187 protein-coding genes, 1 tRNA gene and 2 pseudogenes (1 of these 190 only partly in view) are annotated in these 230,686 nt (G+C 76.1%); 81 read left to right on the forward strand and 109 right to left on the reverse strand.

The genetic code is table 11. The features are described from left to right. Positions 1-19 precede the first annotated feature (19 nt). The 4 genes from LO771_RS03260 to allB form a co-directional block, all read right to left on the reverse strand. Positions 20-3,001, reverse strand: coding sequence for an SCO7613 C-terminal domain-containing membrane protein (locus tag LO771_RS03260; RefSeq protein ID WP_230648391.1), 2,982 nt, complete (start codon positions 2,999-3,001; stop codon positions 20-22). Positions 3,002-3,511: 510 nt separating this feature from the next. Continuing rightward, complete coding sequence (locus tag LO771_RS03265; protein WP_230648051.1) at positions 3,512-4,267, reverse strand: IclR family transcriptional regulator; 756 nt, start codon at positions 4,265-4,267, stop codon at positions 3,512-3,514. Between the two features lie 224 nt (positions 4,268-4,491). Then, entirely contained in the window at positions 4,492-5,748 is a 1,257-nt protein-coding gene (gene alc, locus LO771_RS03270) for an allantoicase (RefSeq protein WP_230648052.1), read from the reverse strand. Further along, the gene (allB, locus tag LO771_RS03275; RefSeq protein WP_230648324.1) at positions 5,745-7,118 is read right to left on the reverse strand and encodes an allantoinase AllB; all 1,374 of its coding nucleotides are present in this window, start codon (positions 7,116-7,118) and stop codon (positions 5,745-5,747) included. Before allB ends, alc begins: the two co-directional genes overlap by 4 nt. 494 nt (positions 7,119-7,612) lie before the next feature. On the opposite strand from allB, the gene LO771_RS03280 reads away from it, so the two are divergent. The 6 genes from LO771_RS03280 (at position 7,613) to LO771_RS03305 (ending at position 11,769) form a co-directional block, all read left to right on the forward strand. Next, positions 7,613-7,861, forward strand: coding sequence for a thiamine-binding protein (locus LO771_RS03280; RefSeq protein WP_230648053.1), 249 nt, complete (start codon positions 7,613-7,615; stop codon positions 7,859-7,861). After that, positions 7,858-8,223, forward strand: coding sequence for a helix-turn-helix domain-containing protein (locus tag LO771_RS03285; RefSeq protein WP_230648054.1), 366 nt, complete (start codon positions 7,858-7,860; stop codon positions 8,221-8,223). Before LO771_RS03280 ends, LO771_RS03285 begins: the two co-directional genes overlap by 4 nt. 178 nt (positions 8,224-8,401) lie before the next feature. Next, positions 8,402-8,992 carry a 2-oxo-4-hydroxy-4-carboxy-5-ureidoimidazoline decarboxylase gene (locus LO771_RS03290; RefSeq protein ID WP_230648055.1) on the forward strand — a complete coding sequence of 197 codons (591 nt, stop codon included), beginning with the start codon at positions 8,402-8,404 and terminating at the stop codon, positions 8,990-8,992. Next, on the forward strand, positions 8,989-9,369 hold the full coding sequence (gene uraH / locus LO771_RS03295) for a hydroxyisourate hydrolase (protein WP_230648056.1): 381 nt from the start codon (positions 8,989-8,991) through the stop codon (positions 9,367-9,369). The genes LO771_RS03290 and uraH overlap by 4 nt, the downstream gene beginning before the upstream one ends. A 6-nt stretch (positions 9,370-9,375) precedes the next feature. Then, positions 9,376-10,341 carry a factor-independent urate hydroxylase gene (gene pucL, locus LO771_RS03300; protein WP_230648057.1) on the forward strand — a complete coding sequence of 322 codons (966 nt, stop codon included), beginning with the start codon at positions 9,376-9,378 and terminating at the stop codon, positions 10,339-10,341. Positions 10,342-10,392: 51 nt separating this feature from the next. After that, entirely contained in the window at positions 10,393-11,769 is a 1,377-nt protein-coding gene (locus LO771_RS03305) for an 8-oxoguanine deaminase (protein WP_230648058.1), read from the forward strand. 231 nt (positions 11,770-12,000) lie between these two features. Here LO771_RS03305 and LO771_RS03310 read toward each other — a convergent pair whose 3' ends face one another. Then, positions 12,001-12,816, reverse strand: coding sequence for a methyltransferase domain-containing protein (locus tag LO771_RS03310; RefSeq protein WP_230648059.1), 816 nt, complete (start codon positions 12,814-12,816; stop codon positions 12,001-12,003). Between the two features lie 233 nt (positions 12,817-13,049). Between LO771_RS03310 and LO771_RS03315 the strand changes: the two genes are divergently transcribed. Further along, a complete protein-coding gene (locus tag LO771_RS03315) occupies positions 13,050-14,003 on the forward strand; it encodes an NADPH:quinone oxidoreductase family protein (protein WP_230648060.1) in 954 nt (317 codons plus the stop codon). Between the two features lie 85 nt (positions 14,004-14,088). Here the strand turns inward: LO771_RS03315 and aceB are convergent, their stop codons facing one another. Together aceB and LO771_RS03325 are read right to left on the reverse strand one after the other, a co-directional pair. After that, positions 14,089-15,705, reverse strand: a complete 1,617-nt coding sequence (aceB, locus tag LO771_RS03320; RefSeq protein ID WP_230648061.1) for a malate synthase A — start codon at positions 15,703-15,705, stop codon at positions 14,089-14,091. Positions 15,706-15,900: 195 nt separating this feature from the next. Next, positions 15,901-17,049 (reverse strand): alpha/beta hydrolase family protein, encoded by a 1,149-nt coding sequence (locus LO771_RS03325; protein WP_230648062.1) that lies wholly within the window; start codon positions 17,047-17,049, stop codon positions 15,901-15,903. Between the two features lie 301 nt (positions 17,050-17,350). Here LO771_RS03325 and LO771_RS03330 point away from each other — a divergent pair, with 301 nt between their 5' ends. Continuing rightward, positions 17,351-17,686 (forward strand): MoaF N-terminal domain-containing protein, encoded by a 336-nt coding sequence (locus LO771_RS03330; RefSeq protein ID WP_230648063.1) that lies wholly within the window; start codon positions 17,351-17,353, stop codon positions 17,684-17,686. 112 nt (positions 17,687-17,798) lie between these two features. Here the strand turns inward: LO771_RS03330 and LO771_RS03335 are convergent, their stop codons facing one another. Next, positions 17,799-18,458, reverse strand: a complete 660-nt coding sequence (locus LO771_RS03335; RefSeq protein ID WP_230648064.1) for a transglycosylase SLT domain-containing protein — start codon at positions 18,456-18,458, stop codon at positions 17,799-17,801. A gap of 668 nt (positions 18,459-19,126) precedes the next feature. Between LO771_RS03335 and LO771_RS03340 the strand changes: the two genes are divergently transcribed. The 3 genes from LO771_RS03340 (at position 19,127) to mgrA (ending at position 22,095) form a co-directional block, all read left to right on the forward strand. Further along, positions 19,127-20,122 (forward strand): adenosine deaminase, encoded by a 996-nt coding sequence (locus tag LO771_RS03340; protein ID WP_230648065.1) that lies wholly within the window; start codon positions 19,127-19,129, stop codon positions 20,120-20,122. Positions 20,123-20,278: 156 nt separating this feature from the next. Further along, positions 20,279-20,836 carry a DoxX family protein gene (locus tag LO771_RS03345; RefSeq protein WP_230648066.1) on the forward strand — a complete coding sequence of 186 codons (558 nt, stop codon included), beginning with the start codon at positions 20,279-20,281 and terminating at the stop codon, positions 20,834-20,836. A 233-nt stretch (positions 20,837-21,069) separates the two neighbouring features. After that, on the forward strand, positions 21,070-22,095 hold the full coding sequence (mgrA, locus tag LO771_RS03350; protein WP_230648067.1) for an L-glyceraldehyde 3-phosphate reductase: 1,026 nt from the start codon (positions 21,070-21,072) through the stop codon (positions 22,093-22,095). Between the two features lie 62 nt (positions 22,096-22,157). Here the strand turns inward: mgrA and LO771_RS03355 are convergent, their stop codons facing one another. The 3 genes from LO771_RS03355 to LO771_RS03365 all read right to left on the reverse strand — a co-directional run bounded on the left by LO771_RS03355 (position 22,158) and on the right by LO771_RS03365 (position 24,569). Next, entirely contained in the window at positions 22,158-22,766 is a 609-nt protein-coding gene (locus tag LO771_RS03355) for a YceI family protein (protein WP_230648068.1), read from the reverse strand. Between the two features lie 233 nt (positions 22,767-22,999). Next, positions 23,000-23,641, reverse strand: coding sequence for an N-acetyltransferase (locus LO771_RS03360; RefSeq protein ID WP_230648069.1), 642 nt, complete (start codon positions 23,639-23,641; stop codon positions 23,000-23,002). A 289-nt stretch (positions 23,642-23,930) separates the two neighbouring features. Next, positions 23,931-24,569 (reverse strand): hypothetical protein, encoded by a 639-nt coding sequence (locus LO771_RS03365; RefSeq protein WP_230648070.1) that lies wholly within the window; start codon positions 24,567-24,569, stop codon positions 23,931-23,933. A gap of 86 nt (positions 24,570-24,655) precedes the next feature. On the opposite strand from LO771_RS03365, the gene LO771_RS30980 reads away from it, so the two are divergent. Beyond that, positions 24,656-25,201, forward strand: coding sequence for a PadR family transcriptional regulator (locus tag LO771_RS30980; protein ID WP_304944754.1), 546 nt, complete (start codon positions 24,656-24,658; stop codon positions 25,199-25,201). Between the two features lie 103 nt (positions 25,202-25,304). Here the strand turns inward: LO771_RS30980 and LO771_RS03380 are convergent, their stop codons facing one another. The 4 genes from LO771_RS03380 to LO771_RS03395 all read right to left on the reverse strand — a co-directional run bounded on the left by LO771_RS03380 (position 25,305) and on the right by LO771_RS03395 (position 28,050). Beyond that, entirely contained in the window at positions 25,305-25,934 is a 630-nt protein-coding gene (locus LO771_RS03380; protein ID WP_230648071.1) for an MBL fold metallo-hydrolase, read from the reverse strand. After that, positions 25,934-27,034 carry an S-(hydroxymethyl)mycothiol dehydrogenase gene (locus tag LO771_RS03385; RefSeq protein ID WP_230648072.1) on the reverse strand — a complete coding sequence of 367 codons (1,101 nt, stop codon included), beginning with the start codon at positions 27,032-27,034 and terminating at the stop codon, positions 25,934-25,936. The genes LO771_RS03380 and LO771_RS03385 overlap by 1 nt, the downstream gene beginning before the upstream one ends. A gap of 67 nt (positions 27,035-27,101) precedes the next feature. Continuing rightward, positions 27,102-27,254, reverse strand: a complete 153-nt coding sequence (locus LO771_RS03390; protein ID WP_230648073.1) for a DUF6126 family protein — start codon at positions 27,252-27,254, stop codon at positions 27,102-27,104. Between the two features lie 118 nt (positions 27,255-27,372). Continuing rightward, positions 27,373-28,050, reverse strand: coding sequence for a helix-turn-helix domain-containing protein (locus LO771_RS03395; protein WP_230648074.1), 678 nt, complete (start codon positions 28,048-28,050; stop codon positions 27,373-27,375). Between the two features lie 146 nt (positions 28,051-28,196). Here LO771_RS03395 and LO771_RS03400 point away from each other — a divergent pair, with 146 nt between their 5' ends. Continuing rightward, positions 28,197-28,700: a hypothetical protein gene (locus tag LO771_RS03400; protein ID WP_230648075.1), complete on the forward strand. Its 504-nt coding sequence runs from the start codon at positions 28,197-28,199 to the stop codon at positions 28,698-28,700. A 70-nt stretch (positions 28,701-28,770) separates the two neighbouring features. Here the strand turns inward: LO771_RS03400 and LO771_RS03405 are convergent, their stop codons facing one another. Further along, positions 28,771-30,432, reverse strand: a complete 1,662-nt coding sequence (locus LO771_RS03405) for an AMP-binding protein (RefSeq protein ID WP_230648076.1) — start codon at positions 30,430-30,432, stop codon at positions 28,771-28,773. Beyond that, a complete protein-coding gene (locus LO771_RS03410) occupies positions 30,429-32,111 on the reverse strand; it encodes an AMP-binding protein (protein ID WP_230648077.1) in 1,683 nt (560 codons plus the stop codon). Before LO771_RS03410 ends, LO771_RS03405 begins: the two co-directional genes overlap by 4 nt. Before the next feature lie 97 nt (positions 32,112-32,208). Between LO771_RS03410 and LO771_RS03415 the strand changes: the two genes are divergently transcribed. Next, on the forward strand, positions 32,209-33,156 hold the full coding sequence (locus LO771_RS03415) for a LuxR C-terminal-related transcriptional regulator (RefSeq protein WP_230648078.1): 948 nt from the start codon (positions 32,209-32,211) through the stop codon (positions 33,154-33,156). Between the two features lie 52 nt (positions 33,157-33,208). Here LO771_RS03415 and LO771_RS03420 read toward each other — a convergent pair whose 3' ends face one another. Next, positions 33,209-33,727, reverse strand: a complete 519-nt coding sequence (locus LO771_RS03420; RefSeq protein WP_230648079.1) for an HD domain-containing protein — start codon at positions 33,725-33,727, stop codon at positions 33,209-33,211. A gap of 163 nt (positions 33,728-33,890) precedes the next feature. On the opposite strand from LO771_RS03420, the gene LO771_RS03425 reads away from it, so the two are divergent. Further along, positions 33,891-34,286 carry a VOC family protein gene (locus tag LO771_RS03425; protein WP_230648080.1) on the forward strand — a complete coding sequence of 132 codons (396 nt, stop codon included), beginning with the start codon at positions 33,891-33,893 and terminating at the stop codon, positions 34,284-34,286. Positions 34,287-34,532: 246 nt separating this feature from the next. Further along, positions 34,533-35,999, forward strand: coding sequence for a hydrolase (locus LO771_RS03430; protein WP_230648081.1), 1,467 nt, complete (start codon positions 34,533-34,535; stop codon positions 35,997-35,999). 90 nt (positions 36,000-36,089) lie between these two features. On the opposite strand, the gene LO771_RS03435 is transcribed toward LO771_RS03430, so the two are convergent. Then, complete coding sequence (locus LO771_RS03435) at positions 36,090-37,058, reverse strand: hypothetical protein (protein WP_230648082.1); 969 nt, start codon at positions 37,056-37,058, stop codon at positions 36,090-36,092. Positions 37,059-37,306: 248 nt separating this feature from the next. After that, a complete protein-coding gene (locus tag LO771_RS03440; protein ID WP_374228050.1) occupies positions 37,307-38,443 on the reverse strand; it encodes a HoxN/HupN/NixA family nickel/cobalt transporter in 1,137 nt (378 codons plus the stop codon). Positions 38,444-38,733: 290 nt separating this feature from the next. Here LO771_RS03440 and LO771_RS03445 point away from each other — a divergent pair, with 290 nt between their 5' ends. Further along, the gene (locus LO771_RS03445; protein ID WP_230648083.1) at positions 38,734-41,196 is read left to right on the forward strand and encodes a glycosyltransferase family 39 protein; all 2,463 of its coding nucleotides are present in this window, start codon (positions 38,734-38,736) and stop codon (positions 41,194-41,196) included. Positions 41,197-41,437: 241 nt separating this feature from the next. Here LO771_RS03445 and LO771_RS03450 read toward each other — a convergent pair whose 3' ends face one another. Both LO771_RS03450 and LO771_RS03455 read right to left on the reverse strand, forming a co-directional pair. Further along, entirely contained in the window at positions 41,438-43,447 is a 2,010-nt protein-coding gene (locus LO771_RS03450; RefSeq protein WP_230648084.1) for an FUSC family protein, read from the reverse strand. Between the two features lie 192 nt (positions 43,448-43,639). Then, complete coding sequence (locus LO771_RS03455) at positions 43,640-44,107, reverse strand: MarR family winged helix-turn-helix transcriptional regulator (RefSeq protein WP_230648085.1); 468 nt, start codon at positions 44,105-44,107, stop codon at positions 43,640-43,642. 104 nt (positions 44,108-44,211) lie between these two features. On the opposite strand from LO771_RS03455, the gene LO771_RS03460 reads away from it, so the two are divergent. Beyond that, positions 44,212-44,997 carry a dioxygenase gene (locus tag LO771_RS03460; protein ID WP_230648086.1) on the forward strand — a complete coding sequence of 262 codons (786 nt, stop codon included), beginning with the start codon at positions 44,212-44,214 and terminating at the stop codon, positions 44,995-44,997. Positions 44,998-45,233: 236 nt separating this feature from the next. Here the strand turns inward: LO771_RS03460 and LO771_RS03470 are convergent, their stop codons facing one another. Next, positions 45,234-45,842, reverse strand: coding sequence for an NTP transferase domain-containing protein (locus tag LO771_RS03470; protein WP_230648087.1), 609 nt, complete (start codon positions 45,840-45,842; stop codon positions 45,234-45,236). 215 nt (positions 45,843-46,057) lie between these two features. Here LO771_RS03470 and LO771_RS03475 point away from each other — a divergent pair, with 215 nt between their 5' ends. The 5 genes and pseudogenes from LO771_RS03475 to LO771_RS03495 all read left to right on the forward strand — a co-directional run bounded on the left by LO771_RS03475 (position 46,058) and on the right by LO771_RS03495 (position 51,095). Next, complete coding sequence (locus tag LO771_RS03475) at positions 46,058-46,828, forward strand: HNH endonuclease family protein (protein WP_230648088.1); 771 nt, start codon at positions 46,058-46,060, stop codon at positions 46,826-46,828. A 302-nt stretch (positions 46,829-47,130) separates the two neighbouring features. Further along, positions 47,131-47,832, forward strand: coding sequence for a hypothetical protein (locus LO771_RS03480; protein ID WP_230648089.1), 702 nt, complete (start codon positions 47,131-47,133; stop codon positions 47,830-47,832). A 142-nt stretch (positions 47,833-47,974) separates the two neighbouring features. After that, positions 47,975-48,766, forward strand: a pseudogene (locus tag LO771_RS03485) (hypothetical protein); the annotation flags it as partial. Between the two features lie 266 nt (positions 48,767-49,032). Further along, positions 49,033-49,917 carry an iron-sulfur protein gene (locus LO771_RS03490; RefSeq protein WP_230648090.1) on the forward strand — a complete coding sequence of 295 codons (885 nt, stop codon included), beginning with the start codon at positions 49,033-49,035 and terminating at the stop codon, positions 49,915-49,917. 71 nt (positions 49,918-49,988) lie between these two features. Then, positions 49,989-51,095 (forward strand): DUF2637 domain-containing protein, encoded by a 1,107-nt coding sequence (locus LO771_RS03495; protein WP_230648091.1) that lies wholly within the window; start codon positions 49,989-49,991, stop codon positions 51,093-51,095. 142 nt (positions 51,096-51,237) lie between these two features. Here LO771_RS03495 and LO771_RS03500 read toward each other — a convergent pair whose 3' ends face one another. Together LO771_RS03500 and LO771_RS03505 are read right to left on the reverse strand one after the other, a co-directional pair. After that, the gene (locus LO771_RS03500; RefSeq protein WP_230648092.1) at positions 51,238-53,439 is read right to left on the reverse strand and encodes a SpoIIE family protein phosphatase; all 2,202 of its coding nucleotides are present in this window, start codon (positions 53,437-53,439) and stop codon (positions 51,238-51,240) included. A gap of 270 nt (positions 53,440-53,709) precedes the next feature. Next, positions 53,710-55,401, reverse strand: a complete 1,692-nt coding sequence (locus LO771_RS03505; RefSeq protein ID WP_230648093.1) for a SpoIIE family protein phosphatase — start codon at positions 55,399-55,401, stop codon at positions 53,710-53,712. An 814-nt stretch (positions 55,402-56,215) separates the two neighbouring features. Here LO771_RS03505 and LO771_RS03510 point away from each other — a divergent pair. The 4 genes from LO771_RS03510 (at position 56,216) to LO771_RS03525 (ending at position 63,654) form a co-directional block, all read left to right on the forward strand. Then, a complete protein-coding gene (locus LO771_RS03510; RefSeq protein ID WP_230648328.1) occupies positions 56,216-59,506 on the forward strand; it encodes a glycoside hydrolase family 38 C-terminal domain-containing protein in 3,291 nt (1,096 codons plus the stop codon). A 418-nt stretch (positions 59,507-59,924) separates the two neighbouring features. Then, the gene (gene ureA, locus LO771_RS03515) at positions 59,925-60,686 is read left to right on the forward strand and encodes an urease subunit gamma (RefSeq protein WP_230648094.1); all 762 of its coding nucleotides are present in this window, start codon (positions 59,925-59,927) and stop codon (positions 60,684-60,686) included. Further along, complete coding sequence (locus LO771_RS03520; RefSeq protein ID WP_230648095.1) at positions 60,683-62,473, forward strand: urease subunit alpha; 1,791 nt, start codon at positions 60,683-60,685, stop codon at positions 62,471-62,473. The genes ureA and LO771_RS03520 overlap by 4 nt, the downstream gene beginning before the upstream one ends. Before the next feature lie 119 nt (positions 62,474-62,592). Continuing rightward, positions 62,593-63,654: an agmatine/peptidylarginine deiminase gene (locus LO771_RS03525; RefSeq protein ID WP_230648096.1), complete on the forward strand. Its 1,062-nt coding sequence runs from the start codon at positions 62,593-62,595 to the stop codon at positions 63,652-63,654. A gap of 258 nt (positions 63,655-63,912) precedes the next feature. Here the strand turns inward: LO771_RS03525 and LO771_RS03530 are convergent, their stop codons facing one another. Both LO771_RS03530 and LO771_RS03535 read right to left on the reverse strand, forming a co-directional pair. Continuing rightward, positions 63,913-64,548 (reverse strand): NADPH-dependent F420 reductase, encoded by a 636-nt coding sequence (locus LO771_RS03530; RefSeq protein ID WP_230648097.1) that lies wholly within the window; start codon positions 64,546-64,548, stop codon positions 63,913-63,915. A gap of 72 nt (positions 64,549-64,620) precedes the next feature. Next, complete coding sequence (locus LO771_RS03535) at positions 64,621-66,153, reverse strand: aldehyde dehydrogenase (RefSeq protein WP_230648098.1); 1,533 nt, start codon at positions 66,151-66,153, stop codon at positions 64,621-64,623. 1,019 nt (positions 66,154-67,172) lie between these two features. On the opposite strand from LO771_RS03535, the gene LO771_RS03540 reads away from it, so the two are divergent. Further along, complete coding sequence (locus tag LO771_RS03540; protein WP_308188821.1) at positions 67,173-67,715, forward strand: TetR/AcrR family transcriptional regulator; 543 nt, start codon at positions 67,173-67,175, stop codon at positions 67,713-67,715. An 87-nt stretch (positions 67,716-67,802) separates the two neighbouring features. Here the strand turns inward: LO771_RS03540 and LO771_RS31235 are convergent, their stop codons facing one another. Further along, entirely contained in the window at positions 67,803-68,747 is a 945-nt protein-coding gene (locus LO771_RS31235; protein ID WP_230648099.1) for a protein phosphatase 2C domain-containing protein, read from the reverse strand. A gap of 1,412 nt (positions 68,748-70,159) precedes the next feature. Here LO771_RS31235 and LO771_RS03550 point away from each other — a divergent pair. The 5 genes from LO771_RS03550 to LO771_RS03570 all read left to right on the forward strand — a co-directional run bounded on the left by LO771_RS03550 (position 70,160) and on the right by LO771_RS03570 (position 74,133). Next, positions 70,160-71,236, forward strand: coding sequence for a helix-turn-helix domain-containing protein (locus LO771_RS03550; RefSeq protein ID WP_230648100.1), 1,077 nt, complete (start codon positions 70,160-70,162; stop codon positions 71,234-71,236). Between the two features lie 9 nt (positions 71,237-71,245). Beyond that, complete coding sequence (locus LO771_RS03555) at positions 71,246-71,812, forward strand: hypothetical protein (protein ID WP_230648101.1); 567 nt, start codon at positions 71,246-71,248, stop codon at positions 71,810-71,812. A 111-nt stretch (positions 71,813-71,923) separates the two neighbouring features. Then, entirely contained in the window at positions 71,924-72,616 is a 693-nt protein-coding gene (locus LO771_RS03560; protein ID WP_230648102.1) for a DUF3105 domain-containing protein, read from the forward strand. A gap of 23 nt (positions 72,617-72,639) precedes the next feature. Continuing rightward, the gene (locus LO771_RS03565; RefSeq protein ID WP_374228054.1) at positions 72,640-73,338 is read left to right on the forward strand and encodes a DUF305 domain-containing protein; all 699 of its coding nucleotides are present in this window, start codon (positions 72,640-72,642) and stop codon (positions 73,336-73,338) included. 204 nt (positions 73,339-73,542) lie between these two features. Next, positions 73,543-74,133 (forward strand): MarR family winged helix-turn-helix transcriptional regulator, encoded by a 591-nt coding sequence (locus LO771_RS03570; RefSeq protein WP_230648103.1) that lies wholly within the window; start codon positions 73,543-73,545, stop codon positions 74,131-74,133. Positions 74,134-74,376: 243 nt separating this feature from the next. On the opposite strand, the gene LO771_RS03575 is transcribed toward LO771_RS03570, so the two are convergent. Together LO771_RS03575 and LO771_RS03580 are read right to left on the reverse strand one after the other, a co-directional pair. Continuing rightward, on the reverse strand, positions 74,377-75,876 hold the full coding sequence (locus LO771_RS03575; RefSeq protein WP_230648104.1) for an AlkA N-terminal domain-containing protein: 1,500 nt from the start codon (positions 75,874-75,876) through the stop codon (positions 74,377-74,379). Positions 75,877-76,217: 341 nt separating this feature from the next. After that, positions 76,218-76,946: a DUF4230 domain-containing protein gene (locus tag LO771_RS03580; RefSeq protein WP_230648105.1), complete on the reverse strand. Its 729-nt coding sequence runs from the start codon at positions 76,944-76,946 to the stop codon at positions 76,218-76,220. Between the two features lie 481 nt (positions 76,947-77,427). Between LO771_RS03580 and LO771_RS30545 the strand changes: the two genes are divergently transcribed. Next, entirely contained in the window at positions 77,428-77,556 is a 129-nt protein-coding gene (locus LO771_RS30545; RefSeq protein ID WP_255743719.1) for a hypothetical protein, read from the forward strand. Positions 77,557-77,658: 102 nt separating this feature from the next. Here LO771_RS30545 and rsgA read toward each other — a convergent pair whose 3' ends face one another. Both rsgA and LO771_RS03590 read right to left on the reverse strand, forming a co-directional pair. Further along, positions 77,659-78,792, reverse strand: coding sequence for a ribosome small subunit-dependent GTPase A (gene rsgA, locus LO771_RS03585; protein WP_230648334.1), 1,134 nt, complete (start codon positions 78,790-78,792; stop codon positions 77,659-77,661). A gap of 481 nt (positions 78,793-79,273) precedes the next feature. After that, a complete protein-coding gene (locus LO771_RS03590; protein ID WP_230648106.1) occupies positions 79,274-80,668 on the reverse strand; it encodes a YihY/virulence factor BrkB family protein in 1,395 nt (464 codons plus the stop codon). A gap of 153 nt (positions 80,669-80,821) precedes the next feature. Here LO771_RS03590 and LO771_RS31585 point away from each other — a divergent pair, with 153 nt between their 5' ends. The 11 genes from LO771_RS31585 (at position 80,822) to LO771_RS03645 (ending at position 91,092) form a co-directional block, all read left to right on the forward strand. After that, on the forward strand, positions 80,822-80,905 hold the full coding sequence (locus tag LO771_RS31585) for a putative leader peptide (RefSeq protein WP_374228068.1): 84 nt from the start codon (positions 80,822-80,824) through the stop codon (positions 80,903-80,905). A gap of 179 nt (positions 80,906-81,084) precedes the next feature. Further along, the gene (locus tag LO771_RS03595) at positions 81,085-82,812 is read left to right on the forward strand and encodes a nitrite/sulfite reductase (protein WP_230648107.1); all 1,728 of its coding nucleotides are present in this window, start codon (positions 81,085-81,087) and stop codon (positions 82,810-82,812) included. Next, positions 82,809-83,024 (forward strand): hypothetical protein, encoded by a 216-nt coding sequence (locus LO771_RS03600; RefSeq protein WP_230648108.1) that lies wholly within the window; start codon positions 82,809-82,811, stop codon positions 83,022-83,024. Before LO771_RS03595 ends, LO771_RS03600 begins: the two co-directional genes overlap by 4 nt. Next, entirely contained in the window at positions 83,021-83,752 is a 732-nt protein-coding gene (locus tag LO771_RS03605) for a phosphoadenylyl-sulfate reductase (protein WP_230648109.1), read from the forward strand. Before LO771_RS03600 ends, LO771_RS03605 begins: the two co-directional genes overlap by 4 nt. A gap of 46 nt (positions 83,753-83,798) precedes the next feature. Further along, a complete protein-coding gene (cysC, locus tag LO771_RS03610; RefSeq protein WP_308188822.1) occupies positions 83,799-84,389 on the forward strand; it encodes an adenylyl-sulfate kinase in 591 nt (196 codons plus the stop codon). Then, complete coding sequence (cysD, locus tag LO771_RS03615; protein WP_230648110.1) at positions 84,386-85,327, forward strand: sulfate adenylyltransferase subunit CysD; 942 nt, start codon at positions 84,386-84,388, stop codon at positions 85,325-85,327. Before cysC ends, cysD begins: the two co-directional genes overlap by 4 nt. Before the next feature lie 2 nt (positions 85,328-85,329). Next, positions 85,330-86,709: a sulfate adenylyltransferase subunit 1 gene (locus LO771_RS03620; RefSeq protein WP_230648111.1), complete on the forward strand. Its 1,380-nt coding sequence runs from the start codon at positions 85,330-85,332 to the stop codon at positions 86,707-86,709. 241 nt (positions 86,710-86,950) lie between these two features. Next, positions 86,951-88,114: an aliphatic sulfonate ABC transporter substrate-binding protein gene (locus tag LO771_RS03630; protein WP_374228056.1), complete on the forward strand. Its 1,164-nt coding sequence runs from the start codon at positions 86,951-86,953 to the stop codon at positions 88,112-88,114. 141 nt (positions 88,115-88,255) lie between these two features. Beyond that, on the forward strand, positions 88,256-89,095 hold the full coding sequence (locus tag LO771_RS03635) for an ABC transporter ATP-binding protein (RefSeq protein ID WP_230648113.1): 840 nt from the start codon (positions 88,256-88,258) through the stop codon (positions 89,093-89,095). Further along, on the forward strand, positions 89,082-90,134 hold the full coding sequence (locus tag LO771_RS03640; RefSeq protein WP_230648114.1) for an ABC transporter permease: 1,053 nt from the start codon (positions 89,082-89,084) through the stop codon (positions 90,132-90,134). Before LO771_RS03635 ends, LO771_RS03640 begins: the two co-directional genes overlap by 14 nt. 154 nt (positions 90,135-90,288) lie before the next feature. After that, a complete protein-coding gene (locus LO771_RS03645; protein WP_230648115.1) occupies positions 90,289-91,092 on the forward strand; it encodes a sirohydrochlorin chelatase in 804 nt (267 codons plus the stop codon). A 19-nt stretch (positions 91,093-91,111) separates the two neighbouring features. Here LO771_RS03645 and LO771_RS03650 read toward each other — a convergent pair whose 3' ends face one another. From LO771_RS03650 to LO771_RS03660, 3 genes are all read right to left on the reverse strand, one after another. After that, on the reverse strand, positions 91,112-92,356 hold the full coding sequence (locus LO771_RS03650) for an RNA polymerase sigma factor (protein ID WP_230648116.1): 1,245 nt from the start codon (positions 92,354-92,356) through the stop codon (positions 91,112-91,114). Between the two features lie 42 nt (positions 92,357-92,398). Then, positions 92,399-92,755, reverse strand: coding sequence for a YciI family protein (locus tag LO771_RS03655; RefSeq protein ID WP_230648117.1), 357 nt, complete (start codon positions 92,753-92,755; stop codon positions 92,399-92,401). A gap of 242 nt (positions 92,756-92,997) precedes the next feature. Continuing rightward, positions 92,998-93,558 carry a TetR/AcrR family transcriptional regulator gene (locus LO771_RS03660; RefSeq protein WP_230648118.1) on the reverse strand — a complete coding sequence of 187 codons (561 nt, stop codon included), beginning with the start codon at positions 93,556-93,558 and terminating at the stop codon, positions 92,998-93,000. 93 nt (positions 93,559-93,651) lie between these two features. Between LO771_RS03660 and LO771_RS03665 the strand changes: the two genes are divergently transcribed. Beyond that, positions 93,652-94,611: an SDR family oxidoreductase gene (locus LO771_RS03665; protein WP_230648119.1), complete on the forward strand. Its 960-nt coding sequence runs from the start codon at positions 93,652-93,654 to the stop codon at positions 94,609-94,611. A 119-nt stretch (positions 94,612-94,730) separates the two neighbouring features. Further along, positions 94,731-95,876, forward strand: a complete 1,146-nt coding sequence (locus LO771_RS03670; protein WP_230648120.1) for an MBL fold metallo-hydrolase — start codon at positions 94,731-94,733, stop codon at positions 95,874-95,876. Positions 95,877-95,961: 85 nt separating this feature from the next. On the opposite strand, the gene LO771_RS03675 is transcribed toward LO771_RS03670, so the two are convergent. Next, complete coding sequence (locus LO771_RS03675) at positions 95,962-96,165, reverse strand: cold-shock protein (RefSeq protein ID WP_230648121.1); 204 nt, start codon at positions 96,163-96,165, stop codon at positions 95,962-95,964. Positions 96,166-96,383: 218 nt separating this feature from the next. Next, positions 96,384-97,826: pseudogene (locus LO771_RS03680) on the reverse strand (MMPL family transporter); the annotation flags it as partial. A gap of 354 nt (positions 97,827-98,180) precedes the next feature. On the opposite strand from LO771_RS03680, the gene LO771_RS03685 reads away from it, so the two are divergent. Then, positions 98,181-100,418: an MMPL family transporter gene (locus LO771_RS03685; protein WP_230648340.1), complete on the forward strand. Its 2,238-nt coding sequence runs from the start codon at positions 98,181-98,183 to the stop codon at positions 100,416-100,418. Positions 100,419-100,784: 366 nt separating this feature from the next. Continuing rightward, positions 100,785-101,681 carry a phosphotransferase enzyme family protein gene (locus tag LO771_RS03690; protein ID WP_230648122.1) on the forward strand — a complete coding sequence of 299 codons (897 nt, stop codon included), beginning with the start codon at positions 100,785-100,787 and terminating at the stop codon, positions 101,679-101,681. 31 nt (positions 101,682-101,712) lie between these two features. Here the strand turns inward: LO771_RS03690 and LO771_RS03695 are convergent, their stop codons facing one another. Then, positions 101,713-102,423 (reverse strand): 3'-5' exonuclease, encoded by a 711-nt coding sequence (locus tag LO771_RS03695; protein WP_230648123.1) that lies wholly within the window; start codon positions 102,421-102,423, stop codon positions 101,713-101,715. Between the two features lie 319 nt (positions 102,424-102,742). After that, positions 102,743-103,969: an SAV2148 family HEPN domain-containing protein gene (locus LO771_RS03700; RefSeq protein ID WP_230648124.1), complete on the reverse strand. Its 1,227-nt coding sequence runs from the start codon at positions 103,967-103,969 to the stop codon at positions 102,743-102,745. A gap of 420 nt (positions 103,970-104,389) precedes the next feature. Here LO771_RS03700 and glgX point away from each other — a divergent pair, with 420 nt between their 5' ends. Then, complete coding sequence (glgX, locus tag LO771_RS03705) at positions 104,390-106,576, forward strand: glycogen debranching protein GlgX (RefSeq protein ID WP_230648125.1); 2,187 nt, start codon at positions 104,390-104,392, stop codon at positions 106,574-106,576. 228 nt (positions 106,577-106,804) lie between these two features. Here the strand turns inward: glgX and LO771_RS03710 are convergent, their stop codons facing one another. From LO771_RS03710 to LO771_RS03730, 5 genes are all read right to left on the reverse strand, one after another. Next, entirely contained in the window at positions 106,805-107,632 is an 828-nt protein-coding gene (locus LO771_RS03710; protein WP_230648126.1) for a hypothetical protein, read from the reverse strand. Further along, positions 107,629-108,972, reverse strand: a complete 1,344-nt coding sequence (locus LO771_RS03715; RefSeq protein WP_230648127.1) for a UDP-glucose/GDP-mannose dehydrogenase family protein — start codon at positions 108,970-108,972, stop codon at positions 107,629-107,631. The genes LO771_RS03710 and LO771_RS03715 overlap by 4 nt, the downstream gene beginning before the upstream one ends. 11 nt (positions 108,973-108,983) lie before the next feature. Continuing rightward, positions 108,984-110,198 (reverse strand): nitrous oxide reductase family maturation protein NosD, encoded by a 1,215-nt coding sequence (locus tag LO771_RS03720; RefSeq protein ID WP_230648128.1) that lies wholly within the window; start codon positions 110,196-110,198, stop codon positions 108,984-108,986. 225 nt (positions 110,199-110,423) lie between these two features. Continuing rightward, positions 110,424-112,349 carry a right-handed parallel beta-helix repeat-containing protein gene (locus tag LO771_RS03725; protein WP_230648129.1) on the reverse strand — a complete coding sequence of 642 codons (1,926 nt, stop codon included), beginning with the start codon at positions 112,347-112,349 and terminating at the stop codon, positions 110,424-110,426. Next, positions 112,346-113,785 (reverse strand): glycosyltransferase family 2 protein, encoded by a 1,440-nt coding sequence (locus tag LO771_RS03730; RefSeq protein WP_308188823.1) that lies wholly within the window; start codon positions 113,783-113,785, stop codon positions 112,346-112,348. The genes LO771_RS03725 and LO771_RS03730 overlap by 4 nt, the downstream gene beginning before the upstream one ends. 390 nt (positions 113,786-114,175) lie before the next feature. On the opposite strand from LO771_RS03730, the gene treY reads away from it, so the two are divergent. The 3 genes from treY (at position 114,176) to LO771_RS03745 (ending at position 119,910) form a co-directional block, all read left to right on the forward strand. After that, entirely contained in the window at positions 114,176-116,767 is a 2,592-nt protein-coding gene (treY, locus tag LO771_RS03735; RefSeq protein WP_230648130.1) for a malto-oligosyltrehalose synthase, read from the forward strand. 177 nt (positions 116,768-116,944) lie between these two features. Further along, complete coding sequence (treZ, locus tag LO771_RS03740) at positions 116,945-118,774, forward strand: malto-oligosyltrehalose trehalohydrolase (protein WP_230648131.1); 1,830 nt, start codon at positions 116,945-116,947, stop codon at positions 118,772-118,774. A 296-nt stretch (positions 118,775-119,070) separates the two neighbouring features. Beyond that, a complete protein-coding gene (locus LO771_RS03745; RefSeq protein WP_230648132.1) occupies positions 119,071-119,910 on the forward strand; it encodes an SAM-dependent methyltransferase in 840 nt (279 codons plus the stop codon). A 59-nt stretch (positions 119,911-119,969) separates the two neighbouring features. On the opposite strand, the gene LO771_RS03750 is transcribed toward LO771_RS03745, so the two are convergent. Continuing rightward, complete coding sequence (locus LO771_RS03750) at positions 119,970-120,413, reverse strand: MerR family transcriptional regulator (protein ID WP_230648133.1); 444 nt, start codon at positions 120,411-120,413, stop codon at positions 119,970-119,972. Between the two features lie 86 nt (positions 120,414-120,499). Between LO771_RS03750 and LO771_RS03755 the strand changes: the two genes are divergently transcribed. Further along, positions 120,500-121,549, forward strand: a complete 1,050-nt coding sequence (locus tag LO771_RS03755) for an aldo/keto reductase (protein WP_230648134.1) — start codon at positions 120,500-120,502, stop codon at positions 121,547-121,549. A gap of 366 nt (positions 121,550-121,915) precedes the next feature. Here the strand turns inward: LO771_RS03755 and coaE are convergent, their stop codons facing one another. Together coaE and LO771_RS03765 are read right to left on the reverse strand one after the other, a co-directional pair. Continuing rightward, positions 121,916-122,518 carry a dephospho-CoA kinase gene (gene coaE, locus LO771_RS03760; RefSeq protein ID WP_230648135.1) on the reverse strand — a complete coding sequence of 201 codons (603 nt, stop codon included), beginning with the start codon at positions 122,516-122,518 and terminating at the stop codon, positions 121,916-121,918. Between the two features lie 9 nt (positions 122,519-122,527). Then, on the reverse strand, positions 122,528-123,064 hold the full coding sequence (locus LO771_RS03765) for a helix-turn-helix domain-containing protein (RefSeq protein ID WP_230648136.1): 537 nt from the start codon (positions 123,062-123,064) through the stop codon (positions 122,528-122,530). Between the two features lie 157 nt (positions 123,065-123,221). Here LO771_RS03765 and LO771_RS03770 point away from each other — a divergent pair, with 157 nt between their 5' ends. Next, complete coding sequence (locus LO771_RS03770; protein WP_230648137.1) at positions 123,222-124,178, forward strand: NADP-dependent oxidoreductase; 957 nt, start codon at positions 123,222-123,224, stop codon at positions 124,176-124,178. Between the two features lie 99 nt (positions 124,179-124,277). Here the strand turns inward: LO771_RS03770 and LO771_RS03775 are convergent, their stop codons facing one another. Both LO771_RS03775 and rpsA read right to left on the reverse strand, forming a co-directional pair. Further along, on the reverse strand, positions 124,278-126,794 hold the full coding sequence (locus LO771_RS03775; RefSeq protein ID WP_230648138.1) for an MMPL family transporter: 2,517 nt from the start codon (positions 126,792-126,794) through the stop codon (positions 124,278-124,280). Between the two features lie 269 nt (positions 126,795-127,063). Then, positions 127,064-128,551, reverse strand: coding sequence for a 30S ribosomal protein S1 (gene rpsA / locus LO771_RS03780; protein WP_230648139.1), 1,488 nt, complete (start codon positions 128,549-128,551; stop codon positions 127,064-127,066). Between the two features lie 442 nt (positions 128,552-128,993). Between rpsA and LO771_RS03785 the strand changes: the two genes are divergently transcribed. Together LO771_RS03785 and LO771_RS03790 are read left to right on the forward strand one after the other, a co-directional pair. Beyond that, positions 128,994-129,974, forward strand: a complete 981-nt coding sequence (locus LO771_RS03785) for a class I SAM-dependent methyltransferase (protein WP_230648140.1) — start codon at positions 128,994-128,996, stop codon at positions 129,972-129,974. Positions 129,975-130,238: 264 nt separating this feature from the next. Beyond that, complete coding sequence (locus tag LO771_RS03790; RefSeq protein ID WP_230648141.1) at positions 130,239-133,049, forward strand: ATP-dependent RNA helicase; 2,811 nt, start codon at positions 130,239-130,241, stop codon at positions 133,047-133,049. Between the two features lie 131 nt (positions 133,050-133,180). Here LO771_RS03790 and polA read toward each other — a convergent pair whose 3' ends face one another. Then, positions 133,181-135,877 carry a DNA polymerase I gene (gene polA, locus LO771_RS03795; protein ID WP_230648342.1) on the reverse strand — a complete coding sequence of 899 codons (2,697 nt, stop codon included), beginning with the start codon at positions 135,875-135,877 and terminating at the stop codon, positions 133,181-133,183. A gap of 244 nt (positions 135,878-136,121) precedes the next feature. Between polA and LO771_RS03800 the strand changes: the two genes are divergently transcribed. Then, complete coding sequence (locus LO771_RS03800) at positions 136,122-136,628, forward strand: PaaI family thioesterase (RefSeq protein WP_230648142.1); 507 nt, start codon at positions 136,122-136,124, stop codon at positions 136,626-136,628. Positions 136,629-136,693: 65 nt separating this feature from the next. On the opposite strand, the gene LO771_RS03805 is transcribed toward LO771_RS03800, so the two are convergent. From LO771_RS03805 to LO771_RS03825, 5 genes are all read right to left on the reverse strand, one after another. Continuing rightward, the gene (locus tag LO771_RS03805; protein WP_230648143.1) at positions 136,694-137,605 is read right to left on the reverse strand and encodes an anti-sigma factor; all 912 of its coding nucleotides are present in this window, start codon (positions 137,603-137,605) and stop codon (positions 136,694-136,696) included. Continuing rightward, positions 137,592-138,143: a sigma-70 family RNA polymerase sigma factor gene (locus LO771_RS03810; protein ID WP_230648144.1), complete on the reverse strand. Its 552-nt coding sequence runs from the start codon at positions 138,141-138,143 to the stop codon at positions 137,592-137,594. The genes LO771_RS03805 and LO771_RS03810 overlap by 14 nt, the downstream gene beginning before the upstream one ends. Before the next feature lie 46 nt (positions 138,144-138,189). Next, positions 138,190-138,888, reverse strand: coding sequence for a class F sortase (locus tag LO771_RS03815; RefSeq protein ID WP_230648145.1), 699 nt, complete (start codon positions 138,886-138,888; stop codon positions 138,190-138,192). A 168-nt stretch (positions 138,889-139,056) separates the two neighbouring features. Further along, positions 139,057-139,887, reverse strand: coding sequence for a DUF4397 domain-containing protein (locus LO771_RS03820; RefSeq protein WP_230648146.1), 831 nt, complete (start codon positions 139,885-139,887; stop codon positions 139,057-139,059). A gap of 254 nt (positions 139,888-140,141) precedes the next feature. Beyond that, a complete protein-coding gene (locus LO771_RS03825; RefSeq protein WP_230648147.1) occupies positions 140,142-140,747 on the reverse strand; it encodes a GNAT family N-acetyltransferase in 606 nt (201 codons plus the stop codon). Positions 140,748-141,942: 1,195 nt separating this feature from the next. Here LO771_RS03825 and LO771_RS03830 point away from each other — a divergent pair. The 5 genes from LO771_RS03830 (at position 141,943) to LO771_RS03850 (ending at position 147,919) form a co-directional block, all read left to right on the forward strand. Further along, on the forward strand, positions 141,943-143,175 hold the full coding sequence (locus tag LO771_RS03830) for a branched-chain amino acid ABC transporter substrate-binding protein (RefSeq protein ID WP_230648148.1): 1,233 nt from the start codon (positions 141,943-141,945) through the stop codon (positions 143,173-143,175). 202 nt (positions 143,176-143,377) lie between these two features. Continuing rightward, a complete protein-coding gene (locus tag LO771_RS03835; protein WP_230648149.1) occupies positions 143,378-144,310 on the forward strand; it encodes a branched-chain amino acid ABC transporter permease in 933 nt (310 codons plus the stop codon). 5 nt (positions 144,311-144,315) lie between these two features. Further along, positions 144,316-146,229 (forward strand): branched-chain amino acid ABC transporter permease, encoded by a 1,914-nt coding sequence (locus LO771_RS03840; protein WP_230648150.1) that lies wholly within the window; start codon positions 144,316-144,318, stop codon positions 146,227-146,229. Positions 146,230-146,237: 8 nt separating this feature from the next. After that, positions 146,238-147,206 carry an ABC transporter ATP-binding protein gene (locus LO771_RS03845; RefSeq protein WP_230648344.1) on the forward strand — a complete coding sequence of 323 codons (969 nt, stop codon included), beginning with the start codon at positions 146,238-146,240 and terminating at the stop codon, positions 147,204-147,206. Continuing rightward, a complete protein-coding gene (locus tag LO771_RS03850) occupies positions 147,203-147,919 on the forward strand; it encodes an ABC transporter ATP-binding protein (protein WP_230648151.1) in 717 nt (238 codons plus the stop codon). Before LO771_RS03845 ends, LO771_RS03850 begins: the two co-directional genes overlap by 4 nt. An 86-nt stretch (positions 147,920-148,005) precedes the next feature. Here the strand turns inward: LO771_RS03850 and LO771_RS03855 are convergent, their stop codons facing one another. Continuing rightward, a complete protein-coding gene (locus LO771_RS03855; protein WP_230648152.1) occupies positions 148,006-148,647 on the reverse strand; it encodes an ANTAR domain-containing response regulator in 642 nt (213 codons plus the stop codon). 93 nt (positions 148,648-148,740) lie between these two features. Between LO771_RS03855 and LO771_RS03860 the strand changes: the two genes are divergently transcribed. Continuing rightward, positions 148,741-148,823, forward strand: a tRNA-Leu gene (locus tag LO771_RS03860). Positions 148,824-149,138: 315 nt separating this feature from the next. Continuing rightward, positions 149,139-149,732 carry a helix-turn-helix domain-containing protein gene (locus tag LO771_RS03865; RefSeq protein ID WP_308188824.1) on the forward strand — a complete coding sequence of 198 codons (594 nt, stop codon included), beginning with the start codon at positions 149,139-149,141 and terminating at the stop codon, positions 149,730-149,732. A gap of 190 nt (positions 149,733-149,922) precedes the next feature. Here the strand turns inward: LO771_RS03865 and pyk are convergent, their stop codons facing one another. Further along, positions 149,923-151,365 carry a pyruvate kinase gene (gene pyk / locus LO771_RS03870; protein ID WP_230648154.1) on the reverse strand — a complete coding sequence of 481 codons (1,443 nt, stop codon included), beginning with the start codon at positions 151,363-151,365 and terminating at the stop codon, positions 149,923-149,925. A gap of 286 nt (positions 151,366-151,651) precedes the next feature. Between pyk and LO771_RS03875 the strand changes: the two genes are divergently transcribed. Together LO771_RS03875 and LO771_RS03880 are read left to right on the forward strand one after the other, a co-directional pair. Further along, positions 151,652-153,472 carry a bifunctional UDP-sugar hydrolase/5'-nucleotidase gene (locus LO771_RS03875; RefSeq protein WP_230648155.1) on the forward strand — a complete coding sequence of 607 codons (1,821 nt, stop codon included), beginning with the start codon at positions 151,652-151,654 and terminating at the stop codon, positions 153,470-153,472. 162 nt (positions 153,473-153,634) lie between these two features. Continuing rightward, entirely contained in the window at positions 153,635-154,528 is an 894-nt protein-coding gene (locus tag LO771_RS03880) for a hypothetical protein (RefSeq protein WP_230648156.1), read from the forward strand. Between the two features lie 118 nt (positions 154,529-154,646). On the opposite strand, the gene LO771_RS03885 is transcribed toward LO771_RS03880, so the two are convergent. From LO771_RS03885 to hisI, 16 genes are all read right to left on the reverse strand, one after another. Further along, positions 154,647-156,107, reverse strand: coding sequence for a glutamate synthase subunit beta (locus tag LO771_RS03885; protein WP_230648157.1), 1,461 nt, complete (start codon positions 156,105-156,107; stop codon positions 154,647-154,649). Further along, positions 156,100-160,758, reverse strand: a complete 4,659-nt coding sequence (gene gltB / locus LO771_RS03890) for a glutamate synthase large subunit (protein ID WP_374228057.1) — start codon at positions 160,756-160,758, stop codon at positions 156,100-156,102. The genes LO771_RS03885 and gltB overlap by 8 nt, the downstream gene beginning before the upstream one ends. 442 nt (positions 160,759-161,200) lie before the next feature. After that, entirely contained in the window at positions 161,201-161,926 is a 726-nt protein-coding gene (locus LO771_RS03895; protein ID WP_230648348.1) for a VIT1/CCC1 transporter family protein, read from the reverse strand. Positions 161,927-162,131: 205 nt separating this feature from the next. Next, positions 162,132-163,169: a prolipoprotein diacylglyceryl transferase gene (lgt, locus tag LO771_RS03900; RefSeq protein WP_230648158.1), complete on the reverse strand. Its 1,038-nt coding sequence runs from the start codon at positions 163,167-163,169 to the stop codon at positions 162,132-162,134. Between the two features lie 118 nt (positions 163,170-163,287). Next, positions 163,288-164,259, reverse strand: coding sequence for a thioredoxin domain-containing protein (locus LO771_RS03905; protein WP_230648159.1), 972 nt, complete (start codon positions 164,257-164,259; stop codon positions 163,288-163,290). A 79-nt stretch (positions 164,260-164,338) separates the two neighbouring features. After that, positions 164,339-164,884 (reverse strand): MauE/DoxX family redox-associated membrane protein, encoded by a 546-nt coding sequence (locus LO771_RS03910; RefSeq protein ID WP_230648160.1) that lies wholly within the window; start codon positions 164,882-164,884, stop codon positions 164,339-164,341. A gap of 283 nt (positions 164,885-165,167) precedes the next feature. Then, positions 165,168-166,133 carry a thioredoxin domain-containing protein gene (locus tag LO771_RS31240; RefSeq protein ID WP_230648161.1) on the reverse strand — a complete coding sequence of 322 codons (966 nt, stop codon included), beginning with the start codon at positions 166,131-166,133 and terminating at the stop codon, positions 165,168-165,170. A gap of 293 nt (positions 166,134-166,426) precedes the next feature. Then, positions 166,427-167,257, reverse strand: coding sequence for a tryptophan synthase subunit alpha (gene trpA / locus LO771_RS03920; protein ID WP_230648162.1), 831 nt, complete (start codon positions 167,255-167,257; stop codon positions 166,427-166,429). A gap of 2 nt (positions 167,258-167,259) precedes the next feature. After that, complete coding sequence (gene trpB, locus LO771_RS03925) at positions 167,260-168,546, reverse strand: tryptophan synthase subunit beta (RefSeq protein WP_230648163.1); 1,287 nt, start codon at positions 168,544-168,546, stop codon at positions 167,260-167,262. Positions 168,547-168,689: 143 nt separating this feature from the next. Next, positions 168,690-168,857: a tryptophan biosynthesis modulator TrpM gene (gene trpM / locus LO771_RS31590; RefSeq protein ID WP_374228058.1), complete on the reverse strand. Its 168-nt coding sequence runs from the start codon at positions 168,855-168,857 to the stop codon at positions 168,690-168,692. Between the two features lie 10 nt (positions 168,858-168,867). Next, positions 168,868-169,677, reverse strand: a complete 810-nt coding sequence (gene trpC, locus LO771_RS03930) for an indole-3-glycerol phosphate synthase TrpC (protein WP_230648164.1) — start codon at positions 169,675-169,677, stop codon at positions 168,868-168,870. A gap of 185 nt (positions 169,678-169,862) precedes the next feature. Beyond that, the gene (locus LO771_RS03935; RefSeq protein WP_230648165.1) at positions 169,863-170,321 is read right to left on the reverse strand and encodes a DUF2752 domain-containing protein; all 459 of its coding nucleotides are present in this window, start codon (positions 170,319-170,321) and stop codon (positions 169,863-169,865) included. A gap of 375 nt (positions 170,322-170,696) precedes the next feature. Further along, positions 170,697-170,906, reverse strand: coding sequence for an HGxxPAAW family protein (locus tag LO771_RS03940; protein ID WP_230648166.1), 210 nt, complete (start codon positions 170,904-170,906; stop codon positions 170,697-170,699). 188 nt (positions 170,907-171,094) lie between these two features. Continuing rightward, a complete protein-coding gene (locus tag LO771_RS03945) occupies positions 171,095-171,733 on the reverse strand; it encodes a TIGR02234 family membrane protein (protein ID WP_374228069.1) in 639 nt (212 codons plus the stop codon). Positions 171,734-171,962: 229 nt separating this feature from the next. Continuing rightward, positions 171,963-173,507 carry an anthranilate synthase component I gene (locus tag LO771_RS03950; protein ID WP_230648167.1) on the reverse strand — a complete coding sequence of 515 codons (1,545 nt, stop codon included), beginning with the start codon at positions 173,505-173,507 and terminating at the stop codon, positions 171,963-171,965. 93 nt (positions 173,508-173,600) lie between these two features. Next, a complete protein-coding gene (gene hisI / locus LO771_RS03955; RefSeq protein ID WP_230648168.1) occupies positions 173,601-174,062 on the reverse strand; it encodes a phosphoribosyl-AMP cyclohydrolase in 462 nt (153 codons plus the stop codon). A gap of 172 nt (positions 174,063-174,234) precedes the next feature. On the opposite strand from hisI, the gene LO771_RS03960 reads away from it, so the two are divergent. Both LO771_RS03960 and LO771_RS03965 read left to right on the forward strand, forming a co-directional pair. Beyond that, entirely contained in the window at positions 174,235-174,846 is a 612-nt protein-coding gene (locus tag LO771_RS03960; protein WP_230648169.1) for a hypothetical protein, read from the forward strand. A 134-nt stretch (positions 174,847-174,980) separates the two neighbouring features. Then, positions 174,981-175,628: a TIGR03085 family metal-binding protein gene (locus LO771_RS03965; RefSeq protein WP_230648170.1), complete on the forward strand. Its 648-nt coding sequence runs from the start codon at positions 174,981-174,983 to the stop codon at positions 175,626-175,628. Positions 175,629-175,746: 118 nt separating this feature from the next. Here the strand turns inward: LO771_RS03965 and hisF are convergent, their stop codons facing one another. The 8 genes from hisF to hisD form a co-directional block, all read right to left on the reverse strand. Next, positions 175,747-176,517, reverse strand: a complete 771-nt coding sequence (gene hisF, locus LO771_RS03970; RefSeq protein ID WP_230648171.1) for an imidazole glycerol phosphate synthase subunit HisF — start codon at positions 176,515-176,517, stop codon at positions 175,747-175,749. Beyond that, positions 176,517-176,951, reverse strand: coding sequence for a RidA family protein (locus tag LO771_RS03975; RefSeq protein ID WP_230648172.1), 435 nt, complete (start codon positions 176,949-176,951; stop codon positions 176,517-176,519). The genes hisF and LO771_RS03975 overlap by 1 nt, the downstream gene beginning before the upstream one ends. Further along, entirely contained in the window at positions 176,948-177,676 is a 729-nt protein-coding gene (gene priA, locus LO771_RS03980) for a bifunctional 1-(5-phosphoribosyl)-5-((5-phosphoribosylamino)methylideneamino)imidazole-4-carboxamide isomerase/phosphoribosylanthranilate isomerase PriA (protein WP_230648173.1), read from the reverse strand. The genes LO771_RS03975 and priA overlap by 4 nt, the downstream gene beginning before the upstream one ends. A gap of 71 nt (positions 177,677-177,747) precedes the next feature. Beyond that, positions 177,748-178,383, reverse strand: coding sequence for an imidazole glycerol phosphate synthase subunit HisH (hisH, locus tag LO771_RS03985; RefSeq protein WP_230648174.1), 636 nt, complete (start codon positions 178,381-178,383; stop codon positions 177,748-177,750). A 105-nt stretch (positions 178,384-178,488) separates the two neighbouring features. Next, positions 178,489-178,638 (reverse strand): hypothetical protein, encoded by a 150-nt coding sequence (locus LO771_RS03990; RefSeq protein WP_230648175.1) that lies wholly within the window; start codon positions 178,636-178,638, stop codon positions 178,489-178,491. After that, positions 178,635-179,228, reverse strand: a complete 594-nt coding sequence (hisB, locus tag LO771_RS03995; RefSeq protein ID WP_230648176.1) for an imidazoleglycerol-phosphate dehydratase HisB — start codon at positions 179,226-179,228, stop codon at positions 178,635-178,637. The genes LO771_RS03990 and hisB overlap by 4 nt, the downstream gene beginning before the upstream one ends. Further along, positions 179,225-180,415, reverse strand: coding sequence for a histidinol-phosphate transaminase (locus LO771_RS04000; RefSeq protein WP_230648177.1), 1,191 nt, complete (start codon positions 180,413-180,415; stop codon positions 179,225-179,227). The genes hisB and LO771_RS04000 overlap by 4 nt, the downstream gene beginning before the upstream one ends. Then, positions 180,412-181,719, reverse strand: coding sequence for a histidinol dehydrogenase (hisD, locus tag LO771_RS04005; RefSeq protein ID WP_230648178.1), 1,308 nt, complete (start codon positions 181,717-181,719; stop codon positions 180,412-180,414). The genes LO771_RS04000 and hisD overlap by 4 nt, the downstream gene beginning before the upstream one ends. Before the next feature lie 100 nt (positions 181,720-181,819). Here hisD and LO771_RS04010 point away from each other — a divergent pair, with 100 nt between their 5' ends. From LO771_RS04010 to ybaK, 3 genes are all read left to right on the forward strand, one after another. Then, complete coding sequence (locus tag LO771_RS04010; RefSeq protein WP_230648179.1) at positions 181,820-183,397, forward strand: oxidoreductase; 1,578 nt, start codon at positions 181,820-181,822, stop codon at positions 183,395-183,397. Between the two features lie 275 nt (positions 183,398-183,672). Further along, positions 183,673-184,392, forward strand: a complete 720-nt coding sequence (locus LO771_RS04015; RefSeq protein WP_230648180.1) for an LON peptidase substrate-binding domain-containing protein — start codon at positions 183,673-183,675, stop codon at positions 184,390-184,392. Positions 184,393-184,445: 53 nt separating this feature from the next. After that, complete coding sequence (ybaK, locus tag LO771_RS04020) at positions 184,446-184,955, forward strand: Cys-tRNA(Pro) deacylase (protein WP_230648181.1); 510 nt, start codon at positions 184,446-184,448, stop codon at positions 184,953-184,955. Between the two features lie 94 nt (positions 184,956-185,049). Here the strand turns inward: ybaK and LO771_RS31245 are convergent, their stop codons facing one another. The 5 genes from LO771_RS31245 to dnaE form a co-directional block, all read right to left on the reverse strand. Further along, positions 185,050-185,919, reverse strand: a complete 870-nt coding sequence (locus LO771_RS31245; protein ID WP_308188826.1) for a hypothetical protein — start codon at positions 185,917-185,919, stop codon at positions 185,050-185,052. A 92-nt stretch (positions 185,920-186,011) separates the two neighbouring features. Next, entirely contained in the window at positions 186,012-186,833 is an 822-nt protein-coding gene (locus tag LO771_RS04030) for an ABC transporter permease (RefSeq protein WP_230648182.1), read from the reverse strand. Next, on the reverse strand, positions 186,830-187,792 hold the full coding sequence (locus LO771_RS31250) for an ABC transporter ATP-binding protein (RefSeq protein WP_230648354.1): 963 nt from the start codon (positions 187,790-187,792) through the stop codon (positions 186,830-186,832). Before LO771_RS31250 ends, LO771_RS04030 begins: the two co-directional genes overlap by 4 nt. A gap of 195 nt (positions 187,793-187,987) precedes the next feature. Next, positions 187,988-189,205 carry an NYN domain-containing protein gene (locus LO771_RS04040; RefSeq protein ID WP_230648356.1) on the reverse strand — a complete coding sequence of 406 codons (1,218 nt, stop codon included), beginning with the start codon at positions 189,203-189,205 and terminating at the stop codon, positions 187,988-187,990. A gap of 439 nt (positions 189,206-189,644) precedes the next feature. After that, positions 189,645-193,187 (reverse strand): DNA polymerase III subunit alpha, encoded by a 3,543-nt coding sequence (gene dnaE, locus LO771_RS04045; RefSeq protein WP_308188827.1) that lies wholly within the window; start codon positions 193,185-193,187, stop codon positions 189,645-189,647. Positions 193,188-193,633: 446 nt separating this feature from the next. Here dnaE and LO771_RS04050 point away from each other — a divergent pair, with 446 nt between their 5' ends. Further along, entirely contained in the window at positions 193,634-194,992 is a 1,359-nt protein-coding gene (locus tag LO771_RS04050) for a DUF2252 domain-containing protein (protein ID WP_230648183.1), read from the forward strand. Positions 194,993-195,038: 46 nt separating this feature from the next. On the opposite strand, the gene LO771_RS04055 is transcribed toward LO771_RS04050, so the two are convergent. Continuing rightward, positions 195,039-195,599, reverse strand: a complete 561-nt coding sequence (locus tag LO771_RS04055) for a hypothetical protein (RefSeq protein ID WP_230648184.1) — start codon at positions 195,597-195,599, stop codon at positions 195,039-195,041. Positions 195,600-195,861: 262 nt separating this feature from the next. On the opposite strand from LO771_RS04055, the gene LO771_RS04060 reads away from it, so the two are divergent. From LO771_RS04060 to LO771_RS04075, 4 genes are all read left to right on the forward strand, one after another. Beyond that, the gene (locus LO771_RS04060; RefSeq protein WP_230648185.1) at positions 195,862-197,556 is read left to right on the forward strand and encodes an alkaline phosphatase; all 1,695 of its coding nucleotides are present in this window, start codon (positions 195,862-195,864) and stop codon (positions 197,554-197,556) included. A gap of 120 nt (positions 197,557-197,676) precedes the next feature. Continuing rightward, positions 197,677-198,264 (forward strand): hypothetical protein, encoded by a 588-nt coding sequence (locus tag LO771_RS04065; RefSeq protein ID WP_230648186.1) that lies wholly within the window; start codon positions 197,677-197,679, stop codon positions 198,262-198,264. 244 nt (positions 198,265-198,508) lie between these two features. Then, positions 198,509-198,868, forward strand: coding sequence for a hypothetical protein (locus LO771_RS04070; protein ID WP_230648187.1), 360 nt, complete (start codon positions 198,509-198,511; stop codon positions 198,866-198,868). Positions 198,869-199,821: 953 nt separating this feature from the next. Then, positions 199,822-200,682 (forward strand): sulfurtransferase, encoded by an 861-nt coding sequence (locus tag LO771_RS04075; protein ID WP_230648359.1) that lies wholly within the window; start codon positions 199,822-199,824, stop codon positions 200,680-200,682. A gap of 33 nt (positions 200,683-200,715) precedes the next feature. Here LO771_RS04075 and LO771_RS04080 read toward each other — a convergent pair whose 3' ends face one another. Both LO771_RS04080 and LO771_RS04085 read right to left on the reverse strand, forming a co-directional pair. Beyond that, entirely contained in the window at positions 200,716-201,627 is a 912-nt protein-coding gene (locus LO771_RS04080) for a YceI family protein (protein WP_230648188.1), read from the reverse strand. A 353-nt stretch (positions 201,628-201,980) separates the two neighbouring features. Further along, positions 201,981-202,340, reverse strand: a complete 360-nt coding sequence (locus tag LO771_RS04085; protein ID WP_230648189.1) for an aminoglycoside phosphotransferase — start codon at positions 202,338-202,340, stop codon at positions 201,981-201,983. A gap of 206 nt (positions 202,341-202,546) precedes the next feature. Between LO771_RS04085 and LO771_RS04090 the strand changes: the two genes are divergently transcribed. After that, a complete protein-coding gene (locus LO771_RS04090; RefSeq protein ID WP_230648190.1) occupies positions 202,547-202,810 on the forward strand; it encodes a ribosomal protein L7/L12 in 264 nt (87 codons plus the stop codon). 85 nt (positions 202,811-202,895) lie between these two features. Here the strand turns inward: LO771_RS04090 and LO771_RS04095 are convergent, their stop codons facing one another. Next, on the reverse strand, positions 202,896-203,471 hold the full coding sequence (locus LO771_RS04095) for a PH domain-containing protein (protein WP_230648191.1): 576 nt from the start codon (positions 203,469-203,471) through the stop codon (positions 202,896-202,898). A gap of 111 nt (positions 203,472-203,582) precedes the next feature. Beyond that, positions 203,583-204,200, reverse strand: coding sequence for a dienelactone hydrolase family protein (locus LO771_RS04100; RefSeq protein ID WP_230648192.1), 618 nt, complete (start codon positions 204,198-204,200; stop codon positions 203,583-203,585). Between the two features lie 157 nt (positions 204,201-204,357). Here LO771_RS04100 and LO771_RS04105 point away from each other — a divergent pair, with 157 nt between their 5' ends. Then, positions 204,358-205,605: a mechanosensitive ion channel family protein gene (locus tag LO771_RS04105; protein WP_230648360.1), complete on the forward strand. Its 1,248-nt coding sequence runs from the start codon at positions 204,358-204,360 to the stop codon at positions 205,603-205,605. Positions 205,606-205,650: 45 nt separating this feature from the next. On the opposite strand, the gene LO771_RS04110 is transcribed toward LO771_RS04105, so the two are convergent. Both LO771_RS04110 and LO771_RS04115 read right to left on the reverse strand, forming a co-directional pair. After that, positions 205,651-206,517 (reverse strand): ABC transporter permease, encoded by an 867-nt coding sequence (locus LO771_RS04110; RefSeq protein ID WP_230648361.1) that lies wholly within the window; start codon positions 206,515-206,517, stop codon positions 205,651-205,653. Between the two features lie 89 nt (positions 206,518-206,606). After that, positions 206,607-209,471, reverse strand: a complete 2,865-nt coding sequence (locus LO771_RS04115) for an alpha/beta fold hydrolase (protein WP_230648193.1) — start codon at positions 209,469-209,471, stop codon at positions 206,607-206,609. Between the two features lie 234 nt (positions 209,472-209,705). Between LO771_RS04115 and LO771_RS04120 the strand changes: the two genes are divergently transcribed. Then, the gene (locus tag LO771_RS04120; protein WP_230648194.1) at positions 209,706-211,046 is read left to right on the forward strand and encodes a mechanosensitive ion channel family protein; all 1,341 of its coding nucleotides are present in this window, start codon (positions 209,706-209,708) and stop codon (positions 211,044-211,046) included. Positions 211,047-211,099: 53 nt separating this feature from the next. Here the strand turns inward: LO771_RS04120 and LO771_RS04125 are convergent, their stop codons facing one another. The 4 genes from LO771_RS04125 to LO771_RS04140 all read right to left on the reverse strand — a co-directional run bounded on the left by LO771_RS04125 (position 211,100) and on the right by LO771_RS04140 (position 214,135). Further along, positions 211,100-211,537 (reverse strand): GNAT family N-acetyltransferase, encoded by a 438-nt coding sequence (locus tag LO771_RS04125; RefSeq protein WP_230648363.1) that lies wholly within the window; start codon positions 211,535-211,537, stop codon positions 211,100-211,102. 102 nt (positions 211,538-211,639) lie between these two features. Beyond that, on the reverse strand, positions 211,640-212,578 hold the full coding sequence (locus LO771_RS04130; protein ID WP_230648195.1) for an RluA family pseudouridine synthase: 939 nt from the start codon (positions 212,576-212,578) through the stop codon (positions 211,640-211,642). 97 nt (positions 212,579-212,675) lie between these two features. After that, positions 212,676-213,386 (reverse strand): signal peptidase II, encoded by a 711-nt coding sequence (gene lspA, locus LO771_RS04135; RefSeq protein WP_230648364.1) that lies wholly within the window; start codon positions 213,384-213,386, stop codon positions 212,676-212,678. A 155-nt stretch (positions 213,387-213,541) separates the two neighbouring features. Next, positions 213,542-214,135: a TraR/DksA family transcriptional regulator gene (locus tag LO771_RS04140; protein ID WP_308188828.1), complete on the reverse strand. Its 594-nt coding sequence runs from the start codon at positions 214,133-214,135 to the stop codon at positions 213,542-213,544. Between the two features lie 527 nt (positions 214,136-214,662). Between LO771_RS04140 and ileS the strand changes: the two genes are divergently transcribed. After that, a complete protein-coding gene (gene ileS, locus LO771_RS04145; RefSeq protein WP_230648196.1) occupies positions 214,663-217,806 on the forward strand; it encodes an isoleucine--tRNA ligase in 3,144 nt (1,047 codons plus the stop codon). A gap of 319 nt (positions 217,807-218,125) precedes the next feature. Here ileS and LO771_RS04150 read toward each other — a convergent pair whose 3' ends face one another. The 12 genes from LO771_RS04150 to murF all read right to left on the reverse strand — a co-directional run. Next, positions 218,126-219,325: a DivIVA domain-containing protein gene (locus LO771_RS04150; protein WP_230648197.1), complete on the reverse strand. Its 1,200-nt coding sequence runs from the start codon at positions 219,323-219,325 to the stop codon at positions 218,126-218,128. Between the two features lie 42 nt (positions 219,326-219,367). Further along, on the reverse strand, positions 219,368-219,664 hold the full coding sequence (locus LO771_RS04155) for a YggT family protein (RefSeq protein WP_230648198.1): 297 nt from the start codon (positions 219,662-219,664) through the stop codon (positions 219,368-219,370). Positions 219,665-219,743: 79 nt separating this feature from the next. Further along, a complete protein-coding gene (locus tag LO771_RS04160; protein ID WP_230648199.1) occupies positions 219,744-220,340 on the reverse strand; it encodes a cell division protein SepF in 597 nt (198 codons plus the stop codon). Between the two features lie 217 nt (positions 220,341-220,557). Then, positions 220,558-221,355 (reverse strand): YggS family pyridoxal phosphate-dependent enzyme, encoded by a 798-nt coding sequence (locus LO771_RS04165; protein WP_374228059.1) that lies wholly within the window; start codon positions 221,353-221,355, stop codon positions 220,558-220,560. After that, positions 221,352-222,092 carry a peptidoglycan editing factor PgeF gene (gene pgeF / locus LO771_RS04170; protein WP_230648200.1) on the reverse strand — a complete coding sequence of 247 codons (741 nt, stop codon included), beginning with the start codon at positions 222,090-222,092 and terminating at the stop codon, positions 221,352-221,354. The genes LO771_RS04165 and pgeF overlap by 4 nt, the downstream gene beginning before the upstream one ends. A gap of 55 nt (positions 222,093-222,147) precedes the next feature. After that, positions 222,148-223,347, reverse strand: a complete 1,200-nt coding sequence (ftsZ, locus tag LO771_RS04175; RefSeq protein WP_230648201.1) for a cell division protein FtsZ — start codon at positions 223,345-223,347, stop codon at positions 222,148-222,150. Between the two features lie 401 nt (positions 223,348-223,748). Continuing rightward, positions 223,749-224,522, reverse strand: coding sequence for an FtsQ-type POTRA domain-containing protein (locus tag LO771_RS04180; RefSeq protein WP_230648202.1), 774 nt, complete (start codon positions 224,520-224,522; stop codon positions 223,749-223,751). Continuing rightward, positions 224,515-225,624 carry an undecaprenyldiphospho-muramoylpentapeptide beta-N-acetylglucosaminyltransferase gene (gene murG, locus LO771_RS04185; protein ID WP_230648203.1) on the reverse strand — a complete coding sequence of 370 codons (1,110 nt, stop codon included), beginning with the start codon at positions 225,622-225,624 and terminating at the stop codon, positions 224,515-224,517. Before murG ends, LO771_RS04180 begins: the two co-directional genes overlap by 8 nt. A 6-nt stretch (positions 225,625-225,630) precedes the next feature. Next, complete coding sequence (gene ftsW, locus LO771_RS04190; RefSeq protein ID WP_374228060.1) at positions 225,631-226,998, reverse strand: putative lipid II flippase FtsW; 1,368 nt, start codon at positions 226,996-226,998, stop codon at positions 225,631-225,633. Between the two features lie 107 nt (positions 226,999-227,105). Then, complete coding sequence (gene murD / locus LO771_RS04195; protein WP_230648204.1) at positions 227,106-228,635, reverse strand: UDP-N-acetylmuramoyl-L-alanine--D-glutamate ligase; 1,530 nt, start codon at positions 228,633-228,635, stop codon at positions 227,106-227,108. After that, positions 228,632-229,693: a phospho-N-acetylmuramoyl-pentapeptide-transferase gene (gene mraY / locus LO771_RS04200; protein WP_230648205.1), complete on the reverse strand. Its 1,062-nt coding sequence runs from the start codon at positions 229,691-229,693 to the stop codon at positions 228,632-228,634. Before mraY ends, murD begins: the two co-directional genes overlap by 4 nt. Next, positions 229,690-230,686 carry the 3' portion of a UDP-N-acetylmuramoyl-tripeptide--D-alanyl-D-alanine ligase gene (gene murF, locus LO771_RS04205; protein WP_230648206.1) on the reverse strand. The gene runs 431 nt beyond the window's last position, so only the last 997 of its 1,428 coding nucleotides appear in the window; its start codon lies off the right edge, out of view; it ends in the stop codon at positions 229,690-229,692. The genes mraY and murF overlap by 4 nt, the downstream gene beginning before the upstream one ends.

Raw genomic sequence — 230,686 nt, forward strand, 5'->3', positions numbered from 1 at the left:
CGAGCCCCGGCGGGTCGGGTCAGTGCAGGCGGCGGAGGGTGTCGCGGAGGCGGCGGGCGTCGCGGAGGCGGTGCTCGTAGGTGGCGCCCGCGAAGAGGAGCAGGAGCCCGGCGGCGGCGAGGGGCGCCCAGCGGGGCAGCAGGCCGAGGGCCTGGGCGACGGTGGGGGCCAGTTCGTGGAGGGCGTCGGCGGCCAGGACCGCTCCGCCGGCCAGCAGCGGGGCGCGCAGGCGGTGGCGGGCGCCGAGGAGGGTCACGGCGAGGGCGGCGAGCCCGAGGAGGAGCGGACGGAGCCAGTGGGCGTCGGTCCACGCGGCGGCCAGGCTCGGGAGCAGGGTGACGGTCAGTCCGGGGCCGTAGGCGGACCAGGAGCCGGTCTCCGGGGCGCGGCGCCGCCGCAGGTACCCGAGGACCAGGGCGGCGGCGGAGACGGGGAGGGTGTACGCCTCGGGGTCGTCCACGCCGGCCAGGGCCAGCCGCACCCAGGAGGAGGCGGTCAGCAGGGCGGCGGCGGCGAGGAGCGCGGGGCGGCGGCGGTCGGCGCGCAGGGCGGTGCCCAGGGCGGCGGCGCCGCAGATGGCGAGGGCGGCGCTGAGGGCGTCCGGGTGGAGCACGGTCGCGGGCAGCGCGGCGGCGGCGACGGCGTAGCCGGCCAGTTCGACGGCGGCGGCGCGGGCGCCGGACGGGGCGGCGGAGGTGCGGGGGGTGGCGGGGGCGTGCGGGGCGGTGGGGTCGTCCGCCGGGCCCGGGCTGCGCAGGGCGGCGGCTGCGGGGACCGTGGCGACGGCCACCCCGAGCGCGGCGAACGCCGCCACGTGCGGCGGCAGGCCGACGGCCGTACCGGCCCGCGCCGCCTCCCCGCCGAGGACGGCCACGGCGGCCGCGGCGGCACCGGCCGCGGTGCGGCCGACCGGGAGCGCAGCGAGGACGGCGGCCAGGACCGCGGTGGCGCCCCACACGGTGAGGGTCGCGGCCTGGTCGGGCAGCGACCAGGCCAGGGCGAGGGCCGCGGGGGCGGTCAGGGCGCAGAGCTGCGCGGCGCGGTCGGCGCCGGGGCGGCGCACCAGGTGGACGGCGGCGACGAGGGCCGGGAGCCAGGCGGTCGCCAGGGCGGCGGCGTAGGGCAGTCCGGCGGCGACCGGGGCGAGGGCGACGGCCGGGACGGCCGCCAGGACGGCGGCGCAGCGGAGCACGCGGCGGGCGTCGGCGGGAGCGGGGGCAGCAGGGGCCGGGGCGCGGTCGGCGGGATCGGCGGGGTCGGCGGGGTCGGCGGGATCGGCGGGGTCGGCGGGGTCGGCGGGGTCGGCGGGGTCGGCGGGGTCGGCGGGGTCGGCCGAGGTGCTGTCGGCCTGCGCAGGAGCGGCCGGCGCGGGGGCGGTGCCGCTGGAGCGGCCGAGGAGGGCTGCGGCGGCGGCCAGGACCGCGGCGGTCAGGGCGGCCGTGACGGGGACCGCCGGAGCGGTGCGCCAGCCCTCCGGGAAGGGGCGGGTGTCCGCGTCCCCGTGGTGCAGGACGTGCCGCAGGGGCTCGGCGAGCGCCTCCAGCAGGGCGGGGAGGACCTGGAGGACGGCCAGGGCCAGGACCAGGGCGCCGGCGGCGGTGAGGCCGGTCCACAGGGGGAGGGAGTGTGCGGACGCTCCGGCGGGGGCGGCGGGAGTGGCGGCCGAGGTCCCGGCGGCGGGGGCCGGGGCGCCGGGGGTGTCCGCGGCTCCGAGGCGGGCGACGGACGGTCCGGCCGGGGGCATGCCGTCCCGCGCAGCCCCGCCCCGGACCGACCCGCCCCGGACCGTCCCGCCGCGGTCCAAGCCGTCCCCGCCCGGGTCGGCGGCCGGGAGGCCGGTGCGGCGGGCGAGGGCGGCGGTGGCGAGGAGCGCGGCGGGCAGCGCGTACGCGAGGACGGACCAGGTGTCCGGGAGGGCGAGGCGCGGTGCGGCGGCGGCCGCGGCGGTGAGGGCCAGGCCCGCGAGGACGGCGGCGCCGAGGCGGGCCCCGGACGGGAGGCCGGGCCGGCGGGAGGCGGCGGCCCCGAGCAGGACGAGCAGCGCGAGCGGGACGCAGGCGCGCAGGGCCGGTCCGTACGCGGGGGCGGTGAGGGCGGCGGTCGCGGCGAGACCGCCGCCGAGGACGGCCTGGACGGACCCGGCGGCGAGGGCGAGGCCCGCGAGGACGGCGGCGGGGCGGGCTCCGGTGCGCCGGGCGAGCGGGGCCGGGAGGGCGGTCGCGGCGCCGAGGTCGAGGAGGGCGGTGCCCGCCAGAGCCGCGGCCCATCCGGCGGGTCCGGCGCCGGCCGCGGACGCCGCGAGCGGGGCGGTGGTCTGGAGGAGCAGCAGGGCGGCGGGGGGCAGGACGGCGGACCGGGTCCGGTGGGCGTACGCGGCCGCCCCGAGGGCGGTGAGGGCGGTGGCCGCGGCCCAGTAGGCGGCGGCGTCGGTCCGGTGGAGTCCGGCGAGGCCGGCGGCGCGGGCGGCGTACCAGTCGAGCAGGACCAGGGCGAGGCCGACGGCGGAGGCCGTCTCGGCGGTGGCGGTGAGGCCGCGCCGGCGCAGCGGGAGGGGCGCGGCCAGGGCGGCGGCGGTGAGCGCGGCGAGGACGGCGGCGCGGCCGCCGATGCCGAGGCTGCCCCAGTTGACGACGGTGAAGGCGAGTCCGGCGAGGGTGACCAGGAGGCCGCCGAGGACCAGGAGCACGGTCTGGACGGACGGCGCCGGGGCGTCCCGGCGGGGCCCGGGGGGCACCGGCGGCGGGCCCCAGGCCGGGAGGGCCGCGGGCTCCGGCGGCGGACCGGCCGTCGCGCGGCGGGCCCGGAGGCCGGAGACCAGGGCGGTACGCCGGTGGAGCAGGGCCGCCCGCCGGGCGTCGAGGTCGGCGAGGGCGGTGTCGACGTGCCGCAGTTCGGCGGCGTCGGGCCCGGTGAGCGGCAGGCCGCAGCGGGGACAGGCGGGAGCGGCGGCCGGGTGGAGGGGCGAGCCGCAGTCGGGGCAGCGGAGCGGGCGGGCGTCCATGGCATGGGAGTGTGGGGCGGCGGGCGCGCCGGCGCATGAGTACGGGTACTCAGACGGCGGCGGGGTGCGCGGAGCCGGTGTCCGCGGCGGGTGGGGGCGGCACCGGTGACGGTTCGTCGGACGGGTGGCGGCGGGGTGGCGCGGCGCGGCAGGCCGGGGACGGGCAGGCGGAGGCGCACGGTCGCCGGTCGGTCCGGCCGGGGACGGGGCACGCGTGGCGGGCGGCGGGGTGGCGCGGCGCGGCAGGCCGGGGACGGGCAGGCGAAGGCGCACGGTCGCCGGTCGGTCCGGCCGGGGACGGGGCACGCGTGGCGGACGGCGGGGTGGCGCGGCGCGGCAGGCCGGGGACGGGCAGGCGAAGGCGCACGGTCGCCGGTCGGTCCGGCCGGGGACGGGGCACGCGTGGCGGGCGGCGGGGTGGCGCGGCGCGGCAGGCCGGGGACGGGCAGGCGGACGGAGGAACTCCGGGGGGCGGCAGGACGGGCGGACGGAGCCGCTGGTGGCGTTCCGTCAGAGGGCGAGCGAGAGCAGGACCGTCGCGGTCCGGTCGGCGAGGACGTCGGCGGCGCGGCGGAGCCGGTACGCCTGGTCCAGGGGCAGGGAGACGGCGAGGCAGGCGGCGGTGGAGCCGGCGGTGAGGGGGACGGCGGCGCAGACCGTGCCCAGGGCGTACTCCTGGAGGTCGAGCACCGGCATGGTGGCGGGCTGCCGGTCGAGGCGCTGGAGCAGCTGCCCGGGGTCGGTGGTGGTGCGGGAGGTGAGCCGGACCGGGGGGTGGCGGTCGAGGTGGTCGCGGCGGGCCCGGTCGTCGAGCTGGGCGAGCAGGCACTTGCCGAGGGCGGTGGCGTGCGCGGCGGCGCGGGGGTCGACCCAGGCGGGGCCGCCCGGGGCCCACGGCGCGGTGGCGGACGCCTCGACGACGGCCTCCCCGTCGCGGTAGGCGCCGAGGTGGACGGCGGCACCCAGTTCGTCGCGGAGGCCGCGCAGCGCGGTGTCCAGCCGGTCCCGGAGGGTGTCGCGGCGGGTGCGGCCGGCGAGCCGGACCAGGGTGCCGCCGAGGACGTACGCGTCGCGGTCGAGGCGCTGCAGGTAGCCGTGGTCCTCCAGTTCGGCGGCGGTGCGGTCGACGGCGGCGACGGGCAGGCCGAGTTCGCGGGCGAGCGCGTCGGTGGTGACGCCGTCGCGGTGGCGGTCGACCGCCTCCAGCAGGCGCAGGGCCCGGTGGAGGGAGCCGCGCCGGACGGGCCGGACGTCGTGAAGGGTCACCCGATGTCCCCCTGCTCGGTGGCGGCACGCGGCGTCCCCGGCGGGCGGCACGGCGGCCGGACCGGGTGTGAGCACGACAAGGATATCGGTGGGACGGACGGCCGGGCGGCCTTCTCGCGGAAGATCGCACCGCAAAGCCGCAGCTCAGACTTGGCATATGCCAGAAGCACCGCCGGTCGTGCCCGGGACCGGGGCCTCCCCGGGACTCCGCGCCCCGGCCGCCGTCAGACGCCCAGGAGCGCCCGGAGCGCCTCCCGGCGGCGGTCGGCGTCCGCGCCGCCGCTGGTCGGCGGCAGGGCGGCCGCAGCGGCTCGGGCCCCGGCGGCGTCGCGCAGCGGGCGGGCCGCGGTGAGCGCGGCGGCCTCGGCGGGGGTGAGCCCGGCGTCGGCCAGGGCCCGTTCCGCCTCGGGGGCGGGCAGCGTGTCGTACCAGCGCAGGGCCATGGCCGTGCGCCCCTCGGGAGTCAGACGCCCCGTCAGGCGCAGCCGCGCCATCCCGCCGTCGGGGTACACCGCCAGCCGGACGCGGGTGGCGGGCGGGGCGCCGTCCAGCCGGAAGCGGTGGCGGGTGTCGGGCTGGAGGCGGGTGCGGGGCAGCAGTTCGGTCCAGCCGCCCTCGGGGCCGCCGGGGCCGGCAGGCGCGGTGTCGTCGCGGCCCAGCAGGGCGGCCCAGCCCGGGGCGTTGAAGACGAAGTGGGTGGTGTCGATCTCGACCGCCAGCACCTCGCCGCGCCCGGCCAGGGACAGCTCCACCCAGTCGTGTCCGTCGTCGCGCCGCCGCCGGGTCTCCCAGCCCTCGCCCATGACGGCGGCCCGGCCGGGGGCGTTGAGGTGGTGCGGGGAGGAGTAGTGGCGGTCGGAGGCGGCCAGGGCCACTCCCCCGTGCTCCTGGGCGGCGAGGTCGAAGGTGAGGCCGTCCAGGTCGCGGGGGTCGGGGACGGCCTCGCCGTGGACGCGCAGCCGGGCCACGCCGCCGTCGGGCGCGATCACGAGGCGGACGTGGGTGAAGCGGCCGCCGACCGCCACCGGGAACGCGTGCGCGGTGTCCCCCTCGAGGGGGCTGTCCGGCACCAGGACGGTCCACTCCACGCCGTCGGCCAGCAGGTCCTCCGGTGCGGGGTGGCCGGGCACGGAGGCGGCCTCGACCCGGGCGGAGACGGGGTGGTTGCCGTTGAAGTGGGCGGTGTCCACGACGACGCCCCGGACCACGCCGGGCGCGCCGAGCCGCACCAGGGCCCAGTCGTGGTCCCCGGCGGCGGGGTGCGGGCGGTCGGGCCTGGCGCCGCGGCGGCGGCGGGTCTCCCAGCCGTCCATGACCTGGCCCTTGTTGCCGAAGGTGCGCGGGCGGAAGACGGGGGGCGCGGGCGCCAGCAGGTTCTCCTTCTCGGCGAAGGACTCGTCGGAGGCGGCGACCACGCCCGCGCCCAGGGCGCGGGAGGCGAGGTCGAGCAGGTCGGTGAAGGGGGTTTCCGCGGGGCTCAACGGGCACGTCCTTCCGGGTCGGGGCCGGCGGCCCGGGGGGTCCCGGGGGTCCCGGGGCGGTCGAGGAGGCGGCCGAGGGGTTCGCCGTCCGGCTCCACCGGCCGGCCGCGCAGCCAGGTGGCGCGGACGGCCCCGGTGAGGGTCCGCCCGGCGTACGGGGTGACGGGGTTGCGGTGGTGCAGGGCGGCCGGGTCGACGCGGAGGGCGGCGTCCGGGTCGAAGGCGACCAGGTCCGCGTCACGGCCGGGCGCGATGGCGCCCTTGGCGTCCAGGCCGGCCAGCGCGGCGGGTCCGGCCGACATCCAGCGGACCACGTCGGCGAGGGTGTGCCCGCGGCGGCGGGCCTCGGTCCAGACGGCGGGCAGGCCCAGCTGCAGGGAGGCGACGCCGCCCCAGGCGGCGGCGAAGTCGCCGGAGCCGCGCTGCTTGAGGTCGGCGGTGCAGGGCGAGTGGTCGGAGACCACGGCGGCGAACTCCCCCGCCGCCAGCGCCGCCCACAGCCGGTCGCGGTTGGCCTCGTCGCGGATCGGCGGGCAGCACTTGAAGGCGGTGTCCCCGTCGGGGACCTCCTCCGCCGCCAGGCACAGGTAGTGCGGGCAGGTCTCGGCGGTGACCCGCACCCCGTCGGCGCGGGCGGCGGCGAGCAGCGGCAGCACGGCGGCGGAGGAGACGTGCAGGACGTGCACCCGGGCGCCGGTGCGGCGGGCCGCGTCCAGCAGGCGGGCGACGGCGGCGGTCTCGGCGCCGTCGGGGCGGGAGGCGAGGAAGTCCCGGTACCGGCGGCCGGGGCGCTGCGGGGCCGCGTCGAGGACGGCGGGGTCCTCGGCGTGGACGAGGGCGAGCGCGCCGAGGCGGGCCAGCTCCGCGAGGGCCTCCTCCAGGTCGGCCGGCTCCAGGTGGGGGAACTCCTCGACGCCGGACGGGGAGAGGAAGCCCTTGAAGCCGAAGACCCCGGCCCGGTGCAGCGGCTCCAGCTCGGCGGTGTTGCCGGGGACCGCACCGCCCCAGAAGCCGGTGTCCACCCGCACCCGGCCCTCGGCGGCGCGGCGCTTGGCGGCCAGTCCGGCGGGGGTGGTGGTCGGGGGGACGGAGTTGAGCGGCATGTCGACGAGGGTGGTCACGCCGCCCGCGGCGGCCGCGCGGGTCGCCGAGTCGAAGCCCTCCCACTCCGTGCGGCCGGGCTCGTTGACGTGCACGTGGGTGTCGACCAGGCCGGGCAGCAGGGCGGTGGCGCCCAGGTCGACGACCGGCCCGGCGGGGGCGTCGAGGGTGCCGTGCGGGGCGACGCGCTCGATCCGGCCGTCGCGGACCAGGACGTCGGCGGGGCGCTCGCCGTCGGGCAGCACGGCCCGGCGGGAGCGCAGCAGCAGGGTGCCGGACGGGCGGGGCGCGGTCCCGGTGCGGCGCGCGGCCCGGGCGCGGTGGTCCGCGCGCAGGTCGCGGGGGTGCAGCGGGTCCGGGTCGGGGCGGGGGGCCGGATCGGGGCCGGGGACCGGGCCCGTCGGCGCGGGGCGCGGCGGGTCGGGGGACGGTGGAGCGGGCAACGGCACCTCCGGACTGTGCGGGGCCGGTGTTCGCGGCGCTCGGAGCGTAGGCCGGGCTTCAACAGAACGTCAACGACGCGCAGCCCGGGCGGTCCGCGTGCCGGGCCCGGTGCGGCGCCCCGGCCCGGCCCGCCCGCGCCGGCCCGCGCCGGGCCGGGCACTCCGAGGCCGGGCGCTCCGGGCGCCGGGTCCGGCGGCGGTCCGACGATCGGGGGTCGGGGGTCGGGGGTCGGGGGGCCGCGGTCGGGGGGCCGCGGTCGGGGGGGGGCGGAGGTGGGCGGCCGGGGGCCGGACGGCCCGTCCCTCGATAGGGTGAGCGGGTGCGACTGATGGTGGAGTTCACGACCGAACCGTTCGCCCTGGACGCCTTCCCCGAGCACGCCAGGGCGGCCCGCCGGGCGGTGGACGAGGCGGGGCTGGCCGTGGAGGTCGGGCCGTTCGGGACCAGCGCCGAGGGCGGCGCGGAGGAGGCCCTGGCCGCCGTCTCCCGGGTCCTGCGCGACTCCCTCGCCGCCGGCGCCACCCGGATCTCGCTGCAGGTCAGCGTGGTCGACGGCGGTGAGCGGTGAGCGCCGGTCCGGCCCACCCCCTGGCGACGGCGATACGCCCGCTGCTGGACGCGGTGGGGGCCGTGCCGGTGGCGGTGGACGAGGCGCGCCCCGAGGACCTGGTCCTGGAGTGGGACGGCGCCCCGGCCCTCGCGGTGCGGCTGCCGCACCTGGGCAGCGCCCTGGACCGGCTGCTGGCCGAGATGGAGCAGCGGTTCGGCGGCCCGCTCCCCGGGCTGGCCCGCGCCGACAAGCAGCGGGTGGTGGCCCTGCTGGAGGAGCGGGGGGCCTTCACGGTGCGGCACGGTGTGGAGACGGTGGCGGCGGCGCTGGGCGTCAGCCGGTTCACGGTCTACAACTACCTCAACCGGGAGCGGGCCTGATCCGCCCCGGCGGCCCGGCGAACGGCCCCGAGCGGCCCGGAACGGCCCGGGACGGCCCGCAGCACCCCGGCAACCGCCGCGACCACGGAACGTCACACCCCCGTTTCAACAGTCTGTTGACGGGGGCGAGCGGCGGATCTAGCTTTCTCGGGAGGCACCAGTCCCCGGGAGGCCGCCCGTGCCCGACAGCCCAGCCGCGCCCCACGGCACAGCCGCGCCGGGCACCCCGCCCGGCGAGCCCGGCCCGGCCCGCGCCCCCGCACCGGGCGGCGCACCGGTCCTCGACCGGCTGAACGCCGCCCCCCGCGCCGAGCTGGAGGCGCTGCTCCGGGGCGTCTGCACCGCCCGCGCCTGGGTCTCCGCCGTCGCCGCGTCCCGCCCCTGGGCGGACGGCGCCGCGCTGCTGGCCGCGGGCGCGGCGGCGACCGCCGCCCTGACCCCGGACGGCCTGGCCGAGGCGGTGGCCGGGCACGCCCGGATCGGCGCGCCCGAGGAGGGCGGCGCGGACTCCCGCCGCGAGCAGGCGGGCGTGGCGGACGCCGACCCGGCGCTGCTGGCGGAGCTGCGGACGGCCGTCGCCGCGTACGAGGAGCGGTTCGGCCACGCCTTCCTCATCCGGGCGACCGGCCGCACGGCCGCCGAGATGCTGGCCGCCGCGCGCGACCGGTACGCGAACGCCCCCGCCGCCGAGTGGGAGCACGTCCGCCGCGAGCTGGGCGGCATCAACGTGCTGCGCCTGGAACGCCTGCTGGCGGGAGGGGCCCCGTGACCGGCGTCTCCACCCATGTCCTGGACACCGCCCGCGGCCGCCCCGCGGCCGGCGTGGGCGTCGAGCTGGCCGTGCGCGACGGGGGCGCCGCAGGGTCCGGGCCGGGCGGCGACGGCTGGCGGGTGCTGGCGGTCTCCGCCACCGACGCCGACGGCCGCTGCCGCGACCTGCCGGACGTGCCGGACGTGCCGGACGCGGGGGGCCCGGCGGGCGGCGCGGTGGTGCTGCGGCTGCGCTTCGCCACCGGCGCGTACCTCCCCGCGCCCGCCTTCCTCCCGGAGGTGTCGGTGGTCTTCGCCGTCGAGCCCGGCCAGGACCACTACCACGTGCCGCTGCTGCTCAGCCCGTACGGATACTCCGTCTACCGAGGGAGCTGACGACCCATGGCCCACGTGCTCGGCCAGAACCAGTACGGCAAGGCGGAGACCCGCGTGGTCCGCGTGGTCCGCGACGGCCCCCGCCACACGGTCCGGGACCTGAACGTCTCCGTCGCCCTCTCCGGCGACCTCGACGACGTGCACCTCACGGGGAGCAACGCCCACTGCCTGCCGACCGACACGGTCAAGAACACCTGCTACGCCTTCGCGGCGCAGTACGGCGTCGGCTCGCCGGAGGCGTACGGCATCCGGCTCGCCCGGCACTTCGTGGGGACGGCGGCGCCGATCCACCGGGCCCGGGTGCGGATCGAGGAGTACGCCTGGGACCGCATCCCGGCGGGCCCGGCGGAGCCCGGCCCGGCGGAGCCCGGCACGGGGGGCGGCGGCACTGGGGGCGGGGACCCGGCGGGCGGCGGCCCGGAGCCGGGCCACTCCTTCGTGCGGCGCGGCGGGGAGGTCCGGACCGCCGAGGTCCGGTGGGACGGGGAGCACCTCGATGTGGTGTCGGGGCTGCGCGGGCTGACGGTCATGAACACCACCGGCTCGGAGTTCCGCGGCTACCTGCGGGACCGGTACACCACGCTGGAGGAGGCGTCCGACCGCATCCTCGCCACCGAGGTCACCGCCCGCTGGCGGCACGCCCCCGCCGGCCCGGACGAGGCGGCGGCCCGCACCGACTGGGACGCGGGCTGGGCCCGGGTGCGGAGCCGGCTGCTGGAGGCGTTCGCCGGGACGTACAGCCACTCGCTGCAGGAGACCCTGCACGCCATGGGCGCCCGGGTGCTGGACCTGGAGCCCGGCGTGGACGAGGTCCGGCTGCAGCTGCCGAACAGGCACCACTTCCCCGTCGACCTGACGCCTTTCGGCCTGGAGAACGGGAACGAGGTCTTCCATGCGGCGGACCGGCCGTACGGTCTCATCGAGGGGACCGTGCACCGCGAGGGCGCCGTGCCCGCCATCCCCGCCGACTGAGCCCGGCCCCCGCCGACCGGGCCGGCAGGCCCCGCACACCCAGGAGGTCCCGTGACCGGCCAGACCCCGCCGCGCCGCACCGTCATCGAGCACTGCGCCGTCGCCACCGTGGACGCGGAGTCCACCGAGCACGCCTCCGGGCACGTGGTGGTCGCCGACGGCGTCATCGAGGCGGTGGGGCCGGGACCGGCCCCGGCGGGCCTGGAGGGGGTGGAGCGCCGGGTGGACGGCACCGGGCACCTGCTGACGCCGGGCCTGGTCAACACCCACCACCACTTCTACCAGTGGATCACCCGGGGCCTGGCCCAGGACTCCATCCTCTTCGACTGGCTGGTGGAGCTGTACCCGGTCTGGTCACGGATCGACGACCGCCTCGTGCACGCCGCGGCGCAGGGGTCGGTGGCGGCCCTGCTGAAGTCGGGCTGCACCACGGCCGTGGACCACCACTACGTCTTCCCGCGCGGCGGCGGCGACATCCTGGGCGCGGAGATCGAGGCCGTGGCGGAGCTGGGGCTGCGGTTCACCGCGACCCGGGGGTCGATGTCGCGCGGCCGCAGCGAGGGCGGGCTGCCGCCGGACTCGGCGGTGGAGCGCACCGAGGACATCCTCGTGGCCAGCGAGGAGGCGGTGGACCGCTGGCACGACCCGTCGTTCGGCTCGATGCTGCACGTGGCGATCGCGCCGTGCTCGCCGTTCTCGGTGACCACCGACCTGATGCGGGAGGCCGCGGAGCTGGCGCGGCGCAAGGGCGTGCGGCTGCACACCCACGGGTCGGAGACGGCCGAGGAGGAGCAGTTCTGCAAGGAGCTGTTCGGGATGGGGCCGACGGACTACTTCGAGAGCGTCGGCTGGCTCGGCGAGGACGTGTGGATGGCGCACTGCGTCCACATGGCCGACTCCGACATCGCCAAGTTCGCCGCCACCGGGACCGGCGTCGCGCACTGCCCGTCGTCCAACGCCCGCCTGGCCGCCGGGATCGCCCGGGTGCCGGACATGCTGGCCGCCGGGGTGCCGGTGGGGCTCGGCGTGGACGGGACCGCCTCCAACGAGTCCGGGGAGCTGGGCACCGAGCTGCGCAACGCGCTGCTGGTCAACCGCCTGCGCGGCCGTCCCGACGCGCTGACGGCGCGCCAGGCGCTGCGGCTGGGCACCATGGGCGGGGCCCGGGTGCTGGGCCGGGACGCGGAGATCGGGTCCGTGGAGCCGGGGAAGCTCGCCGACCTGGCGCTGTGGCGGATCGACGGGGTGATGCACTCCTCGATCGCCGACCCGGTGGCCGCCCTCGTCATGGGCGCGCTGCCGCCGCTGAGCCTGCTGCTGGTCGGCGGGCGGCCGGTGGTGGAGGACGGGCACCTGGTACGGGCCGACGAGGAGGCCGTGGCGAAGGCGTGCGCGGCGGCGGCCCGCGAGCTGGCCTCGCGGGTCTGACGGGGCCGGGGCCGGCCCGGCGGGACGCCCCGGGCCGGCCCTCCGGGGCGGCCGGGACCCGGGACCGGCCCGCCCCCGCTCCGCCGCCCCCGCCGGTCCTGCGGACGCGTGCGGCGCGTGGGCCCGTTATCCGGCCCGGATCCGGTCGGCGGGCGCAGCCGGCCCCCGGGCCGGTCCTGCCGCTCCCCCGGCGCGGGCGCCCGCGGCGCTCCTGCGCCCGCGGACCCGCCGTCAGGCTCGGCAGAGCACCTCGCCGTGCAGCACGGCGAACCAGCCGTCGTCCGCCGCGCCCCACGCCCGCCAGCCGTCGGCGATGCGGTGCAGCTCCGCCTCGTCGGTGCGGCCCTGGGCGACGGCCTGCCGGGCGAACGCGGAGGAGGTGGTGCGCTCCGCCCACAGCCCGCCCCACCAGGCCCGCTCCTCCGGGGTCGCGTAGCACCAGGCGGACGCGGAGGCGGCGACCTCGGCGAAGCCGGCCTCCCGGGCCCAGGAGAGGAGCCGGCGCCCGGCGTCCGGTTCGCCGCCGTTGGCGGCGGCGGTGGCGCGGTACAGGTCCAGCCAGGCGCCGAGGGCGTCGGACGCCGGGTACCAGGCCATCGCGGCGTAGTCGGAGTCCCGGGCGGCCACGGTCCCGCCGGGGCGGCAGACGCGGCGCATCTCGCGCAGCGCCCGGACCGGGTCGGCGACGTGCTGGAGCACCTGGTGGGCGTGGACGACGTCGAAGGAGCCGTCGGGGAAGGGCAGGGCGTGGACGTCGCCGGCGGCGAGGCGGACGCGGTCGCCGTCCAGGCCGCGGCCGGCGGCGGTGCGGCGGGCCTGCTCCAGCACCTCCGCCGAGGCGTCCAGGCCGGTGACGTGCCCGCCGGGGCCGACCCGCTCCGCGAGGTCGGCGGTGACGGTGCCGGGCCCGCAGCCGACGTCCAGCACGGCGGCGCCGGGGGCGAGGTGCGGCAGCAGGTACCCGGCGGAGTTCTCGGCGGTGCGCCAGGTGTGGGAGCGCAGCACGCTGGCGTGGAATCCGTGGGTGTAGACGGCGCGTGACGTCATGGGTCCACCTTCGTCGGGGCGGGCGCGGTCGCTCCGACGATAGGGCCGCATCCCATGGAGCGAGAATCGCATATCAGCATGCGGACGGCACCCGGGGGCGCGGGGCTGCGGGCCCGCAGCCGCGCGCCGCACCGCCCTTGGGCGGACGGCCCGGGACGGGTAGGCTCGCGGCGACATACCGACTGGTCGGTAACACGTGCGTCCGGCCGGTGCCACGCATGGAGGGAGTCGCGGTGCGCGCGATACAGATCACCGAGTTCGGCGGGCCCGAGGTGCTGCGGGCGGTCGACCTGCCGGACCCGCAGGCGGGGCCCGGACAGGTGCTGCTGGAGGTGTCGGCGGCGGGCGTCAACTACGCCGACACCCACGCCGTCGAGGACTCCTACCTCTCCCGGACCACCCTCCCGCTGGTGCCCGGCGCCGAGGTCGTCGGCCGCACCGCCGACGGGCGGCGGCTGGTCGCGCTCACCGACCACGGCGGCTACGCCCAGAGGGCGGCGGTGCAGGAGGCCCTGGCCCACGAGGTGCCGGACGGCGTCACCGACGGCCAGGCCCTCGCCCTGGTCGTGCAGGGCCTCACCGCCTGGCACCTGCTGCGCACCTCCGCCCGGCTCGCCCCGGGCGAGTCCGTGGTCGTGCACGCCGCGGCGGGCGGCACCGGCTCCCTCGCCGTGCAGCTGGCCAGGCACTTCGGCGCGGGCCGCGTCATCGCGACCGCCTCCTCCGAGGAGAAGCGGAAGCTGGCCCTGGAGCTGGGCGCCGACGCCGCCGTGGACCCCTCCCCCGAGGGCCTGAAGGAGCGCCTGGTCGAGGCCAACGGCGGCCACCGGGTCGACGTGGTGCTGGAGATGACCGGCGGTCCGGTCTTCGACGCCTCGCTGGAGGCGCTGGCGCCGTTCGGGCGGCTGGTGGCGTACGGCATGGCGTCCCGGACCCCCCCGACGCCCGTGCAGGCCGCGCAGCTCATGGCCCGCTCCCGGGCGGTGGTCGGCTTCTGGCTGATGCACTGCCTCGGGCGGCCCGGGATGTACGCCGAGCCGATGGCGGAGCTGATGCGGATGACCGCGGACGGGCTGCTGGAGCCCCGGGTCGGCGGCGTGTACGGGCTCACGGAGGCGGCCCGCGCCCACGAGGACCTGCGGGCCCGCCGCACCGTCGGCAAGCTGCTGCTCGACCCGTCGCGCTGAGCCGCCGGGCGGGGGCGCGGCGCGCCCCCGCCCGGACCCGCCGCCCCCGTCCGGCTGCGGGTCGGCGGCCGGGCGGGCCGGCGGCTCAGTCCAGCAGGGCGTACCCCGGCAGGGTGAGGAACTCGGCGAAGTCCTCGGCCAGGGCGACCTGCTCGAAGAGCGCCCGGGCCTCCTCCCAGCGACCGGCCGCGAACGCCTCCTCCCCCAGCTCCGCCCGCAGGCCGGCCAGCTCCTCGGCGGCCAGGCGGCGCACCAGGTCCGCCTCGACCTTCTCGCCGGTGTCGAGCACCACGCCGTTGCGGATCCACTGCCAGACCTGGGAGCGGGAGATCTCGGCGGTCGCGGCGTCCTCCATGAGGTTGAAGATCGCCACCGCGCCCTGGCCCCGCAGCCACGCCTCGGTGTAGCGCAGGCCGACCGCGACCGCGTTGCGCAGGCCGGCGGCGGTGCGGCCGCCGCCGGTCGCGGCCACGTCCAGCAGGTCCGCGGCGGTGACCCCGCCCTCCGGGATCCGCTGCTTCTGGTGCGGCGCCTCGCCCAGCACGGCGTCGAAGGCGTCGCGGCAGACCGGCACCAGGTCGGGGTGGGCGACCCACGAGCCGTCGAAGCCGCCCGCGGCCTCCCGGTCCTTGTCGGCCCGGACCTTGGCGAGGGCGGCCTCGTTGACGGCCGGGTCGCGGCGCGAGGGGATGAACGCGGCCATGCCGCCGATGGCGTGGGCGCCGCGGCGGTGGCAGGTGCGCACCAGCAGGCGGGTGTAGGCGCGCATGAAGGGGGCGTCCATGGTGACGGCGTTGCGGTCGGGCAGCACGAACCGCTCGCCGGCGTCGCGGAAGTTCTTGATGACGGAGAACAGGTAGTCCCAGCGGCCCGCGTTGAGCCCGGCGGCGTGCTCGCGCAGCTCGTACAGGATCTCGTCCATCTCGAAGGCCGCGGTGACCGTCTCGATGAGGACGGTGGCGCGCACGGTGCCGCGCGGGATGCCGAGGGCGTCCTGGGCGTGGACGAAGACGTCGTTCCACAGCCGGGCCTCCAGGTGGCTCTCCGTCTTCGCCAGGTAGAAGTAGGGGCCGGAGTTGGGGTCCGCCGGGCCGCGGGCGGTGAGGCGGGCGGCGTTGTGGAAGAAGTACAGGCCGAAGTCGGCCAGGGCGCCCGCCACGGGCTCCCCGTCCACGAGGAGGTGCCGCTCGTCGAGGTGCCAGCCGCGGGGGCGGACCACGACGGTGGCCAGCTCGGCGTCGGGCCGCAGCGCGTACGCCTTGCCCCCGGGCGCGGTGAAGTCGATGCGGCGCTCGAAGGCGTCGATCAGGTTGAGCTGTCCGGAGACGAGGTTGGACCAGGTGGGGGCGGTGGCGTCCTCGAAGTCGGCGAGCCAGACGCGGGCACCGGAGTTGAGGGCGTTGACGGTCATCCGGCGGTCGGTGGGGCCGGTGATCTCGACCCGGCGGTCCTGGAGGGCGGGCGGGGCGCCGGCGACCCGCCACTCCCCCGCCCGCACGTCGGCGGTCCCGGGCAGGAAGTCCAGCCGCCCGGTGCGGGCGATCTCCGCGCGGCGCTCGCGGCGCAGGGCGAGCTGCTCCCGCCGCCGGGGGTCGAAGGCGCGGTGGAGCCCGGCGACGAACGCGAGCGCGTCGGGGGTGAGCACCTCCGCGGAGCGCTCGACCGGGGGGCCGGAGACGGTGACGACCGGGGCTGCTGCCATGTCGGGAGGCTCCTCGGATGCGGTGCTGCGCGGACGGCTCCTGCTGCACCGGTGAGGCTAGTTCGCCCCGGCCCCGACTTCAACACTCTGTTGAGCGGGCGTCACCCGCGGGTGCGGGGGGCGGCCGACCCCCGCACCGCCCCCGCAGCAGTACCGCCGGCCTCCCCGGCCGGTCGCCCCCCGTCGGCGCCCCGGTCAGTCGCCCCGGAGGTGCTCGGCGAGCCAGGGCAGCGCCACCGGGATCTCCAGCTCCCAGGTGTGGAAGTTGTGGCCGCCGCTGGGCAGGGTGATCGAGGAGACCCGCAGCGGGGGCCGGGCGGCCGCGATGAACGCCCGGGTGGCCCGGTAGTCCGCCTCGCCCTGGCGGCTGGTGGTGACGAGCACGGGCACGTCGGGCGCGGGCAGGTGCCTGAGCCGCCACATCAGGTCGTGCCCCCGGTGCAGCCGGGCGCTGCCGTGGAAGAGGTCGCCGGTGGTCGGGTCGTGGGCGGCGCGGTAGTAGCCGGAGAGCGAGACCGCCGCCCCGTAGGCGTCCGGGTGGCGCAGGGTGAGGGAGAGGGCGCAGTAGCCGCCGGTGGAGTCCCCGATGACGCCCCAGGACCGCGGCCCGGACGCCACCCGGTAGGCGGCGGCGACGGCCCTCGGGACGTCCCGCGCGAAGTAGGTCTCGGCCTGCGGGCCGCCCGGCACGTCCACGCACTCGGTGTCGCGCGGCGGCGCGACGGTCGGCCGCAGCATCACCAGGACCGTCGGCCGCATCCGGCCCGCCTGCACCTCCCGGAGCTCCGTGCCCGGGTAGTCCAGCCGGGTGACGAGGTTGCGGGCGTCCCCCGGGTAGCCGGTGAGCACCACGGCGGCCGGCAGCCGGCGGTGCGCCTCCTGGGGCTGGAAGTACTGCGGCGGCAGGTAGACGTAGCCGTCGCTGGAGATGCCGGAGGCGCCGCCGGAGATCCGGACGTGCTCGAGCAGGCCCGACTGCCGGGGGCCGCCGGGGCCCCCCACGGGGAGCGTGCCGAGGTGCTCGACCCCGGTGGCGGTGCCGGACGGGTCCTGGGGACGCCAGCCCGCCGCCGCCCGGAAGTGGTCCTGGACCGCGACCGGCTGCCCGCCGCCGCCGGTGCCCAGCAGGTCGTCCCAGGAGGCGTAGAAGCCGAAGTAGTCGTTGCCCGCCACACCCAGCGCCGCGAGGGCGGCCAGCTGGGTGGCGACCAGGGTGCCGAGCCTGCCGAGCACGGCGGTCCAGTGCCGCCTCGCCAGGCGCGGCCACACCCAGACCGTCGCCGCTACGCAGCCCGCGGCCACGACCGCGAGGAGCACCAGCAGCCCCTGGCCCGTCAGTCCCATGTTCGGTCCACTCCGTCGTCCATGCGGGTCCCCCCGGCGCTCGGACCGGCGGCGGTGCGCCGCCGGTGCTCCGGACCAGCTTCACCCGGCCCGGGGGAGGGTCCGTCGCCGCGGAGGCGGACAGCACCCCCGCCGATCGGCGGGGCTCCGCGGTTCCTCCCGACAGGAGACGGACGGGGCGGCGGCCCGGTTCCGCCGGACGGCCGCGACGGGGCCGCGGCCCGGTTGCGCCGGACGGCCGCGATATCGTCGCCGGGGGCGGCCGGACGCCGTCCGCCGCCTACCCGGGAGCCGCAGCACCATGAGCGACAGCGCACCGCCCCCGGCCTTCGCCGGCCGGACCTTCCTCTTCCGCGTCGACAACGGGGCGGAGTTCCGCAACACCTACTCCGCCGACGGCGGGCGCCTCCGCTGGGAGGGGCTGGGCGAGTCGGCGGGCCAGTGGGACGACGTGGCGCTGCACGTCGCGGAGGTCGGGCCGCAGCTGTACTTCGTGAACTGGACCGAGCGCAGCGGCCTCACCGTCAGCCACGTGATGGACCTCTCCGCCCTCACCGTGCGCGTCTTCTGGACGTACGAGGGCGCGGGCGGCCGGGTGGGCGAGCTGCACACGGGCACCCTGGAGCCCGTCGGCTGAGCGGCGCCGCAGTGCGGCGCACGGCTGCGCCCCGCCCCCGTCGGACGACGACGGGGGCGGGGCGCAGCTGCTGGGGGGCGGGCCGTCCGGGGCCGGACGGGCCGGGGGCCGGTCAGTACCAGTGGTGCGTCTGCCAGAAGGCCCAGGCGGCGTTCGGGCTGCCGTAGCGCTCGTTCATGTAGGCGAGGCCCCAGCGGATCTGGGTGGCCGGGTTGGTCCGCCAGTCGGAGGCGACGGAGGCCATCTTCGAGCCGGGCAGGGCCTGGACCAGGCCGTAGGCGCCGGAGGAGGCGTTGGTGGCCCGGAAGTTCCAGTCGCTCTCGTGCGTGACGATGGCGTCGAAGGCGGCCCACTGGTCGGCGGGGACCATGGTGCGGGCGAGGGCGCGCACGCCGCTCGGGCTGGTGTCGGTGACCGGCGCGAGGACGGAGCGCTCCGCGGAGCGGGAGGCGGCCTGGGCGGCCTCGTGGGCCGCGACGCGCGCCTGGGTGTTCAGGCGGGCGATGTGCAGGCGGTGCAGGCGGGCCTGCTCGGCGCGGGCGGCGGTGTTGGCGGCCTCGCGGGCGGCGGTGTTGGCGTGCGCGATGTGCAGCACGTGCAGGTGGTGCAGGTGGGCCTGGTGCGCCACATGGGCCTGGTGCGCCGAGGCGGGGGCCGGGGTGGCCGCCGAGGCGCTCGCCGGCGCGGCCAGGGCCGCGACGGAGGCCAGGCCCGCGGCGGTGGCGGCGAGGGCGGTACTCCGGCGCAGGCCGGTCACGGAGGGAAGACGCATGTGGGAAGACCTCAATCGGTTGGCTCGGGCCCGGTGCGCACGACCGCACGGCGGCTCGGGGCCGCGGGTGCGGGGGTGGCGCCGGGACCGTGGGCACCCGGTTTCGGGTTGGTGCCGGGACGGGAACGCCCCGCCTTCCGACCCCCGGGAGTCCGGGCGGTTCGGCGGGCAGGGCGCCTAGCGACGGCCACAGTCTTAGCCCCGGCCGCCGGACCGGCCAAGATGCGTTGCTACGGCCGCGGATCGTAGACGGGGCGTCCGCGGCCGGATCGGGGGGCGGCGCGGGTTACCCGCCCTCCCGGATGCTCAAACGTCACCACCGGAAATCCCCCCGGCCTCCACATTTCCCCCTCTGACCTGCCACGACGCGGGACGGCGGGCCCCGTCGGCGCGGCGGCGCCCGATCCCTCCCGGAGGGCGGCCCGACCGGGTCCGGCGAGCGCGTGCGGCGGCCCGCCGCACCAACTACCGCCCTTCGTTGACGCCCGCAGGCCTGTGAGCGGCATCACCTCCGGCGGCCTCCGGGCGGCACCGGGGGCCGGGCGAGGGGTGCCGAAGAGGACGACAACGGGATACGGACGTGCATTCCCGGCGGACGGCCCCAACCGGACACCGGAAGCGGTTACCGTGGTGCGACCCCGCACCGCACGACACGCAGAAGGACGTCGATGACCACCCCGCTGCCCAAGGCCGAGCTGCACCTCCACATCGAGGGCACCCTCGAACCCGAGCTGGCCCTGGCCCTCGCCGCCCGCAACGGGGTGGAGCTGCCCTACCGCTCCGCCGACGAGCTGCGCGCCGCGTACTCCTTCCGCGACCTGCAGTCCTTCCTCGACCTCTACTACGCGCTCACGGCGGTGCTCCGCACCGAGCAGGACTTCACCGACCTCGCCGACGCCTACCTGGCCCGTGCGGCCCGCCAGGGCGTGCGGCACGCGGAGATCTTCTTCGACCCGCAGGCGCACACCGCGCGCGGCGTCGACATCCACACCGTGGTGGCCGGCCTCGGCCGGGCGCTGGACGCCGCCGGGGAGCGCCACGGGATCAGCACCCGGCTCATCCTCTCCTTCCTGCGCGACCTGTCGGTGCAGTCCGCCCTGGAGACCCTGGAGAGCGCCCGGCCCTACTTCGGCACCCTGATCACCGCCGTGGGCCTGGACTCGGCCGAGGCCGGCAACCCGCCCGCGAAGTTCCAGGAGGTCTTCGCGCTCGCCCGCGAGGCGGGGCTGCGGTGCGTGGCGCACGCGGGCGAGGAGGGGCCGCCGGAGTACGTCTGGGAGGCCCTGGACCTGCTGGGCGTGGAGCGGATCGACCACGGCATCCGCAGCCTGGAGGACGGGAAGCTGGTGGAGCGGCTGCGCCGGGAGCAGGTGCCGCTGACCGTCTGCCCGCTCTCGAACGTGCGGCTGCGGTGCGTGGACCGGCTGGAGGACCACCCGCTGCCGCGGATGCTCGACGCGGGCCTGCTGGTGACGGTCAACTCCGACGACCCCTCCTACTTCGGCGGGTACGTCGAGGACAACTTCCGGGCCGTGACCGCGGCGCTCGGCCTCGACGAGGAGCAGCGGCGCATGCTCGCGGCCAACTCCTTCCGGGCGGCGTTCCTCGACGAGCCGGCGCGGGCCGCGTACCTCGCCGAGGTCGAGGCGCACCGCTTCGGCTGAGACCGGCCGGGCCCCGGCCGCGGGACGGCTCGCGGACGGGCGCGGGTGCGGAGGCCGGGCTACGGGGGCGGCGGCCGGGCTCCGGGGGCGGCGGGCGGCCGTCCGGGTTACGGTGCGAACGGGGGTGTCCCTGCTGCCGCTGGCCTGGAGGCGGACATGACCTGTGCGTACACCCGAGACGTGGGCCTGCTCGTCCTGCGGGGCGCCGTCGGCGGCTCCCTCGTCGCCCACGGCGTGCAGAAGCTCTTCGGCTGGCTGGGCGGGCCCGGCCTCGACGGCATGGCCGGGGCCATGGACCACATGGGCTTCCGCCCGGGCCGTGCGAACGCCGTCGCCGCAGGCGTCGGCGAGGCAGGGGGCGGCGCGCTGATGCTCCTGGGCCTGGCGACCCCCGCAGCGGGAGCGGCGGGCCTGGGCACCATGGCGGCGGCGGCGGCCGTGCACGCCCCGCACGGGTTCTTCGCCGGCAACGGCGGCCTGGAGCACCCGCTGGTCCTGGGCGTGGCGTCGGGCGCGCTGGCCCTGACCGGGCCGGGCCGCTACTCGCTGGACCGGCTGCTCGGCGACCGGCTCTGCGGGCCCGCCGCGGGCGTGGCGGCGGTGGCCGCCGCTGCGGCCGCGTCCTGCGCGGTGCTCGTCCGGCGCCGCCGGGCGCTGCACGCCGAGGCCGCGGCCGTCGAGGCGCGGGCGGCCGACCTCGACCTCCTGCCCTGAGCCGCGGGACCGGGACCGCCGAGGGGCCCCACAGGGCCTCCGCAGGGCCCCACGGGGCCTCCGCGGGTGCGGCGGCGGGGCGGTCCGGGGCGGCCCGTCCCGGGCGGCGGGGCGGCGGGTCCGGGGCCGCCGGTCCGGCCGGGCGGACCCGTTCGGCCGCGTTCGGTCCCGTTCGACCCCGCGGGTAACGTGAGCTGGGCAGATCCGCACCCTGCGAGCAGAGAGACCCGCCGATGACCGTCCCTCCCCCGTACCGCGCAGCCGACGACCGCTACGACTCCATGCGGTACCGCCGCAGCGGCCGCAGCGGCGTCCTGCTGCCCGCCGTCTCGCTCGGCCTGTGGCACAACTTCGGCGACACCGCCCCGCTGGAGACCCAGCGGGCCGTGCTGCGCCGCGCCTTCGACCTGGGCGTCACCCACTTCGACCTGGCCAACAACTACGGCCCGCCCTACGGCTCCGCCGAGGAGAACTTCGGCCGCCACTTCGCCGCCGACTTCCGCCCGTACCGCGACGAGATGTTCGTCGCCACCAAGGCGGGCTTCGACATGTGGCCCGGCCCGTACGGCGAGTGGGGCTCGCGCAAGTACCTGCTGTCCAGCCTCGACCAGTCGCTGGCCCGCACGGGCCTGGACCACGTCGACGTCTTCTACTCGCACCGCCCCGACCCGGACACCCCGCTCGAGGAGACGATGGGGGCGCTGGCGACCGCGGTGCGGCAGGGCAAGGCGCTCTACGCGGGCCTGTCCAACTACAGCCCGGAGCGGATGGCGGAGGGCGCGGCGATCCTGCGGGGGATGGGCGTGCCGCTGCTGGTCAACCAGCACCCGTACTCGATGCTGAACCGCGACGTCGAGGGCGGGCTGCTGGAGCGCTCGGAGGAGGCGGGCGCGGGCGTGGTCGCGTTCTCGCCGCTGGCGCAGGGCCTGCTGACGGACCGCTACCTGGACGGCGTGCCGGCCGGGTCGCGGATGTCGGTGGGCCACTTCCTGAAGTCCGACGCCCTGACCGACGGCCGGCTGGCCATGCTGCGGGCGCTGAACGAGGTGGCCGCGAAGCGCGGGCAGACCCTGGCGCAGCTGGCGCTGACCTGGCTGCTGCGCGACCGCCGGGTCACCTCGGTGCTGGTCGGCGCGAGCAGCGTGGAACAGCTGGAGCAGAACCTCTCCGCCCTGGACGGGGCCGCCCTCTCGGACGAGGAGCTGGCGGAGATCGACCGGATCGGCGCCGAGGGCGGCGTCGAGGTCCCGGGCCGCTGACACGGGCGCCCGGCCCGGGGCGTCCCGGGCCGGGTCTCCCGGCGTGCGGCGTACGGCGCGGGTCAGGCCGCCTTGATCGCGGAGATGTCGAGGACCAGCTTCGCCTTGTCGCTGATCAGCACGCCGCCGCCCTCGAGGGCCGCGTTGTAGGTCAGGCCCCACTCGCTGCGGTTGACGGTGGTGCCGCCCTCGAAGCCGACGCGGAGGTTGCCGTAGGGGTCGGTCGCGGACCCGTTGAAGACCAGGTCGAGGGTGACCGGGCGGGTGGTGGCCTTGATGGTGAGGTCACCGGTCATCCGGTAGGTCTCGTCGTCGACGCGCTGGGCGGAGGTGCTGCGGAAGGTGATCTCCGGGTAGGCCTCGGCCTCGAAGAAGTCGCCGGTCCGCAGGTGCTCGTCGCGCTGCTGCTGGTTCGTGTCGATGCTGGCCACCTTGATGGTGAGCTCGGCGGTGGAGCGGGACGGGTCGGAGCCGTCGAGGTGGAGCTTGCCCTCGTACTCGCCGAACTCGCCGCGCACGGTGGTGACCATGGCGTGGCGGACGGTGAAGCCGATGCTGCTGTGGGTCGGGTCGATGGTGTAGTCGCCGGTCAGGGCGGAGAGGTCGCTCGCGGCGGGAGCGGCGGGAGCGGCGGCGGGCGCCTCACTCTTGGTACGGCTGAACAGGCCCATGACGTCCTCCAAAGGTTTAGCTTTCAACTAAACCCACTGTAGACCCCCCTGGTTCTCTTTTCAACTACCTGCACAGGCCTTCCGCCCGGCGGACTGCGGCGCGGCGCGCGGCACGGCATGCGTGACGCAGGTCACACTCCACGATGCCACACGGCGGCGCCCCGCTCCCGTCGCACGGGTGCGGGGCGCCGCGGCCCGGCCGCGGGGGCCGGAGCGGGGGAGGCGGCGGCCGGTCAGCCCTCCGGGTCCGTCGACCGGCCCAGGTAGGTCAGGAGGCCGGGGTCGGGCACGTCGAGGACGCGGAAGCCGAGGCGGTCGTAGAAGGCGCGGGCCCCGGTGTTCTCGGTGAGCATGCCGAGGTGGACCCGGTCCGCACCCGCCCGGCGGGCCGCACCCAGGAAGGCGAGCAGCAGGGCGCGGCCGTGGCCGGCGCGCTGGTGGGACGGCAGCAGGTCGATGTGGAGGTGGGCCGGGTGGTCCCGCAGCTCCGGGACGACCAGGCGCTCGGGCCGGTGCAGCAGGGCCGCCATCTCCTCGTCCGGGCCCCGCGGGGGGCCGGACGGCGCGGGGTGGCGGTCGGCGACGCGCGGCAGCCAGGAGCGGCGGAACGCCTCGGCGAAGGCCGGGGTGTCGGAGGTGCCGAGGACGTAGCCGACCGCGCGGCCGCCGCCGTCGTCGAGGACGAAGGCGAGCCCGGGCTCCAGGTGCAGGTAGGGGCCGGCGAAGTTGTCCCCCAGGAGGTCGGGGTCGCGGTACAGGCCGGTGGCGTCGCCGCCGGCCGCGGCGGTGCGCAGGCAGACCTCGTACACGGCGTCCCGGTCGCCGGGCCGGTAGGCGCGGATGAACGGGGGGCGGCCGGGCGGGCTCTGCTGCATGCCACTTCCTCGTCTCGGCGGGTGGTGCCGGCTCTCCCGGGGCGCCGGGGCCGCGCTCCTGGGAGCGCTCTCTGGGAGCACTGCCTGGGAGCGCTCCCACATTGAACCGGAGCGCCCGGCCCCGGACAAGGGGCCCGGCGGCAGGACGCACCCGGCCGCCCCGGGGGCGGCGCCCGGGGTCCGGGCGGCGCGGAGGGCGGCCGCCGGCCGGGCCGGGGGCGCTCCGCCCGGCGGGGGCGCGGGAACAGGGGGGCCTGATCGGGTGCCCGGGCGGGGGCCGGGCACCCGATCAGGCGGCCGGGACGCGGGCGGGTCCGGCCTGCGGGAGGCCCTCCCCGGCCCCGGCGGCCTCCCCGGACTCCCCGGCCCCCGCCCCGACCACGGCCCGGCGAGCGGCCGCCCGGCGGCGGTGGACGGTGTACGCGGCGGGGAGTGCGAAGCCCAGCAGCTTGACGGAGACCACGGCGGCGGTGGCGTGCGGGGCGGCGGCCAGCAGGACGGCCAGCGCCGCGCCGGTGGCGGTGAAGGAGGCGGCCCAGACGGCGGTGATGACGGTGTTGGCGCGCCGGAACCGGGGGTCGCCCCACAGCTCGGGCGGCGTCATGGTGCGGGCGATGCCGGTGGTGAAGGGGCGGCCGGCGAGGAGGGAGCCCCAGGCGGTGACGGCCAGCCAGCCCATGGCGAGCGCCGGGCCGTAGGGGGTGAGCGGGGAGTGCGGCACGGTCCAGGAGAAGGCGGTGAGGGCCGCGAAGAAGGCGGCGCCACTGATCTCCATGACCAGTTCGCCGGCGCCGCGGCCGGCGCGGCGGTCGGCAGCCAGCAGCCAGAGGGCGAGGAGCAGCGCCGCGGGGGCGCCGTAGCGCCAGTCGCCCTTGGTGGCGATGACGGCGAAGGCGATCCACGGCAGGAAGGTGCGCAGGGCGGGCATGTCCGGCTCCTCATGTTCCACTGGTAACATGTCGAAAGTAGAACCTCCATGTTCGACCTGTCAACAGTGGAAAGTAGGATGCGGGCATGAGCCTTCGCCACGCCGTCCTGGGCCTGCTGGCCGACCGCACCGCCAGCGGCTACGACCTGATGCGCCTCTTCCAGACCTCGCTCGCCAACGTCTGGCCCGCGACGCAGAGCCAGCTGTACACGGAGCTCAACCGCCTCTCCGACGCCGGGCTGGTCACGGTCACGGCGGAGGGCCCGCGGGGGCGCAAGGAGTACGGCATCACCGGGGACGGGCGGGCGGAGCTGCGCCACTGGCTGCTGGAGGTGGAGCCGGAACGCAACCGCCGCAGCGACGCCCTGCTGCGGGTCTTCTTCCTCGACCAGGTCTCCCCCGGGCAGGGCCGCGCCTACCTGGAACGGGAGCGGCGGCTGGCCGGGGAGCGCCACCGCGCCCTGCGCGAGCTCGCCGACGCCCTCGCGGGCGAGCCGGACCCGCTGGCGGTGAACGGGCTGCTGGCCCTGGAGTGGGGGCTGCGGTTCACCCGGATGCAGGAGGAGTGGGCGGAGTGGGCCGCGGAGCGGCTCGCCGCCGCCCCGGCGGCCGCACCGCCGCCGGCGGACTGAGCCGGGCGCGGCGGACGGGACGGCGGCCGCTCAGGCGGGCGGCGCGGCGGGCCCGGGCGCGTCTCCCGGACGCGCCCGGGCCCGCCGCGGCCGTACCGGGCGGTCAGTGCCCCCGGTCGATCCACTCCTGGAGGTGGGGGGCCTCCGCGCCGACCGTGGTGGAGTCGCCGTGGCCGGTGAGGACCACCGTCTCCGGCGGCAGGGTCAGCAGCCGCTCCCGGATCGAGCCGACGATCGTCGGGAAGTCCGAGAAGGACCGGCCGGTGGCGCCCGGGCCGCCCTGGAAGAGCGTGTCGCCGGTGAGGACCGTGCCCAGCGACGGCGCATACAGGCAGATCGCGCCCGGGGCGTGGCCGGGGGTGTGCAGCACCGTCAGCTCCGTGCCCGCCACGGTGAGGACCTGGCCGTCCGCCAGCTCCCCGTCCGGCGCCCGGTCCGGGTGGGTGAGCCTCCACAGCGGGAGGTCGTCGGGGTGCAGCAGGACCGGCGCCCCGGTCCGGGCGGCGAGCGCCGGGGCCGCGTCCACGTGGTCGTCGTGGGCGTGGGTGCAGGCGATCGCCACCACCCGCCGGTCCCCGACGGCGGCCGCGATCGCGTCGGCGTCGTGGGCGGCGTCCACGACCAGCACCTCGCTGTCGTCGCCGACGAGCCAGACGTTGTTGTCCACCTCCCAGGTGCCGCCGTCCAGGGAGAAGGTGCCGGAGGTGACCAGGCGGTCCACGCGGGCGGCCATCAGAACAGCACCACCGAGCGCAGCACCTCGCCGCGGTGCATCTTCTCGAAGGCCTCCTCGACGCCGTCCAGCGCGATGGTCTCGCTGACGAACGCGTCCAGGTCGAGCCGGCCCTGGAGGTAGAGGTCGACGAGCATCGGGAAGTCCCGCGAGGGCAGGCAGTCGCCGTACCAGGACGACTTGAGGGCGCCGCCGCGGCCGAAGACGTCCAGCAGCGGCAGCTCCAGCTGCATCTCCGGCGTCGGCACGCCCACGAGGACGACCGTGCCCGCCAGGTCGCGGGCGTAGAAGGCCTGCCGGTAGGTCTCGGGCCGGCCCACCGCCTCGATGACGACGTCGGCGCCGTTGCCGCCCGTCAGCTCGCGGATCGCCTCGACGACGTCGCCGCCGTCCGCCGCCACCGTGCGGGAGTTGACGGTGTGGGTGGCGCCGAGCCGCCGTGCCGTCTCCAGCTTGCTGTCGTCCACGTCGACCGCGATGATCCGGGAGGCGCCCGCGAGGCGCGACCCCATCAGCGCGGCGCCGCCGACGCCGCCGCAGCCGATGACGGCGACCGAGTCGCCGCGGGTGACGGCGCCGGTGTTGATCGCGGCGCCCAGGCCCGCCATCACGCCGCAGCCCAGCAGGCCCGCGGCGGCCGGGGAGGCGGCGGGGTCGACCTTGGTGCACTGGCCGGCGTGGACGAGGGTCTTCTCGGCGAAGGCGCCGATGCCGAGCGCGGGCGACAGCTCGGTGCCGTCCGCGAGCGTCATCCGCTGCTTCGCGTTGTGGGTGTCGAAGCAGTACCAGGGCCGGCCGCGGCGGCAGGCGCGGCACTGGCCGCACACCGCACGCCAGTTGAGGACGACGAAGTCGCCGGGGGCCACCTCGGTCACCCCCTCCCCCACCGACTCGACCACGCCGGCCGCCTCGTGGCCCAGCAGGAAGGGGAACTCGTCGTTGATGCCGCCCTCGCGGTAGTGGAGGTCGGTGTGGCACACGCCGCACGCCTGGACCTTCACCACCGCCTCGCCCGGCCCGGGGTCCGGCACGGTGATCGTCTCGACGGAGACCGGCTCGCCCTTGCCCCGGGCCACCACGCCTCGGACCTGCTGCGCCATGGGCACCTCTCTCACGGTGGGGATCTCTTGCCCCTCCAACCTAGCGACCCGGGGCCGGTCCGGGGCGTCAGCGGGCCCCGAGGGCGAACATCACGAAGAGCAGCGCGGCGAAGAGGTGCACCACGCCGACGTAGATGAACGCCCGCAGGTAGGCGCGGCGGCGGGCGGGCCGGTCGGGGTCCCCGGCCGCACCGGGGGTCGGGCGGGTCTCGGCGGTCATGTCGGGGTCTTCCTTCCTTCCCGCCTGCCCGGGACGCGGGGCACTGCGGGGGTCCGTGCGCCGGGAGGGCGGCCGGGGCTCCGGGGAGCGGCGGCCGGGGTCCGGCGGGTCGGGGGCGTCAGTGGACGGCGGGTCCGGTGCAGAGGCCGCCCAGCGGGCTCTGCAGCAGGGTGTGGACGAAGAGCAGCTCCGCACCGCCCGGGGAGTCGGCGGCCAGCCGGTGCGGGGTGAGCGAGTCGTAGTGGGCGGCGTCGCCCGGGTCGAGCAGGTGCTCGGCGGCGCCGAGGGTGAGGCGCAGCCGCCCCGCCGTGACGTACAGCCACTCCTCACCCGGATGGACGCGCACCACCGCGTCCTGGAGGGCCGGGGGCACGTGCACCCGCAGGGCCTGCATGGCGCGGCCCGGGGAGCCGGCCCGCACGTAGCCCCAGCCGCCGGCCCGGCCGGGGACGGGGCGGCCGCCGCGGACCACGGGGTCCTGCTGCGGCGGCTCCTCGCCCAGCAGTTCGGCGACGGTGGTCGCGTACGCTCGGGAGAGGCCCAGCAGGACGGGAAGCGAGGGCTGGCGGCGGCCGTTCTCCAGGCGGGAGAGGTGGGCGGGCGAGAGGCCGACCCGGGCGGCGGCGGCCTCCAGGGTCAGCCCGCTGCGGCGGCGCTCCTCCCGCAGCCGGGGACCGAGGCGGGGCACGTCCGCGCCGGGAGGGGCGTCGGCGGCGGGTCCGGAGCCGGGGTGCGGGCCTGGGTGCGGGCCGGGCACGGGGTCCGGATCCGGGTCGGGCGCGTCGGTCCTGCTCATGGATCCAGTGGACACCTTCCGTGCCCGAAAGGCAAAGTCCTTGCCTCCGGGGCAAGGGGCGTTCGAACGCAACCACGGGTGGCGGACGGCCGTCCTGGACGGTAAGACAGGTTCTGTCCCCACCACCACCCGAAGGGGGACGCACGATGCCTCTTCCGATCCGCACGGCGGCCCTTGCCGCCGCAGGCACCCTCCTCGCGGCGGCGGGCGCCGTCGCCACCCCCGCCTCCGCGGCGGCACCCCGCACGACCGCCGCCGCCCCGGCGGTGTCCCAGGTGGTCGACGCCCGCGTCGCCGGGCACCGCACCTACGACCGCATCGTCATCGACGTCAAGGGCAGGCTGCCGGGCGCGACCGTCCGGCGGGTCTCCGAGCTGCGCTACGACGGCTCCGGGGAGAAGGTCCCGCTGTCGGGGAGGACCTTCCTGCAGATCGTGCTGCACCCGGCGGTGGCGCACAACAGCGCCGGCGACCCGGTCTACCGGGGCCCGCGGCTGGTCAGGCTGCACCTGACCCGCGTCAAGGGCTTCGCCTTCACCGGCGACTTCGAGGGGTACGTCTCCTTCGGCGTCGCCCTGGACAGGAAGACGGCCTTCACCGTGCACCGGCTGGCGTCCCCCGGCCGGCTCGTGGTGGACATCCGCCACTGACGGCCGCCGGACGGCCGCCCCCGCGGCGGAGGCACGGTGTCCGGCCACCGTCCTCCGCCGCGGGGTGTCCTCACCGCGGCCCGGGGTCCTCCCCCGCCCCGGTCCGCCGCAGCCCCAGCTCGCGGGCCGCCCGTTCCCGCAGCTCCACCTTGCGCACCTTGCCGCTGACCGTCATCGGGAACTCCCGGACGACCCGGACGTACCGGGGGACCTTGTAGTGCGCGAGACGGCCGCGGCAGAAGTCGGCGACGTCCTCGGCGGTCAGGGACGCGGCCGGGTCGTGGAGCACCACGACGGCGCAGACCTCCTCGCCGTACCGCTCGTCGGGCACGCCCACCACCTGCACGTCCGCGACCGCCGGGTGGGTGTGCAGGAACTCCTCCACCTCGCGCGGGTAGACGTTCTCCCCGCCCCTGATCACCATGTCCTTGATCCGGCCGACGATCGCCACGCAGCCGTCCTCGCGCATCACCGCCAGGTCGCCGGTGTGCATCCAGCGGTCGGCGTCGACGACCTCGGCGGTGCGCTCCGGGTCGTCCCAGTAGCCGAGCATCACCGAGTAGCCGCGGGTGCACAGCTCCCCGGGCTCCCCGCGCGGCACGGTCGCACCGGTCGCCGGGTCGGCCACCCTGACCTCCAGGTGCGGCAGCACCCGGCCGACGGTGGCGGTGCGGCGCTCCAGGTCGTCGTCGCGGCGGGTCTGCAGGGAGACCGGGGAGGTCTCCGTCATGCCGTAGCAGATCGCGACCTCGCCCATGTGCATGTCGGCGACGACCCGCCTCATCACCTCCACCGGGCAGGGCGAGCCCGCCATGACGCCGGTGCGCAGCGAGGTGAGGTCGTACGCGGCGAAGTCGGGCAGGTTCAGCTCGGCGATGAACATCGTCGGCACGCCGTAGAGCGAGGTGCAGCGCTCGGACGCGACCGCGCGCAGCGTGGCGGCCGGGTCGAAGGCGGGCGCGGGGACCACGACGCAGGCGCCGTGGCTGGTGGCCGCGAGGTTGCCCATGACCATGCCGAAGCAGTGGTAGAACGGCACGGGCACGCAGATCCGGTCCTGCTCGGTGTACCCGAGCAGCTCCCCCACCCAGAAGCCGTTGTTGAGGATGTTGCGGTGCGAGAGGGTGGCGCCCTTGGGGAAGCCGGTCGTGCCCGAGGTGTACTGGATGTTGACCGGGTCGTCGCAGTCCAGCCCGGCCTCCCGGGCGGCGAGGGCCGTCGGGTCCACGCCCGCGCCGTCGTCGAGCAGGGCCTGCCAGGAGGCGTCGTCGACCATGACGGCGCCGCGCAGGGCGGGGCAGCGCGGCCGGACCTCCTCGACCATCTCGCGGTAGGCGCTGCCGCGGTGGGCGGTCTGGGTGAAGAGCAGGCTCACGCCGGACTGGTTGAGGACGTACTCCAGCTCGTGCACCCGGTAGGCGGGGTTGACGGTCACCATGACGGCGCCGACGCGGGCGGTGGCGTACTGGACCAGCACCCACTCGGGGCGGTTGACGGCCCAGATGCCGACCCGGTCCCCCGCGGAGACGCCCCGGGCCAGCAGTCCGAGGGCGACCTGCTCCACGGCCCGGCCGAAGGCGGCGTACGTCCAGCGGCGGCCGCTCGCCACGTCGACCAGCGCCTCGCGGCCGGGGTGGGCGGCGACCGCGCGGGCCAGGTTCGCGCCGATGGTCTCGTCGAGGAGCGGGACGTCGGTGGGGCCGGCGGCGAGGGAGGGCAGGGGGGCCGTCACCGGAAGTCCTCCTCGCGGTACTCGGCGGCGGCGCCCAGGCCCTGCTCCTCGCGGCCGCGCAGGTCGGTCCGGCGGATCTTGCCGGAGACGGTCTTGGGCAGCTCGGAGAACTCCAGCCGGCGCACCCGCTTGTAGGGGGCGAGCACCTCCCGGGAGTGGGCGAAGATCGCCTTCGCGGTCTCCGGACCGGGCTCCCAGCCGGCCGCGAGGACGACGTACGCCTTGGGCACGGCGAGCCGCACCGCGTCGGGGGCCGGGACGACGGCGGCCTCGGCCACCGCCGGGTGCTCCAGCAGGGCGCTCTCCAGCTCGAACGGGGAGATGCGGTAGTCGGACGCCTTGAAGACGTCGTCGGCCCGGCCGACGTAGGTGAGGTGGCCGTCCGCGTCGCGGGAGCCGATGTCGCCGGTGCGGTAGTAGCCGCCCGCCATGACCTCGGCGGTGCGCTCCGGGTCGCCGTGGTAGCCGGCCATCAGGCCGACCGGGCGCTCGGCGGTGAGGTCGAGGCAGATCTCGCCCTCGTCGCCGGGCTCCCCGGTGACCGGGTCGAGCAGGGCGACGGCGAAGCCGGGCACCGGGCGGCCCATGGAGCCCGGCTTCAGCGGCTGGCCGGGGGTGTTGGCGATCTGCACGGTGGTCTCGGTCTGGCCGAAGCCGTCCCGGACGGTGACGCCCCAGGCGCGGCGCACCGCCTCGATCACCTCGGGGTTGAGCGGCTCGCCCGCCGCGGCGGCGCTGCGCGGCGGGGTCGCCAGGCGGCCGAGGTCGGCCTGGACGAGCATCCGCCACACCGTGGGCGGGGCGCAGAAGCTGGTGACGCCGCACCGCCCCATCTCGTCGAGCAGCCGGTCGGCGTCGAAGCGCGTGTAGTTGTGGACGAAGACGGTCGCCTCGGCGTTCCACGGCGCGAAGACGTTGCTCCAGGCGTGCTTGGCCCAGCCCGGCGAGGAGATGTTGAGGTGCACGTCGCCGGGCCGCAGCCCGAGCCAGTACATGGTCGACAGGTGGCCCACCGGGTACGAGGTGTGGGTGTGCTCGACCAGCTTGGGGCGGGCGGTGGTGCCGGAGGTGAAGTAGAGCAGCAGGGTCTCGTCGGCCCCGGTGGGGGCGGTGGGGGTGAAGCCGGCGGGGGCGGTGTACGCCTCCGCGTACCGCAGCCAGCCGTCGGCGGGCGCGCCGACGGCGACGCCGGTCCAGTCGCCGGGGACGTCCGCGAACCTCGCCGCGTCCTCCGTGCGGGCGACCACGAAGCGGCAGCCGCCGCGCCCGACGCGGTCGCGCAGGTCGGCCGGGCCGAGCAGGGGGGTGGCGGGGACGACGACGGCGCGCAGCTTCATCGCGGCGAGCAGGGTCTCCCACAGCTCGACCTGGTTGCCGAGCATGAGCAGGATCCGGTCGCCGGGGCCCGCGCCGCGGTCGGCGAGCCAGTGGGCGACCCGGTCGGAGCGGGCGGACATCTCCGCGAAGGAGTACCGCGCCTCGGAGCCGTCCTCCTCGACGATCCACAGCGCGGTGCGGTCGTTGCCGCGCGCCACCACGTCGAACCAGTCCAGCGCCCAGTTGAAGGCCTCGGGGCGGGGCCAGCGGAACTCCCGGTGGGCGGCGGCCCAGTCCTCCCGGTGCGCGAGGAGGAGGTCCCGCGCCTCGCGGAAGGCGTCCGCACCGTTCGTCGCCGTCATGTTCCCTCCAGATCATCGCCCGGTTACCGTGCATCGTGGAGCGTGTGACAGGGGTCCCGCCACCCCCGGACGGGGGTGGCGGCCGGAGAGGGCACCGATGGAGGACGCGGCGGAGCTGCGCACCGCGCTGCTGGGGCTGAGGCGGGCCGGCGGGCTGCCGGTGGCGTTCGCCGCCGTGGCGGCGGGCGGGGGGCGGCTGCGGATCGTGGAGCTCTCCGGCCACACGACGGAGGCGCTGCGCGGGCTGTCGGTGGCGTCCGGCACCGGGCTGGGCGGCAAGGCGGCGGCGCTGACGCGGCCGCAGGCGGTCTCCGACTACCGCACCGCACGCACCATCAGCCACGAGTACGACGGCGCGGTGGCCGCCGAGGGCCTGTGCTCGGTGCTGGCCGTCCCGGTCGTGGTGCGGCGCAGCGTCCGGGCGGTGCTGTACGGGGCGCTGCGGGAGCCGCTGGCCCTGGGCGACCGGAGCCTGGACGCGGCGGTGGGCGCGGCGCGGGAGCTGGAGCAGGCGCTGGCGGTGGGGGACGCGCGGCGCCGGGCCGAGCGGGAGGCCGCGGGGGCGGCGCGCGGGTCCGGGCCGGGGCCGGGCGGGGACGCGGCGGCGCGGCGGGGCGCGGCCGCGTGGGAGGGGGTCAGGGCCGCCCACGGGGAGCTGCGGCTGCTGGCGCAGGAGGTGGCCGACCCGCGGCTGCGGGAGCGGCTGCACGCGGTGTGCGCGCGGCTGGCGGGTGCGTCCGGGGGGCCCGGCGGGTCCCGCGGGCCCGGGGGACCGCTGCGGGACGGCGCGGGGACCGCGCCCCCGCCGCGGGTGCCGGCCGCGGGGACGGCGGCACCGCGGCCGCCGCTGTCGCCGCTGTCGCCGCGCGAGCTGGACGTGCTGGCCCAGGTCGCGGCGGGCGCCACCAACGCGGACGCGGCCCGGGCGCTCGGGGTGCGGCCCGAGACCGTGAAGAGCTACCTGCGGTCGGTCATGCGGAAGCTGGACGCCCACACCCGGCTGGGCGCCGTGGTCGCCGCCCGCCGCACGGGGCTGCTGCCCTGAGCCGCCCGGGCGGGGTCCGGCCGGCGGCACACGGATCCGGCGGCCGGACCGGTCAGCGGGCTGCGGCGTCCCCCGCTTCCTCCCCGAGCAGCGCCGGGTTGACGCGGCGGACGACCGCCTCGACGTCGGCGCGGGGCACCGCGTGCCACAGGATCTCCCGGGCCCGCCCGTACTTGGCGGCCAGCTGCTCGCGCCGTTCGCGGGGCAGCAGGCCGGCGCGCTCGGCCAGCGCGTTGTGGGCGTTGTCGGCGATCTTCACCAGGGCGGCGGCGTAGTCGCCCGCGACCCGGCGGACCATCTCCTCGTAGGGGACGGCCGGGTCGTGGGTGAGCCGCTCCACGAGGGCGACGACCGCGGACGGGACGCCCGCGGCCAGCAGGTCGTCCGCCGTGAGGTCGGTGTCCTCCAGGGTGTCGTGCAGCAGTCCGGCCATGGCCAGTCCGGTGCCGAAGGGCGCCACGCCGTGGGCCACCGCGCGGACGTGGGCGACGTAGGGTTCGCCGATCTTGTCGGTCTGGCCGCGGTGGGCGCGCTCGGCGAGGGCGTCGGCGTCGGCGAGGGTGAAGGACACGGGGTGCTCCTGGCGGGCGCGGCGGAGGGCGGGACTGCGGCGTTCCGGGACTGCGGCGTTCCGGGCCTCCGGACGCCCCGGGACGCGGACGTTCCAGGACTCCAGTGTTCCGCAACGCCGCCGCTGCGCCTTCCCGGGCGCCGCGGACCGTAGGCTCGTGGGCGTGGTCCACGTCCTGAGCAGCCGCGTGCTGCTGCGCCCCGCCGACCCGGAGCGCACCCGCGCCTTCTACCGCGACGACCTGGGGCTGGAGGTGTACCGGGAGTTCGGGACCGGCCCGGAGCGGGGCACGGTCTTCTTCCTCGGCGGCGGGTTCCTGGAGGTGTCCGGACGCCTGGAGCCCGGTGCGCCGCCCGCCTCCCCGGCGGCGCGGCTGTGGCTGCAGGTCGGCAACGTGGCGGCGGCGCACCGGGAGCTGGCCGCGCGCGGGGTGCCGGTGGTGCGGGAGCCGCTGCGCGAGCCCTGGGGGCTGGTGGAGATGTGGATCCGGGACCCGGACGGGACCGACGTCTGCGTGGTCGAGGTGCCGGCGGACCACCCGCTGCGCCACCGCCCGTGAACCCCCGCCCGTGAGGTCCAGGCCGTGAAGCCCCGGCCGTGAGGTCCAGGCCGTGAGGCCCCGGCCGCGACCCCCGGCCGGCGAGCGCGCCGGCCCGTCCGGACGCGGCACTCCCTTGACCGTTCGGGCATGAACAGTTCAAGACACCTTTACCTCCGAGGTCTGGCAGCCCGCTTGTCTACGCGCGGATACTCCTTCGCGGGCGTGCCCCCGCGCCCCATCCACTCCCCCTCGGAGGAACCGAAGATGACGGGCCCTCGCACCACCCTCCGCCGCCGGACGCTCGGCGCGGCCACCATCCTGGCCGCCGCCCTGGCGGGCACCGTGCTGCCCGCGGCCGCCACCCCCGCGGCCGCCGCGACGACCACCAGGCACCGGGTGCTGTTCGACAACAGCAAGGCGGAGACGGCCGGGAACGCCGACTGGATCATCAGCACCAGCCAGCCCGACCCGCTGGCGCAGAACCCCTCCCCCAGCAGCGAGACCTCCTGGACCGGCGCGCTCTCCTCCTGGGGCGTGGCGCTCCAGAAGACCGGCGCCTACAGCCTGAAGACCCTCCCGTCGGGCTCCACCATCACCTACGGCAACACCTCCAACGCCCTGGACCTGTCGAACTTCGACACCTTCGTCCTGCCGGAGCCCAACATCCGGCTGAGCAGCGCCGAGAAGACCGCCGTGATGAAGTTCGTCCAGAACGGCGGCGGGCTCTTCCTCATCTCGGACCACAACCAGAGCGACCGCAACAACGACGGGTACGACTCCCCCGCCGTCATCAACGACCTGATGACGAGCAACGGCGTCGACAACACCGACCCCTTCGGCTTCTCCGTCGACCTGCTCAACATCACCACCGACAACCCGCGCGCCGTCACCGGCACCAGCGACCCGGTGCTCAACGGCTCCTTCGGGACCGTCACCGGCAGCATCCTGCGCAACGGCACCACCTTCACCCTCAAGCCGGCCGACAACCCCGCCGTCAAGGGCCTGCTCTGGCGCACTGGGTACAGCTCCTCCGGCACCACCGGGGCGTTCTTCGCCACCAGCACCTTCGGCAGCGGCCGGGTGGCGGTGTGGGGCGACAGCTCGCCGGTCGACGACGGCACCGGCCAGTCCGGCAACACCCTCTACGACGGGTGGAACGACCCGGCCGGCACCGACGCCGCGCTCGCCCTCAACGCCACCGAGTGGCTCTCCGGCGCCTCCGGCACGGGCACGGGCGGGGGCGGCACCGGCGGCTGCACGGCGGCCCAGCTGATCGGCAACCCCGGCTTCGAGACCGGCACCGCCGCGCCCTGGACGGCGAGCAGCACCGCGATCGTCAGCAACAGCAGCAGCGAGCCCGCCCGCACCGGCAGCTGGGACGCCTGGCTGGACGGGTACGGCAGCGCCACCACCGACACCCTCGCGCAGACCGTGTCGGTGCCCGCGGGCTGCACCTCGGCCTCCTTCTCCTTCGGCCTGCACGTCGACACGGCGGAGACCGGCTCCACGGCCTACGACACCCTCAAGGTGCAGGTGGTCAACGGCTCCGGCACGGTGCTCTCCACCCTGGCGACCTACTCCAACGCGAACGCCGCCTCCGGCTACACGGTGAGGAGCTTCGACCTGTCCGCGTACGCCGGACAGACCGTCACCCTGAGGTTCACCGGCACGGAGGACTCCAGCCTGCAGACGTCGTTCGTGGTGGACGACGCCGCGCTGAACGTCGGCTGAGGTCCGGCGCCGCGCCCCTTCCCGCCCCCGGGTCCTTCCCGGCCCCGCGCCTCCGTCCGGCCCCGCGGCCGGACGGGCGGCGGCCCCGGCTCACGGGGCCGGGAAGGAGCGCGCGTCCAGGCCGGTGGTGCGGGCGTTGCCCCCGGCCACCGGCTGGAGGGTGAGCCGCCAGGTGGTCCAGCGGATCTGCGTGGCCGTCGTGACGGTGGTGAACCGCATCGTGTCGTCGAACCTGCTGAAGCCGCAGTCCCGCGTGAAGCGCCTGGCGGAGCCGTCCCAGTCCCGGCCGCTGGTGAAGTAGACGGTGTACGTGCCGTCCCGCACGCCGCGCACCTTGAAGGTCGAGCCCCTGCGGACGTAGACCGAGTGGACGGTGCGCCCGCCCCTGGCCAGCGAGACCACGGCGTCGCGGCCGCCGCCGTTCTCGATCGTGAGCGAGCCGCGGCCGGTGCGGCTGCCGCTGCGGACGTAGGAGCCCGTCGCCCGGCGCCGGTCCCGGACCGGTCCGGTGCGCGGCGGGCGGTAGGAGGTGCGGTAGCCGGCGTCGGCGAGCCGGCGCAGCGGTCCCGGGAGGGCGCGCAGCCCCGCGGAGGCGCCGAGGCCGGCCAGGGCGGCGGAGGCGGTGCAGTAGCGGCCGGCGCCCATGCCGGAGCGGACCGCGTCGATGTCGCCGGCGAGCCGGTCGAGGGCCGCCGCCAGGTCGCGGTGCGGCTGCACCGCGTCCGCGGGCGGCACGGCGGCGTCCAGTCCCCGGGCGGCGTCGGAGGCGGCCCGGCGGGCGTCGTCGAGCCGGCCGTCCAGGGCTCCGGTGCTGCGGGCGGCGGCCGCCCGCTCCAGGGCCCTGCCCACCGGGTCGACCAGCCCGGCCAGGGTGCGGCCGTACGGGACGGGCTCCGGGCTCGGGGCCGGGTCCGGCGCGGACGCGGACGGGGCGGACGCCGCGGCCGGGGGCGCGGAGGCCCCCTCCGGGGGGCGGCTCCCGCCGGACTCGCACCCCGCCGCCAGAAGCAGCACCGCGGCCGCCGCGGCGACCGCCCGCACACCCGTCGAAGATCCCACCGCATGTCCCCCTCATGCCGTGTGCGGCGGGGCGCCGCGCACCCCGCCGGGCGCCCCCGGGCGCCTCCGCCCCAGCATCGCGACCGGGTGCCGCGGGGGTCAACGGGGCGTGCACGGAGCGGTGGGGGGCGCGCACGGGGAGGACGGGGGCGCGGGGAGCGCGGCGGCCCGGCCGCGGGAGTGCGACCGGGCCGTGACGGGCCGGGACCGGGGCCGGGGCCGGGGGTGCGCCCGGGCCCGGACGGGCGTCAGGCCTCCTCGGGGGCTCCCCCGCGCAGTCCGGCGGACCACTTCTCCTCGATCCGGCCGAACCGCCAGACGGCCAGCGCCACCAGCCAGGTCAGGACGAACAGGCCGACGATCGCGTAGCCCACCTGGTTGAGGTCGAGGCCGCCGATCCAGCCGAGCGGGCCGCCGGTGGCCCCGGTCTTCTCCGCGACCAGGCCGGTCAGCTCGATGCCGCCGACGACGAAGGCGACGGCGACCGACAGCCCGGTGACGGTGAGGTTGTAGTAGACCTTGCGGACCGGCTGGGAGAAGGCCCACTCGTAGGCGAAGTTCATGAACGAGCCGTCGATCGTGTCGAGCAGGCTCATCCCCGCGGCGAAGAGCACCGGCAGGGTCAGCAGGGCGTACCAGGGCAGCTGGAAGGCGGCCGCGCCGCCGGCCAGGACCAGCAGCGACACCTCGGTGGCGGTGTCGAAGCCCAGGCCGAAGAGCAGGCCCACCGGGTACATGTGCCACGGCTTGGAGACGGTGCGGGTGACCCGGCCCAGGATGCGGTTCATCAGGCCCCGCCTCTCCAGGTGGGCCTCCAGCTCGGCCTCGTCGTAGTCGCCGGAGCGCATGCGGCGGAAGACCTTGAGGATGCCTCCCAGCACGCCCAGGTTGACCAGGGCGAGCAGCATCAGGAAGACGCCGGAGACGGTGGTGCCGATCAGGCCGGTGGTGCGCTGGAGGGCGGAGCCGTCGTCCTCGACCTGGCCGGCCAGGGTGCGCACGCCGAGGGCGAGCAGCGCGCAGAGGCCGAAGACGACGGAGGAGTGCCCGAGCGAGAACCAGAAGCCGACCGAGAGCGGGCGCTGCCCGTCGGACATCAGCTTGCGGGTGGTGTTGTCGATGGCGGCGATGTGGTCGGCGTCGAAGGCGTGCCGCATGCCGAGGGTGTAGGCGGTGAGGCCCATGCCGGCGCCGAAGACGGCCCCGCCGACCCGGTGGTGCTGGGGCTCCACGATCGCGAGCAGGGTGAACCAGCCGACCACGTGGAGCAGGAGCACGAAGCCGCCCATGCCGGCCAGGCGCGTCCACTCGTCCCGGGTGAGGCGGCCGCGCGGCCCGGCGGCGCGGGGTGCGGCGGCTGCGGGGGGTGCACTGCTGGTCGTCATGGGGGGTCCGTACCTCTTTCCGTACCGGGCGGGGGCGCGGGGCCGTGCGCGACCCGCCCATCGTTCCGCCCCGGGGACACTAATTGCAACCTGTTCGCATCAGCAAACCGGATGCTTCCCGGCGCCGTGCGGTGCCCGCGGCCCCGGGCGGGGCGGGCCCCGCCTCCCGGTCGGTGCGGAACACAGCCGGTTCACAGCCGTGTCTCATGAACGCCTCAGATTCGGCCGGGAGCGTGGGGCCGCGAGGCGCAGTGCCGGCGCCCGCACCCCACCACGACGAGGACCGACCGATGACGACGCACCTGCCCGACCCCGCACCGCCGCAGCCGGGCCCCGTCCCGCTGGTCGCGCCCCCGGCCCCGCTGCCCGACGCCCCGGAGGACGGGGAGACGGCGCAGGCCGGGGGGACGGCCCGGGACCGGACGGCGGGGCCGCCCGCGCCGGGCACGCCGGGCGCGGTCGGCCCGGCGGGCAGGCCGCGCGGCCTGCGCGGCCTGCCCGCCCGGCTGTGGCGCGGCCGCCCGGAGGACCCGTCCTGGGCCCGCCCGGCGCTGCTGGCCCTGCTCGCGGCCACCGCCGCCCTCTACGTGGGGAACCTCAGCGCCTCCGGGTGGGCCAACGCCTTCTACTCGGCGGCCGTCCAGGCCGGCAGCGTCAGCTGGAAGGCCTTCTTCTTCGGCTCCTCGGACGCCTCCAACTTCATCACCGTCGACAAGCCGCCCCTGGCCCTGTGGCCGATGGCGCTGTCCGCGCGCCTCCTGGGGCTGAGCTCCTTCAGCGTGCTGCTCCCCCAGGCCCTGATGGGCGTGGCGGCCGTCGGCACCGTGTACGCCTCGGTGCGGCGCACCTCCTCGCCGCGGGCGGGCCTGCTGGCGGGCGCCCTGCTGGCGCTCACGCCGGTCGCGGCGCTGATGTTCCGCTTCAACAACCCCGACGCGCTGCTGGTGCTGCTGCTCGCGCTGGCCGCGTACGCGGTGCAGCGGGCGCAGGAGGCGGCGTCCACCCGCTGGCTGGTGCTCGCCGGGGTGCTGCTGGGCCTCGGCTTCCTCACCAAGACGCTCCAGGCGTTCCTGGTGCTGCCCGCGTTCGCCCTGGTATACCTGGCGACCGCGCCGACCGGGTGGTGGCGCCGGGTGCGGCAGCTGCTGCTGGCCGGCGCGGCCATGACGGCGGCGGGCGGCTGGTGGGTCGCAGTCGTCGAGCTGCTCCCGGCCTCGTCGCGGCCGTACGTGGGCGGCTCCCAGGACGACAGCTTCCTGTCGCTCACCTTCGGCTACAACGGCTTCGGGCGGCTGACGGGGAACGAGACCGGCAGCGTCGGCGGCGGGTTCCGCGGCGGGGACCTGCCCGGCGCGCCCGGCGGCCGCGGCGGGATGTGGGGCAGCACCGGCGCCACCCGCCTGTTCGACGGTGACATCGGCGGCCAGATCGCCTGGCTGGTGCCCGCGGCCCTGCTGCTGCTCGCCCTCGGCCTGTGGGCGGGCCGCCGGGCCCCGCGCACCGACACGGCCCGCGCCGGACTGCTGGTGTGGGGCGGCTGGCTGCTCTGCACCGGCCTGACCTTCAGCTACATGGGCGGGATCTTCCACCAGTACTACACGGTGGCGCTGGCCCCGGCGGTCGCCGCCCTGGTGGGCATGGGCGCGGACGCCGCGTGGCGGGAGCGGGACCGGGCCGTGCCCGCCCTGGCGCTGGCGGCGGCGTCGGCGGCGACCGGCTGGTGGGCGTACGTGCTGCTGGGCCGCAGCGCGGACTTCGTGCCCTGGCTGCGGTACGCGGTTCTGGCCGTCGGCCTGGCCGGGGCGGCGGCGCTGCTGGGGCCCGTGGTGGCGCGGGCGGTCCGGCCGGGAGCCGCGCGGGCGGCGGCGCGGGCGGCGACCGCGGGCGCGGTGGCCGCGGTGGCGGCCGGGGTCGCCGGACCGGCCGCGTACAGCCTGGACACCGTCTCCACAGGGCACAGCGGCTCGATCGTCACGGCGGGTCCGGCCGTCTCCGGCGGCATGGGAGGTCCCGGCGGGCGGCGCGGGCGCGGGGGCTTCCCGGGGTTCCCCGGCGGTGCGGCGCCGCAGGGCGCCGGCGGCTTCGGCGGCCTGCGGGGCGGCGCGGGTGCCGGGCAGGGCGGCACGGGCGGCACCGGGCCGGGCGGGCTCCCCGCCCTCCCCGGGGCCGGGCAGAACGGCAGAGGCGGGCTGCCCGCGCTCCCCGGCGGCGGGCAGGCCGGACAGGGCGGCTCCGGACAGGGCGGCACCGGGCCGGGCGTGACCGGGCAGGGCCGGAACGGCCTCCCCTCCTTCCCGGGCTTGCCGGGCCTCCCCGGCGGCACGGGCCCCGGCGGCGGGCGGTCCGGCGGCGTGTGGGGCGGCGGCGTGCGGGGCGGCCTGGGCGGGCTGCTGGAGGGGGCACGGGTCGGTACGGCGGTCACCGCCCTGCTCAGGCAGGACGCCTCCCGCTACACCTGGGCCGCGGCCGCCGTCGGCTCCCAGAACGCCGCGGGCTACCAGTTGGCGTCCCGGCAGCCCGTGATGGCGGTCGGCGGCTTCAACGGCAGCGACCCGGCGCCGGGCCTGGCGCAGTTCCAGGAGTTCGTGCGGCAGGGCCGGATCCACTGGTTCGTCGCCGGGGGCGTGGGCGGCGGGGGCGGCATGGGCGGCAGCAGCGACTCGTCCCGGATCGCGAGCTGGGTGGAGGAGTCCTTCACCGCCAGGACCGTGGACGGCACCACCCTCTACGACCTCACGCAGCCCAAGGGCTGACGGCCGCGGCACACGCCCGGGGGCCCGCCGCACCGGCGGGCCCCCGGGCGTGCCCGGTGCCGGGCGCCGCACGGCCGGGTCAGGGGTCCGTCCACGCCCGGGCACGGCGTGCCGAGGACCCGGGACGGCGGGGGCCTCCGGCCGCCCCGGCGGCGCGGGGGTCCCGCGCGGGGCGCAGGCGGTCCCCCGCGCCCCCGGGCCCGGGGCGGTACCGGCGCGGCCCGCCCTGGGGCCGGCGGGTTCAGGCCGCCGGGGACAGGGCGCGGACCGCGTGCAGCTGGCCCGCGACGTCGGCGAGGGAGGCGCAGCGGGAGCCCAGCAGCACGGGGTCGGGCAGCGCGGGCCCGTCGGGGCGGCGGCGCGCGTCGGCGTCGTCGGCGAGGCGGGCCAGGGCGTCGGCGAGGCTGCGGGCCTCGGCCGCGGGGAGGGGCCGCCCGCCGTGCTCCACCCGGACCGCGCAGGCCGTGGTGGCGTCCACCAGCCGCTCCACGGCGGTGACCGCCGGGGCCCAGTCCGCGGCGGCGACGCCGGCGGGCGGCAGCTCGGCGGCGGCCTGGGAGACGGCGGTACGGGCCTCGGCGAGCGCCCGGTACGCCGCGCGCCGCAGCCGCAGCCGCTCCTCGCGCGGCCCGTCGGGCGCGTCCACGACCCGCTCGAGGTAGGCCTGGGCGGCGCGCAGGGCGGCGGCCCAGTGCACGGCGACCGCGGTCCGCCGGCCGCCGAGGCGGGGCAGGTGGCCGACGGCGAGGGCGATGCCGCAGCCGAGCACGGTGTCGACCAGGCGGCTGACGGGGGCGCCCTGGCTGCCGGAGAGCACGGCGAACGCGAGGACGATCGGGGTGAGGGCGGCCGTCTGGAAGGCGAAGTTCCGCCAGGCGACGGGGAGCAGCGCGCCGCAGAGCGCGGTGGCGGCGACCGGTCCGGCGGCGCCGGGCAGCGCGGCGGCCGCGGCGGCGAAGAGGCCGACCCCGGCGGCGGTGCCCAGCAGCCGGTTGACCGACCGGGAGAAGAGGGGGCCCAGGTCGGGCTTGACGAGGAAGACCGCGGTGACCGGCAGCCAGTACCACTGGTCGGGCCGCAGGAACTGGGCGACCGCGGTGCAGGCGCCGGTGCACAGGGCCACCCGCAGGCCGTACTCGCGGCCGAGCGGGCCGAGGGCGCGGCGCACGGCGGGGTGGTCGCGCAGCGGCGGCCGCGGCGGGGCGTCGGCGGTCCGGCCAGGGGTTCCGAAGACCTCGGCGGCGTGCAGCAGGGCCTCGTGCAGGGCGCGCCGCCCGGGGGTGTCGGGGGCGGGGGCGGCCAGCGGGCCGCAGGGGGCGCCGGTGCGGACGGCGCGGGCCAGGCGCAGCGGGGCGTCGGCGGCGTACGCGGGCAGCGGCCGGGCCTCCCAGAGCAGGGTGACGGCGGCCTCGCAGGCGTCGGCGGCGACGGCGAGCTGCGCCCGCAGGCGGCGTTCGGCGGGTGAGGGGCGGCCCCGGCGGTGGAGGTCGAGGGCGGCGTGGGCGCGGTCGAGGGCGGCGGTGAGGGTGCGCCGGGCGTCCTCGACCCGGTCGGTGCCGGCGGCGCGCAGGACGCCGCCGAGCGCGTCGAAGGCCGCGGCGACGGCCTCGCGCTCCTCGGCCGCGCGAGCGCGGGCACGGCCGGGCCCGCGGTGCGGCGGGGCGAGCGCGGCGGCGAGGAGCAGCACCCAGCCGGCGCCGCCGGCGAGCATGGCGGCGCCCGTCCAGGGCGGCCCGTGGTGGGGCAGTCCGGCGGCGATCAGGAGGGTGGCCAGCGCCTGGAGCGCCGCCATGGAGGCGACCGGGCCGACGGTGCTGACCGCGCCGGAGAGGTAGGCGGCGACGGCGACGAGGGAGGTGGTCCCCAGGACGGCGGGCACCCCGCCGCCGGGGGCCGCGGCGGCGGCGACGAGGGAGCCGAGCAGGAAGGCCACGGCGACGGCGAGGCCCGGGACGCCGATGCGGACGAGCCGGGTGCGGCGGGTGCCGGCGCGGTCGTTGACGGTGGCGAACATGGCGCCGAGGGCGGCGAGCACGCCCTCCGGCACCCGGTGGGCGGCGACGCCGGCGGCGAGCAGCGGCCCGGTGGACAGGGCGCCGCGCAGCAGCGCGCCGCGCGCCCCCGGTCCGGAGGCGATCTGCAGCGGGTGGCGGAGCCAGTCGGGGGCGGGGCGGCGGGGGGCAGCGGTGCGGAGGTCCACGGTGCGGGGCGCGGGGGTGCGGGGGGCTGGGCGGCGGGGGTCAGCGGCCACGGGGCGTCCTTGTCGGCCTGCTCGGCGGGCGTGCGGGACGGCGTCGGCCAGCAGCGGGATCGGCCCCAGTCTACCGGCCTGCTGTTACCGTCCCGTGACATGGGGGTGTCCGGGTCAACGCGGCCGCCCGGCCGGCCATTCCCCGACGGCTCCGGGAGGCGCGCCCCGCCGCCCGTGCCCCCGCCGGGGGCGTCACCCGGCGGCGTCCTCGCGCAGCAGGCGGCCGACGGCGCCGAGCCCGTCGGCGAGGACGGCGAGCTGCTCGCGGGTGAGGCGGTCGACGAGGAGGCGGCGCACCAGGGCGACGTGGCCCGGGGCGGCCGCCCGCAGGGTGCGGCGGCCGTCCTCGGTGAGGACGGCGTAGACGCCGCGGACGTCGGTGGGGCAGGAGCGGCGGCGGACGAGTCCGGCCTCCTCCAGCCGGGCGACCTGGTAGGTGAGGCTGCTCTTGGAGGTGAGCACGGCGTCGGCGAGCTCGGTCATGCGCAGTTCGCCGCCGGGCGCCCGCTCCAGGCGGACGAGGATCTCGTACTGGGGGTGGGAGAGCCCCGCCTCGGCCTTGAGCTGCTGCTCGATGCGGCGGTCGAGCAGCGCGCCGGCGGAGAGGAACGCCTCCCAGGCCCGCATCTCGTCGGCGTCCAGCCACCGCGTCTCGTCCATGGGGCCATCGTACGCGGTTGTTCACATTCGAACTTCCTTGTAGGGTCGCAGGGTGGTTCAGATTTGAACCAACCTGCCCCGGGGCAGCCAGGGAGGAGCCCGCCATGACCACCGCCGCCGCACCCGACCGGATGCCGGTCCTCTACCTCTCGCACGGCGCCCCGCCGCTCGCCGACGACCCCGTCTGGCCCGGCCAGCTGGCCGCCTGGTCGGCGGACCTGCCCCGGCCGACGGCGGTCCTGGTCGTCTCCGCCCACTGGGAGGAGGCGCCGCTCGCCCTCGGGGCCACCCGCACCCTGCCGCTGGTGTACGACTTCTGGGGCTTCCCCGAGCACTACTACCGGGTGGAGTACGCGGCACCGGGCGCGCCGGAGCTCGCCGAGAGCGTCCGCAAGCTGCTGCGCGCCCCCGGCACACCGGTGCAGGACGTCCCCGACCGGGGGCTGGACCACGGCGCGTACGTGCCGCTGGTCGAGATGTTCCCCGGCGCCGACGTCCCGGTCCTCCAGGTCTCGCTGCCGACCCTGGACCCGCGGCGGCTCATGGAGATCGGGCGGCGGCTCGCCCCGCTGCGCGACCAGGGGGTCCTCATCGTCGGCAGCGGCTTCTTCACCCACAACCTGCGGGCGCTCAGCCGGGACGGGCGCGTCACGGGCGTCATGGCCGAGTTCGACGACTGGGGGCGGCGCGCCCTGGAGGCGGGGGACGTCGACGCCCTGCTCGACTTCGAGCACCGCGCCCCGGCCGGGCGGCTGGCGCACCCGCGCACCGAGCACTTCGCGCCGCTCTTCGTCGCCCTGGGCGCCGGGGCCGACGAACTCGCCTCGCAGCGCACGGTGATCGACGGCTTCTGGATGGGCCTCGCCAAGCGGTCGATCCAGATCGGCTGAGCCGGCCCGGTCGGGCGGGTGGGCCCGGTCGGCCGGGTGGGCCCGGTCGGGCGGATGGGCCGGGTCGGGCGGGCGGGCCCGGTCGGGCGGGCGGGCCCGGTCGGGCGGATGGGCCGGGGCCGGCGGGAGCCCGCCCGCATCCGGAGCCGCACCGGCCCCGCACCGGCGCCCGGAGCCGCGAGGGCCACGGGTGCGGGCGCGGAGGCGACCCGCGGCGGACGGGGCGCGGGTGACGCTCAGCCGTCCTCCGCCGCCCACCGCGCCCACTGCTCGGGCGTGTCCGCGTCGTCCGGCCGGGCCACGTCCCCGCACTCGACCAGCTCCAGCTCCGCCGCCCGCGCCGCCAGCAGCGCCCGCGCGCCCGCGTCGCCCCGGGCCGCGTCCGCCGCCTCCGCGAAGTACCGGGAGCCGATCAGCACCGGATGGCCGCGCACGCCCCCGTACACCGCCGCCGCCAGGGGGGCGCCCGCACGGTGGGCGGCCAGCAGGCGCGCCACGGCCCGCGCCGTCACCCCCGGGGTGTCCACGAGCGCCACCAGGGCCGCCGGACAGTCCGGCGGCAGCGACGCGAGGCCGGCCCGCAGCGAGGAGCCCATCCCTTCCGCCCAACCGGGGTTGGCCACCACCGTGCAGCCGGCCAGGTCCGCGGCGGCCGCCACCCGCTCCCGGCCGGCGCCCAGCACCACGTGCACCGGGTCGCAGCCGCCCTCGCGGACCACCGCGACCGCGTGCTCCACCAGCGGCCGCCCCCGGTACTCCAGCAGCGCCTTGGGCCGGCCGCCGAGCCTCCGCCCGGCACCGGCCGCCAGCACGATCGCCGCCACGCGCGGCCCCTGGTCTCCCACGGCCCCAGCCTGCCGCACGACGGGCCGCACCCGGTACCGGACCGCACGGCGGGGCCGGGGACGGGCGGGACTGCGGGGCCGGGGCCCGGCGGGGCCGCGGGGCCCGGACTGCACCCCGGACCGCCCGGGTAGAGGGCACTTGACGGCCCATGACCCGCCTGGTCCCCTGGGCACCCCGTCCACCCGCCCGCCCGTCCCACCAGCCGGAGAGCCCCGTGCGCAAGAGCCGCCCCGTCATATCCGCGACCACCGTGCTCCTGCTCGCCCTCACCGGCTGCTCCTCGGCCACCCTGGGCGGCGGCACCCCGCCGGCCCCCCTCCCGGACCGGTCCGGCGACGGCGCGGCCGCCTCCGGCCCCGGTACCGACCCGCTGGACAACCCCGACGGCACCCGCCCCGGCCTCGGGCCCGTGCCCCCGCAGGACCGCGCCCGGGCGCGGGAGCTCATCGCCCGGGTCCGCACGGCGGGCAAGGGGCCGAGGACGGGGTACTCGCGGGAGCGGTTCGGCTACGCCTGGACCGACGCCGTCGACGACGTGCCGCTGGCCCACAACGGCTGCGACACCCGCAACGACCTGCTGGCCCGCGACGGCCGCGACCTGCGGCACCGGTCCGGCTCGAAGTGCGTCGTCACCGCGATGACGCTGTACGACCCGTACACCGGGAAGACCCTGAAGTGGACCAAGCAGCACGCCTCCGAGGTCCAGATCGACCACATCATGCCCCTGTCGTACGACTGGCAGATGGGCGCGGCGCACTGGGACGCGGCCGAGCGCGAGCGGATCGCGAACGACCCGCTCAACCTGCTGCCGGCCGACGGGTCGCAGAACTCGCAGAAGCGGGACTACGGCCCGGCGTCCTGGCTGCCGCCGAACAAGGCGGTGCGCTGCGCCTACGTGGTGCGGTTCGCCCAGGTGTCGCTGAAGTACGCCCTGCCGGTGACCGCCCCCGACAAGCGAGTGATGCTCGCCCAGTGCGGCGGCTGACGCGGCCGCCGGGCCGGCGCCCCGCAGGACGGGGCGGGGCCGGGCGACCCTGAGAGACCCCTGAGGATCGACGCAAGTGCTGCCGCGGGGGAGGCGGATCGGGGACCATGGGGGGCGAGCCCCAGCCCCGAGCCGATCGGACGGTGCGCACGATGTCCGGAACGCCGCCCCCCGACGAGTCCGCGGCGCGCGGGGCCGAGGCCCCGCGGTGCGGCGGCGGGCCGGTCCGCTGCCCGGCGTGCCGGCGCGAGCACCTGTACCGGCCGCCGGCGCTTCCCTGCCCGTGCGGCGCCTCGCTGAGGATGCCGCTGCTGCGAGGCGGGGCGCCGGTCCAGGTGCGCTTCCGGTCGTGGGAGGACTCCTGGCTGTCCCTGCGGTGCCCCCGGTGCGGGCGGTCCGAGCAGTGGCCGCAGCCGGAGTTCACCTGCCACTGCGGCGCCACCGTGCGGCTGCCGGTGGACCGCACGCTCCGGGAGGAGGCCGTGCACCCCGGCGTGCAGCCGCACGCCGCGCCCCCGATCGCCCCGACGGCACCCGCCGCCCCGGCCGGACCGCGGGGAGGCCCGCCGGAGGCGGCGGGCGCCGCCCGCCCGGGCACGGCGCCCCCGCGCCCGGGCGTGCCCTTCCGGCCGCACCCGGTGCGGACCCGGCAGGACGCGGTGACGGCGGCGGCGCGCTTCCTGGAGTGGCTCGGGTTCGGCGGTCTGGAGGCGTCCGCCGCACCGGAGGGGGACGGCGTCCGCCTGCTGGGCCCCGGGCTGGTGGCGCAGGTGGAGGCGTGGAGCGGGCCGGCGGACCTGCGGGCGGTGGAGTGCCTGTGGCTGGCGACCCTCCATGCGGAGGAGTCGGCGACGGTCCTGTTCACCCTCCCGGGTTGTCCGCGTGAGGCCGTGGTGCGGGCCGAACAGCTGCTGGTGGCCCTCTTCCTCCTCGGCCCGTCCGGGGTGCCGGAGCCCCTCAACGGCGCGGCGCGGACGCTGGTGCGCACCGGATCCACCTCCTGAGCGGGGGGCACGCACCTGCCGGCCGGTCCGATCCGGTGTCAGGAAACAGGCGGTGCACGTGATCTGGCGCACAAGCGCGTCCGCATGCTGAAATTCCGCAACGGCGGTCCCGGTGCCGGACACCGCGCACGAGGAGGTGGCGTTGCCGGAGCACGAAGCAGCACCGGTCGGCCCGTGGCGCTCGCGCGCACCGGCACCCGCCGCCGCGGACGACGCGGTGTGGCGGCTGCGGTCGCGCGCCTGCTGGGCGGAGGCGGCCGAACTGCTGGCGCCGCTGGCCGGCCGGGACCCCTGGGCGGCGCTGCGGCGGGCCGAGCTCCTGATCGAGCAGTGCCTCTACACGGCCGACGGCTGGGAGGAGGCGGAGGCGGCCCTGCGGCAGGCCGAGGCCGCCGCCCGCAGTCCCGAGCAGCGGGCGGCGGCGGCGTGCGAACGGGGCTTCCTGGCCTACGTGGCGACCCTGCTGGGGGTGCGGGACCGGGCCGACGAGGCGAAGGCCGCCCTCGGGCGCACCTCGGCGATGCTCTCCCCGGACGCGCCGGGCCGGCCGCTGCTGGACTTCCGGCGCGGGCTGGTCGCCGAGAACCTGCAGCACGACCCGGCGGCGGCCCGCACCGCCTACCTGCGGGCCCAGGCGGGCGCGGAGGAGCGGGGCGACGACCTGCTCCGCTCCCACACCTGCCGCCACCTGGCCGGACTGGCGCTGGCCGAGGGGGACCGGGCGGCGGCCCGGGAGGGTTTCACCGCCTCCCTGCGGCTGCGGGAGCAGCTGGGCTTCACCGTGGGGATGGCGCCGGCGCTGGCGTCGCTGGCCGACGCGTCCGAGCCGGTCGAGGCGGCGCGGCTGCGGGCGGAGGCCGCGCGGCTGGTGGGGGCGCTGGGCGGGGTGCCGGTGTGGCTGGCGGGCCGGCTGGCGGAACCGGCGCCACCGGCGGGCCGGCCGTCCCCCGCGGGGCGCCCGACGCTCGCGGGACGGCTCCCCGGGCCGGGGCTGCCGGGCGCGGGCCGGAGCGGCACGGGACAGATCCCCACGGGACAGAGCGGCACGGGGCGGAGCGGCACGGGGCGGAGCGGCATCCGGCGGACCGGCGCAGGGCGCGACGGCGGCGGGCGGGGCGCGGGGGCAACCGGCGGCGAGGTCGGCTAAGGTAAGCCTTACCTGCTCAGCCGTTGCCCCTCCGACCGACAGGTCCCCCGCGCATGCACGCCGCCGGCAGCACCCTCCCCGCTCCGTCCGCCGCACCGCCCGCCTCCGCCGGCCTCTCCCCCGCCCGGCGCGGCCCGGACCTGCAGCCCTGCGCCGGCGCCTACGCCCGCCTGGCCCGGGTCTTCCCCGGCCTGCGCGCGGAGGTCGCCGCGCCGCGCTCGGGCGGCGGCTGGACCACCGGGGCCGACCTGGCGGGCGACCCGGACGTGCTGCGCCGCACGGTCGAGGCCGAGGCGCGGTGCGGACCGGAGCGGTACGGCGGGCCGCTGCGCCCCGACGTCGCGGCGGGCTTCGCCCTGCACCGCTACGCCTGGCCCGCCTGCCTGCTCCTCAGCCTCCCCTGGTTCCTGGAGCGCAGGGTCCCCCGGCTGTCCCCCGCCGCGGTGTCGGTCCACCGGGCGGCGGGCCGGGCGACGGCGGCCGTGGACTCCTTCGCCTGCCTGCCCGGCGACCCGGCGGCCGGCCTGCCCGGCGCCCGGACGGTCGCCGGGGCGGCGGAGCTGCGGGCCGAGCTGCTGGCGGCGGTCGCGGCGCACCTGGAACCGGTGCTGGCCGCCTTCCGCCCGCTGCTGCGGCGCGGACCGCGCACCCTGTGGGCGACGGCCACCGACGAGCTCGTCGAGGGGCTCTGGTACGCGGGGAGCCTGCTCGGGGAGGAGGAGCGGGCGGCGGCCGAGCTGTCCGCGCTGCTCCCGGGCGGCACCGCGCCGTTCGCCGGGGGCGCGGACTTCCGGCTGCTGGACCAGGGGCCCGGACGGGCCCCGATGCGGACCAGGACGCGGGTGAGCTGCTGCCTCCACTACACGGTCCGCCCGGAGGCGGCCTGCTTCGGCTGCCCGCGCGGCCGCGGAGGCGGGGAAACGGGCTGCGGGTCCTAAATCACTCGCATTGGTGTATTGAACGCCGAATCAGCCGTACGGCCCCGTACCGTCCGCCAGGATGGTCCGCCATGAGACTCTCCGACATCCCTCCGGGCTGGGCCGCGGGCGGCGTGGCGGCCCTGGTGGCCGCCGGCGTGCTGCTCGCCCTCCTGCGCGGCCGCGGCGAACACCGCCGGTCCGACACCGACTCCTGGGAGCGCAGCGAGGAGCGCCGGCGGCGCAAGGAGATGGTGTACGGGATCGCTTCGTACGCCCTGCTGTTCTGCTGTGCGGCGGTGGCCGCGGCGCTCTCCTTCCACGGGCTGGTCGGCTTCGGCGTGCAGAACCTCAACCTGTCCGGCGGCTGGGAGTACCTGGTGCCGTTCGGGCTGGACGGCGCCGCGATGTTCTGCTCGGTGCTGGCGGTCCGCGAGGCCAGCCACGGCGACGCGGCGTTCGGCTCCCGGCTGCTGGTGTGGCTCTTCGCCTTCGCCTCGGCCTGGTTCAACTGGGTCCACGCCCCGCGCGGCGGCGGCCACGACGGCGCCCCCCAGTTCTTCTCCGGCATGTCCGTCTCGGCCGCGATCCTCTTCGACCGCGCCCTGAAGCAGACCCGCAAGGCCGCCCTGCGCGAGCAGGGCCTGGTGCCGCGCCCGCTCCCCCAGATCCGGACGGTCCGCTGGCTGCGGGCCCCCCGCGAGACCTACGCCGCCTGGTCGCTGATGCTCCTGGAGGGCGTGCGGAGCCTGGACGAGGCCGTCGAGGAGGTCCGCGACGAGCGGCGGGAGCGGGCGGCCGCCCGGGAGCGGCAGCGGCTCGCCGAACGGCGCGAGCGTGCCGAGATCCGGGCGCTCAGCCGGGCGCACGGCGGCTGGGTGCGGCCGCGCGGCCCGCGCGGCGCCGTGCCGGTGCTGCAGGCGGCGGGCGAGCAGGGCGGGTACGACCAGCGCGGCGCGGAGCCTGCCATAGCCGCCTCCGGGAGCGCGGGAGCGGCGGTGGCCGGCGACGGCACGGGCGCCGGACGGGGCACGGAGGCGGGGGCAGGGGCGGGGACGGGCTCCGGGCGGCCCGGGGCGGCGGCGGGCCCGGGCGGCGACCGGGTGTACGACCTCAGCGCGGAGGACGACACGCTGACCCTGCCGCGGCTCGACTCGCTGGAGGAGAAGCTCCGCAGCCTGGAGCAGCAGCTCGGCTGAGCGGCCCCTGCAGTCCGGCGTGCCGGGCCTGCGCCGGTCCCCGCGCCGCAGGCCCGGCGGCGGGGCGGGCGCCGGGCGGCCCGGGACGCGGGCCCGAGGAGTGCCGTCGGCCCGGGTGACGGGCGTGCCCCGTGCCCGTGGCTCAGTCGGCCGTGGTGCCGAGCTCGAACCACATCCGCTTGCCGCTGCCGCGCGGCTCGACCCCCCAGGAGTCGGCCAGCGCCTCCACGAGCATCAGCCCCCGGCCCGACGACGCCTGTTCGCCGGGGGTGCGGCGGGTGGGCCACCGGTCGGAGTCGTCCTCGACCTCCAGCCGGAAGCGGACCGGGCCGTCCCCGTCCCGGTACAGCCGTGCGGTGACCATGGCGTCCCGGTCGGTGTGCACCAGCGCGTTGGTGACCAGCTCGGAGGCGAGCAGCTCCGCGGTGTCGGCGAGGTCCCCGACCCCCCAGCGGGTCACCGCGGCGCGGATCTCACCCCGCAGCTCGGCGATCCGCGCAAGGTCCGCCTGGCCGATGCGGCGGCGCAGCCGCTGCTGCGGCAGACCGCCCTCCGGCCCGTCCCAGCGCATCAGCAGCAGCGCGATGTCGTCCTCGCGCTCCGCCGAGTCGACGGCGTCGGCGGCGATCCGGTCGGCGAGCGCCTCCAGCGGGTCGGTGCCGTCGGCGACGGCCGGCAGCGGTCCGCCGAGCACGCGGCGCAGCCGCTCCATGCCCTCGTCCAGGTCGACGGTGCGGGCCTCGACCAGGCCGTCGGTGGTGAGCACCACGACCTCGCCGGGGTCCAGGGTGAAGCGGGTGACCTGGTACTCCTCCTCCGGCGAGATGCCCAGCGGCAGCCCGCCGGCCACCGGCTGCACCGCGGTCGAGCCGTCGGTGCGGCGCACCACCGGGTCCAGGTGGCCGGCACGCACCGCGTAGACGACGCCGTGCTCGACGTTGACCTCGGCGTAGGTGCAGGTCGCGAAGTGGCCGGTGTCCAGGTCGGCGAGGAAGCGGGAGGCGCGGGCCATCACCGCCGCGGGCGGGTGCCCCTCGGCCGCGTAGGCCCGCAGGGCGATGCGCAGCTGGCCCATGACGCCGGCGGCGTGGACGTCGTGGCCCTGCACGTCCCCTATCACCAGCCCCACGTGGCCGCCGGGCAGCGGCACCACGTCGTACCAGTCGCCGCCGATCTGCAGGCCGGTGCCGGCCGGCAGGTAGCGGACGGCGGTGGTGGTGCCGGGCACGGGCGGCACCCGGCGGGGCAGCATCACCCGCTGCAGGCCGGAGGCGAGCTCGTGCTCGGCGTCGTGCAGGCGGGCACGCGCCAGGGACTGGCCGACGAGGCCGCCCAGGGTGGACAGCAGGGTGCGGTCGTCGCCGCCGAGGTCCCGGTCGTCGTCGAAACTGACCAGGCAGACCCCGATCGGCCGGCTGCCCGCGATGAGCGGCAGGAACGCCCAGGAGCGGCGGCCCAGCACGCTGACGCGGGGCCAGGCCTCGGGGTAGCGCCGCCGGTACTCCTCGGGGCTGGCCAGGAAGACCGGGGTGCGGGTGCGGACGGCGTCCGAGGCCGGGTGCCGGGGGTCCAGCGGGGTGCGGTCGTAGGGCTGGAGGGACTCCGGGCGGTAGCCGGTGGCACCGAGGATCTGCAGGCGGCCGTTCTCCAGGGAGGCGAGGACGAGGCCGTCCGGCGGCCGTCCGGGCAGCGGGAGCTCGGTGAAGACGCGGGCGACGTCGCGGACGGTGACCGCCTCGGAGAGGGCGCGGGCCGCCTCCTTGATGAAGCGGGTGCGCTCCTCGCGCACCACCGCCATCCGGTCGGCCCTGGTCCGCTTGTGGAGTTCGGCGGTGGCGTCCCAGACGAAGCCGACCATGCGGGAGGCGCGGCCCTGGGCGTCGGCGAGCACCCGGCCGCGGAAGCGCACCGCGTGCATCTCGCCGCCGGGGAAGACGGTGCGGTAGTAGGCGCCGCACTGGCCGAGCTCGGCGACGGCGCGCTCGACGCGGCGCCGCACCACGGGGGCGTCCTCGGGGTGGAGCAGGGCGAGGAACGCCTCGGAGCTGCGGTCGAAGCGGTCCGGGTCCAGTCCGAGGATGCGGCAGGCGCGGAGGTCGCCCTCCAGGACGTCGCTGCGGATGTCCCAGTCGAAGGAGCCGATGCCGTTGGCGGCCATCGCCGGCTCCAGCCACTCCGGCGCGGAGTCTGCGGCCGGTGTGGGGACGCCGCGCGCCGCGGCGGCGAGGTGGGCGCCGCGCAGGGCCCGCTCGCGCTCCCCCCGTTCGCGCTCGCGCACGCTCTGCTCCGGCGGACGGAACGGCGGGCGGCGGGTGGGCCCCTGAGGCTTGGGCTCGGTCGCCATGCTTCTCCTGCCGCTCCCGGTCACCGCGGCCCGGGCGGGACCGCACACATTCTCCTCATCCTCCCGGATGTTCGCCCGCGCGGCAATGCCGGTCGTCTGCGAACCGGCGACGGGCGCGGCGGGCGTGCTCCGGAGCACCACCCGAGGCTAACCCAGGGCGGGGGGCGGCCGTCGGGCCCCGGGCCCGGGGGCGGTCCCGGGCGCCGGACCCGGGCCGGACCCGGTGCCCGGCTCGGACCGGGCAGGGCGGGGCCGGGCTCAGGGCAGGGCTCAGGGCCGGACGAGTTCGAACCAGGTGGCCTTGCCGTCCCCGCGCGGCTGGACGCCCCAGTCGTCGGCGAGGGCCTGGACGAGCAGGAGGCCGCGTCCGGAGGCGGCGTGCTCGCCCGGGGTCCGGGCCCGAGGGCGCTGCGAGGCGCCGTCGCGGACCTCGACCCGCAGGCGGGTGCCGTGCGGCGGGGTGCGGCCGGGAGTGCCGCCGGCCGGGGTGACCAGGGTGGCGGCGAGCACCGCGCCGTGGTCGGTGTGGACGAGGGCGTTGGTGACCAGTTCGGAGACGAGCAGCTCCGCGGTGTCGGCCAGGTCGCCGACACCCCAGCGGTGGAGCGCGGCCCGCAGCTGTCGGCGGACCCTGCCGACGGCGACCAGGTCGGCGGGGTCGACGGCGCGGCGCAGGCGGCGGCGGAGCACGTGGCCGGGAGGGGCGTCCCAGCGGGCGAGGAGGAGGCCCGGGCCGTCGGGGCCGCCGTGCCGGCTGCGGAGGAGGGCGGCGGCGCCGTCGGCGAGGGCGTCGAGGTCGTCGGCGGGGGCTGCGGCCAGGTGCGCGCACAGGGCGCGGGCGTCGCCGCCGGGTCCGCCCTCCTCCTGCTGCCCGTCCCCCTCCGGGTGCGGGTCCGGATCCCGTCGGCGGTCCGGGTGGGAGGGGTGGGGCGGGTAGGACGGGCGGCGTGGGCGGGACTCCGTGGCGGCGTCGGTGCGGAGCAGCAGGACGGCACCGGGCTCCAGGTCGAGACGGGTGACGGGGTGTCCGTCCTCGGGGTCGACGCCGAGCGGGGGGCCGCCCTCGACGTCGGGCCGGTCGCAGTCGCCGTGCGGGCCCCGGACGAGCGGTCCGCGGTGGCCGGCCCGGACGACCTCGGCGGTTCCGGCAAGGGTGTCCAGGTCGACGTAGGTGCAGCCGGCGGAGATGCCGCTGCCGAGGCCGGCGAGGAAGCGGGAGGCGCGGGAGACGACGGCGGCGGGGTCGTGCCCCTCGGCGGCGTAGGCGCGCAGGGCGGCGCGGAGCTGGCCCGTCACGGCGGCCGCGTGCGCGCCGCGGCCCCGGACGCGGCCGACGACGAGGCCGAGGTGGGCGCCCGGCAGCGGGATGGCGTCGCACCAGTCGCCGCCGGTCCCCGGGCGGCCGGAGGCGGTGGCAGGGCGCGCGGCGACGGTGACGCCGGGGACGGGGACGGACGGCACGGAGCGGGGCGCAACGGCGTGCCGCAGCCACACGGCGAGGTCCTCCTCGGCGGTGACGTCGCGCACGGTGCCGACGATGCGGGCGGCCCCGCCGCCGGGGCCGGACAGTGCACGGCCGTGGGCGGCGAGCCTGCGGTCCGGCCCGTCGGGGCGGGGGACGCGGAACCGTGCACGGCAGGGGCCGCAGGCGGCCGCGGCCGCTCGTACGGCGGCGTCGAGCAGGTGCAGGTCGCCGGGGTCGAGGCGGCGGCGCAGCAGGTCCGCCCGGCCTTCGAGGACGCCGGCGGGGAGGCCGAGGAGGAGGCGGGTCGGCTCGTCCCAGACGAGGCGGCCGCTGCGGAGGTCCCAGTCGAAGGTGCCGGTGCCGGGGTCCCCGTCGAAGGTGCCGGAGTCGGTGCCGGCGCCGGAGCCGGTGCCGGGGACAGGGCCGGGGGCGGGGCGTGCGGGCTCCCGCCGCGCCGACGGGGGCGGGGGCGCTTCGGCGGGGCGGTCCGGCGTCACCGGGCGGTCCGGCATGGAGGGGCCGCCCGGCGCGGCGGAGTCGCTCTGCGCGGGTGGGTCGCCCGGTACGGAGGGGCGGGGGCCGGGCCGGGAGCCGGCCTCGGCGCCGGATGCGGACCGGGGACAGGAGCCGGTGCCGGGCGGCCGGGGCTCGGGGACCGGGAGGCCCGGGGGGCCGAGGGCCGGCCGCTCCGGGGCCGACGGGTCCGTGGGGGGCGGGGGCACGGGGGTCGGGGGCACGGGGGTCGGGGGCACGGGGTCGCCGCCAGCGAGGGCGTCGCCCGCGGGGGCGCTGCGCTGCCGCGGGAGACGCGGGTGACCGTCTATCACTTCTGCTCCGCCCTTCGCAGACGATCCGGCCCTCACCTCCCCCCGTCCCGTCGCGGCGGGTTTCCGGAGGCGTGGATTCCGGACACGGGGGCCGCCCACCGCGTCCGCATGCGTCATGCCCGCGCAAAGCAGCGCGCACTCCGACCCGCCTCCCCGCCCCCGCCTCCCCGCCCCCGTCTCCCTGCGCCCTTCCGCCGCCCCCTCCCGCACGCAGAGTCCTCGGGACACCTCCGCACGGGTGCCCGGCGGCGGCAGCGCGGCGCCGGGCCGGGCGGTGCGCCGCACCCCTGCGCCACCCCTCGCGGCAGTCCCCCGTGACAGGCCCCCACGCCAGGACCCCACGGCAGGCCCACGCGGCAGGACCCCGCCCCGGGCACGGCGGCGGCCCCGGACGGCCGCGGCCCAGGCATGGCCGGGCACGGGGGCGGGCACACCGTGGGGGTGCGGCGGCCCCGCCGCGCGGACCGACGGGCGGGTGAGCGGCGTGCACGACGACCGGCTGCTGGTGGAGGGCCGCCTGGACCGGGCGATGGACCAGTGGATCCGCCCGGCGCAGTACGGCGCCCGGTCCCCGCTGCGGGTCTCCGCGCGGCACCTGCCGGGCGAGCCGGTGCCGGTGCGGGAGGTGCTGGGGGCGGGGTTCGAGCCGTTCCCGGTCGGCGGGGCGTGGGGGCCGCCGTGGTCGACGACCTGGTTCCGCTTCGAGGGCGAGGTGCCGCGGGAGTGGGCGGGGCGGCGCGTGGAGGCGGTCTTCGACCTCGGGTACGGGGAGGGCTGGCCGGGCTTCCAGGCCGAGGCGCTGGTGTACGACGCGTCGGGCGTGCCGCTCAAGGGGCTGCACCCGCGCAACCGGTGGATCCCGGTGGGGAACCCGGTCGCGGGCGGCGAGCGGGTGGAGCTGCTCGCCGAGGCCGCGGCCAACCCCGCGGTGCTGCACGGCTTCCGGCCGACGCAGCTCGGCGACCTGCTCACCGCGGGCGACGAGCCGCTGTACCGGCTGGCGCAGGCGGAGCTGGCGGTGCTGGAGGAGGAGGTCTGGCACCTGGTGCTGGACGTGGAGGTGCTGGCGGAGCTGATGCACGAGCTCGCCTTCACCGACCCGCGGCGGCACGGGATCCTGCGCGCCCTGGAGCGGATGCTGGACGCGCTGGACCTGCACGACGTGCCCGGTACCGCGGCGGCCGGCCGGGCCGAGCTGGCGGAGGAGCTCGCCCGCCCCGCGCACGCCAGCGCGCACCGGCTCTCGGCCGTCGGGCACGCCCACATCGACTCGGCCTGGCTGTGGCCGCTGCGCGAGACGGTGCGCAAGGCGTCGCGGACCTTCGCCAACGTCACGGCGCTCGCCGAGGACTACCCGGAGCTGGTCTTCGCCTGCTCGCAGGCCCAGCAGTACGCCTGGGTGAAGGAGCACCAGCCGCACGTCTGGGAGCGCATCAGGCGGGCGGTGGCGGCGGGCACCTGGGCGCCCGTGGGGTCGATGTGGGTGGAGTCGGACACCAACATGCCCGGCGGGGAGGCGCTGGCCCGGCAGCTGGTGCACGGCAAGCGCTTCTTCGCCGAGGAGCTGGGGGTGGAGACCCGCGAGGTGTGGCTGCCCGACTCCTTCGGCTACACCGCGGCGTTCCCGCAGCTGGCGCGGCTGGCCGGGGTCCGCTGGTTCCTCACCCAGAAGCTGAGCTGGAACCAGACCAACCCGATGCCGCACCACTCCTTCTGGTGGGAGGGCATCGACGGCAGCCGGGTGTTCACCCACTTCCCGCCCGTCGACACCTACAACGCGACCTTCGCGGGCGCCGAACTGGCCCGCGCGGTGCGGAACTTCGCCGAGCACGGGCGGGCCGGACGCTCGCTGGTCCCCTTCGGGTACGGCGACGGCGGGGGCGGTCCGACCCGGGAGATGCTGGAGAAGGCCCGCCGGCTGCGGGACCTGGAGGGGTCGCCGCGGGTGGCGGTGGAGTCCCCGGCGGCGTTCTTCGAGGCGGCGGAGGCCGAGTACGGGGAGCAGGCGCCGGTGTGGACGGGCGAGATGTACCTGGAGCTGCACCGCGCCACGTACACCACCCAGGCGAAGACCAAGCAGGGCAACCGCCGGGCCGAGGCGCTCCTGCGGGAGGCGGAGCTGTGGGCGGCCACGGCGGCGCTGCGCGCGCCCGGCTACGCCTACCCGTACGAGGAGCTGGACCGGCTGTGGAGGACGGTGCTGCTGCACCAGTTCCACGACATCCTGCCGGGCAGTTCCATCGCGTGGGTGCACCGGGAGGCGCGGGAGACCTATGCGGCGGTGCACGCGGAGCTGGACGCGCTCACCGCCGCGGCGGCGGAGGCCCTGGCGGGCGCGGCGGCGGACGCCGGCGCGGCAGGGGCGACCGGGGCGACAGGCGAGGGGGATGCGGCCGGCAAGGGCGACGAGGGCGGCGGCGGACCTCCGGGGGCGCCGGGCGCCGGGCGCGGCACGGCGGTGCTCAACGCGGCGTCCTTCGACCGGGCGGAGGTGCTGGTCGGCGCGGACGGGGAGCCGCGGTGGGCCGAGGCGCCCGCGCTCGGCGCCGGCGCGCTGCGCGACGGCCTGCCGGACGGGGTCGCGCCGGCCGTGCTGCTGCGGGCCGGCGACGGCGGCTTCGTCCTGGAGAACGGCCTGCTGAGGGTGGTGGTGGACGCCGACGGGCTGCTGTCCTCGGTCCGCGACCTGACCGCGGACCGGGAGGTTTTGTCCCCGGGCGGACGCGGCAACCTCCTGCAGCTGCACCCCGACCATCCCAACCAGTGGGACGCCTGGGACATCGACCGCCACTACCGGCGGCGGTGCACCGACCTGGTGGCGGCCGAGTCGGTCACCGGGGAGGCGGCGGGGCCGCTGCTGGCGTCGGTGCGGGTGGTGCGGCGGTTCGGCTCCTCCTCGGCGGTCCAGGTGCTGCGGCTGGCGGCCGGGTCGCCGCGGCTGGAGGTGGCCACGGAGGTGGACTGGCGGGAGTCGGAGAAGGTGCTGAAGGCGGCGTTCCCGCTGGACGTGCACGCCGACCGGTCCACGGCGGAGATCCAGTTCGGGCACGTGCACCGGCCGACCCACACGAACACCGGCTGGGAGGCGGCGCGGTTCGAGGTCTGCGCCCACCGCTGGATCCACGTCGGGGAGCCGGAGTACGGGATCGCGCTGCTCAACGACTCCACCTACGGCCACGACGTGACCCGGAGCGCGGGGGAGCACGGCACCACGACCACCGTCCGGCTGACGCTGCTGCGCGCCCCGCGCTGCCCCGATCCGGAGACCGACCGGGACGTCCACCGCTTCCGGTACGCGCTGCAGCCCGGCGCCGGGATCGGCGACGCGGTGGCGGGCGGCCACGCGCTCAACCTGCCGCTGCGGACGGTACCGGGCCCCGCCCCGGCCGGGCCGCCGCTGGTCGCGGTCGAGGGCCCGGCGGTCACGGTGGAGTCGGTGAAGCTCGCCGACGACCGCTCGGGGGACGTGGTGGTCCGGCTCTACGAGTCGCGCGGCGGACGGGCCCGCGGCACCCTGCGGACGGGCTTCCCGGTCGCCGCGGCGACCGTCACCGACCTGCTGGAGCGTCCGCTCCCGGACGGCGCGGCGGACGCGCCGACCCCGGCGGGCGGCCCGCCGGACGCCCTGCGGCTGTCGCTGCGCCCCTTCCAGATCCTGACGGTCCGTCTGACGCCGGCGGGCCGCCCGGGCCCGACGCCGGGCCCGGCGTCGGGCCCGCCGTCGCCGTCTCCGGGCGAGGGGCCGGCGGGGAGGCCGGGGGGCGCACCGGCGTGACGGGCCGCTCCCGGAGCGGCTCCCGCGGACCGGCCCCGCAGGCCGGGACCGGCCCGCGGGTCCGGTCGGGAGCCGTCGGCGCGCACCGCCTCGGTGCGCGGCGGGGCCGGTCCTGACCGACGGCAGCGCGGCGAACGCCGGTCCTTCCCGCCCCAGGGGGGCGGATACGCCCCGCCCCGGACCGAAGGCCGGAGCCGGGCGGACAGCCGGCACACCCGACGCCCGGCATCCCGCACCGGAGGCCCGGCCACGCGGAGTCCGCCCGGCCCGCCCCGGCCACCCCCGGGGCCCACCGGGCGCGCGCGGGCGGCCGGGTCGGGCGAGGCTGGACGGGACGAGGTGGACAGGGCGGCGGCGCTGGGGTTGAATGCCGCCCAGTCGTTTGAACGCCGTTCTAAACCCTGTCGAGCGAGGGCACGTGCGACTCACACCCACCGAGCGGGACCGGCTGCTGATCTTCACAGCTGCCGAACTGGCCCGCGCCCGCCGCGCCCGCGGCGTTCGCCTCAACGTCCCCGAGGCCACCGCGCTCATCGCGGACACCGTCTGCGAGGCCGCCCGCGACGGGGCCCGGCTGGCGGGGGCGATCGAGGCGGGACGCACGGTGCTGGGCGCCGACGACGTGCTGCCCGGCGTGCCCGACGTGGTCACGGTGGTGCAGGTCGAGGCGGTCTTCGACGACGGCACCCGGCTCGCCGTGGTCACCGACCCGTTCCAGGGCGCCGGTTCGCTCGGCGACGACGCCCCCGGGGCGGCCCTCCCGGGCAGCGGGACCGGGTACGAGCCCGCGCCCGCGCCGCTGCGCCTGCCGGTGCGCAACACCTCGGACGTGCCGATCTCCGTCACCTCCCACTTCCACTTCTTCGAGACCAACCCGCGTCTGGCCTTCGACCGTGCGGCCGCGTACGGCACCCGGCTGGCCGTGGCGGCGGGCTCCTCGGTGCGCTTCGACCCCGGGGCGACGGTGGAGGTGGCCCTGGTGCCGATCGGCGGTGCCCGGGTCGCCGTCGGCTTCGCCGGCCTGGTGGACGGGCCGCTGGACGCCCCCGGCGCCAAGGAGGCGGCCCTCGCCAAGGCGCGGGCCACGGGGTACCTGACCGCGTTCGACGGGGGCACGGGGACCGGCGGGCCGGGCAGCGGCACGGGCAAGGGTGAGGACGAGGGGAGCAGCCGCGCATGAGGTCCGGCAACGCGGAGATCACCGGGGGCGGCGGCAGCAGCCTCCACGGCGGCATCGACGCCCACGACTACATCGCCGTGCACGGTCCCCGGGCCGGCGACCGGATCCGGCTCGGCGACTCGGGCCTGATCGTCCGGGTGGAGTCCGACTCCCAGGCACCGGGCGACGAGTTCCTGGCGGGCTTCGGGAAGACGGCCCGCGACGGCCTGCACCTCAAGGCCGCCGCCGTCCGCGACACCTGCGACGTGGTGATCAGCAACGTCACCGTGATCGACGCGGTGCTGGGCATCCGCAAGACGTCGATCGGCCTGGTCGGCGGCCGGATCGCCGCCATCGGACGGGCCGGCAACCCGGACACCCTCGACGGCGTGGACGTCGTCGTCGGCACGGGCACCACCATCGTCTCCGGCGAGGGGCTGATCGCCACCGCCGGGGCCGTCGACACGCACGTCCACCTGCTCTCCCCCCGGATCATGGAGGCCTCCCTGGCCTCCGGTGTGACGACGATCATCGGCCAGGAGTTCGGCCCGGTCTGGGGCGTGGGCGTCAACTCCCCCTGGGCGCTGCGCCACGCCTTCAACGCCTTCGACGCGTGGCCGGTCAACATCGGCTTCCTCGCCCGCGGCTCCTCGTCGGGCGACGCGCCCCTGGTGGAGGCGCTCGCCGAGGGCGGCGCCTCCGGCTTCAAGGTGCACGAGGACATGGGTGCGCACACCCGGGCCCTGGACACCGCGCTCCGGGTCGCCGAGGAGCACGACGTCCAGGTGGCGCTGCACACGGACGGCCTCAACGAGTGCCTGTCCGTGGAGGACACCCTCGCCGTCCTCGACGGCCGCACCATCCACGCCTTCCACATCGAGGGCTGCGGCGGCGGCCACGTGCCCAACGTGCTGCGCATGGCGGGCGTGCCCAACGTCATCGGGTCGTCCACCAACCCCACCCTCCCCTTCGGCCGGGACGCGCTCGGCGAGCACTTCGGCATGATCGTCTCCGCCCACGCCCTCAAGGTGGACCTCCCGGGCGACGCCGCCATGGCGCGCGACCGGATCCGGGCGGGCACCATGGGCGCCGAGGACGTCCTGCACGACCTGGGCATGATCGGCATCACCTCCTCGGACGCCCAGGGCATGGGCCGCGCCGGCGAGACCGTGCGCCGCACCTTCGCCATGGCCGGGAAGATGAAGGGCGAACTGGGCCCCCTCGACGGCACCTCCTCCCTCGGTGAGCGCGACAGCGGCGACGACAACGAGCGTGTCCTGCGCTACATCGCCAAGCTGACCATCAACCCCGCCATCGCCCACGGCCTGGCCCACGAGATCGGCTCCCTGGAGGTCGGCAAGCTCGCCGACATCGTGCTCTGGCGCCCCGACCACTTCGGCGCCAAGCCGCAGCTGGTGCTCAAGGCAGGCTTCCCCGCGTACGGCGTGGTCGGCGACCCCAACGCCTCCACCGACACCTGCGAACCGCTGGTGCTCGGACCGCAGTTCGGCGCCCACGGTGCGACCGCCGCCGACCTCTCGGTGGCGTTCGTCGCCCAGGCCGCGGCCGACGCGGCCGACCCCGGCGCCTCCGGCATGGCGCACCGCCCCGGCGACGGCATGCCGACCCGGCGCCGCCGCGTCGGGGTGCGCCGCACCCGGGGCATCGGCCCGCGCGACATGGTCCGCAACGGCCGGACCGGCGAGGTCCGGGTGGACGCCGCCACCGGCCTGGTGACGCTCGACGGCGCCCCCCTGCGCTCCGAGCCCGCCGACAGCGTGTCGCTCAGCCGCCTCTACTTCCTCTGAGACCCCGGTCCTCGGAGGCCCCGGTCCTCCGGCGCCTCCGAGGACCGGGCCTCGCCCGAGGCCTCCCCCAGCTCCGCCCCGCGACCTCCCCCGCGAGCCACCCCACCCCGAGGACTCCCATGACCGGCCCCGCCCCCTCCCCCGCCGAGCTCGGCTTCTCCATGCCTGCCGAGTGGCAGCCGCACGAGCGCACGTGGATGGCCTTCCCCACCCCGAACGACACCTTCGGCTCCGACCCGTCCGAAGGCGGCGGCCTCGACACCGCCCGCCGCGCGTGGGCCTCCGTCGCCGACACCATCGTCCGCCACGAGCCGGTCAGCCTCATCGTCAATCCTGGGGAGACCGAGACCGCCCGCCGCTACGTGTCCCCCGCGGTGGAGGTCGTCGAGCGTCCGCTGGACGACGCGTGGATGCGCGACATCGGCCCCACCTTCCTGACCGACGGCCGGGGCGGCCTCGCCGCCGCCGACTGGGTCTTCAACGGCTGGGGCGCCCAGTCCTGGGCCTCCTGGGACAACGACGAGCACGTCGCCGAGCACGTCGCCGAGCTGTCCGGCGCCCGCCGCTTCGCCTCCCGCCTGGTCAACGAGGGCGGCGGCATCCACGTCGACGGCGAGGGCACCGTCCTGATCACCGAGACGGTCCAGCTCGACCCCGGCCGCAACCCCGGCTGGACCCGCGAGGAGGTGGAGCGGGAGCTGCACGCCTTCCTCGGCACCCGCAAGGCGATCTGGCTGCCCCGCGGCCTGACCCGCGACTACGACGAGTTCGGCACCCGCGGCCACGTCGACATCGTCGCCGCCTTCCTCCGCCCCGGCCTGGTCGTCGCGCACAGCCAGCCCGACCCGGCCCACCCCGACCACGAGGTCTGCAAGGAGATCACCGCCCTCCTGCGCGCCTCCACCGACGCCCACGGCCGCCCCCTGGAGGTCGTCGAGCTGGCCGCCCCCACCGTGCTGCACGACGAGGACGGCGAGCCGGTCGACTACTCCTACATCAACCACTACCTGGCCAACGGCTCCGTGGTGCTCTGCGCCTTCGACGACCCGCGCGACGAGGCGGCCGCCGAGGTCTTCGCCAAGGTCTTCCCCGAGCGCGCGGTGGAGCTGGTCGACGCCCGCCCGGTCTTCGCCAACGGGGGCGGCATCCACTGCATCACCCAGCAGCAGCCGAAGGCGTGACAAGCTGGCTGGTCGAGGGCTTTGACCTGCGGACTCTCTGCTGGAGAGCTGGGGGAGGCTAGCGGATCCCCGTCGTTGGGTGACAGCAGCCAGCGATGATCGCCTCCCGCCTCCTCCCACTCGATCATGAAAATGGACCTGAGCCGGGTGGCCCCGCCCCAGGGCACTCGGTGCCGACCTGGCTCCGGCCGACCGCGCCGGGGAAGTACACCCTTGCCCCCGGCCTGCCCCGAGCGCAGTCGGGGACGGAACGACCGGTCAGTCCTGGACCAAGATGCTGGTGATGCGAGGTCCCATGCCCTGAACGTAGGCGAGGTTGGTCAGCAGCATGCCCTGGGGTTCGGTGAAGCGGGCGAGTTTGAGCGGGCCCGTGTCCACCGGGTCGCAGCCGATCTGGGCGGCCAGGCCGACGACGGTCGCACGGGCACCGGCGTCGTCGCCGCAGACGAAGAGACCGGGGCGATGGCCGCCGACCTCGGCGGAGTCGCTGCTCAGGAGTTCGGCGAAGGGCGGGATCGCCTTGACGACGGCGGCATCGGGCGCATGCCTGGCCACTTCCTCGCCAGCCGAGGTGGTGGTGCCGAGGACGAGCTCGCTCATGTCGGGGGCGAACGGGTTGGTCGTGTCCCACACGACCCTTCCGGTCAGGGAGTCGGCCACCTGGTCGACGAGTCCGAGGGTCACGGGCCACGGGGTCGACAGGAGGACAACGTCCCCGTGCCGTGCCGCCTGCTCGGGGCTGCCCGGGCGGGCACCGCCGCCCATGGTCCGGGCGGCTCGGGCGACCTTGTCCTCAGTGCGCGCGAAAGCCACGACGATGTCGTGGCCGGCCCCGGCGAGCCTGCGCCCGAGTGCGGTGCCGAGGTTCCCTGCACCGAGGATTCCGATCTTCACGTTCCGACCTCCTGGTCCGGTCGATGCGGCGTGTTCCTCCCCGGCCGGTCCGCGCCCGGATCCGGTGACTGGTCAGCCAAGGTTGACCCAGACGGTCTTGTACTGGGTGTAGCTCTCCAGCGCCTCTGCGCCCTGTTCCCTCCCGTATCCGGAGGCCTTGTACCCGCCGAACGGAGCGTTGGGGTGGTACTTGTGCCAGGTGTTGAGCCAGACCGTGCCGGCCTTGATCCGGTCTGCCAGCCTCATGGCGCGGCCGAGGTCGGAGGTCTGGATTCCCGAGGCGAGGCCGTAGTCGGTGTCGTTGGCCAGCCGGACGGCCTCGTCCTCGCCGTCGAAGGGGATGACCGGTACCACGGGCCCGAAGATCTCCTCCCGGCTGATCCTGAGGTCGTTGGTCGCGTCCGCGAAGACCGTCGCCTCGATGAACAGCCCCTTGCCGTCGATCTTGGGTGCGTTGCCGCCGGCGACGAGGCGCGCCGGGCTTTCCTTTCCCGCCTCCACGTATCCGAGGATCTTGTCGTACTCAGGCCGGGTGGCGATCGGGCCGAGCTGGGTGGCGGGATCGAGCGGGTCGCCGAGGACTGCGTCCCGTGCCATGGCGGCGAACCTTTCGACGAATTCGTCGTAGATCGGTTGCTCGACCAGGATCCGGGAGCCGGCCACGCACACCTCGCCCTTGTTCCAGAAGATCCCCCAGAACGCGGCTTGCAGGGCGGCATCCATGTCGGCATCGGCGAAGACGATGTTGGGGCTCTTGCCGCCGAGTTCCATCGTCTGGTGCTTGATCGTGGCAGCGCCGTTCCGGATCAGGTTCTGACCGACCGAGGTGGAGCCGGTGAATGCGATTTTCTCCACCTTCCTGGACTTCACCAGGGCGTCGCCCACCGCTCCCCCGGGGCCGGTGATCAGGTTGTACGCCCCGTCGGGCACGCCGGCGTCGAGGGCGACCTGGGCGAGGGCGAGGGCGGTGAGCGGTGTGTCCGAAGCAGGCTTGTGGACGACGACGTTGCCTGCGGCCAGCGCAGGGGCGACCTTGGAGCAGGTCAGGGCGAGCGGGAAGTTCCAGGGGGTGATGGCGCCGATCACGCCGAGCGGTTCGCGCCTGGTGAGGACACGGATGGTGGGCTCGTACGTTGTGCGGTAGCTGCCGTCCATGTGCGCCATGGCTTGCCCGGCGAAGAACCGGAAGAGCCCGGAGCAGTGAGGCATGATGATCGTTCGGAAATCCGTGTACGGCATGCCCATGTCCATGGCCTCGCGAAGCGCGAAATCGTCGGCGCGTTCGTCGAGGAGGTCGGCCATCCTGAAGAGGATCCTTGCGCGTTCCTCATGCCCCATCCGCCCCCAGGGGCCCTCCTCGAATGCGGTGCGGGCGGCATCGATCGCACGTTCCGCGTCGGCTGCGGAAGCCCGTTGAACATGAGTGATCGACTCTTCTGTCGTCGGATCCACCACGTTCATGGTCTCGCCGTCGGCGGCGTCGACCCATCGGCCGTCGATCAGCAGCTTTCCAGGGGGGATGGGCATGCGTCGCGGTCGCGACGAGCGCTCTCCGATTTCACGAGGATGCGCCAGGTTTTCACGCGGGGCGGTCTCTTGAGACATGAGAAGTATCCGTTCGCCGACCTTTGTTTCTGCGACGGCACAGTTCCCCCCTGCGGTCCGCCGATTCGGCAGATCGCCATCTAGCCCTTCATGAACGGTACTGCTCCTCCACCTCGGCATCAATCCGGGGTGAATGCCATCACGTGCAGTGCTCAGGGCCTGACCACAGGTCATACGGATTCGCCTTGCAGGGATATCGCGCTTCCCCCGGAGCAGGTGATCGATGAGTGGATCGACGCCCGGAAGGAGACAGGGGAGGAATGAATCCTCGGGCAGGCGGGCTTCCGGCCGGTGCGGAACGGAATCGGCTCCGGGAGGGCCGGCCCGGCCACGGGGCGGGCCGCGGAGGGCTGCCGGGCGGGCCCGCCGAGCCGCCGCAGTGGTTGCTGAAGAGCTGCTCTCCGAGCCCGCTCCCGCTCCACCCGCACGGAACCGTTTCCGAGTCGACCGAACGCCCGGTGCGTGGGCAAGTGGGCTGCGTGCGGACCGAGCGGCACGCACGGCTCACGATCTCGGCTGCCGAGGGGCCGGCAAGGACGGTCCCGCATGGGCTCCGGTACGGGATGGGGGCAGTCCGACGGGGAAGCGGCGCTCCTGGGCGGCGGTCGAGGAGTGGACGGGCGACCGGCTGCAGGGCGTGGGGGGTGTGTACTCTCAGGTCACGCGGGCGACGGAGCGACGGATCGCCGAGGATCTGCAAGGTATGCGGGAGAAGCCACAGGACGACGCGGGGAGACGATCTCCCGCTCCTCTCCCGGTTGATCTACGGGTGGTGCGGTTTTGGCAGGTCAGAGGGTCAGGGGTCTCTCCCCCGTTGCGATCCACTGCATCACCCAGCAGCAGCCCAGGACGTGAGCGCCGACCCGCCGCCGGGCCCGGGCGCATCCGGCCCGGCAGGTCCCCCCGGGCCGGACGCACCGGGCGGGCCGGACGCACCGGACGCGGCCGGCGGACGGCCCCCCGGCCGGGGCAGGGCCCGGCGGGCGGCGCTGCCCCGCGAGCAGGTGCTGGCGGCCGCCATGGCCGCGATCGCCGAGCACGGCCTCGCGGGGCTGACCATGGCCGCCCTCGGCCGGCAGGTGGGGATGAGCGGCGGCCACCTCCTCTACTACTTCGGCAGCAAGGACCGGCTGCTGCTGGAGACGCTGCGCTGGAGCGAGGAGCAGCTGGGCGGGCAGCGCCGCGAGGTGCTGGCCCGCCCCGGGACGTCCGCGCGGGAGCGGCTCGCCGCCTACGCGGACCTGTACCTGCCCGACGGGCCCGGGGACCCGCGCTGGACCCTGTGGATCGAGGTCTGGGGCCGGTCCCTCGCCGACGCCGGGATCCGGGGCGCGCAGCCCGACGTCGAGGAGCCCTGGCACCGCGACCTGGTGGCGCTGCTGCGGGAGGGCGCGGCCGCCGGGGAGTTCGGACCGGTGGACGCCGAGGCGGCCGCGGTGCGGATCAGGGCGCTGCTCGACGGCTTCTCCACGCCGATCGCCGTCGGGCTGCCGGGCGTGCGGCGGGAGGAGTCGCTGGCGCACGTGGCCGCGGTGCTCGACCGGCTGCTGGCCGCCGGCTGAGGGGCCCGGGCCGCGGTGCGGGCCCGCGGGGCGGGTCCGGTACCGCGGCCCGGGCGGCGGGCGGGCCGCCGCGCTCCGGGCGGCGGGTCAGCCGGCCCAGAACACGGCGGCGGCGCGGTCGCCCGCGTAGCCCTTGGCCCGCACCTGGAGCTGCCGCAGGAAGTCCACCGTGCCCGGCGGGTGCGGCTGCGACCAGTGGTCCGCGAGGAAGCGGGCCACGGCCGGCTCCTCCCGGACCGGTTCGGCGAGGCCCTCCGTCGCCAGCATCAGCACGTCGCCCGGGGAGGCGGTGACGAGCCGGAACCGGAACGCGGGGTCGGGCGGCGCGGCGCCCTCCCGCCCGTCCGGGTGCGGGTCGTGGAGCAGGCGCGCCCCGTAGGCGTCCACCCAGTGCCCGCGGCGCAGCAGGAAGAGGCCGCCGGGGCCGGTCCCGAAGCAGACCCGGTCGCCGACGGAGGGGTCCAGCGGGACCAGGACGCAGTGCAGCGCCCCCGCGTCCGCCTCCGGGCCCGCAGCCGCGCCCCCCGCCGGGCACGGCGGCGCGGCGTCCTCACGAGGGCGGCGCGGGTCGGCCGGTGCAGCCGGCTCCGGGTCCGGGTCCGGGTCCGCCGGGCGCAGCTGCTGGGCGGCACGGGCGACCAGCCGCTGCAGGCCGAAGCGCAGGCCGTCGCGCACGCCGCCGCGGAGGTCCGCGACGAGTTCGGCGCGGCTGCGGCCCAGCGCCGCCGCCAGGTGGCGGCACGCCTGGACGGCCGCCGTCGGCGGGGTGCCCGCGCCGCGGGGGGCGCCGGCCACCAGCGCGACCAGCACGCTGTCCGGACCCTCGCCGAAGCGCGCCACGAGCAGGGCGTCCCGGCGCGGCTCCCCGCGGTAGCGGGCCGAGTCGCCGCGCACGGCGGCCGCCCGCAGGGTGAGGGAGCCGTAGCCGGCGCCCTCGACGACGGTGTCCGGGACCAGGTCGCCGAGGCCTTCGGGGTCGGCCGGGGGCAGGGCGGACGGCTCGGCGTCGTAGGTGGGGGGCCGGTCGCCCACGTGCGGCAGCGGCGGGCCCGGCCGCGGGGCAGAGGGGCGGTCGCCCGGGTCCGGTCCGGTTCGGGGGGCGGCGGGGGCGGCGGGCGGTGCGGGCACGGCGGAGGACGGGCGGGGAGCCGAGGAAAGGGCGGTGGCGGCCGCCTCCGGAGGCGCGGGATGCGGCTGCGGGTCCGGCGGCGGGACCGTCCGCGGGTCCGGCGGCAGGTCCGTCCGCGGGTCCGGCGGCAGGTCCGTCCGCGGATCCAGCGGCGGGGCTCCCCCGTCGGCGGGGCGCGGAAGCGGGGCCCGCAGGTCCGGCGGCGGCGCGGCCGGTCGAGGCGGGACGGCCGGTCGCGGCGGCGCCGCGCGGGTGCCGTCGTCGGGCCGGACAGCGCCCACGGCCCCGGGCGGTGCCGCCTCCGGGTCCGGCGGAGAAGGTGCCTCCGGCAGGGGTGCACCGGCGGTGGGCGGCACCGCGGCCTCCGGACCGCCGACGCCGTGCCCGGACTGCGGCGGCGGACCGCTCCCGGGCTCGGCGGTCCGGACGGGCTCCGCGGTCCGGACGGGCTCCGGGCCGCCGGGCCCAGGGCTCACGGACTCGGGCCTCACGGGCTCGGGGCCGGCGGACTCAGGACTCACCGACTCGGGGCCCACGGGCTCGGGGCCCACGGGCTCGGGGCCGGCGGACTCAGGACTCACCGACTCGGGGCCCACGGGGTCCGGGGCTGCGCCCCGCGGGTCCGGCGCCCCTGCGGGAGGACGCTGACCGGGCAGGACGGACGTGCGGGCCGCGGGCGCCCCCTCCGCGATGACGCCCTGGGCGGCCGCGAACCAGTCGTCCAGCGGGTCCGGTGCCGGAGCGGCGCCCGCGTCGCCCGCGTCGCCGCGCTCCGCACGTCCGGGGTCCTCGTCCCCCCGCTCCGCCGGGTCGCCGTCGCCGGGCCCCGCCGCGCCCGCCGGTCCGTCCCGCTCCTCGGCGATGACCCCCCACGCCGTGTCGAACCAGTCGTCCACCGTCCCCGTGCCGGGCGGGGAGCCGGGCATGTCGGGGGCGGTGTCCCGGGGCCCCTGGTAGACGGACTGCCACCACGCGTCCTCGGCACCGTCCCGGGGCGTCGTGCCCTGGCTGCTCATCGTCGCTCCCCTCCACCGGTCCTCGGACCGTCCCGGCGCGGGGCCGTGCCGCCGCCGGGAGCTCTCGACCGGTCGCCGGACTGCGGCGGCCCGCCGGTCATTGTCGCCGAGCCGGACCGCCCGCGCGGGGCGATGTACCGGATTGGGCGGCCGTGAGTCCGGCTGCCGCCACTGGCACCGATCGCACGTGATCGAACATGATGGGCACCGGACGCCCCGGCCGCACGGCCGGAACCGTCCCGGCACCACGCACGGTCTTCGGCACGCGGGTGCCGGGGACCGCGATTCAAGGGGGTCGAGTGCTCGGCTTCGTCGGACTGGACGACCGTGAGGAGAGCGCCTACCGCGCACTGGTCGGTGTCGGCGCGGCAGCCGCGCCGGAGCTGGCCAGACGCCTGGGCGCAGCCGAGGACGAGATAGCCGTGGCGCTGCGCAGACTGGAGCGGCGCGGTCTGGCGGCGCCGTCGCCCGGGCGGCCGGAGCGGTACGTGGCGGCCCCGCCGGCGGTGGCCCTGGGCGCCCTGCTCTCGCAGCGCCGGCACGAGCTGGACCAGGTGGAGCTGGCGGTCTCGGCGCTCGCCCGGGAGTACCGGGTGGGCGCGGCGGACATGGCGGCGCACGACCTGATGGAGGTCGTGACGGGCCGGGAGGGGGTGCGGCACCGCTTCGAGCAGCTGCAGCTCGGGGCCCGCGAGGAGGTGCTGGCCATGGTGACGGCGAGGCCGATGGCGGTCACCGGCCGGGAGAACACCGCCGAGGAGCGCGCGGTCGAGCGGGGCGTGTCGTACCGGGTCGTCGTGGAGCGCGGCATGCTGGACCGCCCCGGGGGCCTGCTGGAGCTGTCGGCGGCCCTGGGCCGCGACGAGCAGGTCCGGCTGGTCGACTCGGTCCCCTCGAAGCTGGTGGTGGCGGACCGCTCGGTGGCGCTGGTCCCGCTGACCGGCGGTTCGGCGTCGGCGGTGCCGTCCGCGCTGGTGGTGCACGCGAGCGGCCTCCTGGAGGCCCTGGTGGGGCTCTTCGAGTCGGTGTGGGAGCAGGCGAGGCCGGTGCGGCTGGAGGGCGGCACGGCCGAGGTGTCCGACCCGGAGGGGCCGGACGACACCGACCTGCGGATCCTGTCGCTGCTGCTGGCCGGCCTGACCGACAGCAGTGTGGCCAAGCAGCTGGACCTGGGGCTGCGCACGGTGCAGCGTCGGGTGAAGCGGCTGATGGACCTGGCCGCCGTCTCGACCAGGATGCAGCTGGGGTGGCACGCCTACGAGCGGGGATGGGTCCATCGGCAGCAGCCCGCGCAGTCGGACGAGGCGCTGCGGGGCCCGGAGGTGGGGGTGCGGGATCCGTCTCACACCCGACCCCTCACCCGTTCGGCTGATTAATATGTGCGCATGACCGTCTCCGTCCCCGTGCCCCGCCCGGCGCGGTCGGCCCCCCGGCCGACCCGGCCGGTGCGGACCCCGTGGACGGCGACGGCGTCGGGGACGGTGCGGGCCCTGCGCGCCCTGCTCCTGGCCGTGCTGGTCGTCCTGGCCGCGCCCGCGGTCTCCTCGTACGCGGCGGCCTCCCCCGTCGGCCTGCCCCCGGCGGTGGCCGCGCACCACGGCAGCGCCCCGCACCCCGCCGCCGTCCCGCAGCACGGCCCCGCTGCCGCGCACACCGGACCGGCCGCCCGCCAGGGGCCGACGGCGACGCACGCCCCCGCGGGGCCGCACCAGGACGGCCCCGCCCTGTGCCCCGTGTACGGGAGCGGAGGCGTCCCCGGCAGCGGCTGCTCCAGCCACCAGCACTGCCTGCAGGACGCGGTCCTGCCCGGCGGTCCGCCGCCGTGCCCGGCGGCGCCGGTCCTCGCGAGGCCGCTCGCGCCGCCTGCGGCGCCGGCCTCGGAGCGGCGCGGGCCGCTTCCCGGCAGCGACCGGGCCCCCGACCTCCATCTGCTCCAGGTCCAGCGGAACTGAGCGGAACCCTCCCGGCCGCGCGCCCTGCCGCGTCCGGGCCGGTGCGGCGTCCCCACGGGACGCCGGGCCACCTGTCGACACCCCTCCGTGCACACAGAGAAGGACACATCCATGGGTTCCGCTTCCAAGCAGGCCGCGGCCGCGCGCAGAGCGCGCATCGAGCAGCTGCGGCAGGAGGAGAAGCGCCGCGAGCGCCGCAACAAGGTGATCGCCTTCACGGCGGCCGGCGTGGTGCTGGCGGGCATGGTGGGCGGCGGCATCTGGATCGTCACCGACGCCAACAGCAAGGACGACGCCAAGAAGGCGCAGGCCGCCGCCTCGGCCTCCGCCCAGGCCGCGGCCAGGCAGGCGGCCGCGAAGACGGACATCCCCGGCGTGCGGACCTGGAAGAACCTCACCTTCAACCACGTCACCAAGAAGGTGGCCTACCCCATGACGCCGCCGGTCGGCGGCGACCACAACCCGCAGTGGCTGGACTGCGAGGGCAAGGTCTACGACAAGCCGGTGCCGAACGAGAACGCGGTGCACTCCCTGGAGCACGGCGCCGTCTGGGTCACCTACAACGGCAAGGCCACGCCGGCCGACATCAAGACCCTGTCCTCCAAGGTCTCCACCACGCCGTACTCCTTCATGAGCCCGTACCCCGACGAGAAGGGCACCGTCACGCTCTCCGCCTGGGGCACCCAGCTGACCGTGGACAGCGCCAAGGACCCGCGGGTGAACCAGTTCTTCCTCAAGTACGTCCAGGGACCGCAGACCCGTGAGCCCGGCGCGTCCTGCAGCGACGTCGGGGTCATGCCGTGACCGGGGCGGAGGAGGACGGCCTGATGGGCGGTGGCACGGTGGACGGCGGGGACACGGCGGCAGCCGGGCGACCCCGGCGGGGCATGTGGTGGCCCGCGGTGGTGGCGGGGTTCGCGGCGCTGTGCGTGGGCGCGCTGGCCCTGGTGGTCGGCACGTCCGGCGGGTCCCCCGCCTCGGCGGGGAGCCGGGCCGCGGCCGCGGTCCCGGCGGACGGCTCCCCCGACGCCGGCTTCGCCCGGGACATGTCGGTCCACCACCAGCAGGCGGTGAACATGTCGTTCATCGTCCGGGACCGCACCAAGGACCCCGAGGTGCGGCTGCTGGCCTTCGACATCATCAACACCCAGGCCAACCAGCGCGGCATGATGACCGGCTGGCTCGACCAGTGGGGCCTGTCGCAGACCTCCGCGGCGAAGCCGATGGCGTGGATGCACATGGGCCACGACTACCAGGCCCACGACGGCTCGCTGATGCCCGGGATGGCGACCAACGCCGACCTGGACCGGCTGCGCAAGGCGGACGGCAAGGCCGCCGAGGTGCTGTTCCTGCAGCTGATGATCGAGCACCACAGGGGCGGCGTCGACATGGCCCGCGGCTACCTCGGGATGAGCGGCAACCCGGTGGAGAAGCGGCTGGCCGAGACGATGGTGGCCGGGCAGACCTCCGAGATCAAGCTGATGACGGACATGCTCGCCGCACGCGGGGCGAAGCCGCTGGGCTGACGCGCCCGGCGGGCCCGCCCGGGGGGCGGGGGCACGGCGGTCCGCAGGACCGTCCGCCCCCGCCCCCCGGCGCGTCGCGGAGGGGGCGGCCGCACGACGGGCACGGGTGCCGCCCCGGGGGCCGGCGGCGAAGGGGTCGGCCGTGCGCAGGCCGGCGGCGGACGGGTCGGCCGTGCGCAGGTCGGCGGCGGTACGCTGTGCGCCATGCCGCAGCCCGAGGAGCAGCACCAGGACCGCCCCGCGCCCTCCGGCCCCGACACCGGCAGCGGCCCCGGCCCCGGTCCCGGCAGCGGGGCGGACACGGACTCCGAGGCCGCGGTGGCGGCACGGCAGGCGCGGCGGCTGACCGACGTGGTCACCCGGCTGCGCCGGGCGCTGCGCAGCAGCATCCGCACCGACTACCCGTGGGAGTCGCTGCCGATGGCCCAGGTGGAACTGCTGCAGACGCTGGCCGCGGCACCGCTGCGGGTGGGCGAGCTCGCCGCGCGGCAGCGGCTGGCGCCGAACACGGTGAGCGGCCTGGTCGGCAGGCTGCTGGAGGCCGGGTTCGTCGACCGGCAGCCCGACCCCGGCGACCGCCGTACCGCGCGGATCGCCCTGACCGAGGCCGGCCACCGGCAGCTCGCGGACTGGCAGCGCGCCCACGAGCGGCGGATGGCCGCCGCGCTGGCGTCGCTCTCCCCCGCCGACCGCGGCCTGGTGATGCAGGCGCTGCCGGGCCTGGAGCACCTCGCCGACGCGCTGGGCGACCCGGTCGAGGAGCCGGCCGGGCGCCGGTCGGCCGCCGGCGCCTGACCGGCGGACCGGCGGACCGGCTGACCGGCTGACCGCCCCGGGAGGTACCGGACAGCACCAGGGCCGGCCGAGGGCGCCGTACGGGTGGCAACGGGTCGTCCCTGACCGGTCCCGCGGGCCGCAGTCCCGCACGAACCCACGGACCCACGGGCTCACGCGAGCGGCTCTCGCACGCCGGCCGCCGGGACCGTGCCGGTGCGGTGCGGTGCGGTTCGGTGCAGGGCGGGCCCGGACCGGAACCCGTCAGTCCGCCGCCGAGGCCGCCCTCCAGAGGTGGTGGACGGCGTAGGAGCGCCAGGGCGTCCATGCCTCCGCCGCTCGCACCGCCGAGGCGGGGTCGCCCGGGAGGCCGAGGCGGAGCAGGCCGTGCCGCACGCCCGCGTCGCCCGGGAGCAGCACGTCGGGATCGGCGAAGGCCCGCATGCGGATGTACCCGGCCGTCCAGGGGCCGATGCCGGGCAGGTCGAGGAGGGCGCGGGCGGCCTCCTCCCGCTCGACCCCGGCGTCGACCCGGACCCGGCCGTCGGCCAGGGCGGCGGCCAGGCCCAGGAGGGCGCGGCGGCGGGCCGCGGGCATGGCGAGGTCCTCGGGTGCGGCGCCGGCCAGCGTCTCCGCCGCGGGGAAGAGGACGGACAGTCCCCCGCTGGGGGCGGGCAGCGGCTTGCCGTACCGGGCCGCGAGCCGCCCGGCGAGGGTGCGGGCGGCGGCCACCGACACCTGCTGGCCCAGGACCGCCCGCACCGCGAGCTCGTGCGGGTCGACGTGGCCGGGCGAGCGCAGTCCGGGGCGGCCGCGCACGAGGGGGCCGAGGACCGGGTCGGCGCCGAGCTGCCCGTCGACGGCCTCCGGGTCGGCGTCGAGGTCGAAGAGGGCGCGCAGCCGCTGGACGGCCGTGGTGAGGTCGCGCAGGTCGGAGAGGTGGAGGCGGCAGTCCAGCCAGCCGCGCCCCGCGGGCGCGCCGCGCGCGGGGCCGTCGACCTCGGCGACGGCGTGGCCGTGCGGCAGGGCGAGGGTCCGGCGGTAGGTGCGGGTGCCGCGGGCGGCACCGGGGACGACCTCCTCCACCCCGGGCACGGCGCGGACCGCCAGGAAGTCCAAGAGGTGCCCGGCGTCGAGGGCGCCCCGGTGGGCGAGGCGCAGGGCGATGCCGCCGCCCTCGGCGGCGCGGGCGCGGCGGGCGGGGCTGACCTCGGCGCGGAGCGCGGTGGGGTTGCGGTCGTGGACGGCCCGGACGGTGTCGTTGAACTGCCGGACGCTGGAGAAGCCGGCGGCGAAGGCGACGTCGGTCACCGGCAGGTCCGTGGTCTGCAGCAGGATGCGGGCGGTGTGGGCACGCTGGGCGCGGGCCAGCGCGACGGGGCCCGCGCCGAGTTCGGCGGTGAGCTGGCGGCCGAGCTGGCGGGTGCTGTAGCCGAGGCGGGCGGCGAGGCCGGTGACGCCCTCGCGGTCCACCACGCCGTCGCGGATGAGCCGCATGGCCCGGCCGACGAGGTCGGCGCGGGTGTTCCAGTCCGGGGAGCCCGGCACCGCGTCGGGGCGGCAGCGGCGGCAGGCGCGGTAGCCGGCGGCCTGGGCGGCCGCGGCTGAGGGGTAGAAGCGGACGTTGGCGCGCTTGGGCGTCACAGCCGGGCAACTGGGCCGGCAGTAGATGCGGGTGGTGGAGACGGCGGTGAAGAACACGCCGTCGAAGCGGCCGTCGCGGCTGCTCAGGGCCCGGTATCGGGCGTCGTCGTCCTCGGTCACGCTCCCAGTGTGCGCCGTCGCCCGGGGCGCGACCGGCGGGAATCGGACACGGACGCGGACGCGGGCAGGAGAAGGACGGGGCCGGGGCCGGGGACCGCTGCACCGGGGCCGGGGCCGGGGACCGCTGCACCGAAGCCGGGGCCGGGGACCGCTGCACCGGGGCCGGGGCCGGGGCCGGGGACCGCTGCACCGAAGCCGGGGCCGTGGCGCGGACCCCGGGGGCGGTGCCGTGCGCGGCCACAGTCCGCCGCCGCCACGCCCCTCCCGCCGGGTGCAGCCGGAGGCAAGGGGGCGGGGCGGCGGCGGACGGGGCCGCGCGACGCGCCGCTCCGCGACGGGCGTCAGCCGAAGCGGACGTCCACGCTGGTGAAGCCCAGCGACTTCAGCAGGCCCTGCAGCATGGACCGGGTGTTCTGCTCGGCGCGCGCGTCGAGGTCGCTCTGCCGGGCGGCGTCCTGGATCTTCCTGGCGGCCAGGACGTTCAGCTCGTGCTCGTTGCCCGGGTTGTCGCCGAAGAAGTCGCCGAACCGGTCGAACAGCCCGCGCTCCTTGGTGAAGACGTACGACCGCTTGGGGTCGAGCGCCGCCTGGTCGAGCTGGGCGTGGGGCAGCCGGAGGACCGCGCTGCGGCGGTCGGACGAGACGGTGACGCCGTCCTTCCCGACCCGGCCCAGGTCCACGTACGCGCCGACGCTGCCGGCGCCCACGTAGAGGGTGCGGCTGCCGCGGATCGCGCTGGGCAGGAACTTGGCGTCCTTCTCCAGGTCGACGATCACCTGGTAGTTGCCGGTCGCGGCCTGGTAGCGGCTCATGTCCTGGATGGACTTGAGCACCGCCGGGCCGCTGCGGTCCTTGGTCTCGGTGCCGAAGAGGTCGGGCAGGCCGGGCAGCCAGTCGAGCTTGAAGGCGGCCAGGAAGAGCGCCGCGATGACCGCCAGGGTGACCGGCAGGCCGACGTACCAGGGCACCCGCCGCCGCTCGCGGCGGTAGCCGCCGCCGGGGCCGTCCGGCGCCGTGCGGCCGCCGCGGTCGTGCTCCTCGACCGCGGTGCGGCTCGGCTCGTCGTCCATCCGGCCGCCACTCCTCTTCGCTTCGTGTGCCTCTCCGTGGGGCGGCATGTCGAAGACACCTCCCGTCGCCCGCACCGGGGGGCCCTTCCCCCCGTGCGCTTATGCCCCGTCCTGCGCCGGTGCATGGCGGGGCCGCGGGATCGTGACGGTCCCGGTACGGCGCCGCGGCGGGCGTGGGCGCTGCGGACGGCCGGTCCGCCCTGCGCCCTCGCCTGCCGCGCCGCACCCTACCGGCAGGGTCCGACAGTGCTGACGGCCCGTCCGCATCCCGGCGGCCCGCCCCCGGCGGGGGCGCGACGCGGAGCGACGCGAGGGGGACGCGAGGGGGACGCGAGGGGGACGCGCACCGCCTTCTCCCTGACGGGACGGTGAACTGAAACAGAATCAGCTTCACGCGAACGGCGGCACCACGGGGTGTGAGGATCCGGCCGTACGGGCAGATCGGAGGTACCGCACCGTCCGACGACCGGAGGTCCCCGCCATGGTCGGCGTCGTCATCCTGGGCATCGTCATCGTGGCCCTGGGCATCGCAAGCGTGTTCCTCACGCTCTGGAACGAGGGCGAGAAGCTGCCCGGCCGCCTGCGCCGCCGCCCGCCGCGGGCAGGGTAGGCCCTGCCCGCGCCGGGCTCCCCGACGAGGCCGTGCGGTTCCCCCGGGTCCGGCCCGGGGGAACCGCACGGCCCGTCCGCGGCCGCGGCGGGCGGCGTCCCGTCAGCGGCGGCGCGTCACCCCGGCGTCGCGCACCGACTTCTGGACGATCTTCCACTGGCGGCGGCGCTCGGCGGCGAGGCGCGCATCGCCGCGCGCCTCGATCCAGGCGTTCTCCCGCTGGAGCTTGCGGTAGCTCTCCCAGCGCCGCACCGGCAGGGTGCCCTCCTCCAGGGCCGCCGCGACCGCACAGCCGGGCTCGGTGCGGTGGGCGCAGTCGTCGAAGCGGCACTGCGCCGCCAGCTCCTCGACGTCGGAGAACGCGTGGCCGAGGCCCTCGGCGCCCCCGAGGAGGCCGACGCCGCGCAGACCCGGCGTGTCGATCAGGACGCCGCCGCCCGGCAGCGGCAGCAGCTCGCGGGTGGTCGTGGTGTGCCGGCCCTTGCCGTCGCTGTCGCGGACGTGCCGGACGGCCATCACCTCGGCCCCGGCGAGCGCGTTGGCAAGGGTGGACTTCCCGGCGCCCGACTGGCCGACGAGCGCGGTCGTGCCGTCCAGGCAGGCCGCGAGCACGTCCATGCCCTCCCCCGTCGCGGCCGAGACGGCCAGGACGGTCGCGCCCGGCGCCACCGCCTCGACGTCGTCGCGGATGTGTCCGGCGTCGGCGGCCACATCGGCCTTGGTGAGCACCACCAGGGGCTGGGCGCCGCTCTCCCAGGCGAGGGCGAGGAAGCGCTCGACGCGGCCGAGGTCGGGCTCGGCGGCGAGGGAGACGGCGATCAGCACGGTGTCCACGTTGGCGGCGAGGACCTGCCCCTCGGAGCGGCGGGAGGCGCTGCTGCGGACGACGGCGGTGCTGCGGGGCAGCAGCGCCCGGACGGCCGGGAGCGGGACCGCCTCCGGGTCCACGGCGGCCCAGTCGCCGGTGCAGGGGCACCGGACGGGGTCCGGGTGGCCGACCGGCCCGGTGTCGGCGCGCAGGGTGCGCAGGCCGGGGAGCGGGGAGGCGGCGCCGGAGGGGCCGCCGCCGTCCGGGTGGGGTCCGGCGGTGCCCGCACCGGAGGGACGGGCGGGATCGGCGACGACCACGTCGCAGCGGCCCCGGTCGACCCGGGTGATGCGGCCGGGGACGAGGCCGGCGGCGCGGTGGGGGGCGAAGAGCTCGTCGAGCCCGGGGGTCCAGCCGTAGGCGGCCAGGGGGTCCGGCCCGGGGGCCGGGGTCGCGGGGACTGGCGGGACGGCCGGCCGCGCGGGGGTGTGCGGTGCGGAGGTCTGCTGTGTGCGGGTCGCGTCGGACAACGCAGGAAGCCCTTCGGGGAGAACGGTTCCCGGCCGGGCGCGGTACGGCGGTCCGTACGGTCAGGCGGCGGCCGGAAGGAGGCGGGAACGGGGGCTGCCGGGGGCAGCCGTGACGGCGGTGACGGCCATCGGGCCCACCTCCTCTCCTCGTCTCCGGCCCCTGGACGGGGCGCGCGTGCACAGCGGTCCGCGCGGCCGGAGCGGACCGGCGGCGCGACGGCACGAGTCTAGGGGCGCCCGGGTCCGGTCCGCACCCGGTTTTCCGGCCGCCCGGCACGGCACCGGTCGAGCGGGACGGCAGGCCCCGTCCGGCCCGAGGCGGCCCGAGGCGGCCCGAACCGGCCCGCGCCGGCCCGCGGCCGCGCGCTGCGGCGCCCGCTCAGCCGCGCGGGGTGCGGTGGACCGGGGGGCGGCCAGGCGGGGGGTCGCTGTCCGGGGGCGGGGGGGCGGAGCGGCGGCGGGTGCCGCGGCCGCCGAGGCGGCCGCGCACGTCGCCCGGGGGCAGCAGGTCGGCCCAGCGCTCCGGGTACTCGGACGGCGCGTGGCCGCCCGGGTCGTCGTCGGGTCCGCCGTCGTCCGACCCGTCCCAGTCCTCCCCGTCCCAGTCCTCCCCGTCCCGGTCCGGGCCGTCCCAGCCCTCCCCGTCCCGGCCCTGTCCGCCGCCGCCCGGGGGGCCGTACGGGCGGCCGCCCGCCGCACCGCCGGACCGGGGCCCGGGGGACGTGGGCGGGCGCTGGGCGGGGGTGCGCCCGGTGGCGGCCCGGTCGGCGGCCCGGTCGGCGGCCGCACGTTCGGACTCGGCCCGGGCGGCGTCGTGGCGCGCCGTGGCGGCGCGGGCCTCCGCGGTCTGCGGGCTGGGCCAGCGGCGGTCGACGGCGGTGTTCATCGCCGCGCCGATCAGCACGGCCAGCGCGACCACGAAGATCCACAGCAGGACCGCGACGGGGGCGGCCAGCGACCCGTAGACGGTGGGTCCCTCGACCGAGCTGACCAGGTAGACCCGGAGGACCACGCTGCAGACCACGAGGACGACCAGGGCGACCAGGGCGCCGGGGATGTCCTCGCGCCACGGCGTCCGGACGGGGACGGAGACATGGTAGAGGGTGGTGAGGGAGACGATCAGCAGCAGGATCGCGACCGGCCAGTACAGCGCGGTGACCAGCCCGGCGACGCCGGGCAGGGCCGCGACCACCATGCCGGGGCCGGCCACCAGCAGCGGCAGCACCAGGGAGCCGATGACGAGCGCGGCGAGGTAGAGGCCGAGGGAGAGCGCGCGGGTGGCGACGATGCCGCGCTTGCCGTCCAGGCCGTACATCACGGTGATGGTGTCGATGAAGATGTACAGCGCGCGGGAGCCCGACCACAGGGAGAGCAGGAAGCCGATCGAGATCAGGTCCGGGCGGCCGCCGTCGAAGACGCTCTTCAGCAGCGGCCGGACGATCTGGTCGACGGACTCGCCGGACAGCACGGTGCCCGAGGCGTCGATGATGTCCTGCTGCAGGTTGTCGATGGTGCCGGCGCCCACGATGTCGTCGAGGTAGCCGAGGGTGCCCGCCAGGCACAGGAGCAGCGGCGGGATGGAGAGCAGCGTGAAGAAGGCGGCCTCCGCGGCGAGGCCGGTGACCCGGTACTCGACGCAGGTGCTGGTGGTCTCCTTCACCAGCGCCCAGGCCGTGGCCCGCCACGAGCCGCCCACGGGACGCCGCGCCGCGCGCCGGGTGCCCTTCGCCCGGTGCCTGGGGGTCTTCCGCGGGGTTTCGCCTGCTGGTTGCACGTCACCACCGTATCCGGCGGCGGGCCGCACCCTCATGTCCCGGCCGGGCGGCCGCGACGGGTGCCACCTCCCCCGTCTCACCTGGTGAGGACTTTCTGTCCACATCGCGGACTGGGATGGACCGCCGGGAGATCCTCGTGGGAATCTCTTGCCATGTCCGGTGCCGGAGCAACCCTGGTCGGTCGACTCCACGTCGACCTGCTTCGCGTGTCCAGCGCCATCTGTCCGGTGACCTGACCCCCTGCCGCCCCTCGATCCGGCGCCACTCCCCGCCCGTTCCCGCCGACGCGGACGCGCGGGCGCCCCCGGCCAGGTCACTGCCTCCCGTCCTCGCACATCAGCAGGTCAACGCAGTGCTGCGCCCGGAAGCCGCCCGTGTGCCGACGCACGCCACCCCCTGCCGAAGGACGCACCCCATGGCCAGCACCCCCGCCCCCGACCGGTCGGCGCCCGAGCCGGACGCCGCCCCCGCGCGCCGTCCCGCCGCCCGTAAGGCGACCCGCCACCGCGGCGAGGGGCAGTGGGCGATGGGGCACTTCACGCCGCTCAACGCCAACGAGCAGTCCAAGAAGGACGACGACGGTCTCAACGTGCGGACACGCATTGAGACGGTCTACGCCCACCGCGGCTTCGACTCCATCGACCCGGCCGACCTGCGCGGGCGGATGCGCTGGTGGGGCCTGTACACCCAGCGGCGGCCCGGGATCGACGGCGGGAAGACCGCGATCCTGGAGCCGGAGGAGCTGGACGACGAGTACTTCATGATGCGGGTGCGCATCGACGGCGGCCGGCTCACCACCGAGCAGCTGCGCACCGTCGGCGAGGTCTCGCAGGCCTACGCCCGCGGCACCGCCGACATCACCGACCGGCAGAACATCCAGCTGCACTGGGTCCGGATCGAGGACGTCCCGGCGATCTGGGAGCGGCTGGAGGCGGTGGGCCTGTCCACCACCGAGGCCTGCGGCGACGTGCCGCGCGTCGTCATCGGCTCGCCGGTCGCCGGCGTGGCCGCGGACGAGATCATCGACGGCACCCCCGCGATCGAGGAGATCCACCGCCGCTACATCGGCAGCAGGGAGTTCTCCAACCTCCCCCGCAAGTTCAAGAGCGCGGTCTCCGGCTCGCCGCTGCTGGACGTCGTCCACGAGATCAACGACGTGGCCTTCGTCGGCGTCGTCCACCCCGAGCACGGCCCCGGCTTCGACCTGTGGGTCGGCGGCGGCCTCTCCACCAACCCGAAATTCGGCGTGCGGCTCGGCGCCTGGGTTCCGCTGGACGAGGTCCCGGACGTCTGGGCGGGCGTCATCTCGGTCTTCCGCGACTACGGCTACCGGCGGCTGCGCAACCGGGCCCGGCTGAAGTTCCTCGTCGCCGACTGGGGTGCCGAAAGGTTCCGCCAGGTCCTGGAGGACGAGTACCTGAAGCGCCCCCTGCTCGACGGCCCCGCCCCCGAGCAGCCCCCGGGGCGGTGGCGCGACCACGTCGGCGTCCACCGGCAGCGCGACGGCCGCTTCTACGTCGGCTTCGCCCCCCGCGTCGGCCGCGTGGACGGCGCCCTGCTCACCAAGGTCGCCGACCTCGCCGAGGCGCACGGCTCCGGCCGGCTGCGGACCACCGTCGAGCAGAAGATGCTGGTCCTGGACGTCCCCGAGGACCAGGTGGACGCGCTGGTCACCGGCCTGGAGGCCCTGGGCCTGCGGGTCACGCCGTCCCCGTTCCGGCGCGGCACCATGGCCTGCACCGGCATCGAGTTCTGCAAGCTCGCCATCGTCGAGACCAAGGAGCGCGGCCGCTCCCTGATCGACGAGCTGGAGCGGCGGCTGCCGGACTTCGACGAGCCGCTGAGCATCAACGTCAACGGCTGCCCCAACGCCTGCGCCCGGATCCAGACCGCCGACATCGGCCTCAAGGGCCAGCTGGTCACCGACGCCGACGGCAACCAGGTGGAGGGCTTCCAGGTGCACCTGGGCGGCGCCCTCGGCCTGGACCCGTCCTTCGGCCGCAAGGTCCGCGGCCTCAAGGTCACCTCGGCCGAGCTGCCGGACTACGTCGAGCGCGTGCTGCGCCGCTTCCGGGAGGAGCGGACCGCGGGCGAGCGGTTCGCCCAGTGGGCGGCGCGGGCCTCCGAGGAGGCGCTGTCGTGAGCGAGCGCGCCGCCCCCTTCCACTGCCCGTACTGCGGCGACGAGGACCTGCGCCCGTCGGAGGCCGGCGGGCACGGCGCCTGGGAGTGCGCCGCCTGCGCCCGCGCCTTCCGGCTGCAGTTCCTGGGCCTGGTGGCGCGGTCCGACCGCACCGCGACGGGCCCCGGCACGGCCGGCCCGGACACGACCGAACCCGGGAGGAGCACGGCATGAGCAACACCGGAACCGGAACCGGCACCGGCACCGGCCGCCGCAGCGCCGAGGAGCTGGAGGCGCTGGCCCTGCGGGCCGGCCGCGACCTGGAGGAGGCCTCCCCGCAGGAGGTGCTGCGCTGGGCCGCCGGCACCTTCGGCCGGCGGCTGTGCGTCACCTCCTCCATGGAGGACGCGGTCGTCGCGCACCTGGCGTCCACGGCCCTGCCGGGCATCGACGTGGTCTTCCTGGACACCGGCTACCACTTCCCCGAGACCATCGGCACCCGGGACGCGGTGGCGGCGGTGATGCCGGTCAACGTGGTCACGCTGACCCCCCGGCGGACCGTGGCCGAGCAGGACGCCGAGCACGGCCCGCGGCTGCACGACCGCGACCCCGACCTGTGCTGCGCGCTGCGCAAGGTCGAACCGCTGGAGCGCGGCCTCGCCGCGTACGACGCGTGGGCGACCGGGCTGCGCCGCGACGAGTCCCCCACCCGGGCGGGCACCCCGGTCGTGGGCTGGGACCCGAAGCGGCGCAAGGTCAAGGTCGCCCCGATCGCCCGCTGGACCCAGGACGACGTGGACGCCTACGTCGCCGAGCACGGCGTGCTGCTGAACCCGCTGCTGTGGGACGGCTACTCCTCCGTCGGCTGCGCCCCCTGCACACGCCGGACCGCCGACGGCGAGGACGCCCGCGCCGGCCGCTGGGCGGGCACCGGCAAGACCGAGTGCGGCCTGCACACCTGACCCTCCTCCCTGCACCCCCCTGCACCACGGACCTGGAGCGGACCACGTGACCACCACAGCCGACGGGACGGCAGCCCCGCAGCACACCGCGGCCGCCGCGCAGCAGCGCGGCGCCACGGTGTGGCTGACCGGGCTGCCCAGCGCGGGCAAGACCACCATCGCGTACGCGCTGGCCGAGCGGCTGCGCGCCGAGGGCCGCCGCGTGGAGGTGCTGGACGGCGACGAGATCCGCACCTTCCTCTCCGCCGGCCTCGGCTTCTCCCGCGAGGACCGGCATACCAACGTCACCCGGATCGGCTTCGTCGCCGAGCTGCTCGCCTCGCACGGGGTGACGGTGCTGGTCCCGGTGATCGCCCCGTACGCGGCCTCGCGGGCGGCGGTGCGCGAGCGCCACGAGGAGGCCGGGACGGAGTTCGTCGAGGTGCACGTGGCGACGCCGGTCGAGGTCTGCTCGGTCCGCGACGTCAAGGGCCTGTACGCGAGGCAGGCCGCCGGGGAGCTCTCCGGCCTCACCGGCGTGGACGACCCGTACGAGGCGCCCGAGGCGCCCGACCTGCGGCTGGAGACGCACCACCGGTCGGTGGCCGAGTCGGCCGCCGACCTGCACGCCCTGCTGACGACGAGGGGACTGGCATGACGACGGCGACACACCCGCGGCACACCCGAGGCACCCGCGCCCCTCACGCGCTCTCCCACCTGGACGCCCTGGAGGCGGAGTCGGTCCACGTCTTCCGGGAGGTGGCGGGCGAGTTCGAGCGCCCGGTGCTGCTCTTCTCCGGCGGCAAGGACTCCATCCTGATGCTGCACCTGGCGCTGAAGGCGTTCGCGCCCGCACCGGTGCCCTTCGGGCTGCTGCACGTGGACACCGGGCACAACTTCCCCGAGGTGCTGGAGTACCGCGACCGGGTGGCCGCCGAGCACTCCCTGCGGCTGCACGTGGCCTCCGTGCAGGAGTACATCGACTCCGGGCGGCTGCGGGAGCGCCCCGACGGCACCCGCAACCCGCTGCAGACCGTGCCGCTGACCGAGGCGATCCAGCGGGAGCGGTTCGACGCGGTCTTCGGCGGCGGCCGCCGCGACGAGGAGAAGGCCCGCGCCAAGGAGCGGGTGTTCTCCCTCCGCGACGAGTTCTCCCAGTGGGACCCGCGCCGCCAGCGCCCCGAGCTGTGGGAGCTGTACAACGGCCGGCACGCCCCCGGCGAGCACGTCCGGGTCTTCCCGCTCTCCAACTGGACCGAGCTGGACGTGTGGCAGTACATCGAGCGGGAGCGCATCGCGCTGCCGGAGATCTACTTCGCCCACGAGCGCGAGGTGTTCCGGCGGAACGGCATGTGGCTGACCGCGGGCGGGTGGGGCGGCCCCCGGGAGGACGAGCCCGTGGAGCGGCGCCTGGTGCGCTACCGCACCGTCGGCGACATGTCCTGCACCGGCGCCGTCGACTCCGACGCCGTCACGGTCGCGGACGTCATCACCGAGATCGCCGCCTCCCGCCTCACGGAGCGGGGCGCGACGCGCGCCGACGACAGGCTCTCCGAGGCCGCCATGGAGGACCGCAAGCGCGAGGGGTACTTCTAGACATGCCGACCGACCTGCACAGCGACAGCCCCGCGGGGAAGAGCCCCGCGCCCGCCGGGAACCCCTTCGGGGAGGCCGCGGCCACCGCGCTGCTGCGCTTCGCCACCGCCGGAAGCGTGGACGACGGCAAGTCCACCCTCGTCGGACGGCTGCTGCACGACTCCAAGTCGGTGCTGGCCGACCAGCTGGAGGCCGTCGAGCACGCCTCCCGCCGCCGCGGCCAGGACGCCCCGGACCTCGCGCTGCTCACCGACGGCCTGCGCGCCGAGCGGGAGCAGGGCATCACCATCGACGTGGCCTACCGGTACTTCGCCACCCCCCGGCGCCGGTTCATCCTCGCCGACACCCCCGGCCACGTGCAGTACACCCGCAACATGGTCACCGGCGCCTCGACCGCCGAACTCGCCGTGGTGCTCGTCGACGCCCGCAACGGCGTCGTCGAGCAGACCCGCCGGCACGCGGCCGTCGCCGCGCTGCTGCGGGTGCCGCACGTGGTGCTCGCGGTCAACAAGATGGACCTGGTGGAGTACGCGGAGCCCGTCTTCGCCGCCATCGCCGGGGAGTTCACCGCGTACGCGGCCTCCCTCGGCGTGCCCGAGGTCACCGCGATCCCGATCTCGGCGCTGGCCGGCGACAACGTGGTGGAGCCCTCCGCCCGCATGGACTGGTACGGCGGCCCGACCCTGCTGGAGCACCTGGAGACGGTGCCGGTCGGCACCGACCCCGCGGCGGAGCCGGTCCGGTTCCCCGTGCAGTACGTGATCCGCCCGCAGTCGGAGGAGCACCGGGACTACCGCGGCTACGCCGGGCGGCTCGCCTCCGGGGTGCTGCGCACCGGCGACCCGGTCACCGTGCTGCCGTCCGGGATCACCACCACCGTCGCCGGCATCGACGCCCTCGGGGAGGAGACCGACGTCGCCTGGGCGCCGCAGTCCGTCACCGTGCGGCTCACCGACGACGTCGACGTCTCCCGCGGCGACCTGATCGCCGCCGGAGCCGTGCCGGAGCCGGTCAGGGACGTCGAGGCGACCGTCTGCCACCTGCACGAGCGTCCGCTGCGGGTCGGCGACCGGGTCCTGCTCAAGCACACCACGCGCACCGTGCGGGCGCTGGTCAAGGACATCCCGTACCGCGTCGACATCGACGGCCTGGAGCGGCGCTCCGCCGCGGAGGGCCTGTCGGTCAACGACATCGGCACGGTGGTGCTGCGCACCGCCGAGCCGCTGGCGCTGGACGCGTACGCGGACAACCGTCACACCGGGTCGTTCCTGCTGATCGACCCGGCCGACGGCACCACCCTCACCGCCGGGATGGCGGGCGGGGCGTTCGGGTCCGCCCTGCGCGACGCGCAGGACGGCGACGAGGGGGAGGACTGGGTCTGATGTCCGGCGAGGCGTTCTCCGGCATGGACAAGGAAGGCGGCCGCATCGGCAGCGGCGCCCTCGGCAGCGGCCGGGGCGGCATGACGCGATGTGCGTGCGGACGGGGGCGCTGAACCGAGGTTCGGCACCGGATCCCCGTCACCCGGGACGCCGCCCGCCCGCAGCGGCGGCGCCCCGGTCCGCACCGGCCCCGCGCCGGACGTCACCGCACTTCCGATTCCCAGCAGTGAGGACACCTCCCGTGGCACCTGCCCGCCCGTACTCCGACGCACCCGCCCGCCCCGGCTCCGGCCGGACCAGACGCGCCGCCGCGGCGGCCGCCGCCGGCCTGACTGCCGCCGCCCTGCTCACCGCCTGCGGCTACGGCTCGAAGAGCACCGACGACGGCTCCGGCTCCACCCCGGCCGCCGCCACCGGCGCCGCGGCCGGGAAGAAGCTCTCCGCGGGCACGGTGCGGATCGGCTACTTCGCCAACCTCACCCACGGCACCGCCCTGGTCGGCCTCAAGGAGGGCCTGTTCCAGAAGGAGCTCGGCGGCACGCAGGTCAAGACCCAGGTCTTCAACGCCGGCCCGTCCGAGATCGAGGCGCTGAACGCCGGCTCCGTCGACATCGGCTGGATCGGCCCCTCCCCCTCGGTCAACGGCTACGTCAAGTCGGGCGGCCGGAGCCTGCGGATCATCTCCGGCTCGGCCTCCGGCGGCGTGAAGCTCGTCGTCGACGGCAAGAAGATCAAGAAGCCCGAGGACCTCAAGGGCCGGCGGATCGCCACGCCGCAGCTCGGCAACACCCAGGACGTCGCCCTGCTGAACTACATCGCCGAGAAGGGCTGGAAGGTCGACGCCCAGACCGGCAAGGGCGACGTCTCCGTCGTCCGGCTGGACAACAAGGAGACCCCGGCGGCCTTCAAGTCCGGCTCGATCGACGGCGCCTGGGTGCCCGAGCCGACGGCGTCCAAGCTCGTCTCCGAGGGCGGGAAGGTCCTCGTCGACGAGAAGGACCTGTGGCCGGACAAGAAGTTCGTGATCACCAACGTGATCGTGTCGCAGACCTTCCTCAAGCAGCACCCGGACGTGGTGGAGGCCGTGCTCAGGGGCTCGGTGGCCACCAACGCCTGGATCAGGGCCAACCCCGGCAAGGCCAAGGCCGACGCCAACGCCGAACTCGACCGCCTCTCCGGCAAGGCCCTGCCGGCGGACGTCCTCGACGCGGCCTGGTCCTCGATCGACTTCACCGACGACCCGGTGGCGTCGTCCCTGCGGACCAGCGCCGACCACGCGGTGAAGGCGGGCCTGCTGGACGGCGGGGCCGACCTCGGGGGGATCTACGACCTGAAGCCGCTCGACGCGGTGCTCAAGGCCGCCGGCCGGCCCGCGTACGAGGACGCCGGGCTCGGCGTCCGGTAGCCCCACCCGCTCCGGGTTCCGCCCCCGCCTCCCGTCGATGCCCTTCCCGGAAGGGCGGGGGCGGAACCCGGCACCCCGTACCGGCAGCACCCCCGTACCGGCAGCACCCCAGCCCGTCCCCGTACCCCAGGAGGTGACCCGATGGCCCCCACCACACTGACCGCCGCGGAGCAGGACGGCACGGCCGTCACCGCACCGTCCGGCGGCGCGCCCGCGGTCCGGATCGAGCACGTCCACAAGTCCTTCGGCCGCCCCGGCGCCGCGACCCCGGTCCTGGACGACATCAGCCTGACCGTGGCCCCGGGCGAGTTCGTCTGCCTGCTGGGCGCCTCCGGCTGCGGCAAGTCGACCCTGCTCAACCTCGTCGCCGGGCTGGACCGGCCCACCTCCGGCACCATCGAGGTCACCGGCGGCCGCCCGGCGCTGATGTTCCAGGAGCACGCCCTCTTCCCGTGGCTGACGGCCGGGCGCAACGTCGAGCTGGCGCTGCGGCTGCGCGGCGTCCCGCGGGCCGAGCGGCGCGGCGAGGCCGAGCGGCTGCTGGAGCTGGTCCGCCTCAAGGGCGCGTACGGCAAGCGCGTGCACGAGCTCTCCGGCGGCATGCGGCAGCGCGTCGCGATGGCCCGCGCCCTCGCCCAGCAGTCCTCGGTGCTGCTGATGGACGAGCCGTTCGCCGCACTCGACGCCATCACCCGGGACGTCCTGCACGAGGAGCTCACCCGCATCTGGACCGACTGCAACCAGCCGGCGGGCTCCGAGCGGGGCGGCCTCTCGGTCGTCTTCGTCACCCACAACGTCCGTGAGGCCGTGCGGCTGGCGCAGCGGGTCGTCCTGCTGACCTCCCGTCCCGGCCGGATCGCCCGCGAGTGGCGGATCGCCCTGCCCCAGCCCCGCCGGATCGAGTCCGCGGGCGTGGCCGGGCTCTCCGTCGAGATCACCGACGAACTGCGCAAGGAGATCCGCCGCCATGGCCAGCACTGAGACGGCCGGCTCCCCGAGGGCCGGGACCGCGGACGCGGGAAGGGGCCCGTCCGCCGGGTCCGGCCTCCGCGGGACGGCGCCCGCCGACGCGCCGGCGGAGCACACCGGGCACACGGAGCACACGGAGCACACCGAGCACAGCGGGCACAGCGGGCACACCGACGGCGGCGACCCGGCCGGCGGCGACCTGGCCGGCGTCGAGGCGGGCCTGGACGCGCTGGAGGCCGTCCCCGTCCGCCGCGTCCCGCTCTCCCAGGTGCTGCGCGACAAGGTGCTGCCCCCGGTCCTGGCCGTGGTGCTGGTGCTGGCGCTCTGGCAGGGCGTGCACGCGGCCGGGGTCTTCCCGGACTACAAGTTCCCCGGCCCCGGCGCGGTGGGGGACAGCTTCCTGGACCTCTGGTACCGGGGCGAGGTGTTCTCGGTGCTGTGGACCAGCGTCTCGCGCGGCCTCCTCGGCTTCGCGGCCTCGCTCGCCATCGGCACGCCCCTCGGGCTGCTGGTGGCGCGGGTCCGGCCCGTGCGGGCGGCCCTGGGCCCGGTCCTGTCGGGCCTGCAGTCGCTGCCGTCGGTCGCCTGGGTGCCCGCCGCGATCATCTGGCTCGGCCTGGACAGCAGGGCCATGTACGCGGTGATCCTGCTCGGCGCCGTCCCCTCCATCGCCAACGGCCTGGTGTCCGGCGTCGACCAGGTGCCGCCGCTGTACCTGCGCGCCGGGCGCACGCTGGGCGCGACGGGCCTGGCGGGCGCCCGGCACGTGCTGCTGCCCGCCGCCCTGCCCGGCTACCTGGCCGGGCTCAAGCAGGGCTGGGCGTTCTCCTGGCGCTCGCTGATGGCGGCCGAGCTCATCGCCAGCTCCCCCGACCTGGGCCTGGGCCTGGGCCAGCTGCTGGAGAACGGCCGGGTCGCCTCCGACATGGCCCGCGTCGAACTGGCCATCCTGCTCATCCTGGTCGTGGGGATCGCGATCGACCTGCTGGTCTTCTCGCCCCTGGAGCGGCGGGTGCTGCGCAGCCGGGGGCTGCTCGTCACGGCCCGCTGACGCGCCCCGGCCCGCCGGGCGCGCCCGCCGGGCACATCCGCCGGGGGCATCCGGCGGGCGCATCCGGCGGGCGCCGCGCCGCCGAACCAGGGGGACCGCACGGCGGACCGGCCGTCCGCGACCGTCCGCGACCATCCGCCACGGAGCCGCACCGATGACCATCCGCCACGCGACGGGACGCAGCCCGCAGGACGGCAGGACCGGGGGCAGCCCGGCCCGCCCCGGCCCGCCCGTCCTGCTGCTGATCGCCCACGGCAGCCGCGACCCGCGCCACGCGGCGACCGTGGAGGCGCTGGTCGGCCTGGTCCGGGAGCTGCGGCCCGGTACGCCCGCCGCCACCGCCTACCTGGACCACTGCGCCCCGCGCATCCCGCAGGTCGTGCAGCGCCTGGCCGCCGCCGGCACCCCGGCGGTGGCGGTGCCGCTGCTGCTCGGCCGCGCCTACCACGCGAAGACCGACATCCCCGGTGCGCTGCGGGGCAGCGGCCTGCCGGTGGCGGACGTCCTCGGGCCCTCGCCGCTGCTGCTCGCGGCGCTGGACCGCCGCCTGGCCGAGGCGGGCCTCAACACGGTCTCCCCTGCCGGGCGGGCCCGCACCGGCGTGGTGCTGGCGGCGGCGGGCTCCTCCGACCCGGCCGCCAACGCCGGGCTGCGGGCGGTGGCCGCGGAGTGGCGGCGGACCCGCGGCTGGGCCTCGGTGGAGGTGGCCCACGCCTCCGCCGTCCCGCCGCACGTGCCGCAGGCGGTGGCGTCGCTGCGGGCGGCCGGCGCGGAGCGGATCGCCGTCGCGCCGTACCTGGTCGCGCCCGGCCTGCTCCCGGACCGGATCGCTGCGGCCGCCGCGGAGGCGGGCGCCGACCTGGTCGCCCCCGTCCTGGGCGCCGCGCCCGAACTGGCCCGCCTGCTCCTCCACCGCTACGACACCGCCGCCTCCGCGGCCCGCGCCCTCTCGGCCTGACCGGCCCCGGCGGCCGGCCTCACCCGCCGGGGGCGGCGCGGGCGGCCCGGTCCAGGAGCAGCTCCCGCTCCCGGGCGTTGCGGGCCAGGGACGCCGCCCGGGCGAACTCCGCCCGGGCCTCCTCCCCGCGCCCGAGGCGCTCCAGCAGGTCGCCCCGGGCGCTCGGCAGCAGGTGGTAGCCCTTCAGGGCCGGTTCGTCCGCCAGGGCGTCCAGCAGCTCCAGCCCGGCGGCCGGGCCCTGGGCCATGGAGACGGCGACGGCCCGGTTGAGCTCCACCACGGGCGACGGGGCCACCGCCCCCAGCCGCCCGTAGAGGACCGCGATGGCCGCCCAGTCGGTGTCCTCGTAGCGGAGCGCCCGCGCGTGGTGGGCGGCGATGGCGGCCTGGAGGGAGTACGGGCCCCGGCCCGAGCGGGCCAGGGCCTCGACGCCGCGGCGGAGCAGCACGCGGTTCCACCGGGAGCGGTCCTGGTCGGCGAGGAGCACCGGCGCGCCGTCCGGCCCCGTGCGGGCCGGGATGCGGGAGGCCTGGAACTCCAGGAGCGCGGCCAGGCCGTGGACCTCGGCCTCCCCGGGCATCAGGCCCTGCAGGACGCGGACCAGGCGGAGCGCGTCCTCGCACAGGGCGGGCCGCACCAGGTCGTCGCCGGCCGTCGCGGCGTAGCCCTCGTTGAAGACGAGGTAGACGACCTCCAGGACCGACGGGAGGCGTGCGGCCCTGTCCTCGCCGTACGGGGCCTCGAAGGGGACCCCGGCCCGGGCGAGCGTGCGCTTGGCGCGGACGATGCGCTGGGCGACGGTCGGCTCCGGCACCAGGAAGGCCCGGGCGATCTCCGCCGTCGTCAGCCCGCCGAGCAGCCGGAGGACGAGCGCGATCCGGCCCTCCGGCGGCAGCACGGGGTGGCAGGCGGTGAAGACCAGCCGCAGCAGGTCGTCGTCGATGCCGTCCGGCTCCGGGGGCTCGGGCGGCGGCATGTCCTCCAGGGTCCGCCCGACCTCGGCCAGCTTGCGGGCGTACACCTCCCGGCGGCGGACCAGGTCGACGGCGCGGCGGCCGGCGACGGCCGTGAGCCAGGCGCCCGGCCGGTCCGGGACGCCTGACTCCGGCCACTGCTCCAGTGCGGCGACCAGGGCGTCCTGCGCGATCTCCTCCGCGATGCCGACGTCCCGCACGATGCGGGCGGCGCTCGCGACGACGCGCGCGGACTCGATCCTGAACACCGCTTCGACCGCCCGGGCCGCTGCTGCCTCCGTCACGGCCACCCATCAGAGCAGCCGTGCGGGGGCGGGGCAAGCACCGGCGGGTCAGGACCCGTCGATCTCGCGGACCTCGGCGCTCACGGTCCACTCCTCCCCGTGGACCTGCAGGAACCGCCGGGTCCACTCCAGGGCCTCGGCCTTGTCCTTGGCCTGCAGGATGGCGTAGCCGCCGACGACCTCCTTGGTCTCGGTGAAGGGGCCGTCGGTCGAGCTGAGGCGGCCGCCGGACCAGGTGAGCCGGGTGCCCTGGGCACTGGGGGTGAGCCCGGCCGTGTCCAGCATGACCCCGGCCCGGGTGATCTCCTCCAGCAGCTCGCCCATGCGCTTCTGCAGGTCGGGGCTGACACCCTCGGCGGGGACGTCCTTCTCGTCGATGCGGATCATGCTCAGGTAGCGCGGCACGGTGACTCCTCGGTCGGGAGGGCGGGGGCTCTCCCCGCCTCTCACCCGTACGTCGAACGGGGGGCGGCCGGATCGACAGCCCGCCCGGACCTTCTTGCGGACCTTCTTCCGGGCCATGGTCCGGACGGCTCTCCGGGCGCCGCGTCCGCGGCCGGCGGCCCGGGGGGCAAGGGGACGGGCGGGGACGGGCGGGCAGGGGGACGGGCGGGCGGGGCGGCGGGGCGCCGGCGGGGCCGGACCGGTCAGCCGCGCGGGGCGGAGAGGCCGGCGAGGAAGACCTCCAGCCAGCGGGCGCGGACCTCGGCGGGCCGGTCGGTGGGGGCGGTGGTGATCAGGAGGGCGACGTCGGCGGTGGTGACGTCGGGGCGCAGGCCGCCCTCCGCCTTGGCCGCCGCGACGATCCGGGCGGCGGCGGCGAGGGCGCGCTCCTCCAGGTCGCCGTGGTCGGTGGCGCCGAGGACGGCGGCGGCGGCCTTGACGGCGCGGTCCTCGGCCATGCCGTCGACGATGCGGACCAGCAGGGCGCGGAGCTCCGGCACCGCCGGGCGGCCGGCCTCCACCCGCGCGGCCGTGTCGGCGACGTCCCGGACCATGGCCTCGCCGTGCTCCAGGACGACCGCCCCGACCAGGTCGGCCTTGGTGGGGAAGTGCCGGTAGAGGGTGCCGACCGCGACCCCGGCCGCGGCGGCGATGGCCTCCATGGCGACCTCGGGGCCGTGCGCGGTGACCTGCTCCCGGGCGGCTTCCATGATCTTCTGCCGGTTGCGGACGGCGTCGGCGCGCAGTTGGCGGGGCTGGGGCATGGGGCGGTCCCTCTCGTGGTTGCAGCAAGATGAATACTAGTTCATGATGAAGATGAGCAGTGATTCATCTTGTTCGCCCCCGGAGGAGCACCCATGCCCGCCCAGCCCAAGGACATCCCCGTCCCCGACCGGAGCGGCACGCTCGCGGTCGTCACCGGGGCCAACAGCGGCATCGGCTTCGAGACCGCCCGCCGCCTGGCGCGGGCGGGGGCCGAGGTGGTGCTGGCCGTCCGCAACGCGGCGAAGGGCGCCGAGGCCGTCGACCGGATCCGCCGGGAGCACCCGGACGCCGCCGTCTCCGCCGAGCCGCTGGACCTCGCCGACCTCGGCTCGGTGTCCGCCTTCGCCCGCCTGCTGCTCGACCGCGACCGCCCCCTCGACCTGCTGGTCAACAACGCCGGGATCATGGCGGTGCCCACCCGCCACACCACGGCCGACGGCTTCGAGCTGCAGTTCGGCACCAACCACCTGGGGCACTTCGCCCTCACCGGCCGGCTGCTGCCGCTGCTGGTGCGCGGCCGCTCGCCGCGGGTGGTCACCGTCAGCAGCCTCGCCCACTTCATCGGCCGCCTGGACTTCGGCGACCTGCAGGCCGAGCGCTCGTACGGCGCCTGGCGCGCCTACGGGGCCTCCAAGCTCGCCAACCTGCTCTTCGCCAAGGAGCTGCAGCGGCGCAGCGACCGCGGCGGCTGGGGACTGCTCAGCGCGGCCGCCCACCCCGGCTCCACCGTGACCAACCTGCAGCACGCCGGGCCCAACCTGGGCACGGGGAGGGAGGGGGGCGGCATGAGCGCCCTGGTCATGTCGCTGCCCGGCGCGGCGCAGCAGCCGGAGCAGGGCGCGCTCCCCACCCTGTACGCGGCGACCGGGCCGGACGCCGCGGGCGGCGGCTACTACGGTCCGGACGGCGTGTTCGGCACCACCGGCGGGCCCGCCCCCGCCCGGGCGAGCCGTCGCGCGCAGGACGAGGGGACCGCCGCCCGGCTCTGGGACGTGTCCGAGCAGCTGACGGGCGTCCGGTACGACCACCCGGCCCCCGCGGAGCGCCCCTGACGCCGCCCGCCGCCGGCAGCCCGCCGCCCGGCCCCCGTCGCACGGCCCCGCCGCACCTCGCCCCTGACGCACCTCGCCCCCTGAGCCGTCCCGCCCCGCCCCGCCCGGAGGACCCGCCCGTGCCCCGCACCACTCCCCCGTCCCGCCTCGCCCGCCTGCTGCGGCCCGCCGCGCTCGGCGGCATCCCCACCGGGGAGCGGCTGGAGCGCATCCTCGCCTCGCCGCACCACGCCGACGGGACCTTCCGCAACCCGGCGGCCCCCGACATCCCCGTGCCGGCCGGCGGCCGGACGGAGCTGCTGCGGAGCATGCTGCGCCGCGCCGACCGCGTGCGCCGCTCGCCCGCCGCACCGGTCCCGCTGCACCGGGAGGCCCCGTCCGGTCCGCCCGCCTCCGGACTGCGGCTCACCTGGCTCGGCCACTCCACGGTGCTGGCCGAGATCGACGGCGCCCGGGTGCTCTTCGACCCGGTGTGGGGCGAGCGCTGCTCGCCCGTGCGGTTCGCCGGGCCGCGCCGGCTGCACCCGGTGCCGCTGCCGCTCGACGGGCTGGGCCCGCTGGACGCCGTCGTGATCTCCCACGACCACTACGACCACCTGGACATGCCGACCGTCCGCGCCCTGGCGGGCAGCGGCGCCCTGTTCGCCGTACCGCTGGGGGTGGGCGCGCACCTGGAGCGGTGGGGCGTGCCGGCCGGCCGGATCGCCGAGCTGGACTGGCACGAGTCGGTCGGGGCCGCCGGGCTGACGCTCACCGCGACCCCGGCCCGCCACTTCTGCGGGCGGGGACTGCGCCGCCGCACCCTGTGGGCGTCGTGGGCGGTGGCGGGGCCGCGGCACCGGGTCTTCCACAGCGGCGACACCGGCTACTTCCCGGGGTTCGCGGAGATCGGCGCGGCCCACGGGCCGTTCGACGCGACGATGGTGCAGATCGGCGCGTACAGCGAGTTCTGGCCGGACATCCACATGACGCCGGAGGAGGGGCTCCGGGCCCACGCCGACCTGGGCGGCGGGGTGCTGCTGCCGATCCACTGGGGGACGTTCAACCTGGCGCCGCACCCGTGGGACGAGCCGGCCGAGCGCACCCTGGCCGCGGCGGAGGCGGCGGGTGCCGAGGTGGCGGTGCCGGTGCCGGGACGCCCGTTCGAACCGGGCGGCGAGCTGCCGCGCGAGCCCTGGTGGCGGTCGGCGGCCGTCCCCGCGCCCGGCGCGGCCCGGGCCGGCGGCGCGGCCGCGGCGCCCGTCACGGCGGGCCTGGAGGGGTAGGCGGGACCGCCCGGACACGCCCGTCCCCGGACACGCGAAGGGCCCGCGCCGTACGGCGCGGGCCCTTGCGGACATCCCGAGGGTGTCAGAGCGGACGGATGTTCTCCGCCTGGGGGCCCTTCTGGCCCTGGGTGACGTCGAACTCGACCTTCTGGCCCTCGAACAGCTCACGGAAGCCCTGAGCCGCGATGTTCGAGTAGTGGGCGAAGACGTCGGCGCCGCCGCCGTCCTGCTCGATGAAGCCGAAGCCCTTCTCGCTGTTGAACCACTTCACGGTACCGGTGGCCATAGCCGCCTCCTTCTGGGGCAGAGTCAGGATCCGCACCTCGCGGACCCCACGTCGCCGCGATCCCCATCCGGATGACACCGGGCAAACAAAAGTGCGCCTGTGGTTGGACCAGCAGGCGCACACAAGAGTTCTTGGGAACCAAAACTGCAACAAGAACGACCGTAGCACGGCCGGGGGGAACGGGCCAGCAATATCCGCTCCCCCCGGCCGTGTCGGCGTCAGCTGCGGCTGACCGCCGGGTCGGGCGCGGCCTCGCCGGCCGTCTCCGGACCCGCCGCGTCCGGCGCCGCGCCGGCCCGCGGGCCGTCCCCGTGGCCCGGCCACCAGGCGGCGTGCCCGATGAGCGCGGTGAGCGCGGGGGTGAAGAAGAGGGCCATCACGAAGGCGGCGACCACGATGCCGAAGGCGACCGCGAAGCCCATCTGGGTGAAGAAGGAGTTGCCCGCCAGCATCAGGGTGGCGAAGGAGGCCGCCAGGATGAAGCCGGCGGCGGCCACCGTCGGACCGCTGTGCCGGACGGCCATGCTCGCCGCCTCGCGCGGGGACCGGCCCTCACGGGCCTCCTCCCGCAGGCGGGCGATCATCAGGATGTTGTAGTCGGTGCCGATGGCGACGACGAACAGGTAGACGATGATCGGCAGCATGAACATCAGGCCGGCCTCGCCCTGCACCTTCTGGAAGAGCAGGGTGGTGGCGCCGAGCGTGGCGCCGAAGCCGAGCCCCACCGAAGCCATCAGGTACCAGGGCGCCACGACGCTGCGGAGCAGCAGGCCCAGGATCACCATGATCACCATGATCAGGATCGCGGCGACGGGGAAGACCAGCCGGTAGTCGTGGTCCATCGCCAGGTTGATGTCCTTGTAGACGGCGGTGATGCCGCCGACCAGGGCGGTGGTCCCGGCGGGGGCCGAGGCGTGCGCAGTGCCGCGCAGCCGGTCCACGGTGTCGATCGCGGCGCCGGAGGCCGGGGCGTCCTTGAGCAGGACGGTGAAGTCGGCGGTCGACCCGTCCCTGCTCAGGCCGGTCCGCGGGTCCACGGCTGCCGCGGCGACGCCGGGCACGGCCTGGAGCTTCCGCTGGAACGCGGGGAGGGCGGCCCGGTCGAGCTGCCCGCCGGCCCTGACCAGGTAGACGTGGGTGGGCTCGGCGGCGCCGGCCGAGTACGCCTTCATCATCGTGTCCTGGACGACCATCGACTCCTTGTCCTTGGGCATGGAGCCGGAGGCCAGGTCGAAGGTGCCGGTGAAGCCGAACGCGGCGGCGGCCAGCGCCGCCATGACCGCGCCGGAGACGCCGGCCACCAGGCCGGGGCGCCGCCCGGTGGTGGCGCCGAACGCGGCGAAGCGGGCGCCGCTCGGCTCCCGCTGCCAGTTCCGGGACGGCCAGAAGAGGACGCGCGGGCTGAAGAGCGAGAGCACGGCCGGGAAGAGGGTGAGCGCGGCCAGCAGCGTCACGGCGACGGCGATGGCGAGGGACGGCCCGAGGGAGCGGAACATGCCCAGCGAGGAGAGGACCAGCGCCATGAAGGCGATGATCACCGCGCCGGCGGCGGAGGCGATGGCCTCGCCGACCCGGCCGACCGCGTTGACCATGGCCTCCCTGCGCTCGTCCCCGGCGCGCAGCCGCTCCCGGTAGCGGAACATCAAGTACGCAGCGGCATCCTAGGAAGCTTGCTTGCCGCCCGGCAAGTTGGTTTCGACCTCCCCGGATGCCGCACCCATCCTCCCGCGGCCGGAGGCCCCGCCGTCTCCTGCGCGGGGTGGATCCGCCTCCACCTGCGGGAGGAGCCACCGCCCCCGACAGCCCCTCAGGGGCGCCCGTAGGGAGAACCCCACCCCCCTCCTGGGGCCAGGACCAGGGTCGGGTCGGCCGCTGGCCGGATGTCCGCCCCGGCGCCGGATCCCTAGCGTCGTGGACAGCGCCGCAGCGAGCGGCGGCACCGATTCCGGCGGCCCGCACCGCCGTCTTCCCGAGGGGGACCCGACGTGTCACACCGACCAGGCCTCGCCGCCGCCATGGGCGGCTGGAGCGCCCGGCACCGCTGGGCCGCCGTCACCGGCTGGCTGCTCTTCGTCGTCCTCGCCGCCTGGCTCGGCGGCGTCGCCGGCAGCGTGAGGATCGACGACTCCGAGCAGATGCCCGGGCAGGTCGCCCGCGCGCACCGGATCCTCGCCGACGCCGGGATCGAGCGGCCCTCCGGCGAGAGCGTCGTCGTGCAGAGCCCGTCCCTGACCGCCGCCGACCCGGCCTTCCGCAGCGCGGTCGCCGACGTGGTCCGCACGGTGCGCGCCACCGGCCTGGTCTCCGGCGTGCGGTCCCCGTACGACGGCGGGGCGGTCTCCGCGGACCGCCGCACGGCGCTGGTGGCCTTCACGATGACCGACGCCCGCGGGAAGGGGACCGACGCGGAGGTCGCCACCGTGCTGGACGCGGTCGCCGGGGTGCAGGCGCGCCACCGCGGCCTGGTGGTGGAGGAGTTCGGCGACGCCAGTGCCCACCGGTGGTTCCAGGACCAGTTCAGCCACGACTTCAAGCGCGCCGAGTGGACCGCCGTGCCGCTGGCGCTGGGCATCCTGCTGGTCGCCTTCGGCGCCCTGGTCGCGGCGGTGCTGCCGGTCGTCCTCGCCCTCACCGCCTTCGTCGCCGCCGGCGGCCTGGTCGCGCTCTCCAGCCACCTGCTGCACACCAGCGACGACGCGAGCTCGGTGATGCTGCTGGTCGGCCTCGCCGTCGGCGTCGACTACTGCCTGTTCTACCTGCGCCGCGAGCGCGAGGAGCGCGCCGCCGGGCACGACCCGGCGACGGCGCTGCGGATCGCCGCCGCCACCTCGGGCCGGGCTGTCCTGGTCTCCGGCCTCACGGTGGTGGTCGCGATGGCCGGCATGTTCCTCACCGGCATCGCCGACTTCCGGGCCATGGCTGCGGGCACCATCGTGGTCGTCGTCACCGCCGTCCTGGGGTCGCTCACCGTGCTGCCCGCCCTGCTCTCCCTCCTCGGCGACCGCGTCGAGAGGGGCCGCGTGCCGCTGCTCGGCCGGCTGCGCCGCGCCGGCACCGCCGAGGGCGGCCGCTTCTGGAACGCGGTGCTCACCCCCGTGCTGCGCCGGCCGCTCGCCGCCGCCCTGCTCTCCACCGGCGTCCTGCTGGCCCTCGCCGCCCCGCTGCTGACCCTGCACACCGCGAACCTCACCTTCGAGCAGCAGATCCCCCGGGGCAACGCCCTGGTGACGACGTACCAGCGGATCCAGGCGGCCTTCCCCGGCGACCCGGCCCCCGCCACCGTCGTGGTCAAGGCGGCCGACATCGACTCCCCGCGGATGCGGCGGGCCGTCGCCGACTTCCGGCGGGCCGCCGTCGCCACGGGCCGCATGCACGAGCCGATCCGGGTCGAGACGCACTCCGCGCAGGACGTCGCCGTGATCAGCGTCCCGCTGGCGGGCTCGGGCAACGACGCCGCCAGCGACGAGGCCCTGCGGACCCTCCGCGAGGAGGTCGTCCCGCACACCCTCGGCGCGGTCCCCGGCACCGAGGCGCCCGTCACCGGCGAGACGGCCGGAAGCCACGACTTCAACCGGCAGATGTCCGACAGCCTGCTGCCCGTCCTCGGCTTCGTGACCGCCTTCGCCTTCCTGCTCATGCTGCTCTTCTTCCGCTCCCTGACGGTCGCGGCGACCGCGGTGGCGCTCAACCTGCTCTCGGTCGCCGCCGCCTACGGCGTGCTGGCGCTGGTCTTCCAGCACGGCGTCGGGGCCTCGCTGCTCGGCACGGCGGGGGTCGGCGCGGTGGAGTCGTGGGTGCCGCTCTTCCTCTTCGTGATCCTCTTCGGCCTGTCGATGGACTACCACGTCTTCGTGGTCTCCCGGATCAAGGAGGCCCGCGACCGGGGCATGGACACCCGCTCCGCCGTCTCGTACGGCATCCGCAGCACCGCGGGCGTGGTGACCAGCGCGGCCGTGATCATGGTGGCGGTGTTCTCGGTGTTCGGCACGCTCTCCGTGCAGTCGATGAAGCAGATGGGCGTGGGGCTGGCCGTGGCCGTCCTGGTGGACGCCACCGTCATCCGCGGGGTGCTGCTGCCCTCGGTGATGAGCCTGCTGGGCGAGCGCAACTGGTACCTGCCGCGGTGGCTGCGCCGCCTGCCGGAGCTCTCGCACGGCGGCCCCGTGCCCCCGGCGCCCGCGTCCGCCCCGCTGCCGTACCTCGTCGGCGGCGAGGACGACCCGAGGCGCGAGCGGACCGCCGCCGAGGTGTGAGCGGCCGTGCCGCCCGCGTGCGGCGCCGGGTCCCGCGGCGTGCGGGGCCCGGCGCCGCACGGCCGTCCCCGGGGCTGTCCCGGGGACGGCCCCGGAGCGCGGCGGGAGCGGGCACGGAGGCGTGCGGCCCGGCCGGTCCGGGCACGCGCCGCCCCGATCGGCGCACCGGCCGCTCCCCCGACCGGGGCGCCCCCGGACAGGGCTGCCACCGGACAGGGCTGCCACCGGGCAGGGCGCCCCGGGACGAGAAGCCTGGGACAGGTCTGCCACCGGGGGCCGGGCCGTCCGGCCGGGACGCCGACGCGGCCCGGCCGTCTGCGAGACTGGCCGGACCCGTACCGCCGCAGACCGGAGCACCGCCGCCGCATGAACAGCCTCCCCTTCGACGAGAGCCGCGCCCGCACCGTCCTGGAGGCCGCCTGCGCCCGCGCCGGACTGCCCTCCCCCGCCGGCGCGCGCCTGCTCGCCCTCGGCGAGAACGCGGTCCTCGCCGTCGACCACGTGGTGGTGAAGATCGGCCGGGATGCCGGCCTCGCCGAGCGGGCCGAGCGGGAGCTGCGCGTCGCGGAGTGGCTCGCCGGGCAGGGCGTGCCCGCGCCGCGGCCGGCCGCCGCTCTGCCCGACGGCCGGCCGCTGGTCGTGGACGGCCACCCGGTGACCGTCTGGGAGCGGCTGCCGGACGCCGTGCGCCCCGCCGGACCGGCCGACCTGGCCGAGCTGCTGCGGGCCGTGCACCGGCTGCCCGCCCCGCCGGTGCCGCTGCCGCGCCGCGACCTGCTCTCCGGGGTGGAGCGCTGGCTGCTCGCCGCGGAGGGGCACATCGACCCGGCCGACGCCGCCTACCTGCGGTCCCGACGCGACGGGTTCGCGGAGGCCGCGGCGGAGCTGGTGCCGCACCTGCCGCCCGGCCCGATCCACGGCGACGCCCTGACCCGCAACGTCCACATCGGGCCGGACGGACCGGTCCTGCTGGACCTGGAGACCTTCTCCGGCGACCTGCGGGAGCACGACCTGGTGGTGATGGCGCTGAGCCACGACCGCTACGGCGTGCCCGCCGCCGCCTACCGCGCGTTCACCGGGACCTACGGGTGGGACGTGCGGGACTGGGAGGGGTGCGCGGTGCTGCGGGGCGCCCGGGAGACCGCGAGCGCCTCCTGGGTCGCGCAGCACGTGCCGGGCAACCCGGCGGCACGCGCCGAGTTCCGCCGCCGGGTGGAGTCGCTGCGCGCGGGCGACGCCTCCGTGCGCTGGTACCCCTTCTGAGGGCAGCGGCTGCGGCGGCCGCGCGCCCGGGTCACGGACGCCGCAGCGGCCACCGGCCGTCCACCACGGCCCGGGGGTCCTTCTCCCGCCGCAGCCACGCCTGGAAGTCCTCCGCCCAGGCGGCGTACCAGCCGACCTGCTGCGTGTGGAGGTCGGACGGGTGCGGCTCCCCCACCTGGCGCGGGTAGCGTTCGGCCAGCCGGACGGCGACCCGCACCGCGGCCAGGGCGTCGCTGCCCGCCTCGTGGGCGTCGGCCAGCTCCACGCCGTAGACCCCGCAGACGCTCTGCAGGCTGCGTGAGCCGCGGCGGTAGCGGTCGACCGAGCGGTCCACCACCAGCGGGTCGAGGACCGGTCCCACCGGGCGGCCCCCCAGCCGCTCCTCCAGGGAGGGCAGGCCGTGGCGGCGCAGCTCGGCGTCGAGCAGGCTGAGGTCGAAGGGCGCGTTGAAGGCCACCACCGGCACCCCGGTCTCCAGGCGGCGGCAGAGCAGCTCGGCGATCTCCCCGACCGCGCCGGGCGCCGGGCGCCCCTCGGCGGCGGCCCGCTCGGTGCTGATGCCGTGGATGGCCGCGGCCTCGGACGGTATGGGCACGCCCGGGTCGACGAGCCAGGCGGTGGTGTGCACCGGCTCGCCGCCCTTGGTGTCCACCAGTGCGGCGGTGACGATGCGTGATGTGTCCGGGTCCGTCCCCGTCGTCTCCAGGTCGAACCCGACCAGCGGCTCGTGCCACCAGCTCATGTGCGGCGTCCTCTCCTCCGGCCCCCGTGAGGCGTCCATCATCCCGTGCGCCTCTGACAAGCGGACGCGGGACCCGGCGGCGGCCCGGGCCGCGGACCGGGGCCGCGGCACCGGCGGGGCCGGGGGCCGGGGCGTGCGGCGCCCGGTGCACAGGGCCCCGTCGGGGAGGCGGCCGCCCGGGGGCCGGTGCGCGCCGGGGGTCCGCGCGGCCCGGGCCGCGGGACGCGCGCGGGCGGGCGGGGCGGGGCGCGGCGGAGAACCGGACCGGACGGGCAGGACGGCCAGGACGGGCAGGACGGCCAGGACGGGGCCCGGCGCGTCAGGAGACCGGCCGGGAGTCGGCCCAGCTCCCCTCGAACTCCTCGCGGTAGACGTCCAGCAGCCCCGGCTCCCCGCCGGCCGCCTCCGGGTCGCGGGCGGTGCCGCGCAGCACCAGGGCGGGCGACTCGGCGCCGCGGGAGCGCCTCAGGTAGGGCTGGACCACGGCGAGGCCCTGCGGGCGGCCGCCCTCGACCAGGTAGGCGGTGAAGCGGGGCGTCTCGTCGAAGACCCGGATCTCGAAGCCGCGGGGATCGCGCAGCCGGGCCCGGACCCGGCGCACGTGCATGATGTTGGCCTCCACCGACCGGGCCAGTTCGCCGCGCCCCAGGCCGAGCTCCCGCTCGCGGCGGCGCACCGCGCTGCTGGCGGGGTTGAGGAAGAGCAGGCGCGTCCGGCAGCCGCCGGCGGCCAGCCGGACCAGGCGCCTGCCGGTGAAGTTCTGGCAGAGCAGGGAGAGCCCTATGCCGACGGCGTCCAGCCGCTGCGCCCCGGCCAGCAGCTCCTCCACCGGCAGGTCGCGCTGGAGGCGGACCCGGTCGGAGTGGACCGAGGAGACGTCGGCGTAGCGGTCGCCGACGAGCTCCTCGACGACGTCGCCGGGGGTGCCGGGCACGGCCGCCCGGCCGCCGTCCAGCAGGGCCAGCAGGCGGGCGGCGGCCCGCTCCGCCTGGGCGAGGACCGTCTCGGACAGCGCCCGGTTGCGGGAGACGACGTGCCGGGCCACCTCCAGCTCGTCCAGGGCCAGCTCCACCTCGCGCCGGTCTGCGAGGTGCGGCTCGAAGCAGGGCCAGTGCTGCACCATGAGCTCGCGCAGCTGCGGGAGGGTCAGGAAGACGACCAGCCGGTCGTCGGCGGGGTCGAGCAGGTAGCCCTTGCGGCGGCTGACCTCGCGGACCGCCCCGGCGCGGTGGGCCCACTCCTCGCCGGCGGGGCCGGCCGCGGCGGTGACCCAGTCCTCGCCGTGGGCGGGCTCGTACACGGGGCGCAGCACGTCGGAGACGAGGGCGCGCATCCGCTGCTCGACGAGGTTGAGCCAGACGTACGCGCGGCCGGCGCGGCGCACCCGGCGACGGGCCTCCTCCCAGGCGTCCGGCCCCCAGACGGGCCCGGCCTCCGGGCTCCCGCCCTGGCGGGGCACGGTTCGGCCGGCGGCCGCCCTCCCGGCGGCGGGCGCGTCTCCGCGCACCGTGCCTCCCGCGGCACCCCCGTCGGCGGGGACCACCATGGAGTACCTCACCCTCCCCTGCCGATCCGGACGATCAAGGGTACTTCGCCACCGCCCGCCCCGCACGCGGATCGGCGGCCCGGACGTGCGTCCGAGGGCGCGACACGCGGGGGCGGTGCCGGGTCGCGCCCGGTTGCGGCGGTTTTCCGCCGGATAAGACACCCGTTCGGGCGAAGAAGTCACGAAAGGGCATCAGGACGACCTTCCGGTCGGCAAGTATGCGGGGGAGGGACGCCGCAGGACCGCCGGCCGGAGAGGCGGCGGGAGAGGCCGAGGGGAGGGCCGGAAGGGAGGGCCCGAGGGTGCCGCGCCCCGGGGAGACATGGCGCCCGGCCCCACCGGGCATACGGCACGCATCGGCGGCGTGCCCAGGCACGGTCCGGGCAGCCGCCCGCCGCGACGACGGGAAGATGAGGGACGATGCAGGTCTGGCCGGGACACCCGTACCCCCTCGGTGCCACCTACGACGGGGCCGGAACCAACTTCGCGGTCTTCTCGGAGGCCGCCGACCGGATCGAGCTCTGCCTGATCGGCGACGACGGGTCGGAGACCGCGGTGGAGCTGCGGGAGACCGACGCCTTCGTGCGCCACGCCTACCTGCCCGGGGTCCAGCCCGGCCAGCGGTACGGCTTCCGGGTGCACGGCCCGTACGACCCGGAGCAGGGGCACCGCTGCAACAGCGCCAAGCTGCTGCTCGACCCGTACGCGAAGGCGATGAGCGGGTCGATCGACTGGCACGAGTCCGTGTACGGGTACCACTTCGGCGCCCCGGAGCGGCGCAACGACCTGGACTCCGCCCCGCACACCATGCACTCGGTGGTGATCAACCCCTACTTCGACTGGGGCAACGACCGGCCGCCGCGCACCGACTACCACCGCACCGTGCTGTACGAGGCCCACGTGAAGGGGCTCACCAAGCTGCACCCCGGCATCCCGGAGGAGATCCGCGGCACCTATGCGGGCATCGCCCACCCGGCCGTGGTCGAGCACCTGGTGGACCTCGGGGTGACTGCGATCGAGCTGATGCCGGTGCACCAGTTCGTCCACGACCACCGCCTGGCGGACATGGGCCTGTCGAACTACTGGGGCTACAACACCATCGGGTTCTTCGCCCCGCACTGCTCCTACTCCTCGGTCGGGGACCGCGGGCAGCAGGTGCAGGAGTTCAAGTCGATGGTCAAGGCCCTGCACGCGGCCGGCATCGAGGTCATCCTCGACGTGGTCTACAACCACACCGCGGAGGGCAACCACCTCGGCCCGACCCTCTCCTTCCGCGGCCTGGACAACGACAACTACTACCGGCTGGTCGGCGACGACAAGCGGTACTACGAGGACACCACCGGCACAGGCAACTCCCTGCTGATGCGCAGCCCCCACGTGCTGCAGCTGATCATGGACTCGCTGCGCTACTGGGTCACCGACATGCACGTCGACGGCTTCCGCTTCGACCTGGCCGCCACCCTGGCGCGGCAGTTCCACGAGGTGGACCGGCTGTCGTCCTTCTTCGACCTCGTGCAGCAGGACCCGGTGGTCTCCCAGGTCAAGCTGATCGCCGAGCCGTGGGACGTCGGCGAGGGCGGCTACCAGGTGGGCAACTTCCCGCCGCTGTGGACCGAGTGGAACGGCAAGTACCGCGACACCGTGCGCGACCTGTGGCGCGGGGAGAACGCCACGCTCGCCGAGTTCGGCTCCCGGCTGACCGGCTCCTCCGACCTCTACCAGGACGACGGCCGCCGGCCGATCGCGTCCATCAACTTCGTCACCTGCCACGACGGCTTCACCCTGCGCGACCTGGTCTCGTACAACGAGAAGCACAACGAGGCCAACGGCGAGGACAACCGCGACGGCGAGAGCCACAACCGCTCGTGGAACTGCGGGGCCGAGGGCGAGACCGACGACGAGGGCGTGCAGGAGCTGCGCGCCCGCCAGCAGCGGAACTTCATCGCCACCCTCATGCTCTCCCAGGGCGTGCCGATGCTCTCCCACGGCGACGAGCTGGGCCGCACCCAGCAGGGCAACAACAACGCCTACTGCCAGGACAGCGAGCTGGCCTGGGTGCACTGGCCGAAGGCCGCCGCCCAGACCCCGCCCGCGAGCACCGGCGGCCTGCCGCACGGCACGGCGCAGCCGGAGGACGCGGCCGAACCGGCGGCGCAGCTGCTGGAGTTCACCCGGTCCATGGTGTGGCTGCGCCGCGACCACCCGGTCTTCCGCCGTCGGCGCTTCTTCCACGGCCGGCCCGTCTCCGGCACCCACGACGACCTCTCCGACATCGCCTGGTTCACCCCCGACGGCCGGGAGATGACCGACGACGACTGGAGCGCCTCGTACGCCAAGTCGATGACGGTCTTCCTCAACGGCTACGCCATCTCCGAGCCCGACCGGCGCGGCGGGAAGATCGTGGACGACTCCTTCCTGCTGATGTTCAACGCCCACTACGAGCCGCTGGACTTCGTGGTGCCGGTGAACCACGGCCGCGAGTGGCAGGTGGTGGTGGACACCGCCCTGCCCAGGACGATCACGCCGGGCACGGGGGCGCGGGTGAAGGCGGGAGACCGGCTGCGGCTGGCCGACCGCTCGCTGATCGTGCTCCAGCGTCCCGCCTAGCCCGCTCGGCCCGCGCAGCACGCTCGGCCCGCGCAGTCCGGCCGGGTCCCGTACGACGGGGCGCGGCGGCAGCCGTCCGCCCCTCCCGGATGCTCCCCGGGAGGGGCGGACGGCTGCGTCACGGCCGCCGGTGACGGGCGGCCTCGCACGGCCGCCCGTCACCGGCGGCCGCACGAGGGGTGCCCCGCCGGGAACGGCGCGCCCCCGGCGGGGCGGAGGGCGGCCGGCTCAGCGGAAGGACGGGTGGATCTCGGCGGCCTTGTCGTCGCAGATCGCGAAGACCTGCGCGGGCGGCAGCAGGGCGAAGTCGGTCGCCCGGACCAGGCCGCGCGAGTACTTGGCCCGCACCACCTTGGTCTGGGACAGGCCGCCGTACACGTCCCTGACCGCGCCCTGCACGGTCAGCACCACCGAGCCGTAGGCGAACGACGAGTCCCGCACCACGCCCAGCACGGCCAGGGCGTCGCGCCGGGCACGGTCCCGGGCCCCCCGGTCGGCGAGTGCGGAGCTGACCGTCCAGGTGACCGACAGCTGGTTGCCGCCGTGCGCGCTGAACGCCGTCCTCAGGTGGGCCGGCGGGTGGCCGCCGCGCTCCACGGCGGCGGAGAGCCGGGCGGTGAGGCGCACCAGCGCGGCGTCGGTCGCCGCCCGGGCGGACCCGGCGCCGCCGCCGGGCGCCGACGGCCGGCCGCCCCCGCCCGGCGTCGCGGTCGCGGCCGGGTCGTAGACGCCGGACGCGGCGGCGGTGGGCAGCTGGTCGCCGGGCACGGCGGTCTGCGGACCGACCTTGGCGGGGTCGGCGCCGTACCGCTGGGCGGGTCCGCTCGCGCAGCCCGCGGCGGCCAGGACCGGCAGCAGGACCGCGGCGACCGACCCGGCGGCCAGCGCCCGCCGACGTCCGGGGGTCCGCCCCGGGCCGGCGGCGGACGCCGCGGGCAGGGCGGACGCCGCGGGCGGGGCGGACGCCGCGCGGACCGCGGCCTCCGGGCGGGGGCCGGCCGCGGGAGCCGGGCCCGCCTCCCGCCCGCGCCCCCGGCGGGGGCCGGGGCCCGTCACGGACGTCCGAGCGCCCGGTACTCCCACCCGGCGGCGCGCCACCGGGCGGGGTCCAGGGCGTGCCGTCCGTCGACGATGCGGCGCCCGGCGACCACCGCGCCCATCGCCTCGGGGTCGATCTCGCGGAACTCGGTCCACTCGGTGAGCAGCGCCACCACGTCCGCCCCGGCGGCGACGTCCAGCGCGCTCTCCCCGTAGACGAGCTGCGGGTAGGAGCGCCGGGCGTTGTCCATGCCCGCCGGGTCGAAGACGCGGACCTCGGCGCCGGCCCGCTGGAGTGCGGCGGCCACGTCGAGGGCGGGGGCGTCGCGGATGTCGTCGGAGTTCGGCTTGAAGGTGGCGCCGAGGGCGGCGATCCGCACCCCGTCCAGCGAGCCGCCGGCCAGCTCCCGGACCAGGTCCACGGTGCGGGCGCGGCGGCGCTGGTTGATGGCGTCGACCTCGCGGAGGAAGGCCACCGCCTGGCCGACGCCGAGCTCCTCCGCCCGGTGCTTGAACGCCCGGATGTCCTTGGGCAGGCAGCCGCCGCCGAAGCCGAGGCCCGGCTTGAGGAACCGGCCGCCGATGCGGTCGTCGTAGGCCAGCGCCTCGGCGAGGCGGGTGACGTCCGCGCCGGTGGCCTCGCAGACCTCGGCCATGGCGTTGATGTAGGAGATCTTGGTGGCCAGGAAGGAGTTGGCGGCGACCTTGACCAGTTCGGCGGTGGGCAGGTCGGTGACCACCACCGGCGAGCCCTGCGCGATGACGGGCGCGAAGGCGGCGCGCAGCCGCTGCTCGGCCCAGTCGGAGGCCACGCCGAAGACGAGCCGGTCGGGCCGCATGGTGTCGTCGACGGCGAAGCCCTCGCGGAGGAACTCGGGGTTCCAGGCGAGCTCGACCTCCTCCCGGGCGGGGGCGACGGCCTGCACGAGCGCGGTGAGGCGGGCGGCGGTGCCCACGGGCACGGTGGACTTGCCGACGATGAGGGAGCGCCGGTCCAGGTGGGCGGCGAGCGCCCGGACGGCGCCGTCGACGTAGCTGAGGTCGGCGGCCTGGGAGCCCTTCTGCTGCGGGGTGCCGACGCAGACGAAGTGCACGTCGCCGAAGGCGGCGGCCTCCTCGAAGGAGGTGGTGAAGGAGAGCCGGCCGGACTCCAGCGCCTTGGCGAGGAGTTCGGGCAGGCCGGGTTCGAAGAAGGGCACCTCGCCGGAGGCCAGCCGCTCGATCTTGCGCTCGTCCACGTCGACGCCGAGCACCTCGAAGCCGAGGACGGCCATGCAGACGGCGTGGGTGGCACCGAGGTAGCCGGTGCCGATCACGGTGAGGCGGGGCGGTCTGTGCGGGTCGCTGTGCAGGTCCATGGAGTCCCCCTCTAGGAGCAGGTGCCGTTGGTGAGGCCCTTGGCGGCGGCGGTCGCCTTGTTGCTGCAGGCCACGGTGTTGCTGTCCGGCGACTGGACGTTGAAGCCGTAGCCCGGCCCGTCGACCTGGGCGGTGTTGTCCTTGAAGACGTTGCCCTTGCCCCAGCCGTCGACGACCTGGTGCGTCTGGAAGCCGTCGGCGAGGCTGTGGGTGCCGGTGTTGCCCTGGATCAGCCAGTCGTTGCCCTTGACGTCGACCCAGGAGTCGTTGTGGCTGCCCTTGAGCTTCGAGCCGTCGAAGGTGTTGTCCTCGAGGACGCCGTGCGAGGTGCCCTCCTTGATGTCGACGGACTCGGCGGTGGTGCCGCTGATGTGGTTGCCGCGGACGGTGTTGCGGTCGCTGTTGTCGGGCCTGCCGCCGCTGACGGTGGGCCAGTTGCTGACCGCGCTGCCGATGTAGATCCCCTCGCCGAACTTGTCGCGGCGCAGCCCGGTGTCGCTGACGGTGTTGCCCTCCACCGTGTTGTCGCTGGAGAAGTTGCGCAGGTGGATGGCCTCGTCACCGATCTGCGTGACCGTCAGGCCCTTGATGAGGGTGTGCTGGACCTTGTCCGCCATCACGCCCTTCTGGCTGTTGCGGACGGTGAAGCCGATCACCCGCCACCAGCTGGCCCCGTCGAGGTGGAGGGCGTAGCCCTTCTTGACGCCGCCGCCGTCGATGACCGCGCCGGGTCCGCCGCACAGCACGATCGGCTGCTGCTCGGTGCCGGGCGTCTTCGCGGTGAACTTGCCGGTGTAGGTGCCGTCGGCGATCTGGATGACGTCGCCGGGCTTGGCGTCGGTGAGCGCCCGCTGGAGGCCGTCGGCGTCCTGCACGGTGGTGGTGGCGACGGGGCACGCGTCCGAGCCCGGGGCGGGCGGCGCGGACGCGCCGTCGGAGGCGGACGGCGCGTCGGAGGGCTCCCCGGTGCCGGGCGCCGGGGAGGCCGGGGCGTCCGACGGGGTGCCGGTGGAGAGGGTGGGGCCGACCTGCCCGGTGGCACCGGCGCCCGCGACCCGCTGCCCGCCGCCGTCGCCGCCGCCGGACAGGGCGACGACCAGGGCGACGAGGGCGATCAGGAAGGCACCGCCGGCCAGCCAGACCGCGGGGCCGCGCATCCACTCCGGGCGGCCGCCGCCCGGCGGGGGCGTGGGCGGGCTGGTCGGCATGGGCGGTGTCTCGGACATCGGGATCCTCGGTGGGTGCGGTTCGGGACGGACGGGGCGGAGCTGCCGGACGGGACGGGCCGGCCGGTGCGGGATCCTCTCACGGGCGGATCCCGCGCCGGACCGGGCCGGGGCGCCGCGGAGGCGGCCGTGCACACGGCCGGGACCGGTGCGGGCCGGCGGGATGCCCGGCCCGGTGCGCCGGTCCCGCGGGCGGACCGGCCGGGGCCGGCCCGCCGGCCGGGCTCAGTGCGCCGGGGCGGGCCCGGTCTCGCCGCCGGACGTCCGGCGGTCGCCGCGGCGCAGCGCCCAGGACCGGCCGCCCAGCGGGCGCTTGTCGGTGTACGGGTGCGCGCCGAGGACCCGCTGTCCGCGCTTCCGTCCCCGCAGCGCGGCGAACAGGATGAGCAGCAGGATCGCGGTCCACAGCATCGTCATGGGGCTCATGTAGTGCCGGAACCGGACCCAGAAGGAGCTGGTGTCGTGCCAGGCGAAGGTCTGGTTCTCCTTCACCGTGGCCCCGCCGTGGGAGCGGGAGGTGTCGATGGCGCTGGGTCCGACGCCGGCGACCACGTTGTAGCTGACCAGCGAGCCGGCGGTGTCCCCGACGAGGCTGACGCCGTGGTTGCCGGCGCCCTGCACGGTGTTGCCGCGGACCTCGGCCCGCGAGTCGCGGACGTAGATCGCGGTGTCGCTGTCCTCGACCACGTTGCCGGTGACGGTGGCGTCCCGGACGGCGTCGCGGACCGCGATGCCCTGCCGCCGCTGCCCGGTGACCTGGTTGCCCGTGATGGAGACCTTCTCGACCCGCTGGCGGGCGACGATGCCCATGTCGCTGCCCTCGACGCGGTTGTTCTGCACGCCGATGTCGGTGCCGCCGACGACCTCGATGCCGTAGTGGCCGTTGTTGCGGGCCACGCTGTTGGAGACCGAGTTGGAGCCGTACTTGTCGACGGACTCGCCCGAGGCGGACGGTCCCTCGGCGAGGGGCTGGCCGCTGAGGGTGAAGCCGTTGCCCCCGTTGTCGGCCGCGGTGGAGCCGCTGATGCGGACCTCCTCGGTGGCGCGGGCGAGGACGAAGCCGTCGCCGCCGTTGTGCCGGGAGGTGGTGCGCTCGACGACGGTGCTGGAGGCGAAGCGGTGCAGCACCAGGCCGTGCTCCAGGCTGTCCTCGATGGTGGAGTCGCTGACGGAGACGCCGTTGGCGCTGGAGATGAAGAGGCCGAAGGCGTTGCCGCGCAGCGTGGAGTGGGCGACCTTGGCGGAGACGTAGCTCTGGCCCGGCACCGAGAAGCGGGCGTCGGGGGTGCCGAGGGGGCCGGCGGGGCTGGCCTGCACGTCGCCGCTGCTGAGCGGGGTGCCCGAGCTGGCCGGACCGCCTCCGGAGAGCCGGTCGGCCTTGGCCTGGTGGCGCTCGTCCTTGGTCACGTGCTGCGAGGTCTCGACGTTGCCCGTGTTGGGGCGGTCGGTGCCGGTGAGGCTGAGGCCGCCGGTGCGGCCGGACCAGAAGCCCAGGCCGGTGATGTCCGCGTACTCCATGTCGAAGGTGCCGCCGATGGCGCGGATGTAGGCGCGGCCGTCGGCCACCTCGGTGTCGGACCGGCCGGTCCGCGGGTCCCAGCTGGTGATCTGCGCCGGGGCCTGGGGGGTGCCGGCGATGGTGAGGGTGCCGCCGAAGGAGACGATGGAGACGAAGCCGCGGTCGTTGCTGGCGAGGCGCAGCTTGAGTCCGCCGGGGTTGGAGAGCTTCAGCTTGGCGCCGGAGTTGAGGTAGAGGTTCTCCGTCAGCAGGTAGGAGCCGTCCCGCTGCCGGGTGAACGTCTGCGGGGCGAGGGTGAGCAGGTCCGCGACGGTGTAGGGGGCGCTGCGCTGGGTGAGGACCAGGGTGTAGCCGCCGCCGGTGTCCAGCCGGTAGGGCCTGGTCCAGGTCCGGCCGCGCAGGGGGGCGACGGCGGCCACCGAGCGGACCTCGATGAGCCGGCGGTCCTCCTCCGCGACGAGGGCGGCCTCCCGCTCGGCCGTCTGCGGCGAGGTCGTGGAGGGCCTCGCCGTGTCGGCGGCGGCCGGGGTCGCGGCGGCGACCGGCAGCAGGGCGGCGCCGGCGAGGGCGGCGAGCAGGGTCGCGGGGACCGCGCGGCGCGATGACGCGCCGCGCACGGGGGTGCGGGTCACGCTCCGATGACCTCTTCCTGGTGAACGGGGGTGTCGTGGACCGGGGTGCCGTGGGCCGGGGTGCCGTGGCCGGTGCCGCCGGCGGTGCGCTGGTGCGGCAGGGCGGCGTCCTGGCGGGGGGCGCCGGGCGCCTCGGCGGCCGGGGCGGCCTCGGCCAGCAGGTCGAGGGAGACGCCGGACGGCGGGGCGAGGGTGGCGGCGGTCTGCCCCTCGCCGCCGATCCGGTCGGCGCTGCGGGTGAGCCAGCCCTGCTTGTTCATGGTGACGAAGGCGTACAGCTTGACGGGCAGCGAGATCATGATGACGACCACGGCCAGCAGCGGCAGGATCAGCAGGTCCTTCGGGTGCCGCCGCAGGTGCGAGTAGCCGCGCACGCCGCGGCCCAGCAGCAGCCAGACGAGGACCATGGCCGCGCTGCGCGGGGTCATCTCCAGGCGGCTGAGCAGCAGGTAGCCGACGGCCATGCCCATGGTGACGGGGGTGAGCAGGATCTGCAGCACCGTCACCTTGGTGACGAGCGGGGTCCGCCACAGCCAGCCCTTGGCGACGGCGGTGAGGTAGCAGCGGTAGGAGTTGCGGCTCCAGCGGACCCGCTGCTTGACGAAGGCCCGGAAGGAGTCCGGGAACATCGACACCGCGCGGGCGGAGGACTGGTGGACGGTCCGGTAGCCCTGGGCGAGGACCAGCCAGGTGAGCCGGCCGTCGTCGCCGGCGACGCAGCGGCGGCCGAGGAAGAACTCGTTCTCCAGGTTCTCCACGACCGGGAGGATCGCGGAGCGGCGGTAGGCGGCGGTGCGGCCGGAGAGGCAGGCGACGCCGCCGTACTTGCCCATGGCGGGCACGTAGTCGTAGTAGCGCAGGTTGACCAGCCAGTCGGCGATGCGGCGCCAGACGCTGGTCTCGCGCTGGTACACGTTCTGCTGGGTGCCCACGCCGCCCACGCCGGGGTCGGCGAAGGGCATCTGGACGGCGGCGAGCAGTCCGGGCGTCCAGCGGGTGTCGGAGTCGGCGAAGACGACGATCTCGCCGACGGCGGCGCGGATGCCGACGCCGAGGGCGGAGCGCTTCCCCGCGTGCTCGAAGACGATCACCCGGAGCCGGGGGTCCGCCACCTCGGCGAGCCGGCGCTGGACCTCGGTGTCGGCCACGTCGGGCACGACGATGACCTCGGTGGGGTCCTGCTCCAGCCAGGTGGCCAGACACTCCATGAGGATGTCCGGGTCCTCCCGGTAGGACGGCACGACCACCGAGGTGGTCGTGCGGAAGTCGTTGACCACGGGCTTGTTGAAGCGCGACACGACGGCGCGCACCAGCCACAGGGCCCAGACGAAGACGCCGGCGACGCCGAGCGGCATCACGTCGCGCCAGGAGGTCTCGGCGGTCGCCTGCACGACCCAGGACCAGACGCTGTCGGCGATTTCCGAAACGGAAGACACGCACCCTCCCCGCACACCGCGCGCCGTACGGCGCGCAGCCACCCCTCGCACTTCGGCCACATGTGCGGCCGGGGGACACACTAGCGACAAATTTTGGCCGCAGAACCGTCAGAAGTCCTCGGTAACTAGGGTTTCACCAGGTCGTCATACGAGCGGATGAATCGGATTCGTCCACCCCCGTCGATCGGCGGGGGTCATGACAACGATGACGCGGCCGCCTCAGGACGTCCGCCCGCCGAGCGCCGGCAGCTGCCGGCACTGCCGGCCCGGACGGCGGACGGCGGACGGCGGACGGCGGACGGCGGACGGCGGACGGCGGACGGCGGACGGATTCGCCCTCACGCCCGCGCCCGGATGTGCACCGCGCCTCCACCGGGTAGGCATGGGCACATGACAGCCGCCGCACCCGACCGCACCGGGCCGACCGCCGACCGTCCCCGGCCGACCGCCACCTACCGGCTCCAGCTGCAGCCCGGTTTCACCCTCCACGACGCGGCGGCGGCCGTCCCCCACCTCGCCGCCCTCGGCGTCTCCCACCTGCACCTCTCCCCGCTGCTGGAGGCGGCACCGGGCTCCGCCCACGGCTACGACACCGTCGACCACACCCGGATCAGCGAGCAGCTCGGCGGCGAGCCCGCCCTGCGCACCCTCGCGGAGCGCGCCCGCGCCCACGGCCTGCGGCTGGTCGCCGACACCGTGCCCAACCACATGGCGCTCCCCGTCCCCGAGCACCTGAACCACCCGCTGTGGCACGTCCTGCGTGAGGGGCCCGACTCCCCGTACGCCCGCTGGTTCGACATCGACTGGACCGCCCAGACCGGCCCCGCCGACGCCCCCCACCGCGGCCGGGTGCTGCTGCCGCTCCTCGGTGACCGCCTCGGCGCCGTCCTGGACCAGCTCTCCCCCGGCAAGGCCGCCGTGCGGCACCCCGAGACCGGCGACGCGCCCGCCGAGCCCGTCCTGCGCTACCACGACCACGTCCTGCCGCTGCGGCCCGGCACCGAGCACCTGCCGCTGCCCGAGCTGCTCGACCACCAGTGGTACCGGCTCGCGTGGTGGCGGCTGGCCCGCACCGACCTCAACTACCGCCGGTTCTTCACCGTCAACGACCTCATCGCGGTCCGCGCCGAGGACCCCGAGGTCTTCCGCGCCACCCACGGCGTGCTGCTGCGGCTGTACGAGGAAGGGGTGCTCGACGGCTTCCGCATCGACCACCCGGACGGCCTCGCCGACCCCCGCGGCTACCTGCGCCGGCTCGCGGAGGCCACCGGCGGCGCCTGGACGGTCGTGGAGAAGATCCTCACCGGCGACGAGCGGCTGCCCGAGGACTGGCCCTGCGCCGGCACCACCGGCTACGACGCGCTGCTGCACGTCGACGGGGTGCTCACCGACCCCGACGGCGTGCGGCGGATCGCCGAGGACGCCGCCGGCCTGCTCACCCCCTCCCCCGGCGCGCCCCCGGCCGACGCCGCCGACCCGTCCGCCGTCTACCGGCGGGCCGCCGCCGACGCCCGGCGCGAGGTCGTCCGCCGCGAGCTGGCCGCGGAGATCGCACGCCTGGGCCGCACCGCCGCCCGTGCCTGCGACGAGACCCCCGACGCCGGGGTCGCCGCCCACCGCGACCACCCCGACTGGGCGCTGACCGAGGCCGCCGCCCAGCTCGTCGCGGCCCACCCCGTCTACCGGCCCTACGTCGTGCCCGGCGAGCCCGCGCCCGGCGAGGCCGCCCGGGAGCTGACCGCGCTCGCCGACGCCGCCCCCGCGCCCGGCGCGCCGCTCACCGTCCCGGCCGAGCCCGTGCCCGCCCCCTCCGACGCCGAGCAGCTCGCCGCCGCGCTGGAGACCGTCCGGGACCTCGCCCTGGGCCGGCTCGGGCGCGGCCCGGCCCGCGACGAGTTCGCCGCCCGCTTCGCCCAGACCTGCTCCGCAGCGGCGGCCAAGGGCCTGGAGGACAAGGCGTTCTACCGCTGGTACCCGCTGCTGTCGGTCAACGAGGTCGGCGGCGACCCCGGCCATCCGGGCACCGCGCCCGACCGGTTCCACGCCTGGTGCGCGCACGTCCGGCGGCACTGGCCCGCCGGGCTCACCGCGCTCTCCACCCACGACACCAAGCGCAGCGCCGACGCCCGGGCCCGGCTCGCCGTGCTCGCCGAGACGCCCGGCACCTGGGCCGCCGCCCACCGCGCCTGGTCGCGGGCGGCCGCCCGGCACCGCACCGGCCCGCACCCGGGGCCCGCCGCCGAGTACCTCCTGTGGCAGACCCTCGCCGCCGCCTGGCCGATCGACGGCGACCGGCTGGTCGGGGCGCTGCTGAAGTCCGTCCGCGAGGCCGACCTGCAGACCTCCTGGACCGAGCCCGACCCCGGCTTCGAGGAGGCCCTGGAGCGGTACGCCCGCGCGGTGCTGGACGACCCCGAGGTCACCGGTCCCGTCGCGGCGTTCGTCGAGGCCCACGCCCCGTACGCGCGCAGCAACACCCTCGCCGCGGCGCTGCTGCACCTCACCGTCCCCGGCGTCCCCGACCTGTACCAGGGCAGCGAGGAGCCGCTGTACACCCTGGTCGACCCCGACAACCGCCGCCCCGTCGACCTCGCCGCCATGGGCCGCCGTCTGGCCGCCCTCGACGCCGGGGCGGCCCCGGACGGCCTCGCGGCCGAGAAGCTGCGCCTCACCGCCGCGGCGCTGCGGCTGCGCCGCGACCGGCCCGGCTCCTTCGCGGGCGGGTACACGCCGCTCGCCGCCCGCGGCACCGCGGCGGAGCACCTGCTGGCCCACGTGCGCGGCGACGACGTGCTGGCCGCCGCCACCCGCCTGCCGTACGGGCTGGAGCGGGACGGGGGCTGGGCGGACACCTCGCTGGAGCTGCCCGGCTGCCCCGCCGGACGCTGGACCGACCTGCTCACCGGCCGCACCTTCGCCCCCGGCGTGCTGCCGGTCGCCGAGCTGCTGGAGCACCTGCCGGTGGCGCTGCTGGCCGGCTGAACCCACCCGTCCGGCGCCGCGGGGGCATGCCCGGCGGCGCCGGGCGGGTACGCCTGTCCGTGGGCCCGGCCCGTCCGCCCGGACCGCCCGGACCGCCCGTACGTACGGGCGGACGGACGGTGCAGGACGCCGGCCGGGCCCCGCGCCGATCCGCCCGACGCATCCGAGGAGTCCCGCATGGCCGCACGCGCCACCGCCCACCCCTTCCGGCTCTGGGCCCCCGAGGCCGGACACGTCGAGGTGGAGGTCGACGGCGCCCGCCACCCCATGCACCCGGAGCCCGACCGGCCGGGATGGTGGCGCGCCGAGGCCCCGGCCGACCCCGGCGGCTCCGACTACGGGTTCCGCCTCGACGGCGGCGACCTGCTCCCCGACCCCCGCTCGGCCCGCCAGCCGCACGGCCCCGACGGCCCGAGCCGCCTGGTGGACCACGGCGCGTTCCCCTGGTCGCCGGACGTGGTGTGGCACGGCCGCGCCCTGCCCGGCAGCGTCCTGTACGAGCTGCACGTCGGCACCTTCACCCCCGAGGGCACCTTCGACGCGGCGGCCGCACGCCTGGACCACCTGGTGGAGCTGGGCGTGGACCTGGTGGAGCTGATGCCGGTCTGCCCCTTCCCGGGCCGCCACGGCTGGGGGTACGACGGCGTCAGCCTCTGGGCCGTGCACGAGCCCTACGGCGGGCCCGACGGCCTGAAGCGCTTCGTGGACGCCGCCCACCGGCGCGGGCTCGGCGTCGTCCTCGACGTCGTGCACAACCACCTCGGCCCGGCGGGCAACCACCTGCCCCGCTTCGGCCCCTACTTCACCGACCGCCACCACACCCCCTGGGGGGCGGCGGTCAACCTCGACGCCCCCGGCTCCGACGAGGTCCGGGAGTACCTGATCGGCAGCGCCCTGGCCTGGCTGCGCGACTACCGCATCGACGGCCTGCGGCTGGACGCCGTGCACGCCCTCGCCGACGACCGCGCCACCCCCTTCCTGGAGGAGCTGTCCCGCGCGGTCGACCGCCTGGGCGCCGCCACCGGCCGCCCGCTCTTCCTGGTCGCCGAGTCCGACCTCAACGACCCCCGCACCACCGCCCCCCGCGAGGCGGGCGGCCTCGGCCTGGCCGCCCAGTGGAGCGACGACTTCCACCACGCCCTGCACACCGCCCTCACCGGCGAGGACCAGGGCTACTACGCCGACTTCGCCGGGAAGCCCTCCGGCCCCCCGCACGCGGTGGCCGGCCTGCCCCGCGGCCCCCTCGGCGCGCTCGCCCGCACCCTGACCCGCGGCTGGCTGCACGACGGCACCTGGTCCTCCTTCCGGCAGCGCACCCACGGCCGCCCCCTGGACCTGCACCGCACCCCCGGGCACCGGCTGCTCGGCTACCTGCAGACCCACGACCAGGTCGGCAACCGCGCCCTCGGCGACCGGCTCTCCGCCACCGTCGCCCCCGGCCTGCTCGCCGCCGGGGCGGCCCTGGTGCTGACCTCGCCGTTCACCCCGATGCTCTTCATGGGCGAGGAGTGGGGTGCCGCCACGCCCTGGCAGTACTTCACCGACCACACCGACCCGGACCTCGCCGAGGCCGTCCGGCAGGGCCGCAGGCGGGAGTTCGCCGGGCACGGCTGGAAGGCCGACGAGATCCCCGACCCGCAGGCGGCCTCCACGGTGGCGGCCTCCACCCTCGACTGGTCCGAGCCGGACCGCGAACCGCACCGGGCGCTGCTCGCCTGGTACCGGAAGCTGATCGCGCTGCGCCGCGCCCACCCGGGGCTCACCGACCCGGACCTGTCGGCGGTCGAGGTCTCCTTCGACGAGGGCGAGCGGTGGCTCGTGGTGCACCGCGGACCGTACCGGACCGCCGTCAACCTCTCCTCCGCACCCCGGACCGTCCCCCTGGGCGGCACGCGCACCGAGGTCCTCGCCGCCTTCGGCTGCGACGGGGCCCCCGGCGGGGGCGGTCGGAGGGACGGCCTGGCGCTGCCGCCGGCCTCGGCGGCGGTGGTGCGCGTCGGGGGCTGAGCGGTCCGCTCCGGAGCGCGGCGTCCGTGGACGGTCCGGCCCGTCCACGTCCCGTCCACGGCCCGGGACCGTCCGGCTCGGCACTGCTCGGCACTGCTCGGCACGGCTCGGCACGGCCCGGTGCAACACGGCACGGCCCGGGACGGATCGGGACGGCCCGGGACAGGCCGCCGAGGGGCCGGGTGGCCGGAAACTACCCGCTGGTAGCGGGATCTGACGGGGCGGCGGCATCCGGAGCGGGCCGCCGCCCTATCCTGCACGCACACGAAGGAGACCGACCCTCCCGGGGAGATGCGATGAGCCAGGGCCAGCAGTGGATGCACGCGGACGAGGACGGCGTCCGGCCTCCCACCGACCTGCGGACCGACATCCCGCACCCGGCACGGATGTACGACTACTTCCTGGGCGGCAAGGACAACTTCCCCGCCGACCGCGAGGCCGCCGAGCAGGCCCTGCGGATCAGCCCCGAGTTCCGCACCGGCGCGCTCGCCAACCGCGCCTTCCTGCAGCGGGCGGTGCGGCACGTCGCACGCGAGGGCGTGCGGCAGTTCCTGGACATCGGCACCGGCATCCCCACCGCGGGCTCCACCCACCAGATCGCCGCCGAGGTCGCCCCCGACGTGCGGGTGGCCTACCTCGACAACGACCCCATCGTGTTGGTGCACGGCCGCGCCCTGCTGGCGGCCGCCGGCCGGGGCAACGCCACCGTGATCCAGGCCGACCTGCGGGATCCGGAGAAGATCCTCGCCGACGAGGAGGTCCGCGCCGTCCTGGACTTCGACCGGCCGATCGCGCTGATGCTGGTGTCCGTCCTGCACTTCCTCGGCGACGACCAGGACCCGGTGGGCATCGTCCGCCGCCTCACCGAGGCCCTGCCCTCCGGCAGCCGCCTGGTGCTCTCCCACGCCACCGGCGACTTCGCGACGCCCGAGCAGGTGGACCGGGCCCGCGCCCTGTACGCGAACTCCACCGCGCCGCTCGTCCCGCGGACCCGCGAGCAGGTCGCCGCCTTCTTCGAGGGGCTGGACCTGGAGGAGCCGGGCCTGGTCACCACCCCGCTGTGGCGCCCCGACGGGCCCCTCCAGGACGGCGACGACCGCGCGCCCGGCTACGCGGCGGTCGGCGTCAAGCCGTAGTCCCGGGCCGCCGCACCGGCGTCCCCGGCACCCCTCGGCGGGCGTCGGGGACGCACCCCTCAGGCCGAGCGCCCCAACCCCGGCCGCGCTGGGCCTGCGGCATCGGCCTCGGCAAGGGCGGCAGCGCCGTCGAGGGCGTCCTCGTACACCCTCACCTTGTGATCGACGATCTCCCGGCACCGCCGGAGCTGCTCCATCTGCGCGTCCACCGCCTCCCGGTGCCGCAGCAGCAGCGCGAGGCGGTCCCGCTCGGTACCGGGCCCCTGCCGGGCGAGCTCGGTGTAACGGCGGATCTCCGGCAGGGGCATGCCGGACCCCCGCAGGACGACGCAGAGGTTCAGCCAGCCCACGTCCTGCTCCCCGTACACGCGCCGACCGCCAGGACCGCGCCGCACCGGGCCGAACATCACCCCTTCCTGCTCGTAGAAGCGCAGCGCGTGCACGCTCAGTCCGGTGCGCTCCGCAACCTGACCGATACTCAGGTCCTGCTCCCGCTCAGCCATCCCGCCAGCCTAGAGGCTTGATCTCGAGTCGACTCGAACTCCTAGGGTGCACAGCGCACCGCACCCACCGGCAAAGGAGCAGCACCATGCGCTATCGCGTCCTCGGCGGCACCGGCATCGAGGTGAGCACGCACTGCCTTGGCACCATGATGTTCGGCGCCGTGGGGAACCCCGACCACGACGCGTGCGTCCGCATCGTCCACGCGGCCCTCGACGCGGGCGTCAACGTCGTGGACACCGCCGACATGTACTCGGCGGGCGAGTCCGAGGAGATCACCGGCAAGGCGCTCCTGGGGCGCCGCGACGACGTGGTCCTCGCCACCAAGGTGCACTTCCCGCTCACGGAGGGCCGCAACCGCGGCGGCAACTCGCGGCGCTGGATCCTGCGCGCCGTGGAGGACAGCCTCCGGCGGCTGCGGACCGACTGGATCGACCTCTACCAGATCCACCGGCCCGACCACACCACCGACATCGAGGAGACGCTCGGGGTCCTGGGCGACCTGGTGCGGGCGGGGAAGATCCGCGCCTTCGGCTGCTCGACCTTCCCGGCCGAGGACGTCGTGGAGGCCCACCACGTCGCCGAACGCCGCGGCCTGCAGCGCTTCAGGACCGAGCAGCCGCCCTACTCGCTGCTGGCCCGCGGGGTCGAGTCCTCGGTGCTGCCCACTTGCCGCCGCCTCGGCATGGGCGTCCTGACCTGGGGCCCGCTGGCCTCCGGCTTCCTGTCCGGCGCGTACCGGCAGGGCCGCCCCGTCGACCTCTCCACCGGGCGGGCCCGGCTCACCCCGCACCGCTTCGACCCGGCGGTCCCCGGGAACGCCGCCAAGCTGGCCGCAGCCGAGCAGTTGGCCGGCCTGGCCGACGAGCTCGGCTGCTCGCTCCCCCAGCTCGCGGTGGCCTTCCCCGCGGCACACCCCGCCGTCACCTCGGTCATCATCGGACCCCGCACCGCCGAGCAACTGGAGCACCTCCTCGCCGGGGCGTCGCTGGTGCTCGACGATTCCGCGCTCGACCGGATCGACGCGATCGTCCCGCCGGGGACCGACCTGTACCGGGCAGACGGGGCCTGGCGTCCTCCGGCGCTCGACGACGCCCTGTCCCGCCGCCGCCCGGCTGCGGACCGGGCCGCCGCGTAGGAGAGCCGCGACAGGGCACGCCACCGAAGGAGCCTCCCGGACGCGCCTGTCCCGTCCGGGAGGCCCGTCGCGCCCCGCACCGGGAGTCGGGCCGGGGCCGCCCCCGGTGCTGCTTCCGTTCGGTGCGCAGCCCAGGGCGCCAGGGCCTGTTATCCCGACGAATCCGGCCGAACACACCGGGCCGAGCGTGTTCCCGCCGTGGACACCCGCGGCGGGCCCCGGTGGCTCCAGGGGCCGGACCTCGGTCCGGGAGGGACCGGGAACGGCGCGAGACGTCCGGCGGCACCAGCTCCCTGTCCGACACCGCTGCGGCCCGGGAGGAACGGGCCCGGGACGCGCTCCCGGGCCCGACGGGGCCGCAAAGCCTCAGGAGGCGGCGGCCCGCTCCCGCAGCCGCTCCCACACCTCGCGGACCCGCGGCTCCAGGTCGGCGAGCGGGCCGCCGTTGTCGACGACCAGGTCGGCGGCGGCCAGCCGCTCCTCCCGGCCGGCCTGGGCCGCCATCCGGGCGCGGGCCTCGTCCTCGTCCATGCCGCGCAGCCGCACGAGGCGGTCGAGGCGCACGTCGTCCGGCGCGTCCACGACGACCACGACGTCGAAGAGCGTCCCCAGCCCGTTCTCGACGAGCAGCGGGATGTCCTGGACCACGACGTCCCCCGGTCCCGCGCCGGCCTCCAGCTCGGCGGACCGCTCCCGGACCAGCGGGTGGACGATCGCGTTGAGCGCGGCCAGCCGCCCGGGGTCGGAGAAGACGAGCGCGCCGAGGGCCGGCCGGTCCAGCGCGCCGTCCGGCCGCAGCACCCCCTCGCCGAACTCGGCGGCGACCGCCGCCAGGCCGGGGGTGCCGGGCTCGACGACCTCCCGGGCGATCAGGTCCGCGTCGACGAGGACCGCGCCCCAGGACGCGAGCAGCCGGGACACCTCGCTCTTGCCGGCGCCGATGCCGCCGGTCAGGCCCACTCTCAGCATCGGGCCAGGCTACCGCCGCGCCGCCGCGGAGGCCGAGGCGGGCGGTTCGGGCGGGACGGCCCGCCGCAGCTCGGTGACGGCGGGCTCCGGCGGCCGGGCGTCGTAGGCGGCCCGGGCGGCGTCGACGGCGTCGCGGTGGCGGTCGGTCCAGTCCCGGACGGCGGCCAGCGGCTCGGCGAGGGTGCGGCCGAGCGGGGTGAGGGCGTACCGGACCCGCAGCACCGGCCCGGGCTCGACCTCGCGGTCCACCAGGCCGTCGCGCTCCAGGGCGCGCAGGGTCCGGGTGAGGACCTGGCGGCTCACCTCGCCGCCCATGGCCCGGCGCAGCCCGCCGTGGTACTCGGGCCCCTCGTGGAGGACGCACAGGGCGAGCGCGGACCAGCGGTCGCCGAGGCGGTCCAGCAGGAGGCGGCAGGGGCAGAGGTCGCCGTCGTCGGGCGCGGTGGGGGCGGCCGCGAGGCGCGGGCGCCGGGGGCGCTCGCCGGGGCGGCCCGGCCCTGCGGGGTCCGTGCGTCGTGCCGGGTCCGTGCGTCGTGCGGGGTCCATGCGGGGGGCAACGGCGGCGGGGCGGGCGGGTGTTCCCGGGGCAGGCACTCTGGAGTGCCGTCTACCGGCACGCCCTCCCCCGGTCCAGGGTGGACGGTGGCAGACGCCGCACGGCGGGGACGACCGGCGCGGCGCACACGACGAAGGAGAGCAGGGCATGACTGCGCGGATGCAGGCGGTGGTCCAGGACCGCTTCGGCGGCCCCGAGGTGCTGCGGACGGCGGAGGTGGACCGCCCGGAGCCGATCCCCACCGAGGTGCTGGTGCGGGTGCACGCGGCCGGGGTGAACCCGGTGGACGCCAAGACCCGGGCCGGGGCCGGCATGGCGGGGGTGCTGGGGGCGCCGCCGTTCGTGCTCGGCTGGGACGTGTCCGGGGTGGTGGAGGAGGTCGGCTTCGGCGTGACGACCCTGAAGCCGGGCGACGAGGTGTTCGGCATGCCGTGGTTCCCGCGGGCCGCCGGCGCGTTCGCCGAGTACGTGACCGCGCCGTCCCGGCACTTCGCGCCCAAGCCCGCCGGGCTCTCCCACACCGAGGCGGCGGCGCTGCCGCTGGCCGGGCTCACCGCCTGGCAGATCCTGGTCGACACCGCGCGGGTGGAGGCGGGGCAGCGGGTGCTGGTGCACGCCGCCGCGGGCGGGGTGGGGCACCTGGCGGTGCAGATCGCCAAGGCCCGCGGCGCGTACGTGGTCGGCACGGCCCGGGCCGCCAACCACGACCTCCTGCGGTCGCTGGGGGCGGACGAGGCGGTCGACTACACCGCCGTCCCCTTCGAGGAGGCGGTGCGGGACGTCGACGTGGTGGTGGACAGCATCGGCACCCCCGACCACCTGCGCCGGTCGCTGCGCACCCTGCGGCCGGGCGGCCTGGTGGTCGCGGTGCCGTCGGGCAGCGACCCGGCGGTGGCGCGGGAGGCCGAGGAGCGGGGCCTGCGGATGACCGGCTTCCTGGTGGAGCCGGACCTCGGCGGGCTGCTGGCGCTGAGGGCGCTGGTGGAGGAGGGGCGGCTGCGGCCGGTGGTGGAGAGCGTGCTGCCGCTGGCGGACGCGGCGAAGGCGCACGAGCTGGTGGAGGCGGGCCGCGTCCGGGGCAAGGTGGTGCTCGGCGTCGCCTGACGGGGCCGCCGGACCGCCGCCCGGTCCCCACCGCCCTGCGGCGGCGGGGACCGGCGGGCCGCGGCCCGGAGCGGGGGGCGGCCCGCCGGTCCCCCGGCCCTACGGCTTGGCGGCTGCCGCCGGACGGGGCAGGCGGGGGTGCGGGAGCCGGGCGGCGAGGTGCGGCGGGAGCTGCGGGATGGGCGGCAGCTGGGGCAGGGAGGACAGGGAGGACAGGGCCGGCAGCGAGGGCAGGTGCGGCCGGAGCGAGGGCAGCGGCGGCAGCACCACGTGCTCCCGCAGGCCGACCCGGCCGTGCAGCCGCTTCAGGGGGCGCGGCGCCCACCAGTTGAACTCGCCGAACAGGCTCATGGCGGCCGGTACCAGCAGGCAGCGGACCAGCGTGGCGTCGACCGCGACGGCGACGGCGAGCGCGATGCCCATCTCCTTGATCATCAGCATCTGCCCGGCGGCGAACCCGGCGAAGACGACCACCATCAGCAGGGCCGCGGAGTTGATGATCCGGCCGCTGCGCTGGAGGCCGAGCTCCACCGCGCGGGCGCTGCTGTGCCCCTCGTCCCGGAGCTCCTTGATCCGGGCGAGCAGGAAGACCTCGTAGTCCATGGAGAGGCCGAAGGCGAAGGCGAAGACCAGCACCGGCACGTAGCTCTCCAGGCCGCCCGTGGGCGTGAAGCCCAGCAGGCCGCTGAACCAGCCGTGCTGGAAGACCAGGGTGAGCGCGCCGAGGGAGCAGCCCAGCGACAGGACGTTCATCAGCAGGGCCTTGACGGGCACCACGACCGAGCCGGTCATGAGGAAGAGCAGCAGCAGGGTGCCGACCGCGACCAGGGCGAAGGCGGGCGGCCCGCGGTGGGCGATCTCCTGCTTGAAGTCGACCACGGTGGCGGCGTCGCCGGTGACCCAGGTGCGCAGCCCGTCGCGGTGGCCGCGCAGCTCGCCGACGACCGACTGGGCCGCGCCTCCCTGGGGGTCCCCGGCGACCATGACGTCGACGGTGCTCAGGCGGTCTCCGACCTGCTGGGCGGGGCGGACGCCGGCCACGCCGGGCAGGTCCGCGAGCGACCGTGCGTAGTCCTGCGCCCGCGCCTGCGGCGCCTCGACCACGACGGTGACCGGCGCCGGGGCCTGCTGCGGGAAGCGCTTCTCCACGGTGTCGGCGACCGCGCGGCTGGCGAAGGAGGCCGGCAGGACGTGGGCGCCGGCGCTCTGCGCGCGGGCGGTGAGGAACGGCGCGCCCGCGGCGGCCAGCAGGGCGACGGCCGCCAGTGCCACCGGCAGCGCCCGGCGCTGGACCAGCCGCACGGTGCGGGCGAAGAAGCCGTCGTCGGGCACCGGCCCGGCGGGCGCCTTGATGCGGTGCCCGGCGAACCCCAGCAGGGCGGGCACGAGGGTGAGGGCGGCCGCGACGGTGATCACCACGACGCTGACGCCGGCCGCGCCGACGGCGCGGAAGACGGGGCTGGTGAAGACGAAGAGGCCGGAGAGGGCGACGGCCACGGTCACACCGGAGAAGGCGACGGTCCGGCCCGCGGTGGCGCTGGTGCGCTCCACGGCGGCGGCGACGGAGGCGCCGCGGCCCCGCTCCTCGCGGAACCTGTTGACCATGAGCAGCGCGTAGTCGATCGAGAGGCCGAGACCGAGGACGGTGGCGATCGGCAGCACGCTGGTGTCCAGTGCCATGATCCGGCTGAAGCCGAAGATCGACAGCAGGGCGCCGCCGACGGAGGCGACCGCGCCGATCAGGGGCAGGCTCGCCGCGGCGAAGCCGCCGAAGACCAGCACCATGACGACGAGGGTGACCGGCAGGGTGACCAGTTCGCCGAACCGCGTGTCCCGGGCGGTCTGGTGCTTGACCTCCTGGGAGAGCACGAGGTCGCCGCCGACGGTGACGCGGGTGCCGGGGGCGGCCTGCTGGACCTCCTGGAGCCGCGCCGACACCGCGTCGACCTGCGCGTCGCCGGCGCTGTCGGCCATCCGGGCGACGACCAGGCTCGCCCGGCCGTCCTGCGACCGCAGGGCGGAGGCGGCCGGGCCGCTCCCGTAGGCGTCGGAGACGGAGGCGACGCCGGGGAGCGCGGAGACGGCGCGCGCGGCGTCCGTCACGGCGGAGCGGACCGCGGGGTCGTCCACCCGGGGGCCGTCGACCACGGCGGTGACCGTGCCGGCGGCGGGGTCGGCGGCGGCGACCGCGGCGCTGCCCCGGGCGGACTCCGACCCGGCGGCCTGGGCGCCGGTGCCGGCGCTCTCGAAGACCCGTCCGCCGATCAGCACGCCCGCGGCCAGGACGACGGCCCACAGTGCCAGGACCCAGCGCCGGTGGCGGTGGGCGGTGCGGCCGACGGCGGCCAGGGTGCCGCCGCAGCGCGGCGCGCCGTCCTCCGCGCAGGGTCCGGACGGCGGCCCGCCGGCCGCGGGGGGCCTGCCGGGCACCGGGGAGGGGCGGCGGGAGGCCGAGGAGGAGCGGCGGGACACCGCCGGGGGCTGCCCGGGCGCCCCCTTCGTCCGGCGCAGTGAGCGGCCGCCGAGGACGGCGCCGGCGGTGGCGGCGAGGACGGGGAGGAGCAGGAGCAGGATGCGGCGCGGACGCGGCAGCAGCCCCAGGAGGGTGAGGAGCATGAAGAGGGAGACCTTGCTTCCGGGGCCGGGTGGGGCCCGTTCAGGTGTCGCCTCTCCAACCTAGGCAAGGGGCGCAAAGGTTCCCATACCTATCCGCTTTGAAACAGATCACACTTTACGGATGATCTCCTTACTCTCCGCATACATCCCATGCATGACATGTCCGGCACATCGCTCTCCCCCCGCCGTCCGGAGACGCAGCAGGGCCCCGAACCGGATGTCCGGTTCGGGGCCCTGCTTCAGGCGTCTACCTGGTCGCTACCGCGCGATCAGCTCTGGCCGCCGGCCAGCTTCTCGCGGAGCGCGGCGAGCGCCTCGTCCGACGCGAGGGCGCCGGAGCCCTCGTCGCTGGAGGAGGAGTACGAGCCGCCGGCGGCCGCGGCCACCGCGTCGCCGCCCTCGGCCGCAGCCTCGGCGTCGGCCTCGCGGCTCTTGATGACCTGGGCCTGGTGCTGCTCGAAGCGGGACTGCGCCTCGGCGTACTGGCGCTCCCACTCCTCGCGCTGCTTCTCGTAGCCGGGCAGCCAGTCGTTGGCCTCCGGGTCGAAGCCCTCGGGGTAGATGTAGTTGCCCTGGTCGTCGTAGGACGCCGCCATGCCGTACAGGGTCGGGTCGAACTCGACCGACGCCGGGTCGGCGCCGAAGGCCTCGTTGGCCTGCTTCAGCGAGAGGCTGATGCGGCGGCGCTCGAGGTCGATGTCGATGACCTTGACGAAGATCTCGTCGCCGACCTGGACGACCTGCTCCGGGATCTCCACGTGGCGCTCGGCCAGCTCGGAGATGTGGACCAGGCCCTCGATGCCCTCGTCCACGCGGACGAACGCACCGAACGGGACCAGCTTGGTGACCTTACCCGGGACGACCTGGCCGATCTGGTGGGTCCGGGCGAACTGCTGCCACGGGTCCTCCTGGGTCGCCTTCAGCGACAGGGAGACGCGCTCGCGGTCCATGTCGACGTCCAGGACCTCGACCGTGACCTCCTGGCCGACCTCGACGACCTCGGACGGGTGGTCGATGTGCTTCCAGGACAGCTCGGAGACGTGGACGAGGCCGTCGACGCCGCCCAGGTCCACGAAGGCACCGAAGTTGACGATCGAGGAGACGACGCCGGAGCGCACCTGGCCCTTCTGCAGGGTGGTGAGGAAGGTCTGGCGGACCTCGCTCTGGGTCTGCTCCAGCCAGGCACGGCGGGACAGGACCACGTTGTTGCGGTTCTTGTCCAGCTCGATGATCTTGGCCTCGAGCTCCTTGCCCACGTAGGGCTGCAGGTCGCGGACGCGGCGCATCTCGACCAGGGAGGCGGGGAGGAAGCCGCGGAGGCCGATGTCGAGGATGAGACCACCCTTGACGACCTCGATGACGGTACCGGTGACGATGCCGTCCTCTTCCTTGATCTTCTCGATGGTGCCCCAGGCGCGCTCGTACTGCGCCCGCTTCTTCGAGAGGATCAGGCGGCCCTCCTTGTCCTCCTTCTGGAGAACCAGGGCCTCGATGTTGTCGCCCACGGCGACGACCTCGTGCGGGTCGACGTCGTGCTTGATCGACAGCTCGCGGGAGGGGATGACACCTTCGGTCTTGTAACCGATGTCGAGCAGGACCTCGTCCCGGTCGACCTTCACGATGACGCCGTCGACGATGTCGCCGTCGTTGAAGTACTTGATCGTCTCGTCGATCGCGGCGAGGAAGTCTTCCTCGGAACCGATGTCGTTGACCGCCACCTGCGGGGTGGTGCGGGAAGAGTCGGTGCTGCTCGTCATTAGGAAAAGGGCTCCGGTACGGACATGAAGTCGTAGGTACTGCCACGCGGAGGGCCCGTATCGCTCCTACCGAGGGCCGGACAGCCAGGAGCCCGGCGCACCACCCCTCCTGGAGACCAGGAAGATCGGCACCCCGCCTGCGACCGTGGGGTCTTCGACAGATGCGAGCGCGACCTGCTCCGTCCGAGGCGCGCAGGCCCGCAGCGCAACTTGTAGCATACGGGGACAGCCGGGCACGGTCAACGCCGGATGGCGCAGGTCTGCCCAGGCCGGGATGGATCAGGCCATATCCTCCGACCACCGCCGGTCCCGCCGCACCGCGAGGTGCGCGGGACGGTGGCCGCAGGGGCCCACTCCCCGGATGCCGCAGCCGAGCCCGCCCGCTGACGGGCCGGATCGGGTGTGGCGCTTTCCGCACCCCCAACCCTACGCGATGGGCAGGATGACGCAGCCGACCACCCCCTCAGAGAAGCCGTTCGGGGCGGATTTCGCCCTGCCGGGCGACAGCGGCGGCCCGGACGCCCCCGCGCACCCCGGCCGGACGGACCCCGACACGGCCCCCGACACGGCCCTCGGCGCGGAGCACGACACGGAGCACGGCGCGGACCCCGGCGGGGAGGAGGCCGACGCCGTCCGCCGCTCCGCCGGGACCGGCGAGAGCAGCCGCGCCAGCCGCCACTGGTGGGACCGCAACGCCGACGAGTACCAGGAGGAGCACGGCTCCTTCCTCGGCGACGACCGGTTCGTCTGGGGTCCCGAGGGCCTGGACGAGGCCGACGCCCGGCTGCTCGGCGACCCGGCGGACCTGCCCGGCCGGCGGGTCCTGGAGATCGGCGCCGGGGCCGCGCAGTGCTCGCGCTGGCTCGCCGGCCGCGGCGCGGAGCCCGTCGCCCTGGACATCTCCTTCCGCCAGCTCCAGCACTCCCGGCGCATCGACGTGTCGCGCGGCGGCGCCCCCGTGCCGGTGGTGCAGGCGGACGCGGCCGTGCTGCCCTTCGCCGACGGCTCGTTCGACCTCGCCTGCTCCGCGTACGGAGCCGTGCCGTTCAGCGCCGACACCGCCCGGCTGATGCGCGAGGTGCACCGGGTGCTGCGGCCCGGCGGCCGGTGGGTCTTCTCGGTCACCCACCCGATCCGGTGGGCGTTCCCCGACGAACCGGGTCCCGAGGGCCTCACCGCGCTCTCCTCCTACTTCGACCGGCGCCCCTACGTGGAGGAGGACGAGCAGGGCCGCGCCGTCTACGTCGAGCACCACCGCACGCTCGGCGACCGGGTGTGGGAGCTGGTCGCGGCGGGCTTCCGGCTGGTGGACCTGGTGGAGCCGGAGTGGCCGGAGGGCCTGGAGCAGGAGTGGGGCGGCTGGAGCCCGCTGCGGGGGCGGCTGCTGCCCGGCACGGCGGTCTTCGTGTCGGTACGGGACTGAGGGCGGTCCGGGCCCGGGGCGGCGGTCCGGGGCCGGTCGGGCGGTCCGGCCCGGCGGTCCTGCGGGCGGGGCCGTCTCCCGCCCCTGCCAGGCCGTGCGGCGAGCCGCGCGGGCGGTCCGGCGGCGGATCCGCGGGCCGGGCCGCCGCGGACGGCGGCGGGACGGCGGCGACACCGCCCCGGGCGCGCCGCGCGCCTCCCGTCCGCACGGTACCGTCGCGGGCGGGCGGCAGGGCGCGGCCCCGGGTCCGGGAGACTGGTCGCCATGCGCACCGACCCCCTCTGGGCCGACCTGCCCGTCCGGCACGCCGTGCCGGAGCTCCACGCCGCCCTCGACGCCCGGGGCGCGGCGGTGCTCGCCGCCCCGCCCGGCACCGGCAAGACCACCCTGGTACCGCTCGCCCTCGCCGGCCTGGTCCCGGAGCTGCCGGGCGGCCCGACGGGGCCCCGCCGGGTCCTGGTGGCCGAGCCGCGGCGCCTGGCAGTGCGTGCGGCCGCCCGCCGGATGGCGTGGCTGCTGGGCGGGCGGCCCGGCGAGCGGGTGGGCTTCGCGCTGCGCGGCGAGCGGCGGGCCGGGCCGGACACGCTGGTCGAGGTGGTCACCACCGGCGTCCTTCTGCAGCGGCTCCAGCGCGACCCGGAACTGGCCGGGGTCGACGCCGTGCTGCTGGACGAGTGCCACGAGCGGCACCTGGACGCGGACACCGCCCTGGCGTTCCTGCTGGACGTGCGGGCGGCGCTCCGGCCCGAGCTGCGGCTGGTGGCCGCCTCCGCCACCTCCGACACCGCCGCGTGGGCGCGGCTGCTCGGCGGCGACGGCGGCCCGGCGCCGGTCGTGGAGGCGCACGGGACCTCCCACGAGGTGGCGGTGGTGTGGGCACCCCCGCCGCGCCCGGTGCGGCCGCCGCAGGGCACCCGGGTCGACCCGGCGCTGCTGGAGCACGTAGCGGCGACCGCCCGCCGGGCGCTCGCCGAGTGCCCGGGCGACGTCCTCTGCTTCCTGCCCGGGGCGGGGGAGATCGCCCGGGTGGCCGGGCTGCTCGGCGGCGCCGACGACCGGGACGGCACGGGCGGCGCGGACGGTGCGGGCGGCTTCGAGGTGCTGCAGGTCCACGGCCGGGCGCCGCAGGCGGTGCAGGACGCGGTGCTCTCCCCCGGCGGCGGGCGGCGGCGGGTGGTGCTGGCCACCTCGGTCGCCGAGTCCAGCCTGACCGTGCCCGGCGTGCGGGCGGTCGTCGACAGCGGCCTGGCCCGCGAGCCGCGCACCGACCATGCGCGCGGCCTGTCGGCACTGGTGACCGTGCGGGCGTCGCTGGCCGCCGCCCGGCAGCGGGCCGGGCGGGCCGGGCGCGAGGCGCCCGGGACGGTCTACCGGTGCTGGCAGCCCGTCGAGGACGCCCGCACCCCGCCGTGGCCGGCGCCGGAGATCGCCCTGGCCGACCTGTCGTCCTTCGCGCTGCAGGCCGCCTGCTGGGGCGACCCGGACGCGTCCGGACTGGCCCTGCCGGACCCGCCGCCGGCCGGCGCGCTGGCCGCGGCCCGCGAGGTGCTGCGGGCGGTCGGCGCGGTGGGCGCCGACGGCCGGGTCACCGCCCGGGGCCGGGCGATGGCCGCGGTGGGCGTCCACCCGCGGCTGGCCAGGGCGCTGCTGGACGGCGCCGGGCAGGTCGGCGCGCGGCGGGCGGCGGAGGTGGTGGCGCTGCTCTCCGAGGAGCCGCCGCGGGCGCTGGGCGAGGACCTGGCGGCCGTGTGGCGGCAGGCCCGGGCGGGTGGCGGCGACCATCCCGGCTGGGCGGCCCGCTGGCGCGAGGAGGCGCGCCGGCTGCGGCGCGGCCTGGCGGCGGCCGGGGACACGGGAAACGGGGACACGGGGAGCGGCGACACGGGGAGCGGCGACACGGGGAGCGGGGCTGCCGCCCGGGGCGGTGCGGCCGGTACCGGTGCGGGGAGCGGCGCGGCGGACGGGGACGTGTCCGCCGCGGACCGGGGGGTGCCGGACGCGGCGGCGGCCGGGCTGGTCGTGGCGCTGGCGTTCCCCGAGCGGGTGGCCCGCGTGCGCGCCGGCCGGACGGCGGCCGGAGGGGCCGGGGGCGGGGCGGCGGCGGACGGCCGGGCCGGGGACCGGGCGCGCGGCGGGCCGGGCTCTGCCCGGCTCCCCTACCTGATGGCGTCGGGGACCGCCGCCGAGGTCGCGGCCGGCTCCCCGCTGGCGGGCGAACCGTGGCTGGCGGTCGCCGTCGCCGACCGCCCGGCCGGGTCGCCCTCGGCGCGGGTGCTGCGGGCGGCCGCGATCGGCGAGGACACGGCCCGGCGGGCGGCGGCACCGCTGCTGGCGGTGCGGGAGGAGGTGGGCTGGGCGGTGCCGGACGGCGCCCGGCGCGGCGACGTGGCCGCGCGGCGGGTGGAGTCGCTGGGCGCGGTGGAGCTGTCGTCGGTGCCGCTGCGCGACCCGGACCCGGCGGCGGTGCGGGCCGCCCTGCTGGAGGGCCTGGCGCGGGAGGGGGTCCCGGCGCTGCTCGGGTGGGGGGAGTCCGCGCGGGGGCTGCGGGAACGGCTGGCGTTCCTGCACCGGGAGCTGGGCGACCCGTGGCCCGACGTGTCGGACGCGGCGCTGCTGGCGCGCGCGGAGGAGTGGCTGGGGCCGGAGCTGGACCGGGCGCGGCGCCGCGCCGACCTGGAGCGGACGGACACGGCGGAGGCGCTGCGGCGGCTGCTGCCCTGGGCCGGCGGGGAGGCACTGCGCCTCGATCAGCTGGCGCCGGAACGGATCGAGGTGCCCAGCGGGTCGCGGATCCGGGTGGACTACTCCGGGGAGCGGCCGGTGCTGGCGGTGAAGCTGCAGGAGCTCTTCGGATGGGCCGCCGCCCCCGCACTGGCGGGCGGCCGGGTGCCGCTCACCGTGCACCTGCTCTCCCCCGCCGGACGGCCGGCGGCGGTCACCGGCGACCTGGCGTCCTTCTGGCGGGACGGCTACCGAGCGGTCCGCGCCGAGCTGCGCGGCCGCTACCCGCGCCATCCGTGGCCGGAGGACCCGTCCACCGCCGCGCCGACCCGGCGCACCAACCCCCGCCGGTAGGCCGGGCCGGTCCGGTCCAGGGCGGGGCGGACGGGCACCGCAGCGGCACCGCACCGGCACCGGCAGCGGGTGGCCGTGCCCCGGGGGCGGGCGGGCACCCCACGGCGTCCGCCCGCCCCCGGGAGCGCGGCTCAGTGCGCGGCGTCCTCCCAGTTCGGCCCGACGCCGACGGAGACGTCCAGCGGCGCCCGCAGCGGGTAGGCGGCGGCCATCTCGCGGCGCACCACCTCCTCCACGCGCTCCCGCTCGCCCGGGGCCAGCTCCAGCACGATCTCGTCGTGCACCTGGAGCAGCATCCGGGAGCGGAGCTGCTCCTTGGCCAGCCCCTCGTTGACCCGCAGCATGGCGATCTTGACGATGTCCGCGGCCGAGCCCTGGATCGGGGCGTTGAGCGCCATCCGCTCGGCCATCTCCCGGCGCTGCCGGTTGTCGCTGGTGAGGTCGGGCAGGTACCGGCGGCGGCCGAGCACGGTCTCGGTGTACCCGGTGACGCGGGCCTCCTCGACGACGCGGCGCAGGTAGTCCCGCACGCCGCCGAACCGCTCGAAGTAGTTCTCCATCAGCCGCCGGGCCTCGGCGGCGTCGATGCCGAGCTGCTGGGAGAGGCCGAACGCGGAGAGGCCGTAGGCCAGTCCGTAGGACATCGCCTTGATCTTGCGGCGCATCTCGGCGTCGACGGCGTCCTTGTCCACCTCGAAGACCTGGGAGGCGACGGTGGTGTGCAGGTCCTCGCCGGAGGTGAACGCCTCGATCAGCGCCTCGTCCTCCGACAGGTGGGCCATGATCCGCAGCTCGATCTGGGAGTAGTCCGCCGTCATGAGCGAGTCGTAGCCCTCGCCGACGACGAAGGCGCGGCGGATGGAGCGTCCCTCCTCGGTGCGCACCGGGATGTTCTGCAGGTTGGGGTCCTGCGAGGAGAGGCGGCCGGTGGCGGCGACCATCTGGTTGAAGGTGGTGTGGATCCGCCCGTCGTCCGCGACGGTCTTCACCAGGCCCTCGACGGTGGTGCGCAGCTTGGCCTGGTCGCGGTGGCGCAGCAGCACCACCGGCAGCGGGTGGTCGGTCTGCGCCGCGAGCCACAGCAGGGCGTCGGCGTCGGTGGTGTACCCGGTCTTGATCTTCTTGGTCCTCGGCAGCGCCAGCTCGCCGAAGAGGATCTCCTGGAGCTGCTTGGGCGATCCCAGGTTGAAGGGGTGTCCGACGGAGGCGTGGGCCTCCTCCACGGCCTGCTGCACGGCAGCGGCGAACCGCTCCTCCAGCGAGGAGAGCCAGGCCCGGTCGGCGGCGATGCCGGTGCGCTCCATGCGGGCCAGCAGGGCGGACAGCGGCAGCTCCACGTCGCGCATCAGCTCGACCGCGCCGTCCTTGGCCAGGCGCGCCTCGAAGACCTCGGCGAGGTCCAGCACCGTGCGGGCCTGCACCATGAGCGCCTGCGCGGCGGCCTCCGCGTCGTCCTCGCCGTCCCCGGAGGTGTCGAAGGACAGCTGGCCGCTCTCGGTCTCGGCCGCCGGCTGCAGGGAGCGGCCGAGGTACTCCTCGGCGAGCCCCTCCAGGGCGAAGGAGCGGCGGCCCGGCTTCTCCAGGTAGGCGGCGAGCGCCGAGTCGGCGGTGACGCCCGCGACCTCCCAGCCGTGCTCGGCGCAGGCCCGCATGACGTGCTTGGCGATGTGCAGGGCCTTGGGCCGCGAGGCGTCCGCGAGCCAGGACGCGAACGCCCGCTCGTCCTCCTCCGCGAGCTGCGCCGGGTCGAACCAGCCCGCCGGCCCGTCGGCGGTGGCCAGCGCGACCTCCCGCACCCGGCCGGCGCCCAGCGCCCACTCGTGCACGGTCGCCATGCCGACGCGGTCCCCGCCGGCGGCGTGCTCGGCGATCCAGGACGCGACCGCGCCGGGTGCGGCGAGCACCGCGCCGTCCACGTCGACGCCCGGGCCGGCCGCGGCCTCGGCCTCCTCGGCGCCGGCGGCGGGGTCGACGGCGAGGAGCCGCTCGCGGAAGTTGGGGTTGCGGAACTCCAGCGTCTCCAGGAGCACCCCCACCGCGTCCCGGTCGTAGGGGGCGCGCTCCAGGTCGGCGACGCCCAGCGGCAGCTCCACGTCGCGGACCAGCTCGGTCAGCTCGCGGTTGCGCCGCACCGACTCCAGGTGCTCGCGCAGCTTCTCGCCGATCTTGCCCTTGACCTCGTCGACCCGGTCGACCAGCGCCTCGAACGAGCCGAACTGGTTGATCCACTTGGCGGCGGTCTTCTCCCCGACGCCGGGGATGCCGGGCAGGTTGTCCGACGGGTCGCCGCGCAGCGCCGCGAGGTCCGGGTACTGCACGGGCGTGACGCCGTACTTCTCCGCGACCTTCTCCGGGGTGTAGCGGGTCAGCTCGGAGACGCCCTTGGTCGGGTACAGCACCGTCACGCGGTCCGAGACCAGCTGCAGCGCGTCCCGGTCGCCGGTGACGATCAGCACGTCGAAGTCCTCGGCGGACGCCGCCGTGGCCAGGGTCGCGATGACGTCGTCGGCCTCGAAGCCCTCCAGCGCCATCCGGGGCAGCCGCATCGCGTCCAGCAGCTCGCCGATCAGGCCCACCTGGCTGCGGAACTCGTCGGGGGCGGACGAGCGGTTCGCCTTGTACTCGGGGAACCGCTCGGAGCGGAAGGTCTGCCGCGACACGTCGAACGCCACCGCCGCGTGCGTCGGAGCCTCGTCGCGCAGCGTGTTGGCCAGCATCGACGCGAAGCCGTACACCGCGTTGGTGGACTGGCCCGTGGTGGTGGTGAAGTTCTCCACCGGCAGCGCGTAGAACGCCCGGTAGGCCAGCGAATGTCCGTCCAGGAGCATCAGGCGGGGACGCCCGCCCCGGCCGCCCGCCCCGCTGTGCGCCGTGCTCTGACCCGCCACGTGTCCCGTCCGTCCTGCCGACTGCCCTGACACCCGAATCCTAGGGGGCGCCACCGACAACGGACGCGGAGCGGCGGGGCGGCGGGCCCGTCCGGGGCCCCTCCCGGCCGCCCCCCGCGCCGGAAGTACGATCACCAGCAGCCAGCCCCGGCCCACCGGGACGACGACGTCTGCAGGGAGCACCATGGCCGAGTCCGCCGCCACAGCCGCCGCCACGGGTACGTCCGCCGGGCCGGACGGCCCGGAGAACGCGCCCCACCTCGACATCCCCCAGGACGTGATCGACCACTTCGCCCGCCTCGGCGTCGACCCGGCCACGTTCTCCGGGGGCGACCTCGGCCGCCGCATGGGCATCCGCGTCGTGGAGGCCTCCCCCGAGCGGGTCGTCGGCACCATGCCGGTGGACGGCAACCGCCAGCCCTACGGGCTGCTGCACGGCGGCGCCTCGGCCGCGCTCGCCGAGACCCTCGGCTCCGTCGGCGCCATGCTGCACGCCGGGCCCGGCCGCTACGCCGTCGGCGTCGACCTCAACGCCACCCACCACCGCTCGGCGACCTCCGGCATCGTCACCGGCGTCGCCACCGCCGTGTACCGCGGCCGCACCGCCGCCACCTACGAGATCGCCGTCACCGACGACCAGGGCCGGCGCATCACCAGCTGCCGCCTGACCTGCATGCTGCGCGACACCTGAGCCGCCGGGAACGCGTGCGGCCCGCGCCCCCCGGGGGGCGCGGGCCGGCCGGCACGCGGCGGGGCTCAGCTCGACAGCGGGCCCCGCACGACGCTGTCGCCCGAGTGCGCCGGGCTGCCGTTGTACGGCTGCACCGAGACATCGACCACGGAGTACTCGTGCAGGTCGACGTTGTCCGGCACGGTCAGCCGCGCCGAGCCGTCCGGCCCGAGGGTCCCGATCGCGATGAGCTTGCGGTGCGACGGGTCCATCAGCCACACCTCGAAGTACCCGGACGTGGCGGGCAGCCCCTTGACGCTGACCTCCAGCGAGCGGGACCCCGCCGGCACCCGGTCCAGCTGGGCCGTGCCGTCGGCGCGGGCGACCGCGACCGGCTGCAGGGACGCCTTCGCGGTGACCTGCGTGCCGGGCGTCTCCCCGCCCGTGGCGGCCAGGGTCGCGCCGACGCCGGCCACCGCACCCAGCAGGGCCGCGCAGGCCGCCAGCGCCCAGCGGGGCATCCGGCGCCGGCGGCGCACGCCCAGGGGCGCCGCACCGTGCGGCATAACGCCGTGCGGCGTCACGCCGTTCGGCACCGCGCCGCCGGGACCGGCGGGCGGCGCACCGTTCCGCAGGTGCTCCGGGGACCTCGCCGCCGACCCGTTCACCGGCCCCGGCCGGACCGGCGCCGGGTCCGGGAGGGCGGGCGCGGCCGCGCCGTCGGAGCCGACCGGCCCCGTCGGGCGCGCGGGCGGCGGCGGGGTGCCGGCCCCGCTGTCCTGCAGGCGCAGCTCGCCGGCGATCGCCGCCCACACCCGGTCGGGCGGTGCGGCCGGCAGGTCCTCGTCGGTCGCGGTGCGGGCCGCCCCCACGACGCGGGTCAGGGACTCCAGTTCCTCGCTGCAGAGCGGGCAGTGCGCGAGATGGTCGGCATCCGGGGCGGGAGCCGGCTCGCCCAGGGCGACCAGGGCGAGAACGTCAGCGTCACAGTGCTCCACCGTCCACCTCCAATCTGCGTCGCAGCCGCTGCAGCCCCCTGCGGATGTGGCTCTTGACCGTCCCCAGCGGAAGGCCCGTGCGCTGGGCTATCTGAGCCTGGGTGAGGTCATCGTAGAAGGCCATCCGCAGGAGCTGCTGCTGCGGTTCGGGGAGCGTCGTCAGCTCGTCGGCCACCAGGACGCGGTCGACCGCCGCCTCCGGCGACACGGGGCCGGGCGCGTGCGCCGCGGCCTCGGTCGCGGAGGCGACGCTGCGGTCGCGGCGGGACCGGGCGGCCAGGGCGTCGGCGATCTTGTGGCGGGTGATGCCCACCAGCCAGCCCGCGAGCGTCCCCGACGCGGCACTGTAGGTGCCGCGGCCGCGCCAGGCGCTCACGAACACGGTCTGGGTCACGTCCTCCGCCTCGGCGGGGTCGCCCAGGGAGCGCACGGCCAGCGTGTGGACCAGCGGCCCCCACCGGCGGTACGCCTCCACGAGCGCGGAATCCTCGCCGCGGGCGAAGCCCGCCGCGATCTCCTCGTCGGTGAGTGTGGGCACGCCCGCCACACTAGCGCTCAGTACGCCTGTTGCGCCCCAGGTCATCTCAGACTCCCGTGCGGACCGCGGTGACGACCAGGTTGCGCAGGTAGCCGCCGCGCGCCGGGTCGAAGGGTGCCGTGCAGGTGATCAGGGTCAGCACCGGGGGGCCGTCCCGGCGGAACAGCCGTGCCAGCGGCACCGCGGCCTTGTCGTAGCTGCGGCGGGACACCACCCGGTAGGCCAGGGTCCGGCGGTCGGCGAGCGCCACCGTGACGCGGTCGCCCTCCCGCACCGACCCGAGCGCCGCGAGGACGCCGAGGCCCTGGGTACGGGAGTCGACGTGCCCGACGACCACCGCCGAACCGGCCGCCGCACCGGGCGCCGCACCGAACCGGTACCAGCCGACGTGCTCCGCGTTCCCGGGCACGGCGACCTGCCCGTCCCGGCCGACGCCGACCGCCTCCACCGGGGCGCGCACGCCCAGCCGCGGGATGGCCAGCACCAGCGGGCGCGGCGGGTCGGCGGCGGGCGGCGGGGCCTCGGAGACCCGCACCGGGAACCGCCCGGCCGGCGCCGCGGGCGCGGCCGGCGAGGCAGGCGCCGTGCGCTGCGGCGGGGCGGGGCGCCCGGCCGCGGCCGGGGCAGGGCCGAAGTCCGCCGGAGCGCCGGGCCGGTCCAGCGCGATCACCGCCGCGACCGCCGCGACCACGGCCAGGCACACCGCCAGGACGGCCAGGTGGAGCCGTCTGCGCCGGTCACGCACCGCACCCTCCTCCCGTTGCCGTGCACCTCGGACCTCCCGAGCGGACCGGTCCCGCCGGGCGCACCGGGGCGGACCGCCCCCGGCGCCCGGCGGCGTCCGGCCGCCGGGCCCGCCGGGGCGTCACCCCGGAGGGCCCGGCCGCCACCGGCCGCACCGCCACCGCCACCGTCACCGGCGGCCGGCGGCCAGCCGGCGCCCGGCCAGGAGCGCACCCGCCGCCGCCACGCCGCCCACCGCGTACAGCCACACCGGCTGCCCGCCGCTGTCCACCAGGCCCGCCTGGCCCGCGTTGACACCGCCGGGCGCGGAGTCCATGCCGGTGAGCGTCTGGACCTTCAGCGCCAGGTTCTTGTCCGCGGCGCTGCCCCAGGCGTAGACGACCGTGTTGCTGCCCTCGGCCAGCTTCAGCGAGGCCGGGCCGATCGCGACCTTGTCCGTGCCCGCGAGGACGACGTCCGCGTTCACCGTGCCGGCGTCGACGACGGCCGAGGCCTGCTTGGGGTTCTCCAGGTCCTTGAAGACGGGCGTGCCGCCGGCGCGGACGTCGACGGCGGGCGCCGCCGCGACGTGGCGCACGGTCAGCCGCGCCTTGCCCGCCGGCACCTTCGAGACGTCGTTGACGAACGCGTCCAGGGCCGGCTTGCCGTCGGCCGTCAGGTGGGCGGCGAGGGTGGCGTTCGCCCCGGCGGGCACGTCGACCTTCTTCTCGATCGCCGGGGTGCCCTTGGGCGACGACCCGGCCTTGAAGATCGTGATGTCGTAGCTGCCGGCGGGCAGCGGCATCGGGCTGGTCAGCGTGCCCGGCTTGAAGTCCGGGATCAGCTCCTTGCCGTTGGCGTACACGTCGACGATGAGGCCGGGCACCCCGTGGAAGACGGAGACCATGGCCGTGCCGGAGGAGTCCGCGGCCGGGGCGGCGCCCGCCGGGGCGGCCACGGCGATTCCGAGGCCCGCGGCGGTCGCAGCGGTGATGCCGGCCGCAATGAGTCGCTGGTTCATCGTCCTGACGTCCCTTCGCTCGTGCTCCCGGGCGGGAGTCCGTGACCAGTGCTTCCGCCACGGCCCGTATCCGGATGCACCGGAGGCGCGAGGTTTTTTTCGGGAGGTTCTCCAGGACGTTTCTGCGGGGCGTTCCTCCGGGGCGTCCCTCCGGGACCGCTGCGCAGGACGCGCCGCAGGGCTGTCCTCCCGGGATCCCGGGAGTCCGGGGATCCGGGGATCCGGGGGTCACGGGACGCCGCGGGCCCGCCCGCTCAGGACAGCGCCCGCTCCGCACCCTCCGTCAGCGGCGCCGGGCGCCTCAGCTGCAGCACCCGGCGCGCCGCCTCCCGGCCGCGCGCCGGCGTCCGCGCCCCGGCGGCGTCCCCCAGCAGCCTGCGCCGCAGCGCCGCCACCGGCACGGCGCGGCGCACCACGACCGGGGCGAAGCCCCAGCGGGCGAAGAACCGGTTGGCGTCCCGCAGGCCCGGGTGCACGTTCACCGCCACCTGGGAGACCCCCGCCTCCTCCGCGTACGAGGCCGCGGCGGCCAGCAGCGCCCGCCCCACCCCGCCGCGCCGGAAGCCGTCGCGCACGTGCAGGTAGTCGACGTGCGCCGCCCGCACCCCGTGCAGCGGCGACAGCGGACGGAGCGTCAGATAGGCCATCCCCGCGGCGGCGCCGTCCACCGACGCCACCAGGAACCGGGCGTCGGGCGAACCCGCCGCCCGCTCCAGCACCTCGGCCAGGTCCTCCGCCGACGGGCCGGGCAGGCCCCGCGACCAGCGGCCCAGCAGCCCGTGCACCAGCGCCCAGCCCTCGGCCAGCTCCGGCAGGTCCGCCGGGCGGGCCTCGCGCACCGAGATCACCGTCCGCGCCACGGCGCACGCACCTCCCACCACCGCGCGGGCACGACGACGTGCCCGGACACCGCGCCTCGACCGGCGCGGCCCCGCCCGGCGGCGGCACCGCCCCGGACCAGGTGGAGCGGAGCGTACGGCACCCGGCCGACGCCGGTACAGCCCCGTCCGCGCCGGCGGCCCCCGGGCCCTCTCCCGGCGGACGGCGGGACCGTTTCACCGTCGGCCGGTCCGGGCATGCCCCAGCCACGGGAGGGGCATGGCGGTGGACGGACGGCAGGCGGCGGGGCAAGCCGGAGCAGTCGGGCCGGTGGAAGCGGCGGACGGTTCCACAAAGGCCGCGGCCCCGACCCAACACACGGGCAAACCCGTAGGGCGCCAGGGTTGGTCCAGGCTGCCTCCCGCGTCCCGCGCCGCCGTGGCGGTGTCGGTCTGCGCCGTGGCCGCGGTCGCCGCCGCAACGCTCCTGGCCCCCAGCCGGCGCGCACCGGAGTCTCCTGCGCCACCGCCTTGGCCCGCCCAGGCGGCCGCCGTCTCCTACCTGGGCCCCGGGGGCGCGGACCGCGGCGCGTCGCGGACCTTCACGGCGCGGATCCGGATCGCGGTCGAGATGGGCCCGCCGGTCACCGTGAGGAGCTTCTCCGAGGAGTACGCAGGCATGACGCTAGGCACCGCGCCAGACGCCCCGCTGACGGTGCGGCAGGGAGCATCCGTCCCGGTGGAACTCCGCCTGCGGGTCACCGACTGCGGGAAGGCGCCCCGAGGACTCGCAATGCCTTTCATCAATGTAACGCTCCGTAACGCGCGCGCAATACAGACGCAGAGTGAAATTCTGGGCGACCGGTATGCGCGCGACCTTTCGGCGGCGCTGGCGCGGATGTGCGGGTCGTCCGCAGACCGGAACGACGGGACTCCGTGAGCGGAACGACGCTCCTGTCCGCTATCCGGACACCTTTGCCCCGACCTGCGGATATCCCCGGAGGCCCGTTCCACTCCCCGGATAAGGTCCCGCGGACGCGTCCACAGTGCGGAGACACACGGCACGGGCACTCGGTGGTCATAACAAGACAATCACAGCCTGTGTCCACCCCTGCCCGTCGCCTGCGGGGCCCTCTAGAGTCACGGCCAGTCACCGCGCCAACGGCTGTCCGCCTCGGACCGGCGCGCGACACGGCACCTCGCCTGGAGGAGCCGCCAGAAGAGGAAAGGACTGAACGTGCGTCATCGTTCCCTGCTGGTGCTGAGCGCCACCGTCGCGACCGGAGCCCTCACCCTCAGCGCCTGCGGCTCCCGCGGCTCGGACAACAAGTCCGACGGAGACTCCTCCGGCACCGTCGTCACCATCGGCGTCGACGCCCCCATCAGCGGTGACCTCTCCGCCCTCGGCCTCGGCATCAAGAACTCCGTCGACCTCGCCGTCAAGCAGGCCAACGCCCAGAAGATCGTCCCCGGCGTCACCTTCAAGATCAAGGCGCTGGACGACCAGGCCCAGCCCTCCTCCGGCCAGCAGAACGCCACCCAGCTCGTTGCCGACAAGAGCGTCCTCGGCGTCGTCGGCCCCCTCAACTCCGGCGTGGCCCAGTCGATGCAGAAGGTCTTCGACGACGCCCACCTGGTGGAGGTCTCTCCGGCCAACACCAACCCCACCCTCACTCAGGGTGAGAACTTCGCCTCCGGCCAGAAGGTCCGCCCCTTCAAGTCGTACTTCCGCACCGCCACCACGGACGCCATCCAGGGCCCCTTCGGCGCCCAGTACGCCTATAACGACGCCAAGAAGACCAAGGTCTTCCTCGTCGACGACAAGCAGACCTACGGCGTCGGCCTGGTAGCCGCCTTCAAGGGCGAGTTCACCAAGCTCGGCGGCAAGGTCGTGGGCGAAGACCACGTCAACACCAAGCAGAAGGACTTCTCCTCGGTCGTTACGAAGATCAAGTCCTCCGGCGCCGACATCGTCTACTACGGCGGCCAGTACCCCGAGGCCGGCCCGCTCAGCGGCCAGCTCAAGAAGGCCGGTGCCAAGATCCCCGTCATGGGCGGCGACGGCATGAAGGACGACAAGTACATCCAGCTCGCCAACGGCCTCGCCGACGGCGACCTCACCACCTCCGTGGGCGCCCCGGTGGAGACCCTCGACTCCGCCAAGAAGTTCGTCACCGACTACAAGGCCGCCGGCTACAGCGACCCGTACGCCGCCTACGGCGGCTACTCCTACGACTCCGCCATGGCCATCGTCCAGGCCGTCAAGGCCGTCGTCGCCGACAACAACGGCAAGCTGCCCGACGACGCCCGCGCCAAGGTCGTCGACGCCATGGGCAAGGTCTCCTTCGACGGGGTCACTGGCAAGGTCTCCTTCGACGAGTACGGCGACGCCACCAACAAGCAGCTCACCGTCTACGTCGTCAAGGGCAGCAGCTGGGCCGTCGCCAAGACCGGCACCTTCGCCGGCTGACCCGCCCCGCCCCACCACGCGCGCGGGGGGGCGGGTAACCCCCCCCCCGCCCCCCCCCCCCCCCCCCCCCCCCCCCCCCCCCCCCCCCCCCCCCGGGGGGGGGGGGGCCCCCCCCCCCCCCCCCCCCCCCGCCGCCGCATCTCCCCCCCCCCCCCGACCGCCCCCCACCCGGCACACCCGGAAGCGACTCGGAGGCTCTGCGGTGCACGAACTGCCGCAACAGCTGGCCAACGGCCTGATCCTCGGCTCGATGTACGGGCTGATCGCCATCGGCTACACGATGGTCTACGGCATCGTCCAGCTCATTAACTTCGCCCACGGCGAGATCTTCATGACCGGCGGCTTCGGCGCCCTCACCACCTGGCTCGCCCTGCCAGACGGCACCTCGATCTGGCTCGCCCTCCCCCTCATGCTCGTCGGAGGCGTCCTCACCGCCGTCCTCATCGCCATGGCGGCCGAACGGTTCGCCTACCGGCCCCTGCGCGGCGCCCCGCGCCTCGCCCCCCTCATCACCGCCATCGGCCTCTCCATCGCCCTCCAGCAGGCCGTGTGGTCCTGGTACCCCAACGCCAAGGACGCCCGCACCTTCCCCCAGATCCCCGGCGGGCCCATCAGCCTCACCTCCTCGCTCTCCATACAGCGCGCCGACCTCTTCCTCCTCGTCGCCGCCCCCCTGAGCATGGTCGTCCTCGGCACCTTCGTCCGGAAGACCCGCACCGGCCGCGCCATGCAGGCCACCGCACAGGACCCCGACACCGCCAAGCTCATGGGCATCAACACCGACCGCATCATCGTCGTCGCCTTCGCCCTCGGCGCCGCCTTCGCCGCCGTCGCCGCCGTCGCCCACGGCCTGCGCTACGGCCAGGTCGACTACCAAATGGGCTTCATCGCCGGCCTCAAGGCCTTCACCGCCGCCGTCCTCGGCGGCATCGGCAACATCTACGGCGCCATGCTCGGCGGCCTCGTCCTCGGCGTCGCCGAAGCCCTCGCCACCGCCTACATCAGCGACGTCCCCGGCATGCACCAGCTCGGCGGCGGCTCCTGGGCCGATGTCTGGGCCTTCGTCCTCCTCATCGTCGTCCTACTCGTCCGGCCCCAGGGGCTGCTCGGCGAGCGCGTCGCGGATCGAGCGTGAAAACGATGACCACCACCCACCCCGGCGCCACCGAGCGCACCCCCGTCGTCCCGCTCCCCGCAGGCGCCGCCCGCGCGGCAACCGCCGTCGGAGCCCTCGCCACCGCGGCCTCCACGCTCCTCGCCTGGACCTGGACCCCCGAGTTCCCCGGCAACCTCACCATCAGCGGCTACCCCGGCGGCCTCCAGGTCCTCACCCTGACCGCCTCCCTGCTCACCCTGCTGATGACCGCCGCCTCCTACCACCTCCCCGGGCTGCGCTGGCTGCTACCCACCGGCTCCGACAACGCCGTCGCTCTCCTCGCCGCTGGCACCTTCGCCACCACCTGGTACACCCTCGTCGCGATCAGCGCCGAGCTCGGCGGCATCGTCAACCTCGAACCCGGCGGCTACGCCGCCGGCGCGGCCTCCCTGCTCACCCTCCTCGCCGCTCTCGGCCTCCCGCTCGACCGGCGCACCAGGGAAAGCCTGCGCGTCAAGGTGGTGCCGCCGTCACGGGACGGCGGAAGCGGTCATGCGGCGGCCCTGCCCTCCAGGCTGACCTACCCGGGCCGGCTGGCCGCCTTCCTCGCCGCCAGGGCATACCTCGCCGTCAGCCCGCGGCTCTCCTTCACCAAGCGCCCCCTCAAGGCGCCCGCGCACCTCCCCGCTTGGGGTGAGATCCTCGTCGTCATCGCCGCCTACGCCGCGGCACTCGGCATCTTCACCTACGGCATCGACACCTCCTACGCCGAACTCTTCGCTGGCTTCCTCCTGACCGCCGTCTTCGGGGTCATCGCGCTCGCCCAGGCAGGCGTCCTCGCCCGGCTCTCCGCGATCACCGCTCACCAGCGGCCCATCGCCGTCGCAGCGGCCTTCGCGGCAGCCGCGGCCTTCCCCTTCACCCAGAGCGACGACCAGTACGCCACCATCGGCGTCAACATCCTCGTCTTCGCCACCGTCGCCCTCGGCCTCAACGTCGTCGTCGGCCTCGCTGGCCTGCTGGACCTCGGCTACGTCGCCTTCCTCGGCGTCGGCGCCTATGCCGCAGCCCTGGTCTCCGGCTCCCCCTCCTCCCGCTTCAGCAGCATCCACTTCCCTTTCTGGGCAGCCGTCCTCACCGGCGCCGCCGCCGCCATGGTCTTCGGCGTGCTCATCGGCGCACCCACCCTCCGGCTGCGCGGCGACTACCTCGCCATCGTCACCCTTGGCTTCGGAGAGATCTTCCGCATCGCCGTCCTCAACATGGACGGCAGCTCCGGCCCCCAGCTCACCGGCGGTCCCAACGGCATCCACGACATCCCCGACCTGAAGATCCTCGGGTTCGACTTCGGACAGCCCCACCAGCTCGGCGGCCTCAGCCTCGGTCGGTTCGCCAACTACTACCTGCTGATGTTGCTCTTTACCGTCTTCGTGGTCACCGTCTTCAGCCGCGCCAGCAACTCCCGCATCGGCCGGGCCTGGATCGCCATCCGCGAGGACGAGACCGCCGCCCTCGCCATGGGCATCAACGGCTTCCGCCTCAAGCTCCTCGCCTTCGCGCTCGGCGCCGGGCTAGCCGGCCTCGCCGGCACCGTGCAGGCCCACGTCACCTTCACCGTCGTCCCCGAGCAGTACCAGTTCGCCGGCCCCGTGCCCCCCAACTCCGCCTTCCTGCTCGCCGCCGTCGTCCTCGGCGGCATGGGCACCATCAGCGGACCCCTTATCGGCGCAAGCCTCCTCTACCTCATCCCCGCCAAGTTCCAGTTCCTGCAGAACTACCAGCTCCTCGGCTTCGGCGTCGCCCTCGTCCTCCTCATGCGCTTCCGCCCCGAAGGCCTCATCCCCAACCGTCGCCAGCAGCTCGAGTACCACGACGACACCCTTCCCGGCGACACTGGCGGACCCACCGCCGCCACACCCGAGAAGGACGTCGTCGGCCTCACCCAGGCAGGGGCGTGACCACCACCATGACCACCGACACCCTCACCACCCCCGCCGGCCCCGGCGCCCCCGCCCCCGGGACCCCGCTCCTCCAGGCCAGCGGCGTCACCATGCGGTTCGGCGGACTCACGGCCGTCAACAACGTCGACCTCACCGTCAACACCGGCGAGATCATCGGGCTCATCGGGCCCAACGGCGCCGGCAAGACCACCTTCTTCAACTGCCTCACCGGCCTCTACGTCCCCACCGAGGGCACCGTCACTTACCAGGGCGCCGTCCTGCCCGCCAAGCCCTTCAAGGTCACCCAGGCCGGTATCGCCCGCACGTTCCAGAACATCCGGCTCTTCCCCAACATGACAGTCCTCGAGAACGTCATCGTCGGCCGCCACTGCCGCACCCGGCAGGGCCTCCTCTCCGCCCTCCTGCGCGGCCCCGGCTTCCGCCGCAGCGAGGCCGAGTCCCGCGAGAGGGCCATGGAGCTCCTCGCCTTCGTCGGCCTCGACGGCAAGGCCGACCACCTCGCCCGCAACCTCCCCTACGGCGAGCAGCGCAAGCTGGAGATCGCCCGCGCCCTCGCCAGCGACCCCGGCCTCCTCCTGCTCGACGAGCCCACCGCCGGCATGAACCCCCAGGAGACGAGGGTCACCGAGGAGCTCATCTTCGCCATCCGCGACCAGGGCGTCGCCGTCCTCGTCATCGAGCACGACATGCGGTTCATCTTCAACCTCTGCGACCGCACCGCCGTCCTCGTCCAGGGCCAGAAGCTGGTCGAGGGCGACTCCGCCACCGTCCAGAGCGACGAACGGGTCATCGCCGCCTACCTCGGCACCCCCTTCGAGGGCGCCCCCGGCGCCGACGAGGCCGCCGAGGTCGCCGCCGCCGAGGAGCACGCCGCCGGGGCCGCCGCCGAGCCCGCAACCGGGGCCGCGAGCGACGGCACCACCGAGGACAGCGCCCCCCGCACCACCCCCGCCTCCCAGGAGGACCCCAAGTGACCGCCCTGCTCGAAGTCGAGGACCTCCGCGTCGCCTACGGCAAGATCGAAGCCGTCAAGGGCATCAGCTTCAAGGTCGACGCCGGCGAGGTCGTCACCCTCATCGGCACCAACGGCGCCGGCAAGACCACCACCCTGCGCACCCTCTCCGGACTCCTCAAGCCCGTCGGCGGGCAGATCCGCTTCGAGGGCAAGCCCCTCAACGGCGTCCCCGCCCACCGGATCGTCTCCCTCGGCCTCGCCCACTCCCCCGAGGGCCGGCACATCTTCCCCCGGATGACCATCGAGGAGAACCTCCTCCTCGGCGCCTTCCTCCGCCGCGACGCCGCCGGCATCCAGAAGGACGTCCGGAAGGCCTACGACCTCTTCCCCATCCTCGGCGAACGCCGCAGGCAGGCCGCAGGCACCCTCTCCGGCGGCGAGCAGCAGATGCTCGCCATGGGCCGGGCCCTCATGTCCCAGCCCAAACTGCTCATGCTGGACGAGCCCTCCATGGGCCTCTCCCCCATCATGATGCAGAAGATCATGTCCACCATCACCGAGCTGCGCGCCACCGGCACCACCATCCTGCTCGTCGAGCAGAACGCCCAGGCCGCGCTCTCCCTCGCCGACCAGGGCCACGTCATGGAGACCGGCCGCGTCGTCCTCTCCGGCACCGGACGCGACCTCCTCCACGACGAGTCCGTCCGCAAGGCCTACCTCGGCGAGGACTGACCCGCACCCCGCACGCACGGAGGGGCCCGGCCGCACCAGCGGCCGGGCCCCTCCGTGCACGGACCCCGCGAGGACGCCGGAAGGGGCTACTGCTCGTCCTCGGACTTCTTCCGGTCCTGCGCCTCGCCCTCCTCGATCACGGCCTCCGCCACGGCCCGCATCGTCATCCGGCGGTCCATCGACGTCTTCTGGATCCAGCGGAACGCCGCCGGCTCCGACAGGCCGAACTTCGTCTGCAGCACGCTCTTCGCCCGGTCCACCAGCTTCCGCGTCTCCAGCCGCTGGTTCAGGTCCGCGATCTCGTCCTCCAGCGCCCGGATCTCGGTGTACCGCGACACCGCCATCTCGATCGCCGGCACCAGGTCGCTCTTGCTGAACGGCTTCACGATGTACGCCATCGCACCCGCGTCCCGCGCCCGGTCCACCAGCTCGCGCTGCGAGAACGCCGTCAGCATGAGCGTCGGCGCGATGTGGGCCTCGTGGATCCGCTCGGCGGCGGACAGGCCGTCCAGGACCGGCATCTTGACGTCGAGGATCACCAGGTCGGGGCGGAGCTCCTCGGCGAGCTTCACCGCCTCCTCGCCGTCCCCGGCCTCACCGACGACGGTGTAGCCCTCCTCCTCCAGCATCTCCTTGAGGTCCATGCGGATCAGCGCCTCGTCCTCGGCGATGACGATGCGGGTGATCTGGGACGACACGGGCTCGTTCTGCTCGTCGGCGGTGCTCACGGGGCTCCTCGTTCAGGCCGGGTGCTGCATGCACGAGGGTATCCACACACGTCCTCCGACACACACACGGTAGGCTGCTCAGCGACACCCCCGGCCGGGTTGGTGGAACGGCATACACGGATGTCTCAAACACATCTGCCCGAGAGGGCTTGCGGGTTCGAATCCCGCACCCGGCACCCTCGGACGCGCGTCAATCACCCGGAAGAGCCATACCGGCGGATCTGATCTGACGCACTCCACCCGATCGAATGCACGTTCCCCGAACGCCTTGAGCCGCCTCGCGGGGATCTCGCATCGTGGACGCCATGACATGGCCGATCGAAATCCGCAATCAGGTCCTCCGGGACTGCCGGGCGGGAGAACCGTACCGGGAGGTCTCCGCGCGCTACGGAATTCCGCGCGGCACGGTGGGGTACTGGGTGCACCGGGACAGGGTGGTGCGGGGCGTCCCCGCGCCTCCTCGCGAGAGCTTCTGCCCCAGGTGCGACGGAGTGCCTTTCCCGGAGGACGCCTACGCCTATGTCCTCGGCCTGTATCTGGGCGACGGGCACATCGTGTCCAGGAAGAGGCAGCACCACCTGGCGATCTCCTGCTGCGACGCCTGGCCGGGCCTGATCGAGGCCGCGGAGGCAGCGGTGAAAGCGGTCCTCCCCCGGTACGCCACCCGTCGGCGCAGGCGGAGAGGATGCACCGACGTCGAGTCGCACACCCGGCACTGGGTGTGCATGCTCCCCCAGCACGGCCCCGGCAGGAAGCACGAGCGCGAGATCGCCCTGGCGTCCTGGCAGCGGGAGATCGTGCGGCGCCACCCGTGGCCCCTCATCCGGGGGCTGATCCACTCCGACGGGTGCCGGATCACCAACTGGGCCACGCGGACGGTGGCGGGCGAGAGGAAGCGGTACGAGTACCCGCGGTACTTCTTCACCAACACCTCCGCCGACATCGTGCGGCTCTTCACCGACACGCTGGACGCCGTGGGCGTGGAGTGGCGGGTCGCGCGGCGGGTCGGCGCGGCGGTGAACGTGTCGGTGGCGCGGCGGGGGTCGGTGGCGCTGATGGACCGGTTCGTGGGGGCGAAGTACTGAGGCCCGGGCGCCGCCGGGGGTGGTGGGGCGTCCGGGCCCTGCAGGGCTGCGGCGTCGGGGTGTGCGCCGCGGAGGGGCACGGGCCGGTGGGGCCGGTGCCGGGGCTGGTGCGGTGGTTCAGGTGGTTCGGGTGGTGCGGTGGTTCAGGTGGTGCGAGCGGTACGGGCGGTGCCCGTGGTGGTGCGGGGTGTCAGTGCTGCCGGGGGGCGTCGTCCTCGCCGACGTGGTGGACGCGGACGAGGTTGGTGCGTCCGGCGAGGCCGGGCGGGGAGCCGGCGGTGATGACGACGGTGTCGCCCTTCTGGCAGCGGCCGATCCTCAGGAGCTGGGCGTCGACCTGCTCGACCATCTCGTCGGTGTTGGCGGCGAGGGGGCCGAGGAAGGTCTCGACGCCCCAGGTGAGCGCGAGGCGGCTGCGGACGGCGGGTTCATAGGTGAAGGCGAGGACGGGGATGGGCGAGCGGTAGCGGGCGAGGCGGCGGGCGGTGTCGCCGCTCTGGGTGAAGGCGACCAGGAACTCGGCGTCGAGGAAGTCGCCGATCTCGGCGGCCGCGCGGGCGACGGCGCCGCCCTGGGTGCGGGGCTTGCCGGAGGCGGCGAGCGGGGGAAGGCCCTGGGCGAGGACGTCGTCCTCGACGGCGGTGATGATGCGGGCCATGGTCCTGACGGTCTCGACGGGGTACTTCCCGACGCTGGTCTCGCCGGAGAGCATGACGGCGTCCGTGCCGTCGAGGACGGCGTTGGCGACGTCGCTGGCCTCGGCGCGGGTGGGGCGGGAGGCGTTGATCATCGAGTCGAGCATCTGGGTGGCGACGATGACCGGCTTGGCGTTGCGGCGGGCGAGGGCGATGACGCGCTTCTGGACGAGGGGGACCTGTTCGAGGGGCATCTCGACGCCGAGGTCGCCGCGGGCGACCATGAAGCCGTCGAAGGCCTCGATGACGGAGTCGAGGTTGTCGACGGCCTGAGGCTTCTCGATCTTGGCGATGACGGGGACGCGGCGGCCCTCCTCGTCCATGACGCGGCGGACGTCGTCGGCGTCGCGGCCGGTGCGGACGAAGGAGAGGGCGACCATGTCGGCGCCGGTGCGGAGGGCCCAGCGCAGGTCTGCGACGTCCTTGTCGGAGAGCGCGGGGACGCTGACGGCGACGCCGGGGAGGTTGAGCCCCTTGTGGTCGGAGACCATGCCGCCCTCGATGACGATGCAGTGGACGCGGGGTCCGTCGACCTCGGTGACCTCGAGGGTGACGCGGCCGTCGTCGACGAGGATGCGTTCGCCGCGGGTGACGTCGGCGGCGAGGCCGCGGTAGGTGGTGCCGCACATGGTGCGGTCGCCCTCGACGCCGTCCTCGGTGGTGATGGTGAAGTCGTCGCCGCGTTCCAGGAGGACGGGGCCCTCGGCGAAGGTGCCGAGGCGGATCTTGGGTCCCTGGAGGTCGGCGAGGATGCCGACGCTGCGGCCGGTCTCGTCGGAGGCCTTGCGGACGCGGCGGTAGCGTTCTTCGTGCTCGGCGTGGGTTCCGTGGCTGAGGTTGAGGCGGGCGACGTCCATGCCGGCGTCGACCAGGGCCTTGATCTGGTCGTAGCCGTCGGCGGCGGGCCCGAGGGTGCAGACGATTTTTGCTCGGCGCATGGTCCGAGCCTAGGGATTACCGGCGCGTAGGGCCGAAGCGTCGGCGGTCCGCCACATGTCGGTCAGCGGACGCGTGGCTGAACTCTGCGGATACGGGGGCGGCGGGGTGTCTTTGCCTGGCGCTCATCCGATCGAAACCTGAAGGGTCTATCGCGGGGGGCTGATGGGGGTGCAGACTTCTACGCGCGTCGCCCGGGCGTATCGGCCGGGCGGCGGCCCTCCCCTGTCCCGTTTCGGCCGTTCCTGACCCTTTCCGGCCGATCCCGCCCCGTTCTGGAGAGTATGCATGCCCCTCAACCGTCGTGATTTCGTGGCCCGTTCCACTGCGGCCGCGGCCGGTGCCGCGCTGGCCGGCGGTGTGTCGGCGGCCGCGGCGCAGCCGGCCGGTGCGGCCGAGCCGGCGAGGAAGCCGGGGAGCCGGATCACCGAGTCGTTCACCGTGATGGGGACGACGGACCTGCACGGCAACGTGTTGAACTGGGACTACTTCACGGACGCGGAGTACGACGACAAGGCGCACAACGACGTCGGCCTGGCGAAGATCTCGACGCTGGTGAACGGGATCCGTGAGGAGAAGGGGCGTCACCGGACGCTGCTGATCGACGCGGGCGACACGATCCAGGGCACGCAGCTCAGCTACTACTACGCGCGCGTGGAGCCGATCACGGAGGGCGGCCGGCTGGCGCCGGTGCACCCGATGGCGCTGGCGATGAACCACATCGGCTACGACGCGGCGGCGCTGGGCAACCACGAGTTCAACTACGGCATCCCGGTGCTGCGGGCGTTCGAGAAGCAGTGCGACTTCCCGCTGCTGGGGGCGAACGCGCTGGACGCGAGGACCGAGAAGCCGGCGTTCCCGCCGTACGTGATCCGGACGGTGTCGTCGCACCGGGGCCCGAACATCAAGGTCGGCGTCCTCGGCCTGACGAACCCGGGCATCGCGGTGTGGGACAAGGCGAACGTCCAGGGGAAGATGACGTTCGGCGGCATCGTGGAGCTGGCGAAGGTGTGGGTGCCGAAGCTGCGGGCGGCGGGTGCCGACGTGGTGATCGTGTCGGCGCACACGGGCGCGGACCAGCCGTCGAGCTACGGCGACCAGGTGCCGTGGCCGGAGAACGCGGGTGTGGCGGTCGCGGAGCAGGTGCCGGGCATCGACGCGATGCTGATCGGCCACGCGCACGTGGAGATCCCGCAGCGGATCGTGGTGAACAAGGAGACGGGCCGGAACGTCGTCATCTCGGAGCCCCTGAAGTGGGGCGAGCGGCTGACGCGGTTCGACTTCGACGCGGAGTTCGTGCACGGGTCGTGGGAGGTGACCGGGGTGCGCTCCACGGTCGTCAACTCGAACACGGTGCCGGAGGACCCGGCGGTGGTGTCGCTGCTGGCGGCGGAGCACAAGAAGGTCGTGGCGTACGTCAACCAGGTCATCGGCACCTGCAAGGAGACGCTGTCGATCGCGGAGGCGCCGTTCACGGACACGCCGATCATCGACCTGATCGGGCGGGTGCAGGCGGACGCGGTGAAGGCGGCCCTGGCGGGCACGGCGTACGCGTCGCTGCCGGTGCTGGCGCAGGCGGCGCCGTTCAACCGCACGGCGACGATCCCGGCGGGCGAGGTGAAGCTGCGGGACGCGGCGGGGCTCTACATCTTCGAGAACACCCTGGAGGCACGGAAGCTGACGGGTGCCCAGATCAAGGACTACCTCGAGTTCTCGATGCGGTACTTCGCGCAGGTGCCGGTGGGCGCGCCGGTGGACAAGGCGACGCTGACGAACGCGGGGAACACGCCGGACTACAACTTCGACTCGGTGTACGGGGTGTCGTACGACGTGGACATCTCGAAGCCGGTGGGCCAGCGGATCGTGAACCTGTCCTTCGAGGGGAAGCCGGTCGACCCCGCGGCGGAGTTCGTCCTGGCGGTGAACAACTACCGGGCGAACGGCGGCGGCAACTTCCCGCACGTGGCGACGGCGCCGGTGCTGTGGACGAACTCGGAGGAGATCCGCAACACGATGATCTCGTGGGTGAAGGCGAAGGGCGTCATCGACCCGGCGGACTTCGCCTCGGTGGACTGGCGCCTGGTGCGCGAGGGCGTGCCGGTGTTCTGACGCCCCTCCCCCGGACGCGTCCTGCGGGCGTGCGTCCCGCCCGGGTGCGCCCTGCCGCCCCCGGCCCGGTTCTGCGGAATCGGGCCGGGGGCGGTCGCGTCCCAGGGGCGTCCGCGGGGCCGTCGGGGTTACGCGGGGATGCCGTTCGAGGGGGGATCGGGCATGTCGGCGAGGCGCGTGGCGGCGGTGGTGGCGGCCCTGCTGGTGCTGGGCGGGGGGATCGCGTGGGGGGTGGCGGCGCGGGGGCCGTCGGAGGCATGGTCCGCCCGGCGGGAGCAGGCACTCTTCCGGGACCGGGCGGCGGCGGTGGCACGTGCGTGGCCGGGTTCGGCGGCGGAGCGCGCGTGGCGCTCGGGGTACCACCCGCTGGGGGCGTTGTCGGTGCCGCCGGAGGGCGGGTTCCGCGACGCGGCGGACCGCCGGGCGTTCGACGGGGGCCGGTTCGAGCTGCGGGCGGCGCTGCCGCGGTCGGGCGGCCCGGAGGGGGTGGTGGTGTGGGCGGACGGCTCCCGGGCGTCGGTGTGGGTGCTGTCGGCACAGGACGCCTACACGGGGCTGGCGCGGTTGCGGCCGGCCTGCCCGGCGCGCTGCTCGGGGCACCGCCTGGTGGTGACGGCCGTGCGGCCGGGGACGGCCCGGCTGGCGACCAGCAGGGGCCGGGCGACGGTCCCGGCGTGGCTGTTCACGGTGCGGGGGTACGACCGGCCGGTGGTGCGGGTGGCGACGGCGGGGAACGGCCCGGCCCGGGGTGCGCTGCCGGAGGCGGAGGACTCCGGGCCTGGCAGGGAGGCGGTGGAGTACGTGGCCCCGGCGGCGCCGGGCGACCGGCGGCTGACGGTGGGGACCGGGCACGGCGGGTGCGCCACGGGCTGGGGGGTGCGGGTGTACGAGACCGACCGGGTGGTGGTGGTCGGCGGGTGGAGCCGCGCCGCCGCGGGGGCGTGCACGATGGAGCTGCTGGTGGATCCGGTGACGGTGGCGCTGGAGCGGCCGCTGGGGTCGCGGACGGTGCTGGACGCGGTGACGGCGGCGCCGCTGGAGGCGCGGCCCCGGTAGGGGCCGGACGTGGTGGTGCCGCGGCGCCTGCTCCGGTGCGGTCGGGGTGGGGCAGGCGCCGCGGCGTCGGTGTCCCCGGCCCGCTCCCCCATGGCGGGCCGGGGCCGTGCGGGGCCCGTCAGACGGTGAGGGGCCGGTCGGTGGGCCGGATGGGGGCGGGCAGGGAGGCGGTGCCGCCGAGGTAGGCGTCGACGGCGGCTGCCGCGGAGCGTCCTTCGGCGATGGCCCAGACGATGAGGGACTGGCCGCGGCCGGCGTCGCCGCAGACGAAGACGCCGTCCTGGTTGGTGGCGAACCTCTGGTCGCGGGCGATGTTGCCGCGGGCGTCGAGGTCGACGCCGAGCTGCTCGACGAGGCCGTTGGCCTGGTCGGTGCCGGTGAAGCCCATGGCGAGGGTGACGAGCTGGGCGGGGATGCTGCGCTCGGTGCCCTCGACGGGCTGGAAGCGTCCGTCCCTGAACTCGACCTCGACGAGGTGGAGTTCCTGGACGTTCCCGTGCTCGTCCCCGGTGAAGCGGGTGGTGTTGACGGCGTAGACGCGCTCGCCGCCCTCCTCGTGGGCGGAGGTGACCTTGTAGGTCATGGGCATGGTGGGCCAGGGCTGGTGCTCGGGCCGCTGGTCGGCGGGCCGGGGCATGATCTCCAGCTGGGTGACGGAGGCGGCGCCCTGGCGGTGGGCGGTGCCGACGCAGTCGGCGCCCGTGTCGCCGCCGCCGATGACGACGACGTGCTTGCCGGCGGCGGTGATGGGGGGCTCGACGAAGTCGCCCTCCTGCACCTTGTTGGCGAGCGGCAGGTACTCCATGGCCTGGTGGATGCCGTTCAGCTCGCGGCCGGGGACGGGCAGGTCGCGGGCGGTGGTGGCGCCGGCGGCGACGACGACGGCGTCGAAGCGCTCGCGGAGCTGCTGGCCGGTGATGTCCTCTCCGACGTGGACGCCGGTGCGGAAGCGGGTGCCCTCGGCGCGCATCTGCTCGACGCGCCGGTTGACGTGCCGCTTCTCCATCTTGAACTCGGGGATGCCGTAGCGCAGCAGGCCGCCGACGCGGTCGGCGCGCTCGTAGACGACGACGGTGTGGCCGGCGCGGGTGAGCTGCTGGGCGGCGGCGAGGCCGGCCGGGCCGGAGCCGACGACGGCGACGGTCTTGCCGGAGAGGCGGTCGGGGATCTGCGGCGTGACGTCGCCGTTCTCCCAGGCCTTGTCGATGATGGTGACCTCGACGTTCTTGATGGTCACCGGGTTCTGGTTGATGCCGAGGACGCAGGCGGACTCGCAGGGTGCGGGGCAGAGCCGGCCGGTGAACTCGGGGAAGTTGTTGGTGGCGTGGAGGCGCTCGATGGCGCCGGCCCAGTCGTCGCGCCAGGCGAGGTCGTTCCACTCGGGGATGAGGTTCCCCAGCGGGCAGCCGTTGTGGCAGAACGGGATGCCGCAGTCCATGCAGCGGCCGGCCTGCTTGGTGATGATGGGGAGCAGGCTGCGCTCGACGTAGACCTCGTTCCAGTCCCGGATGCGGACGTCGACCGGCCTGCGCTCGGCGTGCTGCTGCGGGGTGGTGAGGAATCCCTTCGGGTCAGCCATGAGCCGCCTCCATCATCTTCGCAGTGGTCTCGGACTCGGAGAGTCCGTCGCGCTCGGCGGCTTCCTTGGCGGCGAGCACTGCCTTGTAGTCCCTGGGCATGATCTTGGAGAACCGGGAGACGCCGGCGCCCCAGTCGGCGAGGAGGGCGGCGGCGACGGTGGAGCCGGTCTCCTCGTAGTGCTGCTGGACGGTCTCGCGCAGCCAGGCGCGGTCGGCCTCGTCGGGGGCCTCGATGCCGACCATGCCGCCGTTGACGTGGGAGGGCCGCAGGTCCAGGACGTAGGCGACGCCGCCGGACATGCCGGCCGCGAAGTTGCGCCCGGTCTCGCCGAGGACGACGACGCGTCCGCCGGTCATGTACTCGCAGCCGTGGTCGCCGACGCCCTCGACGACGAGGGTGGCGCCGGAGTTGCGGACGGCGAAGCGCTCGCCGGCCTTGCCGCGCAGGTGGATGCGGCCGGCGGTGGCCCCGTAGCCGATGGTGTTGCCGGCGATGACGTGGTTCTGGGCGTCGGCGCCGATGGCGGCGGCGTCGCGGGAGGGGCGGACGACGAGGACGCCGCCGGAGAGGCCCTTGCCGACGTAGTCGTTGGCGTCGCCCTCCAGGCGCAGGGTGACGCCGCGGGGGACGAAGGCGCCGAAGGACTGGCCGGCGGAGCCGGTGAAGGTGACGTCGATGGTGCCCTCGGGCAGGCCCTCGCCGCGGTACCGCTTGGTCACCTCGTGGCCGAGCATGGTGCCGACCGTGCGGTTGACGTTGCGGATGGGGAGCTGGACCCGGACGGCCTCGCCGTGCTCCAGCGCCTCGGCGCACAGCGTGATGAGCTGGTTGTCGAGGGCCTTGTCGAGTCCGTGGTCCTGCTCGGTGGTGCGGTGCAGGGCCGCGCCCTCGGGGAGGGCGGGGACGTGCAGCAGGGGGGCGATGTCGAGTCCGGCGGCCTTCCAGTGGTCGACCGCGCGGGTGGCGTCGATGAGCTCGGCGCGGCCGACGGCCTCCTCGACGGTGCGGAAGCCGAGCTCGGCGAGGAGCTCGCGGACCTCCTCGGCGATGTACTCGAAGAAGGTCTCGACGAACTCGGGCCTGCCGGTGAACCGCTCGCGCAGGACGGGGTTCTGGGTGGCGACGCCGACGGGGCAGGTGTCGAGGTGGCAGACGCGCATCATGATGCAGCCGGAGACGACGAGCGGCGCGGTGGCGAAGCCGAACTCCTCGGCGCCGAGGAGGGCGGCGATCACGACGTCGCGGCCGGTCTTGAGCTGGCCGTCGGTCTGGACGACGATGCGGTCGCGCAGGCCGTTGAGGAGCAGGGTCTGCTGGGTCTCGGCGAGGCCGAGCTCCCAGGGGCCGCCGGCGTGCTTGAGGCTGGTGAGGGGGGAGGCGCCGGTGCCGCCGTCGTGTCCGGAGACGAGGACGACGTCGGCGTGGGCCTTGGAGACGCCCGCCGCGACCGTGCCGACGCCGACCTCGGAGACGAGCTTCACGTGGATGCGCGCGGCCGGGTTGGCGTTCTTGAGGTCGTGGATGAGCTGGGCGAGGTCCTCGATGGAGTAGATGTCGTGGTGGGGCGGCGGGGAGATGAGGCCGACGCCGGGGGTGGAGTGCCGGGTCCTCGCGACCCAGGGGTAGACCTTGTGGCCGGGGAGCTGGCCGCCCTCGCCGGGCTTGGCGCCCTGGGCCATCTTGATCTGGATGTCGTCGGCGTTGACGAGGTACTCGCTGGTGACGCCGAAACGGCCGGAGGCGACCTGCTTGATCGCGGAGCGGCGCGCGGGGTCGTGGAGGCGCTCGGGGTCCTCGCCGCCCTCGCCGGTGTTGGACTTGCCGCCGAGGCGGTTCATGGCGATCGCGAGGGTCTCGTGGGCCTCGGCGGAGATGGAGCCGTAGGACATGGCGCCGGTGGAGAACCGCTTGACGATCTCGGAGACGGGCTCGACCTCGTCGATCGGGACCGGCGGGCGCTCGCCGTCCTTGAGCCTGAACAGGCCGCGCAGGGTCATGAGCCGCTCGGACTGCTCGTTCACGCGCCCGGTGTACTGCTTGAAGATGTCGTAGCGGCGGGCGCGGGTGGCGTGCTGGAGCCGGAAGACGGTCTCGGGGTCGAAGAGGTGGGGCTCGCCCTCGCGGCGCCACTGGTACTCGCCGCCGATCTCCAGGGCGCGGTGCGCGGAGGAGAGGCCGGAGGCGGGGTAGGCCTTGGCGTGGCGGGCGGCGACCTCGCGGGCGACCTCCTCCAGGCCGATGCCGCCGAGCTTGGTCGTGGTGCCGGCGAAGTAGGCGTCGACCAGCTCCTGGGAGAGGCCGATGGCCTCGAAGACCTGGGCGCCGCGGTAGGAGGCGACGGTGGAGATGCCCATCTTGGACATGACCTTGAGGACGCCCTTGCCGAGGGCCTTGATGAGGTTGCGGATGGCGCGCTCGGGCTCGACGCCCTCGATGAAGACGCCGGAGCGGACCTGGTCCTCGACGGACTCCATGGCGAGGTAGGGGTTGACCGCCGCCGCGCCGTAGCCGATGAGGAGCGCGACGTGGTGGACCTCGCGGACGTCGCCGGCCTCGACCAGCAGGGACACCTGGGTGCGCTGCTTGGTGCGGATGAGGTGGTGGTGGACGGCGGAGGTGAGGAGCAGGGAGGGGATGGGGGCGTGCTCGGCGTCGGAGTGCCGGTCGGAGAGCACGATGATGCGGGCGCCGTCGGCGATGGCGGCGTCGGCCTCGGCGGCGATCCGCTCCAGGCGGTCGGCGAGGGCCGCCCCGCCGCCGGAGACGCGGTAGAGGCCGGAGAGGGTGACGGCCTTGAGGCCGGGCTGGTCGCCGTCGGCGTTGATGTGGACGAGCTTGGCGAGCTCGTCGTTGTCGATCACCGGGAAGGGCACGGCGACGGTGCGGCAGGACGCCGGCTCGGCCTTGAGGAGGTTGCCCTCGGGGCCGAGGTTGGAGGCGAGGGAGGTGACGAGCTCCTCGCGGATGGCGTCCAGCGGCGGGTTGGTGACCTGGGCGAAGAGCTGGGTGAAGTAGTCGAAGAGCAGCCGCGGCTTCTCGGACAGGGCGGCGATGGGCGTGTCGGTGCCCATGGAGCCGATGGGCTCGGCGCCGGTGCGGGCCATGGGGGCCAGCAGGACGCGCAGCTCCTCCTCGGTGTAGCCGAAGGTCTGCTGGCGGCGGGTGACCGAGGCGTGGGTGTGGACGATGTGCTCGCGCTCGGGGAGGCGGCCGAGCTGGATCTGCCCGGCGGCGAGCCACTCGGCGTAGGGGTGCTCGGCGGCGAGGGCGGACTTGATCTCGTCGTCCTCGACGATGCGGTGCTCGGCGGTGTCGAGCAGGAACATCCGGCCGGGCTGGAGGCGGCCCTTGCGGACGACGTTCTCCTGGGGGATGTCCAGGACGCCGACCTCGGAGGAGAGGACGACGAGGCCGTCCTCGGTGACCCAGTAGCGGGCCGGGCGCAGGCCGTTGCGGTCGAGGACGGCGCCGATCTGCGTGCCGTCGGTGAAGGTGACGCAGGCCGGGCCGTCCCAGGGCTCCATGAGGTTGGAGTGGTACTGGTAGAAGGCCCGGCGGGCCGGGTCCATCGTGGCGTGGTTCTCCCACGCCTCCGGGATCATCATCAGCACCGCGTGCGGCAGGGAGCGGCCGCCGAGGTGGAGGAGCTCCAGGACCTCGTCGAAGGAGGCGGAGTCGGAGTGGTCGGGGGTGCAGACCGGGAAGATCCGGTCGAGGTCCCCCGGGATGAGGTCCGTGGCGAGCTGGGACTCGCGGGCGCGCATCCAGTTGCGGTTGCCCTTGACCGTGTTGATCTCGCCGTTGTGGGCGACGAAGCGGTACGGGTGGGCGAGCGGCCAGCTCGGGAAGGTGTTGGTGGAGAACCGGGAGTGGACCAGGCCGAGGGCGGAGGCGTAGGAGCGGTCGGAGAGGTCCGGGAAGAACGGCTCCAGCTGCCCGGTGGTGAGCATGCCCTTGTAGACCAGGGTGCGGGCGGAGAGCGAGGGGAAGTAGACGCCGGCCTCGCGCTCGGCGCGCTTGCGGACGACGAAGGCGACCCGGTCGAGGGCGATGCCGGTGCGGCGGCCCCCGGTGTCGGCGGCGCCCGAGGCGCTGCCCGCGTCCGCGGGGCTCGTACCGCTGCTCGCGTCCGCGAGGCTCGTACCGCTGCTCGCGTCCGCGAGGAAGAGCTGCCGGAAGCGGGGCATGACCGAGCGGGCGGTGGCGCCGAGCAGGTCGGGGGTGACGGGCACGTCGCGCCAGCCGAGGACGGTGAGGCCCTCCTCGGCGGCGATGGCCTCGATCCTCTCCACGGCGGCGGCGTCGGCGGCGTCCTCGTCGGGGAGGAAGGCGATGCCGACGGCGTAGGCGCCCGCGGGGGGCAGTTCGAAGGCGGTGTTGGCGCGGAGGAACGCGTCGGGCACCTGGGTGAGGATGCCGGCGCCGTCGCCCGAGTCGGGCTCGGATCCGGTGGCGCCGCGGTGCTCGAGGTTGCGGAGCACGGTGAGCGCCTGCTCGACGATGCGGTGGTCCGCGGTGCCGGTCAGCGTCGCCACGAAGCCCACGCCGCAGGCGTCGTGCTCGTTGCGCGGGTCGTACAGGCCCTGGGCAGCGGGGCGCGCGTCCTTCACGGCCGCATAGGGCCCGGAGCGCATGGACGCAGACAGCATCGGCTCTCCCGTCGTCGTCTTTTGGCTGTTCGCTTGCGCCAGAGAGACGACGTTGGCCCTCTGCGATTTCGTGCAGGTTACATGATGCCGGGCGTACCGGGAAGTGGAATACCGCGTCCAGGATGTGGACGCACGCCCTGGTCAGGCGCTATTACCCGCCGGTAGGGGCATCCGGTGACGACGAAGGGTCACCCGCACGTCCCCGGAAGTGTGCCCCTTGCGATACAGGGTGAAACCGCAGCGAAACACCTGCGTTGCAGGCGGGCCGCGCGACGCTGCGCCGGGCCCCGCGAGGGGCCGCCCGCCTGGTCCTCCGATGGTAGGGGAGGCGGCACCGAAAGCGTCGTGTGTGGAACGTCACTCCGCCCGCCGCATAATCATGCGGCGGGCGGAGGGAGCGGGAGGGGCCGGGCCGGGCTGAGGGGCCGGGCCGGGCGCGGGGTCAGCCGATGCCGCTGCCGATCAGCCGTCCCAGCAGGTAGGTGAGGCCGGCCGCCGAGCCGCCCAGCAGCAGCTGGCGCAGCCCGCTGTACCACCAGGTCCGCGCGGTCACCCGGGAGACGACGGCGCCGCACAGGAAGAGCCCGAGCATCGCCACGGCCAGGGCGGGCAGCAGGGAGGTCGCGCCCAGCAGGTACGGCAGCACGGGCAGCAGCGCGCCCACCGCGAACGCGCCGAAGGAGGAGACGGCCGCCAGCAGCGGCGACGGCAGGTCGTGCGGGTCGACGCCCAGCTCCTCGCGGGCGTGGATCTCCAGCGCCTGGTCGGGGTCGGCGGACAGCTGGCGGGCCACCTCCGCGGCGAGCCGCGGCTCCACGCCCCGCGACACGTACAGCTGCGCCAGCTCGGCCAGCTCGTCGTGCGGGTTGCGGCGCAGCTCCCGCCGCTCCACCTCCAGCTCCGCCTCGACCAGCTCCCGCTGCGAGGCCACCGAGGTGTACTCGCCGGCGGCCATGGAGAAGGCGCCGGCCGCGAGGCCGGCCAGGCCCGCCAGGATCACGGTGGTGCGGGAGGCGTCACCGCCGACGACGCCGGTCATCAGAGCGACGTTGGAGACCAGGCCGTCCATCGCGCCGAAGACGGCGGGGCGCAGCCAGCCGCCGTTGACGTCGCGGTGGCTGTGGTGGTGGGCCTCAGCCGCCACCGTCTCCGCAGCCGGTCCGCCGATCGTCGATGCCACGTGTGTCTCCGTCCCGTCGCCGGGCCCCCGTCCGGGTCCCCGCCGCCCCCTCGCGGGGCTGTGCCACCCCTCGCGGGGCTCTGCCGGAGTCGAACGTAATGCGCGGCGGATTTTCTTTCCAGCAAGGAGAGGCTGACCGTACCCGCTGGTCACGGCGGGTGCGGTCAGCCTCGGACGGGGCGTGCGGGCGGCGTCAGGTGCGCTTGCCGGCCCCCGGGGCGCGGTCGCGGTCCGCGGCGGCGGCCTCCCCGCCGGCCTTCTCCTCGTCGATGCGGGCGGCCTCGGCCAGCGCGGCGTCGGCGGGGCCCCGGCGGGGGGCGGGGCCGTCCGCGGGGTCCTGGGCGGGCGCGGCGGCGGGTGACCCGGGCTCGTCGGCCGCGGCCTCGGCGGCCTCGGGGCTCCCGGCGGCCGCGGGGTCCACGACGGTCTCCCGGCCGGGGCGCAGCCGGGCGGAGACCACCATGTACACGACGGCGCCGACGAAGACGACGATGGACGTCCAGTCGTTGAGCCGCAGGCCCAGGATGTGGTGGGCCTCGTCGACGCGCAGGTACTCGATCCAGAAGCGGCCGACGGTGTACGCGGCGACGTACAGGGCGAAGGCGCGGCCGTGGCCGAGGCGGAAGCGGCGGTCGGCCCAGATGACCAGCAGGGCGACGCCGACGCACCACAGCGACTCGTAGAGGAACGTCGGGTGGTAGGTGGCGAGCGCCTTGGTGGCGTCGGGGCGGTGGTCGTAGTCGATCCGCAGGCCCCACGGCAGGGTGGTGGGCCTGCCGAAGAGCTCCTGGTTGAACCAGTTGCCCCAGCGGCCGCAGGCCTGCGCGAGCGCGATGCCCGGGGCGAGGGCGTCCGCCCAGGCGGGCAGCGGGACGCCGGCGCGGCGGCAGCCGATCCAGGCGCCGACGGCGCCCAGGGCGATGGCGCCCCAGATGCCGAGGCCGCCGTTCCAGATCTTCAGCGCGTCGACCGGGTGCTTGCCGGGGTCGAAGTAGAGCTGGTGGTCGGTGACCACGTGGTACAGGCGGCCGCCGACCAGGCCGAAGGGCACCGCCCAGACCGCCACGTCGCCCACCGTGTGGGCGGCCCCGCCGCGGGCGACCCAGCGCCTGCTGCCGAGCCAGACGGCGACGAAGACACCGATGATGATGCAGAACGCGTACGCGCGCAGCGGGAGGGGTCCGAGGTGGATCACGCCCCGCGACGGGCTCGGGATGAATGCAAGGTCCATGGCAAGGAAGACGCTACCCTGCCCGGCGCGGCGCGTCCGTAACGGTTGGGGCGCGACCCGCGGCGGCCGGGGTGGAACCCGCGCCGCCGCCGGGGCGGGAGGCGGCGCGGGGGCCGGGTCAGCGGGTGGACGCGGGGGCCGTGGACGCGGCGGCTCCGGGCGCGAGCGGGGCCGCGGCGGGGGCCGGGGACACTGCGGCCGGGGACGCGGCGGGCCGGTGGTGCCGGCGGGCCGTCCTGCCGTGCGCCTTCGCGGCGGGGCTCGCCGAGGGGCCGGCGGCGGGGGACGCCGCCGGGGAGGCCGGGGTGCCGAGCCGCTTGCCCTTGTTGGCGGCGTCCACCCAGGCCGTCAGGTTGGCCGGGGTGATGTCCTGGCCGCCCTTGCGGGGGAAGACCGACTCGCCGTTGAGCAGCACGGTGGGGGTGGAGGTGAAGCCGGACTTGTCGAAGTCCTGCTGGACGGCCGAGACCCAGCCGCCGTAGGTGTTCCCGTTCACGCAGGCCCGGAAGGCGGGCGTGTCGAGGCCGGGCACCTTGCCGGCCAGGGAGATCAGGGCGCCGCGGTTGCTCCAGGGGTCCTCGGTCTCCGGCGGCTGGTTGGCGTACAGGACGTTGTGGTACGCCCGGAACCTCCCGGCGTCCTGGGCGCAGGCGAGGGCGTTCGCGCCGTTCTTGGAGCCGGTGCCGCTGTCGTGGCGGTCGATGAAGGAGACGATGTGGTAGTTCGCCACGATCTTCCCCTCGTCCTTGAGCCTGTCCACGGTGGGCCGGAAGGCCTTCTCGAAGAGCTGGCAGGCCGGGCAGCGGGGGTCCTCGTACACGGTGAGGGTCGCGGGGGCGTTGGCGGCGCCGTCGGGGATGACAAGCTTCCGGTCGCCGACGGCGCCGGAGGGGGCGGCCACCGGGGTCTCGGGCTGGCTGCGCCGGGACTGGACGGCGACGCCCACGCCGACGGCGACCGCGACCACGGCGACCACCGAGCCCAGCACCACCAGCTTCCGCTTCCGCCGGGCGCGGTCCTCCTGGGCCTGGCGTTCGGCTGCGAGCCTCTCGCGGGCGCTGCGCTTGCCGTCTCGGTTCTTCTCACTCATCTGCATGGGCTGCCTTGCCGGTCGCGAAGGGGGTGGGGTGGGAGGGGCCGGGGAGGGGGGAGGGCGGGGCCGGCCGGGGTCAGGAGTTCAGCCACGCGTCCGCGGAGAGGCGGCTGCGCGGCCTCCACACGAGCCAGGCGGCCACCAGGAGCAGGCCGGTGTCGCGGAGGATCTCCTGGAGGTACCGGGTCTGCGAGGCGGCGACCTGGCCGCCGCCGCCGAAGCAGCCGCAGTCGATGGTCAGGCCGCGGGCCCAGACCGAGCCGATGCCGGCGATGAAGACCAGCAGCAGCGCGGCGGAGAGGACGGCCGCGGCCCGGACGCCGAGGCCGGCGAGGAGCAGCAGGGCCAGGGCCAGCTCCAGGAAGGGCAGGCCGTAGCCGACGGGCTTGACCAGGGCCTCCGGGAGCAGGCGGTAGGCGCGGACGGCCTGGGCGGCCTCGGCCGGATCGGCGACCTTGGCCAGGCCCGCCCAGGTCCACACGGCGGCCAGGGCGAGGCGCGCGGCGGTGGACGCCCACGCGGCACCGGGTCCGTCGAGGGCGCGCCGCAGCCGGCCCCCCGCCGGTGCCGGGCGCGTGGCGGCGGGGCCCCGGGCGAGCATGGCGTCCTGCGGTGCGGTCATCGGTGGTCCCCCTCGGAGAGAGCGCGGCCCGGGTCGTCGCGGGCGTGGTGCGGTCGGGTGCGGCTGCTGCGGCTGCGGCGTCCGCTGCGGCGGTGGAGCGGTGGGACGGTGGGGCGGTGGAGCGGTCGGGCGGTCGGGCGGCCTGGCGGGAGGGTGCCCGTCGTGGAACCTGCCACGTGGGCACCGGCTCCCCCCAGGGCCGCAGGTCCCGATGTGCGGGGCCGTGGCGCACCGGCCCGGGGGGTGCGCTGCGGAGTGCGCCGCGGGCCGGCGGCGCGCGGGGTCAGCGGCGCGCCTGCGCCAGCAGGAAGGCCCGCAGCGCGCCGGGATCGCCGGCCAGGTCCGGCCGGGCCGCCAGGTCGACCGGCCGCCCGTTCACGACCATGCCGGGCGTGCCGTAGCCGGCGCGGCGGCCGTGGCGCTCGTACGCCCGCTGCGCCGCGGCCGCCCAGGGGGCGTACCGCCGGGTGCGCACGGCCCGGTCGAAGGCGGGCCCGCGCAGGCCCGGCACCCGGGAGGCGAGGGCGAGGAGGCGGCCGACGGTGTAGCCGTCCTCCTGCTCGGGGGGCTGCTCCGCGTAGAGCAGGGCGTTGTAGAGCGGGAAGCCGCCGGCCGCCAGGGCGGCGCGGGCGGCGTTGGCCGCCCGGTGGGCGCCGTCGCCGGGGAGCCGCACGTCGAGGGAGGACTCCACGACACGGCGGACGAGGACGGTGCCGGCGGCGGCGAGCCGGGCCAGCACCGCGCCCTGAGCCTCCTCGAAGCGGCGGCAGTCGGGGCAGCGGTAGTCCTCGTACAGGGTGACGGTGACCGGGGCGCCGGCGCGGCCGACGTCGATCGCGGCCCCGTCGCGGTCCAGGCGGGCGGGCAGCGCCCGCAGGACGGCCGCGGCGGGCACGTCCGGCAGGCCGGGCCGGACGGCGGGGCTACCCTCGGCCGCGGCACCGGGCACGGCGCCCGCCAGGCCGGGGGCGGTGAGCCCGGGGGCGGTGAGCGGGGTGCCCGGGAGCGCCGGGGCGGTGAGCGGGGCGCCGGGCGGCCGGCCGGTGAGGGCGGCGCGCAGGGCGTCCTCGGCGCGGCTGGCGCGGACCTCGGAGACGGCGCGCGCCCGCAGCAGCGCCTCCGAGCGGCCCGTCGCCTCGGCGCCGCGGTGGGCCAGGGCCCGGCCGACGGCGGCCTCGCCTCCGACGGCGGCGACCAGGGCGGTGACCGCCACGACGGCTCGCAGGAGTCTGGGCTGGTACCGGGGCACGGACGATCCTCTCGCTGACGTCTCGCCGGCAGGCCCCCGCGGGGATCGGGGCGGCGGCGCCCGGGGAGGGAGGGCGCCGCCGAACCTGCCGCAGGGTCAACGAACGGTCACGCACCGTGGTTGCGCGGCCGCCTCCCGGTCCACCCGTACGGGGGACCGGGAGGCGGGCCCGGACGGCCCCGACCGCCGGGGGCGCCGGAAATCCCGGGACACCCCGGGGCACCCCGGGACACGCGCACGGCCCGCCGCCCCGTGGGGCGGCGGGCCGTGCGGCGTGCGGCGTGCGTGCGGGCTCAGCGGCGGCGGACTCCGGCGGCCAGGTCGGCGGCGAGGGCGCGGACGGCGGCGAGGCCGGCCTCCTCGTCCTCCCCCGCGTCGAGCAGGCGCTGCACGAAGGCGGAGCCGACGATGACGCCGTCGGCGAAGGCCGCGACCTGCGCGGCCTGCTCGGCGGTGGAGACGCCGAGGCCGACGCAGACCGGCAGGTCGGTGGCGGCCTTGGTCCGCTTGACCAGGTCCTCGGCGAGGTGGCCGACCTGGTTGCGGGTGCCGGTGACGCCCATGACGGCGGCGGCGTAGACGAAGCCGCTGCCGGCGGCGGTGATCTGCGCGAGCCGGTCGTCGCGGCTGCTGGGGGCGACGACGAAGACGGTGTCCAGGCCGTGCTCGGCGGCGGCGGCCCGCCACTCCCCCGACTCCTCGACCGGCAGGTCGGGCAGGATGCAGCCCGCTCCCCCGGCGGCGGCCAGGTCGGCGGCGAACCGGGCGGCGCCGTAGTGGTCCACCGGGTTCCAGTACGTCATGACCAGGACGGGGGCGTCCACGGCCGCGGCGACCTCGCGGACGGTGCGCAGCACGTCGGCGATGCGGACGCCGCCGCGCAGGGCGATGTCGTCGGCGGTCTGGATGGTGGGGCCGTCGAGGACCGGGTCGGAGTGCGGCAGGCCGATCTCGACGGCGTCGCAGCCGCCCTCGACCAGGGCGCGGGCGGCGCGGATGCCGCCCTCGACGGTGGGGAAGCCGGCGGGGAGGTAGCCGACGAGGGCGGCGCGGCCCTCGGCCCGGGCGGCGGCGAGGGCGGCGCTCAGGCGGGTGGGGGCGGCGGTGTTCGGGGTGGTGGTCACGGTCACTTCCCTGCCTTCTCGTCGGCCTCGGTGGCGACGGCGCGGTCGGACGGGGCGCCGGGCTCGCGGCCCGGGTCGTCGAGCAGGCCGAAGTACTCGGCGGCGGTGTGCATGTCCTTGTCGCCGCGGCCGGAGAGGTTGACCAGGATGACGGCGTCGGGGCCGAGCTCGCGGCCCAGCTCCAGGGCGCCGGCCAGGGCGTGGGCGGACTCGATGGCCGGGATGATGCCCTCGGTGCGGGAGAGCTGGAGCAGCGCCTGCATGGCCTGGTCGTCGGTGACCGGGCGGTACTCGGCGCGGCCGGTGTCCTTCAGCCAGGAGTGCTCGGGGCCGATGCCGGGGTAGTCCAGGCCGGCGGAGATCGAGTGGCTCTCGACCGTCTGGCCGTCCTCGTCCTGGAGCATGTAGCTGCGGGCGCCGTGGAGGACGCCGGGGCTGCCCTTGGTGAGGGTGGCGGCGTGGCGGGAGGTGTCGACGCCCTCGCCCGCGGCCTCGCAGCCGACCAGGCGGACCCCGGTGTCGGGGATGAACTCGTGGAAGATGCCCATGGCGTTGGAGCCGCCGCCGACGCAGGCGACGACGGCGTCGGGAAGGCGGCCGGTGCGCTCCAGGACCTGGGCGCGGGCCTCTTGGCCGATGACGCGGTGGAAGTCGCGGACCATCATCGGGAACGGGTGGGGTCCGGCGACGGTGCCGAAGAGGTAGTGGGTGGAGTCGACGTTGGCGACCCAGTCGCGGAACGCCTCGTTGATGGCGTCCTTGAGGGTGCGGCTGCCGGACTTCACGGCGACGACCTCGGCGCCCAGCATGCGCATGCGGGCGACGTTGAGGGCCTGGCGCTGCGTGTCGACCTCGCCCATGTAGACGGTGCAGTCGAGGCCGAAGAGGGCGCAGGCGGTGGCGGTGGCGACGCCGTGCTGGCCGGCGCCGGTCTCCGCGATGACGCGGGTCTTGCCCATGCGCCGGGTCAGCAGGGCCTGCCCGAGCACGTTGTTGATCTTGTGCGATCCGGTGTGGTTGAGGTCCTCGCGCTTGAGCAGGATGCGGGCGCCGCCCGCGAGCCCGGAGAAGCGGCGGACGTCGGTGAGCGCGCTGGGCCGGCCGGTGTAGTCCCGGTTCAGGGCCTCCAGCTCGGCGGCGAACGCCGGGTCGGCCTTGGCCTTCTCGTACTCCTCGGCGACCTGCTCGACGGCGGCGACCAGCGCCTCCGGGATGAAGCGGCCGCCGAAGCGCCCGAAGTAGCCGCGGGCGTCCGGAACCTGCGCTGCGGTGGAATGGTCCGTGGACATGACGGATCCCTCCGTGTCCTGTGGGTGGGCCGATGGCGGTGGCGGTACCGGCCGCGGTGCGGCGGTACCGGCGGCGTGCGGCCGGGGCGCCCGTGCGTCGGGCCCCTCCCCCTCCGGTCGGGGGTGCGCGGGGGCGCGGGCCCTCAGGCCCGGTGGTCCCGCTGCCGCGTCCGGCGGCGCCATCGGCGGCCCTGGACCTGGCCCGGCTCGCAGCCGATGACGTACCGCACGCGGCGGCCGCGGACGCGGCGCGCCGGGGCGCGGCAGCCGCGGGGGCGGCAGCCGGGTGCGTGGCGGGCGGAGAGGGACATGGGCTTCGGGTCAGCCCCGCCCGTGACGCAGGGCCGGGTGGGCGCCGGCCGCGACGAGGTCGGCGACGGCGGCCTTGGGGTCGCCGCCGGTGACCAGGGACTCGCCGACGAGGACGGCGTCGGCGCCGTCGTTGGCGTAGGCGATGAGGTCGTGGGGGCCGCGCACGCCGGACTCGGCGACCTTGACGACGTGGTCCGGGATGCTCGGGGCCACGTTCGCGAAGGTGTTGCGGTCGACCTCCAGGGTCTTGAGGTTGCGGGCGTTGACCCCGATGATGCGGGCCCCGGCGTCGACGGCGCGCGCGACCTCCTCCTCGTCGTGGACCTCGACCAGCGGGCTGAGCCCGATCGACTCGGCGCGCTCGATCAGCGACACCAGGGCGGGCTGGTCGAGGGCGGCGACGATCAGCAGGGCGAGGTCGGCGCCGTGCGCCCGGGCCTCCCACAGCTGGTAGGAGCTGACGATGAAGTCCTTGCGCAGGACGGGGGTGTCCACGGCGGCGCGGACGGCGTCGAGGTCGGCGAGGGAGCCGCCGAAGCGGCGCTGCTCGGTGAGGACGCTGATGGCGGCGGCGCCGCCGGCCTCGTAGTCGCGGGCGAGCCCGGCGGGGTCGGCGATGGCGGCGAGGGCGCCCTTGGAGGGGCTGGAGCGCTTGACCTCGCAGATCACGCGGACGCCGTCGCCGCGGAGGGCGGCGACGCCGTCCTTGGCCTGCGGGGCGCGGGCGGCGCGGGCCTTGAGCTCGTCCAGGGAGACGCGGGCCTGGCGCTCGGCGAGGTCCTCGCGGACTCCGTCGATGATCTCGTCGAGCACGCTCACGGGGGGCGCCCCTTCTCTCGGACGTACGGGTGGTCGCGGCCTGCGGGACGGGCGCGGGGATCGGGGATCCGCCGGGTCCGGGGCGCGGCCGGTCCTTCGATGGTATCGGCAGAGCGGCGCACAGCCCGCATCAGGACCGTCGCGGTCTCGCCGGTCGGACGCGCCGGGGCGGCCGTGCGGGCAGGTCAGGGCGCCAGCGAGGCCCCCGTGGGCAGGTTGCGGACGACGGTGAACGCGGCTGCCGCGGCGATCAGCAGGACGGCGTGGCGGCGGGTGGGGGCGGGCGCGCGGACCGGCCGTCCGGTGGCGGCCGCGGCGGTCCAGCGCAGCCACAGGAGGGCGGCGGCGGACAGGGCGAGGACCGCGAGCAGGTTGTCGTGGAGGGCCTCGGTGAGGTGGCCGTGGGTGAGGGCGTGGACGCAGCGCAGGCCGCCGCAGCCGGGGCACCACCAGCCGGTGGCCTGCAGGAAGGGGCAGACGGGGTAGCGGCCGGGGGCGTTCGGGTCGACCGCGGCGACGTAGAGCGTGGGGAGGGCGACCGCGACGAGGGCCGCCAGCGGGGCGGCCAGGCGGCGGGCGGCGGAGGGGCGGCCGGTGCGGCGGGGGCCGGGCCGGCGGGGGGTGGGGGCTGCCGGGGCGTTCACGCCACGATTCTGCCCCTGCCGGCGTCCGGCGGGAGGGATGCGGGGCCCTGGGGGCCGGGAGTCGCCGGGACGGGGCGCGCGGGCGGGGGCCCGTCGCAGGGGCCGAGGGGGTGTGGGCCGCCGGGGGCGGCCGTCCGGGACTGGTGCGGGCGGGCTCCGTACGGGCGGGAGCCGTGCGGCCCGGACCGCCGACGGGCCGCCGGGCCGGGCGGACCGGGCGGGCGGTCGGGCGGACCGGGCGGGCGGTCGGGCGGACCGGGCGGGCGGTCGGGCGGACCGGGCGGGCGGTCGGGCGGACCGGGCGGGCGGCGGCCCCGGGCCGGCGGCCCGGGGCCGCCCGCTGCGGCGGGCCCGGTGCTGCGGGACCCGGGCGCGTCAGTGGCCGGAGGTCGCGGGCCGCTTGCCGAGGCCGGCCATCTGCATCGCCTTGCCGATCACGGCCGAGGCCAGGGTCAGGGCGATGCCGACCCAGAAGAGCCACGGGGTGGCGGCCACGACGGCCATGCCCGCCACGATGAAGCCGATGAAGGCGATGATGACGCCGGTCCATGCGGCGGGGGTGTGGCCGTGGGCTGATGCCGACATTGCTGGTGCTCCTTGCTGCCGGTAGGGGCGGTGTCCGGCGCCCTGGAGCTGGTGCGGGGCGACGGACGGGTTCTCGCTGACATTCTCCCCGACCGCCGGGGGTGCGGCCGACCGGGGGTCGGCCGGGGCCCGGAGGGCGCCCACGGGGCGGGCGCGAGCCGTGCGGGGGCAGGGGCGGGGCCGCCGGTTCAGCGGGGGGCGGTGGGGTCCTCGCCGCGGTCCAGGGCGTTCCACAGGTCGGCGGGGGTGGCCTCGCGCCGGGGCGCGCGGGCCCGGCCGGCGGGTGCGTCGTACCGGCTGGACATCGAGGGCCAGTCCCGGCCCCGCAGCAGCGTCAGCAGCCCGGCGGCGCAGAGCAGGACGCCGCCGGCGACGGCGAGCCAGGGCCACGCGGTGTGGGTGACCCGGGTGGCGGAGGCGGCGGCCAGGGCGGTGCTGCGCGCGGCCTCGGCGTCGACGGCGGCGGTGTCCGCGGCGCCGAGGGCCGCCGCGACGGCGGCGCCGGCCCCGGCGAGGGCGACCAGCGCGCCGACCGCGAGGCGCCCGGCGCGGCGGACGGCGAGGACGGCCACGGCGGAGGCCAGGCCGACCAGGGCCAGCGCGCCGGGCACCCCGGAGACCTGGCGGCCGGTGACGGACAGGTGCGCCCGGCCGAGGCCGGCGGCGCTGCCCTCGGCCCAGGTGCGGCCGACGGCCCAGAGCACCAGCACCGCGCCCGCGAGGGTGAGCAGCAGCATCAGCGCGAGGCTGCGGCGGCCGCCGCGGACGGGGGCGGTGCCGGGGGTGCCGGCCCGGGCGGCGTCCGGGGCGTCCGGGGCGTCCGGGATGCCGGCGGGCCCGGCGTCAGGGGCGCCGGCACGGGCCCGGGTGCCGGGGGCGGCTGCGGCCTGGGGGTCGGGCGTGGCGTTCACCGGTCCAGTGTCGCCCCTCTCCCGGCGGACCGGGCCACCGGGCCCCCGCGGGGCCGGCCGCCGGGGCCGGCACCGCAGGGGTTCGCAGGAGGTTCGCAGGGGTTCGCAGGGGGTCCGACGGGTTCGGAGGAGCGGTCCGGGGGGTTCAGCGGGGCGGGCGGAGGGTGGCGGCGGTGGCGACGGCCCGCAGGACCGCCGCGGCCTTGTTGCGGCACTCGGCGTCCTCGCTCGCCGGGTCGGAGTCGGCGACCACGCCCGCCCCGGCCTGCACGTAGGCGGTGCCGTCGCGCAGCAGGGCGGTGCGGATGGCGATGGCGGTGTCGGAGTCGCCGGCGAAGTCCAGGTAGCCGACGCAGCCGCCGTACAGGCCGCGCCGGGTGGGCTCCAGCTCCTCGATGATCTGCATGGCGCGGGGCTTGGGGGCGCCGGAGAGCGTGCCGGCGGGGAAGCAGGCGGTGAGCACGTCGAAGGCGGTGCGGCCGGGGGCGACGCGGCCGGTGACGGTGGAGACGATGTGCATGACGTGGCTGTACCGCTCGACCGACATGAAGTCGACGACCTCGACGCTGCCCGGTTCGCAGACCCGGCCGAGGTCGTTGCGGCCGAGGTCGACGAGCATGAGGTGCTCGGCGCGCTCCTTGGGATCGGCGAGCAGCTCGGCGGCGAGGTCTGCATCCTCCTGCGGGGTGGCGCCGCGGTGGCGGGTGCCGGCGATGGGGTGCAGCACGGCCTGGCCGTCGGCGACCTTGACCAGGGCCTCCGGGCTGGAGCCGACGACGTCGAAGCCGCCCTCGGCGGCGCCGTCGGGGCCGGGGAAGCGGAAGAGGTACATGTACGGGCTGGGGTTGGTGGTCCGCAGCACCCGGTAGACGTCGAGGGCGCTCGCCGGGCAGGGCGCCTCGAACCGCTGGGAGGGGACGACCTGGAAGGCGTCGCCGGCCCGGATGTGCTCCTTGACGGCCTCCACCGCGCGGCGGAACGGCTCGCCGCCGAAGGGCGAGACGGCGTCGGCGGGGGCGGTGGGGGTGAGCACGGAGGCGTGGGTGTCGACCGGCCGGGCCAGGTCGGCGGTCATGGCGTCGAGGCGGGCGACGGCGTCGCGGTGGGCGGCGTCGACGCCCGAGGGCAGGCCGTCGTGGTTGACCGCGTTGGCGATGAGCAGCACCGTGCCGTCGGCGTGGTCGAGGACAGCCAGGTCGGTGGCGAGGAGCATGGTGAGCTCGGGGAGCCCCAGGTCGTCCGGCGTGAGGGAGGGGATCCGCTCCAGGCGGCGGACGACGTCGTACCCGAGGTAGCCGACCATGCCGCCGGTGAGCGGCGGCAGCTCGTCGGCGTCGTGGAGGTCGCGCGGGGTGTGAAGGGCGTCGACGGTGGCGCGCAGCACCTCCAGCGGGTCGCCGTCGAGGGGGATGCCGACGGGCGGGGTGCCGTGCCAGCGGGCGTTGCCGTCGGCGTCGGCGGTGAGGGCGGCGGCGCTGCGGACGCCGACGAAGGAGTAGCGGGACCACGAGCGGCCGTTCTCGGCCGACTCCAGCAGGAAGGTGCCGGGGCGTTCGGCGGCGAGCTTGCGGTACAGCCCGACGGGGGTGTCGCCGTCGGCGAGCAGGCGCCGCGTGACGGGGACGACCCGGCGGTCGGCGGCGAGCTTGCGGAAGGCGTCGAGGTCGGGGGTGACGGTGCCGGTGGCCATGGGGGTGAACCTCTTCGTCGGCGGGTCGGGCCGGCGCCGGGAGCGGGCCCTGCGGGCCTGCCGGGGGCCGGTGCGGGGTGCTGGGGCCGGGGACTACCGGGCGTCCGGCGCGGCGAGCGGCAGGACGTCGGCGTCGAAGCAGGTGCGGTCGCCGGTGTGGCAGGCGGCTCCGACCTGGTCGACGCGGACGAGCAGGGTGTCGCCGTCGCAGTCCAGGGCGACGGACTTCACGTGCTGCACGTGGCCGGAGGTGCCGCCCTTGACCCAGTACTCGCGGCGGCTGCGGCTCCAGTAGGTGCAGCGGCCGGTGGTGAGGGTGCGGTGCAGGGCCTCGTCGTCCATCCAGCCGAGCATGAGGACCTCGCCGGTGTCGTACTGCTGGGCGACGGCCGGGACGAGCCCGTCGGGGGTGCGCCGCAGGCGGGCGGCGACGGCGGGGTCGAGCGCGGTGCTGCCGGGGGCGGCGGGGCGGGCGGCGGCGGCCGTGCCGGGGGTGCTGGTGCCGGGGGTGCTGGTGCCGGACGGGCTGGTGCCGGACGGGCTGGTGCTGGACATGCCGCCCATTGTGTCAGGCCCGGGCGCCGCGGCCGGGTCGCGACCGGAGTGCGGACGGCCCGGCACCGTGCCGGACATGCCGGACATGCGGCACGGCGGCGGGTGACGGCGGGTCAGGCGGGCCCGCGGCGGCCCGTTCTGTGCGGCGCGCGGATGCGGCATCCTTCCCCCCATGAGCTTCACGCCGCCTCCGCCGCCTCCGATACCGCCCTCCCCGCCGGCCGGTCCGCCGGGCGGCCCGCGCACCCACCGGGGGGCCCGGATCGCGGCGGCCGCCGCGGGGGCGGTGCTGCTCGCGGCGGGGGCGGGCACCGCGCTGTACCTGGCGACGGGCCGCGACCCGGGCCGGGCGGCCGCCGCGCCGTCCCCGTCCGCGAGCACCCGCCCGGCGCCGCCGAGCGCCTCCCCGACGCCGGGCGACACCCCGGACCTGCCGTACGTGGTGCTCAAGCCCGGCACCTGCTTCGACCACCCCAACCTGACCAAGGGGCTGCGGAAGGTGGTCGTGCGGCCGTGCGACGGGCCCCACGACGGGGAGGCCGTCGCCGACGTGACGCTGAAGGGCGACTTCACCCGGGACAGCCAGATCTCCAAGGCCGTGTACCGGCAGTGCACGGCGGCGGGCAAGCGCACCGCGAACCGGCAGGGCGAGGGGCGCCGCTTCTACAGCTACGTCCTCACCCCTTCGGCGGAGCTGTACCGGCGCGGCTACGACCAGGCGACGTGCACCCTCACCGGCAGCGACCGGCCCGGCGGCGCGAAGCTCACCGCCAAGCTGCGCTGACCGCCGGGGCCCCGGGCCGGGCCCGCGCGGCCCGGCCCGGCCCGGGGGCGCCGCCGGGACCCGCCGGGACTCGCCGGGGGTCCGCCGCGGGTGCTCCGCTGACGGGGCGTCGGGGCGCGCGTAGGGTGGTGCGCATGTCGACGTACGCCCGTGGAGAGCGCCGGCGCCTGGCCGGCCTGCTGGAGGAGGCGGGGCCGCAGGCCCCGACGCTGTGCGAGGGGTGGACGGCCACCGACCTCGCCGCCCACCTGGTGGTGCGCGAGCGGCGGCCCGACGCCGCGCCCGGCATCGTCTTCCGCCCGCTCGCGGACTGGACCGCGAAGGTCCAGGCCGGGTACGCGGCGCGGCCCTGGCCGGAGCTGGTGGAACTGGTGCGCTCCGGGCCGGGGCGGTTCTCGCCGTTCGCCCTGCCGGGCGTGGACGAGGCCGCGAACACGGTGGAGTTCTTCGTCCACGCCGAGGACGTGCGCCGGGCCGGGCCGGAGTGGAAGCCCGAACCGGTCGACCCGGGCCTGGCGGAGGCGCTGTGGAAGGGCCTGCGCGTGCCGGCCCGGATGGAGGCGGGCCGCCGCTCCCCCGTGGGCCTGGTGCTGCGCCGCCCCGACGGGCAGACCGTCGTGGCCCGCAAGGGCGCGCCCGTGGTGACCGTGGTCGGCGAGCCGGCGGAGCTGCTGCTCTTCGCCTTCGGGCGCGGCGCGCGGGCCCGGGTCACGGCCGAGGGGGACCCGGACGTGGTGGCGCTGCTCGGGAACGCGCTGCCGCTGCCGCACACCGAGGGGTGACGGCGGGCGGCGGGCGGCCGCCGCCAGGAGACGGCCGCGGCCCGGACGGGGAGTCCCCGTCCGGGCCGCACGGCGTCCGCCGCGGCGCGCCGCCGGCCGGCTGCCGCGGCGCGGGCGGTCAGCGCACGGGGTGGCCGGCGCCGCGCAGGGCGTCCTTGACCTGGCCGATCCGCAGGTCGCCGAAGTGGAAGACGCTGGCGGCGAGGACCGCGTCGGCGCCCGCGCCGACGGCCGGGGCGAAGTCGCCGAGGCCCCCGGCGCCGCCGGACGCGATCACCGGGACGGTGACGGCCCTGCGGACGGCGCGCAGCATCTCCAGGTCGTAGCCGTCCTTGGTGCCGTCGGCGTCCATGGAGTTGAGCAGGATCTCCCCGGCGCCGAGGTCGGCGGCCTCGGCCGCCCACTCGACGGCGTCGATGCCGGTGCCGCGCCGCCCGCCGTGGGTGGTCACCTCGTACCCCGAGGGGGTCTCGGTGCCCTCGGGGCAGCGGCGGGCGTCGACGGAGAGCACCAGCACCTGGCGGCCGAAGCGGCGGGCGATCTCACGGATGAGCTCGGGCCGGGCGATGGCGGCGGTGTTGACGCCGACCTTGTCGGCGCCGGCCCGCAGCAGCCGGTCCACGTCGTCGCAGGTGCGGACGCCGCCGCCGACGGTGAGCGGGATGAAGACCTGCTCGGCGGTGCGGCGCACCACGTCGTAGGTGGTCTCCCGGTCCCCGGAGGAGGCCGTGATGTCGAGGAAGACCAGCTCGTCGGCGCCCTCGGCGTCGTAGACCTTGGCCATCTCGACGGGGTCGCCGGCGTCCCGCAGGTTCTGGAAGTTGACGCCCTTGACCACGCGGCCGGCGTCGACGTCCAGGCAGGGGATCACACGGACGGCGAGAGTCATCAGGTTCCTTCCTCGGCTGCGGAGGCCAGACGGGCGGCGAGGCCCGTGCGGTGGGCGTCGACCTCCACCTCGACCATCATGCGGGAGTCCAGCAGGGCGTCGACGACGACCATGGTGGAGGCGGGCCGCACGGAGCCGAAGAGCTCCTTGTGGGCGCGGCCGACCTCCTCGGTGTCCCGGACGTGGGTGAGGTACATCCGGGTGCGGACCACGTCCTCGGCTCCCAGGCCGAACCCCTTCAGGGCCTCCAGGGCGACGCCGAAGGCGTCCCGGGCCTGGCCGTGGGGGTCGCCCTCGTGCTGGACCATGCCGTTGTACCAGGCGGTGCACCCGGAGACGAGCACGAAGTCCCCGGCCGCGACGGCCCGGGCGAACCCGATCTCGTCCTCGTAGGGGGAGAATCCGGCGAGGCGTCGAGCGGCGCGGTCCGTCATGAAACAGCCTCCAGGGCCTCTTCGAGGGTGAACTTCTGCTCGTAGAGGGCCTTGCCCACGATGGAGCCCTCGACACCCTCGGGGACGAGGCCGGCGATGGCGCGCAGGTCGTCGAGGGAGGAGACGCCGCCGGAGGCGACGACCGGGCGGTCGGTGGCGGCGCAGACGTCGCGCAGGAGCTGGAGGTTGGGGCCGGTGAGGGTGCCGTCCTTGTCGACGTCGGTGACGACGTAGCGGGCGCAGCCGTCGGCGTCGAGGCGGGCGAGGACCTCGTACAGGTCGCCGCCGTCGCGGGTCCAGCCGCGGCCGCGCAGGGTGGTGCCGACGACGTCGAGGCCGACCGCGATCCGGTCGCCGTGCTCGGCGATGGCCTTGCGGACCCAGTCGGGGGACTCCAGGGCGGCGGTGCCGAGGTTGACGCGGCGGCAGCCGGTGGCGAGGGCGGCGCGCAGCGACGCGTCGTCGCGGATGCCGCCGGACAGCTCGACCTTGACGTCGAGGCGGCCGACGACCTCGGCGAGCAGCTCCCGGTTGGAACCGGTGCCGAAGGCGGCGTCGAGGTCCACCAGGTGGATCCACTCGGCGCCGGCCTCCTGCCAGGCGAGGGCGGCGGTGAGCGGCTCGCCGAAGGAGGTCTCGGTGCCGGACTCCCCCTTGACGAGGCGGACGGCCTGGCCGTCGCGGACGTCGACGGCGGGGAGGAGTTCGAGGCGGTGGGCGGACATGCGGGTGCGGCTCCGGGATCGGTGGCGGGGGTGGACGGGGACGGGGGCCGGACGGGAGGGGCGGGCGGGGCCTACAGCGAGCCGACCCAGTTGGCCAGGAGGGCGGCGCCGGCGTCGCCGGACTTCTCCGGGTGGAACTGGGTGGCGCTGAGCGGGCCGTTCTCCACGGCGGCGACGAACGGCTCGCCGTGGGTGGCCCAGGTGACCCGGGGCGCCCTGATCCTCTCGTTGGTGACGGCCAGCTCCCAGCGGCGGACGGCGTAGGAGTGGACGAAGTAGAAGCGGGCGTCGGCGTCGAGGCCGGCGAAGAGGGTGGAGCCGGCGGGCGCGTCCACGGTGTTCCACCCCATGTGCGGGATGACGGGGGCGTGCAGCGGCTCGACGGTGCCGGGCCACTCGTCGCAGCCGGCGGTCTCCTCGCCGTGCTCGACGCCGCGGGCGAAGAGGATCTGCATGCCGACGCAGATGCCGAGCACCGGGCGGCCGCCGGCCAGGCGGCGGCCGATGACCTGCTCGCCGCGGACGGCGCGCAGGCCCTGCATGCAGGCGGCGAAGGCGCCGACGCCGGGCACGAGCAGGCCGTCGGCGTCGAGGGCGGTCTGGAAGTCGGAGGTGACGGTGACCTCCGCGCCGGTGCGCTCGACGGCGCGCTGGGCGGAGCGGAGGTTGCCGGAGCCGTAGTCGAGGACGACCACGTGCTTGCCCATGTCGAGTCCTTGGGGGTCGAGTCCTGGGGGGCGGGTCCTGGGAGTGGGGGCCGGGTGCCGGGCCCCCGGGTGCGGGGGTCCCGGGCCCGGGCCCCGGTGGTGCGGCTACAGGCGCATGAGGCCGGAGGCGAGGCAGAGCACCGCGCCGATGGCGAGCACCGCGATGACGCTCCTGGACTGCTTCTGCTTCCAGAACGAGTACACGCCGCCGAGCAGGAAGAGGCCGAGAGCGATCAGCAGGACGGCGGGGCTCACAGGGCGCCCTTCGTGGAGGGGATGGTGCCGGCGGCGCGCGGGTCGCGCTCGGAGGCGTAGCGCAGCGCGCGGGCCAGGGCCTTGAACTGGCACTCCACGATGTGGTGGGCGTTGCGCCCGTACGGGACGTGGACGTGCAGGGCGACCTGCGCCTGGGCCACGAAGGACTCCAGGATGTGCCGGGTCATGGTGGTGTCGTAGGCCCCGATCATGGGGGCCATGCCCTCCGGCTCGGTGTGCACCAGGTAGGGGCGGCCGGAGAGGTCGACGGTGACCTGGGCGAGGGCCTCGTCCAGCGGGACCGTGCAGTTCCCGAAGCGGGTGATGCCGCGCTTGTCGCCGAGGGCCTGCCGGAAGGCGGCGCCGAGGGCGAGGGCGGTGTCCTCGATGGTGTGGTGGGTGTCGATGTGCAGGTCGCCCTCGGTCTTGACGGTGAGGTCGAAGAGGCCGTGGCGCCCGAGCTGGTCGAGCATGTGGTCGTAGAAGCCGACGCCGGTGGAGACGTCGACGGTGCCGGTGCCGTCGAGGTCGATCTCGACCAGGACGGAGGTCTCCTTGGTGGTGCGCTCGACACGGCCGGTGCGGGTCATGCGGAGGGTTCAGAGCTCCTTGCTGCGGCGTCCGCCGCGGGGGCGGCCGCCTTGAGGACGGTTCGGACGGCGTCGAGGAAGGCGTCGTTCTCGGCGGAGGTGCCGGCGGTGACGCGCAGCCAGCCGGGGACGCCGTTGTCCCGGACGAGGACGCCCCGGTCGAGGAGGGCCTGCCAGACGGCGTGGGTGTCCTCGAAGCGGCCGAACTGGACGAAGTTGGCGTCGGAGTCGACGACCTCGGCGCCCTCGGCCCGCAGGGCCTCCACGAGCCGGTCGCGCTCGGCCTTGAGCCGGTCGACGTACCCGAGGAGGGTGTCGGTGTGCTCCAGGCAGGCGAGCGCGGTCGCCTGGGTGACGGCGGACAGGTGGTACGGGAGCCGCACCAGCTGGACGGCGTCGACCACGGCCGGGTCGGCGGCGAGGTAGCCGAGGCGCAGCCCGGCGGCGCCGAACGCCTTGGACATGGTGCGGGAGACCACCAGGTGCGGCCGGCCCTCGATGAGGGGCAGCAGCGAGGGCCGGTGGGAGAACTCCACGTACGCCTCGTCGACGACGACCATGGTGGGCTTCACCGCCTGGGCGGCGTCGTGGAGGGCGAGGACGGTCCCCGCGTCGACGGCGGTGCCGGTGGGGTTGTTGGGCGAGCAGACGAAGACCACGTCGGGGCGGTGCTCGGCGATCGCCGCCTTCGCCGCCTCCGTGTCGATGGTGAAGTCGTCGTTGCGGGGCCCGGGGATCCAGCCGGTGCCGGTGCCGCGGGAGATCAGCGCGTGCATCGAGTAGGAGGGCTCGAAGCCGAGGGCGGTGCGGCCGGGCCCGCCGAAGGCCTGCAGCAGCTGCTGGAGGACCTCGTTGGAACCGTTGGCCGCCCACACCTGCTCGCGGGTGACGGCGTGGCCGCCGGTGCGGGTGAGGTACTCGGCGAGGCGGGTGCGCAGCTCGACCGCGTCCCGGTCGGGGTAGCGGTTGAGGTTCCGCGCGGCCTCGGCGACGCGCTCGGCGATGCGGGCGACCAGCGGCTCGGGCAGCGGGTGCGGGTTCTCGTTGGTGTTCAGCCGCACCGGGACGTCGAGCTGGGGCGCCCCGTACGGGGACTGGCCGCGCAGCTCGTCGCGGACGGGCAGGTCGTCGATGCGGGTGACCGGCGCGGGGTTCGCAGGCGTGGGGGTCGCAGGCGTGGGGGTCACAGTCCGGGCGTCTCCCAGTCGAAGCGGGCGCGGATCGCGTCGCCGTGGCCGGGCAGGTCCTCGGCGGTGGCGAGGGTCACCACGTGGGCGGCGACGTCGGCGAGGGCCTCGCGGCTGTAGTCGACGACGTGGATGCCGCGCAGGAAGGTCTGCACGGACAGGCCCGAGGAGTGGCAGGCGCAGCCGCCGGTGGGCAGCACGTGGTTGGAGCCGGCGGCGTAGTCGCCCAGGGAGACCGGCGCGTACGGGCCGATGAAGATCGCCCCGGCGTTGCGGACCCGGGCGGCGACGGCGGCGGCGTCGCGGGTCTGGATCTCCAGGTGCTCGGCGGCGTAGGCGTCGACGACGCGCAGGCCCTGGTCGAGGTCGTCGACGAGGACGATGCCGGACTGGCGGCCGCCGAGCGCCTCGGTGATGCGCTCGCGGTGCCTGGTCGCGGCGACCTGCGGCTCCAGCTCCTTCGCGACCCGGTCGGCGAGCTCGACGGAGTCGGTGACCAGCACGGCGGCGGCCATCGGGTCGTGCTCGGCCTGGCTGATGAGGTCGGCGGCGAGGTGGCGGGGGTCGGCGGAGTCGTCGGCGAGGATGGCGATCTCGGTGGGGCCGGCCTCGGCGTCGATGCCGATGCGGCCCTTGAGGAGGCGCTTGGCGGCGGCGACGTAGATGTTGCCCGGGCCCGTGACGAGGTTCACGGGGCGGCACTCGTCGGTGCCGTACGCGAACATGGCGACCGCCTGGGCGCCGCCGACCGCGTACACCTCGTCGACGCCGAGGAGGGCGCAGGCGGCGAGGATGGTGGGGTGCGGCAGGCCGCCGAACTCCTTCTGCGGCGGGGAGGCCACCGCGATGCCCTCGACGCCGGCCTCCTGGGCGGGCACGGTGTTCATGACCACGGAGGACGGGTAGACGGCGAGGCCGCCGGGGACGTACAGGCCGACGCGCTCGACCGGCACCCAGCGCTCGGTGACGGTGCCTCCGGGCACCACCTGCACGGTGTGGTCGGTGCGGCGCTGCTCGCGGTGGACGATGCGGGCCCTGCGGACGGACTCCTCCAGGGCGGCGCGCACCCTCGGGTCGAGCCCGGCCAGCGCCTCGTCGATCGCCGTCTGCGGCACGCGCACCTGCTCCAGGCGCACCCCGTCGAACCGCTCGGTGATCTCGATGAGCGCGGCCGTGCCGCGATGGCGCACGTCGTCGCAGATGGGCCGCACTCTCTCCAGCGCGGCCTCGACGTCGAACTCGGCGCGGGGCAGCAGGTCGCGCGGGTCGCCGGTGGCGCCGCGCAGGTCGATTCGAGAGATCACTCTGCCCAGTGTAAGGAGTGGCCGGAACCATCGGCCGCAGATTCCAGTCCGTGATACACCAAGTGGGACGTCGGGGGTGACACGGGAGGGGGGTCCGGGCGTGGACGGGCCGCCGGAGGACTGGTCGGAACCGGAGCGCCGCCTGTGGGCCGCGTACCGGCGCGGGGAGACGCTGGACCTGCGCAGCGGCGTGCCGGAGGAGGACCACCCGGTGACCTCCGGGCCGTGGGGGCCGGAGCGCACGGTGCGGGCGGAGACGATGGCCCGGCTGCTGCTGGACGGTCCGCCGCCGGAGTCCGGGCGTGTCGCGAGCCTCAAGGTCACCGGTGCGTACGTCACCGGGGCGCTGGACCTGGCGGGCGGCGTGGTGGCGGCCTACGTGGAGCTGCGGGGCTGCCGGTTCGAGCGCAAGATCCTCATGTCGGAGTGCCGGGCGGGCACGGTGCGGATGATCGGCTGCCTGGTGCCGCGGATCGAGGCGTCGCGGCTGGTCACCGAGGGCGACCTGCACCTGCCGCGGTGCGTGCTGACCGGCGGGCTGCGGCTGACCGACGCCCGGATCGGCACCGACCTGCTGCTGAACCAGGCCACCGTCGGCGGCGACCGCAACGACCGAGCGATAGCCGCCGACGGCCTCACCGTGAGCCAGGACGTCGAGGCGGAGCTGATGCGCTGCACCGGCGAGATCAGCCTGCGCAGCGCCCGGATCGGGGGGCGGCTCTCGCTGCGGGGCAGCGCGCTGCGGGCCCGGCCGGGCCGGATCTGCCTGAACGCGGCGCGGATCAGCGTGGAGCACACGCTGTACCTGAGCCGCTGCTGGCTGAGCGGGTGGAGCACGTCGGGCTCCGACTACGGCTCCGGGTACGGCGAGCGGCCCGCCGACCAGGCGGCGAGCGTGCCGTTCACGGCGCGCGGCGGGGTGCGGCTGGACGACGGCCGGTTCGGCAACGCCTGCCTGATCGACCGGGCGGAGTTCCGGCTCGGCGAGGGCGAGGAGCTGTCGCTGCGCCGCATCCAGACCCCGGAGCTGCGGTTCTGCCTCTCGCGCACCCCCACCGGCCGGGTCTCGCTCTCCCGGGCCCGGGTGGGCACCCTGATCGACGCGGTGGAGAGCTGGCCGGGCGGCGGGCGGGTGGGGCTGACGGGCTTCGTGTACGAGTCGCTGCGGCCGGCCGCGGACTTCCCCCTGGCGAAACGTATCGCCTGGCTGGACGGCGCCCTGGGCGACTTCCGGCCCGAGCCGTACGAGCAGCTCGCGGCGGCGCTGCTGCGCGACGGCCTCGACGAGGACGCCCGCGCCGTCCAGCTCGCCAAGCACCGCCGGCGCCGCTCCACCCTGCCGCTGCTCGGCCGGCTCTGGGGGCGGCTGCAGGACACCACCGTCGGCTACGGCTACCGGCCGGCGCGGGCGGCGCTGTGGATGGCGCTGATCTGGGCGCTGGGCGCCGCGTACTTCGCCGGCCACCCGCCGCAGCCGCTGAAGGCCGACGAGGTGCCGCACTGGAACGCCGCCCTGTACGCGATGGACCTGCTGCTGCCGCTGATCGACCTCGGGCAGGACGGCGCGTGGAAGCCGTCCGGCGCCGACCAGTGGGCCGCCACCGCGCTCGTCCTGCTGGGCTGGGTGCTGGCCACCACGGTGGCGGCGGGCGCCACCCGGATGCTGCGGCGCGGCTGAGCCGCCGGCCCCCGGCGGCCCCTCGCGCGACCTGCCGTGATGACACCGCGTCGCCGCCCGCCCCCGACGGGTGGCGGGGCCCGGCCGGGGCTGCCAGGGTGGAGGGGCCGGGGGTCCGCGAACGCCCGTACCGGGGCGCTGCCCCGAGCGTGCCCCGGTACGGGCCACACCGCAGGCGCCGGCGCGCGGCGTCCCGGCCGGGCAGCCGCCGCCGCGCGGCGTCCCGACCGGGCAGGGGGCGCGCGACGGCGCCCCGGCCACGTACGCTGTGCGCCGTGACCGAACGGCTGCCGCTCTTCCCGCTGGGCTCGGTGCTCTTCCCCGGCCTGGTGCTCCCCCTCCACGTCTTCGAGGAGCGCTACCGCCGCCTGGTCGCCGACCTGGAGGCGCAGCCGGAGGACGTGCCGCGGCGCTTCGGGGTGGTGGCGATCCGCGACGGGCAGGAGGTCGCCCCGGTGCGGGACACCGACGAGCCAGCGGGGGCGGCGGACGGCTTCGGGCCCGACCCGGTGCGGGCGCTGCACACGGTGGGCTGCGTCGCCGAGGTCGCCTCGGCGCAGGCCCGGCCCGACGGCCGCTACGAGCTCATCGCCACCGGCACCACCCGCTTCCGGCTGCTGTCCGTCGACGCCTCCGGCCCCTACCTGGTCGGCGAGGTCGAGGAGCTGCCCGAGACCGAGGGCCCCGGGGCGGGCGCGCTGGCCGCCGGGGTGGTGCAGGCGTTCCGCCGGTACCAGAAGCGGCTGGCCGGGGCGCGGGAGAGCACCCTGGCCGCCGAGCAGGAGCTGCCCGACGACCCCCGGGTGCTCTCCTACCTGGTGGCGGCGGCCTCGGTGCTGGAGGTCGCCGACCGGCAGCGGCTGCTCGCGGCGGCCGACACCACGGAGCGGCTGGCCGTCGAGCTGGAGCTGCTGCGCCGTGAGACGGCGGTGCTCTCCCGGCTGCCGTCGCTGCCCGCCTGGGAGCTGACCCGGGCGGCGGTCAACCCCAACTGAGCGGGCGGCCCCGGGCGAACGGCCGGCGGCAGGCAGCCGGCCACCGAGGAGGCATGGCGCAGGTGGGCGCGAGGAAGAAGGGCACGGGCGGACGGGGCACCCCGGCCACGGTGGCGCTGGAGGCCGCGGGAGTGCCCTTCACGGTGCACGCGTACGTCCACGACCCGGCGGCCGCCTCGTACGGCGGGGAGGCGGCGGAGGCGCTGGGCACGGCGCCGGAACGGGTCCTCAAGACCCTCGTCGCCGAGGTCGACGGGGCACTGGCGGTGGGGGTGGTCCCGGTGGCCGGACAGCTGGACCTCAAGGCCCTGGCGGCCGCGCTGGGCGGCCGGCGCGCGGCGATGGCCGACCCGGCGGCGGCCGAGCGGGCCACCGGGTACGTCCGCGGCGGCATCTCCCCGCTGGGCCAGCGCCGCCGGCTGCCCACCGTGGTGGACGCCGGCGCGCTGGGGCACGCCACGGTCTACGTCTCGGCGGGCCGCCGGGGCCTGGAGGTCGAACTGGCGCCGCAGGACCTGGTCTCCCTCACCGGCGCGGTCACCGCGCCCATCGGCCGGGCCTGACCCCGGCCGCCCGGCCGCCGACCGCGGCGCCGGGAACGGCGGGGTGGGCGGGAACGGCGGGGTCGGCGGGGGCGCGGGGACGACGGCGGGCGGCTCAGTGCTCCGCGGCCGGGAGCGGCGGCTGCGGCGGCTGGGGGGACTGCGGGACGCCGTGCCAGTACGGTCCGGGCTGCGGCTCGCGGCGCCCGAAGGCCGCGGTCAGCCCCAGCAGCACCACCATGGCCGTCATCGGCCACACCAGCAGGGCGCCCTTGGCCCCGAGCTGCAGCGCCGCGTCGAAGACCCTGCCCTCCCCCACCTGGCGGGCGTGGGCGACCATGTCGCTCGTCGGTCCCAGGGCGATGCCGAGCCGCCAGGCCGCGACCGCGCCGAGCAGGCCGCCCAGCGCGAGGCCGACGGCGACGGCGACACCGCCGCCGCGGCGGCGGGTGAGCAGGAAGGCGGTGAGGGCGCAGAGCGCCCCCGCACCCAGTCCCAGCAGGGCGAAGACACCGTCGGCGGCGGCTCGCTGCTCCCCCTCGGGGTCCTTGAGGTAGACGGCCCTGGTGTCGGCGTACAGCGGCACGCGGGGGGCGAGCCAGAGCCAGAGCAGCCCCACGGCCAGTCCGGCGAGGAGGCTGCCCGCGGCGGCCAGCGCGCCGACCCGGACCTCCGCACCGGGGTTGCGCGGCGGCTGCTCGGCCGGGGGCACGGAGGGGAGGCCGGGCTGCCCGTACCCGTACCCGTGGGCGGCCGCGGGCGGCTGCGGACCGGGGTGGGCGGCCGCGGGCGGCTGCGGACCGGGGTGGGCGGCCGCGGGCGGCTGCGGACCGGGGTGGGCGGCCCCGGACGGCGGGGTCCACTGCGCCGGGTCCCCCGGGGTCCGGGGCCCCTGCCCCGGGGCTCCGGCGGGCTGCGGGGCCGGCGGCTCCGTGCCGGGGGCGGTGGGGCGGCCGGGACCCGGAGGGGTGTTCGGTGCGGTCACCGGCCCATCGTCCCACGCCGGGCGGCGGCGCGGGTCCCCAGGTCGCCCCGCGGCCGGCCGGGGGCCCGCCCGGCCGGCCGCGGGGGCGCGGCTCAGCGGCCGGAGACGGCCGCCCGGCGGTAGGCCCGGGTGGCGGCGGTGAGCGAGAGCAGGCCGACGGCCGCGCACACCGCGAGGTCGGCGCCGACGGCGGCCCAGTCCGGTGCGGCGTCGAAGGTGCGGGCGAAGGCCTCCACGCCGTACGTGGAGGGCAGCAGGTCGCGCAGCAGGCGGACCGCCTCCGGCATCCGGGAGGCCGGGAGCACGCCCAGCAGCAGCGCGGCGGACATGCCGAGCTGCCCCAGCAGGGTCGCGATCTCCTGGCGGGGGGCCAGCAGGCCGCAGACGGCGCCGAGGCCGGAGAGCGCGGCCCCGGCGAGCGGCACGACCGCGAGCAGGATCCACAGGTGGGCCCAGGGCAGGCCGAACAGGCCGGCGCCGACCGCCGCGGTGACGAGCGTGCCGGGCAGCGTGAAGGAGGCGTACGCGCCGGCCGCGCCGAGCACCACGGCGGCCGGCGGCACCGGCAGCGTGGCGTAGTGGTCGAGGCCGCCGGTGGCGCGCAGCCGCCCGAAGTACTGGGCGAGCAGGTTGAGCGCGACGAAGGCGACGACGAGGACGCTGGAGCCGGCGACGACGGCGCGGGCCGAGTCGTTGCCGCCGGAGTCGACGACGCCGCGCATCATGACGAGGATGCCCAGCGACTGGAAGGTCGCCACGAAGAGGAGCGGCATCCGGGCGACCCGCGCGCGGGAGAGCTGGGCGCGGTAGACGGCGGCCAGGGCGGGCAGCAGCCGGGCGGCGGGCGCCAGCGGCGCGGGGGCGGGCCGCCCGGGTGTGGCGGCGGGCGCGGTGGCCTCGGCGGACGCGGTCACCCGGCCTGCCCTCCTTCGCGGTCGGCCCCCTGTGCGGCGCCCAGGTCGAGGTAGGCGTCCTCCAGGGTGGGCGTGGCGAGGGTGAAGTCGTCGAGCGCGGCGAAGGCCGGCCCGGAGGTGACGGCGGCGACCAGCTCCCTGGCCTCCTCGGGGGTGGTGCGCAGGGTCCAGCGGCGGCCGGAGACCCGGGCGCGCCCGGCGGCGGCGGCCAGGACGGGCACGTCCGGCGGGGCGTCGGTGCGCCACACCAGCTCCAGCCGGACGCGGCCGTCGACCAGGGCCTTGAGCCGCCCGGGGGTGTCGCAGGCGAGGACGCGGCCGCCGTGGACGACGGCGACCCGGTCGAGGACGGTCTCGGCCTCGATGACGTTGTGGGTGACGAGCAGGACGGTGGTGCCGTGCTCGGCGCGGCGGCGGTCCACGGCGGCCCAGACGGCGCGGCGGGCGACGGGGTCCATGCCGGTGGTGGGCTCGTCCAGGACCAGCAGGGGCCGCTCGCCGACGAGGGCGGCCCCGAAGCAGGCCAGGCGGCGCTGGCCTCCCGAGAGGCGGCCGACGGGGCGGTCGGCGAGCGGTTCGAGGCCGAGCTCGGCGAGGACGGCGTCGCGTTCGGCGCGGGCGCGCCGGGCGGGCAGGCCGCGCAGCCGTCCGGTGGTCTCGGCGGCGAGGGCGACGGTCAGCTCGTCGAGCGCGGTGGACTCCTGGCCGAGGTAGCCGAGGAGGCGCGGCGCCCGCTCCGGGTGGCGCACCAGGTCGTGGCCGAGGACGTCGATGCTGCCCTCGTCGGGCCGCAGCAGGCCGGTGAGCTGCCGCACCAGGGTGGACTTGCCCGCGCCGTTGGGGCCGAGCAGGCCGAAGACCTCGCCGCGGCGGACGTCGAGGGAGATCCCGTCGTTGGCCCGCACCTCGGCGGCCTTCGCGCCGCGCCCGGTGCGGTAGGTCTTCACCAGGCCGCGCACGGTGCAGCACGGCCCGGCGGCGGCCGGATCGGACGCCTGCGGTGCCTGCGGCGCCCGCGGCGCCTGCTGAGGAGTCTGCGTGCTCACCCGTCACCGGCCGGGGGGACATGCGTGGTGCCCGTACTCACGGGTCACGACTCTACGCCGGGATCGGGACGGGCCGGGACACGGGGCCGGGGCAGGGGCACGGGGCCCTCAGTCGTCGACCGAGACCATCTCGCCGCCGGGCACGCGGGCGGCCAGCTCGCGCCAGAAGCCGGCCCGGATGGCGTAGCGGTCGTGCTCGTCGATCTGGTCGTCCTTGTGGGCGAGGAGGCCGAAACGGGCGGCGTAGCGCAGCAGCTCGCCGTCGACGCGGTGCGGGATCCGCGGGTAGTCGGACCACAGGACGGTGAGGCGTTCGAGGTCGCCGAGGCGGTCGGTCCAGCGGCGGGCGAAGACCTGGCCGACCTCGTGCGGGTCGCCGCCGACGGTGGTGATGTCCTCCTCGCGGTCGGCCCAGCGCTGCTCGGCGGTGGTGACCTGGGCGAGGGTGGGCAGGGCGTCGCCGGGCGTGGGGGCCTCGCCGCCCCGCTCGACCCAGCCCCGGTCGGAGGACCAGCGCAGGACGGCGGCGTGGGGCTGCCGGTCGGCCGCGGCGGCGGCCTGCTGGCCGGCGGCGGTGCGGCCGGCCAGTCCGGCGAGGTCCTTGGGGGTGGGCACGGCCCGGTGGGCGGCGGCGGGCGCGGGGCGCTCGGCGGGGCGGGGCCGGGCGGCCTCGCCCTCGGCGGCGGCGGCCGGGGCGGCGGACTGCCGGCCGGGCGGGGCGGAGAGGATCTCGGCGATCTCGGGGCTGGGCACCGGGGGCCGGCAGGCGGCGGCCGCCTCGCGGACGCGGACCCACCGGGTGATCCACTCGCGGTCGAGGACCCGGCGCTCGTCGGCCTCGGCGACGAGGTCCTCGGACTGGTTGAAGTCGCCGTCGGCGGCCTGGACGGCCCACAGGTGGACGGCGACGCCGTGCTCCTTGGCCGCGGTCATGCCGGGCAGCAGGTCGCCGTCGCCGGTGACGAGGACGACGTCGGCGCAGGCGCGGTTGCGGGCGAGCTCGGACAGCTCGGCGTGCATGGCGGCGTCGACGCCCTTCTGCACCCAGCGGCCCTCGGCCCTGGTCAGGGCGCCGAGGCGGACGGTGACGCGGGGCATGACCCGCAGGCGGCGGTGCTCGGGCATGGGGCGGCGGTCGGGGGCCGCGTCGAACCAGTAGATGCGGAGCAGCGGCAGGCCGGTCTCGGCCTCGGCGCGCTCGCGGAGCGAGCCGATGAGGTCGGTGTGGTCGACGGCGATGCGGGAGCGGGCGGGCTCCCCGGCGAGCAGGCTGGCGGCGGCGCCGAGCAGGTACCCGGCGTCCACGAGGACGACGCAGCGGTCCACTTCCACACCTCTTCCCGAGGGGCCCGGCCGCGTACGACGCGGGGGGCCGCCCACCGTTCAGATGTCCATACCCGGCGGCCGGGCGGCGAACCGCTGTGAAGGATCTTGATTCACCCGGTCACGCCCCGGGGGCGGCCGTTCGATGATCTTGTCACTGCGGGGCGCCCGCACCCGCCGGGGTCGTGTGCGCGCCGTGTGGGGATTCTCTGGAGGTGCCGGCGCACCGGGTCCCCGCACCCTGCGGGCAGCACTCCGGCGGCGGGCGGCGCCGCCGGCGGCGTCCGGACCCCCGGGCACGGCACGCCGCACGCGGTGCGGGCGCCGCACCCCTGCCAGGGGTGCGGCGCCCGCGCCGCCGGGCCGGTCAGGCCGGACCGGTCAGGTCAGGGCGGGCCGGTCAGGTCGGGCCGGTCAGGTCGGGCCGGCCAGGCCGACCCGGTCAGCCCGCCGAGCCCGCCAGGCAGGAGGGGCCGAGGAGCTGCTTGAGGTCGCCGAAGAGCGCCGGGTCGGAGGTGACCCGGTGCCGGTCCAGACGCAGCACGGTGGTCTTGCGGCGGCCCTCCAGCCGGAGCCGGACCTCGGTGTTGCCCTTGTGGTGCGCCAGGACCTCGCCGAGGCGGGAGACCAGCGGCGGGGTGATCTTCACCATGGGGATGGAGATCACCACGGGCGCGTCGGCGTGGGCGTCGGAGAGGTCGGGGACGATCAGCTCCATGCCCATGAGCCGGGGCACGTCCTCGCGCTTGTCGAGCTTGCCCCGGACGAAGACGACGGCGTCCTCGACCAGCTGGGTGGAGACGAGCTGGTAGCTGGCGGGGAAGAACATGCAGTCGATGGATCCCGCCAGGTCCTCGACGGTGGCGATGGCCCAGGCGTTGCCCTGCTTGGTCATCTTCCGCTGGAGGCCGGAGATGATGCCGCCGATGGTGAGGATGGAGCCGTCGGGGCGCTCGGCGAGGTCGGCGATCGCGCAGTCCGCCTTGTCGGCGAGGACGTGCTCGATGCCGTGCAGGGGGTGCGAGGAGACGTACAGGCCGAGCATCTCCCGCTCCTGGGTGAGCAGGAAGGACTTGTCCCACTCCTCCTCGGAGAAGACCACGTCGAGGCCGAAGCCGGGCCCGTCGTCCTCGACGGCGTCGCCGCCGAAGAGGTCGAACTGGCCCTCGGCCTCCTTGCGCTTGACCCCGACCACGTTGTCGATCATCGGCTCGAACTGGGCGGTCAGCCCCTTGCGGGTGTGGCCCAGGGAGTCGAAGGCGCCGGCCTTGATCAGCGACTCGACGGTGCGCTTGTTGCAGACGACCGACTCGACCTTGTCGAGGAAGTCGGGGAAGGAGGTGTACTTCCCCTTGGCCTTGCGGGTGCGGACGATCGAGTCGACCACGTTGGCGCCGACGTTGCGGACGGCGGTGAGGCCGAACCGGACGGTGTCGTCGCCGTGCGGGGTGAACTCGGCGTCGGACTCGTTGACGTCCGGCGGCAGCACCTGGATGCCCATCTTGCGGCACTCGTTGAGGTAGACCGCCGACTTGTCCTTGTCGTCCTTGACGGAGGTGAGGAGCGCCGACATGTACTCGGCCGGGTAGTTGGCCTTGAGGTAGGCGGTCCAGTACGAGACCAGGCCGTAGCCGGCGGTGTGGGCCTTGTTGAAGGCGTAGCCGGAGAAGGGGACCAGCACGTCCCAGACGGCCTGGATCGCGGCGTCGGAGTATCCCCGCTCGCGGCAGCCCTTCTGGAAGGGGACGAACTCCGCCTCCAGGATCTCCTTCTTCTTCTTGCCCATGGCGCGGCGCAGCAGGTCGGCCTGGCCGAGCGAGTAGCCGGCGAGGATCTGGGCGGCCTTCTGCACCTGCTCCTGGTAGACGATCAGGCCGTAGGTGGGCGCCAGCACCTCCTTGAGCGGCTCCTCCAGCTCGGGGTGGATCGGGGTGATCTCCTGCTGGCCGTTCTTGCGGAGGGCGTAGTTGGTGTGCGAGTTGACGCCCATCGGGCCCGGCCGGTACAGCGCGAGGACGGCGGAGATGTCCTCGAAGTTGTCGGGCTTCATCAGGCGCAGCAGCGAGCGCATGGGGCCGCCGTCGAGCTGGAAGACGCCGAGGGTGTCGCCGCGGGCCAGCAGCTCGTAGGCGGGCTTGTCGTCGAGCGGCAGCTCCAGCAGCTCGATCTTGCGGCCCTTGTTCTTCTCGATCGCCTTGACAGCGTCGTCCATGATCGTGAGGTTGCGCAGGCCCAGGAAGTCCATCTTCAGCAGTCCGAGCCCCTCGCAGGTGGGGTAGTCGAACTGCGTGATGACGGCGCCGTCGGTGTGCCGGGTCCAGACCGGGATGTGGTCGGTCAGCGGCTCGGCGGACATGATGACGCCGGCCGCGTGGACGCCGGGCTGGCGGATCAGGCCCTCGATGCCGCGGGCGGTGTCGATGACCTTGCGGACGTCGGGGTCGTTCTCGTACAGGCCGCGGATCTCGCCCGCCTCGCCGTAGCGGGGGTGCGAGCTGTCGGTGATGCCGGAGAGCGGGATGCCCTTGCCCATGACGTCCGGCGGCATGGCCTTGGTGATGCGGTCGCCCATGGCGTACGGGTAGCCGAGGACCCGGGAGGAGTCCTTGATGGCGGCCTTCGCCTTGATGGTGCCGTACGTGACGATCTGGGCGACCTTGTCGGAGCCCCACTTCTCGGTGACGTAGCGGATCACGTCGCCGCGCCGGCGCTCGTCGAAGTCGATGTCGACGTCGGGCATGGAGATGCGCTCGGGGTTGAGGAACCGCTCGAAGATCAGGCCGTGCGGGATGGGGTCGAGGTCGGTGATGCCCATGGCGTACGCGACCAGCGAGCCGGCGGCGGAGCCTCGGCCGGGGCCGACCGCGATGCCCTGGCCCTTGGCCCACAGGATGAAGTCGGAGACCACGAGGAAGTACGCGGGGAAGCCCATCTGGCAGATGGTCTCCATCTCGTACTCGGCGAGCTTGCGGTGCTCCTCGTCGTAGCCGTTCGGGAAGCGGCGGTCCATGCCCTTCCACACCTCGGCGCGGAAGAACGCCTCCTCGGAGTCGAAGCCCTCCGGGATGGGGAAGCGCGGCATGAGGTTCTTGAACTCGAACATGCCGGCGGTGTCGACCCGCTCGGCGACCAGCAGCTGGCTGTTGCGGCAGCCCTCCTGCCAGGCGTCGGAGGAGTCCACGGCGTACATCTCGGCGGCGGACTTGATGTAGTAGCCGGTGCCGTCGAACTTGAAGCGGTCCGGGTCGGAGAGGTTCTTGCCGGTCTGCACGCAGAGCAGCAGGTCGTGCGCGGCGGCGTCCTCCTCCCGGGTGTAGTGGGAGTCGTTGGTGACGACCGGCGGGATGCCGAGCTTGCGCCCGATCTCGACCAGGCCGTCGCGGACCCGCTTCTCGATGTCGAGGCCGTGGTCCATCAGCTCCAGGAAGTAGTTCTCCTTGCCGAAGATCTCCTGGTACTCGGCGGCCGACTTCAGCGCCTCGTCGTACTGGCCCAGGCGCAGCCGGGTCTGCAGCTCGCCCGAGGGGCAGCCGGTGGAGGCCATCAGTCCGGCGGCGTGCTCGGCGAGGATCTCCTTGTCCATCCGCGGCCACTTCACCAGCCAGCCCTCGGCGTAGGAGCGCGAGGTCAGCTTGAAGAGGTTGTGCAGGCCCTCCTTGTTGCGGGCCCAGATGGTCTTGTGGAGGTAGGCGCCGGACGCGGAGACGTCGTCGCGCTTCTGGTGCGGCTGGCCCCACAGGATGCGCTTGGGGTTGGTGCGCTTCTCGGGCGCGACGTACGCCTCGATGCCGATGACCGGGGTGATGCCGGCGGCGGTGGCCTGCTTGTGGAACTCCGCGGCGCCGTACATGTTGCCGTGGTCGGTCATCGCGACATGGGTCATGCCCTGCCGCTCGACCTCCTTGAAGAGCTCCTTCAGGCGGGCGGCGCCGTCCAGCATCGAGTACTCGGTGTGGACGTGCAGGTGCGCGAAGGAGTCGCTCACGGCAGGGGCCTCCGGGGGCTCGCAGGCGGTCGGGCGGGCGGTGGACGCGCGGGGTGACGGCCGGGCACGCAGCGTGTGCGGCGGGGCCGGAAACACGTGAGGCCCGGACCGTCACGGCCCGGACCACGTCTCACACGTTCACGGGAGCCGAGTCTATCCCCGCCCGCCTCCCCCGTCTCCCCGGATGCCGTCCGGACACCGCCGGTCCGGGCGGCGGGGGCCCCGGACCTGGGACGCCGCCCCGGGGGCGGGCACAATGTCCGGGCGCGCCGCCGCGAGGCGCCGCGAGCCGGTCCCCGGCGCCGCGCCGGGAACCGGCGGCCCGGACGGATCGTCCCGCAGTACGGACACCCGTCCCGTACGGATGTCCGCCCCGGTCGGACGCCCGCGCCGTGCGGACGCCCGCCCCCCGTGCCCGTCGCACCCCTTGTGGAGGTACCCCCGCCATGGCCGAAGCCCTCAACGCCGCCGACCGCGAGCCGGACCGCGCCGAGGCGATCCTGGAGGTGTTCGGCACGGCCTTCGGCGAGCTGCTGGAGAAGGACCCGGCGGCGTTCCGCGTGAAGTTCCGCAAGATGGCCGCCTCCGCCTTCGCCTTCTACCGCGGCACCGCCGCCCTCTTCTACGCCGACCTCGACCCCGCCGACGGCGTGCCCTCGCCGTTCGCCGGGGCCGGCGCCGGCTTCCTCGACGAGCGGACCGGCCGGGTGTGGATCCACGGCGACCTGCACGCCGAGAACTTCGGCACCTACCTCAACGCCGACGGCCGCCTGGTCTTCAACGTCAACGACTTCGACGAGGCCTACGTCGGCCCGTTCACCTGGGACGTGCAGCGCCTCGCGGCCAGCCTCGCCCTGATCGGGTACGCCAAGGCGCTGGCCGACGACACCATCTCCGACCTGGTCCGGGCGTACGCCCGCGCCTACCGCGCCCAGATCGCGCTGCTGGCGGGCGGCGGCCAGAAGCCGGGCGACACCGCCTTCACCCTGGACACCGCCGAGGGCCCGATCCTGGAGGTGCTGCACCGGGCGCGGCTGCAGACCCGGGTCGCGCTGCTGGACGAGCTCACCGTGATCGACGGCTACGACCGCCGCTTCCGCTCCGGCGGCGGCGCGATCGAGCTCGACGACGCGGTCCGCGCCGAGGTCATGGCCGCCTTCGAGGAGTACGTGGCCACGCTGCCCCCGGCCTCCCGCACCCGGCCCGACTCGCTGCGCGTCAAGGACGTGGTGGGCCGGCGCGGCGTCGGCATCGGCAGCGCCGGGCTCCCCTCGTTCAACCTGCTGCTGGAGGGCCACACCGACGCCCTGGAGAACGACGTCGTCATCTACATGAAGCAGGGCCAGACCCCGGCCGTCTCCCGGCACGTCACCGACGCCGCCGTCCGGGAGTACTTCCGCCACGAGGGCCACCGCACGGTGATCTCCCAGCGGGCCCTGCAGGCCCACGCCGACCCGTGGCTGGGCCACACCGAGATCGGCGGGCTGGGTCAGCTGGTCGCCGAGGTCTCCCCCTACGCGACCGACCTGGACTGGAGCGACCTGGCCGAGCCGGAGGACATCCGCGCCGTGGTCGAGTACCTGGGCCGGGCCACCGCCACCATGCACGCGGCCGCCGACGAGTCCAGCGGGCAGACCCTGGTGCCGTTCTCGACGGAGCACGCCATCGACGCGGCGGTCTCCCGCGACGAGGAGGGCTTCGTGGAGGGGCTGGTCGACTTCGCGCACGCGTACGGGGCCCGGGCGCGCACCGACCACCAGATCTTCGTCGACCTGTTCCGCAACGGGCGCATCCCGGGGCTGTGAGCCCGGCCGCGCGGGGCGGCGCGGGCCGCCGGCCCCGGGGCGGGACTCACCGCCCCGGGCCGCGCGGCCCGACCGTCCCGGGCCGCCGGGAGGCGTCCGCCTCCCCGTGTCCCTCCCCCTGCGGCACCTCGCCCAGGAAGATCGGGACCCGGTGCAGCGGCGGGGGCTCCCCCGGCAGCCCCGCCCGGGACCAGGCCACCCGGAGCGTCATCAGCAGCAGCCTGCGGGCCCGCAGCAGCAGGTAGCCGGCCAGCGGCAGCTCCACCAGGAGCGCGGAGGCGAGGGCGGCCAGGAAGTCGCGGGAGCCGCGGGCCAGCATCACGTCGAACCAGGCGTCGCAGACCAGCAGCACCGCGGTGGCGACGGCCAGCGGGATCACCACCTGGCGGCGGCGCCAGGCGGACCAGGCCGTCCCGGCGAGCGCGGCCAGCAGGCCGGCGTCGAAGCCGACCCAGGCGTAGCGCCACTGCCGGGCGACGTAGTGCACCGGCAGGGACATCGCGAGGTAGGCGATCCACGGGATCAGCGCGAGGCAGGCCACGACCAGGACCCGCAGGGCGCGGCGGTGCCTGCGCGCGGCCCCCGGCGGCAGCGGGGCGGCGTCCATGGAGCCATTGTCCGTCCGGGCCCCGGGAGCCGCCGCCGGTGGGGCCCGGGCCCGGGGCGAGCGGGGGTGAGCCCGGGGCCCGAGGCGAGCGGGGGTGAGCCCGGGGCCCGGGGCGAGCGGGGGTGAGCCCGGGGCGCGAGGCGAGCGGGGGTGAGCCCGGGCCCGGGGCCCGGGGTGAGCCGGGGTGAGCCCGGGGCGAACACCTGACGAACAGTCGGGCGGCGGGTTCCCCGGGCCCGTACCGGCCAGTAGCGTGCCCGGCGTGACCGAGTCCCTTCACGCGGCTCACGCCGCCGACGCCACCGCGTCCCCCCGCCGCACCCCGGCCCGCCGCGCCGTCATCAAGGCCGCCGCCGCCGTCACGGGTGCCGTCGCCCTGCCGGCCGCCACCGCGGCCCGGGCCGCCGCCTCCCCGGCCGCCACCGCTACCGCCCCGGCCTTCGTGCACGGCGTCTGCTCCGGCGACCCTCTGCCCGACGGCGTGGTCCTGTGGACCCGGGTGACCCCGACCCCCGACGCGCTGCCCGGCTCCGGCGCCGGCCCCGACCTGCCCGTGGAGTGGACCGTCGCCGCCGACCGCGGCTTCGCCTCCGTCGTCGCCTCCGGCACGGTGACGGCCTCCGCCGCCACCGACCACACCGTCAAGGTCGACGTGCGCGGCCTGGCCGCCGACACCCCGTACTGGTACCGCTTCACCGCGGGCGGCGCCTCCTCCCCCGCCGGCCGCACCCGCACCGCCCCCGCCGCCGACGCCGCCGTCGACCGGCTGCGCCTCGGCGTCGCCTCCTGCGCCAACTGGGAGGCCGGGTACTTCTCCGCCTACCGGCACCTGGCCGCCCGCGGCGACCTGGACGTCTTCCTCTTCCTCGGCGACTACGTCTACGAGTACCGCAGCGGCGACTTCTGCGCGCGGGGCACCGTCGTCCGCCCGCACCAGCCGCTGAACGAGACCGTCACCCTCGCCGACTACCGCACCCGGCACGGCGCCTGCAAGACCGACCCCGACCTCCAGGCGCTCCAGGCGCAGGTGCCGCTGATCGCGATCTGGGACGACCACGAATTCGCCGACAACGCCTCCTCCACCGGCGCCGTCAACCACCAGCCCGACACCGAGGGTGACTGGGGCGCCCGGGTCGCCGCCGCCAAGCAGGCCTACTTCGAGTGGATGCCGGTCCGGCCGTCCATAGCGGGCACCACCTACCGGAAGCTGCGCTACGGGCGGCTCGCCGACCTGTCGCTGCTGGACCTGCGCTCCTTCCGCACCGCCCAGGCCGCCGCGGGCAGCGGCGGCGTGGACTCCCCCGACCGCACCATCACCGGCCGCGCCCAGCTCGACTGGCTCAAGGCCGGGCTCGCCGCCTCCGACACGGCCTGGCGGCTGGTCGGCAACTCGGTGATGATCTCGCCGGTCGCCTTCCTCTCGATGCCCGCCTACCTGCTGCGGCCGCTGGCGAAGCTGCTGGGCCTGCCCGAGGAGGGCCTGGCCGTCAACACCGACCAGTGGGACGGCTACACCCACGACCGCCGCGAACTGCTCGGCCACCTCTCCTCCCGCGGCATCCGCAACACCGTCTTCCTCACCGGCGACATCCACTCCGCCTGGGCGGCGGACGTCCCCGCCGAGGCCGCCACCTACCCGGCGTCGGGATCGGTCGCCACCGAGTTCGTCGTCACCTCGGTCACCTCCGACAACGTCGACGACTTCCTCAAGGTCCCGGCGCAGACCGTCTCCCTGGCCGGCGTCGCCGCCATCGAGGCCGCCAACCGGCACGTCAAGTGGGTCGACCTGGACTCCCACGGCTACGGCGTCCTCGACGTCACGGCGGAGCGGGTGCAGATGGACTACTACGTCCTCTCCGACCGCACCCGGCCCGACGCCACGTCGCGGTGGGTCCGCTCCTACCGGACCCGCTCCGGCAGCCAGCAGGTCGAGCGGGTCTGGTCGCCCGTCGGCTGATCCCGCGCCAGGCGGCCCGCTCCGGAAAGCCCGTGCCGGGCGGCGCCGTCCGGGCACCACCGCCGCCTCCCGGCCGTTGATCGAACACAGTGGCGGTCGGGAGGCGGGGGCAGGGCGGGCATGGCATCCAAGGGGACGGGGACCAAGGGGAAGGGAACCGGGGGAAAGGGAGCCGGGGGCGCGTCCGGCGCGGGGAGGCGGCGGGCCGGACTGCTCGCGGCCGCCTCCCTGTTCGGCGCCGTCGTGCTCCTCCTCGGCGCCCTCGGCCTGCTCGGCGGCCTCCAGGGCGTCGCCGCCCAGGTCCGGGCCGAGCGCTGGAGGCCCGAGCAGCCCACCGGCCCCGACCACGTCACCGCCCGCATGCGCGCCGTCCGCGACGCCGTGGAGAAGGAGTTCCGCCTCCCCGGCGGCTCCGGCTGCTACCGCGAGGACGGCGGCATAGCCGGCGGCGGCGAGCACCCCCTCGGCCGCGCCTGCGACTTCATGCTCGGCCCCGCCGGGGTGCGCGCCACCGGCGACCGCGCCGAGCTCGGCGACCGCATCGTCCGCTGGGTGCGCGAGCACGCCGACGACTACGGCATCTGGTACGTGATCTACCGTCAGCACATCTGGTCCAGCCGCCACCCCGAGCGAGGCTGGCTCCCCATGGAGGACCGCGGCGGCGTCACCGGGAACCACTACGACCACGTCCACATCTCGGTGTACTGACCGGCGGCCCCGCCGGCCCGGCGTCCGAGGTGGGACCGGCTGCGCCGCTTCCGGAGAAACCGGCCGGACGCCGCGCGCACCCTCGACCGGGTCGTGGGACTTCCGGGCGAAGCCACTGCACCGGCCGGAACCCTCCGTCTCCGGTCGCCCCGCCCGAAGGCATTGACAACGCCGTCGGCAGTGAGGAGCCTGATGCATCGCCATGGAGAGCGGGGGGTCTCACATGCCTCATGAAAACACCCGCATGAGAGCCAGTTGGATCTGCCTGGCCGTCATCGGCGCGGGCATCCTGATTTTCGGCGTCGCCGCTGTCGTGGCGCCGGCCTCCCCTGACAAGCCGCTCATGCGGGCCGACGGACTGGCGTCGGCCGGCATGGGCCTGTTCGGGATGGCGATAACCCTGGGCCCTTTCCGCGACCGGAGACGCTGGGCATGGGCCACGCAGTGGTTCTATCCGGTCTTCTGGGCGGCGCACCTGGTGGGCCGGCTGCCCCCGGGAAAGGACCACGTTCATCAGGTGGTGTTCATCGTCCTGTCGCTCGTGGGTTTGCTCCTGCCCATCCGAGACTTCTTTCCGCGCCCCCTACGGCAGGGCCGGGCTTGATTGCCGCCCAGCGAATCGTGGAGCGATTCCCCGATCACACCGAAAGGGGCGGACATCCACGAGAAGCAGGGGTCCGCAGGGACGATTTCGGCGGGACTGCGCAAGGGACGGGAAACGCACAGGCCACGCGCACGGCCGCTCACCCCCACTCTCGAGAACCCCGAACGGGGTGGGGCACTCTCATTCATGGTGGAGGTGCCGGACCCGTTCCGGCCGGAAGGTGCGCGACGCCCCGCTCCGAGCCCTGGGAGGCAGGCGACGAGCCGTGGACGTCGATCGAGCCGCTGGCCCCGCCCGTACCCCGGTGCTCCCGCAGCCGGACAAGCGAGGTCGACCGGCGAGACGCACCGTGCCGCCGTCCCCGAGCGGGGCCTCCAGCAGAAGAACGGGCAGCGGCCGTCGCGGAAGACCCCCTCGACCGGCGGGTCCGGGTGTCCCGGCCTGGCACTGGAGGCCCACCAGATGCGCCAGACCCCGGATTCCGGGTCGAACTGGCGGAGGATGAGGCCCTCGAAGGTGTCGGTCCGGATCCGGTCGACGTTCCCCGGGCCGCCCAGGACCGGTTCGGCCTCGGCCGTCGCGTCGAACCCGGTCCGCTCCTGGCGCTCCGGGCCGGTGACGTCCAGGGGCTTGCGGTTGTGCACCCGCCGGCGCCCGACGATGAAGTCGAAGTCGGAACGGCCGTCCTCGGGCACGGCAGTGCTCATGTGGACTCCCCGGCGAGTGGTCGCCACCGGTCCCTCGGCGGCGGTGGACATGCGCGGATCCGCATCGTACGGAAAGTCACTGGCACTCCGTCGGGTCCGGCGGTCCCGGTCAACGGATGACCGACGGGCGGGCCCGCTGTGGAACGATCGGCGGGCGTCCGGGGCGTCCGCCCGTCGGGCGGTCGGGGTCGGACGGAGGAGGACGGCGGCATGGGAGGGCACGGCGGCATGGAGGGTCACGACGGCATGGCGGCTGGATCGGACGGCGGCGACGACGGCGGGGAGCCGTTCGGTCCGCTGGTGGCCGCCGGCCGGCTCGCCCGCCTGCTGGGCGCACCCGGCGTGGTCGTGCTCGACGCCTCGGTCGGGGCGCACCGCGGCTCCCTCCGGCGGATCCCGGGAGCGCGGCCCTTCGACATCGACGGGGCGCTGTCCGACCCAGCCGCCCCCCTGCCCCACACGATGCCCGGGGCGGCGCGGCTCACCGAGGAGGTGCGCGCGCTCGGCGTGGACGACGGCAGCACGGTGGCCGTCTACGACGCGGCGGGCGTCTACTCCAGCGCCCGCGCCTGGTGGATGCTCCGGGCGATGGGCCACGAGCGGGTCGCGGTCCTCGACGGCGGCCTGCCCGCCTGGGAGGCCGCCGGGCTGCCCGTGGAGGAGGGCCCGCCCGCGCGCGCCGGGCGGCACGGGGACTTCACCGCCCGCCCCCGCCCCGGGCGGTTCGTGGACGCCGACGGGGTGGCGGCCGCCCTGGCCGACCCCGCCGCGGCGGTCCTCGACGCGCGCTCCAGCGAGCGCTTCCGGGGCGAGGCCCCCGAGCCCCGCCCGGGGCTGCGCGGCGGCCACATGCCCGGGGCGGTCAGCCTGCCGTTCGGCGAGGTCCAGCGGGACGGTCTGATGCTCCCGGAGGCGGAGCTGCGGGCCGTCCTCGCGGCCCGGACCGGGGGCCGGGAGAGGCTGGTGGTGAGCTGCGGTTCGGGGGTCACGGCCTGCGTCCTGGCGCTGGCGGCCGTGCTCGCCGGGTACCCGGAGCCGGCCGTGTACGACGGCTCCTGGAGCGAGTGGGGCCTGCCCTCGGACCTCCCGGTGGTGACGGGCGGGTAGTCCGGCGGCCGACGGCCGGGCGGGCCGGGCCCGTCACTCGGGCGGGGTCGGGGTGTCCTCGCAGCGGAACATGGCCTGGACGTCCAGCTCCAGCTTGATGCGGGGGCCGACGACGGCGATGCCGCGGGCCAGCATGGAGCGCCAGTTGAGGGTGAAGTCCTCGCGGTGCAGCTCGGTGGTGGCGAGTGCGGCGCAGCGCAGCTCCTCGCCATAGCCGCCGTTGACCATGCCGAGGTAGGTGGTGTCCAGCTGGACGGACCGGCTGGTGCCGTGCATGGTGAGCGCGCCGTGGACGGTCCACTTGGCGCCGTGCCGGTGGACGAGGCGGTCGCTGGCGAAGTGCAGGTACGGGTACCGCTTGACGTCGAGGAAGTCGGCGGACCGCAGGTGGGTGTCGCGGGTGCGGTTGCCGGTGGTGAGGGAGCCGGCCTCGATGGTGATCTCGATGGACGAGTCCTCCATCCGCTCGCCGATGCGGATGCCGCCCTCGAAGTCGGTGAACCGGCCGTGCACGTGGGCCATCCCGACGTGCTGCGCGATGAAGCGGATCGCGGTGTGCGGGGGGTCGAAGTCCCAGGCGCCGGGGACGGGCAGCTCCTTGAGCGGGGACGGCATGAGCTGGAACGGCCCGACGTGGCTGCGCTGCCCGGCCGTGACGGTCACGGCGGAGCGGACCGGCTCCAGGCTGTCGGCGGTCACCGCCAGCTGGTACTCCCCCGGCGGCAGCGCGGCCGCGAACCAGCCGAAGGGGTCGCTGGTGGCCGTCACCAGCGGGAGGCGGTGGACCGGGTCGAAGACGGTGATGTCGGCGCCGCGCAGTGCGGTGCCCATCGGGTCGTGCACCTCGCAGCTGACGACGCCCGCCCCGCGGGGCGGGGCCGGGAGCAGCGGCGCGTCGGCGGTGCCGGTGCGCGCGTGCCTGCGCCGCAGCAGTCCCAGGGGCATGGTTCTCCTCCTTGCCGGAGCGGTCCGAGGGTCGTCCCCGTCGCCTTCCGGCGGTTCTCGGGCGGTCGGCGGGATTCCGCCGATAAAGATCGTCAGTAGGCAGACTAACCCGGCCCGGAGCCGCCTCCGCGCCACGCAGGTGACCTGGGGGTGAGAGAAACTTCACCGTGTCAGAAATATGTGTGGGCGACGTGTCCGGATTTCAAGGAAAGGCATTAACTGAAGCCCTGTCACGGATTCCCGCGCCCCGGAGGCCGCTCCCCGGACGCGACGGCAGCACCTCCCGCGCCGGTACGGGGGCAGGCCGGTGAGGGGCCGTCCGGCCCGGCTGCGGGCGGCCCGCGCGGGAGCCCTCAGCCCAGGAGGGCCAGGAGGCGGCGGGCCTGGCGCTCCAGGGTGCCCGCCGGGTTCCGTGCGTGACCCGGGGCGTCCGGCAGGAGCATGAGCAGCCGGATCAGGGCGAAGAGCCTGCGGAGGTCCTCCAGGCGGCGTGCCTCGGCGGGGGTGAGGGCGAAGCGGCCGAGGAAGGCCGGCACGTCGAGGGTGCCGTCCACCCACGTGGACACGTGCTCGGCGATCTCGGCCAGCTCGAAGGCGCGGTCGCTTCGGCCGGAGATCTCGAAGTCCACGAGGCGGACGCGGTCGCCGTCCCAGAGGAAGTTCGCCAGGTTCCCGTCCGCGAGGCCGAGGCCCCCTCCCGCCGGGCGTTCCATCCGCCGGGACGTGACGGGACGCGGTGGGAGCGGCCGCCCCGGGGGTCGCGTGCGGCCGTCCCGGCCCGCGGGGCGCGGACCGGTGCGGGCGGCGTCCCGCCGTCCCGGCCCCCGCCCCCCGGTTCCCCGGTCCCGTCGACCCCAGAGGGGTCGAGAGCCGTCCGGGGCGGGCCCTACCCTGCACAGGGGTCCACGGAGGAGGGGCGATGACGGTGTACTTCACCCTCGTGTGCGACGACCCGCCGTACGGCGTGGTGCTCACGGACCCGGGCCCTCGCCCCGTCGAGGTGGTGAAGGCCCTGCACCGGCGGACGGGGCTGAGCCTGTGGCGCAGCAAGGTCCTCATCGGCGACCTGCCCGCCACCGTCCTCGCCGACGTGCCGGAGCAGGACGCGGTGGCCATGGCGGCGGCACTGCGTGAGGCGGGCGCCCGGGCCGACGCGGTGCGGATGCCGCCGCTTCGGCCCTGAGCCCCTGCGGGAGGCAGCCGGAACGGCGGGTCGTGGCATGTGCCGCGGCGGTCCGCGGAACACGCCGACGGACACCCGGGCGCCCTCAGGCGTCGGTGCGGTCGCGCTCGACGGCGGCGGACCGGAGCGCGCGGAGCGCATCTGCGGCCTCCAGGACGGGCCCGGCGCCCCGGCGGGCGTGCGCGAGGGGCGCGGGGAGCACCACGGCGGTGCCGTCCGCGGTGGTGATCCGCAGGTTCCAGTACCCTCCGTGGCGGTGGACGGCCGATGCGGCGTCGACCGAGGCGATCTCCGCCCACCGCCACGACCGGCGCCGTCGCATCGGGCGCCCGTACGAGATCCCCTCCGCGTCGGCGGTCGTGTGCACGAGGGCGCCGCCGGCGAGGTAGGCGGCCAGGATCAGGAACGGGGCGGCGGCCAGGGCTTCGCCGAGGCGGTAGGCCGCGCTGTAGGACCAGGGGTCCTGCGTGAGCGCGTCGACCAGCGAAGGGGTCGCCATCAGGGCCACCAGTCCGCCCGCCAGGAGGGAGAGCGCCCGGCTGCGGGCGTCCGCGCGGTAGCGGAGCCTGACGGGTGCGGCCGTGGGGCGGGCAGCGGTCGGGCGGGCAGCGGTCGGGCGGGGAGCGGTCGGGCGGGGGGCGGTCGGGACGCCGGGTCTCACGGTCTGCTCCTGTGCCGGGGGACGGGACGAAGATCATGGCACGGCCGGTCCGCGTCCTCGGTCCGCCGGAGCGCGGCCCCGGAGGCGCGGAGCGCCGCCCGGGCCGCCGGCTCAGGCGTCGGCGTCGATGTCCGCCAGGAAGTCCAGTGCGGCGGCCCACGCCTGGGCGGCGGCCTCGGCGTCGTGGTCGGGCAGGTCCGGGTCGGTGAAGAGGTGGCCGGCCCCGCGGTAGCGGTGGATCTCGACGTCGGCCCCGGCGCGGCGCATCCGCAGGTACCAGGCGTTGAGCCAGTCCTCGGTCTCGAACGGGTCGGGCTCGGCGACGTGGAGCTGGACGGGGACGGAGGTGGCGGCGTCGTCGAGGATGTCGGAGGTGCCGTGGAAGAGCAGCAGGCCGCGGGCGGTCTCGTCGGCGAGGGCGAGGTTCTGGGCGAGGGCGCCGCCGAGGGAGAAGCCGGCGTAGACGAGGCCCGGGGCGTCGGGGCCAGCCCCGTTGCCGGAGGAGGTGGTGCCGATCAGGGGGACGGCGGCGGCCACGGCGCGGCGCAGCAGCTCCTCGGTGCCGATCTCGTCCTTGATCGCCATGCCCTCCTCGACGGTGTCCACGACCCGGCCGTCGTAGAGGTCGGGGACGTGCACCTCGTGGCCGGCGGCGCGCAGCCGGTCGGCCGCCGCGCGGACCGCGGGCCGCAGGCCGTAGGCGGAGTGGAGGAGGAGGATGCGAGCCACGGGAGGTGCCCTTCCTGGCGTGTCGTCCGGTTCTGTCCCCCATCATGGCCGGTGAGGGAGGGTCCGCGGTAATCGGCTGCCCGACGGTCCGTCAAGATGTCCGAAGATCATTCGAGTAGGCCCATACGATCGGAAGTCGACAACCATGTGGAGCGTGATGCGCCCCCTGGCCCTGCTGTGCTGCGCGGTCGCCGTGCCCGCCCTGGTGGGGTGGGGGGTGGACCGGCTGCTGAGACGGGCGATGGGCTCCCGGCCCGGCTCGCGGACCCTGCCGCTGCTGCGCCGCTGCCGGATGCCCCTGCAGGCCCTGGTGGCGGCGGCGTGGCTGTACGCGGCGCTGCCGGCCGCGGGACTGCCGTCCGAGGTGTACCCGGCGGCGCGGCACACCCTGCTGGTGCTGGTGATGGCCGCCTCGGGGTGGCTGGGGGTGCGGGTGACCGGCGCCCTGGTGACCACGGCGGTCGGCCGGTACGAGAACGCGGTGGACGACCACTCCCGGGTGCGGCGGATGCGCACGCAGGTCGGGCTGATCCGCCGGGTGGTCCAGGCCGCGATCGTGCTGGTCGCGATCGCGTCCGCGCTGATGACCTTCCCGGCGGCCCGCGCGGTGGGCACCAGCCTGCTGGCGTCGGCCGGCGTGATCGGCGTGGTCGCGGGCATCGCCGCGCAGTCCACCCTGGGCAACCTCTTCGCGGGCCTGCAGATCGCCTTCGGCGACATGGTGCGGATCGGCGACGTCGTGGTGGTGAACGGCCAGCAGGGCCAGATCGAGGAGATCACCCTCACCTACCTGGTCCTGACCACCTGGGACCAGCGCCGGATCGTCATGCCGGTCTCGTACTTCACCGGGCGGCCGTTCGAGAACTGGTCGCGCAAGGACCCGCGGATGACCGGCACGGTGATCCTCCACCTGGACCACGCGGCGCCGATCGGCGAGCTGCGGGCCGAGCTGAAGCGCTACCTGGACGGCAACGCGCTCTGGGACCGGCAGGGCTGGAGCCTGCTGGTCACCGACACCACGCCGTCCACGGTGGTGGTGCGGGCCCTGATGACGGCGCGGGACGCGGACGACGTGTGGACGCTGCGCTGCGCGGTCCGCGAGCACCTGCTGGAGTACGTGCGGGAGCGCCACCCGCAGGCGCTGCCCCGGGTCGCCACGACCGTGGTCGCGGCGGGCGGGCCCGAGGGCCACGGCGCGGAGGACCAGGCCGCGCAGGAGCGCGGCACGGAGGAGCACGGGGTCGGGGCGCCCTGGGCGGAGGGGCCCTGGACCCGGCCGGAGGGGACCCCCCACGAGAGGGTCCGGGACGCGGAGGGGCCGCGGGCCGCACGGGGTGCCCGGGTGCCGGTGCCGGCGCAGCGGCGGTCCCCCGGGGGCGTCAGCCTGGCCAAGGAGCCCCGCTGACCCGGCGGCCCGCCGCCGTTCCCGCGGCGGCGGGCCGCCGGGCGGTCAGGACACCACGTCCTTGCCGCGGAAGCCGCGGAAGGCCAGCGCCAGCAGCACCACCGCGTAGGAGGCGGAGACCACCGTGCCCTTGACCATGCCGCCCCACTCCAGCTGGGGCTGGAGGGCGTCCGCCCAGGCGTACTGCCAGTGGGCGGGCAGCAGGTCGCGCCAGTCGCCGAGGGCGGTGACGGCGTCCAGCACGCTGCCGACGATGGTGAGGAAGACCGCCCCGCCGACGGCGCCGAGCGGCGCGTCGGTGGCGGTGGAGAGCCAGAAGGCGAGCCCGGCGGTGGCCAGCTGCGAGAGCAGGACGTACCCGACGGCGATCGCGAGGCGTGGCAGCGCCGACCCGGCCTCCAGGCTGGTGCCGGTGGGCAGCCTCAGGTCGCCCCAGCCGTAGGCGGCGGTGCCGACGGCGAGGGCCACCGCGGGCAGCAGCACCACCGCCGCCGCGCTGAAGGCGAGGGCGACGGAGAGCTTGGCGGCCAGCAGCCGGGTGCGCGGCACGGGGGCCGCGAGCAGGTAGCGCAGCGAGGACCAGCCGGCCTCCGCCGCCACCGTGTCGCCGCAGAACAGCGCCACCGGGATGACCAGCAGGAAGCCGGTGGAGACGAAGAGGGCGGTGGCGGCGAAGTTCGCACCGGAGGCGGTGGCGGTGTCGATGAGGGTGGTGCGGCCGCGGTTCGGGTCGGGGCCGCCGCCGATGGCGAAGGCCGCGAGCAGCACCAGCGGCAGGCCGGCCAGGACGGCGGCCATGACGAGGGTGCGGCGGCGGCGCAGCTGGCGCACGGCCTCCACCCGGAAGGACAGGGTGCGGCGCGGCCGGTAGCCGGGGGCGTGCCCGGCGTCGGGTGGCCCGGGGGCGGCCAGCGGCGGGACGTGCGGGGTCCCGGGCTGCTGCCGGGCCGGCGACGGCGGACCGGCCTGCGGCGGCGGGGCCGCGGACGGCTGCGGGGCGCTCACGCGGGTCCTCCGATCAGGGAGAGGAAGGCGTCCTCCAGGCGGCGGTGCGGTCCGACCCGCTCGACGGGCACGCCGAGCCGGACCAGTTCGGCGACCAGCGCGGGCACGGTCAGGCCGTCGAGGCGCACCAGCAGCCCGGCGTCGACCGCCTCGGCGGAGGCGACGCCGTCGAGGGCGGCGGCCTTCTCCGCGGCGGCGGTGCGGCCGCCCGCGTCCAGGGCCTCCGGGCCCTGCGCCGGGGTGGCGACGAGCAGCAGGTCGCCCGCGCCGACGATGTCCGCGACGGGCCCGGCGGTGACCAGGCGGCCGCGGTCCATGACGACGAGGTGGGTGCAGCTCTGCTCGACCTCGGAGAGGAGGTGGCTGGAGACGATGACGGTGCGCCCGGTGGCGGCGTACCGCACCATGACCTCGCGCATCTCGCGGATCTGCGGCGGGTCGAGGCCGTTGGTGGGCTCGTCGAGGATGAGCAGCTCGGGCAGGCCCAGCATGGCCTGGGCGAGGGCGAGGCGCTGCCGCATGCCCTGGGAGTAGGTGCGCACCGCCCGGTCCAGCGCCTCGCCGAGGCCGGCGATCTCCAGCGCCTCCTCCAGGTGGGAGTCCCCGTCGGGGCGGCCGGTGGCCTGCCAGTACAGGCGCAGGTTGGCGCGGCCGGTGAGGTGCGGAAGGAAGCCGGCGCCCTCGACGAAGGCGCCGACGCGGGAGAGGACGGGGGCGCCGCTGCGCACGGCGTGGCCGAAGACGCGGATCTCGCCGCTGTCGGGGCGGATGAGGCCCATGAGCATGCGCAGGGTGGTGGTCTTGCCCGCGCCGTTGGGGCCCAGGAGTCCGACGACCTGGCCCTGTTCGACGCGGAAGGAGAGGTCGCGGACGGCGTACCGGTCGGCGGCGCCCGCGTAGCGCTTGGACAGGCCGGTGATCTGCAGCGGGACGGCGGCGAGGTCCGGGTCCGGCCGCGGGGTGCGGCGCAGCCGCCCGGGGCCGGTGAGCAGCAGCAGGGCGGCGAGGGCGACCGCTCCGGCGGGCATGGCCCACACCCAGGCGGGCAGCGGGGCGGCGGCGGTGCGCAGGCCCTGGTCGGTGGGGACGGCGAGTCCGGGGCCGGCCGTCGCGACACGGTAGGCGGCGGGTTCGGCGGGCGAGGCGTAGGCGAGGTCGGTGCTGGCGAACACGACCGCCATGCGGTGCCCGGCGGTGAACTCGTGGTCGATCGCCGGCAGCCTCACCTGCACGGTGCGGCCCTGCGGGGCGTCGGCGCCGGTGACGCGGAAGGGGGCGACCAGCTGCTGGGGCAGGGTGCGGCCGCCGTCGGGGGCGACGTCGTAGAGCTTGGCGAAGAGCACGGCGTCGGGCCGGTCGGCGCGGACCCGCACGGAGAGGCGCGGCGCGCCGGTGACCCGGACGGAGGAGGCGAGCGGCGCGGAGCTGAAGACGGCGGACTGGCCCGGGAGGTCGAGGGAGAGGCCGGGCCCGACGGCGGACAGCCGGGAGAGGGCGGCCAGGCCGGGCACCGTGGAGACGGCGGGCGGCGAGCCGCCCGGGGGGTTGGCGGCGGTCTGCTCGCCGCCGGCCAGCGGCACGGTGCGGACGGTGGTGCCGTCGAGGCCGGGGTAGCGGTCGGCGGTCGCGCCGCGCAGCACGGACTGGACGCCGGTGGAGTCGAGGCCGCCGGTGCGGGTGACGCGGAAGGCGGGGCCGGCGGGGGCGTGGCCGCCCTTGAGGTGGTGGTCGAACCAGGCGGTGACGCGCCGCTGGACGCGGGCGGTCTCCTGGTCCCCGCCGTCGTGGCCGCCCGCGTACCAGTCGACGGCGACGGGCGCGCCGTTCGCGGCGACGGCGCGGGCGATGGCGTCGCCCTGGTCGAGGGGGAAGAGCGAGTCGTGCAGGCCCTGGACGACGAGGGTGGGGACGCGGATGCGGCCGGCGACCGAGGAGGGGCTGGAGCGCTCCAGGAGCCTCACCGCGGCGGCGTCGGGCCGTCCGGCGACCGCGACCCGGCGGTACATGGCGCACAGCTCGGCGGTGAAGCGGCCGCAGCCGGGGTCCGCGGCGGCCGGGCCGGGCCGGGCGCCGGGGGCGGCGTCGGGCGCGGCGGGACCGGCGGGGCCGCCCCGGCCGACCTGGCCGCCCTGCGCACCCTGGCCGCCCTGTGCGGACGGCCCGGCGGGGTCGGTGGACCCGGTGGAGAAGAAGATCCCGGTCCAGAGCTTCTTGAGGACGCCGTCGGCCGGACCGCTGCCGGCCGCGTTCTGCGGGAAGAGCGCGCCGGCCAGGTCCCACCAGGTGATCTGGGGCGCGATCGCGTCGATGCGGCGGTCGTACCCGGCGGCGAGCAGCGCGACCGCGCCGCCGTAGGAGGCGCCGGTGACGCCGACCCGGGGGTCGCCCGGGGCGTCGAGCCGGACCTCCGGCCGGGTGGCCAGCCAGTCGACGAGGCCGCGGACGTCCTGCACCTCGGCGTCGGGCGCGTCCAGGCCGATCCGGCCCCCGGAGCGGCCGAAGCCGCGGGCGGACCAGGTCAGCACCGCGTACCCGGCGCGGGCGAGCTGCTCCGCCTGCGCCCGCACGCCGTCCTTGGAGCCGCCGAAGCCGTGCGCGAGCAGCACCGCGGGGCGGCGCCCCGCGGGGCCCGCGGTGAGGAAGGAGGTGTCGATGCGGACCTTCCGGGCGCTCCCGGGGGCCTCCGGAAGCTCCAGGAAGCGCTGCTCGACGCGGACCGGCGGCCCGCCGCCGGAGGCGGCGGCGGTCCACACGCCGACGGTCCCGGCCGCGAGGGCCAGGGCGAGCACGGCGGCCGCGAGCCGCCGGGAGCGGCGCGGCCGCCCCGTCCACCACCGCCGCAGGCGGCCGCCGAGGTCCATGACCGGTGATCCTAACCGGCCCCGGTGACGGCGCCCGGCGCGGCCCTCGGCACCGGGCCCGGCGGGGATCCGGGCCCTGCGGGGACCCGGGCCCGGTGTGGGCCGCGCCACGCCACCGACCGCGTGTTCGGCCCGCCCGCCCGGCAAGGGGTAACCGGATCGCGGTGCGCCGAGGAGCCGGAGGGCCGGGAGGCAGGCGGGCCGAGGAGAGCCGAGGAGAGGAGAGGGCCGACCGTGGATCCGTGGAGCGTGCTGAGGCCGGGACTGGTGCTGGTGGGCACGGTGCTGGTGACGCTGGCGCTGGGGAAGGCCGCCGAGCTGCTGGTGGGGAGGATGGCGGCAGGCCGCCCGGACAACCCGCTCTGGGCGCTGCTGCGGCGGTGCCGGGCGCCGTTCCTGCTCACCGTCGGCTCGATGGTGCTGCTCGCCGGCGAACGGGCCGCGGAGCTCCCGGACGGGGTGCGCGGGCCGCTGCGGCACCTGCTGGCGCTGTTCCTGATCGGGGTGGCGGCGTGGCTGGTCTCCCGGGTCGCGGCGCTGCTGATCAACACCTCCTTCAACCGCTACGCGGCCGTCCGGCGGGACCCGGCGCGGGTGCGGCGGGTGCGCACCCAGGCGGGCATGCTCCGCCGGGTCACCACGGTCATGGTGGTGCTGATCGCCCTGGCCTGCATGCTGATGACCTTCCCGGGCGTGCGGGCGGTGGGCACGAGCCTGCTGGCCTCGGCGGGCCTGATCGGCGTGGTCGCCGGCGTCGCGGCGCAGTCCACGCTGGCGAACCTCTTCGCCGGGCTCCAGGTGGCCTTCGGCGACATGGTGCGGATCGGCGACGTCGTGGTGGTCGAGGGCGAGTGGGGGACGGTGGAGGAGATCACCCTCACCTACCTGGTCCTGGCCACCTGGGACCAGCGGCGGATCGTCATGCCGGTGTCGTACTTCGCGGGGAGGCCGTTCGAGAACTGGTCGCGCAACGACCCCCGGATGACCGGCACGGTGATCCTCCACCTGGACCACGCCACACCGGTGGCGGAGCTGCGCGAGGAGTTCGACCGGCTGATGAAGGAGTCGCCGCTCTGGGACGGCGTGGGCTCGGCGCTCCAGGTGACCGACACCACGCCGAGCGGCATCGTGGTGCGGGCGCTGATGACCGCGCGGGACGCCGACGACGCCTTCACGCTCCGCTGCGAGGTGCGGGAGCGGCTGGTCGACTGGCTGCGCCGCACCCACCCGGAGGCGCTGCCGAGGATCGCCACCTCCCCCGCCCCGGGCCCGGTCGGCCTGCCCCGGCAGCGGCCCGGCGGCCCGGCCGGGGACGGGCACGCCTGGCCCCGGGACGGGGAGCGGCCCGGGGACGGCGGCCGGGAGCCGGAGTACCGGCGGCGGGAGCCGGAGTACCGGCGGCGGGAGCCGGAGTACCGGCGGCGGGAGCGGGTGCTCGCCGAGGCCGGCCACGACGGGGAGCCGCCCCGCCACACCGGCTCGCCGGCCGGCTCCCCCGACGGCGTCTCCCTGGCGAAGGGCGGCGACGGGGGGACCGGGGACGCCGGGGGCGGGGGCGGCGACCCGCGCGGCTGAGATCGGCACGGCGCCCGGCCCCGCGGGGCCGGGCGCCGTGCGCGCGGGACGGGTCAGGCCGCCCCGGGGCCGTCCAGCGGGCGGCTCATGGTGCGGTGCGGGATGCCCGCGTCCAGGTACTCGGGGCCGCGGGCGGTGTAGCCGAGCCGCTCGTAGAAGCCGATCGCGGAGACCTGGGCGTGCAGCTCCACCTCCCGCGCGCCGAGCTCCCGGGCGGCCCGCTCGACCTCGCGGACCAGGGCGGCGCCGAGCCCGGTGCCCCGGGCGGCGGGCAGGACCGCGAGGCGGCCGAGCAGGACGGCCCCGTCCCGGCCGGCCTGCTCGCGGGCGGGCGCGCCGTGCACGACGCGGCCGGTGCCCAGGGGCTCGCCGCCGGGCCCGGTGGCGAGCAGGTGGAGGCAGAGCGGGTCGAGGTCGTCCCACTCCTCCTCCTCGGCGATGCCCTGCTCGACGACGAAGACCTCGCGGCGCACGCGGTGCACGAGCTCCATGTCGGCGGGGCCGTCGGCGGTGCGGACGCGGACGCCGTCGGGGCGGACGCCCTCGGAGGGGCGGGCGACGGGGGCGTCGGCGGTGCGGAGGGGTGCGTCCACTCAGCTCTCCGCGGAGATGACGTCGAGGGCCCTGGCCAGGTCCTCGGGGTACTCGCTGGCGAACTCGGCCCACTGGCCGTCCGAGGGGTGCTCGAAGCCGAGGTGGACCGCGTGCAGCCACTGCCGGGTGAGGCCGAGCCGCTTGGCGAGGACGGGGTCGGCGCCGTACGTGAGGTCGCCGGCGCAGGGGTGGCGGAGCGCGGCCATGTGCACCCGGATCTGGTGGGTGCGCCCGGTCTCCAGCTTGATGTCGAGCAGGGAGGCCGCGCGGAAGGCCTCGATGAGGTCGTAGTGGGTGACCGACGGCTTGCCGGAGGCGACGACGGCCCACTTCCAGTCGGCGGTGGGGTGCCGGTCGATGGGGGCGTCGACGGTGCCGCGCATCGGGTCCGGGTGGCCCTGGACGAGGGCGTTGTACCGCTTGTCGACGGTGCGCTCGCGGAACTGCTGCTTGAGCAGGCTGTAGGCGAGCTCGGACTTGGCGACGACCATCAGGCCGGAGGTGCCCACGTCCAGGCGGTGCACGATGCCCTGGCGCTCGGCCGCCCCGGAGGTGGAGATGCGGTAGCCGGCGGCGGCGAGGCCGCCGATGACGGTGGGGCCGGTCCAGCCGGGGCTGGGGTGGGCGGCGACGCCGACCGGCTTGTCGACGACGACGATGTGGTCGTCGTCGTGGACGATCCGCATGCCCTCGACGGGCTCGGCGACGACCTGCACGGGGGCCGGCGGGGCCGGGATCTCCACCTCCAGCCAGGCACCGGCGGTGACCCGGTCGGACTTGCCCGCCGTCGCCCCGTCGACCCGGACCTTGCCGTCGGAGGCGAGCTCGGCGGCCTTGGTGCGGGAGAAGCCGAACATGCGGGAGAGGGCGGCGTCGAGACGCTCGCCCTCCAGGCCGTCGGGTACGGGCAGGGTGCGGATCTGCGCTGCGGTGCTCACCTGAACGAGTATGCCGGACCGCGGGGGCCCGGCTGCCCGCCCCGGGCGGCGGGACCCGGCGGCAGGACCGGGGGCCGGACCGGCGGGGCGGGCCCGCTCAGCCCTGGCGGCCCTCCTCCGCGGCGCCGGCCGGCTCCTCCGCGGCGTCCCGGTCGCCCCGGTCGTCCCGGTCGCGGTGGACGGTGCCGTCGGGGTTGGAGCCGCGGAAGGAGAGCAGGACCACCAGCACGCCGCCGCAGACGATGGCCGAGTCGGCCAGGTTGAAGACGGCGAAGTGCTGGAGCGAGACGAAGTCGACGACGTGCCCGCGGAAGACGGCCGGACCGCGGAAGAGGCGGTCGGTGAGGTTGCCGAGGGCGCCGCCGAGCAGCAGGCCGAGCGCGACCGCCCAGGGCAGGCTGTGCAGCTTGCGGGCGATGCGCCAGATGACGACGATCACCGAGGCGGCGATGAGGGTGAAGACGATGGTCAGCGCCTGGCCCATGCCGAAGGCCGCGCCGGGGTTGCGGATGACCTGGAAGGTGAGCACGTCGCCGATGACCCTGATGGGGGCGTGGCCCTCGAGGCCGGAGACGACGAGCAGCTTGCTGCCGAGGTCGACCAGGTAGGCGACGAGGGCGACGGCGAGGAGCACGGCGACCCGGCGGCGGCGGTGCGCCGCGCGTCCGTCCCGGTCCTCGGCGGTCCCGTCCTCCGCGGCGGGGGCGGTGCCGTCCTGCCCTGTGCCGTCCTGGCCTGCGCCGTGCCGGGTCGGACCGCCCTGGGCCGCGCCGTCCTGGGTCTGGTGGGAACCTGGCGTACTGATGATCCGCTCCGCTGCCGGGTGGGCCCCTCCTGACCGAAGGCGGGCAAGGAGGGAAGGTGGGGACCGGCCCCGGGGCCGGGGCGGCGCTGTCGAGGTCGAGGGTACGGCACCGGGCCGCCGCGGGGCGGCCCGGTCCGCACCGGCCGGGCGGGCGGGGGCTAGCGGCGCTCCTGCTTCGCCTTGCACTGGACGCAGAGCGTCGCCCGGGGGAACGCCTGCAGCCTGGCCTTGCCGACGGCCTGGCCGCAGGACTCGCAGAGGCCGAAGGCGTTGGCGTGCAGGCGGGCGAGGGCGCGCTCGGTCTGGGCGAGCATGTCGCGGGCGTTGTTGGCGAGGGCCAGCTCGTGCTCGCGGGAGATGTTCTTGGTCCCCGCGTCCACCTGGTCGTCGCCGGCGCCGTCGCCGGAGTCGCGCATCATGCCGGAGATGGCGGCCTCGGAGGTGTCGATCTCCTCGCGCAGCCGGGCGGCTTCGACGGTCAGCTCGTCGCGCAGCTCGTCGACCTCGGCGGCCGTCCAGTGGTCCTCGCCGGGGCGGACGGGGAGCTGCGCCGGGTCGAGCGGCCCGGGGTCGGGCGCGGCGACGGCGGCGGCGCCGGCCGCGGCCGGCGCGTGGGTGCGGGTGGTCGCCGCGGGCCGTGCGGCGGCGGTGCCGGTCTTGCGGCGGGTGGTCACAGTCCCCTCCCCCGGGTCCGCCACGGCCCTGCGGGCCCGCCGGACGGCGGTGGTCCCGTTCTCAGCCTTCTCAGCCATGGCTACGACCCCTTCACGAATGACGGTGGCCCGGAGGTTCCCGGACCGCTCAGTGCCGGAACGATAATTCGATGCGATTCGTGCCACAACCGGACATTCCGGCAACATCAGATGTCCACCCGGGGAGTCCCTCCCCAGGTCTGACGGGTTTGTGCCCAGAACGTCACCCACTAACCGCATTCCGTGGCCGTTACCGGCCGGTCCGGGGAAAGCGGTGGCACCGGCCTATACACTGCTGCTGCGAGGCGTCGATGGGACGAGTACCTCCGCACGCAGCCAGCAGCGAACCGGGGACGGTGGGAGCCCGGGGGCGTGCGCGGCGGGAAGATCACCCCGGAGCCGCCGGAAGAACGGCCCAGGCCCCAGGCCGCGGCCCGGTAGAACCGGCAGCAAGCACAAACGAGTGGGTCGGGGAACGCGCAGGCGGCACCCGGCCAAGGAGGGTGGTACCGCGGGCCGGCGCACGCCGTCTCGTCCCTCCGTCGGAAGCCGTCACGACACGCGTCCGCCGGAGGAAGGCCCCCGCGATGACCACTGCCGAAGAGCCCCGCTACCGGGCCGTACCCGCGCAGGTCGACCTGCCCGCCCTGGAGCACGAGGTGCTCGCCTTCTGGCGGGACGAGAAGATCTTCCAGCGCAGCCTGGAGCAGTCCGAGGGCCGCCCCGAGTGGGTCTTCTACGAGGGCCCGCCGACCGCCAACGGCATGCCCGGCGCCCACCACATCGAGGCCCGCGTCTTCAAGGACGTCTTCCCCCGCTACCGCACCATGAAGGGCTACCACGTCGGCCGCAAGGCGGGCTGGGACTGCCACGGCCTGCCGGTGGAGCTCGCGGTGGAGAAGGAGCTGGGCTTCACCGGCAAGCAGGACATCGAGGCGTACGGCATCGCCGAGTTCAACGAGAAGTGCCGCGCCTCGGTGACCCGCCACACCGACGCCTTCGCCGAGCTCACCGAGCGCATGGGCTACTGGGTCGACATGGACCAGGCCTACCGCACCATGGACCCCGACTACATCGAGTCCGTGTGGTGGTCGCTCAAGCAGATCTTCGACAAGGGCCTGCTGGTGCAGGACCACCGCGTCGCCCCCTGGTGCCCGCGCTGCGGCACCGGCCTGTCCGACCACGAGCTGGCCCAGGGCTACGAGACGGTCGTCGACCCCTCGGTGTACGTCCGCTTCCCGCTCACCTCCGGCCCGCTGGCCGGCGAGGCCTCGCTGCTGGTCTGGACGACCACCCCCTGGACGCTGGTGTCCAACACCGCCGTCGCCGCCCACCCCGAGGTGACCTACGTGGTGGCCACCGACGGCAGCGAGCGGCTGGTCGTCGCGGAGCCGCTGCTGGCCAAGGCGCTCGGCGAGGGCTGGACCGCCACCGGGCAGGCCTTCACCGGCCGCGAGATGGAGCGCTGGACCTACCGGCGCCCCTTCGACCTGGTGGAGATCGAGGACGCCCACTACGTCGTCAACGACACCTACGTCACCACCGACGACGGCAGCGGCCTGGTCCACCAGTCCCCCGCCTTCGGCGAGGACGACCTCCGGGTCTGCCGCGCCTACGGCCTGCCGGTGGTCAACCCGGTCCGCCCCGACGGCACCTTCGAGGAGCAGGTCCCGCTGGTCGGCGGCGTCTTCTTCAAGAAGGCCGACGAGGCCCTGGTCGCCGACCTCCAGGCCCGCGGCCTGCTCTTCCGCCACCTGCCGTACGAGCACAGCTACCCGCACTGCTGGCGCTGCCACACCGCGCTGCTCTACTACGCGCAGCCGTCCTGGTACATCCGCACCACCGCCGTCAAGGACGCCCTGCTCCGCGAGAACGAGAACACCAACTGGTTCCCGGAGAACATCAAGCACGGCCGCTTCGGCGACTGGCTGAACAACAACGTCGACTGGGCGCTGAGCCGCAAGCGCTACTGGGGCACCCCGCTGCCGGTGTGGACCTGCGAGGAGGGCCACCTCACCTGCGTCGGCTCCCGCGCCGAACTCGGGGAGCTCGCCGGCCGCGACCTGTCGGAGCTGGACCCGCACCGCCCGTACATCGACGACGTCACCTTCGGCTGCCCCGACTGCGGCGCGACCGCGACCCGGGTGCCCGAGGTCATCGACGCCTGGTACGACTCGGGCTCCATGCCGTTCGCGCAGTGGGGCTACCCGTACCGCAACAAGGAGCTGTTCGAGAAGCGCTACCCGGCGCAGTTCATCTCCGAGGCCATCGACCAGACCCGCGGCTGGTTCTACTCGCTGATGGCCGTCGGCACCCTGGTCTTCGACCGCTCCTCGTACGAGAACGTGGTCTGCCTCGGCCACATCCTCGCCGAGGACGGCCGCAAGATGTCCAAGCACCTGGGCAACATCCTGCAGCCCATCCCGCTGATGGACCAGCACGGCGCCGACGCCGTGCGGTGGTTCATGGCGGCCGGCGGCTCGCCGTGGGCGGCCCGGCGCGTGGGCCACGGCACCATCCAGGAGGTCGTCCGCAAGACGCTCCTCACCTACTGGAACACCGTCGCCTTCCAGGCCCTGTACGCCCGCACCGCCGACTGGGCGCCCTCCGCCGCCGACCCGGCGCCCGCGGACCGGCCGCTGCTCGACCGCTGGCTGCTCTCCGAGCTCAACATCCTGGTGCGCGAGGTGGACGCGGCCCTCGACGGCTTCGACACCCAGCGGGCCGGGCGGCTGCTCTCCGCGTTCGTCGACGACCTGTCCAACTGGTACGTGCGCCGCTCCCGCCGCCGCTTCTGGCAGGGCGAGCCCGCCGCGCTCGCCACCCTGCACGAGGTGGTGGAGACCGTGACGCGGCTCATGGCGCCGCTGGTCCCGTTCATCACCGAGCGGGTCTGGCAGGACCTGGTGGCGCCCGTCACCCCGGACGCCCCCGCCTCGGTGCACCTGTCCACCTGGCCGGAGGCCGACGAGGCGCTGGTCGACGCCGACCTCTCCCGCCGCATGGCGCTGGTCCGGCGGCTGGTGGAGCTCGGCCGGGCCACCCGGGCCGACTCCGGCGTGAAGACCCGTCAGCCGCTCTCCCGGGCCCTGGTCGCCGCCCAGGGCTGGGAGGACCTGCCGGCCGAGCTGCGCGCCCAGATCGCCGAGGAGCTGAACGTCTCCGAACTGGCCTCGCTCAGCGAGGTCGGCGGCTCCCTGGTGGACACCACCGCCAAGGCCAACTTCCGGGCGCTGGGCAGGCGGTTCGGCAAGGGCGTGCAGGCCGTGGCCAAGGCCGTCGCCGCCGCCGACGCGGCCGCGCTCTCCACCGCCCTGCGCACGGACGGCACCGCGACGGTCGAGGTCGACGGCGAGGCGGTCGTGCTCACCCCGGACGAGGTCGTCGTCACCGAGACCCCGCGCGAGGGCTGGGCGGTGGCCAACGAGTCCGGCGCGACCGTCGCCCTGGACCTGCACATCACCCCCGAGCTGCGCCGCACCGGCGTCGCCCGCGACGTGGTCCGCCAGGTCCAGGAGGCCCGCAAGGCCAGCGGCCTGGAGGTCGCCGACCGCATCGTGCTGCGGTGGACCGCCACCGACGCCGAGACCGCGGCCGCGCTCGCCGAGCACGCCGCCCTGGTCGCCGACGAGGTCCTGGCCGTGGACTTCGCCGAGGGCGTCGCGGACTGGGAGTCCGAGCCGTTCACGGACGAGGCGCTGGGCCTGTCCTTCCGCCTCCGCAGGGCCTGAACCGCACGGCCCCGCCGTGCGGCCCGACCGCACGGCGGGGCCGGACGGCCTGACCGCACGTGAAGGAGCCGTCGCCCCCGGTCCGGGGGCGGCGGCTCCTTCGTGTCCGGCTCCTCGGCGCCCGGGGCCGGCCCCCGGGCGTGTCCGGCGCCCGCGGACCCCGGACACGAGGACCCGGACACGAGGACCCGGACACGAGGACCCGGACACGAGGGCCCGGACACGAGGACCCGGACACGAGGACCCGGACACGAAGGCGCCCCCGCTGCGGTGCAGCGGGGGCGCCCTCGGCGTGTCTCAGATCACGGCCGACCGGACCTCAGTTGTCGTTCTCCTCGTCGATGAGGAAGCCGCGCATCGGGGTCGGGGCCTGCTGCAGCGGCTGCGGGGGCTGCGGGCGCACCGCGGCCATCGGCTGGGTCATGCCCGCCGGGGCCATCGGGGAGCCGTTGCCGCCGCCGAAGCTCGGCTGGCCGCCGTTGCCGCCGCCGAACGACGACTGGCCGCCGAAGCTCGGCTGGCCGCCGTTGCCGCCGCCGAAGGACTGCTGGCCGCCGAAGGTCTGGCCGCCCATGCCCGACGGGGCGCCGGCCGGGGCCATCGACGCCGCCGGGGGCAGCGAGGCCGTGGCCGGTGTCCGCGGCGGGGCGAGCGAGTCGTCGGCCTGCGACTCCAGCTGGCGCAGCTGCGTCTCCAGGTACGACTTCAGGCGGGTGCGGTACTCGCGCTCGAAGGCGCGCAGGTCCTCGACCTTGCGCTCCAGCGTGGCGCGGGCCGACTCCAGGGAGCCCATGGCGACGCGGTGCTTCTCCTGCGCGTCACGCTCCAGCGCGTCGGCCTTGGACCGGGCGTCGCGCTCCAGGCCCTCGGCGCGGCTGCGGGCCTCGCCGACGATCTTGTTGGCCTCGGAGCGGGCCTCGGCGATCGCCTGGTCGGCGGTCTGCTGGGCGAGGGCGAGCACGCGGGCGGCGCTGTCGCCGCCGGGGCCCTGCTGCTGGGGCATGTGCGGCTGCGGGCCGCCGTGACCCATGGGGCCGCCCATCGGACCGCCCATGGGGCCGCCCATCGGACCGCCGTGGCCCATCGGACCGCCCATGGGGCCGCCCATCTGCTGCGGCATCGGCTGGCCGCCGGGGCCGGCCGGGAGCTGCGGGGGGCCGCCCATCTGCTGCTGGTGCTGCTGCTGGCCGCCCGGGGGCAGGCCGAGCTGCTGGGGGCCGCCCATCTGCTGCGGCATCTGCTGCTGGCCCGGCACGGGGGGGCCCGATATGGCAGCGGGGACGGGGGCGCCCGGACGCTGCTGCTGGTCCTGCTCCTTGCGCATGTTCTGCTGGTTCTGCGCGGCGGCACGGGTCGCCGCGGCCAGCTTGGCGCGCAGGTCCTCGTTCTCGCGGAGCAGACGGGTCAGCTCTGCTTCGACCTCGTCGAGGAAGGCATCGACCTCGTCCTCGTCATAGCCTTCGCGGAGGCGGACGGTCGTGAACTGCTTGTTACGAACGTCCTCGGGGGTCAACGGCATCTCTTCACCTCAACGTGATCGTCGGCACACCGGTGTCCTGTCTCATGACAGCCACATGAACTGCGCAACGAGCGACCTCAGGACATACACAATGATCATCAATACGAAGAAGGACAGGTCGAGCGCCACGCCCCCGAGACGCAGCGGCGGAATGAACCGCCGCAGAAGCTTGAGCGGCGGATCCGTGACAGTGTACGTGGCCTCCAGGACCACAACCATGGCCTTGCCCGGGTGCCAGGACCGGGCGAACTGGAAGACCCAGTCCATCACCAGCCGGAAGAGCAGGATGACGAGGAAAGCGGTCAGTGCGTAGAAGAGCACTGCCGACACGATGCCCATCGCGCCTTCCCCTCCCTCTTCCTGTTCGTTCCGGACGTCACTTGCTGTCAGCGGATCCGCACGTGGTGTCGCGGCCGGGTCAGCTCTGGTTGAAGAACCCACCCTCGGCGATGCGCGCCTTGTCCTCCGCCGTGACATCGACGTTAGCAGGAGACAGGAGGAACACCTTCTGCGTCACCCGCTCGATGCTGCCGTGGAGGCCGAAGACGAGCCCAGCCGCGAAGTCTACGAGGCGCTTGGCGTCGGTGTCGTCCATCTCCGTGAGATTCATGATCACGGGGGTCCCGTCGCGGAAGTGCTCCCCGATGGTGCGGGCCTCGTTGTACGTTCGGGGGTGGAGCGTGGTGATGCGGTAGGGCTCTCGCTCGTTGACGACCTTGGGCATGATCACCGGGGCGCTCTTCTCCACGTGGCGGCGTTCGGGTGTGATGGACGACACCGGGGCCATCCGCACCGGCTCCTGGCGGACCGGCACCGGCCGCTCCGGCACGGGGGCGGCGTGCGGCACCGGCTGTGCGGGCGCGGCGGCCTGCCGGGGCACCTCCTCGGTGCGCCCGGTGCGGAGCGGCTCGGGGTCCGCGTCGTAGTCGTCGTCGGGGTCGTACCCCTGGCCGTCGTAGGTCTCGTCCTCCACGAGGCCGAGGTAGACCGCCATCTTGCGCATAGCGCCGGCCATACTCCTGTCCTCCGCTCTGTGGTGGATCGGCCCGTCACCGGCCGGACCCCGCCGTCGGCGGGACGCCCACGGTCGGGACCGCGGTCCGCCCGGGCCCGACCATGGGTCAGATCCCGTGCGCGGCCGCGGACATGCGATCCACAGGTCGCGGCCGAGAGGTGGCTGCGACCACTTTTGTCCTATTTTGTCCTGTGGTCTGATCTACTCATCGGTGACGTTACCGGAGGGGTGGCCGCGCACCGAGCACCGCCGTTCCGACGCGCACATGTGTCGCACCGGCCGCAACGGCCTCCTCGAGGTCGCCACTCATGCCCGCGGAGACCATCGTGGCACCGGGATGCACCGCCCGTACGGCGGTTGCGATTTCCGCCAGCCGCCCGAAGGCGGCCGCCGGATCGCCCGCGTAACGGCCCGCCAGGGGTGCGACGGTCATCACACCCCCCAGCCGCAGCCCGGGCGCGTCGGCGATCATGTCCGCGAGCGCCGCGACCTCCTCCGGGGTCACCCCGGCGCGGCCTCCGCCCGCCCCCGCCTCGCGGTCGAGCGCCACCTGCACCAGGCAGCCGAGGTCGGGCCGCTCCGCGCGCACGACCGCGGCGGAGAGGGCGTCGACCAGCCGCGGCCGGTCGACGGAGTGCACCCAGTCCGCGTACCGGACGACGGAGCGGGCCTTGTTGGTCTGCAGCTGTCCGACGAAGTGCCAGGTGAGCGGCAGGTCCGCGCAGGCCTCGGCCTTGGGGGCGGCGTCCTGGTCGCGGTTCTCGGCGACGTCGGACACCCCGAGCGCGCTCAGCAGCCGGGTGTCCTCGGCCGGATAGGTCTTGGTCACCACGACGAGGGAGACCTCGTCGCGGGCGCGGCCGGCGGCGGCGCACGCGGCGGCGATCCGCCGCTCGACGGCGGCGAGGTTCGCGGCGAGCTGCCGGTGGCGCTCCCGCAGGGCGGGGGCCGCTCCCTCGGGGGGCGGGGGGAGTGCCGGCCCGCCGGGGTGCGGGCCGTCGAGGTCGTCGTTCATGTCGATCGGGGGTCCAGCCAGACGTAGCCCGCGAGGCGCCCGGTGCGCTGCTCGCGGCGGTAGGAGAAGTGGTCCGCCGACTCCAGGGTGCAGACCGGGGAGCGGCGCAGGTCGGTGACGCCGGCCTCGGCGAGCTGGGCGGCGACCCCGCCCGGCACGTCCAGGGCCGGGGTGCCCCAGGAGGTGGCGGCGTGCGCGGCCGGGACGGCGGCGGCGACCTCGGCGCGCAGCGCCTCGGGCACCTCGTAGCAGTGGCCGCAGACGGCGGGCCCGGTCACGGCGGTGATCCGCCCGGGTCGGGCGCCGAGCCGCACCATCGCGGCGACGGCGGCGGGGACGACCCCGGCGGCGAGGCCGGGGCGCCCGGCGTGGGCGGCGGCGGCCACCCCGGCGACGGGGTCGGCCAGCAGCACCGGGGTGCAGTCGGCGGTGAGCACGGCGAGGGCGAGGCCGGGCCGGGCGGTCACCAGGGCGTCCACCCGGGGTGCCTCCCCGTCGGCCTGACGGCCGGTCGCCTCGGCGACGTCGCGGCCGTGGACCTGGTTCATCCAGACCACGTCGGCCGGGTCGAGGCCGAGGGCCCCGGCGGCGAGCGCCCGGTTGCGGCGCACGTCGGCGGGGTCGTCGCCGACGGCCCCGCCGAGGTTGAGCTCGCCGTACGGAGCGGAGCTCACCCCGCCCCACCGGTCGGTGAAGGCGAAGTGAGCCCCGTCGCGGTCGATCCGCTCCCCGATCACGCGCTGCTCCCCGGTCGTGCGGCGGGCGGTGCGGCTATCGGTGCTGCCGGAGCGGTCACTTGAGGAAGTCCGGGACGTCCAGCTCCTCGGCCGGCGTCTCCACGTAGGGCCGCTGCACCGGGGGCATCTGCGGCGGGACCGGCGGCGCCACCGGGGCGGGCTCGGTGCGGGCGGCCGGCATCTCGTCGGCGGCCGGGGCCACCGAGCCGAGGCCGCCGTAGGAGGGGCGCGAGGGCGCGGCCGGGCGGTCGCGGTCGCGGTCCGCCGGACCGGCCTTGACCACCGGCTCGCGGACGATGGCCGGGGGCTGCCCGCCGTCGAACCCGGCCGCGATCACCGTCACCCGGACCTCGTCGCCGAGCGCGTCGTCGATGACGGCGCCGAAGATGATGTTGGCCTCCGGGTGGGCGGCCTCGCTGACCAGCTGGGCCGCCTCGTTGATCTCGAAGAGGCCGAGGTCGGAGCCGCCGGAGATGGAGAGCAGCACACCGCGGGCGCCGTCGATGGACGCCTCCAGCAGCGGGGAGGAGATCGCCATCTCGGCCGCGGCCTTGGCGCGGTCCTCGCCGCGGGCGGAGCCGATGCCCATGAGGGCCGAACCGGCGTCCGACATGACGGACTTGACGTCGGCGAAGTCGAGGTTGATCAGGCCGGGGGTGGTGATGAGGTCGGTGATGCCCTGGACGCCGGAGAGCAGCACCTGGTCGGCGGAGCGGAACGCGTCCAGCACGCTGACCTGGCGGTCCGAGATGGACAGCAGCCGGTCGTTGGGGATGACGATGAGGGTGTCGACCTCCTCGCGCAGCTGCGCGATGCCGTCCTCCGCCTGGTTGGCGCGGCGGCGGCCCTCGAACGTGAAGGGGCGGGTGACCACGCCGATGGTCAGGGCGCCCAGCGAGCGGGCGATGTTGGCGACGACGGGCGCGCCGCCGGTGCCGGTGCCGCCGCCCTCGCCGGCGGTGACGAAGACCATGTCGGCCCCCTTGAGGACCTCCTCGATCTCCTCGCGGTGGTCCTCGGCGGCCTTGCGGCCGACGTCGGGGTTGGCGCCGGCGCCGAGACCCCTGGTGAGTTCGCGGCCCACGTCGAGCTTGACGTCGGCGTCGCTCATCAGGAGGGCCTGTGCATCGGTGTTGATCGCGATGAACTCGACGCCCTTGAGCCCGACCTCGATCATCCGGTTGATGGCGTTCACGCCACCGCCGCCGATACCGACGACCTTGATGACTGCGAGGTAGTTCTGCGGTGCTGCCACGTCGAAGGCCTCTCGCCTCGGTGTACCGGGTCGGACGGCTGCGTGGTGACCGCCGTTCGACGAATGCCGATGGGTGGGGTGCCCGTTTCCGGGGCATGCGCCCCGGAATGCCGACCGCCGACCCGAACCCTAAACTTGAGGTTTAGGGTTAATGCCGTGTCCGTGTCCTTCTCAACGTCCTGGTGACACAGGACCCTAGGTCGATGCGCGGCCGTGTTCAACGAACACGCCGAGCCTCCCGCTTTTCTTTTGAGCCTATGTGATCATCCTGCGGCCCTCACAGCCGGGGTGGACCACCAAGGGTCGGGCCGCGCGGCCGTCCCGTCAATATCCGGGAGCCGCCCGGCACACCGGCGGGAACACCGGCCGGCCCGGCGGCCGGGTGACCGCCCGAACCGGCGTCAGCCCGCCGTCGCCGGCGCCTCGGGGGCGCTGACGTCGTAGGTCCGGGCCCGGTGCCCGAGCAGCGCGGTGAGCACCCTCGCCTTGCGCGGCCCGCGCTCGCTGCTGCCCCAGCGGACCGTGCGCCCGCCGTCCAGCCGCAGCTCGATGTCGTCGTACGAGTGCACCTCGACCGCGGCGGCCTTCCCCGCCACCGCCGGCGGCAGGTCCCCGGCGACCCGGACCGCGGCCGCGACCAGTTCCCGCTGCGGGATGACGGCGTCCGCGTCCCGGGCGGCCTGGTCGAGGACGAGCCGCACCACCGGCACCCCGGGCGGGGCGGCGGGCCCGGTCGCGAAGCGGACGCCCGCGGCGTCGACCTCGGTGAAGCGGCCGTCCGCCTCCGCCACGGCCGCCACCGGGCGGCGTTCGACGACCTTGATCCGCAGGGTGTGCGGCCAGCCCCGCCACACCTCCACCCGGTCCACCCGCCGCAGCCGGCCGGTGATCCGGCGGCGCACCGCGTCGGTGTCCACCCGGGCCAGCGGCCCGCCGGGGTCCACCCCGGCCGCGGCCGCGACCTGGTCCGGGGTCAGCTTCGCGGTGCCGGTGACGGCGACGGCGCGGACGTCGAGGACCGGGGAGAAGAAGACCAGCCAGACGCAGCCGCCCGCGGCCAGCGCGCCCAGGGCGCCGACCACGGCCGTGCCGCGCCGGGAGAGGCGGAGCCGGGGCGGCGGCCCCTCGGCCGCCGCCCGCTCCGTCCCCTCCGGGGCTGCGGTCTCCTCAGCCACGGTGCGTGCCGTGCCCCCGGGCCGCGCTGATGGCCTCGTACACCATGCCGACCAGCAGGTCGTCGGCGTCCCGGCGGCCGAACTCGGACGCGGCGCGGCTCATGTCCCACAGGCGCTGCGGGTCGGTGAGCACCGGCAGGACGTTGCCGAGGACCCACTCCGGGGTCAGCTCCGCGTCGTCGACCAGCAGGCCGCCGCCGGCCTTCACCACCGGCTGGGCGTTGAGCCGCTGCTCGCCGTTGCCGATCGGCAGCGGGACGAACGCGGCGGGCAGGCCCACGGCGGCGAGCTCGGCGACCGTCATGGCGCCGGCCCGGCAGAGCATCATGTCGGCCGCGGCGTAGGCGAGGTCCATGCGGTCCAGGTAGGGCACCACCCGGTACGGGGGCATCCCGGGCACGTCGGCGACCTGCGGCACCTCGTTCTTGGGGCCGACCGCGTGCAGGATCTGGACCCCGTACTGCTGGAGGCGGGGGGCGATGGCCTGCACGGTCTCGTTGAGGCGGCGGGCGCCCTGGGAGCCGCCGGTGACCAGCAGGGTGGGCAGCCGCTGGTCGAGGCCGAAGTAGTGGCGGGCCTCGGGGCGGGCCGCGTTGCGGTCCAGGGTGGCGATGGTGCGGCGCAGCGGGATGCCGACGTAGCGGGCGCCGCGCAGCTTGCTGTCGGGCGTGGAGACCGCGACGAAGTCGGTGTAGCGGGAGCCGACCTTGTTCGCCAGGCCGGGCCGGGCGTTGGCCTCGTGGACGACGATCGGCACGCCGGCCCGCTTGGCGGCCAGGTACGCGGGCATGGCCACGTAGCCGCCGAAGCCGACGACGGCGTCGGCCTTGGAGCGCTCGATGATGTCCTGGGTGGCCTTGACGGTGGCGCGCAGCCGGCCCGGGACGGTGATCAGCTCCGGGGTGGGCCTGCGCGGCAGCGGGACCGCCGGGATCAGTTCCAGGTGGTAGCCGCGCTCGGGGACCAGTCTGGTCTCCAGGCCCCGCTCCGTGCCCAGCGCCGTGATGCCGACCGTGGGGTCGTGCCGGCGGAGTGCGTCGGCGAGGGCGAGCGCGGGCTCGATGTGACCGGCGGTCCCCCCGCCGGCGAGTACGACATGCACCGAAATTCACCGCTCCCTGCGCGGCTGCTTCGCGGGCCGCGCTGTGGTTCGTCGTGGCAGCACCCGGGCCAGGACCGACCTGGACCGGGAGGTGGAGCCCCGCGCGGCCAGCGCCGCCCTGGCCCCCGGCTCGCTGCGCGCGAAGCACAGCAGCATGCCGACGGCGAACAGGGTCGGCAGCAGTGCGGACCCCCCGTAGGAGAACAGCGGGAGCGGGACGCCCGCAATGGGCAGCAGTCCCAGCACCGCACCGATGTTGATCACGGCCTGGGCCGTGATCCAGGTGGTGGCGCCTCCCGCGGCGTACCTGACGAAGGGGTCCTTCGTGCGTCCGGCCACGCGGATACCCGCATACCCTAGTGCCGCGAAGAGGGCGAGCACCGACAGCGTCCCTGCCAGGCCGAGCTCCTCCCCCGTGACGGCGAAGATGAAGTCGGTGTGCGAGGCGGGCAGCTGGCCCCACTTCTCGACGCCGGCGCCCAGCCCCGAGCCGAAGAGGCCGCCGGAGGCCAGCGCGTACAGGCCGTGGACCGCCTGCCAGCAGGGCTCGTCGGGGCCGGTGTGGGTGACGCCCACGCAGTTGATCCGGGCGAGCCGGTGCGGGGCGAGGACGATGAGTGCGGCGGACATCACCACGGCGACGCCGGCCGAGCCCGCGAAGAGCCGCAGCGGGGCCCCGGCCATCCACAGGAGGCCGAAGAGGACCGCGACCAGGATCATGGCGGTGCCCATGTCCCCGCCGGCCATGATGAGCATCAGCAGGAAGACCGCGCCGGGCACCAGCGGCACCAGCAGGTGCTTCCACTGGTCCAGCATCCGGTTGCGCTGCTTGCGGGCCAGCAGGTCGGCGCCCCACAGGACGAGGGCGAGCTTGCCGAACTCCGAGGGCTGGATCTGGAAGAGGCCGACGTTGATCCAGTTGCGGTTGCCGCCCACCTCCACGCCGATGCCGGGGATGGTGACGAGGACCATGAGCAGGACGGAGAGCAGCAGCAACGGGTAGGCCAGCGCCCGGTGCGCCGCGACCGGCAGGCGGGCGGCGACCAGCATCAGGCCGCAGCCGAGGACGACGGCCAGCAGCTGCTTGCCGAAGTAGAAGAGCACCGGCAGGCCCTGGCGCAGGGCGGTGATCTGGGAGGCGGAGAAGACCATCACCAGGCCCAGCACCAGGATCAGCAGGCTGGAGCCGAGGAGCAGGTAGTACGCGGTCAGGGGCCGGTCCAGGGCGCGGCGCAGCCGGGCGGAGGCCCCGCGCAGGGCCGCCGCCCGGCCGGCGGCGCGGAAGGTGGTGCTGGTGGCCGAGATCACCGGCAGGCGGCCGGAGGGGCGCTCGGCGGGCCGGGCGGCGGTGCGCCCGCGTACCTGTCCTGGCACCGCTCGCCCCTTCCCGGTCGTTCCCCTCGGCCCTGCTGCCGGGCCGTCCCGCCGCGGGACCGCCCCGCCGCCGGGCCGGGCGGCGTGCGGCCGCCCGGCCCCGGGCCTCAGCGGCCCCGGAGCCCCCGCACCGCGGCGGCGAAGAGGTCGCCGCGCTCGCCGTAGTTCGTGAACATGTCCATCGAGGCGCAGGCCGGGGCCAGCAGCACGGTGTCGCCGGGCCGGGCGAGGTCCGCGGCGGCGCGGACGACGGTGTCCATGGCCTGCGCGCCAGTCTGGCCCTCGGCCGCCTCGATCACCGGCACATCCGGGGCGTGTCGCGCCAGCGCCTCCCGGATCACCGCGCGGTCGGCGCCGATGAGCACCACGGCCCGCAGCCGGGACGCCGCACCGGCCGCCAGTCCGTCGAAGGCGGCGCCCTTGGCGAGGCCGCCGGCGATCCAGACGACCGGGTCGTAGGCGGCCAGCGAGGCAGCGGCGGCGTGGGTGTTGGTGGCCTTGGAGTCGTCGACCCAGGTGACGCCGTCCACCACGGCCACCTGCGCGATGCGGTGGGCGTCGGGCCGGAAGGCCCGCAGGCCGTCGCGGACGGCGCGCGGCTCCACGCCGTAGGCGCGGGCCAGGGCGGCGGCGGCCAGGGCGTCGGCGACATTGTGCGGGGCGGGCGGCTGGACGTCCTCGACGGAGGCCAGTTCGGCGGCGGTGCGCTGCCGGTCCGCGACGAACGCCCGGTCGACCAGGAGGCCGTCCACGACGCCGAGCTCGGACGGGCCGGGGGCGCCGAGGGTGAAGCCGACGGCGCGGCAGCCCTCCTCGACGTCGGCGGCGCGCACCAGCTCCTCGGTGGCGGGGTCGGCCGTGTTGTACACGCAGGCGACCCGGTTGCCCTCGTAGATGCGGCCCTTGTCGGCGGCGTACGCCTCCATGGAGCCGTGCCAGTCGAGGTGGTCCGGCGCCAGGTTGAGGACGACCGCCGAGTGCGGGCGCAGCGAGGGCGCCCAGTGCAGCTGGTAGCTGGAGAGCTCGACGGCGAGCACGTCGTAGGGCTCCGCCCCGTCCACCCCGTCCCCGTACGCGCCGTCCATGCCGTCCACGCCGTTCCCGTCCGCGCCGCCGAAGCCGGTGAGGACGGCGTCGAGGACGGAGACGCCGACGTTGCCGACGGCGGCGGTGCGCCTCCCGGCCGCGGTGAGGATGCTGGCGAGCATCTGCACGGTCGTCGTCTTGCCGTTGGTCCCGGTGACGGCCAGCCAGGGTGCGGGCTCGCCGGTGGCGGGGTGCGGGCGGCGCAGGCGCCAGGCCAGCTCGACGTCGCCCCAGACGGGCACGCCGGCGGCGTCCGCGGCGGCGAAGAGCGCGCTGGAGGGCGGCCAGCCGGGCGAGGTGACGACCAGCCGGGTGCCCTCGGGCAGGGTGGCGCCGTCGCCGAGGCGGACGGCGACGCCGTCCGCCTCCAGGCCGGCGGCGCGCTCGCGCAGCGCCGGGGAGTCGCCGCCGTCGACGACGGTGACGTCGGCGCCGAGCCCGTGCAGGACGCGGGCGGCGCTGATGCCGGAGACGCCGAGGCCGGCGACGGCGACGGGCAGTCCCTCGAACCCGGGGGTGTCCGCGCCGTGCGCGGCGGCGCTGTCCGTCATCCGGTCACCCAGCCCGCGTAGAAGAGTCCGAGGCCGACGGCGACGCAGAGGCCCTGGATGATCCAGAAGCGGACCACGATGAGGACCTCGCTCCACCCCTTGAGCTCGAAGTGGTGCTGGAGCGGCGCCATGCGGAAGACGCGCTTGCCGGTCATCCGGAAGGAGCTGACCTGGATGATCACCGAGAGGGTGATCAGCACGAAGAGGCCGCCGAGCAGGGCGAGCAGCATCTCGGTGCGGGAGCAGATGGCGAGGCCGGCCAGGGCGCCGCCGAGCGCCAGGGAGCCGGTGTCGCCCATGAAGATCTTGGCGGGCGAGGTGTTCCACCACAGGAAGCCGAAGCAGGAGCCCATCAGCGCCGAGGCCACCACCGCGAGGTCGAGCGGGTCGCGGACGTCGTAGCAGTTGGCGGTGGCGGTGAGCGCGAAGGCGCAGTTCTGGCCGTGCTGCCAGACGCCGATGAAGACGTACGCGCCGAAGACCATCACCGAGGCGCCGGTGGCCAGGCCGTCGAGGCCGTCGGTGAGGTTCACGCCGTTCGACATCGCGGCGATCATGAAGTACGCCCAGACGACGAACAGCACGGGCCCTATCGACCAGCCGAAGTCCTGCACGAACGACAGCTTGGTGGAGGCCGGGGTCAGGCCGCGGCTGTCCTGGAACTGCAGCGCCAGGATCGCGAAGGCGAGGCCCACCGCCGACTGGCCGACCAGCTTGGCCTTGGCCCGCAGGCCGAGCGACCGCTGCTTGATGACCTTGATGTAGTCGTCGAGGAAGCCGACGAGTCCCAGACCGGCCGTCAGGAAGAGCACCAGCAGCCCGGAGGCGGTGGGCTTCTCCATGGTGATGGCCTTGGTGGCCGCGTACGCGATCAGCGTCGCCAGGATGAAGGCGATGCCGCCCATGGTGGGGGTGCCGCGCTTGCTGTGGTGGGCGGCGGGGCCGTCGTCGCGGATCATCTGGCCGTAGCCGTGCCGGGCGAGCAGCCGGATCAGCAGCGGGGTCCCGATGAGCGTGAGGACCAGGCCGATGACGCCGGCGAAGAGGATCTGCCTCACCGGGCCGCTCCGTCCGCCGCGGCGCCGCCGTCCGCGAGCAGGGCCTCCGCGACCCGCTCCAGACCTGCCGCGCGGGATGCCTTCACCAGCACCACGTCCCCCGGCCGTACCTGATCGCGCAGCAGATCGATCGCCGCCTCAGCGTCGGACACCAGCACCGACTCCTCACCCCACGAACCCTCGTTCTTGGCACCCATGTCGAGCCATGCGGCCTCGCGGCCGCCGACCGCCACCACCTTGGTGACGTTCAGCCGGACCGCCAGGCGCCCGATGGCGTCGTGCTCCGCGAGGGAGTCCTCGCCGAGCTCCCGCATCTCGCCGAGCACCGCCCAGGTGCGCCGGCGCCCGGGCCCGGTGCCCGCCATCGACACGAGCGCCCGCAGTGCGGCCCGCACCGAGTCCGGGTTCGCGTTGTAGGCGTCGTTGACGACGGTGACACCGTCGGCCCGTTCGACGACCTCCATGCGCCAGCGGGAGAGCGCACCCGCCTCGCCCAGGGCGGCGGCGGTGTCGTCGACGGACATTCCGAACTCCCCCGCCACCGCTGCGGCGGCAAGGGCGTTCGAGACGTGGTGCTCACCGTACAGGCGCAGGGTCACGGGGGCGGAACCGGCCGGGGTGATGAGGGTGAAGGAGGGGCGGCCGGAGGCGTCCAGGCGGACGTCCTCGGCCCTGACCTGCGCCTCCGCGGACTCGCCGAAGAGGACGACGCGGGCCCGGGTGCGGGAGGCCATGGCCCGCACCAGCGGGTCGTCGGCGTTGAGCACCGCGACGCCGTCGGCGGGCAGGGCCTCCACCAGCTCGCCCTTGGCCTCGGCGATGGCGGCCTTGCCGCCGAACTCGCCGATGTGGGCGGTGCCGACGTTGAGGACGACGCCGATCCGGGGCGGGGTCAGGCCGGTGAGGTAGGCGATGTGGCCCTTGCCGCGGGCGCCCATCTCCAGCACCAGGTGGCGGGTGGAGGCGTCGGCGCGCAGCGCGGTGAGGGGCAGG

The sequence above is a fragment of the Streptacidiphilus sp. ASG 303 genome, assembly GCF_020991365.1.
Lineage (GTDB): Bacteria > Actinomycetota > Actinomycetes > Streptomycetales > Streptomycetaceae > Peterkaempfera.

What these genes read in the sequence shown, in the direction of transcription:
- LO771_RS03260 (WP_230648391.1), bottom strand. Translation starts at nt 3,001, where the DNA reads ATGGACGCCCGCCCGCTCCGCTGCCCCGACTGCGGCTCGCCCCTCCAC.
- pucL (WP_230648057.1), top strand. Translation starts at nt 9,376, where the DNA reads ATGGCCCACGTGCTCGGCCAGAACCAGTACGGCAAGGCGGAGACCCGC.
- LO771_RS03310 (WP_230648059.1), bottom strand. Translation starts at nt 12,816, where the DNA reads ATGACGTCACGCGCCGTCTACACCCACGGATTCCACGCCAGCGTGCTG.
- aceB (WP_230648061.1), bottom strand. Translation starts at nt 15,705, where the DNA reads ATGGCAGCAGCCCCGGTCGTCACCGTCTCCGGCCCCCCGGTCGAGCGC.
- LO771_RS03325 (WP_230648062.1), bottom strand. Translation starts at nt 17,049, where the DNA reads ATGGGACTGACGGGCCAGGGGCTGCTGGTGCTCCTCGCGGTCGTGGCC.
- LO771_RS03330 (WP_230648063.1), top strand. Translation starts at nt 17,351, where the DNA reads ATGAGCGACAGCGCACCGCCCCCGGCCTTCGCCGGCCGGACCTTCCTC.
- LO771_RS03335 (WP_230648064.1), bottom strand. Translation starts at nt 18,458, where the DNA reads ATGCGTCTTCCCTCCGTGACCGGCCTGCGCCGGAGTACCGCCCTCGCC.
- LO771_RS03340 (WP_230648065.1), top strand. Translation starts at nt 19,127, where the DNA reads ATGACCACCCCGCTGCCCAAGGCCGAGCTGCACCTCCACATCGAGGGC.
- LO771_RS03345 (WP_230648066.1), top strand. Translation starts at nt 20,279, where the DNA reads ATGACCTGTGCGTACACCCGAGACGTGGGCCTGCTCGTCCTGCGGGGC.
- mgrA (WP_230648067.1), top strand. Translation starts at nt 21,070, where the DNA reads ATGACCGTCCCTCCCCCGTACCGCGCAGCCGACGACCGCTACGACTCC.
- LO771_RS03355 (WP_230648068.1), bottom strand. Translation starts at nt 22,766, where the DNA reads ATGGGCCTGTTCAGCCGTACCAAGAGTGAGGCGCCCGCCGCCGCTCCC.
- LO771_RS03360 (WP_230648069.1), bottom strand. Translation starts at nt 23,641, where the DNA reads ATGCAGCAGAGCCCGCCCGGCCGCCCCCCGTTCATCCGCGCCTACCGG.
- LO771_RS03365 (WP_230648070.1), bottom strand. Translation starts at nt 24,569, where the DNA reads ATGCCCGCCCTGCGCACCTTCCTGCCGTGGATCGCCTTCGCCGTCATC.
- LO771_RS30980 (WP_304944754.1), top strand. Translation starts at nt 24,656, where the DNA reads ATGAGCCTTCGCCACGCCGTCCTGGGCCTGCTGGCCGACCGCACCGCC.
- LO771_RS03380 (WP_230648071.1), bottom strand. Translation starts at nt 25,934, where the DNA reads ATGGCCGCCCGCGTGGACCGCCTGGTCACCTCCGGCACCTTCTCCCTG.
- LO771_RS03385 (WP_230648072.1), bottom strand. Translation starts at nt 27,034, where the DNA reads ATGGCGCAGCAGGTCCGAGGCGTGGTGGCCCGGGGCAAGGGCGAGCCG.
- LO771_RS03390 (WP_230648073.1), bottom strand. Translation starts at nt 27,254, where the DNA reads ATGACCGCCGAGACCCGCCCGACCCCCGGTGCGGCCGGGGACCCCGAC.
- LO771_RS03395 (WP_230648074.1), bottom strand. Translation starts at nt 28,050, where the DNA reads ATGAGCAGGACCGACGCGCCCGACCCGGATCCGGACCCCGTGCCCGGC.
- LO771_RS03400 (WP_230648075.1), top strand. Translation starts at nt 28,197, where the DNA reads ATGCCTCTTCCGATCCGCACGGCGGCCCTTGCCGCCGCAGGCACCCTC.
- LO771_RS03410 (WP_230648077.1), bottom strand. Translation starts at nt 32,111, where the DNA reads ATGACGGCGACGAACGGTGCGGACGCCTTCCGCGAGGCGCGGGACCTC.
- LO771_RS03415 (WP_230648078.1), top strand. Translation starts at nt 32,209, where the DNA reads ATGGAGGACGCGGCGGAGCTGCGCACCGCGCTGCTGGGGCTGAGGCGG.
- LO771_RS03430 (WP_230648081.1), top strand. Translation starts at nt 34,533, where the DNA reads ATGACGGGCCCTCGCACCACCCTCCGCCGCCGGACGCTCGGCGCGGCC.
- LO771_RS03440 (WP_374228050.1), bottom strand. Translation starts at nt 38,443, where the DNA reads ATGACGACCAGCAGTGCACCCCCCGCAGCCGCCGCACCCCGCGCCGCC.
- LO771_RS03445 (WP_230648083.1), top strand. Translation starts at nt 38,734, where the DNA reads ATGACGACGCACCTGCCCGACCCCGCACCGCCGCAGCCGGGCCCCGTC.
- LO771_RS03455 (WP_230648085.1), bottom strand. Translation starts at nt 44,107, where the DNA reads ATGGACGAGACGCGGTGGCTGGACGCCGACGAGATGCGGGCCTGGGAG.
- LO771_RS03460 (WP_230648086.1), top strand. Translation starts at nt 44,212, where the DNA reads ATGACCACCGCCGCCGCACCCGACCGGATGCCGGTCCTCTACCTCTCG.
- LO771_RS03480 (WP_230648089.1), top strand. Translation starts at nt 47,131, where the DNA reads ATGCCGCTGCTGCGAGGCGGGGCGCCGGTCCAGGTGCGCTTCCGGTCG.
- LO771_RS03490 (WP_230648090.1), top strand. Translation starts at nt 49,033, where the DNA reads ATGCACGCCGCCGGCAGCACCCTCCCCGCTCCGTCCGCCGCACCGCCC.
- LO771_RS03495 (WP_230648091.1), top strand. Translation starts at nt 49,989, where the DNA reads ATGAGACTCTCCGACATCCCTCCGGGCTGGGCCGCGGGCGGCGTGGCG.
- LO771_RS03500 (WP_230648092.1), bottom strand. Translation starts at nt 53,439, where the DNA reads ATGGCGACCGAGCCCAAGCCTCAGGGGCCCACCCGCCGCCCGCCGTTC.
- LO771_RS03520 (WP_230648095.1), top strand. Translation starts at nt 60,683, where the DNA reads ATGAGGTCCGGCAACGCGGAGATCACCGGGGGCGGCGGCAGCAGCCTC.
- LO771_RS03525 (WP_230648096.1), top strand. Translation starts at nt 62,593, where the DNA reads ATGACCGGCCCCGCCCCCTCCCCCGCCGAGCTCGGCTTCTCCATGCCT.
- LO771_RS03535 (WP_230648098.1), bottom strand. Translation starts at nt 66,153, where the DNA reads ATGTCTCAAGAGACCGCCCCGCGTGAAAACCTGGCGCATCCTCGTGAA.
- LO771_RS03540 (WP_308188821.1), top strand. Translation starts at nt 67,173, where the DNA reads ATGGCCGCGATCGCCGAGCACGGCCTCGCGGGGCTGACCATGGCCGCC.
- LO771_RS03555 (WP_230648101.1), top strand. Translation starts at nt 71,246, where the DNA reads ATGACCGTCTCCGTCCCCGTGCCCCGCCCGGCGCGGTCGGCCCCCCGG.
- LO771_RS03560 (WP_230648102.1), top strand. Translation starts at nt 71,924, where the DNA reads ATGGGTTCCGCTTCCAAGCAGGCCGCGGCCGCGCGCAGAGCGCGCATC.
- LO771_RS03565 (WP_374228054.1), top strand. Translation starts at nt 72,640, where the DNA reads ATGGGCGGTGGCACGGTGGACGGCGGGGACACGGCGGCAGCCGGGCGA.
- LO771_RS03570 (WP_230648103.1), top strand. Translation starts at nt 73,543, where the DNA reads ATGCCGCAGCCCGAGGAGCAGCACCAGGACCGCCCCGCGCCCTCCGGC.
- LO771_RS03580 (WP_230648105.1), bottom strand. Translation starts at nt 76,946, where the DNA reads ATGGACGACGAGCCGAGCCGCACCGCGGTCGAGGAGCACGACCGCGGC.
- LO771_RS30545 (WP_255743719.1), top strand. Translation starts at nt 77,428, where the DNA reads ATGGTCGGCGTCGTCATCCTGGGCATCGTCATCGTGGCCCTGGGCATC.
- LO771_RS31585 (WP_374228068.1), top strand. Translation starts at nt 80,822, where the DNA reads ATGTCCGGTGCCGGAGCAACCCTGGTCGGTCGACTCCACGTCGACCTG.
- LO771_RS03595 (WP_230648107.1), top strand. Translation starts at nt 81,085, where the DNA reads ATGGCCAGCACCCCCGCCCCCGACCGGTCGGCGCCCGAGCCGGACGCC.
- LO771_RS03605 (WP_230648109.1), top strand. Translation starts at nt 83,021, where the DNA reads ATGAGCAACACCGGAACCGGAACCGGCACCGGCACCGGCCGCCGCAGC.
- cysD (WP_230648110.1), top strand. Translation starts at nt 84,386, where the DNA reads ATGACGACGGCGACACACCCGCGGCACACCCGAGGCACCCGCGCCCCT.
- LO771_RS03620 (WP_230648111.1), top strand. Translation starts at nt 85,330, where the DNA reads ATGCCGACCGACCTGCACAGCGACAGCCCCGCGGGGAAGAGCCCCGCG.
- LO771_RS03635 (WP_230648113.1), top strand. Translation starts at nt 88,256, where the DNA reads ATGGCCCCCACCACACTGACCGCCGCGGAGCAGGACGGCACGGCCGTC.
- LO771_RS03640 (WP_230648114.1), top strand. Translation starts at nt 89,082, where the DNA reads ATGGCCAGCACTGAGACGGCCGGCTCCCCGAGGGCCGGGACCGCGGAC.
- LO771_RS03645 (WP_230648115.1), top strand. Translation starts at nt 90,289, where the DNA reads ATGACCATCCGCCACGCGACGGGACGCAGCCCGCAGGACGGCAGGACC.
- LO771_RS03660 (WP_230648118.1), bottom strand. Translation starts at nt 93,558, where the DNA reads ATGCCCCAGCCCCGCCAACTGCGCGCCGACGCCGTCCGCAACCGGCAG.
- LO771_RS03665 (WP_230648119.1), top strand. Translation starts at nt 93,652, where the DNA reads ATGCCCGCCCAGCCCAAGGACATCCCCGTCCCCGACCGGAGCGGCACG.
- LO771_RS03675 (WP_230648121.1), bottom strand. Translation starts at nt 96,165, where the DNA reads ATGGCCACCGGTACCGTGAAGTGGTTCAACAGCGAGAAGGGCTTCGGC.
- LO771_RS03685 (WP_230648340.1), top strand. Translation starts at nt 98,181, where the DNA reads ATGGGCGGCTGGAGCGCCCGGCACCGCTGGGCCGCCGTCACCGGCTGG.
- LO771_RS03690 (WP_230648122.1), top strand. Translation starts at nt 100,785, where the DNA reads ATGAACAGCCTCCCCTTCGACGAGAGCCGCGCCCGCACCGTCCTGGAG.
- LO771_RS03695 (WP_230648123.1), bottom strand. Translation starts at nt 102,423, where the DNA reads ATGAGCTGGTGGCACGAGCCGCTGGTCGGGTTCGACCTGGAGACGACG.
- LO771_RS03700 (WP_230648124.1), bottom strand. Translation starts at nt 103,969, where the DNA reads ATGGTGGTCCCCGCCGACGGGGGTGCCGCGGGAGGCACGGTGCGCGGA.
- glgX (WP_230648125.1), top strand. Translation starts at nt 104,390, where the DNA reads ATGCAGGTCTGGCCGGGACACCCGTACCCCCTCGGTGCCACCTACGAC.
- LO771_RS03715 (WP_230648127.1), bottom strand. Translation starts at nt 108,972, where the DNA reads ATGGACCTGCACAGCGACCCGCACAGACCGCCCCGCCTCACCGTGATC.
- LO771_RS03720 (WP_230648128.1), bottom strand. Translation starts at nt 110,198, where the DNA reads ATGTCCGAGACACCGCCCATGCCGACCAGCCCGCCCACGCCCCCGCCG.
- treY (WP_230648130.1), top strand. Translation starts at nt 114,176, where the DNA reads ATGACAGCCGCCGCACCCGACCGCACCGGGCCGACCGCCGACCGTCCC.
- treZ (WP_230648131.1), top strand. Translation starts at nt 116,945, where the DNA reads ATGGCCGCACGCGCCACCGCCCACCCCTTCCGGCTCTGGGCCCCCGAG.
- LO771_RS03745 (WP_230648132.1), top strand. Translation starts at nt 119,071, where the DNA reads ATGAGCCAGGGCCAGCAGTGGATGCACGCGGACGAGGACGGCGTCCGG.
- LO771_RS03750 (WP_230648133.1), bottom strand. Translation starts at nt 120,413, where the DNA reads ATGGCTGAGCGGGAGCAGGACCTGAGTATCGGTCAGGTTGCGGAGCGC.
- LO771_RS03755 (WP_230648134.1), top strand. Translation starts at nt 120,500, where the DNA reads ATGCGCTATCGCGTCCTCGGCGGCACCGGCATCGAGGTGAGCACGCAC.
- coaE (WP_230648135.1), bottom strand. Translation starts at nt 122,518, where the DNA reads ATGCTGAGAGTGGGCCTGACCGGCGGCATCGGCGCCGGCAAGAGCGAG.
- LO771_RS03765 (WP_230648136.1), bottom strand. Translation starts at nt 123,064, where the DNA reads ATGGACCCCGCACGACGCACGGACCCGGCACGACGCACGGACCCCGCA.
- LO771_RS03770 (WP_230648137.1), top strand. Translation starts at nt 123,222, where the DNA reads ATGACTGCGCGGATGCAGGCGGTGGTCCAGGACCGCTTCGGCGGCCCC.
- LO771_RS03775 (WP_230648138.1), bottom strand. Translation starts at nt 126,794, where the DNA reads ATGCTCCTCACCCTCCTGGGGCTGCTGCCGCGTCCGCGCCGCATCCTG.
- rpsA (WP_230648139.1), bottom strand. Translation starts at nt 128,551, where the DNA reads ATGACGAGCAGCACCGACTCTTCCCGCACCACCCCGCAGGTGGCGGTC.
- LO771_RS03785 (WP_230648140.1), top strand. Translation starts at nt 128,994, where the DNA reads ATGACGCAGCCGACCACCCCCTCAGAGAAGCCGTTCGGGGCGGATTTC.
- LO771_RS03790 (WP_230648141.1), top strand. Translation starts at nt 130,239, where the DNA reads ATGCGCACCGACCCCCTCTGGGCCGACCTGCCCGTCCGGCACGCCGTG.
- polA (WP_230648342.1), bottom strand. Translation starts at nt 135,877, where the DNA reads ATGCTCCTGGACGGACATTCGCTGGCCTACCGGGCGTTCTACGCGCTG.
- LO771_RS03800 (WP_230648142.1), top strand. Translation starts at nt 136,122, where the DNA reads ATGGCCGAGTCCGCCGCCACAGCCGCCGCCACGGGTACGTCCGCCGGG.
- LO771_RS03820 (WP_230648146.1), bottom strand. Translation starts at nt 139,887, where the DNA reads ATGAACCAGCGACTCATTGCGGCCGGCATCACCGCTGCGACCGCCGCG.
- LO771_RS03840 (WP_230648150.1), top strand. Translation starts at nt 144,316, where the DNA reads ATGACCACCACCCACCCCGGCGCCACCGAGCGCACCCCCGTCGTCCCG.
- LO771_RS03845 (WP_230648344.1), top strand. Translation starts at nt 146,238, where the DNA reads ATGACCACCGACACCCTCACCACCCCCGCCGGCCCCGGCGCCCCCGCC.
- pyk (WP_230648154.1), bottom strand. Translation starts at nt 151,365, where the DNA reads ATGCGCCGAGCAAAAATCGTCTGCACCCTCGGGCCCGCCGCCGACGGC.
- LO771_RS03875 (WP_230648155.1), top strand. Translation starts at nt 151,652, where the DNA reads ATGCCCCTCAACCGTCGTGATTTCGTGGCCCGTTCCACTGCGGCCGCG.
- LO771_RS03880 (WP_230648156.1), top strand. Translation starts at nt 153,635, where the DNA reads ATGTCGGCGAGGCGCGTGGCGGCGGTGGTGGCGGCCCTGCTGGTGCTG.
- LO771_RS03885 (WP_230648157.1), bottom strand. Translation starts at nt 156,107, where the DNA reads ATGGCTGACCCGAAGGGATTCCTCACCACCCCGCAGCAGCACGCCGAG.
- gltB (WP_374228057.1), bottom strand. Translation starts at nt 160,758, where the DNA reads ATGCTGTCTGCGTCCATGCGCTCCGGGCCCTATGCGGCCGTGAAGGAC.
- lgt (WP_230648158.1), bottom strand. Translation starts at nt 163,169, where the DNA reads ATGGACCTTGCATTCATCCCGAGCCCGTCGCGGGGCGTGATCCACCTC.
- LO771_RS03905 (WP_230648159.1), bottom strand. Translation starts at nt 164,259, where the DNA reads ATGAGTGAGAAGAACCGAGACGGCAAGCGCAGCGCCCGCGAGAGGCTC.
- LO771_RS03910 (WP_230648160.1), bottom strand. Translation starts at nt 164,884, where the DNA reads ATGACCGCACCGCAGGACGCCATGCTCGCCCGGGGCCCCGCCGCCACG.
- trpB (WP_230648163.1), bottom strand. Translation starts at nt 168,546, where the DNA reads ATGTCCACGGACCATTCCACCGCAGCGCAGGTTCCGGACGCCCGCGGC.
- trpM (WP_374228058.1), bottom strand. Translation starts at nt 168,857, where the DNA reads ATGTCCCTCTCCGCCCGCCACGCACCCGGCTGCCGCCCCCGCGGCTGC.
- LO771_RS03940 (WP_230648166.1), bottom strand. Translation starts at nt 170,906, where the DNA reads ATGTCGGCATCAGCCCACGGCCACACCCCCGCCGCATGGACCGGCGTC.
- LO771_RS03950 (WP_230648167.1), bottom strand. Translation starts at nt 173,507, where the DNA reads ATGGCCACCGGCACCGTCACCCCCGACCTCGACGCCTTCCGCAAGCTC.
- hisI (WP_230648168.1), bottom strand. Translation starts at nt 174,062, where the DNA reads ATGTCCAGCACCAGCCCGTCCGGCACCAGCCCGTCCGGCACCAGCACC.
- LO771_RS03960 (WP_230648169.1), top strand. Translation starts at nt 174,235, where the DNA reads ATGAGCTTCACGCCGCCTCCGCCGCCTCCGATACCGCCCTCCCCGCCG.
- LO771_RS03965 (WP_230648170.1), top strand. Translation starts at nt 174,981, where the DNA reads ATGTCGACGTACGCCCGTGGAGAGCGCCGGCGCCTGGCCGGCCTGCTG.
- hisF (WP_230648171.1), bottom strand. Translation starts at nt 176,517, where the DNA reads ATGACTCTCGCCGTCCGTGTGATCCCCTGCCTGGACGTCGACGCCGGC.
- LO771_RS03975 (WP_230648172.1), bottom strand. Translation starts at nt 176,951, where the DNA reads ATGACGGACCGCGCCGCTCGACGCCTCGCCGGATTCTCCCCCTACGAG.
- priA (WP_230648173.1), bottom strand. Translation starts at nt 177,676, where the DNA reads ATGTCCGCCCACCGCCTCGAACTCCTCCCCGCCGTCGACGTCCGCGAC.
- hisH (WP_230648174.1), bottom strand. Translation starts at nt 178,383, where the DNA reads ATGGGCAAGCACGTGGTCGTCCTCGACTACGGCTCCGGCAACCTCCGC.
- hisB (WP_230648176.1), bottom strand. Translation starts at nt 179,228, where the DNA reads ATGACCCGCACCGGCCGTGTCGAGCGCACCACCAAGGAGACCTCCGTC.
- ybaK (WP_230648181.1), top strand. Translation starts at nt 184,446, where the DNA reads ATGGCGCAGGTGGGCGCGAGGAAGAAGGGCACGGGCGGACGGGGCACC.
- LO771_RS04050 (WP_230648183.1), top strand. Translation starts at nt 193,634, where the DNA reads ATGGCCGAAGCCCTCAACGCCGCCGACCGCGAGCCGGACCGCGCCGAG.
- LO771_RS04055 (WP_230648184.1), bottom strand. Translation starts at nt 195,599, where the DNA reads ATGGACGCCGCCCCGCTGCCGCCGGGGGCCGCGCGCAGGCACCGCCGC.
- LO771_RS04065 (WP_230648186.1), top strand. Translation starts at nt 197,677, where the DNA reads ATGGCATCCAAGGGGACGGGGACCAAGGGGAAGGGAACCGGGGGAAAG.
- LO771_RS04070 (WP_230648187.1), top strand. Translation starts at nt 198,509, where the DNA reads ATGAGAGCCAGTTGGATCTGCCTGGCCGTCATCGGCGCGGGCATCCTG.
- LO771_RS04075 (WP_230648359.1), top strand. Translation starts at nt 199,822, where the DNA reads ATGGCGGCTGGATCGGACGGCGGCGACGACGGCGGGGAGCCGTTCGGT.
- LO771_RS04080 (WP_230648188.1), bottom strand. Translation starts at nt 201,627, where the DNA reads ATGCCCCTGGGACTGCTGCGGCGCAGGCACGCGCGCACCGGCACCGCC.
- LO771_RS04085 (WP_230648189.1), bottom strand. Translation starts at nt 202,340, where the DNA reads ATGGAACGCCCGGCGGGAGGGGGCCTCGGCCTCGCGGACGGGAACCTG.
- LO771_RS04090 (WP_230648190.1), top strand. Translation starts at nt 202,547, where the DNA reads ATGACGGTGTACTTCACCCTCGTGTGCGACGACCCGCCGTACGGCGTG.
- LO771_RS04105 (WP_230648360.1), top strand. Translation starts at nt 204,358, where the DNA reads ATGCGCCCCCTGGCCCTGCTGTGCTGCGCGGTCGCCGTGCCCGCCCTG.
- LO771_RS04115 (WP_230648193.1), bottom strand. Translation starts at nt 209,471, where the DNA reads ATGGACCTCGGCGGCCGCCTGCGGCGGTGGTGGACGGGGCGGCCGCGC.
- LO771_RS04125 (WP_230648363.1), bottom strand. Translation starts at nt 211,537, where the DNA reads ATGGAGCTCGTGCACCGCGTGCGCCGCGAGGTCTTCGTCGTCGAGCAG.
- LO771_RS04140 (WP_308188828.1), bottom strand. Translation starts at nt 214,135, where the DNA reads ATGGCTGAGAAGGCTGAGAACGGGACCACCGCCGTCCGGCGGGCCCGC.
- ileS (WP_230648196.1), top strand. Translation starts at nt 214,663, where the DNA reads ATGACCACTGCCGAAGAGCCCCGCTACCGGGCCGTACCCGCGCAGGTC.
- LO771_RS04150 (WP_230648197.1), bottom strand. Translation starts at nt 219,325, where the DNA reads ATGCCGTTGACCCCCGAGGACGTTCGTAACAAGCAGTTCACGACCGTC.
- LO771_RS04155 (WP_230648198.1), bottom strand. Translation starts at nt 219,664, where the DNA reads ATGGGCATCGTGTCGGCAGTGCTCTTCTACGCACTGACCGCTTTCCTC.
- LO771_RS04160 (WP_230648199.1), bottom strand. Translation starts at nt 220,340, where the DNA reads ATGGCCGGCGCTATGCGCAAGATGGCGGTCTACCTCGGCCTCGTGGAG.
- LO771_RS04165 (WP_374228059.1), bottom strand. Translation starts at nt 221,355, where the DNA reads ATGAACGACGACCTCGACGGCCCGCACCCCGGCGGGCCGGCACTCCCC.
- murD (WP_230648204.1), bottom strand. Translation starts at nt 228,635, where the DNA reads ATGACGGACAGCGCCGCCGCGCACGGCGCGGACACCCCCGGGTTCGAG.